Genomic DNA, 222,839 nt, shown 5'->3' on the forward strand with positions numbered 1-222,839 from the left:
GGAGACGGTGTAAGACCTCAACGGGAGTCCTCCCGGACGGGGCGGTCGTCGGTGAAGCAGGAACCCCAGCGGGAGACCGCTGGAACCCTCCGCCTCTAGGCGGGGGAGCAAGCCAAGACTGGTCTCCCTGCGGCCACGTCGTCCCGGTCCAGCCCCGCTTCGCGGGCCTTCGCCGCCCGCTCCTCCAGCTCCGCCCGCAGAGGGGAGTCGGCCGGGGCGGTGCTCAGCGTGCCCCGTACGAAGGTGCCGAGTCCGCGCCGGTCTTCGACCAGTCCCTCGCGTTCGAGCTCGCGATCGGACTTGAGAACGGTGTTCGGGTTGATGGCGGTCGCCTCCACGACCTCGCGGCCACCGTGGGCAGCTTGTCGCCGGGCGCCAACAGGCCCAGGCGGAAGGCCCGTTTGGTGATAAGGGACGGCATCAAGCGGGCCGTCCCTTATGAGAGGTATGACAGGTGTGGCAGATGTCAGGTCTCGGTCCTGTACATCAGATCGGTCTCGTGCGTCACGAACCCGAGCCGCTCGTACACCGACACCGCGGACTTGTTGTCGGCGTCGACATACAGCATCGCCGTGGACAGTCCCTGCGCGGCCAGATGCCGCAGGCCGATCGTGGTGAGGGACTTGCCGAGCCCGCCGCCCTGTGCGCCCGGGGCCACCCCGAGGACGTACACCTCGCCGATGCCCTCCGCGGCGTGCACCTTGGTCCAGTGGAAGCCGACCAGCACGCCCTCCCGCTCGGCGAGGAAGAAGCCGGCCGGGTCGAACCACGGCTCGGACATGCGGTCGTCCAGGTCGCGCTGGGTGAGGGAGCCCTGCTCCGGGTGGTGCGCGAAGGCGGCGGCGTTCACCGCGAGCCAGGCCGCGTCGTCCTGCCCCGGCACGAACGTGCGCACGGTCACGCCGTCGGGCAGCTTCGGCTCGGGCAGCTCCAGATCGGTCAACGACCGCCGCATCTGGCGTAGTTCACGGAACAGGGTCAGCCCCAGGACCTGGGCGAGGTGCCGGGCCGCGGAGTGCCCGCCGTGCGCCCACACCCGCAGCCGCTTGCCGGACGCGGCCAGCAGGGCCGAGCCGAGCGCCCGCCCGTGTCCGTGCCCGCGGTGCGAGGGATGTACGACCAGTTCGGCGGCCGGCGCCTCCACCGGATCGGTGTCCTCCAGTTGGGCGTAGCCGACGAGTTCGCCGTCCACGGTCAGCAGCAGATGGGAGACGCCCTCGCGCGCGCCTCCGCGCAGTTGCAGCCGCCCCTGCTCGGACACCGGATGCTGACCGTCGGACCGGGCAGCCTCCGCGAGCAGTCCGACCACGGCCTCGGCCTGGTCCGGGGAGAGCTCGGAGAAGGTCTCGATGGAACGGGAGTGGAAGGGCCGTACGGTGTCGTCGTCGCTGGTCATGCGTATGAGGGTACGGCGCGGCCCCCGCAAAGTGGCGGCAAAGGAATAGGCAAAGGGAAACCCGGATGTAACCCTGAACCCCCTGTCGCGCTACGCGCGTTGACTCTAGGCTGCGCCCGATCGGACACTCACCACAGCAGACCCACAGGGGGGTCCCATGCCGGCCACGTCCCCATCGCCACGCCCCGCCAGACGCCGTACGTATGCGTTGCTGGCGGCCGCGGCGAGCCTCGCCACCGCCGCCGCACTGGCCGCCGCGCTGCCCGCGGACGCGCACGACAACAAGGGCGGCGGACATCTGCCGAGCCGTTACCAGGACGTCCAGCTCCTCTCCTTCAACGACCTGCACGGCAACCTCGAACCGCCGGCCGGTTCCTCCGGCCGGGTCGCCGAACTCCAGGCGGACGGCACGACGAAGAACATCGACGCGGGCGGCGTCGAGTACCTCGCCACCCATCTGCGCCAGGCCCGCCAGGGCCAGCCGTACTCCATCACCGCGGCCGGCGGCGACATGGTCGGCGCCTCCCCGCTCATCTCCGGCCTGTTCCACGACGAGCCCACCATCGAGGCGCTCAACAAGCTGGACCTGGACGTCACATCCGTCGGCAACCACGAGTTCGACGAGGGCGCCAAGGAACTGGCCCGGCTGCAGAACGGCGGCTGCCACCCGACGGACGGCTGCTACTCGAACGAGGGGTTCTCGGGCGCGGACTTCCCCTACCTGGCCGCGAACGTCCTCGACGAGAAGACCGGCAAGCCGATCCTCAAGCCGTACTGGGTCTGGAAGAAGAAGGACGTCAGGATCGGCTTCATCGGCGTCACGCTGGAGGGCACCCCGAACATCGTCTCCGCCGACGGGGTCAAGGGCCTGAAGTTCAAGGACGAGGTCGAGACGATCAACAAGTACGCCAAGGTGCTCCAGCGCCAGGGCGTGAAGTCGATCGTGGCGCTGATCCACGAGGGCGGCTTCCCCGCCTCCTCCTCGTACAACTACAACTGCGACTCGCCGGGCGCCGGTGACGGCATCTCCGGCCCGATCGTCGACATCGCCAAGAACGTCACCCCGGCCGTGGACGCGCTCGTCACCGGCCACACCCACACGGCGTACGTGTGCACCATCAAGGACCCGTCGGGCAAGCCGCGCATGGTCACCTCGGCCGCGTCCTTCGGCCGCCTCTACACGGACACCACACTGACGTACGACCGTTGGACGGGTGACATCGCCCGTACGGCCGTGAAGTCCGCGAACCACGTGGTCACCCGGGACGTTCCCAAGGCGCCCGACATGACCGCGCTGATCGGCAAGTGGAACACCCTGGCCGCCCCCATCGGCAACCGCGCCATCGGCTACATCTCCGCCGACATCAACAGCACCGGCACCGAGTCCCCGATGGGCGACCTGATCGCGGACGCGCAGCTGGCGTACGGCAAGGAGCTGGACCCGGAGACCGACCTCGCGCTGATGAACCCGGGCGGTGTCCGGGCGGGCCTGACCTACGCGGCCAAGGGCGCCGAGGGCGACGGTGTCGTCACCTACGCCGAGGGCTTCACCGTCCAGCCCTTCTCCAACACGGTGAACCTGCAGAGCTTCACCGGGACCCAGCTGATCCAGGTGCTCAAGGAGCAGGTGAGCGGCGCGAACGCGGCCGCCCCGAAGATCCTCCAGCCCTCCGCCGGCCTGACCTACACGCTGGACCTGACGAAGACGGGCGCGGACCGGGTGGTCACCGACTCGATCCGGCTGAACGGCGCCGCCATCGACCCCGCCGCCACCTACCGCGTCGCCACCAACAGCTTCCTCGCGGGCGGCGGCGACGGCTTCCCCACCCTCGGACAGGGCACGGGCGACCTCGTCGGCACGGACGACCTGACCGCCCTGGAGAAGTACCTGACGGCCAACTCCTCCGCCACCGCGCCGATCGCGCCGCCGGCCGCCGACCGGATCACGATCGTGCAGTAACACCTGTGTGAACAGCGTTTCGGTTCCGAAATGACCCTGAGAATTGATCTCAGGGTCATTTCATCGAGGCGCCCCGGTGAAGAAGTTCCAAAAACCCTCCCCCTTCTGGGGACCGGCGGGTGTCTGGCCGGGCGTCGCCGCGCAAGGCGGTCAGGAGGTCGTGGGCGTCCAGTCGCCCAGCCAGTCCGCGACCTCCTGGTCCGCGGCCTGGGCGTCCGTCAGCTGCGGGTGGTTGGTGCCGGCGGCGCCCGCCCCGGCGCCGGTGTTCCTGTACGACGCTCATGGGACCGAGCTTCAGCTGACGAGTTTCCGCGGGATCGACGCCGATGGCCACCTCCCGGAGACCATGTATGTCGAGCCGGTGAAGTCCGATCCCAGGGGACCCCGCATCCTGTGCACCTTCATTCGGCGTTCCGCAGACCCGCAGATCCTGGTGGTCGGGGTCTTCCGGCAGTGACAGGGCCCGGCTGAGTCGGTCACGGCATCTCCGGCGGAGCCGTAGGCGCCCCCGGCAGTCGTACCGTTGCCGTCGTGCCGCCGCCCTTCGCGTGCGACAGGGTCACCTCGCCGCCGGCCTGCTGGACCGTGCGGGCGACGATGGACAGGCCCAGGCCCGAGCCCGGCAGGGCCCTCGCGCTGGGGGAGCGCCAGAAGCGGTCGAAGACGTGGGGGAGTTCGTCCTCGGCGATGCCGGGGCCGTGGTCGCGGACCGTGAGCACGCCCTTCTCCAGGACCACGTCGATCGTGCCGCCCTCGGGGCTGAACTTCACCGCGTTGTCGAGGATGTTGACCACGGCACGTTCCAGGGCCGACGGTTCCGCCCGTACGTACCAGGGCTGCACGTCCGCCGTGATCGTCAGCTCCGGGCCGCGCAGACGGGCGCGGACCATGGCCGCCTCCACCGTGTCGTGGAAGGCGACCACCTGGACGCGCTCGCCGCGCTGGCCCGCCGAGCGGGACAGCTCCTGCAGGTCGCCGATGAGCGAGGCCAGCTCCGTCATCTGCGCCTTCACCGAGGCGAGCAGCGCCTTGCGGTCCCCCGGCGGGAGAGGGCGGCCCGTCTCCTCGCTCCGGGTGAGGAGTTCGATGTTCGTGCGCAGCGAGGTCAGGGGGGTGCGGAGTTCGTGGCCCGCGTCCGCGATCAGCTGTTGCTGTAGCTCGCGGGAGCTGGCCAGGGCCGTGGTCATCGAGTTGAACGAGCGGGACAGGCGGGCGATCTCGTCGTTGCTGTCCTCCTCGACCGGGATGCGGATGCCCAGGTCCTCCGTGCGGGCGACGTGTTCGACCGCCTCGGTGAGCTTGTCGACGGGGCGCAGGCCCGCCCGGGCGACGGCCAGACCGGCGGCTCCGGCGCCGATGACTCCGACACCGGAGACGAGGAGGAGGATCAGGGCGAGGTCGTTGAGCGTGGACTCGGTGCTCTTGAGGGGTACGGCCGCCATGATGGCGTAGCTGGTACTCGTGCCCGTGGTCGGGTCATTGATGGTCAAGGGCACGGTCATCACGCGCACCGCGTTGCCGTCCTGGTCCGTTCCGTTGCGGAAGATCCCCTGATGGCTGCTCGCGTTCTTGATCACGTCCTTGTCGGCCTGGGTGACCTTGATCCTGCCCACCGAGGTCAGGAAGAGGCAGGGCGTCCCGTCCGGCTGGACCACCTGGGAGTAGGTGTTCCGGTAGCCGCCGTTGAATATGTTCTGCGGCGTCTGCGTGCAGTTGTTGAGCGCGTCCGCGAACTGGTTGACCTGTTGTTGTTCGATGGGCCCCCGCGTGAACTGGGCCTTCCGCAGGTCGTTGTTGAGCTGGTCGTACAGCTTCCCCTGCACGATGAACCAGCAGGTGACCGCCACCGCCGCCACCGCGAACGCCACCGCCGCCGCCACCAGCATGGACAGCCGTGCCCTGATCGGCAGCGCCCGGAACCGGCGCGCGAGCATGTTCACTCCGCCGCACCCTGTCGCAGCACGTACCCCACGCCCCGCACCGTGTGCACCAGTCGCGGCTCGCCGCTCGCCTCGGTCTTGCGGCGCAGGTACATGACGTAGACGTCCAGGGAGTTCGAGGACGGCTCGAAGTCGAAGCCCCACACCGCCTTCAGGATCTGCTCACGGGTGAGGACCTGGCGCGGGTGTGCCATGAACATCTCCAGCAGGGTGAACTCCGTGCGGGTCAGTTCCACCTGGCGCCCGCCCCGCGTGACCTCACGCGTCGCGAGGTCCATGCGCAGGTCGGCGAAGGTGAGCGCCTCGTCCTCCTGGACCGCGCCCACCACGGCCGCCGCGTACGAGCTGCGCCGCAGCAGCGCGCGGATACGGGCGAACAGCTCGTCCAGCTCGAACGGCTTGACCAGGTAGTCGTCGGCGCCCGCGTCGAGCCCGGTGACCCGGTCGCCGACCGTGTCGCGGGCCGTCAGCATCAGGATCGGTGTCGTCTCGCCCGCGCCGCGGATGCGGCGGGCCGCCGTCAGCCCGTCCATCCGGGGCATCTGGATGTCCAGGACCACCAGGTCGGGCTTGTACACGGTCGCCTTCTCCAGGGCGTCCGCACCGTCGACCGCGACCTCGGTGTCGTACCCCTCGAAGGCAAGGCTGCGCTGGAGTGCTTCGCGCACGGCCGGCTCGTCGTCGACGATCAGGATGCGCTGGGGGTCACGGTCGCCATCGGCGGGACTCATCGCTCGCGGTTCCTCGGGGTGGGGTGGGGTGCGGTGGGGTGCGGCGGGGTGCGAATGGGGTGGTCGTCGGTGGGGCGTCGGTGGGGCGTCTCTCAGCGTCGCATGTTTCGGGGCCGTGGGGCACGCGCGACCGTGGGCGCGGGATGATCAGCCGCGCATCGCGGTCAGCCGCTTCAGCGGAACCTTGTGGCGGTGCGGGCGGGCCGCGGGCAGCCGCAGGCCCATCATCTGGGGGGCCGCGACCTCCGGGGGCCGGGCCGCCGCGGCCGGGGCGTGCAGCTCGTACGCCACCTGGAGGGCCAGGGCGATGCCGGCCGGGTCATGGGAAACGGCCACGGGGTGCGAAACCTGCTTGATCATGACGTACTCCCTACTGCCCGCGCGGGGCCTGTCAGCTGGTGGAGCCCGCCCGCAGCTTGGCCAGGTCGGACTTGACGGTGTTGATGGGGATCGCGAAGCCGAGGCCGACGCTGCCCGCGTCCGAGGACGAGGAGCTCGAACCGGACGAGTACATCGCGGAGTTGATGCCGATGATGTCGCCGGCGCCGTCGATCAGCGCGCCGCCCGAGTTGCCGGGGTTGAGGGACGCGTCGGTCTGGATCGCCTTGTAGGTCGTGGTGGCCGAGCCCGTGTCGCCGTTGAACTCCCGGCCGCCGAACTCGAACGGCCACTGGCCGTCGCCGCCCTGGCCCTGGCCCTGGTTCTCGCCGGTCGAGACGGTCACGTCGCGGTTGAGCGCGGAGACGATGCCGCTGGTGACGGTGCCGGTCAGGCCCTCGGGGGAGCCGATCGCCACGACCGTGTCGCCGACCTGGACCCCGTCGGAGTTGCCGAGGGTCGCGGGCTTCAGGCCGGAGGCGTCCTTCAGCTTGATGAGGGCGAGGTCCTTGGAGCTGTCCGTGCCGACGATCTCGGCCGTGTACCGCTTGCCGTCGCTGGTCCGCACCTTGATCGACGAGGCGCCGGAGACGACGTGGTTGTTGGTGACGACCTCGCCACCGGAGGTGATGATCACGCCGGCGCCGGTGGACGAGCCGTTGCTGAGGGTCGCGACGACCTCCACCACGCTCGGGCTGACCGCGGAGGCGATGGCGGCGACGTCGCCCTTCTTGCCGGCCGGCACCACATTGGTGCTGGTGCTGCTGGAGGCGACGGTGTCCTTGCCGGTCAGCTCCTGGAAGGCGTACGCCGTGCCGCCGCCCACGGCCGCCGCGACGATCGCCACCGCGGCGAGCAGCGCCATCGGGCCCCGGGAGCGCTTCTTCTTCGGCTCGGCGGCGACGGGGGCGGCGGGGGCGGCGCCCACCGGCACGGAGGACAGGAGAGCGGTGTCGCCGCCGTGGCCGTCGACGGCGGCCGGCTGCACGGCCTGGTACGCCGGCGGGGGCGGCCACTCGGGGTTCACGGGGGCGGAGGCGTGCTGCTGCTGGGGGTACGCGCCCTGTTGGGCGTCACCCTGGGGGTTCTCGTACTCGCCGCTGCGGCGGAAGCTCTCGGTCATGGATAGAGCTTTGCCCGCAACCATGAGAGCTTCCTGAGTGCTCCCTGAGAAGCCCGGCAGAACCTCGTTTGCCCGATGTAAAGAAGCTTCTCGCAGCTCGGTGAGGGTTCTCAGAGATCCTTCATGGACGCCTGAGGAACACCACCCACGCCCGCGTCACCCACAGCCGCAGGAACTGCGGACCACCAGCCGCGACGGGAAGGTCTTCAGCCGCTCCCGCCTGGACCCCGCCACCCGCAGACCGTCGTCGAGCACGAGGTCCACGGCGGCCCGGGCCATCGCGGACCGGTCCGAGGCGATCGTCGTCAGGGGCGGGTCGGCCAGCGCCGCTTCCTTGATGTCGTCGAAGCCGGCCACGGCCAGCTCGCCGGGGACGTCGATGCGCAGCTCGCGCGCCGCCCGCAGCAGGCCGATCGCCTGGTCGTCGGTGGAGCAGAAGACCGCGGGAGGGCGGTCGGGGCCGGAGAGGAGCTCCAGGGCGACCTGGTACGCGTCGTAGCGGTTGTACGGCGCCTCGAAGAGCCGGCCCTCGGTCGGGATCCCCGCCTCGTCCATCGCGCGCCGCCAGCCCTCGACGTGGTCGGAGACCGGGTCGCCGACGGCCGGGGTCTCCGCGGTGCCGCCCACACAGGCGACGTACTCGTAGCCGTGCTCCAGCAGGTGGCGTACGGCGAGGTGGGCGCCCCCGAGGTCGTCCGTGACGACGGCGACGTCGTCGATGGCCTCGGGCCGCTCGTGCAGCAGGACCACCCGGGCGTCCCAGGCCTCGATCTCCGCGGCGGCGAGGTCGTTGAGCGCGTGGCTGACCAGGATCAGGCCCGAGACGCGCATACCGAGGAAGGCGCGCAGATAGTGGACCTCGCGCTCGCCGACGTAGTCGGTGTTGCCGACGAGAACCATCTTTCCGCGCTCGGAGGCGGCCTGCTCGACCGCGTGCGCCATCTCCCCGAAGAAGGGCTGGCGGGCGTCGGGGATGATCAGGCCTATGAGATCGGTGCGCCGTGAGGCCATGGCCTGGGCGACCCGGTCGGGCCGGTACCCCAGTTCCTTGATCGCGGCGAGGACACGCTCGCGCGTGGCCGGGGCGACCGGCCGGGGTCCGTTGTTGATGACATAGCTGACCACGGCGGTGGAAGTTCCCGCCAGCCGCGCCACATCATCCCGAGTCACCTTGGCCACGCGCGGAGTCTACGCGGATGGACCCGCTCTGGGCAGGGCGTATCGAAGCTTCCCTGTGCGGAAGCAATGCCTTGCCCGAGCGCCGGCTAGGCGTCGGCCGGGACCTCTGTGGCACCCAGGACGGCCGATGAGTCCGCATTCTCGGGCTTTGACCGGTCCGCCTTGGCCTTCGCCTCGTCCGAGGAGCGGTCGCCCTTCTCAGGAGTAACGAATCGATAACCGACGTTCCGGACGGTTCCGATCAGCGACTCGTGCTCCGGGCCCAGCTTGGCGCGCAGCCGTCGTACGTGGACGTCCACGGTCCGGGTGCCGCCGAAGTAGTCGTAGCCCCAGACCTCCTGCAGCAGCTGCGCGCGCGTGAAGACACGGCCCGGGTGCTGCGCGAGGTACTTCAGGAGCTCGAACTCCTTGAAGGTGAGGTCGAGGACCCGGCCCTTGAGCTTGGCGGAGTAGGTCGCCTCGTCCACGGACAGGTCGCCGTTGCGGATCTCCATGGGGGAGTCGTCGTTGACGATCTGCTGCCGGCCCATGGCCAGCCGCAGCCGTGCCTCGACCTCCGCCGGACCCGCGGTGTCGAGCAGCACGTCGTCGATGCCCCAGTCGGCGGTCACGGCGGCGAGACCGCCCTCCGTCACGACGAGGACGAGGGGGCAGCCGGGGCCCGTGGAGCGCAGCAGCTGGCACAGGCTGCGGACCTGGGGCAGGTCACGGCGGCCGTCGATCAGGATGACGTCGGCGCCCGGTGTGTCGACGAGTGCGGGTCCTTCCGCCGGGGCAACCCGCACGTTGTGCAGGAGCAGGCCGAGGGCCGGAAGCACCTCCGTCGACGGCTGGAGGGCGTTGGTCAGGAGTAGCAGAGAACTCATACGTCTTGTTCCTCCTCGGTCCCTGCGAGGACGTTTGCGGTACTGCTCTGCGGTCCCGGGGCCCCGTACACCCGCGGTTCCCCGCTTCGTATACAACGCTTCCGAAAGCACAAAAGGACCCGGGGGCTACGCTGCCCGAGTCCTCATGCCCAGCAGAATAGCCCACATGAGCAACGGTCCGGCAGGTCATACGGCATGTTCCACCGATCGTCCGAATCCCGAGACGGCCGGATGCGCCCCTATGCGGACGTTTCTGTACACGGCCGACGGGATTCCGATCGATTCCGTATACAACCCGGGCACGGTCGTATACGACGCCTCCGCGCCGCCCTCCCGTGACCTGGTGTTCGTCGTGGCGCACGGCTTCACGGGCGACGTCGACCGCCCGCACGTACGCCGTGTGGCGGCCGCGCTCGCGCGCCACGGTGCCGTCGTCACCTTCTCCTTCCGCGGCCACGGAGCCTCCGGCGGGCGCTCGACGGTGGGCGACCGCGAGGTGCTGGACCTGGCGGCCGCGGTGCGGTGGGCGCGGGAACTGGGCCACACGCGCGTGGTCACCGTCGGCTTCTCGATGGGCGGCTCGGTGGTGCTGCGGCACGCGGCGCTGCACCGGGGCGTGGACGCGGTGGTCTCGGTGAGCTCGCCGGCCCGCTGGTACTACCGGGGTACGGCCCCCATGCGCCGACTGCACTGGCTGGTGACGCGCCCCGAGGGCCGCCTGGTCGGCCGCTACGGACTGCGCACCCGCATCCATCACCGCGAGTGGCACCCCGTTCCGCTGTCCCCGGTGCAGGCCGTGCCGAGGATCGCCCCCACCCCGCTGCTGATCGTGCACGGCGATCGCGACGGTTACTTCCCCCTGGACCACCCCCGGATGCTGGCCGCGGCCGCAGGTGACCACGGCGAACTCTGGGTGGAGCCGGGGATGGGCCACGCCGAGCACGCGGCGGCCGACGCCCTGCTGACCCGGATCGGGGACTGGGCGGCCGCCCGGGCGGGCTAGCCTGACGGTGTTGATGTGCGGATGGTTGCTGTGCGGATGCCGATCCGCCGAGGGACTTGAGGGACGAGATGGCAAAGGTCACGGTGCGCTATTGGGCCGCCGCGAAGGCCGCGGCCGGGGTCGCGGAGGAGCCGTACGACGCGGCGACCCTCGCCGAGGCGCTGGACGCGGCGCGTGAGCGACACCCCGGCGAACTGGCGCGCGTGCTGCTGCGATGCTCGTTCCTCATCGACGGTGACCCCGTGGGCACCCGCGGACATGAGACGGTACGGCTGGCCGAGGGCGGCACGGTCGAGGTGCTCCCGCCGTTCGCAGGAGGGTGAGCGATGACCGATCAGCCGTATGAGGGCGGGCCCTACGAGGGGCAGCAGGGGTATCAGGGGTATCAGGGGTATCAGGGCTACGGGGGGCACGACCCGTATCAGCAGCAGGCGCCGCAGGCGGCGGCTCCGCAGGCGTGGCCCGAGCAGAACGGGTACGACCAGGCCGGTCATGGCCAGACGGGACACGGCCAGGCCGGTTACGACCAGTCGGGGAACGGCCAGGCCGGTTACGACCAGTCGGGGTACGACCAGCAGCAGTACACGCAGCAGTGGCAGGGCCAGACCTGGGAGACGCAGACGCACGCGCCGGTCCAGCAGCCGGTCCAGCCGCAGGTGTCCGCCGCGGAGACGTCGTACCTGCCGCCGCAGACCTACGAGCAGCCGTCCGCCGCTCCCGCCACTCCTTCCGCTCCCACCGCTCCCGTCCGACCGGAGCCCACCGCCGGCCAGGCCGAGGCGGATCCCGCCTACGGCCCCGCCACCCTCGCCGGCAACTCCCGCGTCACGGACGCCCAGCGCGCCCGTATGGAGGGCCGCTCCCCGATCATCGAGCCCGGTATGCAGCCCGCCGCACTCACGGCGGTGCTCGGGCTGCTCCTCGCCGTCACGGCGGCCGTCGGCTCGTACGCGCTGGTCGTGCCGCTGGTGCTGCTCCAGGCGGTCACGGCCGCGGGCTGGTTCCGGCTGAACGGCATGTGGCCGGCGCGGCAGGGCATCGCCCTGGCCTTCGCGGGGGCGCTGACGGCGGACGTGGCGGTGCTGGCGGCGGGCCGCGACCACGCGCCGGCCGCGATCCTCGGCCCGCTCGGCGTGTGGGTCCTGCTCTCCCTCGTCCTCCAGCTCCGCTCGCACGCCTCGCCGGACGAGCGGATGTACGGCCTGATGGCGACGGTCGCCTCGTCGGCGCTGGCGATCATCGCCACCGGTTTCCTGGGCGCCGACGCGCACGCGGCCTCGGTGGGCGCGGCCGCGGTGGCGGTGGCCGTCCTGGCCCGGGCTCTCCCGCTGCCCACTCCCGCCTCCGTGGCGGTCTCCGTCCTCGCGGCGGCGGGCGCGGGCATCGCGGTGGGCGGGATGACGGGCATGGGCGCGAAGGGCGCGCTGCTGGGAGCGGCCGCGGCGGCCTGTGCCCTGGTCGGCCACCGTGTCGCGAGCTACGACTACCCCTCCCGCTTCGTCCACTTCACCGCGGGCGTGGCCCTCCCGCTGTCGGCGGCGGCACCGGTGGTGTGGGTACTGGGCCGGGCCCTGACCTGATCCCACGTCACAGGTGATCGACAATTTCCCGGCGCCCGAGCCCCGCAGGGTTAGCGTTGAGGACCGTTGATGTCCGTCGACCCGGGGGAACAACACCCATGCGAGCGCTGCGAATATTCCTGATCGTCGTCGTGATCATCGGCGGCCTCTTCGTGATCGCGGACCGGGTCGCCGTGCACTTCGCCGAGGGGGAGGCCGCGGACAAGCTGAAGGCGACGGAGAGCCTCGCCGACACCCCGGACGTGTCCATCAAGGGCTTCCCCTTCCTCACCCAGGTCGCGGGCGGCTCCCTGGACGACGTCGAGGTCGGCATCAAGGACTACGAGGCGGCCACGGGCAACGGCGCCGAGAAGATCCGTATCGACGACCTGAAGGCCCATATGAAGGGCGTCGACTTCTCCGGCGACTACAGCTCCGCCACGGCGGCCGACGCGTCCGGCACCGCGACGATCGCCTACGACCAGCTGCTGAACGCGGTCAAGAACGACCCGGTCGACCTGCCCCTGGGCGCTACCGGCAAGGTGACCAGCCTCTCCTACGGTGGCAACGGCAAGGTCCGGGCCACGGTCGTGGTCGCGGGCGTGCCGCTCCCGGTGCTCGGCACGGTCACGGCCCAGGGCAACACGGTGAAGGTGCATGCCGACGGTCTGCCCAGGTTCGGCAACCAGGCGATGGACGTCTCCGAGGTGAAGATCGACCAGCTGCCCGGCGGCATCAAGCTGGACAAGGTGCAGGCGGCGAAGGACGGCGTGGAGATCACGGTGAAGGGTTCGAACGTCAAGCTGGCCGGGTAGGACGAACACCGTCCCGGACTCCCGTCGGGTCCCCGGCGGCACCCGTCGGACCTAGGACCTCCTTCCGTCCGAAAGGCGAGACGGCGGCGTCCGTACCGCAGATGTGACGACCGATACAGGCGCCCGGGGGCCGTGCAATCATGGCCCGGGCGCCCATCTGTTCCCACATCGTGGACGATCGCGTCTCAAAATACGACACACCGGTGACACGCCCGGCTGTCCGTCCCTACGATCGAGCCCATGAAGCGACAGGCGGATCTCACGAAGCGGCGGGCAGTAGACCTGTGCCGCGTTGCCGCCATGCTCTGTCGCCCCTTCTGAAGCGGGAGCGGCCACTCGGCCCTCCGCATTCCCAGCCGCCCAGCTCAGGGCACCCGTGCGTCGCTCCGCCCTGGAGTGCGCGCACCCCTCTCACTTGCACGCCCCGCCGCAACTGCCCCGGAGGAGAAAGAGCATGAGCCGCAGCGACGTCCTCGTCGACGCCGACTGGGTCCAGGACCACCTGGACGACCCGAGCGTCGCCATCGTCGAGGTGGACGAGGACACGTCCGCCTACGAGAAGAACCACATCAAGAACGCGATCCGCATCGACTGGACCAAGGACCTGCAGGACCCGGTCCGTCGTGACTTCATCGACCAGGAGGGCTTCGAGAAGCTCCTGTCGAAGAAGGGCATCGCCAACAACACCCTCGTGATCCTCTACGGCGGCAACAACAACTGGTTCGCGTCCTACGCCTACTGGTACTTCAAGCTGTACGGCCACGAGAACGTCAAGCTCCTCGACGGCGGCCGCAAGAAGTGGGAGCTGGACGCCCGCGAGCTGGTCGACGGCTCCGAGCTGCCCGAGCGCGCCACGACCGACTACAAGGCCAAGGCGCAGGACACCTCGATCCGCGCCTTCCGCGACGACGTGGTCGCCGCGATCGGCGCGCAGAACCTGGTCGACGTCCGCTCGCCCGACGAGTTCTCCGGCAAGCTGCTCGCCCCGGCGCACCTGCCGCAGGAGCAGTCGCAGCGTCCGGGTCACGTCCCGACCGCCCGCAACATCCCGTGGTCGAAGAACGCCAACGACGACGGCACCTTCAAGTCGGACGACGAGCTCAAGGAGCTCTACGCCGAGGAGAACGTCGACTTGGCCAAGGACACCATCGCCTACTGCCGCATCGGTGAGCGCTCCGCGCTGACCTGGTTCGTGCTGCACGAGCTGCTCGGCGTCCAGAACGTCAAGAACTACGACGGCTCCTGGACCGAGTACGGCTCCCTCGTCGGCGTGCCGATCGAGCTCGGCGCCAACAAGTAGTCGACCCCGACCGACCTCTCAAGACCTCTTCAGGAGAAAGACATGTGTGGAGCGAAGGCCGGCGGCCCGGACCCCTCGACGATCAAGCCCGGTGAGACCACGATCCAGGGGCAGGTGACCCGCGACGGCGAGCCGGTGGTGGGCTACGTCCGCCTCCTCGACTCGACCGGTGAGTTCACCGCGGAGGTCCCGACCTCCGCCACCGGACAGTTCCGCTTCTACGCGGCCGAGGGCACCTGGACCGTGCGCGCCCTCGTGCCCGGCGCCACCGCCGACCGCACGGTCGTCGCCCAGCAGGGCGGCCTGGCGGAGGTCGCGATCGCGGTCTGACGAAGACCCCGTACGGCCGAGGGCCGCACCCCACCGGGTTGGACGCCCGGGGTGCGGCCCTCCGGCATGTCCGGGCCCGCGACGGTCGTGCCGGGCGGTCGTCTCCGACCTACCCTTGACATATGTACGCGCGGCGGCGCCACCTGACCGCTCTTCGATGCGCGTGGGGTTGATTCGGTCCTGCGGTGGTCGTGCTGAGCGGTCGTCTCCGACCTACCCTTGACGTATGTACGCGCGGCGGCGCCACCTGTATTTCGCCATGATGGGGACCTGTGTCGGGCTCTTCGTCCTGGCGTGGGCCGTTGTGCGCCTCTGGTCGATTCCGGCGGCGGTGGGCATGTGCGTGGTGGCCATGGTCATCCCGCCGCTCGCCGCGATCGTCGCCAACCGCCGCGGGCCCGAGGACCGCTGGTGGGACGATCCGTCGGGCGACCCGCAGTCCGACGAGTGGTGGGACGAGCTGGACGGAAAGAAGCGCCACTAGAGACCACCGGGGACTGTTACGGCCCCGGCCGCCTCATCCCCACCGTCTCGACCGTCTCAGTAGACGAGCGCCTGGGTCTCGTCCCCGAGTGCCTCCTGCACGAAGACCTGGGCGCCCGCGATCCGTACGCCCTTGATGACGTCCTTCTCCGTGATCTCCCGGCGGGCCGCGCACTGCGTGCACAGGGTGACGGTCCCGCCCGCCAGGATCGCGTCGAGCAGATCGGGCAGCGGGGCCGCGTGCGGCAGTTCGAACTCGGCGGCCCGCCCCGGCAGCGCGAACCACGAGGACTCACCGGTCAGCCACAGGGAGACGCCGACCCCACTGGCCACGGCCACCGAGGCGACCGTGAAGGCCTGCGAGCAGCGTTCGGGTGCGTCGGCCCCGGCGGTCACCTTGATCACGAGCTTCTTCGCCATGGCTGAATCGTAATCAACTCCCGTACAACCCCGGATGTTACCCATGGGTCTCCTGTGCGGCGCGGTGACGGAAGCCGCGATTCCTGTCCTCTGGGGGGACCCACTTGGAAGTGCCAGAAGTATCCGAAACCGCAGTACCGGAACCTCCCGTTCGGCGGCGCGGCCGCACCGCGCTGCTGATCGCCGGTGCCGCCGCGCTCGGCCTGGTGGCCGGTACCTGCGCCGGCTATCTCGTCCAGGCCGACCGCGAGCCCACCAAACTGCCCTCGCTGTCGCAGCCGGTGCTCGAGCAGGCGAAGGGCAAGGGCCCCGAACCCCTGTCGGCGGCCCAGGACCACAAGGTCGTGACCGACGGAGACCTGCGCAAGCTGCTGCTGAAGCGGCCGGGCAACGCCCGCAAGGCCCTGTACACCGTGGGCCGCGACGGCTGGATGAGCCTCGCGGACTACGCGGACACCTTCAAGAAGCCCCAGAACGCCTTCGGCAACCTCATCGGCGAGGAGTTCCGGCGTGCCGCGGTCACCAACTGGCGCGAGGGCAGCACGTACAACGTGGAGATCCGTCTGATCCAGTACCGCCAGGAGGAGAAGCTCGCGGCCCACGACGCGGCCGACGACGCCTACTACTGGGCGGAGCAGCAGGGCGGCAGCGACAGCTGGCCGATACCCGGCACCGGCGACGGCATGGTGTACGTCCACCACAGGCCCGACCGCTCGGCCGGGTACGTGGACGTGTACGAGGCCGAGGCGCAGGCCTGGCGAGGTGACATCGCCATGGAGGTCTGGGTCTTCGACACGAAGCCGATCCCGAAGAAGAAGATCATGGACCTGGCGAAGCGGCAGATGGAGCGGCTGTGAGCGACAACTCCGTGAACCCCGAGGCCACCGGTAACCCCGAGGCCACCGCGCATCCCGAGGCCCCAGTGGACCAGGTCCCTGAAGTTCCGGCACAGCCCCAGCCCGCCCAGGAACAGCCCGTCCAGGAACAGCCCGCCCCGGAGAAGCCCGCCCGTAACCGGCGCCGTATCGCCGCCGTCGCAGGAACCGCCGTCCTGCTCGCCGCGGTCGTCGCGGGGGCCGGCTACACCGTCGTGACCGTGAACGGCGCCGACCGGGATCCGGGAGCCCCCGGCTGGCGCTTCCCGAAGAGCGGCAAGGACAAGGAGAAGGCGGCCGAGGCCACCGGGCTGCGGGGCATGCTCCTGCCCTACGGCACCGAGGCCTTCGGCCGCGGCCCGGACATCGGCGAGTTCGGCTCCGACGCCGAGCTGTCCGGCGTCCAGGCGACCGCCATGCGCAAGGAGTCGATCAAGGACCTGCCCCGCTCCCAGCGACAGCAGCTGGAGCGGTTGATCGACAAGCAGAAGATCAAGGGCATGGCGATGCGCAGCTACCTGAGCACCGAGCATCCCGCCGACTCCACCGCCTACTCGGACCACGCCTACACGGTCGACATCGTGCTGTCGCAGATGGAGAACCGGCGGACCGTGCGCTCCATCGCCACGGTCCAGCAGGAGTTCTTCGACGCCATGAAGATCTTCCGCAAGGGCCCGGAGATCGAGGGCCACAAGAACGCCGCCTGCTTCCTCCCGCCGGCGGACAAGAGCGAGAAGCTCGACATGATGGTCTGCTCCGCGTACGTGGGTGACGTGCTGGTCAGCGCCACCGCGACCGGCGGCAAGCCACTGGACAAGAAGGGCGTGGCGCTGTTGCTGCGCGAGCAACTGGACCGCATCAAGGACCCGGGGGAGGCGGTATGACCGAGCAGCAGGGGGCCGAGGTGCAGCAGGCCGAGGTGCAGCAGGCCGAGGTGCAGCAGGCCGAGGTGCAGCAGGCCGAGGTGCAGCAGGCCGAGGTGCCGCCGCTTCCCGGGGAGTCGCCCCTCGTACCACCCTCGGTGGACGCCCCCCGGCCGCCGAAGGACCGTCGCGTCCTGCGCGCCGCCCTGCGCTGGACCGCCGCGGTCGTCGTGTTCGCCGCGATCGGGGCGGGGACGGCGTACGGCATCACGCGCATGGAGCGTACGGACGTGCCCGGTCTCGCCACCGGGTCGGACGGCCGCTGGGACTACCCGGAACTGGTGAAGCCGCCGCTCCCGGCCGGCCGCCCGGGACCGGCCGCCGAGGCGAACAAGTCGGGCACCCACTACGCCGACCTGCGCAAACTGGTGCTGCCCGCGCCGAAGGGCGCGCAGGCCGACGGCACGCTGCGCGGCACGGACGGCTGGCTGGCGAGGAAGGACTTCCTGGCGCAGTACAGCAAGGAGGAGGACCGCAAGGAGCTCGGGCAGACACTGACCGACTACGGCCTGCGGCACATCACGGCCCGCGGCTGGACGACGGCCGACGGTACGCACACCGGCGTCTACCTCCTCCAGTTCGATACGGCGGAGGTCGCGGACCACGTGCTCAGCGACGGGCTCACGGCGTACGAGGCGCCGAAGTACCCGGTGCGGGGCGGCGACACGTACGAGCGGGACCTGGACTACCCGGTGGCCGCCCACAGCAGCGACGTGCACACGGCCCCGATCCGCGAGACCAAGCCGTACGGCGCCGAGCAGGTCCGGATGGCCTACCTCTCCTCCGGCGACACCGTCGCCGTGATCATCCAGTCCCGGAAGGGCAGGGCGCTCGCCGTCCCCTTCCAGCAGACGGTGGCCCTGCAGGGCGAGCTGCTGAGCTGACCTCGCCAAGAGCCCGGGGGCCCGGCCGCGTAAGCTGGGCCCCGGCTCTGTGTATGTGTACACCCACCCTCGCTCAAGGAGCACCCCGTGGAGATCTTCTTCGAAACCCTGTTGGTCCTGGTCTGTGTCGGCGTTCTCGCCTTCGCCGGGCTGACCGTGAAGAAGCTGTACCAGGGCCAGCGCTGACCCCCGTCCGGAAACTGGCTAGGAACCGCCGCTCATGATCGAGATTCCGTCCGACCTCCACAGGGACCTGGTCCCGCTCGCCTTCCTCCTGGGCAACTGGGCCGGCGCGGGCGTGCACGACTTCCCGGGCTCGGAGAAGTGCAACTTCGGGCAGGAGGTCACCTTCACCCACGACGGGCGGGACTTCCTGGAGTACCACTCCCACACCTGGGTGCTGGACAACGACGGGAACAAGGTCCGCCCGCTGGAGTCCGAGTACGGCTTCTGGCGGATCGACGCCGACCGCAAGGTCGAGGTCACGATGACCCGCGACGACGGCGTCATCGAGATCTGGTACGGCGAGATGGCCGTCAAGAAGCCGCAGATCGACCTGGTCACGGACACGGTGGCACGCACCGCGGAGGCGCGGCCCTACAGCGGCGGCCAGCGCCTGTACGGCTACGTCAAGAGCGACCTCATGTGGGTCGGCGAGAAGCAGACCCCCGAGGTCGAGCTGCGCCCCTACATGTCCGCTCACCTGAAGAAGGTCGTCACCCCGGAGGACGTCGAGCGCTGGGCCAAGGCCCTGCCCGACGACATGCCGGACGACGGGATCGCTTTCTTCAAGTAGTCCTAGACTCTCTGGTGTGGTGAGCACCGACTGGAAGAGCGACCTCAGGCAGCGCGGCTACCGGCTGACGCCGCAGCGGCAACTCGTGCTCGAAGCCGTGGACACCCTTGAGCACGCGACCCCCGACGACATCCTCGTGGAAGTGAGGAAGACGGCGTCGGGGGTCAACATTTCCACGGTGTACCGCACGCTGGAGCTGCTGGAGGAGCTCGGTCTCGTCTCGCACGCGCACCTCGGCCACGGCGCCCCGACCTATCACCTCGCGGACCGCCACCACCACATCCACCTGGTCTGCCGGGACTGCCAGAACGTCATCGAGGCCGATGTCGACGTGGCGGCCGACTTCAGGGCCAAGCTCCGTGAGACCTTCGGCTTCGACACGGACATGAAGCACTTCGCGATCTTCGGTCGCTGCAAGGACTGCACGCTCAAGCGTTCAATTACCAAGTCGTAGGCTTACGGATATGAAGAGCCCCCTGCTGTCCCTGCCCGGCGCCGTCCCCGCCGAGGGCGTGGACGAAGGCGTCGCCGCCCACTACGGCGACCTGTTCCGTGAGCAGCGTGCCCTCGCCGACGGCACCGGCTTCGTCGACCTCTCCCACCGCGGTGTCGTCACCGTCACCGGCGAGGACCGGCTGAGCTGGCTGCACCTCCTGCTCACCCAGCACGTCAGCGAGCTTCCCGTGGGCGAGGCCACCGAGGCGCTGATCCTGTCGGCGCACGGCCACATCGAGCACGCGCTGTACCTGGTGGACGACGGCACGACGGTCTGGGCCCATGTGGAGCCCGGCACCCAGGACGAGCTGATCGCGTACCTGGAGTCGATGAAGTTCTTCTACCGGGTCGAAGTGGCCGACCGGACCGACGACTTCGCGCTCGTCCATCTGCCGGCCGGTTCGATCGCCGAGGTCCCCGAGGGTGTGGTCGTACGCGAGACGGCGTACGGCCGTGACCTCTTCCTGCCCCGCGCGGACCTGGAGTCGTACGCAGAGAAGGCGGGCCCGGCGGCCGGGATCCTCGCCTACGAGGCGTTGCGCGTGGAGCACCACCGCCCGCGTGTCGGCTTCGAGACCGACCATCGCACGATCCCGCACGAGCTGGGCTGGATCGGCGTCGCGGTCCATCTGCAGAAGGGCTGCTACCGCGGCCAGGAGACGGTCGCCCGCGTCCAGAACCTGGGCAAGCCCCCGCGCCGGCTGGTCTTCCTCCATCTGGACGGCAGCGACGTCCATCTGCCGGTGCACGGCACCGAGCTGCGGCGCGCGGACGAGGGTCCCGACGGCCGCAAGATCGGCTTCATCACCACGTCCGTACGCCACCACGAGCTGGGCCCGATCGCCCTGGCCCTGGTCAAGCGGAACGTACCGGTGGACGCCCCGCTGGTGGCGGGGGACACGGCGGCCGCCCAGGAGACGGTCGTCGAGCCGTAGCCATGAGTTCCGGACCGGGCTAGACCTCGATCAGGACCGTGAACGGGCCGTCGTTCGTCAGCGAGACCCGCATCCGCGCGCCGAACCGGCCCGTCGCCACCGTCGCGCCCAGCGAGCGCAGCTGCGCGACCACCTCGTCGACGAGCGGTTCGGCGACATCGCCGGGGGCGGCCGCGTTCCAGGTGGGGCGGCGGCCCTTGCGGGCGTCTCCGTACAGGGTGAACTGGCTGATCACGAGCAACGGCGCGTTGATGTCGCTGCACGACTTCTCGTCGTGCAGCATGCGGATCGACCAGAGCTTGCGGGCGAGCTGGGCCGCCTTCTCCTTGGTGTCCTCGTGGGTCACCCCGACCAGGACGCACAGCCCCTCGCCCTCGATCGCCCCGACCGTCTCGCCGTCCACGACGACGCTCGCGCCGTCCACCCTCTGCACCACTGCACGCATGCCGACCATCATGCCGGGTGCCGCATCCGCGTTCACGGGGGGTCGATTTTTGATCCTTAACCCCACATCTGGGGCCGTTCGGGGGCACTCGGTCACATAGCGGCCACTCGGGGTGGCACGATGCTTCCGTACGCCGGTCGAGGGGACGGTTGAGGCAGATGAGCACACCGAGCACCGGGCAGCCGCCCGGGGCGGTCGCGGCCGCCCACGCGGGCGACCCGGACACGCACCGGCCGCCCGCGCAGCGCAGCGACAGCACGCCGCTGCCCGCGGAGTCCTCCCCGAGTCCGTCGAGCGCGGGATACCCCCAGTCGCACGGCCTGACCCTGCTGAGCCTGCCGGAAGTGCGCACCCTGCGCCGGGACGCCCAGCGCGACGAGGCGGATCTCAGCTATGTGCGGCGGCTGTTGCAGGGGCGTATCGACATCCTGCGCGCGGAACTGTCCCGCCGCGGGGCGGCCTCGCTGGTGGCCCCCGAGGACGCCTCCGTGGTGGCCCGGCTCCCGGAGATCCTCACCGACGCCCCGGCCCGCCACCGCTCCTCGGCCCGCCATGTGACCCTGGGCACGCCGCACAACGAGGAGTACCGGCAGCTGGCCGCCGAGATGCTCGCCGAGGTCGAGCTCTCCGATCTGCAGGCCCGCACCGACCTGGAACTGAACGCCGCGATGGGCCGCCTCGTCCGCTACGAGCAGCAGGTCTCCCGCCGCCGCCAGCACCTCCAGCGCACGACCGACGACTGCAGCGCGGAGATCGCACGGCGGTACCGGGACGGGGAGGCGCAGGTGGACGACCTGCTGATGTGAGGGGGCGCGGCGGTGGTGCGGACCGGTGGGTGGGCGGTCGAAATCACCGCGACACCCCGGCCGCCGTACACCTACCGTGACCCCATGAGCCGCCCCGCCGCAGACATCGACGTCCGTTCCGTCACCGAAGCCGATTTCGCCGACTGGCACCGCGCGCTGAACACCGGGTTCCTGCGGGAGCCGACCCTGACGCAGGAGCAACTGGAGGCCCGCCGGCACCAGTTCGTCCCCGGCCGCCTCCTCGGCGCCTTCGACGGCGACCGGTGTGTCGCGACGTTCCGTTCCTTCGCCCAGGAACTCACGGCCGTGGGCGGTACGGCGGTCCCCGCCGACGCCATCTCCAACGTCACCGTCAGCCCCACCCACCGCCGCCGGGGCCTGCTCACCCGCATGATGAGCCGGGACCTCGCCGCCGCGAAGGACCGCGGGGACGTGGTCGCCACCCTCATCGCCGCCGAGTACCAGATCTACGGCCGCTACGGCTTCGGCCCCGCCACCTGGACGACCGAGTGGACCGTGGACGTGTCCCGCGCCGGTCTGGACCCCCGCTGGTCGGGCCCGGAGGACGGCGGCCGTATCGACCTCGTCGACGGCGAGGAGGTGCGCAAGACCGGTCCGGAACTGCATGAGCGCATACGCCGCACCCAGCCCGGTGCCGTCAGCCGCGGCGAGCTGTGGTGGCGGGTGCAGACGGGCGCCGTGCGCTTCGGGGGCGAGTGGACCGAGCCCTTCTACGCCGCCTACCGCTCACCGTCCGGCGAGGTCGAGGGCCTGGTGTCGTACAAGTCGGACGACAACTGGGTCGGCAAGCTGCCGAAGAACACGGCCGAGGTGAACTGGCTGCTCGCGACGACCCCGGCGGCCGAGCGCGCCCTGTGGCGCTACCTCTGCTCGATCGACTGGATCACCCGGGTCAAGAGCGGCTGGCGGGCCCCCGACGACCTGCTCCCCTTCTTCCTGCCCGACCCGCGCGCGGCCGAGGTCACCACGCAGGGCGACTGGCTGTGGGTACGGATCCTGGACGTCGTACGGGCCCTGGAGGCGCGGACGTACGAGGCGACGGGCACGCTGGTGCTGGAGGTCGTGGACCGGCAGGGCCTGGCCGGCGGCCGCTACCGGCTGACGGCGTCGCCCACGGGCGCGTCCTGCGCGCCGGCCACCCAGGAGCCCGAACTGGTGCTGGACGTCGCCGACTTGGCCTCGCTGTGGCTCGGCGACGAATCGGCGGCGCGGCTGCTGGCGCTGGGCCGGGTCCGGGAAGTACGAGAGGGCGCCGCCCGGCTGGCCGACGCCCTGCTGCACACGTCCAGGCGACCGTGGTGCCCGGACCTCTTCTGACGCCCCTTCCTCCCGGTGGTGGTGCTGAACTCGTCTCATCCGTAGCGAGCTGTTGAGTTGTGGCTGTGCTGTCGATGTGAAGTTTTCGGTGTTCGGTTGTCGGTGTTGAGTTGTGGCTGTGCGTTCAGTTGTGGCTGTGCCTGTGGTGCCGCTGTGGTTCGTCACCGGCCGGTTCCGCCTTCCGGGCTCCCGGCTCCCCTCCGGAAGGGAGCCCGGTTGGCCAACCACCGGGAAGTTTGACCATGTTGCTTAAGTTGGTGACCAACTCAACTGTACTTATCTCCGCTTGGACGCGACTCATAACCACCTTCGCGTGAACTGCCGAAAGATGGCGGGAAGTTGTAGGGTTTGTGCGTGGACCCGGAACACGCCTCCGTCAATGGGCGGAAGAGGTCACAGCGGCCACAGAAGTCACATCGCGAGGTGGCCGACGAGTTGCGCACCCGGATCAGGTCCGGCCTGCTGCAGCCGGGTCAGCGCATGCCCACGCAGGCCAAGCTGGCCGACGAGTTCGGCGTGGAGCGTGGCGCCGTACGCCTGGCGCTGCGCATCCTGCAGTCGGAGCACCTGCTCACCGACGTGACGAAGGGCAGCCCGGCCACGGTGGCCCCGGATCCGGGCCTGCCCCCGCTCACGGCCGGCCCCGGGGCGCCTCCGCAGCCCACCATGGTGGCCCTGGCCTCCCGGACGGCCGCCGCCTTCGCCGCACCGCACGTCGAGATCGACGCCCTGTGCCTGACCTCCGTCTCGCTCACGCTGGCGATCGGCGAACCGCTGCGCCAGATCCACGCCGGGCGACTGAAACCGGCCAAGGTCGACGTCCGGGTCCTGCTGCCGAGCCGCTCCATCGACCTCGCCTTCCCGGCGCCGGTGGACGACGCCTCGGTCGCGGGCCTGCTGCACCGGCGCTGGCTGGCCCAGCGCAACGCCCAGGGCCAGGTACTGAAGCACAACCTGCTGGCACTGCGCGCCACGCACGGCATGGATGTGCACGTCTCCTTCCGCGCGCTGCCGTTCACGCCGCCGGTGAAGCTGTATCTGCTCAACGGCACGGAGGCGCTGTTCGCGTACTACACGCTGACCCGGCGCGAACGGGAGATCGAGCACGAGCACCTGGAGATGTACGACGCGGAGGGCACCCGGTCGATGCTGTTCGCCTTCGAACAGGGTGCCGGTCCGCGGGACACGACGTTCGTGGAGCAGTCCCACCTGTGGTTCAACGCACTGTGGGAGACGATCAGCACGGAACTCGTGCTGACGTCATAGGGCGGGCCCCGCGAGCAGGATCGCGAGGAGCACGGCCCCGGCGGAGCTGACGGCGGGGCTCTTGGCCTTGATGCCGATGCTGAACAGCAGCAGGCCGACAATGCCGGTGGCGCCGTACTTCCACTGGACGAGCTGCTCGAAGCCGACGACGAAGACGGCGGAGATGAGAGCGAGGGCAGGCACGATGATTCCCCCTTCGGGCTGCCGGTGTGCGGAGACAAGGGAAGCAAAACTTCCGCCAACTCAACCAAGTTGGCAACCAACTCTGACTAAGTTGTCCCCACTTGGTAGCTACTCATAAACAACTTTCGGACAACTCCCCTTAGATGGATCAGAGTTGTAACGTTTGGTCGTGACTCAGGAGAGCGTGGCAGTGAACGGCAGCAGAAGGCTCACTCCCGAGGAGATCGCCGACACCCTGCGGGAGCGCATCCGCGTCGGCGAGCTCAAGGCGGGGGACCGCCTGCCCACCCAGGCCGAGCTCGCCGAGGAGTTCGGCGTGGAGCGCGGCGCCGTACGCCAGGCCCTGCGGTCGCTCCAGGCGGACGGCCTCCTCAGCAACGTCAGCAAGGGCAGCCCGCCGCGGATCGCGGAGCCGGCACCCGCCCTGGACGAGCCCCAGCCCACGATGGTCGGCCTCGGACCCCGTCTGGCGGAGGCCTTCTCGACATCGCAGGTCCGGGTCGACGCGGTCTGCCTCACGGCCGAGAGCCTGATCCCGGCACTCGGCGAACCCCTGCGTCAGATCCACGAGGGCCGCATCCGCCCGGAGACGATCGACGTCCGCATCCTGCTCCCGTCCCGGGACATCAATCTGGCCTTTCCGGTGCCCGTCGAGGGCCGCGGCGACGACGACCCCGTCCACCAGCGCTGGCTGGCGATGCGCAACGCCCAGGGCCAGGTCCTCCAGTACAACCTCCAGGCCCTGCGCTCCACGCACGACATCGACGTGCATGTCACCTTCCGCGCGCTGCCGTTCACCCCGCCGGCGAAGCTCTACCTGCTCAACGGCGCGGAGGCGCTCTTCGCGTACTACATGGTCACCCGCCGCGCGGAGTCGACGGACGGCGGAACCCTCGACATGTACGACGTGCTGGGCTCCAAGTCCCTGCTCTTCTCCTTCGAGAAGCGCAGAGGCGCGCGGGACGAGGCGTTCGTGGAGCAATCCCAGAAGTGGTTCGACGCCCTCTGGGAAACCATCTCGACGGACCTGACACTCTCCTAGTGACTTCTGATACGCAGCAGACTGCACCGATGGTGGCGGGAACGGAGACCGAGGCGGAGACCGAGACGGCGGGGCTTCGGGAGCTCGTGTCGCGCGCACGGGTGGTCCTGTGGGACTTCGACGGGCCGATCTGCCGGCTGTTCGCCGGTCACTCGGCGCACCGCGTGGCCCGCGAACTGGTGGAGTGGCTCGAAGGACGCGGTATGCGTCGGCTGCTCACGGACGACGAACGGGCGGCCCCGGACCCCCATGTGGTCCTGCGCGCCGTGGACCGGCTGCATCCGCGCAGCGACCTGGTGATCGAGCTGGAGGAACGTCTCACCCAGGAGGAACTGCGCGCCGTCCCGTCCGCGATGCCCACCCCCTATGCGGACCCGTTGATCCGTACCTGGTCGGCCGTGGGCACCCGGCTGGCCGTGGCGACCAACAACTCCCCGCGCACCGTCCGCACCTACCTCGGGAGCCGTGACCTGCTCGGCTGCTTCGCCCCGCACATCTACGGCCGGACCGCGGAGCTGCACCGACTCAAGCCGCACCCGCACTCCCTCAACCGCGCGCTGAGGGCCACGGGCGCCGACCCCGCCGCGGCCCTGATGATCGGCGACTCCCCCTCGGACCTCACCGCCGCCCAGGAGGCCGGGGTTTCCTTCCTGGGCTACGCGCGCAACGAGCGCAAGGCGAAGCTCCTGGTGGATGCCGGAGCGGAGCATGTCATCGGGTCGCTCCAGCCCGTACTGGACGCGCTCCGGCGATAGCCTCACGCCTGCGCCATGACGCGCGCCCCGGGGTTCGCCCGCGGGCTCGATCCTTCCCGCCGAATGAGCGGTTCTCCGCCACTGCTCGAGTCCCGTGGAGTAACGTGCCTCCACCCTTACCCCACTGGTTCCAGCGGAAATGGCCTGAACCCAGAGAATGACTCCGAGAACGGTCTCCGACGTTCGGCTGCGGGCCGACGAGTTGAGTGGCGACGCGACCGTGGTGATCGGCCCGCTGGAGGGCTACCACCACGAGACGTACGTCTTTCCGCTGCCGGACGGGACGCGGGTCGTCAAGTGCCGGGAGCCGCGGGCGCACATCCTGTGGTTCGACCGGCGCTGCTTCGTGTCGGAGGAGGAACTGCTGTGCGCCCTGGCGGGGCGCATCGCGCGCGTGCCCGAGATCGTCGACATGGAGGGCGTGGGGCTGCAGCGGTTCATCGAGGGCCGGACCCTCGGCGCATCGCACCGGCTGTCCCGGCGGGTGCCCGAAGCGTTCTTCGGCCAAATCGTCGGCCTGTTCCGGGAGATGGTGCGGATCACGCCGGCCGAACTGGGCTCCGTGGAGCGCCGCTGCGCTCCCGAGGACCGTGCCGAGGACGGGGACAGCGACGGATTCCTGGAGCGTCTCGTCGTCTTCATCGAGGAGCACGTCTACGCGAGGAACGCCGCGGAGTTCGGACCGCTGTTCCATGCCCTCGGCGTCGGCGAGGATGCGTTCACTCGCCTCAGGAAGCATGTCGCGGGACTGGAGGAGCGGCCCTTCTGTCTGCTGCACGCGGATCTGCACCGCGAGAACTTCATCGTCGACCCGCAGGGCCTGCTGTGGACGATCGACTGGGAACTGGCGATGCTGGGCGATCCCCTCTACGACCTGGCGACCCATCTTCACCTCATGCGCTACCCGGCGGACCAGGAACTCCGTATGACACATGAGTGGTGCCGGGCCGTGGAGGGGGTCCGGCCGGGCAGTTCCTACGGACGGGAACAGGACCTGGGGCGGATCCTCGGCTTCAAACGGGCGCAGTCCGTCTTCACGGACGTCATCCGGGTGTCGCTCTCGCTGTCCGAACGGGGTGAGGCCAGCTGGTTCGCGCTGCACGCAGCCGCCGGCAAACTCCAGCGGGTCCTGATCGCCGCGGCCGAGCCGCTCGGGCTGGAGGAGGTGCCGAGCCGCTCGGAGATCACGGCCGCGCTCGTCCGGCACCACCGGGACCGACGCTGACCGCTCTGGCTCGACGGTCCGACCCTGGGCGCGGCGGTGCGTAGGCTCGGCGCATGGGTGAGGAGATGGGCCTGCGCGAGCGCAAGAAGATGCGGATGTACCAGGAGGTGTCCGCGGTCGCCGTGCGGCTCTTCATGGAGAAGGGGTTCGACGCGGTGTCGGTCGCGGAGGTCGCCGCCGCGGCCGGGATCTCCAAGCCCACCCTCTTCCGGTACTTCCCGGCCAAGGAGGACCTCGTCCTGCAGCAGATCGCCGACCACGAGGGAGAGGCGGCGCGGGTGGTGACCGGGCAGGCGCGGCCGGTCGACGCGCTGCGGCGGCACTTTCTCGACGGGCTCGACCGGTGCGATCCGATCACCGGGCTCAACGACGACCCCGGCGTGCTCGCCTTCCACTCCCTTCTGTACGGGACTCCGGCGCTGGTCGCGCGGCTGTACGGGTACCTGGAGCGATCGGAGGACGCGCTGGCCGAGGCGCTCGGCGGGGGGCTGGACGCGCGGCTCGCCGCCGCGCAGATCATCGCCGTGCAGCGGATCCTCGCGCAGGAGAACTGGCGGCGGGTGGTGGCCGGGGAAGGGGTGGAGCGGATCCGGGAGGACGCGGTGGCGGCGGCCGAGCGGGCGTTCGGGCGGCTGGAGGCCCTGATCGAGACACGGTAAAGAATTTAACTCGGTTACATAATTTCGCGTACGGTGGGTCGCATGACGTCACCCCACCCCGCCCCCGACGACTCCCGGCACGACCCCCTCCGCGACTCCCTCCGCGACGAACGCGACTACCACGACACCTGCCGCACCGCCCTCGCCGCCATGGTCGACGGCGCGGCCGAACAGGTCGTCACCGGCGAGGACGTCTCCGCCTCCGGTGCCGACGCCGAAGTCCTCGGGTACCAGCTGCGCAGCCGGGCCAGGGCGCTCACCGAACTTCCCGAAGGACCGCTGTTCTTCGGGCGGCTGGACTTCGGCGCGGGCGGCGGCGAGCACGGTGGGCAGCACTATCACGTCGGCCGGCTGCGGATCTCCGAGCATCCGGCCGCCCCGCCCCTCGTCGTCGACTGGCGTGCCCCGGTCTCCCGCGCCTTCTACCAGGCGAGCGCCCGCGACCCACAGGGCGTGGCCGTACGGCGCCGGTTCGGCTGGGCGCCGGGCAGCCGCGGCGACTCCGCCGACCTCACCGGGATGGAGGACGAGCACCTGGGCAAGGGCGAGTCGGGGACCGGCGACTTCCTCGCCCGTGAGATCGAGCGGCCCCGCGTCGGGCCCATGCGGGACATCGCCGCGACCATCCAGCCCGAGCAGGACGACCTCGTACGCGGCGACATCTCCGGGTCCGTGTGCGTGCAGGGCGCCCCGGGCACCGGCAAGACCGCCGTGGGCCTGCACCGTGCCGCGTATCTGCTGTACACCCACCCGCAGCGCATCCGGCGCGGCGGACTGCTGATCCTCGGCCCGAACCGGACCTTCCTCTCCTACATCGCCGAGGTGCTGCCCTCCCTCGGCGAGACGGGCGTACGACAGTCCACCCTCCACGACGAGATCGCCCGCCACCCGGTGACCGGCACCGACTCCGAGCGGGCCGCGGCCGTCAAGCACGACGCGCGCATGGCCGAGGTGCTGCGCCGGTCGCTGTATGCGCGCGTGTCGCCCGACGGAGGCGAGTCCCTCGCCGTGGCGGACGACACGTACACCTGGCGCCTCCCGGCCCACCGGCTGGCGGAGATCGTGGCGGGGGTGAGGGCCGAGGAGCCGCCGTACGCCGTCGGGCGCGAGCGGGTGCGGGCGCGGGTGGTGCGCTCCATCCAGGCGCGGGCCGAACGACGGGCCGGGCCGCAGCCGGGTGCCTGGGTGCGGCGGATCGAACGGGCGCGGGCGCTGAGCGCGTACCTCGACGCCGTGTGGCCGAAGGTCCGCCCCGAGGAGGTCGTGGCCGGACTCCTCATGGATCCGGGTGCGCTGGCGGCGGCCGCCGACGGGCTGCTGGACGCCGACGAGCAGGCGGCACTGCGCTGGGCGCGGCCGCCGCGCTCGTACAAGTCCGCGCGCTGGTCGGCCGCCGACCTGGTCCTGCTCGACGAGGTCGCCGGGCTGATCGAACACCCCGAGGGATACGGCCACATCGTCGTCGACGAGGCGCAGGACCTGTCGCCGATGGAGTGCCGGGCCATCGCGCGGAGGGCCTCCTTCGGCTCGCTGACCGTGCTCGGCGACCTGGCACAGGGCACCACCGCGTGGTCCGCGCGCCGGTGGGACGTACTGCTGCGGCACCTGGGCAAGCCGGACGCGGCCGTGGTCCCGTTGACGACGGGCTTCCGGGTGCCCGCGGCGGTCGTGGAGCTCGCCAACCGGCTGCTCGGACGGCTGGACGTCGACGTACCGGCGGCCCGCTCGATGCGGCGCGACGGGGAACTGCGCATCCGGCACGCCGACGACGTCCTCGCCGAGACCGTCGCCGCCGTACGGGACGCGCTCACCCGGGAGGGTTCCGTCGGGGTCGTCGCGGCGGACGCGGAGGCCGCCGAGGTGCGGGAGGCGCTCACGGCCGCCGGCATCGGGGCCGCGGACCCCGACGAACTGGGCGCCCGGGTCGCGGTGGTGCCCGCGTCCCTGGCCAAGGGCCTGGAGTACGACCATGTCGTGGCCGTGGAACCGGCCGCCGTGGCGGAGGCCGAGGAACGGGGGCTGCACCGCCTGTACATGGTGCTGACCCGGGCGGTGTCACGCCTGGACGTGGTGCACGGGCGGCCGCTGCCCTTCTAGCCCATCCGGGACCACAGCGGCCGCCCGCGGATCAGACGGCGTCGAGGAGCGGGACCAACTGCTCCTCCTCGTAAGCGAGGTGGGCCTCCAGCTCGTTCGTCAGCCGCTCCACCTCGGCGCGGGCGGCTGCCGGATCGGTGCCCGCGCCGGACACCGCCTCGCGCAGCCGCTCGACGAGGTCGGCGATGCGCTCGTGCTCCGTGCGCAGGCGTTCCAGGGTCGGGGCGAGCTGCGGGTGCAGGTCGGCGAGGCGCGGGAAGAGGACGATGTCCTCGCCGGTGTGGTGGTTGTACAGGCCCTGGCAGAGGGTCAGGCAGTTGACGCGGAGCTGCGCGCCGAGCGTGGACCCGTTGCCGTCCGCCATCTCCTTGCGGATCAGGGCGAGTTCATGCCGGAAGGCGTCGTGGACGAGCCGGATCGCCTCGCCCGGTGACCCGGCGGAGATGTTCCCCGGACCGCCCTCGGCGATGGTGTACAGCGCCACGACGGGAATCACCCGGTCCGTCTTCTCCTGGTACGCGGCCCAGCCAGGGTCGGCCTCGACCGCCCGCGCGAAAGCACGGTCGCGCTCCTCGCCGTCGAGCACGACGGCCCGCGCCTCGTAGGTGAACACACCGCTCTCGACGGTCACCCGGGGATGGGCGCGGAGGTTGTGGAACCAGTCCGGGTGCCGGGGGGAGCCGCCCGCCGAGGCGATGACCAGGACCCGGTCGCCGCCGTCGGGGAGGTAGCCGACCGGGGTGGTGTGCGGGGTGCCGGTACGGGAGCCGGTGGTGGTCAGCAGGAGCAGGCGGGCGCCTTCGAAATGGCCGCCGACACGGCCGTGGCGGGCGCGGAACTCGTCGATTATTTGCTGGTTGAAGTCGTTGGGCACTCTTTCTTCTTTCTTCTTCCTCTGCGGATGTTGTCCGTGTGTGCGGAGGAAGAAGCGGCGGGCTCCTGGCCCACCCCGGCCTCACTCGGAGGCCGGGTACCCAACTCGCTCGCGGCCCTTGGCCGACCCGGCAGTCATGGCGAGGACGCTACCGTCCCCCTCATGACTGACGCCACCGCGTTCGCCGCCGGCCCGGCGCGAACGGATTCGATGGCTGATCCTGACTGGTGATGCTTCTCTTCCTCGACGTCGACGGCCCGCTGATCCCGTTCGGAGCGACGGACCACCCGTATCCGCTGTACGAGGCGGCAGGCGTCCCTGCGCGGGCCGTCGCCGACCACCCGCTGCTGTCCCGGATCGATCCCGCCCTCGGCCCGCGGCTGGCGGCGCTGGGCTGTGAACTGGTGTGGGCCACCACATGGATGGACGACGCGAACGACGTCGTCTCGCCCTGGCTCGGCCTGCCCCCGCTGCCGGTCGTGGAGTGGCCGGACGAGGTCGAGCCACCGCCCCTGCTGCACTGGAAGACCCGGCCCCTGGTCGCCTGGGCGGCCGACCGCCCGTTCGTCTGGCTCGACGACGAGATCACCGAGGCCGACCGCGCCTGGGTCGCCGCCCACCACCACAGACCTGCGCTCCTGCACCGCGTCGAACACTCCTACGGCATCACGGACACCGACCTCACGACGGTCACGGAGTGGCTGCGGACGAACAGCCGGTCCGCCTGACGCCGGGTGGAGTCAGCCCGGCCCCTGGCGGCAGCCGGCCGACGCCGGCGGGCAACGATCCAACTGCGGGAGCGCCGGCGGAGCCCACAGGGACACCTGTGTCACAGGCGGGCGAGGCTCACGAGCAGGTTCAGGCCAGGTTCGTCTTGGACTCTGTGTCCAGGACATGACGGTGCTCTTGCAAGTCCAACGACAGATCATGGACCTGCTCGCTGTAGGCGGTCCCAAGTCTGCGATGAGCGCTGGTGCGCCGGTCCCCGTCGCGCATTGCTTTGCCGACGTACGAGCCATAGTCGCCATGATCTTCCGGTCCTGGCCCATGGCCCGGGAGTACGCCGGCCACTCGTGCTGCGCAAGCCCAGCCCCTGCTCAACACTCCGGGCAAGAAGAAGACCTCCAAGCCCTACACCGCGCCGCCCATGGAATCCCTGGCCGCTGGGGCTGCCTTGGACATCGCCTTGCAACTCCTCGGAGCCCCGGATGCACACGATGCACAAGCGCGCTTGGACCCACTCCTCCAGCAGCTACGCGGCGTCGATCTCGCTCTCAGCGCCTACCTTCGACGCCCGGCATGGCTCTCTCACCCCCACCGCGGATCGCCGTCAGGGACCCGTCCACAGTGAGCCGGTCTTCCAGCTCCTCGGCGAGCCCTGCAGGCCTGGAGTTGACGCTGCGTCACCCGTTACGGGGTGAGCCGCACGCGGATGCCCAGCGTCCCGTCCGCTCCCCGGCGCAGCCGGCTGTCGAGAATCATGAGGCGGCCGAGGATGCCGTACTTGCGGGCGATGAGTGAGCGGTAGCGGGCGCCGGTTGCCTTGTCGGCGATCTCGGCGGTGGCCGGGATCTGGTCACCCGTCGGGTTGCCGCGCAGGTCGCAGGGGCCGACGAGGATGTCGCCACGTGCCCGGATCCGCTTGACCTTCCAGGAGTCGGCGGGGGTCCGCACGCCCAGCGTGTCACCGTCGCGCACCACCCACACCGGGGTGGTGACCGGGGTGCCGTTCTTGCGGTAGCTGGTGACGAGCAGGTACTTGCCGGCGCCGAGCCGTTCCAGCAGCGTGTCGTCCATGATGCGTTTCTGCTCCTTGTCATTGCGTTCGGGGTCGTTGGCCACTTGGGCGGCGTACTGCGATGTCAGTTCGGGGGCAGCCGGCATGCTCTCGGCCTGAGGGGAGTACGGGTGCAGTTCGATTTGGTTGAGGACGGGCGTGCTGCCGGGCCGGGTTGATCGGGCGGGGCGCCGCAGGACTCCGTACTTGTTACTCGGTCTCGGTCAAGGCGGCGACAATCAAGTGGCTGACGGCCTTGGTGGACACCGGGTTCTGGCCCGTGATCAGGCGGCCGTCGCGCACGGCGTGCGGCGTCATCGGGACGGTGGAGCGCACGTATTTGGCTCCCTTCGCGCGCAATTCGTCCTCCAGCAGGAACGGCACCCTGCTCTTCACGCCGGCCAGTTTTTCCTCGACCGTCGCGAAGCCGGTGACGGTGCGGTTCCGTACGAGCGGATTCCCGTCGGCATCACGGAGGTTGATAAGGGCGCAGGCGCCATGGCAGACCGAGGAGACGATGCCGCCCCCGGCGTGGATGGCCTCGGCTGTTCCCCGCAGGTCGGCATTGTCGGGAAAGTCCCACATAGTGCCGTGCCCACCCGTGAAGAAGATCGTGGAGTAGTCGTCCGGATCTGCGTCGGCCACGGAAGCAGTGGACTTCAGGGAGGTCATGAAGGCCGGGTCGGCTCGATAATTGCGAACCGTCCGGTCGGCGAACAAGCGGCCGAGGCTTCGAGGATCGAGTGGCACTTCGCCGCCGGCCGGGCTGACCACATCCACGGTGTGGCCGTCTGCCACCGCCTTGTCGTAGAAATGGACGAGTTCACCAAGCCACAGGCGGTCAGATGCTTGCTCGCCCCGTAGGTGGCCTGATTTGTCACCACCGCCAGAATCTTTTTCCGTCTCACTTTTCCCACAGTTCCTTTCGGTCAACTGCGCATCGCCGCCTGAGGCGCTGACCAGGACGAACTCCTAGTCGAAGGAGAGCAGCCGGCCGACGTCTTCGAGAAAGATCGGGACGGCCAGGGAGTAGACGAGTACTACCTGCCGGCGGATCGTTGCCGCCGCCCAGGCGAACAGGGGAGCCCAGCCGGTATAGACGCCTGCCATGAAGCGGCGCAGGTTGTCCGCCCGCGTCCGCCGCGCTCGCCGGGCTTCCCTGCGCCAGTTGCTGCAGGCCGTCTCCGAGCGCAATGGCAGCGGCCGGCAGCAGGCAGACACGGACGATGGCGTCGGCCGGCGTGAGAGGGGTGTGGGCCGCCATCACGCCTCCTTGCCTGCCTCGGGGTTGGCCACGGGGATGGTGTTCAGCCCTGCTCGGTGGGGCGTACGAGCATCTCGTTGACGGCGACGTGCCGGGGGCGGGTGGCGATGTAGCCGATGGCGTCGGCGATGTCCTGGCTCTGCAGCCGCTCGATGTCGCCCAGGCCGGCGACGATCAGCTGCTGGACGACTTCCGAGTTGTGGGTGCGCAGTTCGGTGTCGACGCTGCCCGGCTCGACGACGGACACGCGGACGTGCTGGCGTCCCAGTTCCTGGCGCAGTGCCTCGCTGAAGCCTCCGACGCCGAACTTGGTGGCGCTGTACACGGCGGACATGGCGAAGGCGGTGCGGCCGTTCAGCGAGCTGATGTTGATGATGTCGGCGACCTGGCGCGGCGCGTCGGCGGCGGCCTTGACCAGGTGGGGGACGGCCGCGTGGGTGGTGTACATCAGGCCCATGAGGTTGATGTCGATCATGCGCTGCCAGTCGTTCAGGTCCGCGCCGGGGGTGGGCCCGAGGAGCATGAGGCCGGCGTTGTTGACCAGGATGTCCAGGCGGCCAAGGCCCTCGACGGTCCGCTCGACCGCTTCCGCGGCGGCCTGGGCGGTGGTGATGTCGGCGGGTACGACCAGAGCCTTCCCGCCCTCCTCGGAGATTTCGGCGGCGAGGTCGGTGAGCCGGTCCTCGCGCCGTCCGACCAGGGCCACGGAGGCGCCCTCGCGGGCGAGCTCCAGCGCGGTGGCGTGGCCGATGCCGCTGGACGCTCCGGTAACCAGAGCGACGGTTCCTTCGATACGACGAGTCCGCGTCATGGTTCAAGCCTTTCGATGAACGGCCACGTTGCTCGGGGCCGTACGGGATAGGGGGAAGAAAGCCCTGCCGGCGAGGGCCGTGCAGGGGTGGAGGCCGCTCAAGGCAGGGCCGAGGGCACAATGGGGAGGTGAGCAGCACTGGGCAGAAGACCACCGACGCCAAGCCTCAGGAGAGCACGATCGAGGGAGACCTGCCGCCTCGCGAGCGCCTGGTCAGGGCCGCGTCGCGGCTGTTCTACTACGAGGGCGTTCGCGCGATCGGTGTGGAGCGGCTGATCGCCGAGGCCGGGGTGACCAAGGCGACCTTCTACCGGCACTTCGCCGCCAAGGACGACCTGGTCGTGGCCTATCTGCGGACCAAGGACGCCTACTACAAGGACGTGGCCGAACCACTGGCTGCCGCGCACCCGCCCGCGGAAGCGATCGACCTGATCTTCGAGGCGATCGCCGAGCACGCCCGCGAGCGTGGCTTTCGAGGATCGCCGTTCATGAACGCGGCCGCCGAGTACCCGGACGCCACCCATCCGGTCCGCGGCCTGGTGACGACCCACCGGGACTGGATCCGCACCCTCTTCCAGGAACTGCTCACCCGGCTCGGCCACACCGACCCCAAGTCGGCCGCCGGCGCCCTGCTGATGCTGTACGACGGAGCGATGGCAGCCGGCTACCTGGACGACTCGACGGCCGCCCACAAGACCCTGCTGGACGCGGTCCGCCTGATCCGATCGGGAGGCTGACCCCATCGAGGCCGCGCGAAACACCGGCCCCCTGTGGGACCCCGGGCAAGTCAGGGCGCGGATTGGCTTCATGGAGCTTTCATCTCTGTTCGACGTACACCGGGACCCACTGGCTTGCCTGGTCGGCAGTCCCGCCCGGAAGGCCGAGACGCCCACCTCCAAGAGGTAGGAAGACCGGTCGTTCTACCTCTCGACGATAACCCCCCTGGCGTCCTCGCGCCAGCGGTCGAGCGGCTTGTGGGATCCCTCACGGGCTGCTGCTGCCTCGGTGGGCCTTCCCGGCTTGCGTGGCCGGACTCGCCTGCTCCCTCATCTCCCGGCAACACCTTCGGACTGTCGCGGCGACGAAGTGAAGGCCGCGGTCGTCGGCTGCTTCGGCCCCCAGGCGGGCCTCGCGGACGTCATCGAGGTTGATCCGCTGGGAGGCCGGGTCGGCGCTGCCGCAGTTCTTCGCGGCCTGGAGGGCGAGTCGACCTTCGTTACCGTTCTCCCGCCCGCAGTCGCCCTGTCAAGGACGTGCCGTTGTACGCCAAGTGAGACCCCCCGAGCGCTGATCCGTCGTGCGTCGCACAGGTGCGCTTCCGGGCGAACGGCAAATTCCGCGGCAACGCGAACCACAAGCTCCTCGACGCCTGGCTCCTCGCGCTGTGCACCGGGTGCGGGGACACCATCAAGGTCGCTGTCCTGGGGCGGATGAACGTGCGTTCCCTACGGCCCGAGGTCCTGAACCTGCTGCGCGACAACGACCCCGGCCCGGCAGCCGAGTTGCTCCAGGATGCGGTCGTACGGCGCCGCGACGTGGGCGGCTCGGGTCGAACCGAGCGGCCGGCCTGGCAGTCGCCGTACGGTCCGCCGCCGCACCGGGCGCACCGCGGCCGGTGGGCGCCTGTGCCGGGGTCGGCCTGGTCTCGTGTCGACAGTCCACCTGAGCGGCAAGCTCTCGGGCGACTTCACCTTCATGCTCAAGCGCTGAGTCCTTGTGGCCCGGGGCCTGTCCGGCGGTATCCGATCCGCCGGACATCACTCCTCAGGAGTGGCGTGACGCACTTTTGCAAGCAGGTGCTTGCAATTGTTAGCGGGGGTGGGGCAAGGTAGGGGCATGGCATCGCTCAACGTCGGCAATCTCGGTGAGTACCTGCGCGAGCAGCGTCGCAGTGCGCAGCTGTCGCTCAGGCAGCTCGCCGATGCCGCCGGGGTGTCCAATCCGTACCTGAGCCAGATCGAGCGCGGGCTGCGCAAGCCGAGCGCGGAGGTGTTGCAGCAGGTCGCCAAGGCCCTGCGGATCTCCGCCGAGACGCTGTACGTCCGCGCCGGCATCCTCGACGCCGAGCGGGACCTGGACGAGGTGGAGACGCGCGCCGTCATCCTCGCCGATCCCACGCTCAACGAGCGGCAGAAGCAGGTGCTGCTGCAGATCTACGAGTCCTTTCGCAAGGAGAACGGATTCGCAGGCGTCGCGGACGGCGACGGTACGGAGGAGACCCGGCCCCACGACGACACCACCGTGCGCGGCACCCGCACGGCCGACGCGAGCGAAGCCGATCCGCAGCAGACGGCCAGCTGAACCGGACCAGGGCGCCGGCCGCCCGACTGCGGAACAGAACCCTCAGCCGAATGTGAATCCGGGAGGACCCTCACCATGGCCATCACCGACGATCTGCGCAAGACCTTGAGCGACCCGACCCCGCTCTACTTCGCGGCAGGCACCGCGGACCTGGCGTTCCAGCAGGCCAAGAAGGTGCCCGCGCTGGTCGAGCAGCTGCGCGCCGAGGCCCCGGCCCGTATCGAGGCCGTCCGCAACACCGACCCCAAGGCCGTGCAGGAGAAGGCCGCCGCGCGCGCCAAGGAGGCCGGTGCCAAGGCCAAGGAGGCCCAGGAGACCATCCAGGCCAGGGTCAACGAGTTCATCGGCACCCTCGACGGCGACCTGAAAAAGCTCGGCAGCACGATCGACGCGGACCTCAAGAAGCTCGGCGAGTCCGCCCAGGACCTCGCCCTGCGCGGTGTCGGCGTCGCCGCCGAGTACGCCGTGAAGGCCCGGGAGACCTACGAGAAGGTCGCCGAGCACGGCGAGCAGACCGTGCGGGCCTGGCGCGGCGAGGCCGCCGAGGAGATCGAGGAACTCGCCGTCGCCGTCGAGCCCAAGGGCGAGCCGGACCAGGTCAAGTCCGAGCCGAAGCCGGCCGAGGCCGCCGCCGAGGCCGTCCCGGCGAAGAAGCCGGTCGCCAAGAAGGCCCCGGCCCCGCGCAAGGTCACGGCCAAGAAGAGCACGCCGCCCGCCAAGTAAGCCGTACAAGGGCGACTACGCGCATGGGCCGGGCACCCTTGGGGTGCCCGGCCCGTTGTACGGGTACGGTGGCCGCGTAGGTGTCGGGAGAGAACGGGCGGTGGGCGGCATGTTGATGTTGGGCTTCACGGGGTTCCTGGGACTGCTGAAGATCGTCCTGATGGCCCTTGCGGCGTTCGCGCTGGTCGACGCCGCGATCCGGCGCGAGGACGCCTTCCGCGCGGCGGACAAGCAGAACAAGATGTTCTGGCTGATCATCCTCGGCATCGCGCTCGTGGTGAGCTATCTCTTCTCGATCCTCTCGATCCTCCCCATCGCGGGCGTGATCGCGAGCATCGTCTACATCGTGGACGTGCGTCCCGCGCTCAAGCAGGTCTCCGGCGGCCGCGGCTGGGGCGGCCGCGGCGGAAGCAGCAGCGACGGTCCGTACGGGCCGTACAACGGCGGCCGCTGACCGGATCCCGTTGACACGGGCACCCGGTCCGGTCCCTTGCCGCTCCTCGCTGCCTCCGGTCCGGCCGGTCCCTTACGGCACGCGGTCCAGCAGGACCACCGCCACGTCGTCCGTCAGCTCCCCGCCGTTGAGTTCGCGGACCTCATGGACCGCGGACCGCAGCAGATCCTCGCCACGCAGCCCGGCGGCGAGCTGCCGGCGCACCATCCGCACCATGCCCTCCTGGCCCAGACGCTCACCGCCCCCGCCGACGCGGCCCTCGATCAGGCCGTCGGTGTAGAGCATGAGGCTCCACTCCGCGCCCAGCTCCACCTGCATCCGCGGCCAGCGCGCGCCGCGGAGCAGGCCGAGGGCGGGGCCGTTGTTGTCGTACGGCAGCAGCTCCGCGGGCCGCCCGGGGCGGGCGATCAGCGGCGACGGGTGGCCGGCCAGGCACAGGCCCGCGCTGCGGCCGTCGGGGGAGATGTCCACCGTGCAGAGGGTCGCGAAGATCTCCTCGTCGCCCCGCTCGTGCTCCAGTACCTCCTGCAGCGTGCTCAGCAGCGCGTCGCCGCACAGCCCGGCCAGCGTCAGCGCCCGCCACGCGATGCGCAGCTCCACGCCGAGCGCGGCCTCGTCCGGGCCGTGGCCGCAGACGTCACCGATCATGGCGTGCACGGTGCCGTCGGGCGTGCGCACGGTGTCGTAGAAGTCGCCGCCGAGCAGCGCGCGCGAGCGGCCGGGGCGGTAGCGCGCGGCGAACCGCAGCGAGGAGCCCTCCAACAGGGGCGTGGGCAGGAGCCCGCGCTCCAGGCGGCGGTTCTCCTGTGCGCGCACCCGGCCCTCGGCGAGGCGTCGCTCGGCCGAGTCGGACCGCTTGCGCTCCACGGCGTACCGGATGGCGCGGCTGAGCAGCCGTCCGTCCAGTTCGTCCCGGAAGAGGTAGTCCTGGGCACCCACGCGCACCGCCTCGGCGCCGCGCTCGGCGTCACCGGACGCGGTGAGCGCGAGGACGGCGTGCCGGGGCGCGAGCTCCAGCACATGCTTGAGCACGGCCAGCTCGTCGTCGCCGTCGCCGGCCCGGCCGGGCGCCGGAAGCGCGAGGTCGAGCAGGATGCAGTGGACGTCGTCGGTGAGCAGCCGCCCGGCCTCGGTGAGGTTGCGGGCGGTACGCACGCGGATGGGCTTACCGGCCGAGTCGAGCAGTTCGGGCACGATCGGCCAGCCCGCCGGATCGTCCTCGATCAGCAGCAGGGTGAGAGTGGTGCCTGCCGCGGTGCTGTTGGCCGCGGCGGACTCGGTGCGGTTGGCCTCTTCCTTGAGGGGGCCGCCGACTGCGGACGCGGCCTGCGCCTGACCACTCTCCACGGCCGGGATGGCTCTCTGCCGCGGTACGGGTACGGGCATCTTGTTGGTTCCTTCCCTCCCCCCGAGGGCATGGTGGGTGCGAGGGACCTCGACCCACCGACGGGGACCATAGCGGTACTGGCCGCCGCAGCGGAATGGTGTGAGCCGCGTCGCTCCGCCGCAGACCCCTGTCATATGCCGCGTTCCGTACCGCAGTTGGACAGGCTTGTGGGCAAAAGGGGATGACGAAGGTCACGTCCTGTCAGGGTTTGGAACGTTGTTGACCGTGGACTGGGTCACATGGCGCACATCACGCATCCGGCCGCACTACGCCCAGAATGGGCATTTCGCCCGCCCCGGCGAGCGTCACCGTCCGTCCGGGGCGCGGGGCGTGGATGATCGCGCCGTCGCCCACGTACATCGCCACATGGCTCGCGTCGTCGAAGTAGATGATGAGATCGCCCGGGCGCATGTCCTTGATGTCCACGTGCTTGAGCTGCTTCCACTGCTCCTGCGAGGTGCGCGGGACAGGATGGCCGGCCTTCGCCCAGGCCTGTGAGGTCAGGCCCGAGCAGTCGTACGACTCAGGGCCCTCGGCGCCCCAGACGTACGGCTTTCCGATCTGGGCCGTCGCGAACTCCACCGCCCGCTTGCCCTGCTTGGACGCCTTGCCGTTGATCTCCTTGAGGATGCCGCTGTCCAGCCATGCGGTCTGCGCCTGGTAGGCGGCCTCCCGCTCCAGCTCGGCGAGGCGCTCCTTCTCCTTCTTCTCCAGCTGGGACTGGAGCTTCTCGGCGGCCGCGATCTGCTGCTTGATCTTCTTCTTTGCGGCGGCCTTGGTCTTGCGGTTGGCCTCCAGCTCGTCCCAGCGGTCGGAGGCGTCGGCCGCGTACCGCTGCAAGTCCTGCTGGGTGCGGGTCATTTCCCCGATCAGGCCCTTGGCCGCCCGCTGGCCCTGGAGCACCCGCCCCGCGCCGTCCAGGAACTGCTGCGGGTCGTCGCTCAGCATCAACTGGGCCGCGGGCGGCAGTCCGCCCGTGCGGTACTGGGCGCGGGCCGCGGCACCCGCGCGGTCCTTCAGCTCGTCCAGCTTCTTCTGGCCCTCGACGATCTTCTTCGCCAGCTCGACGATCGCGGCGGACTGCTTCTGGGCCTTCTCCTGGGCCGCGTTGTACTCGTCGGTGGCGACGGCCGCGTCGTGGTAGAGCTTGTCGAGCTTCTTGCGGACGGCCTCGAGGTCCTTGTTCGGCGGGAGCGTCGGCGAGTTGGTGGGGGTCGGCGAGGCCGTGGGGTTCGCCGTGGCCGTCGGCTTCGGCGTCGGGGCCGCGAACGCCGTGCCGGGTGCCGCCAGCACGGTCACCGCGCAGACCACGGTCACGGCCGCCGTGATCAGGCCGCGCTTGCCCGTCCCCATACCCGTCCCCCAAACTGATTTACCGTCAGTAACTTACGGTCGCCCGGGGGATCGTGCCACGCCGCGGCGTAAAGCGACAGAGGTGGTACCCGGTGGATCCTCCCCATTTTCCCGCCCGGACATGACGATCCCCCGCCCTTGTGACGAACGCCGCATGAAGATCGTTCCCCGCAGGTCAGGGGCGGTGCGGGGTCAGTTCCGGGGTGCCAACGCCCCCCAGGCCACCGTCACTTCACCCTGCCGCCAGCGCGCCGCCGAGTCCGTCACCGGCCAGTCGGCCGTCAGGTCCCGCACCGCGCGGATCCAGCGCTGGCGGGCGCCGTAGGAGGCGTAGGGCGCGGCGGACGCCCAGGCGCGGTCGAAGTCGCGCAGGAAGGCATGGACCGGCTCACCGGGAACATTGCGGTGGATGAGCGCCTTGGGGAGGCGTTCCGCGAGGTCGGACGGCCGCTCCAGGGAGCCCAGACGGGTGGCGAAGGTGACCGTCCGCGGCCCCTCGGGACCGAGCGCGACCCAGACGTGCCGCCGCCCGATCTCGTCACAGGTCCCCTCCACGAGCAGCCCGCCCCGAGAATCCGGGCCCGCCGGCGCGAGCCGCCCGCACAGCCGCTCCCACACGGCGGCGACCTCGTTCTCGTCGTACTGCCGCAGCACGTTGGCGGCGCGGATGAGGTGCGGCCGCTGGGGGACGGGGATCTCGAAGCCGCCGTGCCGGAAGACCAGGCCCTCGCGCTCGTACGGCTCGGCCGCCGCGACCCGGGCCGGTTCGATCTCGACGCCGACCACCCGCGCGCGGGGCGCGGCGGTGCGCAGCCTGCCGAGCAGTTCGACCGCCGTCCAGGGTGCGGCCCCGTACCCCAGGTCGATCGCCACGGGGTCGGCGGCCCGGCGCAGTTCGGCGCCGTGCGTGGCCGCGATCCAGCGGTCCATGCGCCGCAGGCGGTTGGGGTTGGTGGTCCCGCGTGTCACCGTTCCCACGATGGGGGCGCCCCCGCTCGACGGGCGAAGCCGAGAGCGGGGGAGGGCGGCTGCGCGGGCTGTCATACGTACGAGGGTATGCGGGCCCCGGCCGGCGAACGCCCCCCGTGTCGAACGGTTGAGCGACCTAGGGTAATGATTCGGTAAAGCTCCGTAATCGGGAAATGGAGCCGACCCCTCCGATGTTGCACCCCCTTGGAGGGCCGAGGTCCTCCCACCGGCATGCCCGCAGCAAGGAGGAACGCCACGTGAGCCAGTACGTCAGCAGGCTCGGGCGTCGCTCTCCGGCGGCACCCTCGCGGCTCAGGCTGCACCGCAGGCCCCGCCGTGTCGCCATGCTCTCCGTGCACACCTCACCGCTCCACCAGCCCGGCACCGGCGACGCCGGCGGCATGAACGTCTACATCGTGGAGCTCGCGCAGCGGCTCGCCGCGATCAACATCGAGGTCGAGATCTTCACCCGGGCCACCTCCGGCGGCCTCCCGCACACCGTGGAGCTCGCCCCCGGCGTCCTCGTCCGGCACGTCGACGCCGGCCCCTACGAGGGCCTGGCCAAGGAGGACCTCCCGGCCCAGCTGTGCGCCTTCACCCACGGCGTGATGCAGGCCTGGGCCGGCCACCGCCCCGGCCACTACGACCTCGTGCACTCCCACTACTGGCTCTCCGGCCACGTCGGCTGGCTCGCCGCCCAGCGCTGGGGCGTCCCCCTGGTGCACGCCATGCACACCATGGCCAAGGTCAAGAACGCCAACCTGGCCGACGGCGACACCCCCGAGCCCGCCGCCCGGGTCATCGGCGAGACCCAGATCGTCGCGGCCGCCGACCGGCTGATCGCGAACACCGCCGAGGAGGCCGACGAGCTCGTACGGCACTACGCCGCCGACCCGGCCAAGGTCGCCGTCGTCCACCCCGGCGTCAACCTCGACCGCTTCCGCCCCTTCCCCAAGGGCTCCGACACGCTTCGCCCCGGGGGCCCCACGACCGCCCGCGCCGCAGCCCGCGCCCGCCTCGGCCTCCCGCAGGACGCCCTGATCCCGCTCTTCGCGGGCCGCATCCAGCCCCTCAAGGCACCCGACGTGCTCCTGCGCGCCGTGGCCGTCCTCCTGGACGAGCGCCCCGAACTGCGGTCGAGGTTGCTCGTGCCGGTCGTCGGCGGGCCCAGCGGCAGCGGCCTCGCCAAGCCCGAGGGCCTGCAGAAGCTCGCCGCCCGGCTCGGCATCGCCGACGTCGTACGCTTCCGCCCACCCGTCGGTCAGGAGCAGCTCGCGGACTGGTTCCGGGCCGCGTCCGTGCTCGTCATGCCCTCCTACAGCGAGTCGTTCGGCCTGGTCGCCATAGAGGCGCAGGCGGCCGGCACGCCGGTGCTCGCCGCCTCGGTCGGCGGGCTTCCGGTGGCCGTGCGGGACGGCGAGACCGGGTTCCTGGTCCGGGGCCACGATCCGGCCGACTACGCGCGCGTGCTGCGCGGTTTCGCCGACGACCCCTCGCTGCCGGACCGTATGGGCGCGGCCGCCGCGCGGCACGCCCAGTCCTTCGGCTGGGACACCGCGGCCGCCGCCACCGCGGACGTGTACACGGCCGCGACCCAGGCTCATCGCCGTCGCGTACGCTCCCACCATGGGTGAGGCTTCACAGCAGCAGCAACGCGCGGCGCAGGTCATCGAGGGTGTCCTCAAGGACGCCGAACTCGACTGGGAGAGCCCCGAGCCCGGCAACTACGTCGCCAAGCTCCCCGGCACCCGCAAGCTCTCGACGACGGTCTCGCTCCTCGTCGGCCGTCACTCCCTCTCCCTGAACGCCTTCGTCATCCGCCACCCCGACGAGAACGAGGCGGGCGTCCACCGCTGGCTCCTGGAGCGCAACCTCAAGCTGTACGGCGTCGGTTACGCCGTCGACCGGCTCGGCGACATCTACGTCACCGCCCGCCTGCCCCTGGCCTCCGTCACCGAGGACGAGATCGACCGGCTCCTCGGCCAGGTCCTGGAGGCCGCGGACGGCAGCTTCAACACCCTCCTGGAGCTCGGCTTCGCCTCAGCGATCCGCAAGGAGTACGCATGGCGGGTGGCGCGCGGCGAATCGACGCGGAATCTGGACGCGTTCACGAATCTGATTCAGCGTCCGGCCGACTGAGCAAATGACTCACGGTACAGCCCCTTCCCTGTGAAGGGGCTCTGGTGGCATGCTCACCGCCAACGCACATCTGAACATCGTTCATATCCATGAAAATCTCCATGGGAGGGCGGACGGACATGGGCAAGGCGCACCTCACCAGACGGGCTCTGCTCGGCGGAGCCACCGCAGTGGCGCTCGGCGCGACCACGGGCACCGCGGCGGCCACGGGCACCGCTGGGGCCAGGGGCGCCGCTGCGGCCGCTACGGCCGCGGAAGTCCCCTCCCTCTGGAGGGAGTTCACCCGCACTCCGTTCACGCACCCGCAGATCCCGTACATCGGCCGGGCCGGCTGCCGCGGCGGCGCGGCGCGCTTCCCCCGCCGCCCCGTCGTGGCCGATGTGAGGGACTTCGGCGCCGTGGCGGACGGCACCACCGACTGCGCCCCCGCGATCAACCGTGCCATCGCCGCCGCCGGAAGGGCCGGCGGTGGCACGGTCACCATCCCGCCGGGCACCTTCCGCATCGACGGCCTGATCCGGGTCGCCGACTCGAACGTGGTCCTCAGGGGCGCGGGCAGCGACCGTACGAAGCTGTACGCGACCAAGAACCTCACCGAGCTGATCGGCGTCTACGGCTCCCGCTACGGCGGCGACAAGTCGTCCTGGTCCTGGGCGGGAGGGCTCATCTGGCTGGCCCCGCACGCCCGTTGGGACTCCCTGGTCGCCGCGATCGGGGCCAGGGCCTGGCCGTTCGAGGGCTGGACCGGCAACCGGCGCGACGAGTGGACGACCCTGACGGCGATCGAACCGGCCCGCCAGGGCTCCTGGATCCTGACCGTCGCGGACTCCCGGCAGCTGAGGCCCGGCCGACTGGTCCTCCTTCGTCTCGCTGACGACCCCGACCACACCCTCCTGGAGCACATGTCGGGCGGCGGGCCCGGTCCGCAGGCCTACTACTGGGCCGACAAGACCAAGCTGACCTCGTACGTCCCCTACGAGTGGCCCGTACGCATCACCCGCGTCCACGGCCGCCGCGTCACCCTCGAACGCCCGCTCCCGCTCGACGTACGCCCCGAGTGGGACCCCCGGCTGACCACCCACGTACCGGAGTTGACCGGGTCCGGTGTCGAGGGCCTGACCCTGGAGGCGGTGGAGACCCCGCAGTCCCCGCACCTCCTTGACAAGGGCTACAACGGGGTCGTCCTGCAGTGTGCCTACGACTGCTGGCTGGACGACGTCACCGTCCGGCACGTCGACAACGGCTTCGGCCTGGTCGCCGCCTCCGCCTGCACCCTGCGCGGCACCCGGGTGTCCGGCCGCGGCTCGCACCACCCGTACTTCTGTCGTGAGGGCTCGCACGACAACCTCATCGAGGACTTCACGATCGAGGAGCGGACCGTTCCCGCCCCGCCCAACACCCAACTGCACGGGATCAACGTCGAGGGCCTGTCCTCCTACAACGTGTGGTCGCGCGGCGACATGCGCATGGGCACCTTCGACAGCCACCGTGGGCTGCCCTTCGCGAACGTCCGCACCGACATCACGGTGAACAACAACGGTCGCCACGGCGGCGACGCCAGCGCCGGCCCGCTGTTCGGCGCCCGCTTCACCCACTGGAACATCCGGGTCACCAACGGCCGCGCGGGCCTGATGAAGATCGACGGCCTGGCACCGTACTCCGCCACCGTCGGCCTCAACACGGTCACCGAGTTCGACCAGATCGACGTCCCCGACTTCAAGGGCGAGCTGCACTCCCGGCTGGAGCTGTACGGCACGACGGACGAGGTGCGCCCGCGCAATCTGTACGAGGCGCAGCGGGGCCTGTAGCAAGGCCTGTGAGGCACGGCTGTTAACCTGCGGCGATCCGAATTCTTACCGGTCCCTTACCGGTCTCTCACCAGCAAGAGGTTGTGCATGCGCGCAGGCAGATCCGGCTCCGCGGTCGTGCTCGCGGGAGCGCTCGCCCTGGGGGCGTTCGCCGTGCCGTCCGCGGAGGCGGCGGACACCGGCATCACGGTGTCGAACCTGGTCGTGAACAAGGGCAAGCCCATCATCGTGGGCACCACCGCGGAGGTGAGGCCTGGCTTCACCTTCCACATGTCCCTGCCGTCCGGCGTCGGCGTCGGCGACGTGACCCCGTTCCCGTACCTGTACCACGACACCACGGCCGCCAAGGGCGCCGAATCGGGCGGTGTCTACACGGGCTTCACCACCTGCAACGAGGCCGGCCCGCGCGCCGCCGACTGCGAGGGTGAGCTGTACATCGATCCACGCTGGACGCTGGACTCCAACAACGACGCGACGACCTGGAAGACGGCTGTCTGGGTGCGCCTGTGGGACTCGAACGAGAAGTTCAAGGGCGAGGAGTACCTGACCGGCTTCAGCTCCGTGCAGGTCAAGCGCGCGGCGAAGGTGACCGTCAACGCCGCGCCCGAGCCCGTCACGAAGGGCAGGACGCTCACCGTGACCGGCAGGATCACCCGCGCGGACTGGGTGAAGCACGCCTACACCGGCTTCGGCGGCAAGGCGGCCAAGCTGCAGTTCCGCAAGGCGGGCACCAGCACCTACTCGACGGTCAAGACCGTGTCGGCGGACTCCGCGGGCTACCTGAAGACCACGGTCACCGCGTCCACGGACGGCTACTGGCGCTGGACCTTCGGCCAGACGACCACGACGGGCGGCGCGACCGCTGCGGGCGACTATGTCGACGTGAAGTGACCCGGTGCCGCTTCACTGGCCGCTGACCCGGTAGCGCCCGGGAGTCACGCCCACCAGTTTCCTGAAGTGCCGGGTGAGATGGGCCTGGTCGTAGAACCCGGTCGCCGACGCCACCTCGCCCGGCGCGCGCCCGTCGAGCAGCAGTCGGCGGGCGCGCTCGACGCGGCGGGACATCAGGTACTGGTGCGGCGCGATGCCGTACGCCCCGCTGAACGCCCGTACCAGATGGGCGGGATGGGCGTACAGCAGCCCGGCCGCCTCCTCCAGGGAGAGCCCCTGCGCGACGCGCTCGTCGAGCAACTCGCGCAGCGCACGGGCGACGGCGGGGTCGCGCCGGCCCTCCGCCTGGGCCACCCGGGGCCGGAGGTGCTCGCGCAGCCGCTCCCCGATCAGCGTCAGCCGGCTCTCGGCCTCCAGCTCGTCGCCGGGGTGCGCGAGCGCGCCGTGCAACTGCCCCACGCGCAGCCGCAGTACGGGATCCCGGAGATCCGGCCCGTCGACCGCCGGCCCGATCAGCTCCTCCCCGAGACGGGTGGCGTCGAGATAGAGGACGCGCTTGCGGAAGCCGTGCGGGGTGGCCGGGGAGCCGTTGTGCGGGACGTGCGGCGGCAGCAGCGAGACCGTGTCGTGCGGGGTGCCGTGCTCGTGCCGGTCGAGGTCGTACCGTACGGCCCCGTCGTCCACGATGAGCAGCGTCCACGCCTCGTGCACGTGCATCGGGTAGGCGTACTCGGTGAAGTGCGCGTGGAACACCTCCACGACACCCGGGACACGCGGGCGCCAGGCGGAGACGTCCGGCTGGGCGGCGGCCATGCAAAGAACGTACAAGACGGCGCGGGGGACGGCCGGGCAGTCTCACCCCATGAACACCGAGCCGATCTCCGAACTGCAGCCTCCCGGGCCGACCCCCGATCCGATCCGCTTCGACACGAAGATCGCCGTCCTGCTGCGCGAGGACCTGGAGACCTGGCAGCGCCTCAACGTCACGGCCTTCCTGGTCAGCGGCCTGGGCACACGGCTTCCCGAGGTGATCGGGGAGCCGTACGAGGACGCGGACGGCGTGCCCTACCTGCCGATGTTCCGGCAGCCGGTACTGGTCTTCGAGGGCACCAAGGAGACGCTGACCGCGGCGCACACCCGGTCGCTCTCCCGCGCCCTGCCCCGCGCGGTCTTCACCTCGGACCTCTTCGGCACCGGCAACGACCGGGACAACCGCGCGGCCGTACGGGCGGTGGGGACGGGGGAGCTGGACCTGGTGGGCCTCGCGGTGTACGGCCCGCGCAACGCGGTGGACAAGGTGCTCAAGGGGGCGCGGATGCACCCGTGAGGGGGGCGGCCGTCGCCGAGCTGCCGGCCCTACGCCGTACGGACCTCGGGCTCGGCGTCAGCCGGAGTCGCCGTGCCCACCGCCCCGACGGCCGGAAGACGCCGCATGACCACGCTGTACCCGATCGCCGCCGCCATACCGACCACGGCGCACATGCCCCACAACCACTCCGCGCCGAACCGGTCGATGACGACGCCGGACATGAGGGGCGCGATCAGGGCGGCGACCGACCAGGACAGGGTGTACATGCCCTGGTAGCGCCCCCGCCCATGGACGGGCGACAGCCGGACGACAAGGCTGGTCTGGGTCGGGGCGTTGACGATCTCAGCGAGCGTCCACACGCACACGGTGAGCGCGAAGACGCCGACCGATCCGGCGAAGGCGGTGAGCCCGAAGCCGTACCCGGCGAGGACGGAGGAGATGACGAGGAGGCGTCGCGGATCGCGGTGCTCGATGAAGCGGGTGACGGGGATCTGCAGGGCGACGATCAGGATGCCGTTGACGGCGATGGCCATGCCGTAGTCGGCGGGCGAGAACCCTGCCGTACCCATCGCCACCGGCAGTCCGACCGAGCCCTGCTGGAAGACGACCGCGACGAGGAAGGACAGCCCGACGACGGCCATGTACCGGCCGTCCCGCAGCACGGTGCCGAGACTGACCTCGTCCCGCGCCTCCTTGGCGGTCTTCACGGGCCGAGACTCGGGCAGCTTGGCGAAGACGACGACCGCGCAGACCGCCGTCATCCCCGCCTCGATCAGGAACCCGGCGAGATAACTGACCTCGGCGATGAAGCCGGCGGCCATGGAGGAGACGGCGAAGCCGAGGTTGATCGCCCAGTAGTTGAGCGAGAAGGCCCGCACCCGGTCCTCGGGCCGGACGATGTCGGCCATCATCGCCTGCACGGCGGGCCGGGAGGCGTTGGAGGCCATGCCGACCAGGAAGGCGACGGCGGCGATGGCGACGGGGTCGGTCATGAAGCCGAGCAGCGCCACGGACGCGGCGGTGGCGGACTGGGCGACGAGCAGCGTCGGCCGCCGCCCGAGCCGGTCGGCCATCACGCCTCCGCCGAGGGAGGACACGACCCCGCCGAGCCCGTGCAGCGAGGCGACGAGACCGGCGTACGACGCGCTGTATCCCCGGTCCAGGGTCAGATACAGCGCCATGTACGTCGCCACGAAGGCGCCGAGCCGGTTGACGAGGGTGCTGGTCCACAGCCACCAGAACTCGCGGGGGAGACCGGAGACGGAATCCCGGGCGGCGCGTCTAAGGGCGGCGAGTGGCATGGGTCCCCCAGGTTCGGACGGTCGGCGAAGCTGAGCCGGAAGCAATGGGCCGGAAGTAAGTGCCCCTAAGGCTCAGTGCAACTTACTGGCGGCGGTCTCCGCCCGGCCACTCGATTAACAGATGCCGTCAACCGTCCGGCCTTCGGGCACTCGAGCGGGGGTCCGAATGCGTGGATTACGCTCTGAGGCATGGCCGACGCACCGTACAAGCTGATCCTCCTCCGCCACGGCGAGAGCGAGTGGAACGCGAAGAACCTGTTCACCGGCTGGGTGGACGTCAACCTCAACGAGAAGGGCGAGAAGGAGGCAGTCCGCGGTGGCGAGCTCCTGAAGGACGCCGATCTCCTCCCCGACGTGGTCCACACGTCCCTCCAGAAGCGAGCGATCCGCACGGCACAGCTTGCGCTGGAGTCCGCCGACCGCCACTGGATCCCGGTCCACCGCTCGTGGCGCCTGAACGAGCGCCACTACGGCGCCCTCCAGGGCAAGGACAAGGCGGCGACGCTGGCCGAGTTCGGCGAGGAGCAGTTCATGCTCTGGCGCCGCTCGTACGACACCCCGCCGCCCCCGCTCGCGGACGACTCGGAGTTCTCCCAGTCCTCCGACCCCCGCTACGCCTCCATCCCGCCGGAGCTGCGCCCGCGCACGGAGTGCCTGAAGGACGTCGTCGTCCGCATGCTCCCGTACTGGTACGACGGCATCGTCCCCGACCTCCTGGCCGGCCGCACGGTCCTGGTCGCGGCCCACGGCAACAGCCTCCGCGCCCTGGTCAAGCACCTGGACGGCATCTCCGACGCCGACATCGCGGGCCTGAACATCCCGACGGGCATCCCCCTCTACTACGAACTCGACGCCGACTTCAACCCGATCACCTCCGGCGGCCGCTACCTCGACCCGGAGGCAGCGGCGGCAGCCATCGAGGCGGTCAAGAACCAGGGCAAGAAGAAGTAATCGCCCACGAATAAGCCCCCTCCCTGCTGTTTCTCCGCCGGGAGGGGGCTTTTCGCTGCGTCGGGGCCATCTCCGCGCCGTCGACCGCTGATCGGGCCGTCAGGCAGGATAGGTGTTTCTTTCCGTCAGGCAGTGACTCTGCCAGGCGCCTTGGGCTGGCCCCTCCTCAGCACGACCATTGTCAAGATCACTCAGTCGCCGACGAACCAGAGATACCGGTGCGGTCCGCTCTGAACGACCGTGCACAGCTCTCGGACCGGGTCCATCCAGATACCACCGTAGGCTTCGGGAAGCCGGTCAAGTTCGGCGAGCAGCAACGGCACCTGCCGCTCGTTGAAGACGGCATCACCGTAAGGAGTCAAGGCCCACAACATCGGGAAGTTCAACGGGGCCAGCGCGGGGAAGAGGTCTGCCCATTCCAGTCCGACCTGGGCACGAGCTATGGGCTTTCCCAGGTCCCCGCGCACCTGCATGTTGATCATCCGCTGACCTTAAGGGCAGATGGGGGCCAGGCGGCAAGGCATTTGCCTGTGCAGGGCCGTTCGAGGCCAGTCGGCAGCACCGAACGACGGCCGACAAGGCCCAGGCCCGGGGGATCAGGGGCTTCACCAGATCGACAGTGGTACTGGGTGGATTTCGTCCGCCCGGTGGCCCGTGCGTTCGTGGATGCGTTGGATCGCTTCGGGTGAGGGGGCCTCGGACAGACAGTAGACCGTGCCGGACTCGGGGTCTGCCCAGGCGCGTTCGAAGTGCACGCCCTCGTCCTTCTCTATGGCCTGGTCGGCATCGTGGGCCTGCTGCAGTTGTTCGGCGGTGATGCCCTTCCACCCGTGGTGGATGTCCATGAACTGGGTCATGGCCTCGCACCTCTTTCCTGCTGCCTGGCGGTGCTTCCTGTCCTAGTCCCTTTCCCCCCTTCATGCTGCGCCTCAGCGGCACGTACGGCGAAGGCCCCCGGTGCCAGTGATCACCGGGGGCCTTCGTCGTCGTATCGGATGTGAGGCGTCAGCCGCACTGGCAGGGGTTGCCGGACTGGCACCCGCAACCACAGCCCGAGCCGCAGCCGCACGCGGCGACGAGCGGGAGGCTCCTGGTCTCGGTGGGCTGGTCGGTCTCGCGCTGCTGGGTGGGGTCGGGCGTGGTGCTGGGCGATTCGGCCATGGGTCCCCTCCTGGAGGCTAGGGCCTGGTGCCTTTGCCCATTTCATGCCCGGTCTGCCGGGCGCATCAACGGCGCACAGTGGCGTTCATGCGCCCGGGGCGGGCAACGCGCGCGGCATCGAGCAACCCGCGCGCGACACCCGGGCAGCCGTGAATGTCGTCGGCCGCCCCGCCCGGCAGGGCTACGCCCCCTCGACCCCCGTCACCGGCTGGATGTCGGCCTGGATGTCGTCCGCGTGCTCGCCCGTCACCAGGAACACCACGCGCTTGGCGACCGCCACCGCGTGGTCGGCGTAGCGCTCGTAGTAGCGGCCGAGCAGGGTGACGTCCACGGCGGTCTCGATGCCGTGCTTCCAGCGCTCGTCGATCAGGTGCTGGAAGAGGGTGCGGTGCAGCAGGTCCATCTCGTCGTCGTCCTGCTCCAGCTGGAGCGCGAGGTCGACGTCCTTGGTGATGATGACCTCGGCCGCCTTCGCCATCAGGCGCTGGGCGAGCTGGCCCATCTCCAGGATCGTGGCGTGCAGGTCCTGCGGGACCGCGCGCTCCGGGAAGCGGAGGCGGGCGAGCTTCGCCACGTGCTGGGCGAGGTCGCCGGAGCGCTCCAGGTCGGCGGACATACGGAGCGACGTGACGACGATCCGGAGGTCCGTGGCCACCGGCTGCTGACGGGCGAGCAGGGCTATCGCCCGGCCCTCGAGGTCGTGCTGGAGCTCGTCGACCTTCTTGTCCGCCTCGATCACGCTCTCGGCCAGCTTGAGGTCGGAGTCCAGGATGGCCGTCGTGGCGCGCCCGATCGCCGACCCGACCAGCCGGGCCATCTCCACCAGTCCGTCGCCGATCGAGTCCAGTTCCTCGTGGTACGCGTCCCGCATCAGGGTTCCCTCTCGTACGTGTTCTTCGGGGGTTCCGGGGGCCGGGGCCCGTGGCGAAACCACCGGTACGAACCCCACGCTCCCACGTTCCGGCCCCCACGCGTCCGTTTCTGCCACCTCAAATGAACCATCACTGGCTCCAAGGTGAACTCTGGGCGACGAGTGTTCGAGCTCGCACCTCGACGGCTGTGGGGATGTCGTACGTCATGCCTAACCTGGATGCATGGACGTGAACGCGGCGGTCGCCGCAGCGGCAGCGATCGCCGGGGTGCTTACCGGCGTCATCGCCATGCTGGCGTTCCGCTGGAGCGAACGCGACCAGAAGCGACCGACCAGGACTTCTCTGCACACCGACCCCGTGCTGCCGCCGGGCGTGGACACCGTGCTGTCCGTGCTCCGGTCGTCGGCGGTCGTCCTCGACGAGGGCGACGCCGTCGTCAAGGCGAGCTCCGCGGCATATGCCCTCGGCCTGGTGCGCGGCGGCAAGCTCGCCGTCGAGCCCATGCTCCAGATGGCCCGGGACACCCGGCGGGACGGCGAGATACGCCAGGTCGAGCTGGATCTGCCGAGGCGGGGCACCGGACGGGGCGAGGCCCTCGCCGTGTCCGCCCGTGTGGCGCCGCTCGGCTCCCGGCTCGTGCTGCTCCTGGTCGAGGACCTCACCGAGGCCCGCCGGATCGAGGCCGTGCGGCGTGACTTCGTCGCCAACGTCAGCCATGAGCTGAAGACACCGGTCGGCGCGCTCTCCCTGCTGTCCGAGGCCGTCATGGACGCCTCGGACGACCCGGAGGCCGTGCAGCGCTTCGCCGGTCGCATGCAGATCGAGGCCACCCGGCTGACCAACCTGGTGCAGGAGCTCATCGACCTCTCCCGGGTCCAGAACGACGACCCGCTGGAGGACGCCGAGCCCGTCCGGGTGGACGAGCTGGTCGCCGAGGCCATCGACCGCTGCCGCCACCAGGCCGGTACGAAGCAGATCACCATGGCCGCCGGCGGCACCGCCGACCTGCATGTGTGGGGCAACCGTGGGCAGCTCGCCGCCGCCCTCGGCAACCTCGTCGAGAACGCCGTCAACTACTCCCCGGCCCGTACCCGCGTCGGTATAGCCGCCCGCCGGGTCAGTGCATCCGGCGGCGACATGATCGAGCTCGCCGTCACGGACCAGGGCATCGGCATCACCGACAAGGACAAGGAGCGCATCTTCGAGCGCTTCTACCGCGTCGACCCGGCCCGCTCCCGGGCCACCGGCGGCACCGGTCTGGGTCTCGCGATCGTCAAGCACGTGGTCGCCTCGCACGGCGGGGAGGTCACGGTGTGGAGCGCCGAAGGCCAGGGCTCCACGTTCACCCTGCGGCTGCCGGAGGCGGGCGTGGCCCGTGACCGCGCCCTGCAACACCCCGACCTCGACGAAGAGGCCGGACCCACCGCACAACCGTCCCCCGCGTCCTCCCACTCAGCCGCATCCCACGAATCCCCCGACTCAACCGCGTACGAAACGCTTCCCGCCCCGGAGGTCCTTCCGTGACCCGAGTGCTCGTCGTCGAGGACGAGGAGTCCTTCTCCGACGCCCTGTCGTACATGCTCCGCAAGGAGGGCTTCGAGGTCGCCGTGGCGGCCACGGGCCCCGACGGCCTCGACGAGTTCGAGCGCAACGGCGCCGACCTCGTCCTCCTCGACCTGATGCTGCCGGGGCTGCCCGGCACGGAGGTGTGCCGCCAGCTGCGCGGCCGCTCCAACGTCCCGGTGATCATGGTGACCGCCAAGGACAGCGAGATCGACAAGGTCGTCGGCCTGGAGATAGGAGCCGACGACTACGTCACCAAGCCGTTCTCCTCGCGGGAGCTGGTCGCCCGCATCCGCGCCGTGCTGCGCCGCCGCGGTGAGCCGGAGGAGGTCACCCCGGCCGCCCTGGAGGCGGGCCCGGTCCGTATGGACGTGGACCGGCACGTGGTGACGGTCTCCGGCTCGAAGGTGGACCTCCCCCTCAAGGAGTTCGACCTCCTGGAGATGCTGCTGCGCAACGCCGGCCGCGTCCTGACCCGTATGCAGCTCATCGACCGCGTCTGGGGCGCCGACTACGTCGGCGACACCAAGACCCTCGACGTCCACGTCAAGCGCCTGCGCGCGAAGATCGAGCCGGACCCGGGCGCGCCGCGGTACCTGGTGACGGTGCGTGGTCTGGGCTACAAGTTCGAGCCGTAAATCGTCCACCTGGACTGACACGAGTGAGACTGACACGAGTGAAGGGCGGCACCCCCTCGGGGGTGCCGCCCTTCACTCGTACGGCTGGTCGTGCGGATGGGTCGTACGGCCGATCAGTGGCCGGACGGCGTGGCCGACGCCGACGCGGAGTCGCTCGGGGTGGACCCGGTGGCGGACTCCGTCGCGGTCGCGGTGGCCGACGGGTGCTTGCCCGGCTTGGCGCTCGTGGACGCCGAGGCGCCCGCGGCGGCCGTGGGCGTGGCCGAGGACGTCGGGATCTCGCTCGGGCCCCAGTCGGTGAAGTAGTGCGTGGCCGGGACCACGAAGGCGCGCAGGCTCACGTCACCGGTCTTGCTGAAGGTGAAGGTGATCTTCTGGGCGTTGCCGTCCTGGACCGACTCGCGGCTGCTCGCCAGCACGGCGGACGCGTTGTTCTTGCCGCCGATGACGAGCCGGCCGCCGGCCGGGATGGTGAGCGATCCGCCCTTGGCGGGGGAGAGCTGCGCGGTCTTGCCGGTGCCGGGCAGGACGAGCGACTGCAGCGTCTGCGGGGTGGTGCCGGTGTTGAAGATGGTCGCGGAGATCACGGCCGGACCGGTGGACTGCAGATCGGGCTGCGTGATGACGGTCGCGTTCTGCACCTTGATGGTGCCGACGCTGGTCGCGGCGTTGTCCGGCTTGACCTGCAGCGTCTGAGCGTCGTTGCCGGCAGCGCATGCGGCGAGCGAGGCGATCGAGAAAACGATGGCGGAGGCGGCGAGGGCGCCGCGTCGAAGGCTGCTGCTCACGGCGGCGGCAACTCCTTGAACGCGCGGGCGGCCTTCCTTATAAAAGCCACCCTAAGTGTCTGTCAGCGGCCATAGGTTACCGAGCCGTTCCGGAGCGCTCGCACCCGACCCTCCCCCAACCTCACACGCTTCGCCCGTGCAGGGGGTACCCGGGGGCCACAAGTGACTCCCGAGTCACTTTGACTCCGGGCTCGTACGGCATTCATATAAGGCGTCCCGCAAAATTTCCGTGAAGGAATGCGGGGCCGCCCCGGAATTGATCACGTACCGCTCAGTCGGCCGCCCGTGATCAATTCCGGAAACGTCTCGTACCCGACTCGGGCCAACCGAACGGAGTAGCGGAAGTCGCACGCTTGAGACCGGACAAATGTGGACGTTCGACCACTTGGAGAAGCCTCCAGGTGTGGGTAACGTGCGCGTTTCACCTCGCCCGAAGAGCCGCTCCGACCTGCGAATACCTGCTTCCGCCGACCTTCCGAAGCACGTTCCTGTCGCTGTTGTCAAGCCCCGAGATATGCCCTGACCTGCGAAAACGCCATTCAGAAGACGCCGTATCCGTGTTACCCTGGATAGCCACGGAAGGGGTACCTGTCACATGACGTTCAAGGTTGGCGACACCGTGGTCTATCCCCATCACGGGGCCGCGCTGATCGAGGCCATCGAAACTCGCCAGATCAAAGGCGTGGACAAGACCTACTTGGTGCTGAAGGTCGCCCAGGGTGACCTGACGGTGCGTGTGCCAGCGGACAATGCTGAGTTCGTGGGCGTGCGTGATGTGGTCGGTCAGGACGGGCTGGACCGGGTCTTCGAGGTGCTGCGCGCGCCGTACGCCGAGGAGCCCACGAACTGGTCTCGTCGTTACAAGGCAAATCTGGAGAAGCTCGCCTCCGGCGATGTCATCAAGGTCGCGGAAGTCGTGCGTGACCTGTGGCGTCGTGAGCGCGAGCGTGGACTCTCCGCCGGTGAGAAGCGCATGCTCGCCAAGGCCCGCCAGATCCTGGTGAGCGAACTCGCTCTTGCGGAGAACACGAACGAGGACAAGGCCGAGGCCCTGCTCGACGAGGTCCTCGCGTCCTGACGCGTAGCCGGCTGCGCCCGCTCTGCTCAGCACAGTGAAATGCCGCGGTGCCCGATGACGTGACTTCTGTCGCCGGGCGCTGCGGCATGTTCGTACCCGGATGCCGGATGGAGTACGCCTGTCACGTACTCGGATCCCCATACTCGGACCGCCCGGTCGAAATCGAGTATCGGATCGATCGAGTATCAAGTCGAAGGGATTTCCCCCCGATACATGGCGTGCCGGGCCCGGGCAGCTGGCTCGACCGGTGTCACGGAAGGGTCCGGTCGGGGCGTCGCGCCCGGCACTTCCCAGGCCATACCCACGTAGGCCGAGCACACAAACCTGACAGGAACCGATGTCTGACGATTCGCGCCCTTCGCCCGCGGAGTTGCGTACGGCCGCGGTGATTCCGGCCGCCGGCCGGGGCGTACGCCTCGGCCCGGGCGCCCCCAAGGCGCTCCGCACGCTGAACGGCACTCCCATGCTCATCCACGCGGTGCGCGCGCTCGCCGCCTCCCGTGCCGTCTCCCTGGTCGTCGTCGTGGCCCCGCCGGACGGCACCGCCGAGGTCAAGTCGCTGCTCGACGCGCACGCGCTGCCCGAGCGAACGGACTTCCTGGTCGTGCCGGGCGGCGACTCCCGCCAGGAGTCGGTGAAGCTGGGGCTGGACGCGCTCCCGCCCGACTACGGCATCGTCCTGGTGCATGACGCGGCCCGTCCGCTCGTGCCCGTGGACACCGTGGACGCGGTGATCGAGGCCGTACGTGACGGAGCTCACGCCGTCGTCCCCGCGCTGCCGCTCGCCGACACCGTCAAGGAGGTCGAGCCGGCGGCGGTGCCGGGCGAGCCCGAGCCGGTGCTGGCCACACCCGAGCGCGCCCGGCTGCGCGCCGTACAGACACCGCAGGGCTTCGACCGGGCGACGCTCGTACGGGCCCACGAGACCGTCACCGACGACGTCACCGACTGCGCCGGCATGGTCGAGCGGCTCGGGGAGCCGGTCGTGGTGGTTCCCGGCCACGAGGAGGCCTTCAAGGTCACCCGTCCGCTGGACCTGGTCCTCGCGGAGGCGGTCCTGGCCCGTCGGAGGCTGAACGATGGCTTCTGACACGGTGCTGCCCCAGGTCGGCATCGGCACCGACATCCACGCCTTCGAAGAGGGCCGCGAGCTGTGGTGCGCGGGCCTGAAGTGGGAGGGCGAGGGGCCGGGCCTGGCCGGTCACTCCGACGCGGACGTCGTCGCGCACGCCGCGTGCAACGCGCTCTTCTCGGCGGCCGGCCTCGGTGACCTGGGCCAGCACTTCGGCACCGGGCGCCCGGAGTGGTCGGGCGCGTCCGGCGTCACCCTGCTCACGGAGGCGGCCCGGATCGTCCGCGCGGCGGGTTTCCGCATCGGCAACATCGCGGTCCAGGTCGTCGGCCCCCGCCCCAAGATCGGAAAACGCCGGGACGAGGCCCAGAAGCTCCTCTCGGAGGCGGCCGGCGCCCCGGTCTCGGTGTCCGGGGCCACGACGGACGGCCTGGGCTTCCCGGGCCGGGACGAGGGCCTGATGGCGGTGGCCACGGCGCTGGTCGTCCGGGTGGACCGGCCCACGAGTCCGTCCGGCGACTGAGGACGCGAGCCACAGCGCACCGGCACGAAAATGACTGCCGAACCGCCGGAGGCAGCGTCACGAAATCGTCGCCCTTCGGCGGTAGGTCGCAAGGCACTCCCCGGCGCCCACTACCCTGGAGTGGTGACTATTCGGCTGTACGACACCAACGCCCGGCAGATCCGTGACTTCACCCCGCTCACGCCGGGTTGTGTCTCGATCTACCTGTGTGGTGCCACCGTGCAGTCGGCGCCGCACATCGGGCACATCCGCTCGGGCCTCAACTTCGACATCATGCGCCGGTGGTTCGCCCACCGGGGCTACGAGGTGACGTTCATCAGGAACGTCACCGACATCGACGACAAGATCATCGCCAAGGCCCACGAGCAGAACCGGCCCTGGTGGTCCATCGGGTACGAGAACGAGCGCGCGTTCGACGACGGCTACACGGCACTCGGCTGCCTGCCGCCGACGTACGAGCCCCGCGCCACCGGCCACATCACCGAGATGATCGAGATGATGCAGGGCCTGATCGAGCGCGGCCACGCCTACGCGGCGGACGGCAACGTCTACTTCGACGTGCGCTCCTTCCCGCGGTACCTGGAGCTGTCCCGGCAGGAGCTCGACAACCTGCTCCAGCCCTCCGGCGAGGGCGAGACCGGCAAGCGGGACCCGCGCGACTTCGCCATGTGGAAGTCCGCCAAGCCCGGCGAGCCGACCTGGCCGACGCCGTGGGGAGACGGGCGCCCGGGCTGGCACCTGGAGTGCTCGGCCATGGCGCACAAGTACCTGGGCAGCGCCTTCGACATCCACGGCGGCGGCCTCGACCTGATCTTCCCGCACCACGAGAACGAGATCGCCCAGGCCAAGGCCTACGGCGACGACTTCGCCCAGTACTGGGTGCACAACGCCTGGGTGACCATGGCCGGCGAGAAGATGGCCAAGTCGCTGGGCAACAGCGTCCTGGTCTCCGAGATGGTCAAGGCGTGGCGGCCGATCGTGCTGCGCTACTACCTCGGCACCCCGCACTACCGCTCGATGATCGAGTACAGCGAGGACGCCCTGCGCGAGGCCGAGTCCGCGTTCGCGCGGATCGAGGGCTTCGTGCAGCGCGTGGTGGAGCTGTCCGGGGGCGTCGTCGAACCGTCCGCCGAGGTGCCGCCCGCGTTCGCCGAGGCGATGGACGACGACCTCGGTGTCCCGCAGGCACTGGCCGTCGTGCACACCACCGTCCGGCAGGGCAACTCCGCACTCGCCGCCGACGACAAGGAAGCCGCCGTCGCCCGCCTCGCCGAGGTGCGCGCCATGCTCGGCGTCCTGGGTCTCGACCCGCTCGACCCGCACTGGGCCGACGGCGGCACCGATCGCAAGGAAGACCTGCACGGCGTGGTCGACAGCCTCGTACGGCTGGTCCTCGACCAGCGCGAAGCGGCCCGCTCCCGCAAGGACTGGGCCACCGCGGACGCCATCCGCGACCAGCTCAACCAGTCCGGTCTGGTCATCGAGGACAGCCCGCAGGGGCCGCGCTGGAGCCTCGGCCCGCGCTGAGGCCACTCACGGTCCGATGATCGATTGTGCCGCCCGGGTGTCCGGGCGGCACACTGCATATACACGTACGCACGCTTCCGTAGAGAACAGGTAGGTCATGGCCGCGAACAACCGCCGCATGTCCGGCAAGAAGGGCGCGCAGGTCGGCAGTGGCGGCCAGCGGCGCCGGGGCCTGGAGGGCAAGGGCCCCACCCCGCCCGCCGAGATGCGCAAGGGACACGCCAAGCAGCGCGCCGCGAACGCGAAGGTGCGCCGCGCCCAGGGGCGTCCGCAGCAGCGCCGGGGCGGCAAGACGCCCTCCGAGCTGGTCGTCGGCCGCAACCCGGTCGTCGAGGCGCTGCGCGAGGGCGTGCCCGCGAGCACCCTCTACGTCCAGCAGTTCATCGACAACGACGAGCGCGTCCGCGAGGCCCTGCAGCTCGCCACCGAGCGCGGGGGCATCAACCTCATGGAGGCCCCGCGCCCCGAGCTCGACCGTATGACCAACGGGCTCAACCACCAGGGTCTGGTCCTCCAGGTCCCGCCGTACGAGTACGCGCACCCCGAGGACCTCGCCGACGCCGCCTACGACGAGGGCGAGGACCCGCTGATCGTCGCCCTCGACGGGGTGACCGACCCGCGCAACCTCGGCGCCGTCGTCCGCTCCGTCTCCGCCTTCGGCGGTCACGGCGTCGTCGTGCCCGAGCGGCGCGCGGCCGGCATGACCGCCGGTGCCTGGAAGACCTCCGCCGGTACGGCGGCCCGTACGCCCGTCGCCCGCGCCACCAACCTGACGCGCGCTCTGGAGTCGTACAAGAAGGCCGGGATCGTGGTCGTCGGCCTCGCCGCCGACGGAGAGGCCGAACTCGGTGACCTGCAGGCCCTGGAGGGCCCGGTCGTCATCGTCGTCGGCAGCGAGGGCAAGGGCCTGTCCCGACTGGTCGGCGAGACCTGCGACTTCCGGGTGCGGATCCCGATGCCGGGCGGCGCGGAGTCGCTCAACGCCGGTGTGGCGGCGGGGATCGTGCTGTACGAGGCCGCTCGGCGCCGGAGCTGACGGCGGGTCGGCGAAGAGCCGACGACGGGTCGGCGAGCAGCCGACGACGACTGCGGGCGCGCTTGAACGCGCGTCCGCAAGTTCACCTGTACGGGCTAAATCCGGCGTCCAGGACAACCTTGACGCGGTCCGGACAGATCCGACCGGTCAAAGCAGTGTCCTAACACCACGTCACTCGGTTAGATGAGTGTGGACACCAGAACACCCCGCACACCCACGGGGGACCGCTCGTCGGGATTCGACGACGCTCCCGCGCTGAGCATGGTGAAGGTGCCGAGCGATCCGGCGCAGGTCATCGTCAATCACGCGAGCTTCCGCGTGCAACTGGGCGTATCGACGCGGCGTACCCAATCCCCGCGGGTCGCACGGCACTTGAGCGCCACCGAGCACACCGCCCGCATCCCGGTCGTCGGCGCGGCGGGCACAGCGGCCCAGGCCCCACGCCGGCGCCGCCCCGTCGTCTGGAGCGGCAGGTCCGCCCCCGACGACACCGGCGCCCACCGGCTGCTCCAGGCCGTGCGGGGCGGCAGCGTCCGCTACACCGACGACCCGTCCGTCGACGCCGGGGCCACCCGGGTCATCCCACGCGTCGGTCTCGGGGGCGGTTACGGCGACGTCGGTTACGACGACTTCGACCGCACCGCCGAGACCCCCGTCGTCGGCCCCCAGCGCGCGCCCGCCGCCGGCGAGAACCGGCTGCTGCCCCCCATGCGGCCTGTGGGCAGCGCCTACGACGAACCCGGCTACGACGAACCCGGGTACGACGAATACCCCTACGCCGACGACGAGTTCCAGGACTACGGGGAGCCGGCCGAGGCGCCCCCCGCCCCCCGGACCAGGCGCCACGCCGAGGACCCGGCCCGGCACGCCTACTACCCCGGCCGCCGGCTGAACCTCGGCGTGGTCCTGCTCCCGCTCCGGATCTTCCTGGGCTTCATCTCCATCTACGCCGGCATGGGCAAGCTCTGCGACCCCGTCTACTTCGACGGCGGCAAGCGCGGCTCCATGGTGAAGTGGCTCAACACCCTGCATCCCTGGGAAGTCGCCGAACCGCTGCGGCAGTTCGCGCTCGAGCACCCGGTCGGCTCGGGGCTCGTCATCGCCTTCCTCCAGGTCGTCGTGGGCGTCCTCACGATCCTGGGCTGCTGGCAGCGGGTGGCCGCGGTCTTCGGCGCGCTGCTGTCCGCCGCGCTCATCGTCACCGTCAGCTGGAAGACCGTCCCGGCCTACGACGCCCCCGACATCATCTACCTGGCCGCCTGGTCCCCGCTGATCATCGCCGGCGCCCCCGTCTACTCCGTCGACGGCCGCCTCGCGGGCCGCGCCTGGCGCACCCTCGGACCGCGCTCGGACATCTGGGACCTGCGCCGCTACGTCCTGCGCCGCGGCGCCCTGATCACGGCTATCACGGTCGGCCTCACCCTGCTCGTCGGCTCCCTGCTGGGCGGCGCCGTCCGCGACTCCAGCCGCGTGGTCGTGCCGGGCCCCGGCGAGGCCCCGCGCAACAACCTGCCGGGCTCGCCGCTCCCGGACGGGCCCGCCAAGCAGCGCCAGAAGGCTCCGGCGGCCTCCACCCCGCCGTCCGGCGGCGCCACGGCGTCCACCTCGCCGTCCAGCGCGGCGACGACCCCGGGCGCGGCCCACTCGTCCGGCGCCGCCACCGGTGGCGCCCCCAGCCAGACCCAGGGCACCGTGGGCCAGGCCCCGCCGCAGCACACCTCCCCGGCCGGCCGGGCCCCCAGCACCACCTCGGGCCCGACCTCCGGCGGCGCGGCGACGGGCGGCACCGGCTCGACCGGCGGCACGGGCACCGGCGGCGGCAGCACGTCCTCGGGCCAGCCGGGCCTGGTGGGCGGCCTGCTGGGCTAGCAGCAGGAGCGGTATTGAAAGGGCCCCGCACCACGAGGTGCGGGGCCCTTTTGGCGTACGGGACGACAGCGCGCCCCTCAGGACGAACATGCCCTCATGATGCATACGACCGAACGGTCACCGCCCCGTAGCGGCCAGCTCCTTCGCCGCCTCCGTCAGATCCTTCGCCGTGTCGATGGCCCGCCAGTACGCTCCCTGCGGGATCGGGAAGCCCGCCAGCCGCCGCTCGCGCGCCAGGTGCGGGAACGTCGTCCGCTCGTGGTCGCCCCGCTCGGGAAGCAGCCCGGCGAACTCGGGCGAGAACACATAGACGCCCGCGTTGATCTCGAAGGTCGACGGCGGGGCCTCGATGAAGTCCGTGATGTGCCCGAAGCCGTCCGTCTGCACGGCGCCCCAGGGAATGCGCGGCCGCGCCAGCGCAAGGGTCGCGACGGCGTCGCGCTCGGTGTGGAAGTCCGCCATCTCGCGCAGCGAGAAACGGGTCCAGATGTCGCCGTTGGTGGCGTACCAGGGCCGGTCCGGGCGGGGCAGATGGGCGGCCGCGTACTTCAGGCCGCCGCCGCGGCCGAGGGGTTCCGTCTCCACGACGGTGGTGACCTTGACCGACAGGTCGGCCGAGTCCAGCCACTTCTGCAGGACCTCGGCGAGATGGCCGCAGGAGACCACCACGTCCGTCACGCCCTCCTCGGCGAGCCAGGACAGCTGGTGGCCGATGATCGGGGTGCCGGTGCCGGGGATCTCGACCATCGGCTTGGGCCGGTCGTCGGTGTAGGGACGCAGCCGTGAGCCCTGGCCACCGGCCAGGATGACAGCTTGAGTGGGGCGCGACGCGGCGTTCGGATGGGTCATGACCGAACTGTACGTGGCGCCCCGCTCGTGACTTTCGCCTGCAACCGTTCCTTAATCAGCCATTACCGAGCTCCAACCGCCGCTGTCAGCTGTGCGCGGCCAGGACGCCGGAGGCGAAGGAGGTGTCGCAGACCGGGCGGGCGTATGCCTGGGCGCGCGAGGCGCCGTACATGCGGACCGCGGCGCGGCCGAGGGCGCGGGCGATGGAGGTGCAGTGCTTCGCGAGCGACGGGTGCCCGTTGACCGCCTGCTGGAGGTGGGTGAGCACCTCGCCCGGGTTCTTCTCCTGCAGCTCGGTCATCAGCTGGTCGCGCAGCACCTCCTGCGGGGCGTGGGACACGGCTCCGGCCCGGGCGGACGACACCTCCGCCGAGGAGACGTCCGAGGCGGTGAGCACCGAGTTCCGGGGGCTCCCCGTCCAGTTGACTCGGGTGACCGCGAGGGTCCCGGAGAGCACCAGGACGACGGGCAGGACAAGGGCGAGGGTGCGGCCGATCCGGCGGGCAGGACCCCGGTGACCGCGTCGCGTCTGTTGGGTGGTGGAGTGCTTCACGCGTGTGAGGGTAGCGCCCAGTGATGATTTGGCGACATTTGGTCACCGTTTCGAGGGACGAAGTCGTGCCCCCTCAAGGGTGACGGGTTGACGTACGCCGATCGAAATGAACTGTCTTGCCGGGGTATCCGGCGGCGACGGAAAGGGCCCCGCAGTGGTCTGCGGGGCCCTCATCGTCAACCTGGGTGCATTGTCCGAGGTCAGTCGGAGAGACGCTCGCCCGTGGAGGTCGAGAACACGTGGGTCTCGCCCGGCCGCGGCACGACGTGCAGCTGCGCGCCCTTCTCCGGGACCTGACGGCCGTTGACGCGGACCACGAGGTCCTTCGTCTGGCCGCCGACCTCGGCGGTGCCGTAGACGTAGCCGTCGGCGCCCAGCTCCTCGACGACGTTCACGGAGACCGCGAGACCCGCCGGGGCGTCCTCGGTGTCCTTGGACAGGGCGGAGGCGGCGCCGCCGTTGTGCTCGACCACGTCGAAGTGCTCGGGGCGGACGCCGACCGTGACGGTGCGGTCACCCTTGTCGGAGGCGGCCTTGAGGGCCTCGCGGTTGACCGGGACGACGCTGTTGCCGAACTTCACGCCGCCGTCGGTGATCGGGACCTCGACCAGGTTCATGGCGGGGGAGCCGATGAAGCCGGCGACGAAGAGGTTGGCCGGGCGGTCGTACATGTTGCGCGGCGAGTCGACCTGCTGGAGCAGACCGTCCTTGAGGACCGCCACGCGGTCGCCCATCGTCATGGCCTCGACCTGGTCGTGGGTGACGTAGACGGTGGTGATGCCGAGACGGCGCTGCAGCGACGCGATCTGCGTACGGGTGGAGACACGGAGCTTGGCGTCCAGGTTGGACAGCGGCTCGTCCATGAGGAAGACCTGCGGCTCACGCACGATGGCGCGGCCCATGGCGACACGCTGGCGCTGACCGCCGGACAGGGCCTTCGGCTTGCGGTCCAGGTACTCGCTGAGGTCGAGGATCTTCGCGGCCTCCTCGACCTTCTGCCGGATCTCCGCCTTGTTGACGCCGGCGATCTTGAGCGCGAAGCCCATGTTGTCGGCGACCGACATGTGCGGGTAGAGCGCGTAGTTCTGGAACACCATGGCGATGTCCCGGTCCTTCGGCGGCAGGTGGGTGACGTCGCGCTCGCCGATGCGGATGGCGCCGGCGTTGACGTCCTCGAGCCCCGCGAGCATGCGGAGCGAGGTGGACTTGCCGCAGCCGGACGGACCGACCAGGACGAGGAATTCGCCGTCCTCGATCGAGATGTCGAGACCGTCGACGGCGGGCTTGGTGGAACCCGGGTAGATCCGGGTCGCCTTGTCGAACGTGACAGTGGCCATGGTGAATGGGCCCCCTTCTACCGGCAGGAACGTGCCGGACGATCCGAGTAGGAAGGTGGTTGGTGTAGTCCACAAGAGTGCACTGGGTCAGGACGGTACCTGGCGTTCACCGGTCTGTCAGTAGCCGGAGGACTGTGAACTTCGCGGAAATTTTCGCCGAGCCGCCCCGGGGACCTGGGTACACTGCACGGGCACGTACGCACCACGCACGCGTGCAGGCCTCCTTAGCTCAGCTGGTCAGAGCGCCGCTCTTGTAAAGCGAAGGTCGTCGGTTCGAATCCGACAGGGGGCTCCGTACGGCGAAGGCCACCCGCGGATTTCCGTGCGGGTGGCCTTCGGCGTTCGTGGGGCGGAGTCAGCCCGTGCGCAGGAGGGTCGCGAGGACCTTGCGCAGGGCCGCCTCCGGGTCCGATACGGCGCCCGGTGCCCGCCAGGCCACGAATCCGTCCGGGCGTACCAGGACCGCTCCGTCGGCCGTGGTGCCGTGGACCCGTGCCCAGTCGTCGGTGTCGGAGTCGTAGGCCAGGTCGGCGTCGGGGCCCGGGCCGATCCGGTACGCGTCGAGCCGTACGCCGTCCCGGTCGGCGACGCGGCGGGCGGCGGCGTGCCAGCCCGCGTCGTCGGGTGCGTCGGTGAGCAGGACCAGTGAGCGCTCGTAGAGGTCGATCGTGGAGATCCGCTCGCCGCCGCGGTGCAGCCACATGTGGGGTGCCCGGCTGCCGGGCTGCCCGGCGAGGTCCATGCCCTCGGGGACCACCGACTGCGCCGGGTCGGCGTCGATGACGGCGCCCTTCGGGTAGCGGTAGCCGAGGACGACGGGCAGGATGCCGCCCTTCTTGTTGCCCACGCCGGGGCTCGGCGAGAAGCCGGGGTGGCTGTGTTCCACGGAGCGGGCCGAGGCGCGGGCGCTGGTGGCGGTGGCCACCGGGCGGCGCTCGGTGTCGTAGGTCTCCAAGAGGCGCGGGCCCGCCCAGCCCTCCAGCACGGCGGCGAGCTTCCAGGCGAGGTTGTGCGCGTCCTGGATGCCGGTGTTGGAGCCGAACGCGCCGGTCGGGGACATCTCGTGGGCGGAGTCCCCGGCGAGGAACACCCGGCCCTCCCGGTACCGGTCGGCGACGCGCTCGGCGGCCCGCCAGGACGCCTTGCCGGTGAGCTCCACATCGAGGTCCGGGACGCCGACCGCACGGCGGATGTGCCGGGCGAGCCGGTCCTCGGTGAACTCGTCGAGCGTCTCGCCGCGCTCGGGGTGCCAGGGCGCGTGGAAGACCCAGCGCTCCTTGTTGTCGACGGGCAGCAGGGCGCCGTCGGCCTCGGGGTCGGTGAGATAGCAGCAGATGAAACGCCGGTCGCCGACCACGTCGGCAAGGAGCTTGGACCGGAAGGTGACGCTGACATTGGCGAACAGCTCGCCCGGCCCGGTCTGGTGGATGCCGAGCCGGGTGCGGACGGGGCTGCGCGGGCCGTCGGCGGCGACGAGGTAGTCCGAGTGGACGGTGTAGCGCTCCTCGGTGCCGCGGTCCCGGACGATCGCCGTCACCCCTTCGGCGTCGTGCTCGAAGGTCTCCATCTCATGGGAGTAGCGCAGGTCGCCGCCGAGTTTGCGGGCGCCGTCCAGGAGTACGGGCTCCAGGTCGTTCTGGCTGCACAGGCACCACCCCGTGGGGCTGAACCTCGCCAGTCCGCCGCTGGGGTCGATGTGTTTGAACAGCCATTCCCCGGCGTCGCCGACCAGCGTGGGGGCCTGCAGGATGCCGTGGTTGTCAGAGAGCAGTGAGGCCGCCGTATGGATGTCCGGTTCGATGCCGGCGACCCGGAACAGCTCCATCGTCCGGACGTTGTTGCCGCGTCCGCGTGGGTGATGGGAGGTCCCCGAGTGCCGCTCGACAAGCATGTGACGCACACCGAGACGGCCCAGGAAAAGGGACATGGACAGGCCCACCAGAGAGCCGCCCACGATGAGGACGGGGACCCGGTGGTCGGCTTTTCGAAGCATCGAAGCCTCCAGAGGCAGGGGTGCGCGCATGAGGCGCCTGTGAGTTTCCATGCCCTCTCGGGCCTTGTGGGAGCGCCTCGGCGCGCCCAATCACCCACGTGGTTCATACGAGTCGCGCACTGCTGGGGACCGGCACAGGATCAAGGAACGCTGACGTCGCGTCACCCGCGGCCGACGTCCGCCCCTGCCCCGTGAAGGAGATGTCCGCAGGATGACCACTACGTCTGAGCGTGTTTCAGAAACGCTGTCGCGACACGTGTCGAAAGTCTCCCAGTCCGTGTTCGACGGCTCCCGGCTGCGGGTCGTCCTGCTGGTCGACGTGTACGACGGAGCCCAGCAGCAGTTCCTGGAGGCCTACGAGCAGCTGTGCAACCAGGTTGCGTCCGTGCCCGGCCATGTCAGTGACCAACTCTGCCAGTCGATCGAGAATCCATCCCAATGGCTCATCACGAGTGAGTGGGAAAGTGCTCCGCCGTTCCTCGCCTGGGTGAACAGCGAGGAACACGTGCGGATGGTGCAGCCGCTGCACAGCTGCGTCCGGGACACCCGGTCGCTGCGCTTCCACATCGTCCGCGAGACCGGCGGCGAGGCGGCGGGCACCAGGGCGGCGCAGCGCCGGCTGCAGGCCCAGCCGCGGATCGGCGACGGCGTGATCCGCCACGCCCTGACCTTCACGGTCAAGCCGGGCAGCGAGCCGGAGGTCGCGAAGATCCTCGCGAACTACGCCTCGCCCGAGGCCCGGGTCGATGCCGGCACACAGCTGTGCCGCACCTCCCTGTTCATGCACGGCAACCGGGTCGTCCGGGCCATCGAGGTGCGCGGCGACCTGCTCGCGGCGCTGCGCCACGTGGCCCGGCAGCCCGAGATCCGTGCCGTGGAGGAGGCCATCAACCCGTATCTGGAGCAGGAGCGGGACCTCAACGACCAGGAGTCGGCGCGGGTCTTCTTCACCCGGGCGGCGCTGCCCGCCGTCCACCATGTGACGGCGGACGAGCTGCACGACGGCGAGCGGCACGCGCTGTACTACCCGGCCAAGCCCGGCGACGGCATGCGGCTGGCCGAGCTGCTCGCCCAGCACGACGAGGCGGCGGCGGAGGACCCGGCGAGCCCGGTCCTGCGCAGCACGATCTTCCAGCGCGACGACGTCGTGGTGCGGCTGGTCGATGTGCGCGGCGCCGGCGGTGCCGATCCCGCCCTGCCGGAGTTCGCGCAGGCCGGCGAGCTCAAGAAGCTCCTCTACGGCGCCGCGGTCCGTATGGACCTCATCACCGACCGCCGTTCGCCGGACGCCTGACCCGGTGGCCACGCCCCTATGCCGACGCAGCACACCCATCGGAGGAACGTCGTGATCAAATCCCGTCCGAGAATCGTGGACCTCAGCGAGGTCGAGCCCAATGTCCGGCGCGGCGGTGATCTGCGCGCCATGCTCACCCCGACCACGGTGGGATCGACCAGCGGTTTCATGGGAGTGGCCATCGTGCAGCCCGGCGACCGCATCGCTGAGCACTACCACCCCTACTCCGAGGAGTTCGTGTACGTCGTCTGCGGGCGGCTGGAGGTGGACCTGGACGGCGAGCCGCAGCCGCTGCAGCCGGAGCAGGGCCTGATGATCCCCGCCCACATGCGGCACCGCTTCCGCAACGTCGGCAATGTGGAGGCGCGCATCGTCTTCCACCTGGGCCCGCTGGCGCCGCGTCCGCAGCTGGGTCATGTCGACACGGAGGAGACCGAGGTCATCGGTGCCGCCGCGGTCGTCACGGAGGGAGCCGGGGCGGGCGCCGACCGCACGGCCGACCGAGGTCGGGTCCGGTCATGACCCGGCGCGTGGCGGTCACCGGCATAGGCATCGTGGCTCCGGGCGGGATCGGCGTACCGGCGTTCTGGGATTTGCTCGCCAACGGCCGGACCGCGACGCGGGGCATCACGTTCTTCGACCCGACAGGCCTGCGTTCGCAGATAGCCGCGGAGTGCGACTTCGACCCCGTGGCGCACGGCCTGGACGCCGAGCAGATCGAGCGGGCGGACCGGTACATCCAGTTCGCCCTGGTGGCCGGGGACGAGGCCGTCCGGGACTCCGGACTCGACCTCGCCGGGGAGAACCCCTGGCGGGTCGCGGTCTCGCTGGGGACCGCGGTCGGCGGCACCACCCGTCTGGAGCACGACTACGTCCTGGTCAGCCACCGAGGGCAGCGCTGGGACGTGGACCACCGGGAGGCGGAACCCCAGCTGCACCGGGCGTTCTCGCCCAGCACCCTGGCCTCCGCGGTGGCGGAACGCTTCGGCGCGCGGGGGCCGGTGCAGACCGTCTCCACGGGCTGCACCTCGGGCCTGGACGCGGTCGGATACGCCTTCCACACCGTCGAGGAGGGCCGGGCCGACATCTGCATAGCGGGCGCGTCGGACTCGCCGATCTCACCGATCACCATGGCGTGCTTCGACGCGATCAAGGCCACGTCGCCGAACAACGACGACCCGGCACACGCCTCCCGGCCCTTCGACAACAACCGTGACGGGTTCGTCATGGGCGAGGGCGGCGCGGTGCTCGTCCTGGAGGAGCTGGAACACGCGCGGGCCCGAGGCGCGCACGTGTACTGCGAGCTCAGCGGCTACGCCACCTACGGCAACGCCTACCACATGACCGGCCTGACCAGTGAGGGCCTGGAGATGGCCCGGGCGATAGAGGTCGCCCTCGACCACTCCCGGCTCGACGGCTCCGCGATCGACTACGTCAACGCGCACGGCTCGGGCACCCGGCAGAACGACCGCCACGAGACGGCGGCCGTGAAGCGGGCGCTCGGAGAGCACGCCTACGGCACGCCCATGAGCTCCATCAAGTCCATGGTGGGGCACTCCCTCGGGGCGATCGGCGCGATCGAGGTCGTGGCCTGTGTGCTGGCGCTGGTCAAGCAGGTCGTGCCGCCGACCGCGAACTACGAGACCCCCGACCCCGAGTGCGACCTGGACTACGTCCCGCGCGTCGCCCGCGAACGGAAGCTGGACAGCGTGCTCTCCGTGGGCAGCGGGTTCGGCGGGTTCCAGTCCGCGGTGATCCTGACCCGTCCCAGGGAGAAGGCACGATGAGCGCACCCCATGAACGGCGCGCGGCCATCACCGGCATCGGTGTGGTCGCGCCCAACGGAACCAGCACCGACACCTTCTGGAAGTCCACCCAGGAAGGGCTCAGCGTCCTCGACCGGATCACCCGTGACGGCTGTGGGCAGCTGCCGCTGAAGGTGGCCGGCGAGGTTCGCGCCTTCGACCCGGCGGCGGCGGTCGAGGAGCGCTATCTCGTCCAGACCGACCGGTTCACGCACTACGCGATGACCGCGGCCGACCTGGCGCTGGACGACGCCCGTCTCGGGCCGGCCGACACCGCCGACGCGCCGTTCTCCATCGGCGTGGTCACCGCGGCCGGCTCCGGCGGCGGCGAGTTCGGCCAGCGGGAGCTGCAGCGACTGTGGGGAAAGGGAAGCCGGTTCGTCGGCCCGTACCAGTCCATCGCCTGGTTCTACGCCGCCAGCACCGGTCAGATCTCCATCCGCCGCGGTTTCAAGGGCCCGTGCTCGGTCGTGGCGGCCGACGAGGCGGGCGGTCTGGATGCCGTCGCCCATGCGGCGCGGGCCGTGCGGCGCGGCACCGACGTGATCGTGGCCGGCTCGACCGAGGCGCCGCTGGCCCCGTACTCGATGGTCTGCCAGCTCGGCTACGAGGAGCTGAGCACCGTCGACGACCCGAGCCGGGCCTACCGTCCGTTCACCACCGCGGCCTGCGGATTCGTGCCCGCCGAGGGCGGCGCGATGCTCGTCGTGGAGGCGGCGGACGTGGCGCGCGAACGGGGCGTGCGGGTCCGGGCGCTCGTCGCGGGACATGCGGCGACGTTCACCGGGGCCTCTCGCTGGGCCGAGACCCGGGAGGGACTCGCCCAGGCCGTGCGGGGGGCCCTGGACGAGGCCGGCTGTGCCCCCGAGGAGATCGACGTCGTCTTCGCCGACGCCCTCGGGGTGCCGGCGGCGGACCGCGCCGAGGCGCTGGCCATCGCCGACGTCCTGGGCGTGCACGGCAGGCGGGTGCCGGTCACCGCGCCGAAGACCGGCATCGGCCGGGGCTACTGCGCCGCGCCCGTGCTGGACACCGCTGCGGCCGTGCTCGCGATGGAGCACGGACTGATCCCACCCACCCCCAACGTCTTCGACGTCTGTCACGACCTCGACCTCGTGACCGGCCGCGCCCGCGCCGCCGAACTGCGCACGGCGCTGGTCCTCAGCCGGGGACTCATGGGGTCCAACTCGGCGCTGGTGCTCCGGCACGGCGCCGCCGACGCCTCGTAGCGGGGCGCCTCGTCGCGGGGAGCGCCGCTGCACTGCCTCGCAGCAAAGGAGAGGAACCGCATGACTGCCCAAATCACCGTGGAAGAACTGGCCGGGCTCATGAAGAAGGCGGCCGGGGTCACCGTCGCCCCGCAGGACCTGGAGCAGCAGAGCGACGTGGGCTTCGACGTCCTCGGCATCGACTCGCTCGGCCTGCTCGGCATCGTCGGCGAACTGGAGAACCGTCACGGCACGCCGATGCCGCCCGACGCGGAGCGCTGCAAGACCCCCCGGCAGTTCCTCGACCTCATCAACAGCACTCTCATGGCAGGAGCCTGACATGGCCGGACACACGCAGAACGAGATCACCATCGCCGCCCCCCTGGACCTCGTCTGGGACATGACCAACGACCTGGACAGGTGGCCGCAGCTGTTCAGCGAGTACGCGGCCTGCGAGGTCATCTCCCGGGAGGGCGCCAAGACGACCTTCCGGCTGACCATGCACCCGGACGAGAACGGCACGGTGTGGAGCTGGGTCTCGGAGCGGGAGCCGGACCGCGACACCCTCACGGTCAGGGCCCGTCGGGTGGAGACCGGGCCCTTCGCGTACATGAACATCCACTGGCAGTACGAGGAGGTGCCCGCGGGCACCCGGATGGTGTGGACGCAGGACTTCGAGATGAAGCCGGACGCCCCGGTCGACGACGACTGGATGACCGACAACATCAACCGGAACTCCAAGGTCCAGATGGCCCTGATCCGGGACAAGATCGAGAAGGCCGCCGCCGGACACCGGCCCGCGCCGGCCCTGGCCGACTGAGCCGGACGGAGGACACAGTCCGATGCACCAGGCCCTCATCGTCGCCCGTATGGCCCCGGGTTCGGCCCCCGACATCGCCAAGGTGTTCGAGGAGTCCGACCGGGGAGAGCTGCCGCACCTCGTCGGTGTCGTGCGGCGCAGCCTCTTCCAGTTCGGCGATGTGTACATGCACCTCGTCGAGTCCGAGCGCGAGCCCGGCCCGGCCATCGCCAAGGTGACCGAGCACCCCGAGTTCCGGGACATCAGCGAGCGGCTGTCGGCGTACGTCAGCGCGTACGACCCGCAGACCTGGCGCTCGCCGAAGGACGCCATGGCCCGCCGCTTCTACGTCTGGGAGCGCCCCTGAGCCGTCCGGTCCCCCGAAACGGCCACCGGTCGCCGGGCCCGCAGCGTCGCGGGCCCGGCGACCGGTGGTCTGCGGGGTGTGTGCCCTCACCCCGGTACGTGGCAGTCGAACGCGTGCAGATAGGGGTTGACCGGACGCATGTCGTCGACGACCAGGCCGGCCGCGGTCAGCCGGCCCACCATGCTGTCGGTGGTGTGCTTCGCCCCGCCGACGTTGAGGAGCAGTAGCAGGTCCATCGCGGTGCTGAACCGCATCGACGGGGTGTCGTCGACGAGGTTCTCGATCACCACGACGCGCGTTCCGGGGCCGCCGGCCCCGATGACGTTGCGCAGCGTCCGCGCCGTGCTCTCGTCGTCCCACTCCAGGATGTTCTTGATGATGTAGACGTCGGCCCTGACCGGGATCGCCTCGCGGACGTCGCCGGGCACGATCCGGGCGCGCTCGGCGAGGTCACCGCCCTCGCGCAGCCGCGGCAGGGCGTTCTCCACCACGCGGGGCAGGTCGAGCAGACTGCCGTGCATCGAGGGGTACTTGTCCAGCAGACAGGCCACCACGTGCCCCTGGCCGCCGCCGATGTCCGCGACCGAGTCGCTGCCCGACAGGTCCAGCAGGGCCGCGACATCGCGCGCCGACTGCTCGCTGGACGTGGTCATGGCCCGGTTGAAGACGTCGGCCGACTCCGGGGCGTCCTCGTTGAGGTACGCGAAGAACTCCTTGCCGTACAGGTCCTCGACGACGTTGCCGCCGGTGCGCACCGCCTCGTCCAGCTTGGGCCAGGCGTCCCAGGTCCACGGCTCGGTGCACCACAGCGAGATGTAGCGCAGGCTGTTCGGGTTGTCCTCGCGCAGCAGCCGGGACATCTCGGTGTGCGCGAACATGCCGTCCGGCCGCTCGGCGAAGACGCCGTAGCAGGACAGGGCCCGCAGCAGCCGGCGCAGCGGCTTCGGCTCGGTCTTCACCGCGGCCGCGAGGTCCTCCACGGCCATCGGGGCCTGCCCCAGGGCGTCGGCGACCCCGAGCCGGGCGGCCGCGCGGACGGCGGCGGCACAGGCCGCGCCGAACACGAGCTCTCTGAGCCGCATGGACGGCGGTGGGGCGGTTTCAGCGGTCGTCATGTGCCGCCTTCCTTCCTTGGATGTACGCGGGGGTACGGCGGTCAGCACAGCCCCGAGGGCTTGGAGGCCGCGCAGGAGTTGCCCTGGAAGGTGTTGTTGGCCTTGCTGGTCTCCTGGTTGACCAGGTCGGCCGGGGCGTTGCCCTTCAGCGTGTTCTCGCTGATCCGGTTCCGCTCGCTGGTGACGCCCACGAAGCTCTTGAACAGCACGATCCCGCCCGACAGCGGGGACCGGCCGGAGTTGCCCGTGACCAGGTTCCGGTTCACCTTGGTGTTCTCGACCCCGGTCAGCACGATGCCGGAGCCCTGGAGCGCGGGCAGCCGCGGGGTCTTGGGGCAGGACTTGTTGTTGGTGGCGACCACGTTGTCCGCCACCGTCAGCGCCCCGGTCCGCGGCAGGTTCTCGTCGCCGACGACGAACACGCCCGCGCAGTTGCCGGTGACGTAGTTGCCCGTGACGGAGAGGTTCCGCAGGCGCCGGACGGTCAGGCCGATCCGGTTGCCCTCCATCCGGTTCTGCTGGACGACCGTGCCCCGGGTGTCCGTGGCGCCCTGTTCCTTCGAGATGGTGTTGGCCAGGAACAGGCCCGCGTCGCCGTTGTTGCGCGCGTAGTTGCTCCGGAACACACCGCGCACCGACTGCTCCTGGGCGATGCCCCAGACCCCGTTCCCGACCGCGTACACCTTGCGCACGGTCAGTCCGTCGGTCGCCCGGCCGAGCACCCCGGTCTTGGCGAAGCCGGTCACGGTCAGGTGGGAGACGGTGACGCCCGCGACGGCGCGGTTCGCCGTGCCCGTCACGCAGATGCCGTTGCCGCCCTTGGCACAGCTGTTGGAGGCCTTGGCGGCGGGCTCGATCACCGTGCTCGGGCCCATGCCGCGCAGGGTCAGCCGGGACGTGCTCACCGTGACGCTCTCGTGGTACGTGCCGGGAGTCACCAGGACGGTGTCTCCCGACCGTGCGGCGTTCACCGCCTGCTGGATCGATTCCCCCGGGTGGACCAGGAAGGTCCTGGGTGCGGCGGTCGCCGGAGTGGCGCCGAGCCCCGTTCCGATGAGCGCGGCGGCGCTCGCCAGATATGCGATATGGCATTTCGTCATATCCGGTACGCTATGGCCGATTAGTTGATAAACGTGGTGCATGGTCCGTCCGGCGGCGTGTCACCCGCGCAGCGCCCGCCCGATCTCCAGCTGCACCGCCTCCGGCGGGCGGCCGTCCTCGATCTCCCACAGGCAGTTCTGCAGCACCCGCCCCAGCGTCCACGCCCGCGCCCGCTCCCGGTCCAGCGCCGGCGCGTCGGTCAGCGCGTCGAAGCGCCGGACGGTCTCGCCCGGGTCGTAGCGGTTGTCGATCGCCGGCAGCAGCTCGAAGCCCGGATCGCCCGCGAGCGGCTTGGGGTCGATGGCCACCCAGTGCGCCCGTTCGGCCGCCAGGACGTTGTCGTAGTGCAGGGTCCCAGTGCAGCAGCCGGTCCCCGGGCTCGCCCACGACCTCCCGCACGGCAGCCGCACAGTCCGCGAGGAGCCGCCGGCCGGCCGGATCGGGCACCCGCTCCAGCGCCCACGGCACCCGCTCCAGCATCGCCCGCGCGATGTCCCCGAGCCGGCGCAGCCCCGGCGGGGCCGCCGCGGCGGTCAGCCGGGCCAGCAGTTCGCCGATGACGCGCACGGCCTCACGCGTGTCCGGCAGGTCCGTCAGCGCCCGCGTCCCGTCCAGCCGCTCCAGCAGCAGCGTGCAGCTGGGTTCGTCGTGCTCCAGCAGCCGTACGGCCCCGTCGCCGCCCCAGACCCGCAGCGCGAGCGGCTCGCCCTCGCTCTCGGCGTCCAGCGGCTGGAGCTTCAGCGCGGCCGGGCTGCCGTCGGCACGGACCACCGGAAGGACCAGCGCACACACCCCGTGCATGGCGGGCCCGTCGAGCCGCAGTTCCCACCGCCTCAGGAACTCCTCCGCCCGCCGGGGCAGGTCCGCGATGAACGCCCGCCCCGCGTCCCCGTTGAATTTCCGCTGTGAAGCCGCCAGCTCGCCGGGCACCTCGATCACTTTCCCGACGATACTGACGGATGTGAACCGGGTCATCGGATTTCGACGTGGGTTCCGGGCGGTGACGGCCTACGTCCGCAGCGCCCCGGGCACCTATGTCTGGCTGCTGATCCTGTTCATCTCCACCGTCGCCCTGCACCACATGTCGCCGGCCTTCGAGCAGGACTTCCTGCGGCAGCGCTCCACCAACATCCACGAGCTGTCGCAGAACCCCGTACGGGTGCTGATCACCAGCGCCATGTGGATCGACGGCGGACACTGGGTGCCGTACGCGATCCTGTACTCGGTCTTCCACGCCCAGGCCGAACGCTGGATCGGCACCGCCCGCTGGCTGGCGGTGTGCGTGGTCGCGCATGTGTTTGCGACGCTGATCAGCGAGGGCGTGCTGCTGAAGGCAGTCCGGGACGGGATCGCCCCGCACTCGGCGGTCAACACCCTCGACATCGGGGTGAGTTACGCGCTGGCCGGCGTCATCGGGCTGCTCACCTACCGGCTCGCCGTGCCCTGGCGGCAGCTGTATCTGCTGGGCGTCCTCGTCTTCTACGGAATCCCGCTCTACACCGACCGCACCTTCACCGACTTCGGACATTTCGTCGCCGTCCTGATCGGTCTCGCCTGCTATCCGCTGGTCAGGGGTCGCGGAAAAGCATGGAATCCGAAGGAGACACTGGCCGCCCTCAGGGGTTAACGTCCGGCCATGAGCAGCACGGCAAGCAGTGTCGTCAACGGTGGCATCTCCTTCTGGTTCGCGGACGACGGCCTCCCGGAGGTCCGGGAGCCGCTGCCCGGTGACGCGACCGCCGACGTCGTGATTGTCGGCGGCGGCTACACGGGACTGTGGACCGCGTACTACCTCAAGAAGGCCGCCCCCTTCCTCCGTGTCACCGTCCTGGAGCAGAAGTTCTGCGGCTACGGCGCCTCCGGACGCAACGGAGGCTGGCTCTACAACGGCATCGCGGGCCGCGACCGGTACGCGAAACTGCACGGCCACGAGGCCGCCGTACGGTTGCAGAAGGCGATGAACGACACCGTCGACGAGGTCGTCGCGGTCACCGCGGCCGAGGGCATCGACGCCGGCCTGCACAAGGGCGGGGTGCTGGAAGTGGCGACCACGCCCGCGCAGTTGGCGCGGCTGAAGGCCTTCCACGAGCACGAGCTGTCGTACGGCGAGAAGGACCGCGAACTGTACGGCGCCCGCGAGACGCGCAAGCGGATCCGGGTCGCCGACGCCGTGGGCTCCACCTGGACCCCGCACGGGGCCCGGCTGCACCCGGTGAAGCTGCTCAAGGGGCTCGCGGCGGCCGTGGAGGCGCTCGGCGTCACGATCCACGAGTCGACCCCGGTGACCGAGATCCGCCCGATGCACGCCGTGACCCCGTACGGCACCGTCCGCGCCCCCTACGTCCTGCGCTGCACCGAGGGCTTCACCGCGAACCTGAAGGGCCACCGGCGCACCTGGCTGCCGATGAACTCCTCGATGATCGCCACCGAGCCGCTCACCGACGAGCAGTGGCAGAGCGTCGGCTGGGACGGCCGGGAGACCCTGGGCGACATGGCGCACGCCTATATGTACGCCCAGCGCACCGCCGACGGCCGGATCGCGCTCGGCGGGCGCGGGGTGCCGTACCGCTTCGGCTCGCGCACGGACAACGACGGGCGGACGCAGGAGGCGACGATCGAGGCGCTGCGGGAGATCCTCGTCCGGTTCTTCCCGGCCCTGGCCGGTGTCCGTATCGAGCACGCCTGGTCCGGGGTGCTCGGGGTGCCGCGCGACTGGTGCGCGACGGTCACCCTGGACCGCTCGACCGGCCTCGGCTGGGCGGGCGGATACGTCGGCTCGGGCGTCGCGACCACCAACCTCGCCGGACGCACCCTGTGCGACCTGGTCCAGCAGGACTCCGGCCAGGGCGGCCGCACCGAGCTGACGGACCTGCCGTGGGTGGGCCACAAGGTGCGCAAGTGGGAACCCGAGCCCTTCCGCTGGCTCGGCGTGCAGGGCATGTACGCCACCTACCGCGCCGCCGACGAGCGGGAGCGCCTCCACCCGGGCTCGGAGTCGTCGCGGCTGGCCAGGATCGCCGACCGGGTGGCGGGACGGCACTGACCATGATCCGCACCGCGACCCCCTCGGACATACCTGTCATCCACGCCCTGATCCGCGAACTCGCCGAGTACGAGAAGGCCCCGCAGGAGGCGAGGGCGACCGAGGAGCAGTTGCGCTCGGCCCTCTTCGGCGACCGTCCCGCCGTCTTCGCGCACGTGGCGGTGGACGAGGCGACCGGCACGACGGTCGGGTTCGCCCTGTGGTTCCTGAGCTTCTCCACCTGGCGCGGGGTCCACGGCATCTACTTGGAGGACCTGTACGTCCGCCCCTCGGCCCGCGGCGCCGGCCACGGCCGGGCACTGCTCACCGAGCTGGCGCGGATCTGTGTGGAGCGCGGTTACGAGCGCCTGGAGTGGTCGGTCCTGGACTGGAACCGGCCCGCGATCGGCTTCTACGAGGCCCTGGGCGCCCGTCCGCAGGACGAGTGGACGGTGTACCGGCTGACCGACGGGCCGCTGGCCGAGCTGGGCGGGTCAGAGCGCTGACTCGGGCACGGGCGCGTTCGCGGGAACTTTGTGCGTGGGCGGCTTCGACGTGACCATCAGGCCCGCGACCAGGCCCGCCAGGAGCAGCACGCCCGCGGCCCACCAGATGGCGACCGTGTAGCCGTGCACGACGCCCTCGGGGACCACGGTCGCCCGCTGGGCGGGGCCGTGGAGGTGGGCGGCGATGTAGACGGCGCTGCTGGTGGTGGCGATCGTGTTGAGCAGCGCCGTACCGATCGAACCGCCGACCTGCTGCGAGGTGTTGACGGTCGCCGAGGTGACCCCCGCGTCCTGCGGGGCGACCCCCGCGGTGGCCGTGGCGAAGATCGGCATGAAGGTCAGGCCCATGCCGAGGCCCACCAGGAGCAGGGCGGGCAGGATCTCGGTGGCGTAGGAGGAGCCGACGGCCAGCCCGGTCAGGATGAGCATCCCGCCGGCGGCGAGGACCGTGCCCGGGACCATCAGCATGCGCGGCGCCACGTACGGCAGCAGCCGGGCCGATATCTGTGTGGAGCCGACGACGATCGCGGCGGTCAGCGGCAGGAAGGCCAGGCCCGTGCGCACCGGCGAGTAGCCGTGGATGACCTGAAGGTAGTAGGTCATGAACAGGAACAGGCCGAACATGCCGATGACGGCGAGCGCCATGGTCAGGAAGCAGCCGGACCGGTTGCGGTCCTTGACGATGTGCAGCGGGAGCAGCGGCACCGGGGCCCGGGTCTGCCACCACACGAACACCGCGAGGAGCAGCACGCCCGTGCCGAGCAGGGCGAGTACCAGCGGGTCGGCCCAGCCGCGCGGCTCGGCCTCGCTGAACCCGTAGACGATCGCGACCAGTCCGCCGCAGCCGAGCACCGCACCGGGCACGTCGAGCCGGATGCCCGAGTGGCCCGAGCGGCTGTGCAGCAGGGTCAGGGCGCCGCAGACCGCGACGACCGCGATGGGCACGTTGACGTACAGGCACCAGCGCCAGTTCAGATACTCGGTGAGCAGGCCCCCGACGATGAGCCCGATCGCCGAGCCGCTGCCCGCGAGGGCGCCGTAGATGCCGAAGGCCTTTCCGCGCTCCCTGGGATCGGTGAACGTCGTGGTGACGAGGCTGAGCGCGGACGGCGCGAGCACGGCGGCGAAGGCGCCCTGCAAGGCGCGGGCGCCGAAGAGCAGGCCGGCGCCGGTGGCCGCGCCGCCGAGCGCGGAGGCGGCCGCGAAGCCGATCAGACCGATGACGAAGGTGCGTTTGCGGCCCACCCGGTCGGCGATCCGGCCGCCCAGCAGGAGCAGACCGCCGAAGGCCAGCGTGTAGGCGGTGATGACCCACTGGCGGTTGCCGTCGGATATGTGCAGGTCGTGCTGGGCGGAGGGGAGAGCGATGTTCACGATCGTCGCGTCGAGCACCACCATCAGTTGTGCGAGCGCGATGACCACCAGGCCCCACCAGCGGCGGGGGTCGGCTGCCTCTGATCCTGGGGTGGCTTCACCTGTTCGGGTGCGACGCACGCGGTCAGAAGACCATGAATCGGTATGAAATGCATCCCGGGGTGTTCTGTGCCTGGTCATGGCTCCAGGACCACCTTCCCGACCGTGCCGCGCCCCTCCAGCGCCCGGTGCGCGGCGGCCGCCTCGGCGAGCGGGAAGCGCGTCACGGCGGGGGTCAGCCGCCCCGCGGCGGCCTCGGCGAGCGCGCTCAGTTCGAGGGTGCGTACGGGGTTGGGACCACCCGCCCGCCGCAGCATCGCGGGGCCCAGGACCTGCTCGGAGACGCCCTCGACGACATAACCCCGCCCGGCGGAGATCCCCTGCGCGGACCAGCCGAAGACGAGGTGCTGTCCGCCGGGCCCGAGCAGGGCGACCGCCTCGCGGGCGACATCGCCGCCGACCCCGTCGAAGACGACGGTCGCGGACCGCCCGCCCAGATACGCGCGGACCCGCTCCGGCCATGCCGCGTCCCGGTAGTCGACGGCGAGATCGGCCCCGTTCCTCCGCACCCGCGCCACCTTCTCCGGGCCGCCTGCGAGACCGATCACCGTGGCACCGGCGTTCTTGGCGTACTGCACGAGCAGCGTGCCGATGCCGCCGGCCGCCGCCGGGACGACGGCCACCGAGTCCGGCCCCAGCTCGGTGAACCGTACGATCCCCAGCGCCGTACGCCCCGTGCCGATCATGGCGACGGCCTGGGCGAAGTCGAGGCCGTCCGGTATCTCGTGCAGCCGCTCGGCGTCGGTGACGGCGAGTTCGGCGTAGCCGCCCGGGGCGAAGCCGAGATGGGCGACCACGCGCCTGCCGAGCCATCGCTCGGGCGTGCCCGCGCCGAGGGACTCGACGACACCGGCGACCTCGCGGCCCGGGACCGTGGGGAGCGGTGTCGGGGCGGGTGCCGGCCCCTGCATGCCCTCCCGCAGGGCGGTGTCGAGGAGGTGGACACCGGCGGCGGCGACGGCGACACGGACCTGGCCCGGGCCCGGCACGGGGTCCTCGACCCGCTCATAGGTGAGGTTCTCGGCCGGGCCGAAGGCGTGCAGGCGGATGGCGTGCATGGGGATCCCATCGACGTGTCGGTCGATTAGTGTGTCCGTCGTCCGGGGTCCAGCCTTCGACCTCAAGCATGCTTGAGGTCAAGGGCGTGCCGGCCGAGGGCCAGTGACACGGCGGTGAGGGCGCTGTTGAAGGACACCTCCGACAGCACGCCGGGGGCGGCGACCTGGTCACCGGCGAGATGGACACCGTTGCCGCGGTCGATAGCGGGCCGGTCGCGCCAGCTGGTGCCCGGCAGGTCGACGGCACCGGTACGGCCGTTGGCGAGGGCCTCGCGCCGCCAGACGACCCGCTCCCGCCACCCCTCGAAGGCGAGGTCGAGCAGCCGCTCGGCACGGGCGATGCCGTCGGCCCGGGATTCCCCGGGACCGATCGGGATCTGCCCCTGCACGAGCTGCTCACCGGCCGGGGCGAGCGAACGGTCCTGCGCGGTGAACCGCTCCAGCCACCCGGGTGCGTCGAGATCCGACACGGCGAAGGCGTCACCGCGCCGGGTGCGCAGGGCGAGATCGATGAGGGCGGTACGGCCACCGGTCCAGGTCAGCGAGTCGTCCTTCAGCAGGCGCCGGGCCGCCTCCAGGGAGGTGGCGACGACCACGGGCGTGTCGGTGGGCAGGGTGTCGACCCGGGACAGGGTCTCCATCCGCACCCCGAGGTTCCAGGCCCGTGCGGCCATCCGGTCGATCACGTTGGCCCAGCCGCCGCGCGGATAGTGCGCCTCCGGCGGCAACTTGGTGGCGCGGCGCAGTCGTTGCTGCACGAAGGCGGCGGACAGGGCGCCCGGGTCGTGGTGGAAGAGGGCGACGGCCGAGTAGTTGGCTGCGGCACGTGCCCCTTCCTCGCCCGCCTGCCGTGTCGCCCAGCTCATGAAGTCCTCGTCGACGGGCGCCTGTTGGGCGCTTCGCCGCAGCAGCTTGAGCATCGCGAAGGGCGGGGTGCGGCGCAGGACGCCGTGATGGCGCAGCCGCAGCCGGGCCGCCTCCAGGGGTGGCACCGGAGCGACCGGTCCTATGAGGTCGCGCTGCTTGAGCCAGACCCAGTGCGGGCCGCCGTTGTAGAGGGCGTGCGGGCCTTCGTTCGTGCGGTACGGGCCCTCGGCGGTCCGCGCCCGCCCGCCGAGGGTGTGGTGGGCTTCGTACACGGTGACCTTGGCGCCCGCCTCGGCGGCGGTGATCGCCGCGGTGAGTCCGGCGAGGCCGCCGCCGACGACGGTGATTCGTTGCATGGGCGGATGTCTCCCTCTGCTCGGGGTCGCCTCTTCTCCGCAGATATGACCGCCGGCGCCGCCGAAATGTGACATCGCCGGTGTTTGTGCAGGTCGGGGCGATTGTCAGTGGTGGGGTGCAGCATGGGGGCATGGCGAGGAGAGCGACGGGCGGGGCAGGGGTGCGGTCGGCGCGGCGGCCGGAGGTGCGGCTGCCGCCGCTGGAGGCGTATGCCGGGGGCGGGCTGGAGCCGGACGGGGACTACGACGGGGTGGAGTTCCGGGAGGCGGACTTCGCCGGGCAGGACGGCGGGGGCGCCCGCTTCATGGACTGCGCGCTGACGGGCTGCGCCTTCGACGAGACGCGACTGCACCACGCGCGCATCCTCGACACGGTCCTCACCGGGATAAAGGGGGTCGGCACGTATCTCGCCGAGTCGACCCTGCGTGACGTCGAACTCGTCGACGCGCGGCTGGGCGGCACGCAGTTGCACGGTGCCGTGCTGGAACGCGTGCTGATCCGCGGCGGCAAGATCGACTATCTCAACCTCCGCAGGGCGAAGCTCAAGGACGTCGTCTTCGAGAACTGCGTCCTCGTCGAGCCGGACTTCGGGGACGCGCGACTGGAGCGGGTCGAGTTCGTGGACTGCGCGCTGAAGGGGGTGGACTTCAACGGGGTGACACTGACGGACGTGGACCTGCGCGGGGTCGCTTCGCTGGACATCGCCCGGGGGGTGGGGCGATTGACCGGGGCGCTGATCAGCCCCGGCCAACTGGTGGATCTGGCACCGGTGTTGGCGGCGGAGCTGGGAATCCGGGTGGAATGACCGGCCGTGGGGGTACCCCCAGCTCGTAGAGCTTGGGGGAGCTTGAGGACGAGGCGGGGGATCTTGGAGCGAGGCCGGCATTGTTTAGCCGGTCCGGCGTTTGAGGACGAGGCCGTTCAGGCCGAAGCGGGGGGCTGGGGGCGGCAGCCCCCAGGACGGCCGGCGCAGCTCACGGCACCCGTGGAAAGCGAGCCTGCAGCGACCAGATCGCCGGATTCTCGGCCAGAGCCTCGTGCAGGTCGGTCAGGTCGGCGAGCAGGTCGTGGAGGAAGTCCCGTGCCTCGCGGCGCAGTTCCGCGTGGGAGAAGGTGAGCGGTGCCTCCTCGGCGGGCATCCAGTCGGACTCGATGTCCACCCACCCGAAGCGCCGCTCGAAGAGCATCCGGTCGGTCGACTCGGTGAAGTCCAGCTCCGCCCGCTGTGGGCGTGCGGCGCGGGAGCCCGCCGGGTCCCGGTCGATCCGCTCCACGATGTCGCACAGCGCCCACGCGAAGTCCAGCACCGGCACCCATCCCCAGGCTGTGGACAGCTCCCGGTCCGTCTCGGTGTCGGCCAGATACACGTCCCCGCAGAACAGATCGTGCCGCAGCGCATGGACGTCCGCGCGCCGGTAGTCCGTCTGCGGCGGGTCGGGGAAACGGTTGGAGAGGGCATAGCCGATGTCGAGCACGTACGTGATGGTGTCACGGCCGCATCCGGTCGCCGGCACGCCCCGACCGTCACCGGCGCCCCGTAGGATCTCTGACATGTCCAGATCCGCGCGCCTTGTCCCGGTCGCCGCCGGCGCCCTCGCCCTCCAGCTCGTCCTGACCGCGTGCGACGGCGGTGTGCACGGCACCCCGGGCGGCTCCGGCGTCCACGACCCGTACTTCCCGAGGGCGGGCAACGGCGGATACGACGTCACCCACTACGACCTCACCCTCTCCTACGCCCCCGGCGCCCACCGCCTCACCGGCAAGGCCGTGATCACCGCCCGTGCCACCGAGGACCTGTCCGCCTTCGACCTGGACCTGAAGGGCCTGGACGTCGAGGACGTCACCGTGGAGGGCAAGGACGCCCGCGTCAACCGCTCCGGCCAGGAACTCACCGTCCGCCCCCACGACGACCTGGACAGGGGGAAGACCTTCAGCACCACGGTCCGCTACTCCGGCACCCCGGAGAAGATCACCGACCCGGACGGCTCCGAGGAGGGCTGGCTGCGCACGGCGGACGGCGCGCTCGCCCTCGGCGAACCCACCGGCTCCATGGCGTGGTTCCCCGGCAACGACCACCCCTCCGACAAGGCGACGTACGACATAGCCATCACCGTGCCGAAGGGGCTGCAGGCCGTCTCCAACGGGGAGTTGACGAGCGAGCGGACCACCGGCGGCCGTACCACCTTCACCTGGCACACCGCCCAGCCGATGGCCACCTATGTCGCCACGGTCGCCATCGGCCACTACGACATCACCCGCTACACCACCAAGAGCGGACTGCCCGTCTACGTCGCCGTCGACCCGAAGCAGACCGGGGCGAGCCGCAAGGTGCTGGCGAAGATCCCCGAGATCATGGAGTGGGAGGAGGGCAACTTCGGCCCGTACCCCTTCTCCTCCACCGGCGCGATCGTCGACCGCCCCGACGACGCGGGCTACGCCCTGGAGACCCAGAACCGCCCGGTCTTCCCCGGCGCCCCGGACACCGGAACCCTCGTCCACGAGCTCGCCCACCAGTGGTACGGCGACTCCGTCACGCCGAAGAGCTGGCGGGACATGTGGCTCAACGAGGGCTTCGCGACATACGCGGAGTGGCTGTGGGAGGAGGACCACGGCGGCGACACCGTGCAGCAGACCTTCGACGCGGTCTACAGCGGCGACCACTTCGACGACGCCGACCAGGCCAAGGCCGTCTGGGCCTACCCGCCGGCGAAGCCGTCCGGCGCCGCGCACATCTCCGACAGCCCGGTCTACGAGCGCGGCGCCATGGTCCTGCAGAAGATCCGGCAGAAGGTCGGCGACGACACCTTCTACGACATCATCCAGGGCTGGGCGGCCGCCCACCGGCACGGCAACGCGGACACGGCCCAGTTCACGGCGTACGTCGAGAAGATGGCGCCGGACAAGGACTTCGGTGCCATCTGGGACGACTGGCTGTACGGGAACGGCAAGCCGGACCACCCCTGAGGGGCGGCCCGGCCTTCACCGGTGTGCGCGTCGCCGGTCAGTTGACGTTGACGCCCTTCCAGGCCGCCGCCACCGCGTTGTACTCGGCGCTGCCGGCCCCGTACAGGTCGCTCGCCGCCTTGAGGGTGCCGGTGCGCGCGCCCGCGTAGTCGGTCGACGAGGTGAAGTACGTGGTCAGGGCCTTGTACCAGATCTGGTAGGCCTTGGTCCGGCCGATGCCGGTGACCGTGGAGCCGTCGTAGGTCGGGGAGTTGTACGACACCCCGTTGATGGTCTTCGCGCCGCTGCCCTCGCTGAGCAGATAGAAGAAGTGGTTGGCGACACCCGACGAGTAGTGCACGTCGAGGCGGCCGACACTGCGCGACCAGTAGTCGGCGGAGCCGCCGTCCTTGCTGGGCTTGTCCATGTAGCGCAGGGGCGTGCCGTTGCCGTTGATGTCGATCTTCTCGCCGATGAGGTAGTCACCGGGGTCGGAGGAGTTGTTCGCGAAGAACTCCACCGAGGTGCCGAAGATGTCCGAGGTGGCCTCGTTCAGGCCGCCCGACTCCCGGCTGTACTTCAGGCCCGCGGTGGCCGCCGTCAGGCCGTGGCTCATCTCGTGGCCCGCCACGTCGAGCGAGGTGAGCGGGTCGGCGTTGCCCGCGCCGTCGCCGTACGTCATGCAGAAGCAGCTGTCGTTCCAGAAGGCGTTGACGTAGGCGTTGCCGTAGTGGACGCGGGAGTAGGCGGCCCGGCCGTCGCCCGCGATGCCGTTGCGGTTGAAGGCCGACTTGTAGAAGTCCCAGGTGACGGCGGCACCGTAGGCGGCGTCGACGGCGGCGGTCTGGCGGTTGGTGACCGTACCGTCGCCCCAGATGTCGTCGGCGTCGTGGAAGAGCGTGCCGGTGCCGCTCGTCCCGCCGTTCAGGTCGTACGTCTTGTGTCCGCCGCGGCCGCCGTCGATCAGGTCGTAGCCGCCGGAGGCGGAGGCCGTGGTGCCCAGCGGCACGGTGCCGCTGTACCGGCTGGTGCCCGTGCCGGTGTCGATGGCCTGGTAGGAGTAGATCTTCTTGCCGGTGGCGGCGTCCGTGACGACGTGCAGCTCGCTCGGAGTGCCGTCGTGCTGGAGGCCCTTGACCACGGACTCGTAGGCCAGGACGGGCTTGGTGCCGACGGCCCAGACGACCTTGCGGGCGGTGGCGGTGGCGGCCTCGGCGGAGCCGGCGGCCTTCAGCGCGGACTTCCTGGCGGCGGCGGGGGAGACGGCGGCGTCGGTGGACGCCACGGATATCCGGGCCTTGGTCGCCTTGCTGACGCCCTTGAGTGTGCCGCTCTTCGCCACGTGCGTGACCAGGTCGCCGCCGAGGACCGGCAGACCGGCGTACGTCCGCTCGTAACGGGTGTGGACCGTGCCGTCCGCGTCCTTGACGACGTCCCGGACGACGAGTTTCTCCCGGGCGCCGAGCCCGAGTTCATGTGCGGTGGAACCGGCCGCGTTCTGCGCCGACTTGATGGCGGCGCCGCGGGCCGAGGCGGTGAGGGGGAGTGCGGTGGCGCCGGGCGCGTGCTCCGGGGCCGCGGTGGCGGCACCGTTCTGCAGTGCGAGGACGACCATCGCGGCCGAGCCGACGAGGGCGGCGGCGCGTACGGCGGTCCTGCGGGAGGTGCGTGGCTGCTGTCTCACTCGATCTCCTTCGAGCCGGCCTCGTGATCGAGGCACAGGTGATGCACAGGTGGGGCACAGCGTTGCGGCGGGCGAGGAGAGGGTGACACCTGCGACTGCCCGTTTGACAGGGGGCCGTCAAGAATTTACGTGTTCGTATCCGAAAGTCGTCGCTGCGGATCCGTTATGCGGACAAGCCGGGTCGCGTCAACTCCCCACTCGAAGAGCGCACTTGATGCCCGAAGCGTCACACGAGGCTCAGAGGGCGGAGCCGTCCGGGTCGACGACGGCGACCCCGGCCGCGCGGCGGGGCGTGCCCAGCGCCTTGCGCAGTACGGCGCAGGGACGGCCCAGCTGGAGGTCCTTGCGGTGGCCGATGACCTCGTAGCCGAGGGCGGTCCAGAAGGCCAGCCCCTTGGGGTTGTTGTCGAGGACGGCGAGACGCACGGCCGTACGGCCCGCGGCGCGGAGGCGGTCCTCGACGAGTGTCGCCAGGCGGCGTCCGTATCCGCGGCGCTGCGAGGCCGCGTCGACCATCAGCAGCCCGATCCAGGGATCCGGGTCGGCCGGATCGGGGTGGTGCGCAAGGGTGATCGCCAGCCCGACCAGCAGCCCCTCGCTGCGCGCCAGCAGCACCTCGATGTCCGGATTCGCCATCTCCACGGCGAGTGCCGCCGCCACCTGCTCCGGCCGGATGTCGTCCGGGTCCGGGAAGTCGCCGCTCAGGGCCTGGAAGTCGCGGTTGGAGGCGTGCAGCGCCGTGAGTTCGGTGAGTACGGGGCCCGGGATGTCGTGGTCGGGCGTCAGGCGGAGAGGCGCAAGGATCACAGGGTGAACCTAGCGCGGGAACCCCGGAGCCCCCAGCGGTTTCCCGGCTGGGGGCTCCGGCAGGGCAGGGGACCGGCTCAGACGCTGACGCCGAAGTCCTGGGCGATGCCCACCAGGCCCGAGGCGTAGCCCTGGCCGACCGCGCGGAACTTCCACTCGGCGCCGTTGCGGTAGAGCTCGCCGAAGACCATGGCCGTCTCGGTGGCGGCGTCCTCGGACAGGTCGTAGCGGGCGATCTCGGCGCCGCCGGCCTGGTTGACGATGCGGATGTAGGCGTTGCGGACCTGGCCGAAGTTCTGGCCGCGGTTCTCGGCGTCGTAGATGGAGACCGGGAAGACGATCTTGTCGATGTCGGCCGGGAGGCCGGCGAGGTTGACGTTGATCGCCTCGTCGTCGCCGGCGCCCTCGCCCGTGCGGTTGTCGCCCGTGTGGACGATCGTGTTGTCCGGGGTCTGCTTGTTGTTGAAAAAGACGAAGTGGGCGTCCGAGTAGACCTTGCCCTGCGTGTTGACCGCGATGGCGGAGGCGTCCAGGTCGAAGTCCGTGCCGGTGGTGGTGCGGACGTCCCAGCCGAGGCCCACGGTGACGGCGGTCAGGCCCGGAGCCTCCTTGGTGAGCGAGACGTTGCCACCCTTGGACAGGCTTACAGCCATTGTTGGGAGTCCCTTCCCTAGTTTCTGTGTGCACGAAGCTACCGTCACCCCGGAGAACGCCGGGAGGGGTCCCCATGGTTCCGGTTGCCTTTACCTTTTTTACCAAGCTGGAGAGATTCAGGCCGCGAAATACGGATGACGTGGACCGGACAGAGCAGGGAACATGGGACGCATGTCCGGTCCTCACGTCATCCGCGGCTCCGTCCTCCTGCCCGAGGCGGAGCTCATGTGGCGTTTCTCGCGGTCGTCCGGGCCCGGCGGACAGCACGTCAACACCAGTGACTCCCAGGTGGAGCTGCGCTTCGACCTGGCGAACACCGAGGCCCTGCCCGAGGTGTGGAAGCGGCGGGCGCTGGAGCGGCTGGCCGGGCGGCTCGTCGACGGTGTCGTCACGGTCCGCTCCTCCGAGCACCGCTCCCAGTGGCGCAACCGCGAGACGGCTGCGGTACGCCTTGCAGCCCTGCTCGCGGAAGCCACCGCACCCCCACCCAAGCCCCGCAAGCCGACCCGCATCCCACGCGGCATCAACGAACGCCGACTGAGAGAGAAGAAACAGCGCTCGGACACCAAGCGGGGGAGATCGGGCCGCGACTGGGGGTGAGCGCTGCGGCATGGCGCGCGCCTGCACGGCACGCACCGGCTTGGCAAGCACCTGCAGGGCGCCTGTCTGTGCGACGCCGTTCGGATGGCGTCTGTCTGCGGGGCGTCTGCCCGCGCGGCGCCGTTGCCTTTACGGCGCCCGCCGCATGGCACGAGTTTCGTATGGCGCCCGCTTGTACGGCGTCTGTTCGCACGGGGCCTGCCGCACGGCGCCTGTCCGTCCGCGCGGCGCCTGCCTGTGCGACGCCGCTCCGAGTGTCGCCTTTCCGTGGTGCCTGACCGCGTGGCGCTGCTCGACGTCCTCGCCCCGGACGTGGTGGCCCGCACCGATGCCGGGGTGACCACGGGCGCGGCGGCGGTCGCGGCCGGCGCGACGCGCTTCGCGCGGCCGGCCCGCCTTGCCTGCCCCGCCCTCGTCGACGGCGCGACGGGCCTCGTGGCCCTGGCCGACGGCCGCCGGAAACGTGCCCTGACCTTCACCTTCGTACGCGACCGCATTGCCGTCATCGACATCGTGACCGACCCGGGCCGGGTGTCCGCCCTCGACATCGACCTCGCCCAGCGGAGAGCCGGATTCGAATGCCGAGGGCGGCTTACGAATTCCGGGGCGCGACTTCTTCGAGACGGGCTGTCATCCGGGCACGTTCGGCAGGTCGTTCAGGAAGGTTCCACCGAATTTCCGCGGCCCCTTCCGCCCCCTGACTTCCGCCCGTGTCTTCCGTCCCCCGATTACCCCAACTGCCGGTAGCGGCCCCGGAAATAGAGCAGCGGCCCCCCGTCCGCGCTCCGCACCCCGGCGGTCAGCACGCGGCCGATCACCAGCGTGTGGTCCCCCGCCGTCACCCGCTGCTCGGTCCGGCACTCCAGGGTCGCCAGGGCGCCGCCCATCAAGGGGGCGCCGGAGACCTCGCCGCGGACGTATGCGAGGTCCTTGAACAGGAGCCGGTCGCTGATGCGGCCCTTCATGGCGAAGCGGCCCGCGATGTGCCGCTGGCTCTCGGAGAGGACGGAGACCGCCCACATGGGCTGTTCGTCGAGCAGGTCGTCCATGCGGGAGCCGTTGCGCAGGCTGACCAGGACCAGCGGCGGGTCCAGGGAGACCGACAGGAAGGCGGTGGCGGTCATGCCGACGTCCTCGCCGCCCGGCGCCAGGGGGTCGTCCGGGTCCAGCGGCGGCTCCTGCGCCGTCACCAGGACCACGCCCGCGGCCAGCAGGGACATGGCGGCCCGGAACTCGTCGTTGCTCACCCCCTCAGCATGCCCGGGGGCGGCCGTGGCGGTGGGGGAAGGCAGGGCGGAGGGAGTGTTCAGCACGCCGGAAACGCTAATCTCCGGTCCGTGCGCGTCGCATCGGGCCCCGGTCCGAAGTGGGTCCTAGGACCAGGGTCGTGCATCATGTCCCCACACCCGCAAAGCATGCGTTCAGTAAGCCCACAGGGAAAACGCAGAAACTCCACTCAATTGCTCACGTTCTCCTGTGACTTGAGTCACAAGGGCCATTAATTGTTGACCCTGTGTACCGAGTGGGCAGCGCGCTGTGATTCAGTGGCGGAGCAAGATGCAAGGGCACCACTGATAAGAAGCGCCAAAGACAACCCTTGATTCGCTGCGAGGTCTCGGGGGGAGGGCGAGCATGGAGACCGAGTCGGAGCCGTATGTCCGTCTTGCGTCCCTGCGACAGCTGCACCAGGTCATGGCCGACATGAACACGGCACGCAGCCTGGCGGACACACTGCAGACCGTCGCCGACGGCGCGGTCACCGCCCTCGGGTACGAAATGGCATGCGTCAACCTCGTGCGCCCCGACGGCGACCTCGTCGTCGCCGCCTTCTCCGGCAACCCCGCGGCCGAGGCCCTCATCACCGGCCGTGTCGGCTCGCGCGAGTCCTGGGACCGCCGGCTGACCATGGGCGAGGCCTGGGGCGACCTGCGGTTCATACCGCACACCGAGGGCTGGGTGCTCGACGAGGACGACGTACCGCAGTGGTACACCGACGGCCCCGCGCCCCGCTTCGAGGACGAGTGGCACCCCTCCGACCGGCTCTTCGCGCCCATGTACACGCCCGGCGTGCAGGGCGGCTCCTCCGGCGAGCTGCTCGGCGTGATCTCCGTGGACCGCCCGCGCAACGGCCGCCACCCCGGCGCCTGGGGCCGCGAGGCGCTCCAGATGTACGCGTTCCAGGCGGCCATCGCGATCAGCAACGCCCGCCTGCGGTCCAATATGCAGCGCGCCCTGGTCCGCCTGGAGCGGGAGCAGCAGGCGCTGCGCGCCAGCGAGGAAAGCTTCCGGCAGGCGTTCGAGTACGCCCCCTCCGGCATGGCCATAGCCGAGATGGGCGGTGACCAGCACGGACGGATACTGCGCACCAACGACGCGCTGTGCCGGCTGCTCGGCCGCCCCGCCTCCGCGATGCGCCGCTACTCCTTCTCCGACCTCGTCCACCCCGAGGACATAGGCACGCTTCTGCGCACCTCCGCCGAGGGCGGCCGCGCGGAGCTGCGCCTCGGCCGCCGCGACGGCAGCTATGTGTGGGTGTCCCTGCGCAACAGCGTCGTCGCCGACGCGGCCGACGGCCCCCGCTTTCTGCTCACCCACGTCGAGGACATCGAGGAGCGCAAGCGCCGCGAGCTCCAGCTCGCCCACCGCGCCTCCCACGACTCGCTCACCGGCCTGCCGAACTCGGCCGAGCTGCGCTCGCGGCTGTCGTCCCGGCTCTGCCAGCGGGCCGCCCACGCCGGCGAGATCGAGTCCCTGGACGCCGCCTACGGCCATCCCGCCTTCGACGTCAACGGCCACGGCTTCGACTTCGCGGCGGTGGCGCAGTCGTACGACGGCTTCGACCACCATGTGCACACGATCGCGCCCGAGGGGGAGCGGGACGACGGCACCAAGGGTCTCGCGGTCCTCTTCTGCGATCTCGACGGCTTCAAGTCGATCAACGACCGGTTCGGGCACAACGCGGGTGACGCGGTCCTCATCGAGGTCGCCCGGCGGCTCACCCGGGGGGTGCGGGACGGGGACACGGTGGCCCGCCTCGGCGGGGACGAGTTCGTGATCCTGGCCGACGGGCTGGGCAAGGCCGACGCGCAGGACCTGGCCGTACGCCTGCGCAACGAGATCATCCAGCCGATACGGGCCGAGGGCCGGGCCGTGCGGGTGGGGGCCAGTTTCGGCATCGGGTGGGCACACTGCGGCATGACCGCGGACGAAGTGTTGAAATCCGCTGACGAACGGATGTACGTCGAGAAACGATCTCGTCCCAAACAGCACCGACGCGCCGGATGATGCGCAGGTCAGTGGGCTGAAGCGGTGTGAGTCACCCGTTTGGGCCAGCGAGAACGGGTAGGCTCGCCATTCAATACCTGTACCGCATCCGCCCGCACCTGTTGAGGAGTACCAAGGGATGACGCCCGGCGACAACGGCGCGAGCACGCCCGAGGACGAGGACCCGTTCGGCTACCTCTATGCCGACGGCCAGGCCAGAGGGGCCCAGCCGCCGTCCGGTGGCTACGGCTACCCGAACTCGGTCAGCAGGGTGCGCCCGGTCGGCGAGCGCACGTACGGCGGCCAGCAGGCGCAGCACGGCCAGACCATCCCGCAGCAGCAGGGCACCTACGGCCAGCCGAACGCGCACTACCAGGCTCCGGAGACCCTCCCGGGCGGCGCCCCGACCACCCAGCAGCCTCTCCCGGGTGGCGGTGGCCGCGGCCGCGGCAGCGGCCCGAACACCAAGGGCCTGCTGATCGGCGCCGTCGCGGTGGTCGCCGCGGTCGTGATCGGCATCAGCATCGCCATGATCAACGGCAACGACGACGGCAAGAAGGGCAACGAGGCAAAGCCCACCCAGTCCCAGTCACAGAACGCCGCCTCACGCAAGCCGTCCAGCACCAGCTCGGTCTCCGGCTCCGGCGAGCTCCCGAAGATCGACGCGAAGGCGCTGCGCCTGGACGGCGGAGCCACCACCGCCTCGGACGTCAAGGGAGCCCAGGCGGACGGCGGCGTCTACGTCACGAACTTCAACAATGCCGGCGCCTCGGTCACCTGGACGGTCAACGGCATCCCGGCCGCCGGCAAGTACTCCGTGTACCTCGGGTACACCGTCCCCGGCAAGGATGGCACCGCCACACTGACGGTCAACGGCACGCCGTCCGACACACCCGTCAAGTTCCAGAACTGGGCTCACGCGCCCGACGGCAATTACGAGAAGGGCTGGACGAAGACCTACAACTGGGTCCAGCTCACCAAGGGCACGAACACCATCAAGGTCTCGTGCGAGCAGGGCAACCAGTGCGACGCCTACCTCGACCAGCTGTGGCTGGTGAAGGGCTGGGTCGGGTCCTGACGAGCTAAATACAGGCCCCGTCGTCCCATGCGGAGACGACGGGGTTCCCTTCCCGGTGCCAGGCTCTGGCTTTCAGGCCCAGTCGGTACAAGAATTGCTGCCGCGCCGGAAATTGCCAGTCCCGCCGTCTTGTTCACTTTCGCTCCCCGGCGTGCTGTCTGGTGGTGCCTCGGCAATTTTGCTGCTTCATTTCCTGGAGAAGGGGCGGCCCCAGAGACTGGCTGAAACCTTTCTTCTGTGCGCCGTCCACTACCTGGAGCATCCTTGCCCGTTCATCGCATCGGGGCACAGCTGGCTCAGAGCCAGGCCGCGCTGACTTCCCCCGTCACCGCGACCCGCCCCAACAGCTCCTCGTACGCCCCCGGGTCGAACTCCCCAGCCACAGGCGTCAATACGGTCGCTGCGGACAGAGCGACCGCGCGGGACAGGCGGGTCGGCCAGGGGAGGCGTTCCACCAGCCCCGACAGCAGGCCGGCGGTTGCCGAGTCGCCGGCGCCCGTCGGGTTGCCGTGGAAGCGGGCGGGTGGGGTCGCGCGCCAGCGGCCCTCCGGGGTGTGGGCCAGGAGGCCCTCCGGGCCCAGGGATGCCACCACCGCGTGGGCGCCCCGGCGGCGGGCGTCCTGGGTCGCGCGCAACGGCTCGTGGGAGCCGGTGAGTTCGGCCAGTTCCTCGGCGTTGGGCTTGACGATGTCCGGGCGGGCCGCCACCCCGCGTCGCAGTGGTTCTCCGCCGGTGTCCAGGAGGACGGGGACGCCGGCGTTCCGTGCCGTCCGCACCAGCCCCGCGTACGCGCCCACCGGCACCCCCGGCGGCAGGCTGCCGCACAGGGCCACCGCCGACGCCGCGCCCAGCAGGTCCTCGTACGCGTCCAGGAAGGCGGACCACTCGACCGGGGTGATCTGCGGGCCCGGCTCGTTCAACTGGGTGGTGTCGCCGGTGAGTTCGTCGACGACCGCGACGGTGCGCCGGGTCGCCCCGCCGACCGGGACCAGCGCATCCACCACACCGGGTATGCCCGCCAGTCCCTCCCGCACGGCCCGTCCGGTGCCACCGCCCGCGAACCCCGTGACCGTCGCCTCGTGTCCGAGCGCCGCGAGCACCCGGGCCACGTTCAGGCCCTTGCCGCCCGGCCGTTCGGTGACCGCCGAGACGCGGTGCGAGGCGTGCGGCCGCAGGGACCGTACGCGATAGGTGATGTCGAGAGCGGTGTTCAGTGTGACCGTGAGGATCACCCGGGCCGACCTCCCTCGAAGTGTGTGCGCCTGCCGTCCGTTCCGCGCCCCGATCATGCCAAAGAGACGGCGACCGGCCCAGCCCATGGTCGGCCACCGTCTCTCTGCCCGGGACGGATCAGGGCAGTTGGGGAGGGACCACCCACTCGCCCCGGCGCAGCACGCCCTTGAGTTCGAAGCCGGCGTCCAGCAGCACCAGGTCGGCGTCCTTGCCGGGCTCCAGCGAGCCGATGGTGTCGTACCTGCCCAGCAGCCGGGCCGGGTTGACGGACAGGGCCGTGACCACGTCCTCCACGGGGAGCCGGTCGACGGTCACCGCCCGCTTGAATGCGCGGTCCAGGGTGAGCGTGGAGCCGGCGATCGAACCGCCCTCCACGAGCCGGGCGACACCCTCGCTGACCTCGACCTCCAGCGGGCCGAGCATGTAGCGGCCGTCGCCGATCCCGGCCGCGTCCATCGCGTCGGTGATGAACGCGACCCGTCCGGCGCCCGCGTGACGGAACGCCAGCTCCAGGGCGGCCCGGTGCAGATGGGTGCCGTCGTTGATGAGCTCGACCGTGACCCGCTCGTCCTCCAGGAGGGCGGCGACCGGGCCGGGGGAGCGGTGCCCGAGGGCGGGCATGGCGTTGAAGAGGTGGGTGGCGACGGTGGCGCCCGCGTCGATCGCCTCGACCGTCTGCTCGTACGTCGCGTCCGTGTGGCCGACCGCCGCGATGACCCCGTGCTCCGCCAGCAGCCGTACGGAGTCGAGGCCGCCCGGCAGTTCGGTGGCGAGGGTGACCATCGTGGCCCGGCCGCGCGCCGCGTCGATCAGCTTGCGGACGTCCGCCGGGTCCGGGTCGCGCAGCAGCTCCTCGGAGTGGGCGCCCTTGCGGCACGGCGAGATGAACGGGCCCTCGAAGTGGATGCCCGCGAGATCGCCCTGCTCGGCCAGCTCGCTCAGCAGCCCGGCCTGCTTGACCAGGAAGTCCATGTCGTCGGTGACGGTGGAGGCGACGAGGGTCGTGGTGCCGTGCAGACGGTGGGTGCGGATCGCCGTCAGGACGTCGTCGACCGTGCCGGAGAACGACGCGCCACCGCCGCCGTGGTTGTGGATGTCGACGAAGCCGGGGACCAGCCAGTGGCCGGACACGTCGAGCGTCTCGGCGTCCGGACCGGCGGCTGCCGTGATCTTCGTACCCTCGACGACCACGCGCCCGTCGTCCACGGTCCCGGTGGGCAGAACCACCCGGGCACCGGCGAGAACCATGCTGGGGGCCATCAGGCGGTTACCTCCGAAGGGTCAGTGGTTTCAAGGAGATCCCGGGCGAGGAGCCCCGCGCCCAGGCATCCGGCGGTGTCCCCGAGGGCGGCGGGGACGATCGACGGCAGCTTCTGGAAAGTGACGCGCCGCTGGACGGCCTCCCGCAGCGGTGTGAACAAGGTTTCCCCCGCCTCGGCCAGACCGCCACCGATGATCAGCGTGCGCGGGTCCAGCAGGGTGAGCGCGGTGACCAGACCGTCGGCGAGTGCGTCCAGGGCCTCCTGCCAGATCCGGACGGCGTTCGGGTCCCCGGACGCGACGGCCTTCGCGCAGTCCGCGGCGTCCGCGTCCGGGTCCCCGCAGACGGCCGCCCAGGCCTCGCTCACGGCGGCCGCGGACGCGTACCGCTCCAGACAGCCGCGCTGCCCGCACGGACAGCGGGCACCCCCGGGCCGTACGACGATGTGCCCGATCTCGCCCGCGAAGCCGTGCGCGCCCGCCTCCACCCGGCCGTCGAGGCCGATGGCGCCCGCGATCCCGGTGCCGAGGGGCACGAACAGGAACCGGTCGGCGCCCTTGCCCGCCCCGATCCGGCCCTCGGCGAGCCCGCCGGTGCGCACGTCGTGGCCGAGGGCGACCGGGACGCCGAGTCGTTCGGCGAGCAGGTCGCGCAGCGGTACGTCGCGCCAGCCCAGGTTGGCCGAGTAGGCGGCGATGCCGTGCTGCTCGTCGACGATGCCGGGCACGGCGACGCCGACCGCGGCCGCGGGCTCGCCGAGGTGCCGTGCGCCGTACGCGCGCAGATCCGTGGCGAAGTCGAGGATGCCCTCGACCACCGCGTCGGGTCCGCGCTCGCGTCCGGTCGCCCGGCGGTCCTGGTGGAGCAGGTCGCCGCCGTCCCCGACCAGGGCGGCCTTCATCCCGGTGCCGCCCACGTCGAGGGCGATGACATGTCTCACGGGAACAGTGTGGACCTCCGACCCACAAGAGGTCTAGTCCACTCGCGTGGTGTAGACCTTGGTGTAGACCTCATGGTCCACATGGTGAAACGACAACACGACAGAGTTGGGGCAGGTGTAGTGCGGCGGCGTAGGGCAGGAATGATCGCGGTGGTGTCCGCAATGGGCATGACGGCGGTTCTCGGTGGCTGTGGGAGCACGGGTTCTTCGGACGTGACCCTCAGACTGGTCGCCGCCGACTACGGCGACTCCGCCGCCAACAGCTCCAAGAAGTACTGGGACAAGCTGGTCAAGGAGTACGAGGCCCAGCACCCCGGGGTGAAGGTCGAGGTCAGCGTCTACTCCTGGAACGACGTCGACCGCAAGGTCAAGGAGATGGCCGACGCCGGGAAGGCGCCCGACATGGCCCAGATCGGCGCGTACGCCGACTACGCGGCCGCGGGCAAGCTGTACCAGGTCTCCGACCTGCTCTCCATACCCGTCCAGGCGTCCTTCCTCTCCCAGCTCTCCGAGGCCGGGCAGTGGAGCCACGTGCAGTACGGCATCCCGTTCGCCGCCTCCACCCGCGTGCTCTTCTACAACAAGACCCTCTTCGCCAAGGCCGGCATCTCCGCGCCCACCGACTGGAGTGAGCTCGCGGCCGACGCGAAGGCGCTGAAGGCCGAGGGGGTGAAGTACCCGTACGCGCTGCCCCTCGGGCCCGAGGAGGCGCAGGCCGAGACCATGCAGTGGCTGCTGAGCGGCGGCTCCGGCATCACCGACGACGTCGGCACCTACAGCCTCGACTCCGCCGAGAACGTGGAGACCTTCACCTGGCTCAAGGACCAGCTCGTCGGCAAGGGGCTGACCGGGCCGGTCGCACCGGGCAAGCTCAACCGGGCCGATGCCTTCGCGGCGTTCGCGGACGGTCAGGTCGGCATGCTCAACGGGCATCCCACGCTGATGAAGCAGGCCGCAAGCAAGGGCGTGAAGTTCGGCATGGTGCCGATGCCCGGGCGGACCGGGCAGTCCAGGTCCTCGATGGGCGTGGCCGACTGGATGATGGCCTTCAAGCAGAACGGCCACGCCGAGCAGGTCGGCGACTTCCTCGACTTCGTCTACAGCGAGAAGAACGTCCTCGGCTTCTCCCGCGAGTACGGCCTGCTGCCGGTCACCAGCGCCGCCTCGGACGCCATGTCCCAGTCCACCAAGGACGCGAACCTCCACCCCTTCCTCAACCAGCTCCCCACGTCCGCCCTCTACCCGGTCGGCAAGACCTCCTGGGCAGGAGTGAGCGCCGACATCAAAAAGACGATCGGCCAGGCCGTCACCCCCACAGGCAGCCCGGTGACAATCCTGAACCGCCTCCAGACGACAGCGACGACGGCGGACAGCCGCGACGCGGGTTGAGGAATTGACAGGACTCCTGGGCGATGGCCGGCGCCGACATCAGGAAGAGCGTCGGCCGAACCGTCAGCCCGACGGGCAGCCCCGTCACCGTCCTGAAGCCTGCAGGCGACAGCCAACGACCGCCGACAGCCGCGACGCGGGTTGAGGCACTGCCGGTGAGCCGGTCGTTGTCAGTGGGGCGGGCTACCGTTCCTCGTATGGAGCTGGACGAGCTGGGGGCGCGGGAGCGGGGGATTCTTGCGTTGGAGCGGCGGGGGTTTGCGGGGCCCGGGGCCAAGGAGCGGGCGATACGTGAGGAGCTGGGGCTCGCGCCCGTGCGCTACTACCAGCTGCTGAACGCCCTGCTGGACGACGAGCGGGCGCTGGCGCACGACCCGGTGACGGTGAACCGGCTGCGGCGCGTGCGGGAGGCGCGGCGCTCCGAGCGGTGAACACCGCGGCGCTTCCGTGTGCGCCCCCCTGAGCCATGGGTGCGCCCGCCCTCCCCTGGATAGGGTCGCCGTATGGGCATCCATACGACGGACTCCACCAACCCGATGGACCCGCTGCCGACCCCCGTGACCCAGGCCGGGCGAGAAGGGCTGGAAGCGCTGCTCGCGCGGCCGCGCACCGCGCTGATCGGGCTCGACTTCGACGGCACACTCGCCCCGATCGTCGCCGACCCCGAACAGGCCCGGGCCCACCCCGACGCCGTACCCGCACTCTCCGAAATCGCCCCCAAGGTGGCCTCCGTCGCCGTGATCACCGGCCGCCCGGCCGGGGTCGCCGTGCGGCACGGCGGCTTCGCGGGCGTACCCGGCCTGGAGCACCTCGTCGTCCTCGGCCACTACGGCGCCGAGCGCTGGGAGGCCGTGACCGGAACCGTCAGCGCACCGCCCCCGCACCCCGGCGTCGCCGCCGTCCGCGCCGAACTGCCTGGTTTCCTGGACCGGATCGGTGCCTGGCGGGGGACCTGGATCGAGGAGAAGGGGCGGGCCGTCGCCGTCCACACCCGCCGCGCCGACGATCCGCAGGCCGCCTTCGAGGCCCTCCGCGAACCCCTCGCCGATCTCGCCACCCGGCACGGCCTGATCGTCGAGCCGGGCCGGCTGGTCCTCGAACTGCGCCCGCCCGGCATGGACAAGGGCGTCGCCCTCCTGGAGTACGTCCGCGACATCGGCGCCGAGTCCGTGGTGTACGCCGGCGACGACCTCGGCGACCTCCCCGCCTACGCCGCGGTCGACAAGCTCCGCTCCGACGGCGTCCCCGGCCTGCTGGTGTGCAGCGGCAGCTCGGAGGTGACGGAGCTGGCCGAACGGGCGGACCTGGTGGTGGACGGCCCGCACGGGGTCGTACGACTGCTGCGCGCGCTCGCCGCTCAGCTGGACTGACCGGCGTCCAGCGCGTGCAGCTGGTCCAGGAACCACTGAGCAGGGGTCAACGCGGTAGCCGCGGCAGCGAGCCGCTTCGTGCGCTCCGCCCGCTCCTCGGGGGGCATGGTCAGCGCCTGGTGCAGGGCGCCGGCCGTGCCCACGATGTCGTACGGGTTCACGACGATCGCGTCCTCGCCCAGCTCCTCGTACGCCCCGGCCTCCCGCGAGAGCACCAGCACGCACCCCTCGTCGGAGACGACCGGAATCTCCTTGGCGACCAGGTTCATACCGTCCCGGATGGGGTTCACCAGCGCCACGTCCGCCAGCCGGTACGCGGCCAGGGAGCGTGCGAAATCGTCCTTGACGTGCAGCACGACCGGAGTCCAACCCGGTGTGCCGTACCGGGAGTTGATGTCCTGCGCCAGGCGCTGGACCTCAGCCGTGTAGTCCCGGTACACGGCCAGGTCCTGCCGGGAGGGGTAGGCGAAGGCCACGTGCACGACCCGCTCGCGCCACTCGGGGTGGTCGTCCAGCAGCTGCCGGTACGCCAGCAGCCCACGCACGATGTTCTTCGACAGCTCGGTCCGGTCCACCCGGACGATCGCCATGCGGCCCTCACCGATCTCCGCCCGCAGCGCCGTCATCCGTTCGGCCACGTCCGGCTCGTGCGCCCGCTTGCGCAGGAAGTCCGCGTCCGCGCCGAGCCCGTGCACACCGATGCGCGTGCCGGACGGGATTCCGGGGCCGAGCACCGCATGGCAGCAGTCGGTGAACGCGTCTGCCCAGCGCCGGGTGAGGAAGGCCGCGCGGTCGGCGCCGAGGATGCCGCCGAGCAGCTCGGCCGCGATGTCGTCGGGCAGAAGCCGGAAGTAGTCCGGCGGGGCCCACGGGGTGTGCGAGAAATGGCCGATCCGCAGATCGGGGCGGAGCTGCCGGAGCATCCGGGGGGCCAGGGCGAGGTGGTAGTCCTGGATCAGCACCGCGGCGCCCTCGGCGGCCTCCTCCGCCAGCGCCTCGGCGAAGGCCCGGTTGTAGGCCTCGTACGACGCCCACTGGCGCCGGAACTCCGCGTCGAACACCGGCTCCAGCGGGGTCTGGTAGAGCATGTGGTGGACGAACCAGAGCACGGAGTTGGCGACGCCGTTGTACGCGTCGGAGAACACCGTCGCGTCGATGTCCAGCATGCGCACCTGCTGGCCGCCGGTCGCGTCCACGGACAGCCGCCGGCCGCCGTGCGAGCGGCGCACCGCCTCCCGGTCGGCGTCGCTCAGTGCGGCGCACACCCACACCGCGTCCGTGTGCGGCCCGATGGCCGACAGCCCCGAGACCAGCCCGCCGCCACCCCGCTTGGCGTGCAGCGCACCCCCCTCGCGCACCTCGTACGAAACCGGGCCGCGATTGGACGCGACCAGCACTTCAGCAGCACCGTGCGTGGAAGCCATACGCCTCAACCTAGCCCGGCCCGGAAACGCTCAAACGTACGTTCCACCCTGAGAGGGGGCCGTATACAGCCGTTCTCCAGCGATCAGGCCACTCTGCGCGAGGCGTACTCCGCGATCTCCGCCATCGGCGGCCGCTCCTCCGTGTCCACCGAGTAGGTGCGCGGCTCGAAGCCGTCCTCGCCCCGCTCGAACTGGGTGAGGGAGGGCCGGACGAGGTGACCGCGGGCCAGCCTCAGCTGCGCCGTCCGGTAGATCGCCGCCGCCATCCGGCCCAGCGCCTGCCCGTCCTGGTGCCGGTGCTTGCGCACACCCACGTCGACCTGCGCGAGGGCGTCCAGGCCCACCAGGTGCAGGGCGTCGACCAGCATGCCCAGCTCCACGCCGTAGCCGACGGGGAACGGGAGCTGTTCCAGCAGGGAGCGGCGGGCCGCGTACTCGCCGCCGAGCGGCTGCACAAAGCCGGCCAGCTGCGGCCAGTGCATGTTCAGCAGCGGGCGCGCCATCAGCTCGGTGACCCGGCCGCCCTGGCCCGTCGCCCCGCCCAGCGGTCGGTCGTACATCGCCTTGACCAGGTCGACTCCCGGGTCGGTCAGCAGCGGGCCGACGATCCCGGAGACGAAGTCGGAGGAGAACTCCCTCAGGTCGGCGTCGATGAAGCAGACGATGTCCCCGCTCGTGACCAGCAGGGAGCGCCACAGGACCTCCCCCTTGCCGGGAACGGCCGGAATGCGCGGCAGGATGTCGTCGCGGTGGACGACCCTGGCGCCCGCGGCGGCGGCCACCGCGGAGGTGCGGTCGGTGGATCCGGAGTCGACGACGACGATCTCGTCGACGAGCGGGACCTGCTGCATGAGATCGTGGCGGATCACGGCGACGATGTCACCGACCGTCTCCTCCTCGTTGAGCGCGGGCAGCACCACGGACACCGACTGACCCGTCCGCTGCTTGGCGGCGAGGATCTTGTGGAGGGGGCGATCGGTCACGGACCAGGAGCGGGTGGCCAGCCAGCGCTCGACTTCTTCCAGCACAGTCAGCGGCTCCTCACGTTGTCTCGCGGTTCGGACGACTATCTCAACTGTCCTGGCCTTCGGTTACAGTCTTGAACAACGCCGATGACCATCGCATGTCGAGGGTCGTGGGCGTTTACAACCACATACAGCTCATCCAGAGGGGCAGAGGGACACGGCCCGATGAAGCCCCGGCAACCCTCCAGTCGGTTCTCGTTCTCCAGCGAGGCTCCCGGCTAGGGAAGGTGCCAAATCCGTCTCACGGCGAGATGCGTCGTGAGGAAGATGAGGAGAAAGGGCCTCGCCTCCATGGCTGTGCAGACAGTTGCAAGCACCAGCAATCCCACCGTAGACCTCGGCCCGGCCGCTGCCCTGAGCTGTCGCGAGTGCGGTCACCGGGTACCGCTCGGACCGGTGTTCGCCTGCGAGGAGTGTTTCGGCCCGCTCGAGATCGCGTACGACTTCTCGGCGTACGAAACCGAGGAACTCCGCAGGCGCATCGAGGCGGGCCCCGCGAACATCTGGCGTTACGCGCCGCTGCTGCCCGTCCCCGCGGACGTGGCCGACAAGCCGAACCTGAACCCGGGCTGGACCAAGCTCGTCAAGGCCGACAACCTGGCGCGCGAGCTCGGTGTGACCGGCGGGCTCTACGTGAAGGACGACTCGGGCAACCCGACGCACTCCTTCAAGGACCGCGTCGTCGCCCAGGCCCTGGAGGCCGCCCGCGCCTTCGGCTTCACCACCCTGTCCTGCTCCTCCACGGGCAACCTCGCCGGGGCCGTCGGCGCCGCGGCCGCCCGCGCCGGCCTCCGCTCCTGCGTGTTCATCCCGCACGACCTGGAGCAGGGCAAGGTCGTCATGGCCGCGATCTACGGCGGCAACCTCGTCGGTATCGAGGGCAACTACGACGACGTGAACCGCTTCTGCTCCGAGCTGATCGGCGACCCGGCCGGCGAGGGCTGGGGCTTCGTCAACGTCAACCTGCGGCCGTACTACGCGGAGGGCTCCAAGACCCTGGCGTACGAGATCTGCGAGCAGCTCGGCTGGCGGCTGCCCGACCAGATCGTGGTCCCCATCGCGTCCGGCTCCCAGCTCACCAAGGTCGACAAGGGTCTGCAGGAGCTGATCAAGCTCGGGCTGGTCGAGGACCGGCCCTACAAGATCTTCGGCGCCCAGGCCGAGGGCTGCTCGCCGGTTTCCGTGGCCTTCAAGGGCGGGCACGACGTGGTCCGCCCGCAGAAGCCGAACACCATCGCCAAGTCCCTGGCCATCGGCAACCCGGCCGACGGGCCGTACGTCCTCGACATCGCGCGCCGCACCGGTGGAGCGGTGGAGGATGTGACCGACGAGCAGGTCGTGGACGCCATCAAGCTGCTGGCGCGTACCGAAGGCATCTTCGCCGAGACGGCGGGCGGTGTGACGGTGGGCGTGACGCAGAAGCTCATCAAGGACGGTGTCCTCGACCCGGCCAAGACCACCGTCGTCCTCAACACGGGCGACGGCCTGAAGACGTTGGACGCGGTGGCCGGTACGGGGCTCACCGCGACCATTCGTCCCAACCTTGAGTCGTTCCGAGAGGCTGGCCTCACTTGATCTCCTCCTCGGAGTCCCGAGGAGTCCAGCGGTCGCCCGCTGGGCTTCCTGCTTCACGGCCGACTGCCCCCGGGACGAACCCGAGCCGAGGTCTTACGTCAGCTCCACAGGCCGAAACCGCCGGCCCGGCGGCCGATACGCAACGTGGTCCTATCGTCACCGGAGGTCAAATCGTATGAGCGTGACCGTTCGCATCCCCACCATCCTGCGCACCTACACCGGCGGTCAGGCCGAGGTGACGGCCGAGGGCGCGACCCTCGCCGAGGTCATCGAGAGCCTGGAGAAGAACCACACGGGGATCGCCGCCCGTGTCCTGGACGACCAGGGCAAGCTGCGCCGCTTCGTCAATGTGTACGTCAACGACGACGACGTCCGCTTCGAGCAGGGCCTTCAGACGGCGACCCCCGACGGCTCGGGTGTCTCCATCATTCCGGCCGTCGCCGGCGGCTGATCATTACCGTGGGTAACGGCGGTTACCGAGTGTTCATCTGATTGCCTCCTCCGTGAGAGAAGCGGAGGGGGCAATTCAGTGTGATTGAGCGCGGTACAGTTGGGGAACTCGCTCCCGATCTCCGGGTCGGAATCCCTGGATTCATGCCGTAGGCCCGACAAGAAGTAGCCAAAGTGCGCGGGCTTTCTGCGGCTTTTATACCTTTTGCAGGGCCCGACTTGCCCTGAATTCAGGCGAATTCTCGCCACATTCCGGACCGGTCGCGTCCAGAATTCTCGTCCGATTGACCTGTTGCAGACGGCAGTTGGACAGATACATTCAGCCGCGGTCGACGCGTTCCGGCGCACGCCCCCAAGCCAATGGGGGGTGAGGTCTGACCCGGATCCGCGAGGTGTGGATCTGTGCAAGGGCCAGTAATAGGGGAGTTAGGCATGGCTCAGGGCACCGTCAAGTGGTTCAACGCGGAGAAGGGGTACGGCTTCATCGCGGTCGACGGTGGTGCGGATGTTTTCGTCCACTACAGCGCGATCCAGATGGACGGCTACCGCACCCTGGAAGAGGGACAGCGGGTCGACTTCGAGATCTCGCAGGGCCAGAAGGGCCCGCAGGCGGACATGGTCCGGCTGGCGACCAGCTGAAGCACGCGTCGACTGACACCGACGTTCTGTTCATCTTCGAAGGGCCCGTACCTCCCGGGGTACGGGCCCTTCGGTCTGCCCAGGCGCCATGACGCCGCTGCCCACCTGCGGATCTCCCCGAGCCGCTTGCACTCGACAGAGGCGAGTGCTAATCATTGGCGTTAGCACTCTGAAGGTGAGAGTGACAAAAGAAGGACCGGGTCGGTGAGGCCGCGGAGCGGGTGGGGCAAGGAACCACCGGCCCGTGGGCCGTCCGTCGCGGGCGCGGGCGCGGTCCGAAGGAATCACCCCCAGTCCTGGAGGGACCACTTCACATGGCCAAGATCATCGCGTTCGACGAGGAGGCGCGGCGCGGCCTCGAGCGCGGCATGAACCAGCTCGCGGACGCCGTGAAGGTGACGCTCGGCCCCAAGGGCCGCAACGTCGTCCTCGAGAAGAAGTGGGGCGCTCCCACGATCACCAACGATGGTGTCTCCATCGCCAAGGAGATCGAGCTCGAGGACCCGTTCGAGAAGATCGGCGCCGAGCTGGTCAAGGAAGTCGCCAAGAAGACGGACGACGTCGCCGGTGACGGTACGACCACCGCGACCGTGCTCGCCCAGGCCCTGGTCAAGGAGGGTCTGCGCAACGTAGCCGCCGGCGCCAACCCGATGGCCCTCAAGCGCGGTATCGAGAAGGCCGTCGAGGCCGTCTCCGCCGCCCTGCTGGAGCAGGCCAAGGACGTCGAGACCAAGGAGCAGATCGCCTCCACGGCCTCCATCTCCGCCGCCGACACCCAGATCGGCGAGCTCATCGCCGAGGCCATGGACAAGGTCGGCAAGGAAGGCGTCATCACCGTCGAGGAGTCCCAGACCTTCGGTCTGGAGCTGGAGCTCACCGAGGGTATGCGCTTCGACAAGGGCTACATCTCGGCGTACTTCGCCACCGACATGGAGCGGATGGAGGCGTCGCTCGACGACCCGTACATCCTCATCGCCAACTCCAAGATCGGCTCCGTCAAGGACCTGCTCCCGCTCCTGGAGAAGGTCATGCAGTCGGGCAAGCCGCTGCTGATCATCGCCGAGGACGTCGAGGGCGAGGCCCTGTCGACCCTGGTCGTCAACAAGATCCGTGGCACCTTCAAGTCCGTCGCCGTCAAGGCCCCGGGCTTCGGTGACCGCCGCAAGGCCATGCTCGGCGACATCGCCATCCTCACGGGCGGCGAGGTCATCTCCGAGGAGGTCGGCCTCAAGCTGGAGAACGCGACCCTGGACCTCCTGGGCCGCGCCCGCAAGGTCGTCATCACCAAGGACGAGACCACCATCGTCGACGGTGCCGGCTCCTCCGACCAGGTCAACGGCCGGGTCAACCAGATCCGCGCCGAGATCGAGAACAGCGACTCCGACTACGACCGCGAGAAGCTGCAGGAGCGCCTGGCGAAGCTCGCCGGCGGTGTCGCGGTCATCAAGGCCGGTGCCGCCACCGAGGTGGAGCTCAAGGAGCGCAAGCACCGCATCGAGGACGCCGTCCGCAACGCCAAGGCGGCCGTCGAGGAGGGCATTGTCGCCGGTGGTGGCGTGGCCCTGCTCCAGGCCTCCCAGGTGTTCGAGAAGCTGGAGCTGCAGGGTGACGAGGCGACCGGCGCCCAGGCCGTGAAGCTCGCGCTCGAGGCTCCGCTGAAGCAGATCGCCGTCAACGCCGGCCTCGAGGGCGGTGTCGTGGTGGAGAAGGTGCGCAACCTGACCCCGGGCCACGGCCTGAACGCCGCGACCGGCGAGTACGTCGACCTGGTCAAGGAAGGCATCATCGACCCGGCGAAGGTGACCCGTTCCGCGCTGCAGAACGCCGCCTCCATCGCCGCGCTGTTCCTCACCACCGAGGCCGTCATCGCCGACAAGCCGGAGAAGGCCGCCGCGGCCGCTCCGGGCGGCATGCCGGGCGGTGACATGGACTTCTGATCGACCGGTTCCGGTTGATCGAGCGTCCTGCTCGATCCGAGGGCGGCGCTCCCCGTGCGGGGGCGTCGCCCTCGGGCGTTTCAGTCGGCGTAGTCCTTGAGCTCCGACGTGTCGAGGGTGAAGCCGACGGGGTGGGGGATCTCCACCTGGGAACCCCAAGAGTGCGAGGAGACCTGCTGGTAGCGGCCGTCCTTCGGCTCGCTGTAGACGACGACGGTGTCGTTGTCCCGGTCGATGAGCAGGTAGACGGGAATGTCGGCCGCCGCGTAGCCGATCGGCTTGTCGATGCGGTCGCGCTGGTCGGTGTCACGGTCGTGGGAGGTGATCTCTACGGCCACGAGGATGCCGTCGCTCTTGGACCACTCCCCGTGCCCCGTGAAGTGGCCCTTGCGCGCCAGGGCTCCGTCCGTGCGGGCGCGGCCCTTGCGGTAGGCCTCTGCCCTGACACCGGACTCGGGATACAGACGTAGGTCAGGGCTGCTGCATGCACTGCTCCTGCAACCGGATGAAGATCTCCCGGTGGTTGCCGTCCGGCACTGCCTTGACCTCGACTTTTCCATTGATGTACTCGAGCCGCACGGTTTCGGGAGCCACCGCGGCCAACTCCTCGAATTCCTCGACGTTGGTGGTGGAGTGGTTCGCGCGGGGAGCCTCCGACGAAGCCGTACTGCGTGCCCTGACCGGCGGCCTGCCCACGCCGGTGCACCACCCGGCGGCCCTGGTCCGCAGCCGCCTCACCGCCAAGCTCCCTCCGGAACCCGTCCCGCGCCCGCCCCTCCGCGTCCTGGAGTGCGCCAAGTGCGGCACGCCCGGCCGCCCGGAGGCCCTGCCGGGCGGTATGTGCGGCGCATGCCGGGGCGAACACGCCGCCGCCCGCCCCAGTGCGCCCCTGTCCGCCCATGCGGTCCACACCCGCGCGGCCCAGATCCGTGCCGCGATGGTCCAGCAACAACGAGAAGGGACACCCGTATGACGGCTAGAGCGGGCCGTGCCGAACACACAGCCCAAGCGGGGCGAGCGCCGCACAGTCGGCCTCGGAGAGCGACAGGGCGGGGGCTGTACGGCCGAGGGCGGCGAGGAGGATGTGGGCTCGGGAGCGGGTGGGGCGGGCGCCCAAACGGGAGTGGGACTGTCCGCCGGAGTCGGCCGAGCCGGCGCAGCCGGACGAGGTGCTGCGGGAGCGGGTGCGGCGACTGAACCGGGAGAGTGTGAGGGGCGTCACATAGAGGCTTTCCCGGGGGCGGAATGTGGGGCAGTGCATAGGCGATTACTTAAGGGGTTGCAACAATGCATGCTCACATACCGGCCGGTTAACCCGACCCCCACTCACGAGGAGCCCCCCACGTGACCGTCACCACGCCCCCCGCCTCCCGCGCGGCCCAGATCCTGTCCCGCCCGATCGCGCTCAACGGCCTCACCGTTCCCAACCGGATCGCGATGGCGCCGATGACCCGGATGTTCTCCCCGGGCGGCATCCCGGGTGAGGACGTGCGCTCGTACTACGCGCGCCGGGCCGCCGCCGGGGTCGGCCTGATCGTCACGGAGGGCACGTACGTGGGCCACGAGTCGGCGGGCCAGAGCGACCGCGTCCCCCGGTTCCACGGGGAGGAGCAGCTCGCGGGCTGGGCGAAGGTCGCCGAGGACGTGCACGCGGCGGGCGGCACCATAGTCCCGCAGCTGTGGCACATCGGTATGGTCCGCAAGGACGGCGAGGCTCCCTTCCCGGACGCCCCCGCGATGGGCCCCTCCGGCCTCGTCACCGCGGGCGCCGAGCCCACCGGCAAGGCCATGACCCAGCAGGACCTGGACGACGTCGCCGCCGCGTTCGCCGAGGCCGCGGCCGCCGCCGAGCGCATCGGCTTCGACGGCGTCGAACTCCATGGCGCCCACGGCTACCTCGTGGACCAGTTCCTGTGGGCCGGCACCAACCGCCGCACCGACGCCTACGGCGGCGACCCGGTGGCCCGTACCAAGTTCGCGGCGGAGATCGTCGCCGCGGTCCGCGGGGCCGTTTCCCCCGAGTTCCCCATCCTCTTCCGCTACTCGCAGTGGAAGCAGCAGGACTACGGTGCCCGCCTCGCCGAGACCCCCGAGGAACTGGAGGCGATCCTCACTCCGCTTGCCGCCGCCGGCGTCGACGTCTTCCACGCCTCCACCCGCCGCTACTGGCTCCCCGAGTTCGACGGCTCCGACCTGAACCTCGCGGGCTGGACGAAGAAGCTCACCGGCAAGCAGGTCATCAGCGTCGGCTCGGTCGGCCTCGACGGTGACTTCATCAACGCCTTCCAGGGCGAGGGCTCCCCGGTCAAGGGCATCGACAACCTGCTCGACCGCCTGGAGGCCGACGAGTTCGACATGGTCGCAGTCGGCCGCGCGCTGCTCCAGGACCCGGAGTGGGCGGCGAAGGTGCTCGCGGACCGCTTCGACGAGCTGAAGCCGTACGACGCGGCCTCGCTGAAGACGCTCAGCTGAGCCCAGGTCCGGGGGCCAGGGAAATGCCCTGGCTCCCGGACCCTTGCCGGACGGATCGCATGGGCTCGGCTCGGGAAGATTTAACGAACGCCGTGGTGGCGGTGCTGGCCCTCGCCGGAATCGTCGTCTCACTGATGCAGACCCTGGTGATCCCGATCGTCCCGGAGCTGCCGGGCCATCTGCACGCCTCCGCGTCGAACGCGGCCTGGGCCGTGACGGCGACCCTCCTCGCCGCGGCCGTGGCCACCCCCGTCGTCGGCCGCCTCGGCGACATGCTCGGCAAGCGGCGCCTGCTGCTGGTCAGCCTGGTCCTGCTGGTGTTCGGCTCCGTGGTCTGCGCGCTCAGCGACTCACTGACCCCCATGATCGTCGGCCGTACGCTCCAGGGCCTGGCCGCGGCCGTGGTCCCGCTCGGCATCAGCATCATGCGCGACGAACTCCCGCCTCAGCGGCTCGCGGGCGCGACCGCCCTGATGAGCGCCTCCCTCGGTGTCGGCGGCGCCCTCGGACTGCCCGCCGCGGCCTTCATCGCCGACCACTTCGACTGGCACGTCCTGTTCTGGACCTCCGCCTCCCTCGGCGTCGTGGCCCTCGCCCTCGTCCTGACGCTGATTCCGGAGTCCCGGGTGCGCACGGGCGGCCGCTTCGACATCGTCGGCGCGCTCGGTCTCTCCGTGGCGCTCGTCTCCCTGCTCCTCGCCATCTCCAAGGGCGCCGACTGGGGCTGGACCGACCCGCTGACCCTGACCCTGTTCGCCGCCGCGCTCGTCGTACTGTCGGTCTGGGGCCGATGGGAGCTGCGTACGGCCCAGCCGCTGGTCGACCTGCGCACCACGGCCCGCCGGCAGGTGCTGTTCACCAACCTCGCCTCGATCGCCTTCGGCTTCTCGATGTTCGCGATGTCGCTGGTCCTCCCGCAGCTGCTCCAGCTGCCCACGCAGACCGGCTACGGCCTCGGCCGCTCCATGCTCACCGTCGGACTCGTCATGGCCCCCCAGGGCCTGGTGATGATGGCGATGGCCCCGGTGTCGGCGGCGATCACCAGGACCAAGGGACCGAAGATCACCCTGATGATCGGCGCGGTGATCGTGGCGGCCGGCTACGCCCTCAACATCGTGCTCATGTCCGAGGTGTGGCACCTGGTCCTGGTGTCCTCCATCATCGGCGCGGGCGTCGGCTTCGCCTACGGCGCGATGCCGGCCCTGATCATGGGCGCGGTCCCGGCGTCGGAGACGGCCGCCGCGAACTCCCTCAACACCCTGATGCGCTCGATCGGCACCTCGGTGGCCAGCGCGGCCGCGGGCGTGATCCTCGCCCAGATGACGATCGACCTGGGCGGCCACGCCCTCCCGTCCGAGAACGCCTTCAAGGTCGTCATGGCCATCGGCGCGGGCGCCGCGGCGCTGGCCTTCCTCCTCGCGTCCTTCCTCCCGGGCCGGCGGTCCGCCGCGGCGCAGACGGCGGCTGTGGGGGAGGCGGTGGAGACCGCCGGGGCGAAGGCGTAACAGGGCACGAGCACTCGTGCCCTAGAGGTTGCCCATGGGCTCGATGTCGACCTGCACCGGCGTGCCCCAGATCCGCAGCACCTCGTAGTCCGTGAACTCGTGCACGAGCCGGTACGCCATGGCGGGCCGGGAGCCACGCCGCTGGGCGTCGAGATACTGCTCGGCCTCGCGCCGGTCCCGTCGCGGCGTACCGCACAACTGCCACTCCCGTCCGTTCCACAGCTCCGGCAGCCAGCGCTGCTGGGGCTGGGGGCGGTCGGAGCGGACGCCGTAGCGGGAGGGGGCCGGGGAGGCGGGGTCGGACTGCGGGCGGCTGCCGTGCAACTCGGAGCGGCGCGCGGCACGCCGCCGTGTCTCGCACAGCAGACACAGATCCGGCGCGCTCTCGTCGACGGGCCCGTTCGGATGCTCGGGACAACGTGTGGTGACCGCGCCCGTGGTCACGCTCTCGTCCAACAGGTCCAGGGCCCTGCGCAGATCGGCCTTCACCTCGTGCAGCCGCGCGTCCGGGGTGTCGGCGGTGAGCGCTTCCCCGTGCTCGCCGACCAGCCGCAGGGCCCGGCCCAGGGCGGTCAGTTGGGCGTGGTTCATGAGCACTCCCGTCTTCCGGTGGCGCGGCGGCACGCCTTCGAGTACGCCCTCAGTATGGGTCCGCCAATGGATCAGTGTGGATCTGCCAGGGGATCCGTCAAGGGATCAGCCTTGTGCGCGGCCGGGGCGTCACGTGGCTCGCCCGGGTCTCCGCCGCCGGGCCCGACCACCGCGTATGTCGCCAGGAACCCGACGACGTAACCGGTCAGCAGGCCTCCGCCGTAGATCGCCGCCGTCAGGGCCGGGCTCCTGTTGCCCGCCAGCAACGGGAACAGGGCCCAGCCCGACGGCCCGATCGCCGTCGCCCCCACCTTGTCCCCGAGCATCGCGAAGAACCCGACGAACGCCCCGCCCGCCGCCCCGCCCGCACAGGCCGTCAGAAACGGCCGGCCGAGCGGCAGGGACACCCCGTAGATGAGCGGTTCGCCCACGCCCAGCAGCCCGGCCGGGAGCGCCGACTTGATCGTCGTACGGATGGAGACGTCGTGGCGCAGACGGACGTACACCGCCAACGCCGCACCCACCTGGCCCGCGCCCGCCATGGCCAGCAGGGGCAGCAGGACCGTGTAGCCCTGCTGCTGGATGAGGGTGGTGTGGATGGGGATGAGGGCCTGGTGCAGGCCCAGCATCACCAGGGGCAGGAACAGTCCGCCCAGGACCAGTCCGGCGAACGCGCCCGTCGTCGCCACCAGCCGGTCCGCCGCCGTGCCGATGGCCGCCGAGACCACCCCGGCCGCGTACATGAGGCCGTACAGCGTCGCCAGACCCGACACCAGGACCGTCACCGTCGGGGTCAGCAGGACGTCCAGCGCGCCCGGCACCCGGCCCCGGCACCACCTCTCCACATACGTCCCCAGCAGCGCCGCCGCCAGCGCGCCCAGCACCCCGCCCTGCCCCGGCGCCAGATGCATGCCGAACACCGTCACCTTGGCCACGCCGGGACAGACGGTCACCGCCGCGACCGCCCCGCCCAGCATCGGCGTGCCGCCGAACTCCTTTGCCGTGCCGTACCCGACGAACACCGCGATCAGCGCCATGAAGGCGGAGGCGATCGCGGCCAGGGCGGGGGTCAGGCCCGGCAGCCAACCGGCGTTGACCAGCAGCCCGTTGACGCCTGCCAGGATTCCGCAGCCGATCAGTGCGGGGATCAGCGGGACGAACACGTTGGCGATGCGGCGCAGGGCGGTCTTGACGGGGGTCGCGTTGCGCTGCCGCTGCGCCGCCCGCAACTCGGCGCCCTTCGACGCGAGCCGGTCAGCGGCGGTCGGCGCCACCAGCGCCTCCACCTCGGCCGTGACCTCCGCCACCACCCCCGGCCCCAGCACCACCTGGTACGAGCCCCCGTCCACGACCACCCCGAGCACCCCGGGCACCGCCCGCAGCGCCTCCCCGTCGACGGCCGACGGATCGGCGACGCCGAGCCGCAGCCGGGTCATGCAGTGGGCGACGGAGATGACGTTCGCGGGGCCGCCCACCAGGGGCAGGATCGCGGCGGCGGTGGAGGCGGGGTCGTTGCGCACCCACCGAGCGTGCGCGTCAGCGCCCCGCGTCCGCCAGCGCGGCACGCAGATGGCCGCCGGACTCCTCCAGAAGGCGGGCGGCCGTCGGGCCGTCGACACCGGCCAGGATGGTCAGGATGGCGTTCTTCACCTCGCCGCCCGACTCCGACAGCGCCTTCTCGATCTCCTCGTCCGGCGCCCCCGTGGCCAGGGCGACGATACGGCGGGACCGTGCCCGGAGCTTGTCGTTCGAGGCGCGTACGTCGACCATCAGGTTCCCGAACGTCTTGCCCAGACGGACCATCGTGATCGTCGACAGCATGTTGAGGACCAGCTTCTGGGCCGTGCCGGCCTTCAGCCGGGTGGAGCCGGTGATCAGTTCCGGCCCGACGACGACCTCGATGCCGTGCTCGGCGGCCGCCGCCAGCGCGCTGTCCCTGTTGCACGCCAGACCCACGGTCAGGGCGCCCAGCGCGCGGGCGTGTTCGACGGCGCCGATCGCGTACGGGGTCCGGCCGGAGGCGGAAATCCCGACCACCGTGTCGTCGGGCGTCAGCACCAGCGCGTCGAGATCCTTGCGGGCCAGCTCCTTCGAGTCCTCGGCACCTTCGACGGACGTGACCATCGCCTCCGGCCCGCCCGCGATCAGACCGACGACCTGAGAGGGCTCGGTGTTGAAGGTCGGCGGGCACTCGGAGGCGTCCAGCACGCCGAGCCGTCCGGCGGTACCCGCGCCGGCATAGACCAGCCGGCCGCCCCGGGACATGCGCGAGGCGATGGCGTCGACGGCACCGGCGATCTGCGGCAGACGCTCGGCGACGGCACCGGGGACACCCGAGTCCTCACCGTTCATCAGCCGAGCGATTTCGAGGGTGGGCAACCGGTCGATACCGGCGAGTTCCGGCCGAAAGGCCTCGGTGGTCAGGGCCTCCAGCTCGGCACGGAGGTCACGGGGGTCGGACGCAGCAGTCATGGGGGGCGGCTCTTTCCGGGATCTTTCGAGTGCGGTTCGGTGCAGCTTGCCCAGGGGCGCGGGGCTGTGACATTTGCGGCTCCGCCGCGTGGGCGCGACAAGCCACGACGAACCCGCAGATCCCCGCAACGATCAAGCCCTACGGTCTGTCTATCGCGGCGAACTCCGATGCCGATGAGCCAACGCCTCATACGAAGCGGCCAGCGCCGGCGCAGCCGACTCGTACGTCCGTTGCGCAACACCCACGAACAGACAGTCGACCACCAGCAGCTGACTGGTCCGCGAGGACATCGCCGCCGGCCTCAACTCACTCTCCCGGGCAGTCGACGTCGTCAGCACATGGTCCGCGTACTGAGTCACCGACGAATCCGGCCGCCCCGTGATCGCGACGGTGGTCGCCCCGTGCTCGAACGCCACCCGCAGCGGCTCTATGACGTCCCCCGTCGAGCCCGAATGGGTGATCGCGATCGCGACGTCCCCGGCCCGCAGTTGGACCGCGTTGGTCACGGCGAGATGCGGATCGCTGTGCGCGTGGGCTATGAGCCCTATCCGCAGCAGCTTCTGGGTCAGGTCCTGGGCGACCAGCCCCGACGCGCCTATGCCGTACACATCGGTGCGCCGCGCCCCGGCCAGCGCGGTCACGGCCGCTCCCAGTTGCGCGGTGTCGAGGCCGGCGGCCGTGTCGGCGAGGGTCTGCTGCTCGTCGTAGGCGAGCTTGGCGACGACGTCCGCGATCGGGTCGTCGACCGCGATGTCGGTCGTGATGGCGGGCGCGCGGCCGGACTGTTGCTGCGCGGCGAGGCCGGCCAGGGCGAGGCGCAGGTCGCGGTAGCCCGGATAGCCCAGCAGACGAGCCGTTCGGACGACCGTCGCCTCGCTGGTGCCGGTGAGTTCGGCCAGACCGGTGACCGTGAGGGCGGCACAGCCTGCCGGATCGCTCGCGACCGCCTCGGCGACGCGCTGCATGGAGCGGGTCATGGAGGGGCCGAGCGTGCGCACCTTGGCGGCGAGGGCGGCCGGGGCCGGCGGTGTGCTGCCGGGTTTTCCCGGGCTGCCGAAAATTTCCTTCACGTCCTGGGTCACATATGAAAGATATTTTCGGCTCGGTGTCGGGGTCAAGACCGCGCACAATGGGACCATGGACCCCGTAAGCCCTCTGGAGCAGGCGTTGCACGCGGCCCGCGCCCTGGTGCTCGCCGATCTGGTCGCGGGCGAGGTCGCCGAGGCGGACGTCGTCTCCCTGGTCGAGGACTCCGTCGTACAGCGCCGCTGGTGGGTCGAACAGTGGCCGGACGGTGCGGGCTATCTGGCCGGGCTGGTGGCGCAGGACGTGCAGGACGCGCTGCTGGACCGGTACGGCCGCTGGCCGCTGTGCCCCGTCTGCGGCTCCGGCGACCCGCACGCGCTGGACGTCGAGCCGGAACTCGGGCCCGATCCGCACTGGGTGTGCCACCAGGCCGGGGTGAAGGTCGCGGCGGTCGGGTCGCTGGCGCGGGCGACCGGCAGGGCGTCCTCCTCGTGACGCTGTACATCGACCCGCCGACCTGGCCGGGACACGGGCGCCTGTGGTCCCACCTCGTGAGCGACGTGTCGTACGAGGAACTGCATCTGTTCGCAGCGGAACTGGGCGTGCCCCGGCGGGCCTTCGAGCGCGATCACTACGACATCCCGTCGCACCGGTACGCGGACGTGGTGGCCGCCGGGGCGGTTCAGGTGGACAGCCGTGAGGTGGTGCGGTTGCTGCACGCCTCCGGGCTGCGCAGACGCAAGCGGCGGGCACGTGACATCGGGCGGGCCCGGTAACCGCCCCTACGCGCGCCGCAGTTCGTAGGCCAGTTCCTCCTCCTCGCTCACCTGCTTGAACCCGGCCCGGGTGACCACGCCCTGGGAGGCGGTGTTGTCCCGGTCGACGGTCGCGAACAGGGCGCGTACGTCGTCCCGGGCCAGCGCCCACTGGGACAGCGCGCGCAGGGCCTCGGTGGCGTAGCCCTGGCCGCGGGCGCCCTCGACGAGGTCGTAGCCGATCTCCGCCCGGCCGTCCTCGTCCGGGGCGCCGTGGAAGCCCATGCCGCCGATCGCCCGGCCGTCCTCCCGTCGTACGAGGACGAACAGCCCGAACTCCGGCCGGTGCACGCCCGCCTCGTACGCCTTGACCGTCATCCCGGCAGCCTCCCGCGTCCCCTCGTACGGGCCGCCCTCAAGCCAGTCGAAGCCGCCGTCGCCGCCGAGGCGCAGGTCGCGGGCGGCGGCCGGGCGGACGCCGGTCAGGGTCAGGCGCTCGGCCGGGACGACGAGGTTGTTGCGCCAGTGCCACTCGGTCACCGGGGCGCGGCCGGGCAGCTCACCGCGGCCGGTCGCCCACAGCAGGGTGGGCCAGGCGGCCGGGCCGGGCTGGACGTGCGGGAAGAGCCAGGTCAGTACGGACTCGGCCAGTTCCTCGGAGGGCTCGTAGGGGATGCCGAGTCCCTCGGCCATGTCGTGCGTGTGCAGCAGTACTTCGGCGACGCCCATCGCGGCGAAGCCCTCGCGGTCCGCGCTGCGGAAGGGATAGGGATGCCAGGCGCGGACGTCGGGCGGGGTGGCGCGGACCGTGGCGGCGAGCAGGGCGCCGGTCGTCTCGATCACATGCAGCAGGCCCGCGTTGTCGGTGCCCTCGTCGAGGGTGATGTCGAAGGGGACATAGGAGTCCTGGGCGCGCCCCGCCAGCTGGCCGGCGTACGCGATCAGGGCCGAGGCGACGTGGAGCGCCGTCCTGTGGCAACTCCACTCCAGCCGCCCGGCCTTCACCTCCGTCCAGTCCCGGTCCGCCGCCGTCCGCAGCGCCGCCGTACAGCCCGCGACGGCCTCTTGCACCTGTTCCCCGCCCAATGCATGCATGGGCCGCAGACTAGGCGGTCGGGTCCGCGGGGGGCGACAGCATTTCCAGCTCGGAGCGGAGGTTGTAGCGGGCGGTCGCCTCCCACTTCGCCTCGCCGTACGGTGTCCTGAACAGGCGTGGCAGATCGAGGAGTTGACGCAGTACCGCCGAGCGGCCCGCGCGGAACGCGTCGCTCGGGACGAAGTGGTACTCCTCGCGGACGGCCGCGGTGTAGGCGGCGTACACCGACGGGGCCGCGGCGAGGATCGCCAGGTCGGCGTCGCACAGGACCTGGCCGTCGCGGTCGTCGTCGGCGGGGTCGTGGGTGACGGTGAGCCGCACCAGCCGGGCCACCTCGGCGGTCCGCTCCTCGGAAACCCCGGCCTCGGGGAGCGCGCGCTCGGCGAGCCGGGCCGAGCGCTCCTCGTTCTCGGAGCGGTCGGGGAGGTAGACGGCGTCGTGGAACCAGGCGGCCAGGCGTACGACGTCCGGGTCCGCCGCGTACTCCGCCAGCACGTCGATGTGGTCGAGGACCGCGGTGAGGTGGGTGATCGTGTGGTAGTGACGCTGGGGCTCCTGCCAGCGGGCGAGGAGGTTGTCGGCGTACGGGACCGGGTCGGGACCGCCGCCGGGGCCACGGGCTCCTTCCAGGGCACGGGTCCAGTGGGAGCGGAGGGCGTCGAGATCGGCCATGGGCTCATTCTCCCGCGTACGTCGTGGGTGGCACCCTGGCTTGGTCGTCATGACTGACGTTCAGGATGTACGCGACCCCGAACTGCCCGGATTGCTGTGACCGTCGAGCGCGATGCCCTGATACCCCTGCTGCGGGCCCGGTCCGACGCGGACTTCGCCCTGCCCACCGCCGCGTGTCCGGGGTGGACGGTGCGGGATGTGCTCGCGCACTGTTCCGCCGCGCTGATCCGGGTGGTGGAGAGCCGTTCCGCGGAGGGCGTGTTCTCACCCGCGTCGAACGACCGGGACATCGCCGAGCGGGCCGTGGGGGCACCTCCCACGCCTTTAGGGCAGTGGGGGAGGACGAACGCTCGGGTCGTCGACGAGCTGGAGCGCGGGATGACCGAGGCGGGGGCCTTGATCGCCAGGGCGGGGTGCTGGACATGATTGCGCCGGGATGGGGGTCCCCCTGCTCGAGCGAAGTCGAGAGCTTGGGGGAGGGCGCACGCCGGTGACGTGCGTGACACGCTCGCCGAGCCGGGTGCCTACTCCGGGGCCGGGGTGCCGTACGCGCTCACCCTGGCCGGCCCGGGTGACCCGGGAGGAGGGGCATCTGCCGGTGCATGCCGACCTCGACGACGTGGACGAGCCGGTGCGGCTGGGGGCTACGAGCGGTGTGCGGACCTCGGCGCGGTTCATCGGGTACGCCGCCACGCTCGTGCGGTTGTACTCGGGGCGGACGGTCGCGGGGGCGTCTTACGAGCTGGTGGGGGCGGGGATCGCGGAGATGAACATCTTCGGCCGACAGGGGGGCCTTCTCGCGGGCCGGTGTCGTCCCACGTACCCTGAGATTGGACTAGACCTGTAGCCGCTCCAGGGAACACCGACGGAAGGGGTCCTATGAGCACGCGTGCAGTCCTGGAGGTGATCGCCCTCGGCCCCGAGGACGCGGTCGCCGCCCAGGCCGGAGGCGCGGACCGCCTCGAACTGGTCACCGACATGGCGGCGGACGGGCTGACCCCGCCACCCCGGACCTTCGCCGGCATCCGGGCCGCCGTCGACATCGACCTGCGCGTGATGCTGCGGCTGGCGGACGGCTTCGCCGCCGGGGACGTCGAGGGCCTGGTGCGGACCGCCGGGGAACTGCGCAGCGCCGGAGCCGACCAGTTCGTGCTCGGCTTCCTCGGCGCGGACGGCGAAGTGGACCTGGCCGCGGTGGAGCGGGTCGTCGCCGAGCTGGAGGGCTGCCGGTGGACCTTCCACCGGGCGATCGACCGGGCGGCGGACCGGGACGCGCTGCGCAAGCAGCTCGCGGACCTGCCCGGCCTCGACACCTACCTCACCGCCGGCTCCGCGTCCGGTGTGGACGACGGACTCCCCATGCTGTGCGCCGAGGCGTCGCGGCGCGGGGAACCCGGGTACGAGCAGACGCTCCTCGTCGGCGGCGGCCTCCGCCTCGACCACGTGCCGGCACTCCTCGACGCCGGCATCGACGCCTTCCACATCGGCGGGGCGGCCCGGCCGGAGGGCTGGACGGGACCGGTGTCGTCGGCGGCGGTGGCGGAGTGGCGGCAGGCGCTGGATCTCGCCCCTGCGGAGATCCCCCGAACCGCCCCGTCCTAGCCCAGCTGCTCCGGCAGCGGAGCCGTGTGGGTCACGATCAGGCCGGACACCGCTCGGGTCAGGGCCACGTACAGGCGGCGCAGGCCGGTGCGTTCGTCCGGTTCGCCGTCGACCACGGCCCGGGGCTCGTCCAGGACGACGTAGTCGTACTCCAGACCCTTGGCGAGCGAGGCCGGGACCAGGGTCAGCCGGGTGTCCAGGGTCGTCTCCTCACCGGGGTTCAGATGGCCGATGCCCGCGGCGGTGAGCGCCTCCGCGAGGGCCGGGACGCGGGCGTCGGCGGCGATGAGGCCGATCGAGCCCTCGTTGCCCAGCAACTCCGCGCAGGACGCGACCACTTCGGCGGTGCCGGCGATCGTACGGACCTCGAAGAAGCCCGGGTTCTCACGGACCGACGCGACCGGGGTGAGGCCGGGCGCGATGTGCGGCAGCAGCGCGGAGGCGTACGCGATGACGTCCGTCGGCACGCGGAAACCGGCGGTCAGCTCCTCGACGACCCCGTCCGCCTTCCCCAGGTGGGTCAGCGCCTCGTCCCAACTCCGGGTCGCCCACGGCGTGGTGCCCTGCGCCAGGTCGCCGAGGACGGTCGCGCTGCCGGTGGTGCAGCGGCGGCCGACGGCCCGGTACTGCATGGGTGAGAGGTCCTGCGCCTCGTCGAGCACCACATGCCCGAGCGAATGTGTGCGCTGCACGAGGTCGGCGGCCTCGTCGATCAGCACCGTGTCCGCGGGCGACCACTTGGCGGACCTGACGCCGCGCACCGGCTTCGCCCACAGGATCGTCTTCTGCTCGTCCTCGTCGAGGATCCCCTCGGCGTGCTCGGCGAGGAAGTCCGCCTCGGTCAGCAGCCGCAGCACCAGCTTCGCCGGGTCGACGGGCGGCCAGATCTCCTTGACCGCGGCCTTCACCGCGCTGTTGCGGGCGACGGCGTCCTGCACCCGGTCGTCCGGGGCCTCTCCCGACCGCTCCATCTGCACCAGCACGGCGTGCGCGATGCGCTGCGGCAGGGCCTCGCGGGCGGCGCCGTAGCGGATGTCCCGGGCCAGCAGCTCCCGCACGATCTCCTCCAGCTCGTACGCGGGCACACGCCACCGCCGCGAGCCGCGCACCACCACGACCGGCTCGGTGGGCATGGTCACGTGCGTGTACACGGCCTTGCGCAGGACGTCCGCCATGCGCGCGTCGCCCTTCACGATCGCGGCGGCCGCGTCGTCCGTGCCGCGCACCTCCACATGGGCGACCAGGTCGTCGACGGTGGCCTGGCGCACCGTCAACTCGCCGAGCGCGGGCAGTACCTGCTCGATGTAGTGCAGGAAGGACTTGTTCGGGCCGATGACGAGGGTGCCGGTGCGGGCGAGCCGCTCCCGGTGCGCGTACAGCAGATACGCGACCCGGTGCAGGCCGACCGCGGTCTTCCCGGTGCCGGGGCCGCCCTGCACACACACGGTGCCGGACAGACCGGACCGTACGATCTCGTCCTGCTCGGGCTGGATGGTGGCCACGATGTCGCGCATCGGGCCGACGCGGGGGCGCTCGATCTCCTGCTGGAGCAGCTTGCTGGTGGCGGCGGCCCCCGATGGATCGGCGGGGTCGGAGAGGTGCTCGTCCTCGTACGCGGTGAGGTCGCCGCCGGTGTAGCCGAAGCGGCGGCGCAGCCCGACGTCCATCGGGTCCTTCTTGGACGCCCGGTAGAACGGCTGCGAGACCGGCGCGCGCCAGTCGATGACCATCGGGTCGCCGCCGCCGTCGTGCACATGCCTGCGCCCGATGTAGAAGCGCTCGCCCTCCGCGCCCTCGGCCTGGTCGGCGCCCGGAGCGTGCAGATAGTCGAGGCGGCCGAAGAACAGCGGGGTGTCGCTGAGGTCGGCCAGCGCCTTGATGCGCTCGTCGATCTGACGGGCGAGGACCTCGGCGTTCACCCAGTTCGCGGTGACGTCGCTGATGTCGAGCGACTCCACGTCCTGGCGCATGGCGCGCAGGGCGGAGCGGGACTCGGCGAGGTGGGAGCGCTCACGCGCGAGGGGGTCGTCGGCGGACGTGGACAAGGGGGTGCCTCCGGTGGGCCTGCTGCGGCTGCTGGTGTGTGCTGAGGGGGGTGCCGTCCGGTTTCCGGCCGGGCGGCGGCACTCCGATGGGGAGGCGGGCAAGAGCGGAGATTCTAGTGAGCCGGGCCGGGTGGGGGCCAATGGATTTCCGCCCCTCCGGACTTCCGCCCTCCCGGACTTCCGCCCTCCCGGACTTCCGCCGCCCGGACTTCCGTCCCCTAGGGGACGGGGCCACCCGGCGTAGGGGGAGGGGTCCGCCTGTGGGTGGACGGGGAGGCCGCGCGGGTTGGCTCTGGAGACCGATGCCGTTCCCAGGCCGGCGGAGCGACCATGGAGTCATGAGCGCAGCAACCGTCCACTCAGTCCCAGCCCGACCGTCCGGTGCCACTTCCGTCGCGGGCATCCACCATCACCGCCTGGGCAACGCCCTCCGCGCCATCAAGGTGTTCGCGGAGGCGGCGTTCAGCGTGGTCGTCCTCGGGGAGTACGGCGAGGAAGCGGGCATACGCCGTAAGTAATGGCATAGGTTCACCTCCGTGACGCCTCGGACGGTGAAGCCTGCCCTTCCGCCCTTCCTTCCGCCCCTTCTCCTCACGCTCTCCCTCTGCTCCTTCGCCGCCCTCTGCGTCCTGCAGCGCATCCCGATGGCCGACGTGCTGGTCTACCGGGCCGAGGGCGAGGCCGTCGCCCACGGCGGCGACCTCTACGGCTTCACGGTCACCGAGTGGCGGCTGCCGGCGACGTATCCGCCCTTCGCGGCGGTCCTCTTCGTCCCGACGACGTGGATCCCCGTCCCGGCCCTGAAAGTGGCGTTCCTCGCGGGCAACGCGCTCCTGCTCGCCGGTCTCGTCCACCTCTCCGCCCGCCTCGCGGGAAGAACTGCCCCGGCACCTCTCCTCTGCACCGCCACCGCCCTGTCCCTGTGGCTGGAACCGGTCTTCCAGACGCTCCTGTTCGGCCAGATCAACCTGCTGATCGCCTGCCTGGTCCTGTGGGACCTCACACGTGCCCCGGGCTCCCGGGGCAAGGGCGTCGCCCTGGGCCTGGCGGCCGGGATCAAGCTCACCCCGGCCGTCTTCATCGCCTACCTCTTCCTGACCGGGCGCCGCCGGGAGGCGGCCACGGCCACCGCGGCGTTCGGCGGCACGGCACTGCTGGGCGCGCTGATGCTCCCCGCCGCCGGCGTGGACTTCTGGACCAGGCGCCTCTATGAGACCGGCCGGGTGGGCAAGGGCTGGATCGTCGACAACCAGTCCCTGCAGGGGCTCGTCGCCCGGGTGTCGGGCGACCCGGCGCCGGGGCTCGCCTGGCTGCTCCCGGCGGCCGTGGTCGGGGTGCTGGGCCTGTGGCTGGCGGCGCGGGCCGCGGAGGAACGGCACGGGATCCTGCTGACGGCGTTCACCGCGCTGCTCGTCTCGCCGATCAGCTGGTCCCACCACTGGGTGTGGTGCGTCCCGCTGACCGCCGTACTCCTCGCGGAGGGCCGCGTCCGCCTGGCGGCGCTGACCCTGACGGTCTTCACCGCCCGCACGATGTGGCTGCTGCCGCACCAGGGCGACCTGGACCTGCGACTGCCCTGGTGGCAGGAGCCGCTGGCGGCGCCGTATCCGCTGCTGGCGCTGGCGCTGCTCTTGGGATCGGCCGTCCTGGGGCAGCGTCGGCAGAGCAGCCGGGCCTGCCTCGGCTCTCAGCTCTCGGCCAGGATCTCGTCCGCGTCGACGATCCGGTAGGCGTAGCCCTGTTCCGCCAGGAAGCGCTGGCGGTGGGCGGCGAAGTCCTGGTCGATGGTGTCGCGGGCGACCACGGAGTAGAAGTGGGCCTGGTGGCCGTCGGCCTTGGGGCGGAGCACCCGGCCGAGGCGCTGGGCCTCCTCCTGGCGGGAGCCGAAGGTGCCCGACACCTGGACGGCGACCGTCGCCTCCGGCAGGTCGACGGAGAAGTTGGCGACCTTGGAGACGACGAGGACGCTGATCTCGCCCTCGCGGAAGGCGTCGAAGAGCTTCTCGCGCTGGGTGTTGGACGTCTCGCCCTTGATGACGGGGGCGTTCAGATGCTCGCCCAGTTCGTCGAGCTGGTCGATGTACTGGCCGATGACGAGGATCTGCTGTCCCGCGAAGCGCCGGACGATCGCCTCCGTCACCTTGCGCTTCGTCTCCGTGGTGGCGCAGAAGCGGTACTTCTCCTCCGTCTCGGCGGTGGCGTAGGCGAGCCGCTCGGAGTCGGTGAGATTGACCCGTACCTCGACGCAGTCGGCGGGCGCGATGTACCCCTGCGCCTCGATCTCCTTCCAGGGCGCGTCGAACCGCTTGGGCCCGATGAGGGAGAACACGTCCGACTCGCGCCCGTCCTCACGCACCAGGGTCGCGGTCAGGCCGAGACGCCGGCGCGCCTGGAGGTCGGCGGTGAACTTGAAGACGGGAGCGGGCAGCAGATGCACCTCGTCGTAGACGATGAGCCCCCAGTCACGGGAGTCGAAGAGCTCCAGGTGGGGATAGATCCCCTTCCGCTTCGTCGTGAGCACCTGGTAGGTCGCGATGGTGACCGGCCGGATCTCCTTGCGCGTACCGCTGTACTCGCCGATCTCGTCCTCGGTCAGCGAGGTCCGTTTCACCAGTTCGTGCTTCCACTGCCGGGCGGAGACGGTGTTGGTGACGAGGATGAGCGTGGTGGACTTGGCCTGGGCCATGGACCCGGCGCCGACCAGCGTCTTGCCGGCGCCGCAGGGCAGTACGACCACACCGCTGCCGCCGTGCCAGAAGTTCTCCACGGCCTGCTTCTGGTAGGCCCGCAGCGCCCATCCGTCCTCGCGCAGCTCGATCGGGTGCGCCTCGCCGTCCACGTACCCGGCGAGGTCCTCGGCCGGCCAGCCCAGCTTGAGCAGCACCTGCTTGATCTGCCCGCGCTCGGAGGGATGCACCACGACGGAGTCGGGATCGATCCTGGCCCCGACGAGAGGAACGATCCGCTTGGAGCGGAGGATCTCTTCGAGGACCGGACGGTCGGTGGTCGTCAGGACCAGACCGTGGGCCGGGTCCTTGCTGAGGGTCAGCCGCCCGTACCGGTCCATGGTGTCGGCGATGTCGACGAGCAGGGCATGCGGCACGGGGTAGCGGCTGTACTGCACGAGCGCGTCGACGACCTGCTCGGCGTCGTGCCCGGCGGCCCGCGCGTTCCACAGTCCCAGCGGCGTCACGCGGTAGGTGTGGATGTGCTCCGGCGCCCGCTCCAGCTCGGCGAACGGCGCGATGGCCCGACGGCAGTCATCGGCTCGCTCGTGGTCGACCTCGAGGAGCAGGGTCTTGTCGGACTGGACGATCAGCGGACCGTTCACGCGGGCACCCTTTCCGTACGGCCATCGTCATGGCCCAAACGTCCAGTGTGCCCTACCGGCCGACGATCACGGCCGGCCGCGGAAGGACCGGTCGGATCATCGCAACCGTCGGCCGGATCAGTCCTCGGCGAGCTCCGCCACCCCCGTCACCCGGTGCAGCGGATACGTCCGTACCTCGTCCGCCGTGTGGTCGTACGCCGTGACGAAGCCGCCCTCGACCCGGATGGGGGAGATCACGTGCTGGCTCGCGGCGCCCTCGGCGTTGACATAGCCGATCCACAGGGCCTCGCCGGTGAGCACGGCGGCCTGCATGGTGGCGAGGGTCTCGGCGGAACCGGTACGGGGCAGGTCGCCGCTCGCGGCCGTGGCACCGGCCGGCTTGCGCGGGGTCGTGGCGGCGAGGTCGCCCGCCCGGATGGCGCGGATCGCGGCCGACAGCAGCGTGGCGTCGGGCGTGGGCGGGCCGTCCGGGACCGGCTCGGGGGCCGTGCAGGGCGGGGTGCGGTGGGCGTGGGCGCGGGTGATCAGGACGTCGCCCTCCGCGGACTCGGCGGCGGGGGCGTAGCCCATCGAGCGCAGGCCGTCGAGGAGCGTCGCCGGGTCGGTCTGGGCCGCCAGCACCGTCGGGGCCAGCCGGCGCAGACGCAGAGCGGACGCCCGCTTGTCGGCGAGGATCTCGTTCAGGACGGCGTCGTCGTCGCAGCGGACATAGGCGGAGGCCGCGCCGACGCGCAGATGGCCGTGCTTGCGGGCCACGTCGTCGATCAGGTACGCCAGCGGCTGCGGGACCGGCGTGCGGGAGTGCGCGGCCAGGAAGGCGTGCAGGTCGGAGGCGGCCCGGCCGGCGTCCAGGGCACGGCGTACGGAGGCGGGGGTGAAGCGGTAGACCGTCGCGCCGCCCTTCGACTCCACGTCCGCGAGCACTCCCAGCATGTCGGCGAGCGGACGCTCCAGCGGGCCGGGGGCCACCGCCGTCAGGTCCGCCTGGAGCAGCACATGGTCCAGCGGCTCGGGCAGCAGCGGGGCGAGGAGCCGGGCGGCCGCGGCGGACGCCACCGCCTGCTCCGGCGCGGAGAGGGGTTCGCGGGGCGCGGGCGCGTGATGGTGGTGGTGGACGGGGAGCTTGTCGCCGGGTCCGGACGGCTCGGCGGCCGCCGGGCCGTGCGCGGGGCGTCCGGGCGCCGGTGTGCCCAGCAACGCCCTGCCCTGGGCGGACAGCGCCCCGCGTCCGGTGACGCCCAGCAGCTCCGCCTCCGACAGGGTCCATTCGGCGAGGCGGGAACGCAGGTTGTCGTCCCTCTGCGGACCGCGCAGCGGGCGCTCCCAGCGCAGCCGGGCCAGCACGGAGTCGGGGGCGGGGGCCGCACCCTCCGGCAGGGCGGCCAGCAGGGACAGGACGCGATGGCGTACCTCGGGCGCGGCGGAGCGGTCGAGCCCCGGCCCCAGGGCCGACAGCGCACGGTCCTTCGCGTCCCGCCCACCGACCACACCCGGCGTCCGGGTCGCGGTCAGCCACGCCTCGGCGAGCCGCGCCCAGCGTTCGGCCGGGGGCTGCTCCAGCCACTCGTCGTAGGCCGGGGTGGCTGCGTACCGCTCGTCGGCCTCGCCGTCCGACGCCAGCAGGCCCGCCGCGTAGGCGAGTTCGACCCAGAAGGCGGCGACGGGCTCGGGCACGTCGAGTGCGACGGCGGTCCGCTTCAGGTCCCGGACGCTCAGCCCGCCCGCGCGCAGCACCGCCGGGCCGCCCTCGTCCCAGTCCTTCAACAGTTCCTCGACGGTCGCGAGGGCGCCGTACGCCTGGCCGGCGGCCGTCGCGTCCACCATCTGCGGAGCGTGCGTCGCGGCCGGTTCGACGGCGGGCGCTACGGCCTCGGGCGCGCGGTGGGCGCGGCCCTCGCGCAGGTGCAGGGCGACCTCACGGGGGAGTACGACCGTGCCGGGCGCCGTCGGCAGCAGCAGACCGCGGTCGAGCAGCCAGCGCAGCCGGGGCGCCGGGTCGGGGGTGACCTGGCCGTACGGCGGGCCCCAGACCAGCCGGGTGAGGACTTCGAGGGACTCCTCGGGTGCCTCGCGGAGCAGTGCGGCCATCTTCTTGCGGTGCGTGAACAGGCCGCTCAGCGAGGCCGCGGCGGAGACCGCGTCATGGGTCGAGGGCAGACCGAGGGCGGCGACGATCTCCTGGATGCGGCCCGGGGACATTCCCGCGGTCGCCTCCTGCACGGTCGGGCCCAGGCCCGTCGGCGACGGGTGCTGCGGCGACGGGGCCAGCACCTCACGGGCCGTGCGCACCAGGCGCAGCCGGTCGTCGCCGCCCCACACCAGGGCCTGCTCGCGGAGGGTGGCCAGGGCGCGGGGAAGGGCGGCGGCCACGGCCGGATCACCCTTCTCACCGGCGTCCCCGGCCATCAGGCCGAGCAGTTCGCCGTACGTCGCCGGGTCCGCCGCCACCGCCAGCGCCTCCGCGGTCTGCAGCGCGAAGCGGTCCAGCCGTTCCAGGGCGCGCAGCACGGAGGCACGGGTGCCCGCGCGGGTGGCGAGCTGGGTGAGATCGGTGGGGACGGGGGTGATGAGGTCGGGGCGGCTGCGCAGGAGCGCGGCCAGCGAGACGTCGTCCCTGGCGCGGAGCGCCTCCGCGAGAGAGCGGGGCGCCGTGCGGTCCTCGGTGCTCATCTGACCCACGGTAGCGGGTCGCCCCCTGCGGTTTCGCCGATGAGGTGCGGGCCGGTGGGGGCGCCTTGTCCCCGAATGCCGGATGGACCGGTCGATCCCGACCTGCGCTACCTTCGTCCCGCCGGTTACCAACATGTCAGCCCCGGAGGGGACTTCGTGGGTATCGAAAGCGACCAGGTCGTCTACGAGTATCTGAGCCGCGTCGGCGATGTGGCGCAGCAGCGGCAGCTGTCGTCGGCCGTCCGGATGCGTCTGGTCTCGGAGCTGCGGAACGAGATCGACCGGCGCCGCGCCAAGGCCACCGTCGACAGCCCCGCCGCCGTGCGCCGCATCATCGCTCGCCTGGGCACCCCGGACGAGGTCGTCGCGGCCGCCCGGGACACCTCCGGTGCGCCGTCGGCGCCGCCCGCCTCCGTGCCCGTACAGCCGGCGCGCCCGGAGCCCGAGCCGAAGCGGCTGCGCCGGGTCGTACCGCGGCCGCGCCCCGCCGAACCGGAGCCGCCCGCCCGCCCGGACGCGCCGTCCCCGCCGCATCTGGCCGGGGAGCACGAGCTCGGCGACAGCGCGTTGCAGCCGGACTGGTGGCGGGTGGACAGCAGCCCGTTCGGGGAGGGCGTCAGCGTGCCGGGGTTCGTCGGCGGTGTGGAGATCCCCGAGCTGCTCAAGCCGCCGCTGAAGGAGAAGCCGCCGGAGCGGGACACCAAGGAGACCAAGGAGACCAAGGACACCAAAGAGGAGACCGCGCCGGTCGAGCAGGACGCCGACGCCGCGGCCGCCGCCCCCGCGTCGGCCCGGCGCCGTCGGCTCGCGCTGCCCCGGCCGGCCGCCGGCTGGACCAACCCGCTCCTCCTGCTCGCCGCCGGGCTGCTCGTCGCGGGTGCCGTCCTCGGCAACTGGTTCGGGCTCATCCTGGGCTGGCTCATCGCGTACGGCTCACGCCGGCTGACCCCGGCGGAGACCAAGTGGGCGGTCATGGGCATGCCCGGACTGGCGCTGGCGGCGGGACTGGTCTGGCTGTGGGGCAGGAACGAAGGCCGCTGGGGCGCCCCCATCGCCCAGGGCCATATGAACACCGCCGTCGCCGAGACCTGGCCATGGGTGGTGCGCGGCGCGGCCGTGGCCTCGGCCCTCTACCTGGTCTGGCGCTCCCAGCGCCGGAACTAGGGGTCTCGAGCCCCGTACTGTTTCGCGCCGTGTGGCGTCGCCCACCTCACATTCCCGGGCGGCCTGGCAGGCATGCCCTCTGGGCACAATGGCCCATATGACTGCTCCCGCGCCGACCGTCGGCTTCGACCTCGACATGACCCTGATCGACTCCCGGCCGGGCATCCATGCCTGCTACCTGGCGCTGGCCGAGCGGACCGGGACCTTCATCGACGCCGACCTGGCGATCACCCGGCTCGGGCCGCCGCTCGCGGAGGAGCTGATCAACTGGTTCCCGGCCGAGCAGGTCGGGCCGATGAGCGATCTGTACCGGGAGATGTACCCCGACATAGCCGTGGCCGCCACGCCCGCGATGCCCGGTGCTCGGGAGGCGATCACGGCGGTGCAGGCGGCCGGCGGGCGGGCGATCGTGGTCACCGCGAAGTACGAGCCGAACGCCAAGCTGCACCTGAGCCACCTCGGCCTGGAGCCGGACGTGGTCGTGGGCGACCTGTGGGCGGAACAGAAGGCGGAGGCCCTGCGCGAGCACGGAGCCGCCGTGTACGTAGGTGACCATGTCGGGGACGTGCGCGGCGCCCGCACGGCCGGAGCACTGTCCGTCGCGGTGGCCACCGGCCCCTGCGACGCGGACGAGCTGCGCACGGCTGGGGCGGACGTCGTACTCGACGACCTGGCCGCGTTCCCACGCTGGCTGGCCGGCTGTCGCGTGGCGCCGGGCGTCTGATGCTGTCCTGTCGCGTCGTCGTGGGCACTGGTCCGTGCGACGCGGGCGGGCTGCGCACGGCTGGGGTGGACGTCGTACTCGACGACCTGGCCGCGTTCCCACGCTGGCTGACGGGCTACCGCGAGGCGCCGGGCGTCTGATGCTGTCCTGCCGTGTCGCCCTGGCCACCGGTTCCTGCGGGCTGCGCAGGTCAGGGGTGGACGTCGTGTTAGGCGATCTGGCCGCGTTCCCGTGCCGGCTGGCCGGCTGTCGCGTGGCGCCGGGCGTCTGACGTCGTCCTGTTGCGTCGTCGTGGGCCCGGCCCCTGCGACGCGGCCGAGCTGCGCACGGCGGGGGTGGACGTCGTGCTCGATGGCCTGGTCGCGTTCCCGTGCCGGCCGGTCGGCTACCGCGAGGCGCTGCGTGCCTGGCGGCGGCCTGCCGCGATCGATCGGAGTACTCCGGCGCCCGCGACGAGGAAGCCGACGGCCATCAGCATGCTCAGGCCGAACATGTACGTCGGAAAAGGCTTCGCACCGAGGAACAGTGGTGCCACGGTGACGAGAGTGGCCACGGCACCGATGAAGAAGACGACGGCACCGGTACGGATCAGTCCGTCACCGGGCCCGGCGGAATTCGTTTGGGTTTTGTCACGCACCGGACCAGGGTAGTTCCCAGCGCGAAGGAACAACCGGGCGACGTCTTGTCACCCGCCCGAAGACCATTAGCCTTGGTACCGGCGGGTCATGGACGACCCGCCCCAGTGCTATCAAGAGCCGTTTTCAGAAGCAGTTTTCCGACGAGAACGAGGACGAGGACAGACGTGCCTACCGGCAAGGTCAAGTGGTTCAACAGCGAGAAGGGCTTCGGCTTTCTCTCCCGCGACGACGGCGGTGACGTCTTCGTCCATTCCTCGGTTCTTCCCGCCGGAGTCGATTCACTCAAGCCGGGACAGCGCGTGGAGTTCGGCGTGGTCGCCGGCCAGCGCGGCGACCAGGCGCTCTCCGTCACCGTCCTCGACCCGGCGCCCTCGGTCGCGGCCGCCCAGCGCAAGAAGCCGGACGAACTGGCCTCGATCGTGCAGGACCTGACGACCCTCCTGGAGAACATCACTCCGATGCTCGAAAAGGGCCGTTACCCCGACAAGGCCTCCGGCAAGAAGATCGCCGGCCTGCTGCGGGCGGTCGCGGACCAGCTGGACGTGTAGGACCTGTCCGGTCAGGGGAAGTCGAGTGCCCGGGGGCCGAGGGGCGGGACGAGTCCCTCGGCCGCGGCGCGCGTCAGCAGACCCCTGACCGCCGCGTAGCCGTCCTCGCCGAGATCCGACGTGAATTCGTTGACGTACAGCCCGATGTGCTGGTCGGCGACGGCCGGGTCCATCTCCTGAGCGTGCTCCATGACGTACGGCCGGGAGGCCTCGGGGTCGTCCCAGGCCGCGTGCACGGACGTGTGGATGGACGCCGCGAGCTGCCGCAGCGTGTCCGCGCCCAGCGACCGCTTGGCGATGATCGCGCCCAGCGGAATCGGCAGCCCGGTCGTGTTCTCCCAGTGCTCGCCCATGTCCGCGAGCTTGTGCAGCCCGTAGTTCTGGTACGTGAAGCGCGCCTCGTGGATGACCAGCCCGGCGTCGACCTTCCCGTCCCGCACGGCGGGCATGATCTCGTGGAACGGCATGACGACGATCTCACCGATCCCGCCGGGCAGCGTGTCCGCCGCCCACAGCCGGAAGAGCAGATAGGCCGTCGACTTCTCGCTCGGCACGGCGACCGTACGACCCGTCAGGTCGGCCCCGGCCTTCCGAGTGAGCACCAGCGGCCCGCAGCCCCGGCCCAGCGCGCCCCCGCAGGGCAGCAGCGCGTACTCGTCGAGGACGTACGGCAGCACCGCGTACGACACCTTCAGCACGTCGAACTCGCCGCGCTCGGCCATGCCGTTCGTGATGTCGATGTCCGCGAAGGTCACGTCGAGCGCGGGCGCGCCGGGCACGCGGCCGTGGGCGAGGGCGTCGAAGACGAAGGTGTCGTTGGGGCAGGGGGAGTAGGCGATCTGCAGGGGTCGGCTCTCAGGGCTCATGGGGGTTCCAACTCTCCAGTACGGGCGCGAGCTTCCCGAAGCCCTCGGTGAGGGCCGCCAGGGCGTCGCCGATGCGCCAGGCCGCGCGGTCGCGCGGGCCGACGGGGTTGGAGACCGCGCGCAACTCCAGGACGGGTACGCCGTGCGCGGCGGCCGCCTCGGCCACCCCGAAGCCCTCCATGGCCTCGGCGAGGGCACGCGGGTGACGGGTGCGTAGTTCCGCGGCGCGGGCGGCCGTGCCGGTCACCGTCGAGACGGTGAGTACGGATCCCGGGCGAGCTCCGGTCGCGGCGGCGATGTCTCGTACGAGTGCTTTTGGCGGACGGTGGCTGACGGTCCCGAAACCCAGCTCGGTGACCGGAAGGAAGCCGTCGGGCGTGTCGGCGCCCAGATCGGCGGCGGTGATCTCGTCGGCCACGACCAGCGAACCGACCGGGGCCCCGGGCTGGAAACCGCCGGCGATCCCGGCGGAGACGACCAGGGCGTAGGGGGCGCCTTCGAGGGCGGCCGCGGTGAGGGCGGCGGCGGTGGAGGCGGCGGCGCGGGCCGGGCCGACCCCGGCGGCGGCCACATCGAGCTGAGGCAGCCGGCGCAGGGTCACCCCCGGAAGCCGCACCTCACGCTCCGGCCCCGTGAACGCCCGTGCCACCGCGTCCCGTTCGGCGGGTACCGCGGTGGCTACGAGAACACGTGCGGAAGACGTGGTCAGGAGTCCTTCTTGAGCTTGAAGGACCACAGCCCCTTGACGTCCTTCTCGCCCTCCTTGATGGAGACCAGGGTCGAGTTGCCCTGGGCGCCGTACTGCGCGTTGAAGAACACGCTGCCCGGGATGGTGCGGTAGGTCTTGTTGCTGGAGTCGGTGAGCGGCTGACCGTTCATCAGGATCGTCCACCCGCTGTCCGCGACCGCCGGGTCGACGCCGAAGCGCACGGTCTCGTCCGGGTCCACCTTGATCGACTTGATGCCGGTGTCCTTGAGGCAATTGGCCAGGATGGCCGTGCTCAGGGCCTTGCCGTCGTTGTAGCAGGTGGCCTGTGAGTTGACCGAGCTCGTGCCGACGGTGATCGTCGCGATGGGCGTCGGCTTCTCGCAGGCCGACAGAACGAGCAGTCCGGCGGAAACGGCGCCGGCGGCGGCGACGGCGCGGCGGCGTCGCGAGGCGGATTGCAGCGTGGTCATGGCCGAAGGCTATCGGGCACTCGGGCCGTCGCCCCATGTGGGGTGCGGCGTGCCCGGTTCGTTACGCCACTCGCGGCCGTGTCCGGCCCCCTTGGCGCGCCGAGCTGAGCAGACCGCGCAGGGTGGTCAGCCAGCCGGCGGCCACGATCACGGCGGCCACCGTCAGGCCCAGCGTGCCGTTGAGCGGCATCACGATGCCGACCGCGCCACCGAACACCCACGCCATCTGCAGCAGCGTCTCGGAGCGCGCGAACGCCGACGTACGGACCAGTTCCGGCACGTCCCGCTGGATCAGCGCGTCCAGGGACAGCTTGGCGAGGGCCTGGGCGAACCCGGCGACCGCGGCCAGACAGGCCACCAGGAACGCGCCGAAGAACACCGCCGCGACGATCGCCGTACCCAGCACCACCGCGACCACGGTCACGATGATGATCTCCGGCGCCCGCGACCGCAGCCAGGCCCCGACCGCCGTACCGAGCGCGTTGCCCACGCCCGCCGAGACGGCCACTATCCCCATGGACACCGCCGCGCTCTCCCCGGTCAGCGGGTGCTCGCGCAGCAGGAACGCGAGGAAGAAGATCAGGAAGCCGGACAGACAGCGCAGGGCGGCGTTGGCGCCGAGGGCGTGGGTGACGGCCGGGCCGACCGTGCGCAGCCCCGGACGCTTCACCGGCTTGAGGTGCGGCCCGTGCAGATGCTCCTCGTCGGCCGCGAGCAGCGCGATGTCCTCGCCCTTGGCCGAGTCGACCTTCGGCGGCAGGGAGAAGGACAGGAACGTGCCCGCGACGAAGATCACGAAGGCGCCGTAGAGCGGCCAGCGGGAGCCGAGGGCCTGCAGTCCCGCCCCGACGGGCGCGGCGACGCCGGTGGCGAGGAGCCCGCCGAGGGTGACCCGGGAGTTCGCCTTCACCAGGGAGAAGTGGGGCGGGAGGAGCCGGGGCACGACGGCGCTGCGCACCACCCCGTACGCCTTCGAGGCGACGAGGACGCCCAGCGCGGCCGGATACAGCTGCAGACTGCCGCCGGCCACCGCTCCCGAGATGATCAGCGCGAGCAGGGCACGGGCGAACATCGCGCCGGCCATCGCGGCGCGCCGGCCGTGCGGCAGACGGTCGAGCAGGGGGCCGATCACGGGCGCGAGGACCGTGAAGGGGGCCATGGTGATGGCGAGATAGAGGGCGACGCGGCCGCGGGCCTCGTCGGTCGGCACCGAGAAGAAGACGGTGGTGGCGAGGGCGACGGTGATCATGACGTCGCCGGCGCCGTTCACCGCGTGCAGCTCGATCAGCTTCCCGAGCCCCGACTCGCCCGCGCCGTGCGCATGCGTCGCCTTCCGGATGCCTCGGGCGGTTCCGGTCACGGGGAAGTGCAGGGCACGGCCGACGGAGCGGACGGCACCGCGCATCCGGCCCGCACCGCCACTTCGACTGCTCCCCTTGACCCCACCGACCCCGGTGGCGCCTTGGGACGACTTCGCGGCTGCCACGACGTTCATAGTGCCCTGAGATGATGGTCCGTAGTGCGGTTACGGCGCGTCCGGCGGGTCAAACACCGGCTTGAAACGGCGTACTGTCCCGTCGGTGTAGGCCCAGCGCCTACGAACAGGTAGCGTGCGTATCTCAGCCATCCCGCAGAATGGATGGCAGAGGTGCGCCCGAGAGCGATCGGACGCGGACGTCGATGCGGCCCACAGGTCCGCTCCGTCCGCCCCACCGCCAAAGGCAGGCGCACCCGTGAGACGGCGTAGGAGAGAAGCGATACCTGTGAGCGCAGCGAGCACGCGAAGCCGCACCCCCGACCGCCTGTGCGCCGAGGCCGTCGACCTCGCCCGCGCCGCAGCCGAGGAGGCCGCCGCCCCGGGTGTGGTCGGCGAGCACGTCGGCCTGGTGTCCGAGGGCGACCGCGTTGTCACGCACTTCTTCGAGTGCAAGGAGCTCGGGTACCGGGGCTGGCGCTGGGCGGCGACCGTGACCCGGGCGTCCCGCGCGAAGGTGGTGACGCTGGACGAGGTCGTCCTGTTGCCCGGTCCCGACGCGCTCCTGGCCCCGGAATGGGTGCCCTGGAGCGAGCGGCTGCGGCCCGGCGACATGGGCCCCGGCGACCTCCTTCCCACGGACGCCGAGGACCTCCGGCTGGAGCCGGGCTACTCCGGCGAGGACCAGCCCCCTCCGAGTTCCCCCGTGTCGCACGAGATGGCGGAACTGGCGGAGGCGGAGGACGCGGAGGTCACCCCCGGCGCGCCCGCCACACTGCCCACGATCCCCTCCCGGGGGTCGATCGCGTCGGTGGCGGAGGAACTCGGCATGCGCCGGGCCCGGGTCCTGTCCCGCTACGGCCTGCACATCGCCGCCGACCGCTGGGACGAGGCGTTCGGCGCCAAGACCCCGATGGCCCAGGCGGCCCCCGCCTCCTGCGTCACCTGTGGCTTCCTGGTCCCCCTCGGCGGCTCCCTCGGCCAGGCCTTCGGCCTCTGCGCGAACGAGTTCTCCCCGGCCGACGGGCGGGTCGTCTCGCTCACGTACGGCTGCGGCGGCCACTCGGAAGCCGCGGTCATGCCCAAGCCGCCCCAGCCGGCGGCACCGGTCATCGACGAGACGAAGGTGGACCCCTTCCCCCTGCGCCCGGCCCCGGACTCGGGCTCGGTCCCGGCACTGGGCGACGAGGAAACGGCAGAACTCGGCCACTCGTAGGAGGGCGATGCGCGCCCCTCTCGGGGGAGTTACGGCCCACGGAGGCGGGTGAGTGGGTCCGTCGGACGGGGTCCAGGGGCTGGGCCCTCGGCGGCAGCCGTGCGTGGTCCCTGTGGGGGCGTGTTTCGCCTGTCGGGGCGTGTGAGTGGGCGTCGGGCGGGGTCCAGGGGCTGGACCCGGTGGAAGCCGTGCGTGGTCCCTGTCGGGGACGTGCCCCGGACCGGCAGGGCGGGTGACTGCGCGTCGGGCGGGGCGCAGGCGCTGGACCCTGGTGGCTGCGGTGCGTGGTCCCTGTCGGGGACGTGTTTCGCTCGGCGGGGCGGGTGAGTCGGTCGTCGGACCGGGTCCAGGGGCTGGACCCTGGTGGCAGCGGTGCGTGGTCCGGCTCGGGGACGAGTCTCGGCCCTGTCGGTCGTCGGGTGGGGCGCAGGCGTTGGACCTGGTGGCTGCGGCATGTGGTCCCTCTCGGGGACGATGTCCACTGGGACGAGTGAGCAGGGCGGCGGGCGAGGTCTTGGGGCTGGACCCTGGTGGCAGCGGTGCGTGGTCCTTCTCCAGGACGACAGCCCACCGGGACGGGCGAGCAGGGCGGTGGGCCGGGCGCGGAAGGCATGGGCAGTGGCGCGGTACCTTGCATCGTCACGCCGATGAGGAGAGTGAACGTGAGCAAGTTCGTGCGGCCCGCTGCCGAGGGTGCCGACCCCTTCGGCACCGCCCGTCTGCGCCGCGGTGTTCTCGACGCCTGGACCACCAGCCCCGCCCGCTTCCGCGAGGACGCCAACGCCGAGGAGGACCTGGTCCTCGGCGGCTACCGGGACCGGCTCGTCGTCGAGCTCGCCCAGAACGCCGCCGACGCCGCCGCCCGGGCGAAGGCACCCGGCCGCCTCCGGCTCACCCTCCGCGACGGCGTCCTGTTCGCCGCCAACACCGGCGCCCCCCTGGACGCGGCCGGTGTCGAGTCGCTCGCCACCCTGCGCGCCTCCGCCAAGCGCGAGGCCCACGAAGGCCAGGGTGCCGTCGGCCGCTTCGGCGTCGGCTTCGCCGCCGTACTCGCCGTCACCGACGAGCCCGCGGTCGTCGGACGCCACGGCGGAGTCCGCTGGTCCCTCGCCGAGGCCCGGGAACACGCCGCCGAAGCCGCCCGCCACAGCCCCGGGCTGGGAGACGAGATCCGCCGGCGCGACGGACACGTCCCCCTGCTGCGCCTCCCGTTCGCCGCCGAGGGCACCGCCCCCGACCCGTACGACACGGTCGTCATCCTCCCGCTGCGCGACGCGGCCGCCACCGATCTGGCCGAACGGCTCCTGCAAGCGGTCGACGACGCCCTCCTCCTGGCCCTCCCCGGCCTGGCGGAAGTGGTCGTCGAGATCAATGGCGAGGCCCCCCGTACGCTCACCCGCCGCACCGACGGCCCCTTCACGATCGTCGAGGACTCACGCGACGGCGTCACCCACTGGCGCACCTCCGCCACGTACGGCCCGCTCACCCCGGCCCTGCTCGCCGACCGCCCGGTGGAGGAGCGCCTGCGCCCCCACTGGTCCGTCACCTGGGCCGTACCCGTCGACGCCTACGGCAGCCCCGTCCACCCCCGCACCACCCCCGTCGTCCACGCCCCCACCCCCAGCGACGAGCCCCTCGGCGTGCCCGCCCTGCTCATCGCCTCCTTCCCGCTGGACACCACCCGCCGGCACGCCGCCCCCGGCCCGCTGACCGACTTCCTGGTGCAGCGCGCGGCGGACGCGTACACCGAACTCCTCGCCGAATGGCGCCCGGTGGCCGAGAGCATCATCGGCCTCGTGCCCGGCCCCCTCGGCAAGGGCGAGCTCGACGGCGCGCTGCGCCAGGCGATCCTCGACCGCCTCCCGCGCACCGCCTTCCTCCCGCCCGCCGTCGAGCCCGAGCCGCACGCCGAGGACCTCCCCGAGGCCCTGCGCCCCCGGGACGCCGAGGTCGTCGAGGGCGCGGGCGGCGACACCGTCCGTGTCCTGGCCGAGGTCCTGCCCACCCTGCTGCCGGCCGGCCTGGAACGCCGCGTCGAACTGCGCACGCTGGGCGTCGCCCGCCTCCCGCTGGCCGACGCGGTAGACCGGCTGGCCGGGCTGGAGAAGGACCCGGACTGGTGGCACCGGCTCTACGACAGCCTCGCCGGGGTCGACCCGGACCGGCTCTCCGGCCTGCCCGTGCCGCTCGCCGACGGGCGGACCACGATCGGCCCCCGGCAGGTCCTGCTGCCCGCTCCGGACGCCACCCGGATCGACCCCGAGGTCCTCGCCCGGCTGGGGCTGAAGGTCGCCCACCCGGACGCCGCCCATCCGCTCCTGGAGAAGCTCGGCGCCCTGCCCGCGACCCCCCGGGCCGTCCTCACCACGCCCCAGGTGCGTGCCGCCGTCGCCGCCTCCCTGGACGACGAGGGCGGGGCGAGCTGGGAGGAGGACGCCCCGGACGCCGAGGAGCTGGCCGACATCGTCCTCGCCCTCGTCCGCGACGCGGGCCTGGAGCCGGGTGACGAGCCCTGGCTGGGCGCCCTCGCCCTCCCCGACGAGGACGGCGAACTCGCCCCCGCCGGTGAGCTGGTCTTCCCCGGCAGCTCCTTCGCGCGCGTCATCCGCGAAGGCGAACTGGCTGCCGTGGACGCCGACTTGGCCGAGAAGTGGGGCGAGAGCCCGCTGGCCGCCTGTGGTGTGCTCGCCGACTTCGCCCTGGTGCGCGCCACGGACGTGGTCCTCGACCCGGACGAACTCGAACCCAGGGAAGGGGACTTCGCCGAGCCCGACGACGCCGGTCTGCTCGACGCCGTCGACGTGTGGTGCGAGGACATCCTGGACCGCTTCCCGGACAGCCCGGTGCCACCCGTGGCCACGGAACTCGTCGCCGTGCGCGACCTCGACCTCGTCGACGACGAGCACTGGCCGCAGGCCCTCGCCCTGCTCGCCCGCCCGCCGCTGCGCGACGCGCTCACCCAGCCGGTGCGGATCCTGCTGGCGGACGGCACGCACGAGGTCGTACGCCCGTACACCGCATGGTGGCTGCGCGGGCACCCGGTCCTGGACGGGCGCCGGCCCGCCGGCCTGCTCGCGGCCGGCGGCGACCCGCTGCTGCGCGGGCTGTACGACGAGGCCGACGCCACCGGGTTCGAGGACGAGCAGGTGCTGCGGGCCCTCGGCGTGCGCACCTCCGTCGCCGCGCTGCTCGACGAGCCCGGCGGTGCCGCCGAGCTGCTGGACCGGCTCGCCGACCCGGAGCGCCCGGTCACACCAGCCCAACTGCACGGGCTGTACAGCGCGTTGGCCGATCTGGACCCCGAGCAGGTGACCCTGCCGGACGAGCTGCGGGCCGTCGTCGACGGACGGGTGGAGGTCGTGGACGCGGCCGACGCGGTGGTCGTCGACTCGCCCGACCTGCTGCCCTTCACCTCCGGTGTCCCGCTGCTGCCGGTCCGCCCGTCCCGGGCCGCCGAGCTGGCCGAGCTGTTCCAGGTACGGCGGCTGAGCGAGTCCGTCACCGGGTCCGTGGACTCCGAGGGCACCGAGCACGACGTACCGGAGTCGGTACGGGTGCTGCTCGGCCCGCGCACCCCGGACACCTACGTCGAGCACGAGGAACTGGTCGTGGACGGTGTGGAGATCGACTGGCGGCTGACCGGCGACGGCGTCCTGCACGCGGCCACCCTGGAGGGCGTGGCAGCCGGTCTGGCCTGGGCGGCCGGGCAGTGGCCGCGGCGCTTCGAGGTCGCGGCCCTGCTGGAGGACACGTCCCGCACGGAGGAGCTGGCGCGGGACCGCTGGTTCGACTGAGGGCCGTGCGCCGGTGCGACGAGAGTCGTTCGAAAATCATCTACGAAAGATTCAACTTCCGTACAACCATCCCCACCGGCCGTGGATCTGATCACATGAGTCAACAGACTCCATGATCACTTGGGCCTGGCGGCGACGAGCCGTGAGGAACGACCGCCGCCGGGGCCCCTCTCCCTGCAGGGGAACGCATGCGCATTCGTGCCACCGTGGTCGCCGCTTCCGGCGCCCTGGCTCTCTCCGCCTTCGTCGTGCCGGCCGCGCACGCCGCCGATGCCCCGTCCTACAGGACGGAGGCCGTGAAGGCGCTCTCCGCCTCCGGCAAGTCCGCGTTCACCGCCTCCACGGCGGCCGACCTGGGCGTCAGCTTCTCGAACTTCAAAATCACCGGCGCGATCAAGGTGGGTACGACCAACCACGTCTCCACCACGGTTACCTACACGCTGACCCACGGGGCCAACTACGACATCAGTTCGGACGACTTCGCCAACGGCCCCTTCATCTACAAGGGCTCCTCGCCCGAAACGGCGGACAAGGTCCTGTTCGGCGACGCCCCGGCCGACTGCACCGCCACCTCGTCGACGACCGCCACCTGCAAGGGCCTCATCGACATCTACCCCGGTGACAACGAGCTGATCAACTCCGATGCGGGCACCTGGTCGGCCGGCGCACTGGCCCTCCAGTACAGCACCAGCGACAGCACCGTGCAGAGCGGCCTGGGCACCACCAAGGTCCAGCGTTACTCCAAGCTGACGGTCAACGCTTCGCCGGAACCGGTGAAGAAGGGCAAGACCATCACGGTCACGGGCAAGCTGTCCCGTGCCAACTGGGAGGACCACCTGTACCACGGCTACACCAACCAGTCCGTGAAGCTCCAGTTCCGCAAGAACGGCTCCAGCACCTACACCACGCTGAAGACCATCAAGTCGGACTCGACCGGCTACTTGAAGACCACGACCACCGCGTCGGTCGACGGCTACTACCGCTACTCCTTCGCGGGCACCTCGACCACCCCGGCGGTCAACGCCACGGGTGACTTCGTCGACGTGCAGTAAGCCGTGCAGTAAGAACTGAGTTCCGGCCCCGGACACCTGCCGTTTCCGGGGCCGGAACGTTTTCTCTCAGTTGCGCCATGAGCTGGCAATACGCGGCCAAAATCTGGCCGGGAAGCGCTCTTGCCGTACAACCCGGCACACCCCTCACGGATCTGCTCGCGTGAGTCAACCGACTCCACGATCACTTCTCCCTCCAGGGGAACGCAATGCGCATACGTGCCACCGTGGCCGCCGTCTCCGGCGCCCTGGCCCTCTCCGCCTTCGCCGTGCCGGCCGCTCAGGCCGCCGACGCCCCCTCCGCCAAGTCCGCGTTCGGCTCCGCCTCCGCGGACGCCCCGGCAACCGCGGCCGCCACGCTCAACGTCACCTTCTCCAACATGAAGGTCAACAAGGGCAAGGCGATCGTCGTCGGCACGACGGCCGCCGTCGCGGTCCCGGTCAGCTACACCCTGACGCACGACGCCGGCCTCGACACCAGCTCGGACAACTTCGCCAGCGGGCCGCTCATCTACAAGGGCACCTCCGTGACGAGCCCGAGCAACGAGATCATCAGCGACGACCCGGGCACCTGCACCGCCGCCTCGACGACAGCCCTGAACTGCACGGCCACCATCTACATCCGCCCGGCCGACGGCGACCTGTCGAACGTCGACGCCGGTGCCTGGACGGCGGGTGGCCTCGCCGTCACCAAGAACGGCGACTCCAAGACCCAGGGCGGTCTGGGCAGCGTGTCGGTCAAGCGCCTGTCCAAGCTGACGGTCGATGCCTCGCCGGAGCCGGTGAAGCAGGGCAAGACCATCACTGTCACCGGCAGGCTGACCCGCGCCAACTGGGACACCGGCAAGTACTCGGGCTACGTGAGCCAGCCGGTCGCGCTTCAGTTCCGCAAGGCAGGCGCCAGCACCTACACCACGCTCAAGACCGTCAAGACGGACTCGTACGGCAACCTGAAGACCACCACCACCGCATCGGCTGACGGTTACTACCGCTACTCCTTCGCGGGCACGGCGACCACCCCGGCGGTCAACGCCACGGGTGACTACGTCGACGTGCAGTAGGACCACTCGTAAGCCGCACTAAGCGGGAAAGCGGCGGTCGACCCACTTCCAAAGGAACTCCAGGGCGACCGCCGCGACCACGGCGATGGCCACCGCCGTCCACGGCATCGTCACCCCGACCAGCTTCAGCGCGAAGAAGCTCTGCAGCGAGGGCACCACGAGCACGAACAGGAACGCCACGCCCATCGAGGCCACCAGGAGCACCCGCCACCAGGTGTAGGGGCGGGCGATGATCGCCAGGATCCACATCGAGATCAGGAAGAGCGTGAGCGTGGCCGCGCTGGTCTCGGCGTCCAGCGAGCCCTCGCCCGTGTAGTAGTGCCGGGCGATCAGATACGTCACGAAGGTCGCCACCCCGGCCACCACACCGCCCGGGATCGAGTACCGCATCACCCGCCGTACGAAGTGGGGCCGTGCGCGTTCCCTGTTCGGCGCGAGGGCGAGGAAGAAGGCGGGGACGCCGATGGTGAGGGTGGACAGCAGGGTCAGATGCCGCGGCAGGAAGGGGTACTCCACCTGCCAGCACACCACCAGCAGGGCCAGCAGCACCGAGTAGACCGTCTTCACCAGGAACAGCGTGGCCACCCGGGTGATGTTGCCGATGACCCGCCGGCCCTCGGCGACCACCGACGGCAGGGTGGCGAAGCTGTTGTTGAGCAGCACGATCTGGGCGACCGCGCGGGTGGCCTCGGAACCCGACCCCATGGACACGCCGATGTCGGCGTCCTTCAGGGCCAGCACGTCGTTCACGCCGTCGCCGGTCATCGCGACCGTGTGCCCGCGCGACTGGAGCGCACCGACCATGTCCCGCTTCTGCTGCGGGGTGACCCGGCCGAACACGGTGCCCTCGTCGAGGGCGGCCGCCATCGCCGCCCGCTCCTCGGGCAGCCGACGCGCGTCCACCGCCGTACCGCTGAGTCCGAGCTTGGCCGCGACCGCGCCGACGGACACCGCGTTGTCGCCGGAGATGACCTTGGCGCGGACGTGCTGGTCGGCGAAGTAGCGCAGGGTGCCGGCGGCGTCGGGGCGCAGCCGCTGCTCCAGTACGACGAGGGCGGTGGGCCTGGCGCCCTTGGCGACGTCGGTGTCGTCGAGGTCGCGGGTGGCGCGGGCGAGCAGCAGGATGCGCAGCCCCTCCTGGTTGAGCCGTTCGGTTTCGGCCAGGGCCGGGGCGCCGTCGGCGAGGAGCACGTCGGGGGCGCCCAGGAGCCAGGTGCTGGTCTCGCCGTCGCCCTCGCTGAAGGTGGCGCCGCTGTACTTGCGGGCGGAGGAGAAGGGCAGCGACTCGACGCAGCGCCATTCGTCGCTGTCCTGGTAGGCGTCGATGACGGCCTGGAGGGAGGCGTTGGGCCGGGGGTCCGACTCGCCGAGCGCCCCGAGGACCTTGTGCACATACGTCTCGTCACTGTCGCCCAGCATGCGCAGCTCGGTGACGTCCATCCCGCCCTCGGTCAGCGTGCCCGTCTTGTCCAGGCAGACGGTGTCGACGCGGGCGAGGCCCTCGATGGCGGGGAGCTCCTGGACCAGGCACTGCTGTCGGCCCAGGCGGATGACGCCGATCGCGAAGGCGACGGAGGTGAGCAGGACCAGCCCCTCCGGGACCATCGGGACGATGCCGCCGACGGTGCGGGCGATGGCGTCCTTGAGCTCGTTGTTCTTGACGAAGAGCTGGGTGACGACCAGGCCGATGGCGGCCGGGATCATCATCCAGGTGACGTACTTCAGGATCGTCGAGATGCCGCTGCGGAGCTCGGAGTGGACGAGCGTGAAGCGGGAGGCCTCCTCGGCGAGCTGGGCGGCATACGCCTCGCGGCCGACCCTGGTGGCCTTGAAGGCGCCGCCCCCGGCGACGACGAAGCTGCCGGACCTGACCTCGGCGCCGGGGTGTTTGACGACGGGGTCGGCCTCGCCGGTGAGGAGGGACTCGTCGATCTCCAGCCCGTCGGCCTCGGCGCACACGCCGTCGACGACGATCTTGTCGCCGGGGCCTATCTCGATGACGTCGTCGAGGACGAGTTCCGAGGTGCTGACCTCGGTCGCGACGCCGTCACGGCGGACGGTGGGCCGGGCCTCCCCGATCACGGCCAGCGAGTCGAGGGTCTGCTTGGCCCGCCACTCCTGAACGATGCCGATGCCGGTGTTGGCGAGGATCACGAAGCCGAAGAGGCTGTCCTGGATCGGGGCGACGAACAGCATGATCAGCCAGAGGACGCCGATGATCGCGTTGAAGCGGGTGAAGACGTTCGCGCGGACGATCTCGGAGAGAGTGCGGCTGCTGCGGACCGGGACGTCGTTCACCTGACCGCGGGCGACCCGCTCCGCGACCTCGGCGGACGTCAGCCCCCTCGACTCAGGCGCCGACGGGGCCGGTACCGGGTGCACAGGGTCCAGTTCCGCTCCCGCGTCGATGTGCGTCATGCATTCGACGGTACGTGCGTATGTACGGCTTCACCTGCCGAGTGGCGGGAAGATCCGACCTGGGGAGGAGAGGAGTCCTGCGCTGGTCGTACGGCCTGCTGTGGCACGGCCTACATGGCCGTTGCCGCCTTGAGCGCCGCCGCCCTCTTGAGCGCCGCGTCACGCTTGCGGACGTACCAGATGCCGATCAGCCCCAGGCCGCCGCCGGCCAGGCAGGTCCACAGCCACCAGGTGTGGCCGTGGTCGTCGAACCAGCCGTAGAACGGCAGCTGGACCAGGAAGAGGACGAACCAGAGGATCGTGCCGCCGGTGATGGTGGCGACCACGGGGCCTTCCAGGGGCTCCGGCGCCTCGTGCTTGGGGGTCCACTTCGTCATGCGCACAGCTTACGAGGCGACCGGCGGCGGCTCACCGGGCGAGCGGAGCGGCGGGGTCTACGCGCGGAGATAGCGCTCAGGTACTCATACGTTCATACTGAAACCGTTTGTCACTGGCCACTTCTGCTCGTATGAAAGTCCAAAGGGTCTTGGGGGAGTCTCTTTGGTGATGAGGTCCCGCATGTCCACCCCGGCACCTGCCAAGGTTCCCGCCCCCGAACAGCCGGGGAGCATGCCGTCCTACGGCGCCCTCGACCGCTTCTTCAAGATCTCCGAGCGGGGCAGCACCCTGCCGCGCGAGGTCCGCGGCGGCTTCGCCACGTTCTTCGCGATGGCCTACATCATCGTGCTGAACCCGATCATCCTCGGCAGCGCCAAGGACATCTACGGGCACCAGCTCAACAACGGGCAGCTGGTCACGGCCACCGCCCTCACCGCCGCCTTCACGACCCTGCTGATGGGCGTCATCGGCAACGTGCCGATCGCGCTCGCCGCCGGTCTCGGTGTGAACTCCGTGGTCGCCCTGCAGCTCGCGCCGCGCATGTCCTGGCCCGACGCCATGGGCATGGTGGTCCTGGCCGGCTTCGTGGTCATGCTGCTCGTCGCCACCGGGCTGCGCGAGCGCGTCATGAACGCCGTGCCCTACGGGCTGCGCAAGGCCATCTCCATCGGAATCGGCCTGTTCATCATGCTGATCGGCCTCGTCGACTCCGGCTTCATCACCCGCATCCCGGACGCCGCCCACACCACCGTCCCGCTCCAGCTCGGCGCCGACGGTCACCTCAACGGCTGGCCGGTCCTCGTCTTCATCCTCGGCGCGCTGCTCACGCTCGCGCTCATCGTGCGCAAGGTCTCCGGCGCGATCCTGATCTCGATCGTCGCCATGACGGTGCTCGCGCTGATCATCGAGGCCGTCGCCCATGTGCCCTCCTGGGGCCTCACCACCCCGAAGTGGCCGGGCAACCCCGTCTCCACCCCCGACTTCGGCCTCATCGGCCAGGTCAGCCTCTTCGGCGGCTTCGGCAAGGTCGGTGTCCTGACGGGCGTTCTCTTCGTCTTCACCGTCCTGCTGTCCTGCTTCTTCGACGCCATGGGCACGATCATGGGCGTCAGCGACGAGGCCAGGCTGACCGACGCCAAGGGCGAGATGCCCGGCATCAACAAGGTGCTCTTCATCGACGGTCTCGCGGTCGCCGCGGGCGGCGCCACCTCCTCCTCGGCCACCACCGCCTTCGTGGAGTCCACGGCCGGCGTCGGCGAGGGCGCCCGCACCGGCTTCGCCAACGTCGTCACCGGCGGACTGTTCGCCGTCGCCCTGTTCCTGACCCCCGTCGCCACGATGGTCCCGTCCCAGGCCGCCACCCCGGCGCTGCTCGCGGTCGGCTTCCTGATCCTGGCCGGCTCGGTCAGGGAGATCGACTGGGCCGACTACACGATCGCGGTCCCGGCGTTCATCACGATGGTGATGATGCCGTTCACCTACTCGATCACCAACGGCATCGGCATGGGCTTCATCACCTTCGTGCTGATGCGGCTCGTGGTCGGGCGCGCCCGCGAGATCCCGGCCCCGATGTACGTCGTCGCCGCCGTCTTCACCTTCTACTACCTGATGCCCGCCCTCGGTCTCACCTGAGCCGCGCTCGGGTGACCCCGTAGAACTTCTCCGTCTCCTCGACGGCGGCCTGGAACCGCTCGTCGAAGTCGTCCCGTATGAGCGTCCGGACCACATAGTCCTGGACGCTCATACCTCTTTTCGCCGCGTGGTGCCGGAGCCGGTCGAGCAGTTCCCCGTCCATCCGCACGCTGAGCACTGTGGTCCCCATGCACATGAGGGTCGCCACAGGGGGAGGCCCGGCGCGTCACTTTCCGCGCTCAACTCACTCGTACGGGTGAGTCGAGGGTTCAGTGGCCAGGGTCACGGGCATTCGGGCGTGTCGCCGGTGGTCTTTAGCGAGAGTAATGAGTTACGCTAAAGAACATGCCGGACCTTACCCATGGCGACGATGTTGCCGCCGTGAACTCCCTGCGCTCCGCCGTGATGCGGTTGTCCCGTCGGCTCAAGCACCAGCGGGTCGACGAGTCGCTGAGCCCCACCGAGATGTCGGTGCTCGGCACCCTGTCCAACTGCGGCAAGGCCACACCGGGCGAACTCGCCCGCAAGGAGCACGTCCAGCCGCCGTCGATGACCCGCATCGTGGCGCTGCTGGAGGCCAAGGGCCTGGTCCGTCTCGAGCCGCACCCCGAGGACAGACGCCAGAAGGTCGTCACCAGGACCGAGCAGGCCGAGGCGATGCTCGAAGAGAGCCGCCGCAAGCGCAACGCGTTCCTGGCCGGCCTGGTCGAGGGCCTCGACGAGGACGAGTGGGCGAAACTCCGCGCCGCCGCCCCCGTGCTGGAGAAGCTCGCACACCTGTAAGGACGTATCGCTCCGCGAGTGAGCCGGAGGGGCGCGCCGGAGGCGAGAGCGCATGAGGGTCTCCCCTGCTCGAACGAAGTTGAGAGCTTGGGGGAGCGCGGAGGCCCGAAGGGCTGAGCACGGTCGGGCTCTCGACACCGGCTTCAGCGCCCCGGAGGCGAACGAGCAATCAAACAAGGAGGCGAACCCACTTTGAGTACGGGATCCGGAGCAGCTTCCGCCCCCGCACCGACCACTCCCACCACCCCTGGCCGTACCCGCAGATCCTCGATGTTCAGCTCGCTGAGGATCCGGAACTACCGACTCTTCTTCATCGGCCAGGTCGTCTCCAACACCGGCACCTGGATGCAGCGCATCGCCCAGGACTGGCTGGTGCTCAGCCTCACCGGCTCCTCCGCGGCCGTCGGTATCACGACGGCCCTGCAGTTCCTGCCGATGCTGCTGTTCGGCCTCTACGGCGGCGTCCTCGTCGACCGTCTGCCCAAGCGCCCCACGCTGCTCGTCACCCAGGCGTCCATGGCGCTCACGGGACTCGCGCTCGCCGCGCTGACCCTCACCGGACATGTCCAGGTCTGGCACGTCTACCTCGCCGCGTTCACCGTCGGCCTCGCGACGGTCGTCGACAACCCGGCACGCCAGTCCTTCGTCTCCGAGATGGTCGGCCCCGAGCAGCTGCAGAACGCGGTCAGCCTCAACTCCGCCAACTTCCAGTCGGCCCGGCTGATCGGCCCCGCCGTCGCCGGCCTGCTGATCACCGGCGTGGGCACGGGCTGGGCCTTCCTTTTCAACGGCCTGTCGTTCGTCGCCCCCATCGCCGGCCTGCTGCTGATGCGAGCCCGTGAGCTGCACGTGGTCGAGCGCGCCCCGCGCGGCAAGGGCCAGCTGCGGGAAGGCCTGCGCTATGTCGCGGGCCGCCCCGAGCTGATCTGGCCGATCGTCCTGGTCGGCTTCATCGGCACCTTCGGCTTCAACTTCCCGGTGTGGCTGTCGGCCTACGCCGACGACGTCTTCCACGGCGGCGCCGGCGCCTACAGCCTCTTCAACACCCTGATGGCGGTCGGCTCCCTGGTCGGGGCGCTGCTCGCCGCCCGCCGCGGCACGGCCCGCCTCCGCATCCTGATCGCGGCCGCGGCGGCCTTCGGTGCCCTGGAGATCGTGGCCGCGCTGGCGTCCTCGTACTGGCTCTTCGCGCTGCTCATGATCCCGATCGGCAGCTTCGGCCTGACGGTCAACGTCACCGCGAACACCGCGGTCCAGCTGGGCACGGACCCGGCCATGCGCGGCCGGGTGATGGCCCTGTTCATGATGGTCTTCATGGGCGGTACGCCACTGGGCGCACCGGTCGTCGGCTGGATCACCGACACCTACGGCCCTCGCATCGGCTTCGCCCTCGGCGGCGCCATCGCGGCCGCCGCGGCGGTCACCGTCGGCCTGATCCTCGCCCGCGTGGGCGGCCTCCGCCTGTCGGTGGGCTGGAACCACGGCCACCCCCGGGTCCGCTTCGTACCACGCGAGCAGGAGCTGGCGACTGCGGCGTGAGGTGCCCGGTCCGGGTGGTCCCTACCGGACCCTTCGGGCCAGCACCTGGCCCGGCCACTTGTCCTTGCCGAAGGTGAAGGCCTCGGTTCGGGTGAAGCCGTTGTTCTCGTAGTAGGCGACCAGCTTGCCGTCGTCGCCCGCGTAGCAGTCCACGCGGAGGAGGGAGATCCCGGCTCGGCGGGTCTCCTCGGCGGCGTGGGCGAGGAGCGCGGCGCCGACGCCCATGCCCTTGAAGCGGCGGTCGGAGGCGAGGATGTGGATGTAGCGCTCGGGCTCGCCGGCGGGCGCCAGGTACGGGCCGGGCGAGTCGGTGAGGGTGAGGGTCGCGGCCGGGACGCCGTCCACCTCGGCTATGTACGGGGAGCCCTCGCCGACCGTCCGCTCGATCATGGCCACCGCGCGCGGGTTCTCCGACATGGCCTCGACGCCCCACTGCCGGGTCCTTCCCTGGGCGACCAGCCAGGCCACGGAGCTGTCGAACATGCCGAGGATCAGCGGAACGTCGTCGAGGCTGCCTTCTCGTATGTCGATCACCATGAACCCATCATGCCCGCCCCGTCTGGGAGGGTGACCGCATGAGACTTTTCGCCGCCGTACTGCCCCCGGAGGACGTGACGAACGAACTCGCCGCGGAGGTGGACGCACTGCGCCGCCTGCCCGGCGCCGACGGGCTGCGCTGGACCGGCCGCCCCGGCTGGCACTACACGCTCGCCTTCTACGGCGAGGTCGACGACGAACTCCTGCCGGACCTGTCGGACCGGCTGGAGCGCGCGGCCCACCGCACCGCGTCCTTCCCCCTCGCCATCGCGGGCGGCGGCCAGTTCGGGCACGGACGGGCCCTGTGGGCCGGAGCCGAGGGCGACCTGGAGACACTGCGGCTGCTGGCCGACCGGGCGGAGGCCGCGGCGCGCAGGGCGGGGGTGCCGATGGGGGAGCACCGCCGGTACAAGGCCCATCTGACGGTGGCGCGCAGCCGGGACTCGGTGGACGTACGGCCGTACGTCGAGAATCTCCGCGGCTTCACCAGCCGCACCTGGACCGTGGCCGACCTGGCCCTGGTGCGCAGCAACCTGCCCAGGTCCGGGGTGCCCGGGGAGGAACCCCGGTACGAGGCGGTCGCCCGCTGGCCACTCGGCGGGGCCGGTTAGGCTCGACTGCGTGGACCCGAAAACCCGGAACCGGATCATGGCCGGTGCGCTTGTGCTGATGTTCGTGGTGGTGGCGCTGGCGGCGGCCCTCGGAAAGTAGACCGCCGCCGCTTCGCCCTGCCGTCCGTGGCGGCTACCAGGCGAAGGCCTCGGGGGATGGCCCCGGACCAGGGAAGATCTCGTCCAGCCCCGCCAGCAGTTCGTCCGACAGCTCCAGCTCCACGGCCCTGAGGGCCGACTCCAGCTGCTCGGCCGTGCGCGGTCCCACGATCGGGCCGGTCACGCCGGGCCGGGTCAGCAGCCAGGCCAGCGCCGCCTCACCCGGCTCCACCCCGTGCTTGTCGAGCAGATCCTCGTACGCCTGGACCTGCCCGCGGATGGCGGTGTTGGCGAGCGAGTCGGCGGCCCGGCCGGAGGAGCGCCGTCCGCCCTGCGCCTCCTTCTTGATCACACCGCCCAGCAGTCCGCCGTGCAGCGGCGACCAGGGGATGACCCCGAGGCCGTACTCCCGCGCGGCCGGAATGACCTCCATCTCGGCGCGGCGCTCGGCGAGGTTGTACAGGCACTGCTCGCTGACCAGCCCCATGGTGCCGCGCCGGGCGGCGATCTCATTGGCCTGGGCGATCTTGTAACCGGGGAAGTTGCTGGACCCGGCGTAAAGGATCTTCCCCTGCTGGACCAGGACGTCGATGGCCTGCCAGATCTCCTCGAAGGGGGTGCTGCGGTCGACGTGGTGGAACTGGTACAGGTCGATGTGGTCGGTCCGCAGCCGCTTCAGGCTGGCGTCCACCGCGCGCCGGATGTTGAGCGCGGAGAGCTTGTCGTGGTTGGGCCAGGGCTCGCCGTCGGCGGCCATGTTGGCGTACACCTTGGTCGCCAGCACGACCTTGTCACGCCGGTCGCCGCCCTTGGCGAACCAGTTCCCGATGATCTCCTCGGTACGGCCCTTGTTCTCGCCCCAGCCGTACACATTGGCGGTGTCGAAGAAGTTGATGCCCGCGTCCAGCGCCGCGTCCATGATCGTGTGACTGTCGGCTTCGTCGGTCTGCGGGCCGAAGTTCATGGTGCCGAGGACGAGTCGGCCGACCTTGAGTCCCGTGCGTCCTAGCTGCGTGTACTTCATGGTCCACAAGCCAACGACTTGGAGTGCGCTCTATGCAAGCGGCTCGGTGTCAAGTCCCGAGCCCGCGTGCCACGGCATGCAGTGGCATGACCGGGCGGGGCGGCTCCCGGCCTAATGGACACAAGGCCGGCGGCCTCTCTCCGCCCAACCCCACCACTGCAGGAAGTGCATTCCCATGACTCTTCGTACTCGGACTGTTCGTACTCGATTCCACCGCCATGCGCTGCTCGCCGCGTCGGTCGCCGTCACCGGAGGCGTACTGCTGCCCGGCAGCGCGCTCGCCGCCACGGAGTCACCGCCGCCCGCCAGTGCCGTCACGGCCGATCACTGGGTGGTGGTCACCGACGCCCCGAGCGGCATCAAGGTCGAGCTGCCCGGAAAACCCAAGGTCCAGAAGTTCACCAAGGCCAAGGACGGCATGGACGGTCGGATCTACATGGCGGGCAACGACAACCAGGTCACCGGCTTCGCGGTCTTCGACGTCCACGGCGCGAAGGACCTCAAGGACAACCTCCGGGCCTTCCTGGACGGCTACAACCAGTACTCCCGGTCCCCCGGCGTCAAGCTCAGCAGCACAGTCACCAAGGAAACCGACGAGAACGGCCGTCGTACCCTCGACGCGCGGCTCTCCGCCAAGAACGGAACCGTCGGCTCCACACGCTTCGTCGACGACGGCAGGCACTACGTCCAGCTGCTGAGCATCAGCTCAAAGCAGCAGGCGGCGTCGATGGCCCCGACGTACCAGCAACTCCTCGACAGCCTCCACATGCCGGCCCCCACCGACACCGAGTCCTCCTGAACGCCCCCGATGGCGATCAGTCCCGCGGGAACTCGTCCGTTCTGAGGGTGAGGCCGACGACCGTGTTGGTGAGGTCCAGGTCGCTGCCGAAGGGAACCGTGGTCTCGATCTCGTAGTCGCCTTCCTTGGGCTGGGTGTAGATGTGACACCTGCGCTGGTAGGGGTCGGCGATGACGTAGACCGGGACTTCGGCTGTGGCGTAGGCGGTCTTCTTGGGGCCGTAGTCGTTGGCCGCGGTGCCCTTGGAGATGACCTCGGCGACGAACTCGACGTCCTCGTGGCGCCAATGGCCGGTTTCCGTCTTCGTGGCACCCTCAGCCATCACCGTCACGTCCGTGGCGAAGCCGTTGAGGTGGCCCGGGTAGTCGATCCGGACGTCGGACTTCACCCGCTTCCGGGGATACTTGGGCCGCAACTGCTCGACGATGTCCAGGATGATTTCCCAGTGGGTGTCCCGCTGCGGTGTCATGCAGACGGTCCCCTCGACGATCTCGACCTTGTATCCCTCGGGGGCGGGCATCTTCTCGAGCCGCTCGAACATCTCGTCCAGCGTGCTCTCGTTGTCGCTCTCGGCCATCGCGATCCTGTCTTCAAGGACGGTCATCGTGGCGCTCCTCCCAGGCCGCTCCGTCGATGAGTGCGGCCGCGCGGTTCAACGATACGCACGGTGACCGGGAGATGCCGGAATCAGGTCAATTCGTTCCAGCCAGGTACGCCTGTCCGACCCCCCACGCCTCCCACATCGCCCCCGCGAACGCCTCCGCGATCCGGTGCTCCCCGCTTTCGTTGGGGTGTGTGCCGTCGTAGGTGTCGGCGTGGATGTCGTACGACTCCGGTGGTGACGCCAGCAGGATCGGTGAGCGGGGCTCGTCCAGGTCGGCGACCGCCTTTGCCAGCAGGACGTTGAACCGGTCCACCTGCTCGGCGAAGGGCGGGTCGGCCGCGGCGCGGATGTTCGGGATCACCGGGAGCAGGACCATACGGATACGCGGGTTGGCCGCACGGGCGGCCGCGACGAAGGCCCGTGCGTTCTCCGCCGTCTGCTCCGCGTTCGTGTAGAAGCCCAGGTCGATCAGGCCGAGAGAGACCAGCAGGACGTCCGCCCCGCACTTCTTCACCGCGTCGCCGATCAGCGGAGCCATGTGCTGCCAGCCCTCGCCCCAGCCGGCCAGATGGGCGCGTGGGAAGTCGGGGTCGGCGTAGTAGTACGACGTGGGGGCGTCCGCCATCTTGTCGTACAGCGTCTCGCGCGGGCCGACCAGCGTGAACGGGCCGTCGTATGTCGCGCACAGGTGCTGCCACAGCCGGTATCGCCAAGTGTGTTCGCCCGCGCTTCCGATCGTCATGGAGTCACCGACGGGCATGAACCTGAGCATCCGCTCATGATGGACGATCACGAGGGCGGGTGGGGTGTGAGGCCCACCACGTCCCACCACCGGGCCACCTCGTCCGGTGAACCTCCCTGCGGGATGGCAGGCTTGGGGGCATGCGTCGATCCTTCGCCCTCCTCGCCGGAGTCCTGCTCACGGGCGCCCTCGCCCTGCCCGCCTCCGCCGCAGGCGGTGACGGTGACGGTGACGAAGGGTTCACGATCAAGGACTCGCGGATCGCCGAGTCCAGCGGTCTCGCCGCCTCGCATCTGCACCGGGGCATCTACTGGACGCACAACGACAGCGACGACGGGCCGTACATCTACGCCGTGGACAGCAGCACCGGCAAGACCGTCGCCACGGTCACGCTCAGCGGCATCGGCTCGCCGCGCGACGTGGAGGCCATCTCCATCGGGCCCGGCGACCAGATCTACGTCGGCGACATCGGCGACAACCTCGACGGCAGCTGGCCGTACGTCTGGATCTACCGGCTGCCCGAGCCCAAGGTGCTCAAGAACCAGACGATCAAGGCCACGCAGTACGTCGTGAAGTACTCCAACGGGGCGCGGAACGCCGAGTCGCTCGTCGTCCATCCGAAGACCGGCCGGGTGTACATCATCGACAAGAAGGAGAACGGCGGGCATCTGTACGAGGGCCCGGCCCAGCTGTCGCCCTCCGGCGCCAACATCTTCAAGCCCGTCGCCGCCGTCGACCTCTGGGCCACGGACGCCGCCTTCTCCCCCGACGGCGAACAGCTCGCCGTGCGCGGCTACTTCGGCGGCATCTACTACGACTGGAACGGCGGGAAGATCGAGCGCAAGGGGCGGCTGGACGTGCCCCTCCAGGGACAGGGCGAGTCGATCACCTACTCCGCCGACGGCACCAAGCTCATGTACGGCAGCGAGGGCGCGAACAGCACGGTGGAGGCGCAGAGCGCGCCGGGCGGCAGCGGGTCCGGGTCCGACAAGTCGCCTTCTGGAGGCGGGAGTTCCGCGGCTGCCGGGAGCGGTGGCGGCGCTACGGGCGACGGCGTCAAGTTCGGAGCCCTCGCCGTGGCCGTCGCCGCGGCCGCCCTGTTCGGCCTACGACGGCTGCGGCGACGCGGCTGAGGGGCCGGGTCACCTGAAAGGCCGGGTCACCGCACACAACCGGGGGCCGGGAAGGCCGTCGTGCCCGCGGGGTGGCCGCCGCCCTCCATGTCGGTGAGCAGTTCGGGGGCCTTCCCATAGGGGTCGATGATGCGGGCGACGAAGCCGGCGCTCTTCGGCAGCGCGGGGTGCGCCCGGTCGACGACGCCGCCGACGCGCGTGCCGTCGCCTTCGTTCTTGAAGTAGGCCGACGGTCCTCCGGGACCGTTGCTCAGCACGGCGACGGTCCCGGCCCCGATGAAGCTCTCGTCGACGAGGGTGCAGCCCCGGGCGTCGGGGGTGCCGACCTTCGGGAGCGGGTAGGTGTGCGTTCCGCTCTTGGCGCCGGCCGCCGTGCCGGTCACCTTGAGCGCGGGGGCGGAGCCCTCGGCACCCACGAGGCTCAGGGAGAGACCGCGCTGCTCGGCCCTCCCGTGCGAGCGGTCGAGCTTGTCCAGGACGCGGTACATGTAGGCGTCGCCCTGCCGCCAGTTCGGCCCCACGGCGCGGATCCACGCTTCGGGGCCGCCGGCGCCGGGGTCGTTGCGCAGGACGGCCACCATGTTCTGGCCGATGGCGACGGACTTGCCCGCGTAACGGGCGGCCGGGTCGCCGGCGGCCGGGGCACCGGCAGTCGGGCGGGTGGCGGGGGTGGCCGAGGCAGTCGCCACCGGCAGAAGGGCGGGGGCGACCAGGGCGCCCACGAGTACCGGGGCGGCCAGGAGAGAGCGGCGGTGGCTTGTGTGCACGGTCGGCATGGAAGAGCTCCGCGCGTTTCATGGTCCGATGCCGCAATTGTCGCATGCGCAAAGGCCGATTGCCGCACACGCCAAGGGCGCCCGGCTTGTGCCGGGCGCCCTCAGGGCCGTACGAGGAACGACTACAGCTTCTCGATCACGTAGTCGACGCACTTCGTCAGCGCCTCGACGTCGGCCGGGTCGACGGCCGGGAACATCGCGATGCGCAGCTGGTTGCGGCCGAGCTTGCGGTAGGGCTCGGTGTCGACGATGCCGTTGGCGCGCAGCACCTTGGCCACGGCCGCCGCGTCGATCTCGTCCGCGAAGTCGATCGTGCCGATGACCTGGGAGCGCTTGGCCGGGTCGGCGACGAACGGCGTGGCGTACTTGGACTCCTCCGCCCAGCCGTACAGGCGGGTCGAGGAGTCCTTCGTACGGGCCGTGGACCAGGCGAGGCCGCCCTGGCCGTTGATCCACTCCAGCTGCTGGTTCAGCAGGAAGAGGGTGGCGAGGGCCGGGGTGTTGTACGTCTGGTTCTTGCGGGAGTTGTCGATCGCGGTCGGCAGGCTGAAGAACTCCGGGACGTGCCGGCCGGACGCGTGGATCCGCTCGGCGCGCTCGATCGCGGCCGGCGAGAAGACGCCGATCCACAGGCCGCCGTCGGAGGCGAAGGACTTCTGCGGGGCGAAGTAGTAGACATCGGTCTCGGCGACGTCGACCGGGAGGCCGCCGGCGCCGGAGGTGGCGTCGACCAGGACGAGGGCGCCCTCGTCGGCGCCCGCGACCCGCTTGATCGGGGTGGCGACACCGGTGGACGTCTCGTTGTGGGTGAACGCGTAGACGTCGACGCCCGCCTCTGCCTGCGGCTCCGGGTGGGTGCCCGGGTCGGAGGAGATCACGGTCGGCTCGGCGAGCCACGGGGCGAGCTTGGCGGCCTTGGCGAACTTGGAGGAGAACTCGCCGAACGTGAGGTGCTGCGACTTGTTCTCGATCAGACCGTGGGTCGCGATGTCCCAGAACGCGGTGGACCCGCCGTTGCCCAGGACGACCTCGTAGCCCTCGGGCAGGGAGAACAGCTCGGAGATGCCCTCGCGCACCTTGCCGACCAGGTTCTTGACCGGAGCCTGGCGGTGAGAGGTGCCGAGGAGGGACGTGCCGGTGGCGGCGAGGGCGTCCAGCGCCTCCGTCCGCACCTTGGAGGGACCCGCGCCGAAACGTCCGTCCGCGGGCTTGATGTCAGAGGGAATCTGGATCTCAGCCACGAGCCGGAGCGTATCCCTTCGGTGAAACCCTGCGGAAACGTGTCCGTTCGATGAGACGACCTCCGCCGACCCGTGGACTTGTGAAGAGCTACGACGCCATGGCGGGGTCCGTCACTGTCAGTGGTCGGATGCATCCTGGACGCATGACGGATCTGGCGGCGGAGCTGCGGGGAGCCGTCCGGGGCGAGGTGGGTTTCGACGTCACGTCCCGGGCGCTGGTCACCATGGACGCGTCGAACTACCGGCGTGTCCCACTGGGGGTGGTGGCGCCACGCGATGTTGACGACGTGGCGGCGGTCCTCGACGTGTGCCGGGCGCACGGGGTGCCGGTGGTCGCGCGCGGCGGCGGTACGTCGATCGCGGGACAGGCGACGGGCACGGGCGTGGTGCTGGACTTCACCCGGCACATGAACCGGGTGCTCTCGGTGGACCCCGAGGCGTGCACGGCCGTCGTGCAGCCGGGCCTCGTCCTCGACCGGCTCCAGGAGGCCGCCGCCCCGCACGGTCTGCGCTTCGGCCCGGACCCGGCGACGCACAGCCGGTGCACGCTCGGCGGGATGATCGGCAACAACTCGTGCGGCTCCCACTCGGTGGCCTGGGGGACGACCGCGGACAGCGTGCGGGAGCTGGCCGTGGTCACCGCGCGCGGCGAACGGCTGCGGCTCGGCCAGGAGTGGGCCGGCGCGCCGCAGGGCCTGCGGGCGCTGGCCGAGGGAGAACTGGCCCGGCTGCGCACGGGTTTCCCGGACCTACCCCGCCGCATCTCCGGGTACGCGCTGGACGCACTGCTGCCCGAGAAGGGCGCCGATGTCGCCCGCTCCTTCTGCGGCTCGGAGGGCACCCTGGGCATCCTCACGGAGGCGGTCGTACGACTGGTCGAGGCGCCCCGCGCGCGTGCCCTGGCCGTGCTGGGGTACGCCGACGAGAGCGCGGCCGCCGAGGCCGCGGCGGGACTGCTGCCGTACAACCCGCTGACCGTGGAGGGCATGGCGGCCGACCTGGTGCCGTCCGCGGCCGGGCTGCCCGGGGGCGGCGCCTGGCTGTTCGTGGAGACCGGCGGGGAGTCCCCGGGCGAGGCACGCGCGCGTGCGGAGACGATCGTCCGCGCGGCCGACGTCGTGGACTCCCTGGTGGTGACGGAGGACGCCGCCCAGCGCGCCCTGTGGCGCATCCGGGAGGACGCGAGCGGCACGGCGACCCGTATGCCGGACGGGGCGGAGGCCTGGCCCGGCTGGGAGGACTGCGCGGTGCCGCCCGCGCGGCTCGGCGCGTATCTGCGGGACTTCAGGGGGCTGCTGTCCGCACACGGGCTGCGCGGCACGCCGTACGGCCACTTCGGGGACGGCTGCATCCATGTCCGCATCGACTTCGACCTGATGACCGCAGCGGGCGTCGGCCGCTTCCGGCGCTTCTCCGAGGAACTGGCCGACCTCGTGGTGGCGCACGGCGGTTCGCTGTCCGGGGAGCACGGGGACGGACAGGCCCGCGCGGAGCTGCTGCCGAGGATGTACGGCGCGGAGACGGTCGCCCTCTTCGAGCGCGCCAAGGGCGTGTGGGACCCGGACGACCTGCTCAACCCCGGCATGCTGGTCCGCCCCGCCCCGCTGGACGCCAACCTGCGCTTCTCCGTGCTGCCCCGCCGCCCCGTCGACGTGGCCTTCGGCTACCCGGCCGACGGCGGTGACTTCTCGGCGGCGGTACGCCGTTGCGTCGGGGTCGCCAAGTGCCGTACGACCACGGCGGCCGGCCCCTCCGTCATGTGCCCGTCCTTCCGGGCGACCGGCGAGGAGGCGCACTCCACACGCGGGCGGGCCCGGCTGCTGCACGAGATGCTCGCGGGCGAGCTGGTGACGGACGGCTGGCGCTCGACCGAGGTCCGCGACGCGCTGGACCTGTGTCTGTCCTGCAAGGGCTGCCGCTCCGACTGCCCGGTCGAGGTCGACATGGCCACGTACAAGGCGGAGTTCCTGCACCACCACTACGAAGGACGCCGGCGCCCGGCCGCCCACTACGCGATGGGGTGGCTGCCGCTGTGGCTGCGCTGGGTGGCGCGCACGCGCACCGCGCCGGTGCTCAACGCGCTCGCCTCCGTACGGCCGTTGGCGCGGGCGGCGAAGCGGCTGGGCGGGATCGCCCCGGAGCGGGAGATTCCGCGGGTGGCGGGGGAGCCGTTCAGCCGCTGGTGGGCGCGGCGGTTCGGGGCACAGCTGCGCGGACGGATCGCCACGGGACGGGCGGGCGAGCGTGACGCCGAGGCGCCCCCGACCACCGTCCTGCTGTGGCCGGACACCTTCACCGAGCACTTCTCACCGTCGGTGGGAAAGGCAGCCGTACGCGTCCTGGAGGCGGCGGGACTGGTCGTGATGCTCCCGCCGACGAGACGGATGACGGTGCGGCGATCGGCGCTGGGCGAGGCGGAGGGGGCGGGCATGAACCTGTGGGCGCCTGGCCGCCGCATGCGCGTCTGCTGCGGTCTGACGTACGTCTCCACCGGTCAGCTGGACCGTGCCCGCGCGGTGCTGCGCCGCACGCTCGACCTGATGGAGCCGTATCTGCTGCCGGAGCTCGGCGACGACATCCCGCCGGTCGTCGTCCTGGAGCCCAGCTGTGCGGCCGCCCTCCGTACGGACCTGCCCGAGCTGCTGCACGACGACCCGCGCGCGGCACGCCTGGCGTCGGCGGTCGTCACCTTCGCGGAGGCCCTGACGCGGTACGCGCCCGAGTGGACCCCGCCCCCGGTGGACCGCCCCGTGGCCGGCCAGACCCACTGCCACCAACACGCGGTCCTGGGCGACGCCCCCGACCGCGGACTGCGCGAGGCGGCGGGCCTCACCGGCGAACTGACCGGCGGCTGCTGCGGCCTCGCGGGCAACTTCGGCTTCGAGAAGGGCCACTTCGAGGTGTCGAAGACCTGCGCCGAGGAACAACTGCTGCCCTCGGTACGAGCGGCACCCGAGGGGACGGTGATCCTGGCCGACGGCTTCTCCTGCCGCACACAGCTGGAGCAGCTGGCCGGGGTACGGGGGCGGCACTTGGCGGAGGTGCTGGCGGAGGCGCTGGAGGGAGACGGGAGTTGAGGAGGCTTGGGCGTGAGTCAGTCGGCGTGGCCGAGGTGGCGCAGATAGGCGTGCAGGGCGGCCGAGGCCCTCAGTCGATGGAGGCTGCGGTGGTGCAGGTCCTTGCCCCGGAGGGTCAGTTCGCCGCGGAGGCGCTCGGGGTTGTCGGTGGTGCGCAGTTCCTCCAGGACCGTGCGGATGGCGTCGAGGGGGTAGTGGCCGCGGCGCAGCAGGGCGACGACGTGGGCCGCCTGGAGTTCCGAGCGGGGGTAGCGGCGGTATCCCGTGGACGGCTCCCGGTCCGGCCTTAGCAGCCCCCGGGCCTCCCACAGCCGCAGGACCGGGGGCCGTACGCCCACGGCGCGGGCGACCTCACCGATGCGCAGGGCGTGCCGCGCGGGGCCCGGGGCGACCGGCCCGCCGGCGAGCACCGTCTCCAGCGCCTCGTGCACGGCCGCCAACTCGCCCCGCTCCCGGTCCAGCCGGGCATGACTGGCATCGAGCTCGGCCAGCGCCGCCTCCAGGTCACCGTCGTGCACGGCCCGCATGACGATCCGTGCGGTCGGCCAGCCGTGCCCGGAGGCCACCTCCCGGGCCGTGGCGAGGGCCTTGGCATGCACGTCGGTGAAGACGCGGTATCCGCCGGCGGTGCGCTCGACCGGCGGGAGCAGCCCCGTCTCCACGTAGTTCCGCACCTGTTGGGCCGAGATCCCGGCCGCCCGCGCGAGGTCGGCGACGCGCAGCCTCATCGGCGGTTGAGACTTCCCGGACATATTCATCGTCGATCCTGCATTAATCATCTCAAATTTAGCGAATAGCAATTGAATGAAACAATTGATACCGCAGATACCAGCAGACCCGACAGGAGGAGACAACTGTGAAGTTCCTGCTGGAAGTTGACGTGGACGCCGGACGCGTGACCGAGGACCCCGCCCGGGAACTGGGCCGGATCCTCCGCTACTGGGCCGGCAACCTGCACCATTACCCCCTCCGGCCGGGCGACGGCTCGCCGGTGTACGACTCGGAATACCAGGAGGTCGGCCGCTGGCGGATCATGGATTCATGAAACTCACTCTCCGGCCGGCAACCCGTGCGGAGCACCTTGCCTTCATCGCGAGCCGCCCCTCCGCAAGCCATATGCAACTGCCGTCCTGGGGCGATGTGAAGCCCGACTGGCAGGCGGAGAGCCTGGGCTGGTTCGACGCGGAGGGGCACCTCGTGGGGGTGGGGCTGGTGCTGTTGCGGCCCCTGCCGAAGGTGAAGCGGTATCTCGCGTATCTGCCCGAGGGCCCCGTCATCGACTGGCACGCGCCCGACCTGGAGCGCTGGCTGGACCCGATGCTCGCGTATCTCAAGGGGCGGGGCGCCTTCTCGGTGAAGATGGGGCCGCCCGTGGTCATACGGCGCTGGAGCGCGGACGCGGTCAAGGCGGCGATCGCCGACCCCGAGGCCACACGGCTGCGGGACGCCGAGGCGACCTCGTACGAACCGCGCGCCTTCGACGTCGCCGACCGGCTGCGCCGCATGGGATGGCAGCAGACCGAGCCCGGCGGCGAGGACGGCTTCGCCGCCGGGCAGCCCCGGTACGTCTTCCAGGTGCCGTTCGCCGGGCGGTCGCTGGACGACATCCACCGCGGCCTGAACCAGCAGTGGCGGCGCAACATCAAGAAGGCGGAGAAGGCGGGGGTCGAGGTCGTCCGTGGCGGCTACGAGGACCTGCCGGCCTTCTACGGCCTGTACGCCGAGACGGCCGAGCGCGACCGGTTCATCCCCCGCCCCCTGGCCTACTTCCAGCGCATGTGGACCGCCCTGGCCGCCGAACACCCCGACCGTATGCGGCTCTACCTCGCCCACCACGAGGGCGACGTCCTCGCCGCGGCCACGATGATCACCGTCGGCGGCCACGTCTGGTACTCCTACGGCGCCTCCACCAGCCGCAAGCGCGAGGTCCAGCCCAACAACGCCATGCAGTGGCGCATGATGAAGGACGCCCACGAACTGGGCGCGGCCGTCTATGACTTCCGGGGCATCACCGACACCCTCGAGGAGTCCAACCACCTGCTCGGTCTGCTCCGCTTCAAGGCGGGCGCGGGCGGCGAGGCCGTCGAGTACCTGGGGGAGTGGGACTTCCCGCTGAACCGGCTGCTGCACAAGGCACTGGACGTCTACATGGCCCGCCGCTGAAGAAATACTCAGCCTGCCAAACCAACTCCCAGCTTTTCCCAGGGTATTCACAGCGCTCCTTTGCCATTTTTGCCGTCACGGCACATGTGGGCCGTGTAGCTTCTTGTTCATCGGGAGCCGGACGCGGAATTCTCGAATCACCTGAACTGCGAAACACTAGGAGTCGGAATGAGCTTCAAGAAGCTTGCCCCGCTGCCCCCCAAGCCCAAGTCGAAGCAGCTTCCTCCGCCGCCGAAGCCGAAGCCGAAGAAGCGCGCGCACAAGCCGCTGCCCAAGCCGCTGCCCGGCCAGGACGGCTGATTCGGCGCTGAGCGAATGAGGGGGCCGATGGTGCACCGTCGGCCCCCTTCGCGCATTCCTGAATTCAATCGATCTCGAATATCGGCGACGGAAAGCGGAGGGAATGTGAAATGGACAAGGATGACAGTGGGAGTGCGGAACTCGAATACGAGGACACTCCGACCATCCCCGCCCGTACCGCCTTTCACCGCTTCTGGCCGCTGACCAGAGGACTGCGCCGGTGGCTGCTGGTCGTCTGGCTGTGCACGGTGCTCGCCGCGCTCGCCGAGACCGAGGCCATCCTGCTCTTCAGCGACCTCACCGACCACGCCCTGCAGAAGGGCTCGCTCAGTGCGTTCTGGAGTCCGGCCGTGAAGTGGCTGGGCATCGCCGCGGTCGGCGCGGCCGTCGCGTACGCGGGCAACTCCCTTGCCGCCTGGGTGACGGAGCGCTTCGTGATGCGGCTGCGCGAGCACGTCTTCGACCATGTGCAGCAGCTGCCCCCGCACTTCTTCCAGCGCCACCGGCAGGGCGATCTGCTCTCCCGGCTGACCAGCGACGTCGAGGCGATCGAGACGATGGTCGTCTCCGGTCTCGTCGGCGCCGCCTCGGCCGCCTTCTCCGCCCTCTTCTACGCGGCCGCCGCGTTCTGGCTGCGCTGGGACCTGGCCGCCGCCACCTTCGTCCTGGCCCAGCTGTTCTGGCTGGCGGCCCGCCGTTTCTCCGGCTCCATCAAGGACGTCTCGCGCGAGGGCCGGGTCGCCGACGGCGCGATCACCTCCGTCGTGGAGGAGTCCCTCGGCAACATCGTGCTGACGCAGGCGTACGACCGACGGGACGCGGAGCGGCGGCGGCTGAGCGAGGAGGCGAATGCCTGGTTCCGCGCCGCGGTCCGCTCCACCCGCCTCAACGAGGCCTACGAACAGCTCGTCCAGGTCATAGAGACGATCTGCGTGCTGGCGGTGATCGGCATCGGCGCCTGGGAGATCTCCACCGGCCGGATGACCCTCGGCCAGCTGCTCGCCTTCGCCGCCTTCCTCGGCTACCTCTACCCGCCCGTCCGGGGCCTGGCCCAGCTCGGCCTCACGGTCACGGCGGCCACGGCAGGCGCGGAACGTCTCATCGAGATCCTGGACGTGAAGCCGTCGGTCACCGACCCCCGGCGGGGCGTGGAGACCGGCCGCCCCGACGGCACGGTGGAGGTCCGGGACGTCGGCTTCAGTTACCCCGGTGCCGACGGAACGGCCCTGCAGGGCCTCTCCTTCACCGTCAGCCCTGGCGAGCTGGTGATCATCACCGGCCCGAGCGGCGCGGGCAAGTCGACGGTGTCGAAACTGCTCCTGCGCTTCTACGACCCCGACACGGGCCAGATCCTCCTGGACGGCGTACCGCTGCGGGACTACCCGCTGGCCAGGCTGCGCGAGTACGTCACCCTGCTCCCGCAGGAGACGCTCGTCCTGCACGACACGGTCCGCGCGAACATCGCCTGCGGCCGCCCCGGCGCCAGCGAGCAGGCGATCGTCGAGGCGGCGAAGGCGGCCGACGCGCACGACTTCATCGTCCGGCTCCCCGACGGCTACGACACCAGGGTCGACCCCAACTCGGCCCGCCTGTCCGGCGGCCAGCTCCAGCGCCTCGCCGTCGCCCGCGCGATCCTGCGCGACGCACCCGTCCTGGTCCTGGACGAGCCGACGACGGGCCTGGACGCAATGGCCGCGCGCAGGGTGGTCAAGCCCTTGCGCCGCCTGACGACGGGCCGTACGACCATCATGATCACCCACGACCTCAACCTCGCCCCCGACGCCGACCGCATCCTGGTCGTCGACCGCGGCCGCATCGTGGAGACGGGTCGGCACGAGGAACTGCTGGCGCGGGGCGGGGCGTACTCCCGGCTGCACCGCTCCCAGAACAACGCGGCGATGGACACGGCGGAACTGCGCCTGCCGCTGTTCGCGGAGGAGACGCCGGCACCTGTGCAGGAGTACGCGTACGAGTACGCACACGGGCAGGGCTACGGCAACGACAACGGATACGACAACGGATACGCCAACGGATACGACAACGGATACGCCAACGGATACGACCCATACGCGGCGGCCGCGGTCTGGGTCCGATCCCCCTACGAGTCGCAGGGAACGGTCCCCACCACACTCCCGGACGGCCGCCCGCTGTTCCGCGACGCGGCCCCCTGGCCCGGCATCTGATCTCGGCATCCAGGACAGTTACATAAGCGGTTCACACTCCTGACGAAGTCTATTACCCTGGACTCGGTAGTACATCGCGATGAACACACCCTGACCCGAGCCAGCCCCCAGGACCGCCCGTGAGCACCCCAAGCGCCACCACCCCGTCGTCCTCACCCACCTCCAAGACGGACCACGCGCCCATGCCCGCTGGTGGCGCACCCCGCCGTTTCGGCTCCCTCGGCTCCCTCGGCTCGCTCGGGCCGGTCGGGCTGGTGCTGGCCGGCGGGATCTCGGTCCAGTTCGGCGGAGCCCTCGCCGTGACGCTGATGCCCCGGGCCGGTGCGCTCGGGGTGGTCACCCTGCGCCTCCTCGCCGCCGCGGTGATCCTGATGCTGGTCTGCCGCCCCCGGCTGCGCGGCCACTCGCGCACCGACTGGGTGACGGTGATCGTCTTCGGCATCACCATGGGCGCGATGAACGGCCTCTTCTACGAGTCCGTCGCCCGCATCCCGCTCGGCCCCGCCGTGACCCTGGAGGTACTGGGCCCGCTGGCCCTCTCGGTCCTGGCCTCCCGCCGCGCGATCAACGCGCTCTGGGCGTGCCTGGCCCTGGCCGGCGTCTTCCTCCTCGGCGGCGGGGGCTTCAGCAGCCTCGACCCGGTGGGAGTCGCCTTCGCGCTCGGGGCGGGCGCGATGTGGGCGGCGTACATCGTCTTCAGCGCACGCACGGGCCGCCGCTTCCCACAGGCCGACGGCCTGGCGCTGGCCATGGCGGTGGCGGCGCTGCTGTTCCTCCCGCTGGGGATCGTCGAATCGGGCACCAAGCTGCTGAACCCGACCACGCTGGCCCTGGGTTCGGCGGTGGCGGTCCTCTCCTCGGTCTTCCCCTACACCCTCGAACTCCTCGCCCTGCGCCGCCTGCCCGCCTCCACCTTCGCCATCCTCATGAGCCTGGAACCGGCCATCGCAGCGACAGCGGGCTTCCTCATCCTGGACCAGACCCTCTCCGCCACCCAGGCAACCGCGATCGCCCTGGTCATCGGCGCAAGCATGGGAGCGGTACGGACACAGGTGGGCCGGGGGAGGGCGAAGCCACCGACGGCTGCTTCCTGACGGCTTCTGAGGCATGGCCGGGTGCGTGTCGCGCCGCAACTTCTGGCCGCTTACGACCTCGCCAAGGACCAGGCCGTGGCCGAGGCGTTGGAACATGGCTAGCTCAAGCCCGTTCACGCCTGTCTGACTCACTGGGCGACCCGTGAGTGGCATCTACCGTGTTGTCGCGGAGCCGGTGCGCGCGGAGTGACCTGGCATCGCGGAGTGAACCGGCACCCGGAACACGCCCCGGACGAGGAGACGCCGGCAGCCGGAGCGCCGCCCGTGACGGCCGCAGGCCACCGGCTGCCGCTGCGCCTCCCCCTGAGGCTTCCGCCTCAGAATCCCGCCCCGACCCACTCCTCGAACGTCGGCCCCGCCAGCCGGGCCCCCGCTCCCGGCAGCAGCCCCCCGTTCTCGAACAGGTCCCGCTCCGGGTTGGCCGGGTCGCTCACGGCCACCACCTTTGCCGACGGGTCCCGGTGGGACATCAGCAGTCGGGCAGCCTCCTCCAGGCTCTCCTCGCGCGGCCCGGCCACCTCCGGGAACGGCGCGCGCGCCCCCGGCGCCTCGTCGGCCTCCGCCAGGTCCACCAGCGCCTCCGCGACAGCCCGCGCCGCGACCAACTGCGTCCGCATCTTCGGCACGTACACCGTGTCGCCCTGCCGCCCCCACTGCGTCAGCTGTTCCACGAACTCGTGGAACTGCGCCGCCCGCAACACCCGCACCGGCACCGGCCCGGCCAGCACCGCGCGCTCGTGCTCCAGCTTGGCCGCGTTGTAGCCCGCGACCGACTCGTCGATGCCGATGATCGAGACGACGACCATCCGGCCGACCCCGGCCTTCTGCCCGGCCTCGTGCAGATTGCGGGCCGCCGCCGTGAAGAACTCCGTCGCCACCTGCTGATCCGGCGAGGGCGTACTGGCCGCGTCGATCACGACGTCCACACCCTCCAACGCCTCGGCCAGCCCCTCCCCGGTCACGATGTCGACCCCGGTGGCCCGGGACATCGACACCACCCGGTGACCGCGCTCCGTCAGCACGTCCACCACATGCCGCCCGAGCCGCCCGGTAGCCCCGGCCACCGCAACCTTCTTGACCTCGCTCATGTCGGTCCCTCCCTCGGTTCCAGTCCCGCGATTACGTCGTCACCGGTCTGACGGACGAGAGCGAGGGTGTGTGACAGGGGGCCGCCCGCTTCTTTGTCAGTGTCGTGCTTCCACGCCCCGAGTAAAGGGCGCTCCCTTCGGTCGCGTCGCCTTCGGCGATGCCCCTGCGGGGCACCCTTGACTAGGGGCGTTCCAGCACGGGTTGGAAGCGAGCGGGCGGCCGGGGGGAAGTGGCCGGCTTGGGTGCGTCGGGCCCTTGGGTGGGCTGCGTTCGCGTCCGGGGTGACGGGGGGCGCGGTCGCGCCTGGCCAGCACGCCGGGTGGGCTTAGCGGCGAGTGGCCGGTGGGGGGCGGGGTGCGCATCGGCTGGGTGGTGGCACGCCGGGCTGGTTTGGCGGCTTGCGGCCGGTGGGGAGCGGGGAGCGGGGCGCATCAGCCGGGTGATGGCACGCCGGGTGGGCTTAGCGGCTTGCGGCCGGTGGGTGGTGGATCAGCGGTGGGGCGGAGGTGGGAGCGGGGCGGGGTGGGACCGGAGCGGAGCGGGGCGGGGCGGGGTGGGACCCGGATGGTGCCCGGCTGGGGGCCGGTTCGGGGCTGGGTGAGGGCTGGGTGAGGGCTGCGAGGGGGCTGGCTGGCAGTGAATGGGATGTTTGGGCCACCGCCCGGGCGCAAGCCCGCAGTCCGCATGCGCCCAGGGTGGCCCACAAGTACCAATCACCCAGCATGGACCGGGATTTGCGCCTCCCTCGTCACATTGGCCTCATTCGGCGGGAGGGGAGGGCACACCAAGCCGTGAGTCGCTGAGCCGACCCGGCGCCCGGCCCCCAGCTGCGCCAACGTCAGCCCCGCCGCCTCCCGAGCCCGCCGAAGCTCGTACCCGTACTAGTCCAGCGGCGACGCACTCGGGTCGAGTTCGCGGCTTCGCATGGCAACCATCTCCAGTCACCGACAGTAGCCAGGTAGGGGCAATCGAGTGACGGGTTGTGGAAAAACAAATTCATGCAAGCACGCTTGATTGTTTCCGGTGGCGCTGCCATGCTCCCCCCATGTCCGATCCGACGCCCGTGTTCGACGAGCTGCGTGACGAAAGCGAAGAACTCGACCGGCTCGTGGCCGAGTTGAGCCCGGAACAGTGGGCGCTACCGACCCCCGCGCCCAAGTGGACCGTCGCCCACCAGATCGCCCACCTCGCCTGGACCGACCGCTGCGCCCTCCTCGCCGTCACGGACGCCGACGCCTTCCACGGCCTGGTCGAGCAGGCCCTCGCGGCACCCGAGACGTTCGTGGACGAGGGTGCCGAGGCCGGTGCCCAACTCTCGCCCTCGGCACTGCTGTCGACCTGGCGCGAGGGGCGTGCCGCGCTCGACCGGGCCCTGCGTGAGTCCCGGCCCGGTGCCCGCTTCCCCTGGTACGGGCCGCCCATGTCCGCCGCCTCCATGGCCACCGGCCGACTTATGGAGACCTGGGCCCACGGCCAGGACGTTGCCGACACCCTGGGTGTGGTCCGCACCCCCACCGACCGGCTGAAGCATGTGGTCCGCATCGGTGTGCGCGCACGGGACTTCGCCTTCGGGGCTCATGGGTTGCCCGCACCCGCCGAGGAATTTCGCGTGGAGATCCTCGGTCCCTCCGGGGATACGTGGGCCTACGGTCCCGACGACGCCTCCCAGCGTGTCACCGCGCCCGCCCTCGACTTCTGTCTCCTGGTCACCCAGCGTGCCCACCGTGCCGACCTCGCCGTACGTGCCGAAGGGCCGGACGCCGACCGCTGGCTCGACATCGCCCAGGCCTTCGCCGGGCCGCCCGGCAGCGGACGTTCCCCGAAGGGGGACGCGGAGTGACGCTGCGTATAGGCAACGCCTCCGGCTTCTACGGCGACCGGTTCGACGCCATGCGCGAGATGCTCACCGGCGGTGAACTGGACGTCCTCACCGGGGACTACCTCGCCGAGCTGACCATGCTGATCCTGGGCCGGGACCGGCTCAAGGATCCCGCCGCCGGTTACGCCCGTACCTTCCTGCGGCAGCTGGAGGAGTGCCTCGGGCTCGCGCACGAGCGGGGCGTCAAGATCGTGACGAATGCCGGGGGCCTCAACCCCGCCGGGCTCGCCGACGCCGTACGGCAACTGGCCGACCGGCTCGGTGTCCCCGTGCGCGTCGCCCACGTCGAGGGCGACGATCTCACCGCCGCCCACCCGGGCATCCTCGCCGCCCATGCCTACCTCGGCGGCTTCGGTATCGCCGGCTGTCTGCGCGAGGGCGCTGACATCGTGGTCACCGGGCGGGTGACCGACGCGGCCCTCGTCACCGGGCCCGCCGCCGCACACTTCGGCTGGCAGCCGGGGGAGTACGACCGGCTGGCGGGCGCCGTCGTCGCGGGGCACGTCCTGGAGTGCGGGACACAGGCCACCGGCGGGAACTACGCGTTCTTCGGGGACGGCGACGTACGGCGGCCCGGCTTCCCGCTCGCCGAGATCCACGAGGACGGCAGCTGCGTCATCACCAAGCATCCCGGCACCGGTGGGTTCGTCGACGTCGGTACCGTCACCGCGCAGCTGCTGTACGAGACGGGCGGCGCCCGGTACGCCGGGCCCGACGTCACCGCCCGCCTCGACACGATCCGTCTCACCCAGGACGGGGCCGACCGCGTCCGTATCGAGGGGGTGCGCGGGGAGGCCCCGCCGCCCACGCTCAAGGTCGGGCTCAACCGGCTCGGCGGCTTCCGCAACGAGGTCGTCTTCGTGCTGACCGGGCTTGATGTCGAGGGCAAGGCCGCGCTTGTGCGGGAGCAGATGTCCGACGCTCTTGCCAAGTCGCCGCCCAGTGACGTGCGGTGGGAGCTCGTGCGGACCGACCGGGGCGACGCGGACACCGAGGAGACTGCCAGCGCGCTGCTGCGGCTCGTCGTACGGGATCCCGAGCAGGGGGTCGTGGGGCGTGCGTTGAGCGGGGCCGCGATTGAACTGGCGCTGGCCAGTTACCCCGGCTTCCATGTGGTCGCGCCACCGGGGAAGGGCGCGCCTTATGGGGTCTTTGAGAGTGTGTACGTCCCCCATGGTGCCGTCGACCAGGTGGCCGTCCTTGACGATGGGCGGCGCCTCCATGTGGCTGTGCCCCATGACACGGCCGTCATCAGTGACGTACCGTCGCCGCCCCTCCCGGATCCCCTGCCAGCAGGGCCCACACGCCGTGCCCCCCTCGGTCTGATCGCCGGCGCCCGCAGTGGTGACAAGGGTGGGAACGCCAACGTCGGGGTCTGGGTGCGCTCCGACGAGGCCTGGCGGTGGCTTGCCCACGAGCTGACCGTCGAGCGGTTCCGGGAGTTGATCCCCGAGAGCCGTGAGCTGACCGTCGTTCGCCATCTCCTGCCCAACCTCCGCGCCCTGAACTTCGTCGTCGAGGGAATCCTCGGCGAGGGCGTCGCCGCCCAGCACCGTTTCGATCCGCAGGCCAAGGCCCTCGGCGAATGGCTGCGCTCCCGTCATCTGGACATCCCGGAGGCCCTCCTGTGACCGTCCTCTCCTCCGCCCTGGACAGCAACGGCCAGGACTACCGGGCGAACCGCGAGGCCATGCTCGCCAAGCTCGCCGACCTCGACGCCGAGCACGCCAAGGCGCTCGCGGGCGGGGGCGAGAAGTACGTCCAGCGGCACCGGGGGCGCGGCAAGCTGCTCGCGCGCGAGCGCATCGAGCTTCTCCTGGACCCGGACACACCGTTCCTGGAGCTGTCGCCGCTGGCCGCCTGGGGCAGTGACTACGCCGTGGGCGCCTCTCTCGTCACCGGTATCGGGGTGGTCGAGGGCGTCGAGTGCCTGATCACCGCCAACGACCCGACCGTGCGCGGCGGCGCCAGCAACCCCTGGAGCCTGAAGAAGGCCCTGCGTGCCAACGACATCGCGCTCGCCAACCGGCTGCCCTGCATCAGCCTGGTCGAGTCCGGGGGTGCCGACCTGCCCTCCCAGAAGGAGATCTTCATCCCCGGAGGCGCCATCTTCCGGGACCTGACCCGGCTGTCCGCCGCCGGAATCCCCACCGTCGCCGTCGTCTTCGGGAACTCGACCGCCGGTGGCGCCTACGTCCCCGGCATGTCCGACCACGTGATCATGGTCAAGGAGCGCGCGAAGGTGTTCCTGGGCGGGCCACCGCTGGTGAAGATGGCGACCGGCGAGGAGAGCGACGACGAGTCCCTGGGCGGCGCCGAGATGCACGCGCGCGTGTCCGGCCTCGCGGACTACTTCGCCGTGGACGAGCAGGACGCGCTGCGGCAGGCGCGGCGCGTGGTCGCCCGCCTCAACCACCGCAAGGCGTACGACGATCCGGGCCCGGCGGCCCCGCCGAAGTACGACCCGGAGGAGCTGCTCGGCATCGTCCCCGGCGATCTGAAGACCCCCTTCGACCCGCGCGAGGTCATCGCCCGTGTCGTCGACGCCTCCGACTTCGACGAGTTCAAGCCGCTGTACGGGACGAGCCTCGCCACCGGCTGGGCGTCCCTGCACGGCTATCCGGTCGGCATCCTCGCCAACGCGCAGGGCGTCCTGTTCAGCGAGGAGTCGCAGAAGGCCGCCCAGTTCATCCAGCTCGCCAACCAGCGCGACATCCCGCTGCTCTTCCTGCACAACACCACCGGCTACATGGTCGGCCGGGAGTATGAGCAGGGCGGCATCATCAAGCACGGCGCGATGATGATCAACGCGGTCTCGAACTCGCGCGTGCCGCACCTGTCCGTGCTCATGGGCGCCTCCTACGGCGCCGGGCACTACGGCATGTGCGGCCGGGCCTACGACCCGCGCTTCCTGTTCGCCTGGCCCAGCGCCAAGTCCGCCGTCATGGGCCCGCAGCAGCTCGCCGGCGTGCTGTCGATCGTGGCCCGGCAGTCGGCGGTCGCCAAGGGGCAGCCGTACGACGAGGACGCCGACGCGGCCCTGCGCGCCATGGTGGAGCAGCAGATCGAGTCCGAGTCGCTGCCGATGTTCCTGTCCGGGCGGCTGTACGACGACGGCGTCATCGACCCGCGCGACACCCGCACCGTCCTCGGCCTGTGCCTGTCCGCCATCCACACTGCTCCCTACGAGGGCGCGCGCGGTGGCTTCGGCGTCTTCCGGATGTGAGGCTCATGATTTCGACTCTGCTGGTCGCCAACCGGGGCGAGATCGCCTGCCGGATCTTCCGCACCTGTGGTGAGTTGGGAATCCGGACGGTCGCCGTGCACTCGGACGCCGACGAGAACGCCCTCCACGCGCGCGTGGCCGACACGGCGGTACGACTGCCGGGTGCGACGCCCGCCGAGACGTATCTGCGCGGCGACCTGATCGTGAAGGCGGCCGTCGCGGCCGGCGCGGACGCCGTGCACCCCGGCTACGGCTTCCTCTCCGAGAACCCCGACTTCGCGCGCGCCGTCCTCGACGCGGGCCTGGTCTGGATCGGCCCGTCCCCGGAGGCGATCGAGGCGATGGCGTCCAAGACGCGCGCCAAGGAGCTGATGGGGATCGAGCCGCTGCGCGAGGTCACCGCCGCCGATCTGCCCGTGCTGGTGAAGGCGGCCGCGGGCGGCGGCGGACGCGGGATGCGGATCGTCCGCGCCCTGGAGGAGCTGGACGGCGCGCTGGAGAGCGCACGTGCCGAGGCCGCGAGCGCCTTCGGGGACGGCGAGGTCTTCGTCGAGCCCTACGTGGAGCGCGGCCGCCACGTCGAGGTGCAGGTCCTCGCCGACACCCACGGCACCGTCTGGACGCTCGGCACCCGCGACTGCTCCCTCCAGCGCCGCCACCAGAAGGTGATCGAGGAGGCCCCGGCGCCGGGTTTGAATCCCGAACTCACTACCGAGCTGTACGAGATGGCCGCCCGCGCCGCCCGCGCGGTCGACTACGTGGGCGCCGGCACCGTCGAGTTCCTCGTCGCCGACGGCAGGGCCCACTTCCTGGAGATGAACACCCGCCTCCAGGTCGAGCACCCCGTCACGGAGGCCGTGTTCGGCCTCGACCTGGTCGCCGAGCAGATCCGGATCGCCGAGGGCCACGCCCTCGCCACCGCCCCCCCGAGCGCGCGCGGCCACGCCATCGAGGCCCGCCTCTACGCCGAGGACCCGTCGCGCGACTGGGCCCCGCAGACCGGCACCCTGCACCACCTCGCCGTACCGGACGGCGTCCGCCTCGACACCGGCTACACCGACGGCGACGACATCGGCGTCCACTACGACTCGATGCTCGCCAAGACCGTCGCCCACGCCCCCACGCGCGCGGAGGCCCTGCGCAGGCTCTCCGGCGCCCTGGAGCGGGCGCGGATCCACGGCCCCGTCACCAACCGCGAGCTGCTGGTCCGCTCCCTGCGCCACCCGGAGTTCACGGCGGCCCGCATGGACACCGGCTTCTACGACCGCCACCTCGCCGACCTGACCGAGCCGGCCCCCGACCCGTACGCGCCCCTGGCCGCGGCCCTCGCCGACGCCCACGGCCGCTCCCGTTTCGGCGGCTGGCGCAACCTGTCCTCCCAGCCGCAGACCAAGCGCTACCTCATGGCGGGCGAGGAGCACGAGGCCCGCTACCGGCACACCAGGGACGGCCTCGCCGCGGACGGCGTCCGGGTCGTGCACGCCGACGCGCGTCTCGTCGTACTCGAAGTGGACGGCGTACGGCGGAAGTTCGACGTGGCCCGGCACGGCGACCGGGTGTACGTCAACGCCACCGCCCTCACCGCCCTGCCCCGCTTCCCCGACCCGACCGAACACCACGCCCCCGGCTCCCTGCTCGCCCCCATGCCCGGCACGGTCGTCCGCATCGCCGACGGCCTGGCCGAGGGGGCAACCGTACGGGCGGGGGACCCCCTGATCTGGCTGGAGGCGATGAAGATGCAACACCGGATCACCGCCCCGGCCTCCGGCACGCTCAGCGCCCTGCACGCCACCCCGGGGCAGCAGGTCGAGGTCGGTGCCCTGCTCGCCGTCGTAGAGGAAGCACAGAAGGAGGTTCAGGACCAGTGAGCGCCACTCTGGAAACCGAAGAACACAAGGCCCTACGATCCGCCGTCGCCGCCCTCGGCAAGCGCTACGGCCGCGAATACCTCGCCCGCGTCGTCGCCGAAGGCGCCCAGCCCACCGAGCTCTGGGCGGAAGCCGCCAAGCTCGGCTACCTCGGCGTGAACCTCCCCGAGGAGTACGGAGGCGGAGGCGGCGGCATCGCCGAGCTCTCCATCGTCCTCGAAGAGCTGGGCGCCGCCGGCTGTCCTCTCCTCATGCTCGTCGTCTCGCCCGCCATCTGCGGCACCGTCATCGCCCGCTTCGGCACCGAGGAACAGAAGCGCGCCTGGCTCCCCGGCCTCGCCGACGGCACCCGGCTCATGGCCTTCGGCATCACCGAGCCCGACGCCGGCTCCAACTCCCACCGCATCACCACGACGGCACGCAGGGACGGCGCCGACTGGCTGCTGACCGGCCGCAAGGTGTTCATCTCCGGTGTCGACCACGCCGACGCCGTCCTGATCGTCGGCCGCACCGAGGACGCCCGCACCGGCAGCCTCAAGCCCTGCCTGTTCATCGTCCCGCGCGACGCCGAAGGCTTCCAGCGGCGGCAGATCGACATGGAACTGCTCGGCGCGGAGAAGCAGTTCGAGCTGGTCCTCGACGACGTACGGCTGCCCGCCGACGCGCTCGTCGGCGATGAGGACGCGGGGTTGCTCCAGCTCTTCGCCGGGCTCAACCCCGAGCGGATCATGACGGCCGCGTTCGCGATCGGCATGGGGCGCTACGCCCTGTCCAAGGCGATCGAGTACGCCCGCGACCGCACCGTCTGGAAGACCCCGATCGGCGCCCACCAGGCCATCGCCCACCCCCTCGCGCAGGCGCACATCGACCTCGAACTGGCCCGCCTGATGATGCAGAAGGGCGCCCACCTCTACGACGCCGGGGACGACATCGGCGCCGGCGAGGCCGCCAACATGGCCAAGTACGCGGCCGGAGAGGCCTGTGTGAAGGCCGTGGACCAGGCCGTGCACACCCTCGGCGGCAACGGGCTCACGCGCGAATTCGGGCTCGCCTCGTTGATAACGGCCGCGCGCGTGGCTCGTATAGCACCGGTGAGCCGGGAGATGATTCTCAACTACGTTTCCCACCAGTCCCTCGGCCTGCCCAAGTCGTACTAGGCCGTACCGGCGCACCCCCGTCGCGCGAGGAGGAACCGTGTTCCGCAGTGAGTACGCAGACGTCCCTGCCGTCGAACTCCCCATCCACGAGGCCGTTCTGGGCCGGGCCGCCGAGTTCGGCGACCAACCCGCCCTGATCGACGGCGCCGACGGCACCACCCTCACGTACGGACAACTGGACCGGTTCCACCGGCGCATCGCCGCCGCGCTCGCCGACGCGGGTGTGCGCAAGGGCGACGTCCTCGCCCTGCACAGCCCGAACACCGTCGCCTTCCCGACCGCCTTCTACGCCGCCACGCGCGCGGGTGCCACCGTCACCACCGTGCACCCGCTCGCCACGCCCGAGGAGTTCGCCAAGCAGCTGCGCGACTCGGCCGCCCGCTGGATCGTCACCGTCTCGCCCCTGCTGGAGTCGGCCCGCCGCGCCGCCGAACTCGCCGGCGGCATACGGGAGATATTCGTCTGCGACAACGCGCCCGGACACCGCTCCCTGCTCGATCTGATCGCCTCCGACGCGCCCGAACCGGACGTCTTCACCGACCCGGCGGAGGACATCGCCGTGCTGCCCTACTCCTCGGGCACCACCGGCGTCCCCAAGGGCGTGATGCTCACCCACCGGCAGATCGCCACCAACCTCGCCCAGCTCGAACCCGCCATCACGGCCGGACCCGGCGAACGCATCCTCGCCGTCCTGCCCTTCTTCCACATCTACGGCCTCACCGCGCTCATGAACGCGCCCCTGCGCAACGGCGCCACCGTCGTCGTGCTGCCCCGCTTCGACCTGGAGACGTTCCTCGCGGCCATCGAGAACCACCGCATCACCGGCCTGTATGTCGCCCCGCCGATCGTCCTCGCGCTCGCCAAGCACCCGGCCGTCGCCCGCTACGACCTGTCCTCCCTGCGGTACATCATCAGCGCCGCCGCACCCCTGGACGCCCAGCTCGCCGCCGCCTGCTCCGAGCGCCTGGGCCTGCCGCCGGTGGGCCAGGCCTACGGTATGACGGAACTCTCGCCCGGCACGCACGTCGTTCCGCTCGACGCCATGCACCAGGCACCTCCCGGCACGGTCGGCAAGCTCATCGCGGGCACCGAGATGCGCATCGTCTCCCTCGACGACCCCGGCAAGGACGTGGGCAACGGCGAGCCGGGCGAGATCCTCATCCGTGGCCCCCAGGTCATGAAGGGCTACCTGGGCCGCCCCGAGGCCACCGCCGCCATGATCGACGCCGACGGCTGGCTGCACACCGGTGACGTCGGCCATGTGGACGCCGACGGCTGGCTGTTCGTCGTCGACCGCGTGAAGGAGCTCATCAAGTACAAGGGCTTCCAGGTGGCACCCGCCGAGCTGGAGGCGCTGCTCCTCACACATCCCGGCATCGCCGACGCCGCCGTCATCGGCGTCTACAACGAGGACCACAACGAAGTCCCGCACGCCCACGTCGTGCGCCAGCCCACCGCCGGCGACCTCACCGAGGACGAGGTCATGGCGTACGTCGCCGAACGCGTCGCCCCCTACAAGCGCGTCCGGCAGGTCACCTTCATCGACGGCGTGCCCAGGGCCGCCTCCGGCAAGATCCTCCGCCGGGAACTGCGGGCACTGCGGGAACCGCGCGAACTCAGGGAGCGGCAGTGACACTGATCGGACGCACGCGCGCGCGTGGCATCGAAACCCTCAGCCTGGACTCGGCCGACACCCGCAACGCCCTGTCGGCCGCGCTCGTCGGCGAGCTCGCGGACGCGCTGAGCGAGTGCGCCAAGGACGGCGACGTACGGGCCGTGGTCCTCACCCACTCCGGCAACACGTTCTGCGCCGGCGCGGACCTGCGCGATCCGCCGCACCCCGACGCCCTGGTCGGCGTGCTGCGGCAGATCGTCGAGCTGCCCAAGCCCGTCGTGGCCCGGGTGACCGGACATGTCCGCGCGGGCGGGCTCGGGCTGCTCGCCGCGTGCGACATCGCTGCCGCGTCCGCCGCGTCCAGCTTCGCGTTCACCGAGGTACGGATCGGGGTCGCGCCGGCCGTCATCTCCCTCCCGGTGATTCCGCGCGCCGACCCGCGTGCCCTCGCCCGCTACTACCTGACCGGCGAACGGTTCGACGCGGCCGAGGCGGCCAGGATCGGCCTCGTCACGGCGGCCGGGGACGACGTCGACGCCGTACTGGAACCCATCCTCGACGGGTTGCGCCGGTCGTCCCCGCAGGGCCTGGCCGAGACGAAACAGCTGCTCACGGCTAGGGTGCTGGAAGGCTTCGACCGGGACGCGGCGGATCTCACCGCGCTCTCGGCCCGGCTGTTCTCCTCCGCGCAGGCGCGTGAGGGGATGACGGCCTTTCTGGAACGACGGGACCCCTCGTGGGTGATGTGAGCGCAAGATGAGTGTGAGCGCGAGATGAGTGTGAGTACGGCCGAACGCGACCGCCTGCCCAAGCAGGACCGCAGCCGGGCCACCCGGCAGCGGCTCCTGGAGGCCGCCGTGGCCTGCCTGGCCGAACACGGCTGGGCGGGCTCCACGGTCTCCGTCGTCGCGGAACGCGCCGGAGTCTCCCGCGGCGCCGCCCAGCACCACTTCCGCACCCGTGAGGACCTGTTCACCGCGGCCGTGGAGTACGTCGCCGAGGAGCGCTCCACGGCCCTGCGCGCCCTGTTCCCCGAAGGCGCCGCCGACCGCCGCGCCGTCGTCTCCGCGCTCGTCGGCCTCTACACCGGCCCCCTCTTCCGCGCCGCCCTCCACCTGTGGGTCGCCGCCTCCAACGAGGACCAGCTGCGCCCCCGCGTCACGGAGCTGGAGGCCCGCGTCGGCCGCGAAACCCACCGCATAGCGGTCGAGCTTCTGGGCGCCGACGAGTCCCGCCCCGGCGTCCGCGAAACGGTCCAGGGCCTCCTGGACATGGCCCGCGGCCTGGGCCTGGCCAACCTCCTCACGGACGACACGGGCCGCCGCGAGCGGGTGGTGGCCCAGTGGACGGCGCTGCTGGAGAGCGCGCTGGACTGAGGGATGAGGCCCAGGGGCGCCGACGGGTGGGGGGCTGTCCGCGGGTTTCTGGGAGCGGCTGCGCGGGTCGAGGAATCGGCAGCGGGGCCGGGAGGCGTCCGCCGGGCCAAGCGCCATGGCCTACAGGGCTGTCGACGGGTCCGGGGGCTCGGCAGCCGCGCAGGGGCGTGGCTGGGGGAGACGCCGGCAGGGCGCGAGGGGCCGTCGGCGCGTGAGGCCGGGGCGTGGGGTCGAGGGGGTGTCCGCAGCCCCCAGGGGTTGTTGGCGGGGCGCGTTACCCTTGGCGCATGCCTCCGATGCTTGTTCGACGCCGTCACGTGGACTACGTGCGCGTCACGAGCATGGGCTGTCGGCTTTCGGCCTGAATCAGCCCCTTTATTCTCCCCTTTTTACGGCATCCTGGGCGCCGCCCTACCCTCGGCGGCCTGCCCGTGGCCCACACACCCTGTGGACGCATCCATGACGACGCACACCGCGACGAACCCGTCGTACGATCAACTTCCGATCATCGACCTGTCTGCCGCCGACCGCGGCCCGCAGGCCCGCGCCCTCCTCCACGCCCAGCTGCACAGCGCCGCGCACGACGTCGGCTTCTTCCAGCTCGTCGGGCACGGAGTCACCCGCGCCGAGACCGACGCGCTGGTCAGCGCCATGCGTGCCTTCTTCGCGCTCCCCGTGGCCGACCGGCTCGCCCTCGACAACGTGAACTCGCCCCACTTCCGCGGCTACACCCGCACCGGCGACGAACGTACCCAGGGCGCCCGCGACTGGCGCGACCAGCTCGACATAGGCGCCGAACGCCCCACGCACGTCCCCGCACCGGGCGAACCCGCCTACTGGTGGCTGCAGGGCCCCAACCAGTGGCCCGCCGCCCTCCCCGAACTGCGCACCGCCGCACTCGCCTGGATCGACCGGCTCAGCGGCGTCGCCGGCCGGCTCCTGCACGAGCTGCTCGCCGCCATCGGCGCTCCCGCCGACTTCTACGACCCGGTCTTCGGCGCGAGCGCCCACCCGCACCTCAAGCTCGTGCGTTACCCCGGCAGCGCGGGCGACGGCACCGACCAGGGCGTCGGCGCCCACAAGGACTACGGCTTCCTGACGCTGCTGCTCCAGGACACGGTCGGCGGACTGCAGGTCCAGCGCGAGGACGGGCTCTTCCACGACGTGCCGCCGCTGGAGGGCGCCTTCGTGGTCAACCTGGGCGAGCTGCTGGAGGTGGCGACGAACGGCTATCTGATCGCCACCAACCACCGCGTCGTCAGCCCGCCCGGCGCCACCGAGCGCTTCTCCGTCCCGTTCTTCTACAACCCGCGGCTGGACGCCCGGGTGGAGCCGCTGCCCTTCCCGCACGCGACCACCGCCCCGGGCATCACCGACGACCCCGCCAACCCGCTCTTCGCCGAGTACGGCTACAACGAGCTCAAGGGCAAGCTCAGGGCCCACCCGCTGGTGGCGGAACGGCACCACGCGGACCTGCTCAGCCCGGCGTGAAAAGCGACTACATGTACAGCGACTACGTGTACAGCGACTACGTGAAAAGCGACTAGCGGCGACTAGTGGGCGATGTCCGCGTAGCCCTCGACCTCCTGCGGGCTGCGCGGCCCCGGCCCCACATACCGCGCGGACGGCCGGACCAGCCGCCCCGTCCGCTTCTGCTCAAGGATGTGTGCCGACCAGCCCGCCGTACGGGCGCACGTGAACATCGACGTGAACATGTGCGCCGGAACCTCCGCGAAGTCCAGCATGATCGCCGCCCAGAACTCCACGTTCGTCGCCAGAACCCGGTCCGGACGGCGGTTGTGCAGCTCTTCCAGCGCCGCCTTCTCCAGCGCCTCGGCGATCTCGAAGCGCGGGGCGCCCAGCTCACGGGCCGTACGGCGCAGCACACGCGCGCGCGGGTCCTCGGCCCGGTACACCCGGTGCCCGAAGCCCATCAGCCGCTCGCCCTGGTCCAGGGCCCGTTTGACGTACGCCTCCGCGTCACCCGTCCGCTCGATCTCCTCGATCATCCCGAGGACCCGGGACGGGGCACCGCCGTGCAGCGGCCCGGACATGGCGCCCACGGCACCGGACAGCGCGGCCGCCACATCGGCGCCGGTCGAGGCGATGACCCGGGCGGTGAAGGTGGAGGCGTTCATGCCGTGCTCGGCGGCCGACGTCCAGTAGGCGTCGACGGCCGCGACGTGCTTGGGGTCGGGCTCGCCCCGCCAGCGGATCATGAACCGCTCGACGACCGAGTGGGCCTTGTCGATCTCCCGCTGCGGCACCATCGGCAGGCCCTGCCCACGGGCGGACTGAGCGACGTACGAGAGCGCCATCACCGCGGCGCGGGCGAGGTCGTCGCGGGCCTGCTCCTCGTCGATGTCGAGCAGCGGTTTCAGGCCCCACACCGGGGCGAGCATGGCGAGCGCCGACTGTACGTCCACCCGGATGTCACCCGAGTGGACGGGAATGGGGAACGGCTCGGCGGGCGGCAGGCCCGGATTGAAGGCTCCGTCCACCAGCAGCCCCCATACGTTGCCGAACGAGACATGACCGACGAGGTCCTCGATGTCGACCCCCCGGTAGCGCAGGGCGCCACCCTCCTTGTCCGGTTCGGCGATCTCCGTCTCGAACGCGACGACTCCTTCGAGCCCGGGTACGAAGTCGGACATCAGGCGGCTCCTAGATGATGTGTGCGGCGCGGCGGAAGAATGCCAGGAAGCGGGTGCCGCAGCGGCTCCACGGTCACTCTCGGGACTCGCGGTCCGAAACGGTCACCCCGGTGATGCCCCGAACGGTTGGTCGTCACCCAACCGGAACGGCATCTGAACGATATCTCCGAGTGCCACCTTTGGGGAGCCCAAGCGGCACTCAGTGCCACGCGAAGTCGTACGTGCATACGGCAAGATGACCGCGTGACCGACCATGAACCCATCCTCGATCCGGCCGCCATGCGCAAGCACTACCGGGTCGAAGGTTTCGAGGAGAGCGATCTCGCCGCTCACCCCATGGACCAGTTCACCCTCTGGTTCGAACAGGCCGCACGGGCTGCCGCGGGCGGCACGATCTACGAGCCCAACGCCATGGTCGTCTCCACGGCGAACGCCGAGGGCCGCCCCAGCTCACGCACGGTGCTGATGAAGCAGTACGACACGCAGGGCTTCGTCTTCTACACGAACTACGACTCCCGCAAGGCGCGGGACCTCGCCGCGAACCCGCACGTCTCCCTGCTCTTCCCCTGGTATCCCATCGCCCGCCAGGTCATCGTCACCGGCACCGCCCGCCGCACCGGGCGGGACGAGACGGCCGCGTACTTCCGCACCCGCCCCCACGGCTCCCAGCTGGGCGCCTGGGCCAGTGCCCAGTCCTCGGTGATCTCCTCCCGGGCCGAACTCGACGCCTCCTACGCCGAACTCTCCGCCCGCTACCCCGAGGGCGAACAGGTCCCGGTGCCTCCGCACTGGGGCGGCTTCCGCGTCGCGCCCCGGACGATGGAGTTCTGGCAGGGCCGGAACAACCGCCTTCACGACCGCCTGCGTTACGTCGCCGAGCCGGACGGCACCTGGAGGGTCGAACGCCTGAGTCCCTGAAGCGCAAGCAGTCCCCAAACGCAGACGACCCGCGAGCTCGGGTCCTTCGCCTCTCGGGCGAAGAAGCCGGCCGGACGTACCGGCGAGCTCGCGGGTCGGGTGACTGCTGGGATTGGGCCGGCTGCACGCGTCTTTCACGTGCTGGTCCGGCACCGCACTGAGTGTGGTGGCGAGCCGCTAGCCCGCAGTCACCTCACGCGTCCGGTATTCATACATCTGCCGAACCACCTCCCTTCTCGTGTGCATCACACACTAGGAACCGTTCGGCCACCGATCAACCATTTTTTTCGCGACCACGACGACCGCCCTCGCGGTCGGCGCCCGCCTCGTAGTCTGCTCGGGTGACTGATCTTCGGATAGAGGCCGTGGCCGGCGAGGCCATGCTGGAGCAGTGGCGGCACGTCCACAACGTGATCGTGCCGCCCGCCGCGATGGACCTGGACGAGGTCCGTGAGCGGGCGGGGCGTTACCGGCTGGAGAACGCGTACGTGGGGGACGTGCTCGTCGGCTGCTCCACCGTGCGGCCGCCGCAGGGGGAGGAAGCGATGGCGACGGTCATCGCCCGGGTGCTGCCCGAGTACCGGCGGCGCGGGTACGGGGCCGCGCTGTACGAGCACGGTCTCGCCCACGCGCGCGTGCTCGGTGCCCAGGCGGTCGAGACCTGTGTCCTCGCGGTCAACGAGGACGGGCTGCAGTTCGCCGCGAAGCACGGGTTCGCCGAGGTCGAGCGGTATGTGCTGGACGGCGAGAGCGACCTGTGGGTGGATCTCAGGCTCGCGGCCGACGGGGTCTAGAACTCGGTTCGGGGCAGATTCGGCACGCGGCGGTCTGTTACAACGATTCCTTCAATCTTGCGGGAACCAAGTGTGTGCTGCGTCACGTTCGAGTTGAATGAAAGGGAGTGAGCGAAACTTTCGCGCCGTACGTGCGGACGCAGCCTGCAGGGGGTCCAGGTGAGTGCTTCCCGGCGTAGTGGGACCACCGATGAGCTGGGGCCCGACGAGCCCGAGCCCACCGGCGGCGGACCCGTGGCCGACGACGGCCCGGACGGCTCCGATCTGCTGGCCGCCCTGCTGGACGGGATGGACGCGGCCCTGTGCGCCTTCGACGCGGACGGGGTGGTGACGCACTGGAACCGTGAGGCGGAGCGCATCCTCGGCTGGACCGCGGCCGAGGCGGTGGGCAGGCACGGGTTCGCCGGCTGGGCGGTGCGCGAGGCGGACGCCGAGGAGGTCGAGGAGCGACTGCTGTCCGTGATGCACGCCCCCGGCCGGCAGGTGCACGAGTTCGCGCTGGTCACGAAGGACGGGGGCCGGGTCCTCGTACGGACGCAGTCCGCCGCCGTACGCGGTCCGGACGGGAAGCCCGCCGGTGTGTACTGCGCCTTCAGCGAGGTGCACGCGCAGATCGACCTGGAGCGGTCCATCGCGCTCAGCGAGGCGCTGTTCGAGGACGCGTCGTGGGGTGTCGTACTGGTCGACGCGGATCTGCGGCCCGCCGTGGTGAACGCGCACGCGGCCCGGGCGCTGGGCATCGGGCGCACGTCCGTGCTGGGGCGGCCGCTCGGCGAACTGCTCGCCCAGGGGGTCGAGGAACTGGAGAGCGCGCTCACGCATGTGCTGGCCGAGGGCGCGCCGCCCGCGCCCGCCGAGATGTGGGTGAGCGTGCGGACGCCGGAGGGCGAGAAGCGGCGCTGCTGGCGGAGCGGCTTCCTGCGGCTGGCCTCGCCGCTCGCGGAGGAGCCGGTGCCGCTCGGGGTCGGCTGGCTGTTCCAGGACGTGACCGAGGCCAAGCAGGGTGAGCAGGAGGCGGCGACGCTGCGCTTCCGCGCCAACCAGTTGCACCGGGCGGCCCGGGCGGCCGCCGAGTGCGAGGACCCGGCGGAGGCGGTCACCGTGCACCTCGACTTCGCGCTCGCCGGTTTCGCCGACCACGCGCTGATCGACCGGGTGGCGGGCGATGCGCGGGCCGACGGGGAGGCGGGGCCGGTACGGCTGGTGCGGGTGGCCGCGACGCCCGCCGGGGCGCCGGGGCCGAGCGTGCTCACCGGTCACGCCGGGCTGCCCGTGCGCTACGAGCAGGGGCATCCCGCGCTGCAGTGCGTGGAGCGGGCCGGGTCGGTGCGGGCCGATGCCGCGTCCGTCCCGGCGGAGCGGGCCCGGGAGTGGGCCCTGGCCCGGCAGTGGCCGGGTGACGCCGTGCACGCGTTGTGCGCGGTGCTGCGCAGCCGGGGGCGGACGCTGGGCGTCGTGACCTTTCTGCGCGGGGCCGGGCGGAGCCGCTTCGAGCGGACCGACGCGACATATGCGGAAGACGTGGCGGTGCGGATCGGGGCGGCGCTGGATCTGGCCGGGGTGCTGGCGGAGAAGTAGATACCGGTATGCGGGTCGTCAGTGCCGGTAGAAGATCCGGTCGCGGTACTGCTCCATGATCTGGCTGTTCCACTCGTGGCCGCCGTCGACGTTGCCGGAGCGCAGGAGCGGGGGCTCGATGCCGCGGTCGGCCAGTGTGGTGGCCGTCGTGGCCATGACCGCCTGGAGGAGGGCGGCGGTGACGACCGTGGACGCGGGGGCGAAGGGGGCCGGGATGGCCTCGTGGGTGAGTTCCGCGTCGCCGACCGGGATCTTCGAGTCGAGGACGATGTCGCAGTGGTCCTTCAGATACGTCCCCGAGGCGTGCCGGGACTTCGTCTCGGAGGCGTACGCCACCGATGTCACGCCGATGACGCGGATGCCCAGGGCGCGGGCGTTCATGGCCATCTCCACGGGCAGGGAGTTGCGGCCGGAGAGGGAGATGATCACGAGGACGTCGCCGGAGCGGATCGGCGCGGTGTCCAGGACGGCGGTGGCGAGTCCGTCCACGCGTTCGAGGGCGGAGCCGAGGGTGGCGGGGGTGACGTCGACGCCGACGACGCCCGGGACGGCGAGCAGGTTCATCAGGGCGAGGCCGCCTGCGCGGTAGACGACGTCCTGGGCGGCCAGGGAGGAGTGGCCGGCGCCGAAGGCGAACAGGCGGCCGCCGGCCTGGACGGTGTCGGCGAGCAGGGTGCCGGCGGCCGTGATGGCCCCGGACTCCTCGTCGCGGGCCCGTTGCAGCAGGCCGATGGCGGCGTCGAAGAACTGGTCGGCCGGCGTGCCGTCGCTCATGCGGTGCCCCTTCGCAGCGTCTGTGTCGCGGATCACCGTGCGGTCTGGACCAGTGCGGTGTCAATACGGCCGGGGGTTGGGACGCTTGCCCGCGCGTGTGGGGTGCCGCTGCGCCCACCCGTGCCGCCTGGGGGTCCCCCCTGCTCGAAGAGCTTGGGGGAGGCACGACTGCCCGCAGCCGGGTCGCTTTTCGCGGTGCGGCACGGTTGTCGGTGGGATCCGGCAGAATTGGTGACAGGGCCAGCGCACGCGCCGGACTTCCGGCAGAGGTAATCGAGGGGCACGAATGTCCGGACTGATCGACACCACGGAGATGTATCTCCGCACCATCCTCGAACTCGAAGAGGAAGGCGTTGTCCCCATGCGCGCCCGCATCGCGGAGCGGCTCGACCAGAGCGGGCCGACGGTCAGCCAGACGGTCGCGCGGATGGAGCGCGACGGCCTCGTGTCCGTCGCGAGCGACCGCCATCTGGAGCTCACCGACGAGGGCCGCCGCCTGGCCACGCGTGTCATGCGCAAGCACCGGCTCGCGGAGTGTCTGCTGGTCGATGTGATCGGCCTGGAGTGGGAGCAGGTGCACGCCGAGGCGTGTCGCTGGGAGCACGTGATGAGCGAGGCCGTCGAGCGGCGCGTGCTGGAGCTGCTGCGCCACCCGACCGAGTCGCCGTACGGCAATCCGATCCCCGGTCTGGAGGAGCTCGGCGAGAAGGACGGTGCCGACCCGTTCCTCGACGAGGGCATGGTGTCGCTGGCCGACCTCGACCCGGGCTCCGACGGCAAGACGGTCGTCGTCCGCCGGATCGGCGAGCCCATCCAGACCGACGCCCAGCTGATGTACACGTTGCGCCGGGCGGGTGTGCAGCCCGGTTCGGTGGTGAGCGTCACCGAGTCGGCGGGCGGTGTGCTCGTGGGCAGCGGCGGCGAGGCGGCCGAGCTGGAGGCGGACGTCGCCTCGCACGTCTTCGTCGCCAAGCGCTGACCGGCCCCGACCTTCGTATACATCAACTCCCGTGTTGTAAGGGGTAGTTGTGGCGTCCCGCCGAACGCGCCGAATCCAAGATTCAGTGCGCCGAATCGCAGCGCTCGGGCGCTTCGCGTGCAAGGCTGTCGCGAGAGGCATATGACCTGAGGGGGCGGGGAGGATGTGCCGCAGGCATGTGGATGGCCCCGGCGCCTGGTGGCGCCGGGGCCTGTCCTCCCCTGTGCTGACCCGGAGCCCCGAGCTCTCAGGGTCATCCCCCTCGGACCGTTTTCCCCGAGCGGTCCGCCTCCCGCTGAAGAAATCCCCTCGACGGCGGCGATCATGCCTCGAAAGGTGTCACTCGATTGAGGGGTGTTGTCCGCAGAGACGGAATTTTCGAATAGGCATTCGATAATCTGGGGTCGGAACACAGGCAACGCAGCGGTACGACGGCACGACAGCAGCGGTCCGAGCGGAGCTAGGGGGGTGCCAGCCCATGGCACGGCGCATCGACGTGACGGGAGCCGGCGGCGTACGCCTCGCGGCCTGGGAGTTCGCCGACCCGCCCAAGACGGACCCGGACCAGGCGCATCCCGGCGTGCTGTTACTGCACGGCCTGATGGGTCGCGCCTCGCACTGGGCCTCCACCGCCCGCTGGCTCTCGGAGCGGCATCGCGCCGTCGCCCTCGACCAGCGCGGCCACGGCCAGAGCGCCAAGCCCCCGCAGGCCGCGTACACCCGTGAGGCCTATGTCGAGGACGCCGAGGCCGCCCTCGAACAGCTCGGCCTCGCCCCGGCCGTCCTCATCGGCCACGCCATGGGCGCGCTGACCGCCTGGCAACTCGCCGCCAAACGCCCCGACCTGGTGCGGGGCCTGATCATCTGCGACATGCGGGCCTCCGCGCTCGGCGCGGCCTCGCAGCGCGAATGGGCCGACTGGTTCAAGTCCTGGCCCGTCCCCTTCGCCACGCTCGCGGACGTACGCAAGTGGTTCGGCGAGGGCGACCCCTGGGTGGAGCGGCCGAACGCCGCGCGCGGGGAGTTCTATGCGGAAGTCATGCAGGAGTCCCCGGACGGATGGCGCCCCGTCTTCGAGCCCGAGCAGATGCTCAAGTCCCGGGAGACCTGGGTGTACGACGCGCACTGGGAGGAGCTCGCGCAGGTCCGGTGCCCCGCACTCGTCGTGCGCGGCCTCGACGGGGAGCTGGGCCGGGCGGAGGCGCAGGAGATGGTGCGGGTGCTGCCGCTCGGCGAGTATGCCGAGGTCGCCGAAGCAGGACACCTCGTTCACTACGACCAGCCGGTGGCCTGGCGGGCGGCCGTCGAGCCGTTCCTGGATGCGATGAGCGTCGACTGAGGGCGCCCAGGAGCTCGGGAGGTTCTGGTTTGTGGCGGGTGCGGGTCGAGTGTGGCTTGTCGCGCCCACGCGGCGGAGCCGCAAGTCGATACAGCCCCGCGCCCCTGAGGGGTTGCAGGCGCTGTCAGCCCTTGCTCACCGCCGTCAGAATTTCCGGCAGGTGCGCCGCCGTCCGCGGGGCCGCCAGGCGCAGGCCGATCGCGGTGATCCCGGCCCCGTACGCCGCGCCCACCGGGAGCAGCAGCCAGGTCCACGCATCCCCGTCGGCGCTCACGTTCAGCCAGATGGTCAGGGTGATGACGGGGGCGCACAGCAGGGCCGCCGCGACCATGCCGCCGAAGATGGAGATCCAGGCGAGGCCCCCCTGGCCGGGCGCCACGTTCTTGTGGCCCTCCTGCGGGATCGAGTACGGAAAGCGGGCCGAGGTCCACGCGCCGGTCGCCAGCATCGCCCCGAGCAGTGCGAAGGACAGCCCGAGCACCTCGGGCAGCCGCGCCCAGTCGCCGAGCATCGCCGTCGTCAGGACGGTCACCAGCGTCGCGTACGGCAGGGTGATCACCAGCAGGGCAAGCGCCCGGCCGCGCAGCTCGACGTACGCGTCCCGGGGCGACGCGATGGTCATCGCCACCATCCAGAAGGCGGAGGTGTCCTGGCCGAACTGGTTGTACATCTGGATGCCGAGCATCCCGGCGGCGAAGCACGCGAAGTAGATCGAGCCGGTGCCCTGCAGCGCGTTGAACACGGGCACGATCAGGCCGATGGCGAGCGAGGTCACCCAGGCGGCCTTGGTCTTGGGGTCGCGCCAGATGTAGCGCAGGCTGCGCTCCATGACCGTACCGGTGCGACCCGCAGGCAGCAGTCGCCCCAGGCCGCCGACCGGGCGTTCCCGGGCGCCGGGGTCGGCGGCCTGGAGGGTGGAGCCGTCGGGGGAGGTCATCAGCCGGGTCAGACCGCGCGCCCACCACGCCACCAGGAGCCCCAGCGCGGCCGCGCTGAGCAGCAGTTGGGCGGCCGCCGTCCCGTACGCCCCCTCGCTCGCCGAGTGCACCGCGCCCACCGCCGACGCGGGCGGCAGCCAGCGCAGCACGTCGGCCACCGGGGCCAGCTGTCCGAGCCCGGCGGAACCGAGGCGCTGGGCGCCGAAGTTGACCAGTTGCGCCCCGATCGCGATGACCAGCCCGCTGAGCACGGCCAGATCGCGGCCCTTGCGGCTGGTCAGCAGCCGTACGTTGGCGGTGGCGACGGTGCGCGCGAGGGCCACGCAGACCAGCAGCGCCAAGGCGACGCCGGCGACGGCGGTGACGTAGGCGGCCGCCCCGTGCGCCACCGAGAGCACGCAGCCCGCCAGCAGGAGCAGGGTGAACAGCGGCCCGATGCCGACCAGCGAGGCCGCCAGCAGGGCTCGTACCAGCGGGCGCGGACGCAGCGGCAGCATCACCAGGCGGGTCGGGTCCAGGGTCTCGTCCCCGCCCGGGAAGAACAGCGGCATCACCGCCCAGCCCAGCGCCAGCACCGACGTCCCCAGCAGGGCGACGGCGTCGGCGTGCGCGTGTCCGCGCAGGGCGAGCAGACCGAGCAGTTGCAGGGCCGCGAACAGCGGCGCGACGACGGCCGACGCGACGAACGCGGCCCGCCGCCCGCCCGACTGCCGCAGCCCGTTGCGCAGCAGGGACAGCTTCAGCCGTACGACGGTGGAGGTGACGGCGCTCATCGGGCCCCGCCGCCCAGCCAGTCGAGGTCGGAGGCGGCGTCGCGCCCCCGGGCGCCCACGAGTTCCAGGAACGCCCCCTGAAGGGTCGGGTGTGCACCGCGCACCTCGGCCAGCGGGCCGGTCGCGCGGATGCTTCCCGCCGCCAGTACGGCGACCCAGTCGCACAGCGACTCGACGAGCTCCATGACGTGGGAGGAGAAGACGACGGTGGCGCCGGAGGCCGTGTACCGCTCCAGGACGCCCCGGATGGTCTGCGCGGACACCGGGTCGACCCCCTCGAACGGCTCGTCGAGGAAGAGGACCTCGGGGTTGTGGAGGAGAGCGGCCGCGAGCCCGATCTTCTTGCGCATGCCGGTCGAGTAGTCGACGACGAGCTTGTGCTGGGCCCCGGCCAGATCGAGGACGTCGAGGAGCTGCGTGGCGCGCTTGTCGACCTCGCCCCCCGGCAGCCCGCGCAACCGCCCGGAGTATCCGAGCAGTTCCCGGCCCGACAGCCGCTCGAAGAGCCGCAGCCCCTCGGGCAGGACACCGATCCGCGCCTTGACCGCCACCGGGTCCCGCCACACGTCGTGGCCCACGACCTCGACGGACCCCTGATCGGGCCTGAGCAGCCCGGTCACCATGGAGAGGGTGGTGGTCTTCCCGGCTCCGTTGGGTCCCACGAGTCCGATGAACTTCCCCGCGGGCAGCTCCAGATCGATCCCGGCGACCGCGACCTGCTGCCCGAACCGCTTCCAGAGCCCGCGCACACGTACGGCTGCCGCTGCTGACACCACTGCTCCGTCCGTCATGCTGAAACCCTACGGGGGAGCAGCCGGCCCGAAGGGCGCAGGGGACTGTACGAGGCTCAGGGGACTGTGCGGACGGCGAACCGCTACCTGTCCCGCCCGCACGCATAGGCGAGCGTCGAGATCAACTCCTCCGCGTCCGGCAGCCACCGGTTCGCGGACGTGGGCCGGCGGGCCCACTGCACGGCGCCGCCCGACCCGAACCGCGTGGGCGGCGCGGCCACATACGCCCCCTCGCCGAGCGCCACCAGGTCGAGCGAGCCCGGGGACCAGCCGAGCCTGCGCACCGAGTCCGGCACCTTCGAGGACACGCCCGGCAGCACGAAGAAGTGCATCCGCCGGTCCGGGGTGCGCGTCACCGGCCCCAGCGTCAGCTGCATCCGCTCCATCCGGGCCAGGGCGAGGAACCCGGCGGTCTCCGGGACGGACAGCGCGTCGAAGGTCCGGCCGGTCGGCAGCAGGATCGACGCCGCCGGCTGCTTCTGCCACATCCGGCGGGCGACGGTCGCGCTGCCGGTCGCCTGGGTCTGCCAGTCCGCGCGCTCGGGATGCGCCCCCGGTGCCGCGCACGCCACGTGGTCGCAGGAGCAGCGCTGCACCCCGTCGACGGCTTCCAGCCAGGTGCCCGGGAACACGTCCCAGTGGCGTTCCTCGGCGTAGCGTACGGCGGTCTCCAGCAGCGATTCCCCGCGCTGCTTCGGAATCTGGGCGGCTTCGGTGCCTGCGATGGTCTCGTCCACGTTCCACTCAACTCCCGCGCTCACCTGGAGTTACGGGCGTAGCGCGCGCGGGGGAGGAGCATCGATTCGGCGGCCGGGGCGCATGGGTGCATGTGCGGGGGCGCGCGGGAGGAACCGTGGCGTGGGCTGGGTAGCCACGTGTGGGGGTCGGCAGCAGCCTTTACCCCGGCAATCCTCGCATGTCCCGCATTTTCGTTATGTCCGCGGGGCATCGATCTTCACGGCCGGATCTTTCCGCTTCAGGGGTTCGCAGGGGGTAATGCCATGGCCGCGAGGCCTCTCGTCGCGCGACAGCCGAACGAACGGCTGCAGGCGCTCATCCAGGAGGCGGGGTGCTCGAACGCCGGGCTCGCCCGCAGGGTCAACATGTGCGGTGCCGAGCACGGTCTCGATCTGCGCTACGACAAGACGTCCGTGGCCCGCTGGCTGCGCGGACAGCAGCCGCGGGGCCGGGCGCCCGCGGTCATCGCCGAGGCGCTCGGCCGCAAGCTGGGCCGTACGGTCACGATCGACGAGATCGGCATGGCCAACGGCAAGAACCTCGCCTCGGGCGTGGGTCTCCAGTTCTCGCCGACGGTACTGGGGGCCATCGAGCAGGTCTGCGAGCTGTGGCGCAGCGACGTGGGGCGGCGGGACTTCCTGTCCGGCTCCTCCGTCGCCGCGTCCGCGCTCGTCGAGCCCAGCCGCGACTGGCTGATCTCGGCGCCGGACTCGCAGGTGGCGCGTCAGGCGGGACCGCGCGTGGGGCACTCCGACGTGGCGGCCGTCCGCGCGATGACGCAGGCACTGACCGACCTCGACCACCAGTACGGCAGCGGGCATGTGCGCCCGGTCGTCGTGCACTACCTCAACAGCGTCGTCTCCGGGCTGCTCGCCGGCTCCTACCGGGAGGCGGTCGGCCGCGATCTGTTCGCCGCGGTGGCCCGGCTGACCGAGCTGGCCGGGTACATGGCCGTCGACACCGGCCAGCCGGGGCTCGCCCAGCGCTACTACATCCAGTCCCTGCGCCTGGCGCAGGCCGCGGGCGACCGCGGGTACGGCGGCTATGTGCTGGCCGCTTCCATGAGCCACCTCGCAGCGCAGCTCGGAAACCCGCGGGAGATCGCGCAGCTCGCGCGGGCGGCGCAGGAGGGGGCGCGGGGGCGCGTGACCCCGCGCGCGGAGGCGATGTTCTTCGCGGCCGAGGCCCGCGGCCATGCCCTGCTGGGCGATGCGCGGGCCGCCCAGGTGGCGTCCGGGCGGGCGATCACCGCCATGGACTCGGCCGGCGCCGACTCCGGGGACGACCCGGCCTGGATCGCGCACTTCGACGAGGCCTACCTGGCCGACGAGCTGGCGCACTGCCATCGCGACCTCGGGCAGGCCGAGGCGGCGGCGCGGTGCGCGGAGCAGTCGCTGGCCGGGCATCCCGAGAAGCGGGCGCGCAGGCGGGCGATCGGTTATGTGTTGCTCGCCACGGCGCAGGTGCAGCAGCGCGAGATCGAACAGGCGTGCAGTACGGGCATGAAGGCGGTCGAACTCCTGGAGACGCTCCGCTCCAACCGGGGCGCGGAGTACCTGGAGGACTTCCAGCAGCGGCTGGAGCCGTACCGCGACGAGCCCGTGGTGCGGGAGTTCGGAGCGCGGCTGGACGTGCAGCAGGCCGCGTGAACAAGCGCCCTGTGGCTGCGTGAACGTGCGGGAAACGACCCGTTTATACGCAGAGGACACACAGGAGGTGCCATGAACAGCGCACCACGGGGCACTTTTGTTACTGCTGTCACAGGGCGCAAGATCGCGCATTGAGCTGCGTGGCACCCGGCTCGGGGGACCCGGTAGCGTGACCCGACGATTCCGAAAGTCCCCCATTCGTAGGAGTCCCGGTGACGCAGAGTGGACAGGGCGAGCCCGCGCGCGAAGGCATCGTGCTGCCCTCCGACGGCGGCGATCCCGTGCTGCCGGGAATGGCGGCCCAACCCGCCCCGCGTCCGGCAACCCCGGCCGGCCGGCCCCCGGCCGTGGCCCCGACCGGCGGCCAGGCCTGGGGTCAGCCCTGGGGTCCCGACCCGCAGCAGGCCCCCCAGCCCGGCGAGGGCTGGCCGCCCGCGGCGGCCCAGGAGTGGGGCACCCCGGAGCAGCCCGCCCCGTGGAACCCGCAGGGCGCCCCGGCCACGCCCGGCGCCGGTCCGCTGCCCCCGGAGGGCGCGCACGCGACGTACGGCGGCGGCCAGGACGCGGGCTACGGCTCGCCGCAGCCCTACGGCTCCGGGCAGCAGCAGCCCTACGGCTCCGAGCAGCACCAGCAGCCGTACGCGCAGAACGGCCAGGCCGCCCAGCCCCTGCCGCCGGCCGTGCCCGACGCGTACGCCGGGCAGGGCGCCGGAGCGGGTGCCTACCCGCCGGCCGCCGCTCCCGTGGACGAGGGGGCCACCCAGTACATACCGCCGGTCCCGGCGGCCGGTCCCGCTCCCGTGGACGAGGGAGCGACCCAGTACATACCCCCGGTGGCAGCGGGTGCGATGCCGCCCGAGGCCGCCTCCGAGGAGACGCGGTTCCTGGGGCGCGCGACGCAGCCCGCCGCCCACCCCGATGCCCAGGCCACGCAGTACATCGCGCCGGTGACCGATCCGTACGGCGGAGGGGACCGGCAGCCGCCGTCCGACTTCGACAACCTCTTCCGCAGCGGGCCCGGGGGCGGCGCCCCGGCCGGAGCCACGCAGCAGCTGCCGCGCGTCCAGGACGCCCCGGGCGGCTACCCCGGGCAGCCCTCGTACGCCTCGCCGGGACTCGGTGGCGGGCGGCGCGGGGACTACGCGGACCATGACGACAACGGCGGCCGCGGCGGCCGCGGCGGCCGTAGCGGCTCGAAGGTGCCGCTCATCGCGGCCATCGGTGTCGGCCTCGCCGTCCTCGGTGTCGGCGCGGGCGCGATGCTCAGCGGCGGTGGCGGCGGTGACCAGAGCGACGCCAACAAGAACGTGGCCGCCTCGGCCCCCGTGACCGGCGAGTCCTCGCCCGCGGCCACCGACCCGGCCCAGCAGCAGGCCGTCGCGCTGGACAAGCTGCTCGCCGACAGCGGCAGCAGCCGGGCGTCGGTGATCAGGGCCGTGGCCAATGTGAAGGCCTGCAACAACCTGGACACGGCCGCCTCGGACCTGCGCGACGCCGCCAAGCAGCGCAACGAGCTGGTCACCCGGCTGTCGAAGCTGTCCGTCGACAAGCTGCCGAACAACGCCGCGCTGACCGCCGCCCTCAACAAGGCCTGGCAGGCGTCCGCGGCGGCCGACAACCACTACGCGGCCTGGGCCGACCAGATCTCCGGCAGACACGGCTGCAAGCACGGCCAGGCCCGCAGCACCGGCCAGACCCAGGCGGGCAACCGCGAGAGCGGCACCGCCAGCGCCCAGAAGGTCACGGCGGCGCAGCTGTGGAACACGATCGCCAGGAAGTACGGCCTCACCCAGCGCCAGCCGACCCAGCTCTGAGCGTGCAGGGCCCGGGTCTCCCGGGCCCTGCCGTCGGCGGGACCCAGGGCCTGATCCGCCGGACAGGCCCTAGCCGAGGTCCGCGTTCTCCAGTGTCGTCGTCACGTCGACGACCCCGGCCTTCTTGGCCGACACCAGCCGGCCCTCCCGTACGACCTGGAGGGTCACATGGGCGTTGACCAGGCGGGCGAAGCCGACGCCGGCGAGCTTGCCCGTGTAGCGCTGCCACTGGAGCGTCGGGGTGAGGCCGCCCGTGGTGACCTTGAGGCCGTCGTCGAGGGTCCGGCGCACGGTGTCCGCGCTCACCTCACCGGTGCCGATCCGCTCCAGGACGGCCTTCAGGACGGTGTACGCGATCCACGTGGTCTGCACTCCGGCGTCCGCGGGGTCGATGCGGTTGTCGCCGAAGGCCTCCTCGTTGATCACCTTCTTCATCCGGTTCCAGCGGGCGTCGGAGGTCACCGGGTACCAGCCGGTGATGTAGGACCCCTCGTACGGGCTGTTCGCCCCGCCCGTCGAGTTGATCACCGTCTGGTCGACGCTGCCGAGGACGGTCGCGGTCTTCACCGACGGGAAGTCCTCGCGGGCACGCCGGAAGGAGTCCATGAAGGTGTCCGTGCGCTCCCCGAGCGCGGGGACCACGCACCCCTTCTTCACCGGGTCCTTGGTCGACTCCTGCAGGGCCCGCTCCGACGGTATGCCGTACTCGGTGGAGTCCTCGGCCGCGAGCAGGTCGTCCGCCGGCGTGTGGCCGCCCGACTTCAGGCCCGAGTCGAGCAGCGGGGGCAGCTCGTCGCCCGCGATGCTGTCGGGCCGGACCAGCGCCACGGGGCCGCAGTTCGCGGCGAGCGCCTTGCCGAGGCCGGCCAGGAGCGTGGGCTGGCCGCCGTTGACGGGGTAGGACGTGACGCTGGTGAACTCGTCGTTCGTCACGCCGTACCCGCCGATGTACGGGATGCCCGCGCTCTCCAGCGGGGCCAGGTAGGTGTCGCCGAACTGGCTGTAGGAGCCGACGACCGCGACCACGTTCTCGTCGACCGCGCGCTGGGCGCACTTCGCGGCGTCGACGCTGTCGTTGTGGTCGTTGCAGTACAGGACCTTGAGCTTGCGGCCGTTGATGCCGCCGCGGGCGTTGATCCAGCGGGCGTACGCTGCGGCCATGGCCGGCATGCCCGGCTTGTTGGTGGCGTTGGTGTTCTCGGGCGCCCAGGTCATGACCTTGATCGGGTCATCCCCGGAGCCCCCCGCGGCACCGGGGATGACCCCGCAGCCGGCGGTCAGCGCGGCACACGCCACCAGAGCGCCCGCGGAGAGTGCGGATGCTCTTCTGACGGGGCGGGTGAAGATGGGGAAGAAGGTGCTGCGCGAGTATCGCCTGCCGGTCATGGACAAGCACGATTCCGTCACATCGCTAACCCGGGAGTGACCCTTGGTCAACGAAGGGTGACACCCAGGTGAATTACGGGGGCCGATGAGACGCCTGGGACGAAGAACGTACGATCGGTGACCGTGCAAGGTTCGGAGAACTCTTCCCGTCGCGGCCGTCGCTCATCCACCATGGGCGGCATGCCACTCAACGACATGCCGTGGTGGCGCTGGCGCAGCAATGTGCGCTCCGCGCTGCACATGCTCTCCGATCCGGTCTTCCAGCGCGAGGTCTGGCTGGCCGGCGTGGACGGATACGGCGACGTGACCGACGCCGTGTACCGGCTGGTGGAGGACACCTGGCTGGACAGCTGGTCCGCCGAGAAGTACGTCGGCACGATCTTCCGGGACTCGCAGGAGGCGGCGCTCATCGACACCGCCGTGCTGCGGGTGCTGCGGATCATGCACCAGGTCGGGCCCGACGCGCCGGTCCAGGCCTACGTCGAGCACCATGCGTGGCCGGAGGCGGTGCGGGCGGCACGGGACGCGCACGTCCGGATGTCGGCGAGCGACGGGGAGGACCCGGACGCGCCGCCGCGGAGCCTTGAGGTACTGCGGATAATGACGCGGTCCGCGTAGCGGACTGCGATCCGCGGGGCAGGGCCGGTATGGGACCCTGTGCTGCATGAGTGAGCAGTCCGGCCGAGCCGCGGCCCCCGCCGACCAGTACGTCCTCACCCTCTCCTGCCCGGACAAGCAGGGCATCGTGCACGCCGTGTCGAGCTACCTGTTCATGACCGGCTGCAACATCGAGGACAGCCAGCAGTTCGGCGACCACGACACGGGACTGTTCTTCATGCGCGTCCACTTCTCGGCGGAGCCGCCGGTGACGGTGGACAAGCTGCGGGCGAGCTTCGCGGCGATCGGTGACTCCTTCCAGATGGACTGGCAGATCAACCGGGCCGACGAGAAGATGCGCATCGTCCTGATGGTCAGCAAGTTCGGCCACTGCCTGAACGACCTGCTGTTCCGCGCCCGTATCGGTGCGCTTCCGGTGGAGATCGCGGCCGTGGTCTCCAACCACACGGACTTTGCCGAGCTGGTGGGGTCGTACAACATTCCCTTCCATCACATTCCGGTCACCAAGGACACCAAGGCGCAGGCCGAGGCGCAGCTGCTGGAGCTTGTCCGCGAGAAGAACGTCGAGCTGGTCGTCCTCGCCCGCTATATGCAGGTCCTCTCGGACGACCTGTGCAAGCAGCTCAGCGGCCGGATCATCAACATCCACCACTCCTTCCTGCCGAGCTTCAAGGGCGCCAAGCCGTACCACCAGGCGCATGCGCGGGGCGTGAAGCTGATCGGCGCCACGGCGCACTACGTCACCGCCGACCTCGACGAGGGCCCGATCATCGAGCAGGAGGTCGAGCGCGTCGGCCACGATGTCACTCCGGACCAGCTGGTCGCCATCGGCCGCGACGTGGAGTGCCAGGCGCTGGCGCGGGCCGTCAAGTGGCATGCGGAGCGACGGATTCTGCTGAACGGGCGCCGGACGGTGGTGTTCGCCTAGGAGCTCGGGGGGTCTGCTTCGCGGGCGGCTGCGGGTGCGTGGGGGCCGTTCGCGCAGTTCCCCGCGCCCCTCAACGTGCGGCCGCCTCAAGGGGCGCGGGGCTCCGTCGATATGCGGCTCCGCCGCGTGGGCGCGATCAGCCACAGACGACCCGCGGCCGCCCGCGAGCGGCAACCGCCCCCTACATCCGGCTCAACGAAGCCGCCGCGAACAGGACGTCCCTGATCGCCTCCCGGTCGCCGACCTGACCCGCCGCCGCTTCCGCCGGAGGCACATGGCCCGCGGCCAGGCGGCAGAACTCGGCGCCGTCCAGGGCGACATGGGCCACCTCGTGATCGGCGGAGCCCACCGCTCCCGGGGCGTCGAGCGGGATCAGCCACTCGCCGCCGCCGCAGCCCTCGATCTCCAGGCGCAGGCTGCGGCCGGGCGCGCCCGCGGTGACCAGATGGCGGGCCGCGCCGGGCGAGGCCAGGCCCGCGCGGCGCCTGGCCGCGAGAACGGCCGGGAGCATACGGGCCGCCAGGTCGACCATCTGGTTCAGATGGCGCGGCGAGGGCGTTTCGTACGGGTAGTCCACCGCCTCCGCGATGTCGTCCGCGTGCACCCAGCACTCGAAGGCCCGGTCGAGCATCGCGTCGCGCAGCGGCAGCTCGAAGTCGCCGTACGGAACGGTCAGTTGTCCGCCGCCGGTGAAGGACACGGTCCGTACGATGCTGTGGCTCTGCTCGCGCCACGGCGCCCGCACGGAGCGGGTCGGCGGGAAGCGCGAGGCCGTCCAGAACGCCTCGGTGCGCGCGGCCGGGGTCAGCGGTGTCTCTCCCTCCGCCTCGCCCAGCGGGTCCTCGAGGCCCAGCGCGACCGCGACCAGGCCGTCGACCGACATCAGGTGCGCGATCACCCCGGCGACCGTCGTACGGCGGCTCGTCGCCACGTCGCGCTCGAACCACCGCAGCCGCACCGGCGCATGCCACTCGGCGTCGCCGATGTCCTGGAGCAGCGCGTCGAGACGGGCGGTCTCGGCGTCGTACGGTGTCGTCCACTCGGGCACCGGGATGGCCGGTTGCCGGCGCTCCAGGCAGCTCTCCAGGACCCGGGTGCGCAGCGTCGGATCCAGGTCCAGGCTCTCCGGCTGGTGCAGCAGACCGACCGCCGCGCGCAGCCGCAGCGCCTCGTCCGCGCACGTGCCGCACTCGCCGAGGTGCTCCTCGACGGCCGCCGCCTCCGCGGCCGAGCAGGCGGCCAGCGCCCACGCTCCGAGCAGCGACTTCAGGACGTCGTGCGGCAGTACCAGTGGGGCCGGTGCGATGCCGGAGGGCTCGGGCAGCGGCAGCCCGCTGTCCTCGACGGAGATCCGGGGCATCGGTATGCGGGGCGGCCGGCCCGGGTTCCTGCCGTCGCCGTTCCCGCCGTTGCCGTTGCCGTTGCCGTTGCCGCTGCCGCCGTTCCCGCCGGGGCCGCCCGGCTCCGACGGCCGTGCGTCGCCGCTTTCGGCGCCCTGACCGTCGTACTCCGTGCCGTGCTCGTTCTCGTCCTGGAAGTCGTCGTCGAAGGGGCCGTCGTAGCCCTCGTCCTCGTCGTACGCCTCGAAGCGTCCCGCTCCGCTCACAGCGCACCCCCGTATCCCCGCGGCCGGCCGGCGTCGTGGGCGGTGGACAGCAGCTGCAGGCCCAGGCGGAGCCGGCGGCGGGCCTCGTCCTCGGTGACGCCGAGGTCGACGGCGGTCTGGCGGTAGTCGCGGCGCTGGAAGTAGGCCAGTTCCAGGGCGGCGCGCAGCGGGGTGGGCATGGAGTGGACGATGTAGTCGGCGCGGGCGGCGACCGAGGCGTGGTGCACCTTGCGCTCCAGCTCCTCCGTGGAGCCGGTGTCGCCGCGGGTGAGCGCGGCGGTCTCGGTGGCGCGCAGCCGCTGTACGGCGAGCCGGTGGGTCAGCGCGGCGACCCAGGAGCGCAGGGGACCCTGCCTGGGGTCGTAGGTGTCCGGGTGCTCCCAGACGTGGGCGAAGACGTCACGGGTGATGCCGTCGGCGGCGCGTTCGTCGCCGAGGACGCGGTGGGCGAGGCCGTGCACGAGCGAGGCGAAGCGGTCGTAGAGCTCGCCGAGGGCGGCCGCCTCGCCGCGGGCGAGCCGCTGCTGCATCTTGCGGTCCCAGCGGGGCGGTGCGTCCTTCTTCGCCATCCGGCCTCCTCCCCATGTCCGCGTCCAGCCTGTGTCCACCGTCTCCTCGAATGTAGTCGGCACCTTCGGGAGCGCACGCCCCTTTGTGCCAATGTGCGCCCCCTGAGAGGCCGCGGGTGGTAAGGGATCGCTGTGCTGCTGCCCAATCCTCTTCCGATCGAACAGGATCGATAGTGACCGAAACAAGACCCTTGCCGATCGCCATCGGTTTGTTACCCGGGGTTTCAGGGAACGGCCGCTGGGCAGCCGCGCGGAAAGAAACGTAGGAACTGCTTCCATTTCCGGGCGGTTCCATGAGATCCGGCGAGCGGAGGGCTGGGCCGTGGCATTCAAGGTGACCGGCATCGAGCGGGGCGACTGGGCCGTGCTCCGGGTGTCGGGCGAACTGGACCTGGTGACATCACCGGTGCTGCGGCAGCGGGTGCACGACGTGGTGGCCGAGGGTCATCACGCCCTGGTCCTCGACCTCTCGGAGGTCTTCTTCTGCGACTCCAGCGGCGTCGGCGTACTGATCGCCGCCCGCCGCCTGATCCGCTCCTGCCGCGGCAGACTACGGCTGATCCTCCCCGCCCTGGGCACGGCGGACGGCTCCCACGTCAACCGGGTCTTCGCCGCACTGGGTGTCCGCCGCCTGTTCGACGTCTACCCGGACCTGGAATCGGCAACGACGGAAGACACGGAACCACTGTCGGCCTGAGCCCGCAGGATCAAGCCATTGCCACACTGTTGTCTCAGAATTCCCCCGGTCTTGGCACAACCGTCGGTTTTCCGTCCCCAGGTGGGGCGCAGCGTCGTACGCTCCCGATCAGACGTACCCCGACGTGACGTAAGGCGGCCCGGAGAGACATGGTCAGCAGCGAGTACGAGCGAAGGATCACCGCCCGGTTCGCCACCTTCGACCAGGACGGCAACGGCTGGATCGACCGTGAGGACTTCAGCGGAGCGGCCAAGGCGCTGCTCGCCGAGTTCGGGACCGCGGCCAGATCCGACAAGGGGCAGGCCCTGTACGCGGGCGCCGAGGCGTTCTGGCAGGGCATGGCGGGCATCGCGGACCGCGACGGCGACCAGCGCATCACCCGCGAGGAGTTCGTGAACGGCGCGGTCAAGCGGCTGCACGACAACCCCGACCGGTTCGCCGAGATCGCCCGCCCCTTCCTGCACGCGGCCCTGGACCTCGCGGCCGCCCCGGACGGCACGGCCACCGTGGAGAACACCGCGCGGGTGCTCAGGGCCCTCGGGGTGCAGGACGACATCGCACGGACGACCGCCGGCGCGCTCGACACCGACGGCGACGGCAGGGTGGGCGAGGCGGAGATCGTGCCCGCGGTCGCCCGCTACTTCACCGTGTCCGAATAGCGCTCCCGCAGCTTGTACTTGAGCACCTTCCGCAGGGTCTCGTTGCGCGGAAGGGCGTCCACCACCTCCAGCTGCTCCGGCAGCTTGTGCACCGACAGCCCTTCCGCGCGCAGGTACGAGGTCACCGCGTCCAGGGTCAGCCCGGCGGCCTCCGCCGGCTGTGCCGCCGCCTCTATCACCGCGCACACCCGCTCCCCGCGCTCGGCGTCCGGCAGGCCGATCACCGCCACGTCCCCGACGGCCGGGTGCCGGTGCAGCAGGTCCTCGATCTCCTTCGCGGAGATGTTCTCGCCCTTGCGGATGATCACGTCCTTGGACCGGCCCGTCAGCACCAGATGACCGCTGTCGGTCAGCTGCCCGAGGTCGCCGGTGCGCAGGAAGCCCTCCTCGTCGAAGGCCTTCGCCGTCTGCGCCGGGTCCAGATACCCCTGGCAGACGGCCTCCCCGCGCAACCGCACCTCCCCGTCCACGATCCGGATCTCCATCCCCTGCGGCGGCCGCCCCTCCGTCGTCGCGAGGTTCTCGGCCGTGTCGTCCGGCGACCCCATGGTGATCATCGGGACTTCCGTCATGCCGTACCCGTGCGTGAGCTGCACCCCCATCTCGCGGACCACCGCGTGATAGACCTCCGGCGGCTTCGGCGCCCCGCCGCCCGCGAGCAGCCGCAGCGTCGGGATCACCTTCTCGCCCGGCTGTTTGCGCTGCTCGGCGAGGAACATCGAGTAGAACGCGGTCGATCCGCCCGCCACCGTCACCCCGTGCCTGCGGTACCCCTCCAGCGCCCGGGGCAGCGCGAACTGCTCGAACATCACCGCGGGGAAGCCGTAGAGCAGGAGCATCACCGTGTAGTCGGGCCCGGCGATGTGCGCGTACGGGAACGCCATCGAGCCCACGTCCGCCGCCGACAGATGCAGGGCGTGGGCGAGGCAGGAGCCGCCCGCGATCAGTGAGCGGTCGGTGTGCAGGACGCCCTTGGGGTCGGAGGTGGTCCCCGAGGTCCAGTAGATCCAGCGGACCGAGGTGCCCTCGGCGGGCGGGGCGGGGAGCACCCCGGGATCGCCGTCGGGCAGGTCGTCGTACGCCTCGAAGACCCCCTTCGCGCCCAGCCGCCGCGCCATCTCCGTGTGGTCGAAGCCCCGCCAGGTGCCCGGTACGGCGAAGAACTCCGCCCTGGACTCCCGCAGCGCGAAACCGACCTCCCGGTCCCGGTAGAACGGGATGACGGGGGACTGCACGGCGCCCAGCCGGGCCAGCGCGAAGGACAGCACGGCCGTCTCGATCCGGGTGGGCAGCTGCCAGGCGACGACCGTGCCGGGCCGCACCCCCATGCCGTACAGGCCCGCCGCCACCCGCTCGGCGCGCCCGCGCAGCTCCCCGAAGGTCAGCGCCCGGTCGTCCTGGAGGAACACCGGCCGGTCGGGGGTGAGTTCGGCGCGGCGCACGACCAGGTCCCAGAGCGTGCGGGACGTGCTCAGTTCGTGTGCGGTGACGTTCATCCCGGCATCCTCCGTCAAGCTGACGCTACGTCAGATCGTGTGGCAGAGCGTAGGGCCGGGCGCCTTGTCGGTCCAGAGGTGCGGGGCTAGCCTGCCCGGAGTATCTGACGAAGTATCAGATAAGTGGGGGCCGGAATGGACCTGTCGTACACGCCCGAGGAGGAGGACTTCCGGGCCCGGCTGCGGGAGTGGCTGGCCGAGGTGCTGCCCGGCCTGCCGCCGAAGCCGTCCCCCGACGACTGGCCGGCACGGCGCGCGTACGACCTCGGGTGGCAGCGGACGCTGTACGACGCCGGGTACGCGGAGGTGCACTGGGACGCGTCCCCCACCGTACGGCTGATCTTCCTGGAGGAGACGGAACAGGCGGGCGCGCCCTACGTCGGGGCGAACTTCGTCGGGCTGCTGCACGCCGGGCCGACGATCGCCGCCGAGGGGACGCCCGAGCAGCGGGCCCGCTGGCTGCCGCCCGTGCTGCGCGGCGACGAGGTGTGGTGCCAGGGGTTCAGCGAGCCGGACGCCGGCTCCGATCTCGCCGCACTGCGCACGCGCGCGTGGCGGGACGGCGACCACTACGTGGTGAGCGGGTCCAAGATCTGGACCTCGCACGCGGAAGTCGCCGACTGGTGCGAGCTGTTGGTGCGCACCGACCCCGCGGCGCCCAAGCACCGGGGCATCACCTGGCTGGCCATGCCCATGGACGCGCCGGGCATCACGGTACGTCCGCTGCGCACCCTCGCCGGGTCGGCGGAGTTCGCGGAGGTGTTCCTGGACGAGGTGCGGGTGCCGGTGGCCAACCGGGTGGGCGCCGAGAACGACGGCTGGCGCGTGACCATGGTGACGCTCTCCTTCGAGCGCGGCACGGCCTTCGTCGGCGAGGTGGTCGCCTGCCGTCGGGTCCTGGGCGAACTGGCCCGTGAGGCCCGCAAGAACGGCCGCTGGGACGACCCGGCGCTCCGGCGCCGGCTGGGCCGGCTGAACGCCGAGTTCCGGGCGCTGTGGCGGCTGACGCAGTGGAACGTGAGCGAGGCGGAGACGGGCGGCGGGGTGCCGGGCATCGGCGGCTCCGTCTTCAAGCTGAGGTACTCGCACGCCCGCCAGGAGCTGTACGACGCGGCGGCGGACGTACTCGGCGCGGAGTCCCTCGACCTCGGCCGGCCCTGGGTCCTCGACCGCCTCTCCTCCCTCTCGTACACCATCGCCGCCGGCACCTCGCAGATCCAGCGGAACATCGTGGCCGAACGCATCCTCGGACTGCCGAAGGGGCGGTGACACGCACCATGCGCTTCCAACTCACCGAGGACCAGCGCGCGTTGCGCGACGGTGTACGGCAGCTGCTGGCCCGGCGCTTCGACGCGGACGCGCTGCGGGCCGCCGTGGCCGCACCGGGCCTGGACCGGGCGCTGTGGCGCGAGCTGGGCGAGGCGGGCTTGTTCGCGCTGCGGCTGCCGGAGGCCCGGGGCGGGGTCGGACTCGGTCTGCCCGAGACCGTGTTGGCCTTCGAGGAGGCCGGGCGGGCGCTGCTGCCCGGGCCGCTGGTGGCCACGCATCTCGCGGCCGGGACCGTGGCCGGCGCGGCGACCGGGGAGACGGTCGTGACCGCCGTCGACGGCGGCCCGGTGGAGTGGCTGACGGAGGCCGACGTGGTGCTCGGGGACGCCTCCGGGGCCGTGCCGCTGCGGTCGGTGGACCCGCTGACCCCGCTGCACCGGGTGCCGGACGCCCTCCCGGCCGCCGCCGACCCCGTCGCCGTGCTCCTCACCGCCGCCGAACAACTCGGCACGGCCACGCGCGCGTGCGAGCTGGCCGTGCGCCACGCCCGGACGCGAGAGCAGTTCGGGCAGCCGATCGGGGCCTTCCAGGCGGTCAAACACCTGTGCGCGGAGATGCTTGTACGCGCCGAGACGGCCCGGGCGGCCGTCTACGCGGCCGCCGTCACCGCCGACCCGGTGGACATCGCGGCGGCCCGGCTGCTCGCCGACGAGGCCGCCGAACGTGGCGCCCGCGACTGCCTCCAGGTGCACGGCGGCATGGGCTTCACCTGGGAGGTCGAGGTGCATCTGCATCTGAAACGGGCCTGGGTGCGGGCACAGCGTGGCGGCATGACCGCGGAGAGTGAGGAGCTGCTCGCCCTGGATCTGCTGCGCTGAGACGCCCGAACCACCCCTGGGCTGCGGCAACCGTGTGGTGCGTGCGGCGGATGTCGCGGATCGTGGCATACCGGAACTACGGAGCGTTGATACCGGGTTGTGTCCAACGCGTAACTCGTCACGGCCTGGAGTCGGCTGTCCGCTCCGGTACCTTCTGTGGGATGCGAGTGGTTCCGAGCACGCGCCATGCCGGTGTCGCCCCTGGGGCGGCCCCGCATTCGGCGGTGCGCGCCGCCGCCTGCAGGGCGGTAAGGGCTTGCGCCCCCGCCTGTTCGACTCCCCTGAACGAGCGTCGCACAGTATGCCGCACGCGTACTCCTTCGCGCTGGAATATGCCTGAAGCGCTTGTTGGGGTGACTGTACGTCAACCATGCTGTCTCGTAAGGGAATCACGTTCCGTGACCCTTGCTCTGGCCGTTGTCCTGGCCATGCAGAAAATGGCTACGATCGTGGCCCTCGCCGTGGTGCTCGTCGCGACCCTCGTCGTGGCGTTCGCGTGGCGTGGGGTCATGTGTCCGCCGGTTCGGATGGTGTGAGCGGTGCAGGTGCTTCAAGTGCAGCTGGAGATCCGGCCCGACCCCGCGGAGGTGGGACGGGCCAGGAGGTGGGCCCGCTCGCGGCTCGCCGGGTCCGGGATAGCGGCGGACGAGCCGCTGGCCGAGATCCTGATCCTGCTCGTCTCCGAACTGGTCACCAACGCCGTGGTGCACACCGGCTGTCCGGCCGTGCTGCGGCTGTCGCTGCCCTCGGTGGAGGTCGAGCCGGCGACGGTGCGCCTGGAGGTGGCCGACACCAGCAACCGCGCCCCGGTGCCGCGGTGTGTGGACGGGAACGCGACCGGGGGGCGCGGACTGGCGCTCGTCGACGGCCTCGCCGACCGCTGGGGCTGGAGTCCCGACGGCGCCGGCAAGCGCATCTGGTGCGAACTGGACCGCTGCGCCGAGCGCGGGGAGAGCACGGCGGCGTACGGGGGCGGGGTCGCCGAATTCGAGGGGCTGGCCTTCGAAGCCGTGTAGTTCCGGTGCACGGTGATGCGCCGGGTGTGCATCCGTGCGCGTCGGTTCCAAACAGGATGTTAAGTAATAAATCGCCGTACCGGTGTTGACGCCTCGTGACCGTTTGATCACGCTTGTGCTCAGCGATTCGCCGCGAGGGGACGGCGAGGGCCTCGGTGACGGAAGCCCTCGTCGAGTGTGGGTCGAACCGGATGGCGGCGCGTGAGACGGTGCCCGCGCCGCCAGCCGGAGCAGCCGCGGGCCGCGCAGAACGGCGCGGAGGGCGCCTCAGAGAACGGCCACCGGTGCCACCGGAGTTCCCGTCGCCCCTACGAACGGCTCGGGCATCGCCGACAGCAGGAACGCGTACCGCCCTGCTTCTCCACAGGCTGTGGACAACTCTTCGAGATTCCAGTTCTGGCCCTGGAGCATCCCCATCTCCACCAGATCCAGGGCGTGCACGGGCAGCCACAGATTCTCGATCTCGGGCGGAAATATCTCGAAGGTGAGCGTGTCGTTCGCGACGGCCGCGACATCGCGCGCGTGGAACCACTCCGGGGTACGCACCGAAAGACCCGGCGACGGATAGCCGTACCCGTGCTTGTCCCCGGCGAGATACACCTGGACCTGTCCGGTCCGCACCAGCACGATGTCGCCGGCCCGCACCCGCGTACCGGCGAACTCCTCGGCCGCCTCCAGATCCTCCGGGGTGACCGCGTGCCCGCCGTCGAGCCGGTCCACGCCACGCGCGCGTGCCACGTCGAGCAGCACCCCGCGCGAGACGATGTGCCGCACCTTGTCGATCCCGCTGAACTCGGCGCCGCCGTGCGCGGTGACGGTGTGCGCGGGCCGGCCGTTGTAGAGCTTCCCGGAGTGCGAGACATGGGTCAGCGCGTCCCAGTGGGTCGCCGCCTGCAGCCCCATCGTCACCGCGTCGTCGCTGCACGCCACCGTCCCCGGCCCGAAGATCTCCTGGTTGATCTGCACCATCGTGTGCAGCGGATTGACCCGCCCCGGGATCATCCCGGTCTGCACACCGTCCTCACGCAGCGCCAGCGCGAGCGGCACACGGCGGCCGGTGCGGACCGTCGCCGCCGCCTCGCGCACCACCTCGTCGGTGATCAGGTTCAGGGTGCCGATCTCGTCGTCCGCCCCCCAACGCCCCCAGTTGTTCACACGCTTGGCGATGTCGTGGAACTCGTCCGGCAGTGACATCGGGGCCTCCCCGGGGCTTGTCCTTCACGGTCCGACGCGCCATAAAATCTAACGGTCCGTCAGAAACCGCGGGAAGGGGCCGGGCGTGGGGAACTTCTTGGCAGGCAAGGTCGTCGCCGTGACGGGCGCCGGACGGGGCATCGGCCGGGCGGTCGCCCTCGCCGCGGCGGCCGAGGGCGCCCGGGTCGTCGTCAACGACTACGGCGTGTCCACCGACGGCACCGCACCGACCAGCGAGGTCGCCGAGGCGGTGGTCAAGGAGATCGAGGCGACGGGGGGCGACGCGGTCGCGGTGGCCGACGACATCTCCACGATGGCGGGCGGCCGGCGCGTCGTCGACACGGCCCTGGAGGCGTACGGCCGCCTCGACGGAGCCGTCTGCGTGGCCGGGATCCTGCGCGAGCGGATGCTGTTCAACATGACCGAGGAGGAGTGGGACCCGGTCGTCGCCACCCACCTCAAGGGCACCTTCACGGTGTTCCGCGCGGCCTCGGCGGTCATGCGCAAGCAGCGGTCCGGCACGCTCATCGGCTTCGCCAGCGGCAACCACCAGGGCTCGGTGTCACAGGCCAACTACAGCGCGGCGAAGGGCGGGATCATCTCGCTGGTGCGGAGCGCCGCGCTGGGCCTGAACAAGTACGGGGTGAGCGCGAATGCGGTGGCTCCGGTGGCTCGTACGCGGATGTCGGCGGGGGTTCCCATGGAGCTGAAGGAGATCGGGGAGCCGGAGGACGTGGCCGCGCTGGTGGTCTATCTGCTGTCCGACCGGGCCCGTGAGGCGGGGGTGACCGGGCAGGTGTACACCGTTGCGGGGCCCAAGATCGCGGTGTGGGCTCAGCCGAGGGAACTGCGTTCGGCTTACTGCGAGGGTTCCTGGACGCCGGAGCGGATTGCCGACTTTCTGCCTGGGTCGGTCGGGGTGGATCCCATGCCGATGCTGGCGCAGTTGGAGGCGATGGAGAGGGCGGCGCGAGAAGGTTCTCGGCCCAACGCCCAATAGCTCGGGAGCGTTTGTGGATTGGCGGCTGCGGGTTGTTCGTGGCCTGTCGCGCAGTTCCCCGCGCCCCTGGGTTGGTTGGCGTGGCCGGTGTTGAGAGGAGACCCCCGTGGACTTTGGATTCAACCCTGAGGACGAGGCGTTCCGCACCGAGGTCCGGGCCTGGCTCGCGGAGCACGCCGGAACCGCTCATGACCGCCGCGTCTGGGAACGCACCCTCGGCGGAGCCGGCTGGATCGGGCTCGGCTGGCCGGAGGACGGCTACGGCAACCGGACCGTCGGCCTCACCCAGCAGGTCGTCTGGGCCGAGGAGTATGCGCGGTCCGCCGCGCCGCCGCGGTCCGGGCACATCGGGGAGAATCTGCTCGCGCCCACGCTCATCGCCCACGGCAGCGACGCCCAGAAGTCCCGGTTCCTGCCGCCGGTCGCCGCCGGTGCGGAACTGTGGTGTCAGGGCTACAGCGAACCCGGTGCCGGTTCGGACCTGGCCGGGGTGCGCACCACCGCCGTACGCGAACCGCAGGAGCCGTACTACCGGATCAGCGGTCAGAAGATCTGGACCTCGCTCGCCCATGAGGCCGACTGGTGCTTCGTGCTGGCGCGCACCGACCCGGACTCGCGCCGGCACCACGGGCTGAGCTTCCTGCTGGTGCCGATGGACCAGCCGGGCCGTATCGAGGTGCGGCCCATCCGCCAGATGACCGGCACCAGCGACTTCAACGAGGTCTTCTTCGACGGCGCACGCGCGCACGTGGAGCACGTCGTGGGTGGCGAGGGCGAGGGCTGGCAGGTCGCCATGAGCCTGCTCGGCTTCGAGCGGGGTGTGTCCACCCTCGCCCAGCAGATCGGGTTCGCCCAGGAACTGGAGCGTGTCCTGCGCACGGCCGTCGAGACCGGTGCCGCCGCCGACCCGGTCGTCCGCGACCGGCTCGTGCGCCAGTGGGCCGAGTTGCGCGCCATGCGCTGGAACGCCCTGCGCACCCTGGGCGGTTCGGGCGACCCCGGCGCGCCCAGCGTGGCCAAGCTGCTGTGGGCGGGCTGGCACCAGCGGCTCGGGGAGCTGGCGGTGCGGGTGCGCGGCGCGGCGGCGGGCGTGGGGCCCGTGGACTGGTCGCCCTCGGCGCCGTACGAACTCGACGCGGCGCAGCACCTGTTCCTGTTCTCCCGGGCCGACACCATCTACGGCGGCTCGGACCAGGTACAGCGCACGATCATCGCCGAGCGCGTGCTCGGTCTGCCGAGAGAACCCAAGGGGGTCGTGTGATGCGCGGTGTGATGTTCGACGGCAGGCAGGTCCAGGTCGTCGACGACCTGGAGGTGCGGGATCCCGGGCCCGGTGAGGTACTGGTCTCCATCTCGGCGGCCGGGCTCTGCCACAGCGACCTGTCCGTGGTGGACGGGACCATACCCTTCCCCGTTCCCGTGGTGCTGGGGCACGAGGGCGCCGGGGTGGTGGAGGCGGTCGGCGAGGGTGTCCGTCATGTGTCGCCGGGGGACCACGTGGCGCTTTCCACCCTCGCGAACTGCGGTACGTGCGCGGACTGCGACCGGGGGCGCCCGACCATGTGCCGCAAGGCGATCGGCCGGCCGGGGAAGCCCTTCCGCAGGGGCGGGCAGCCGGTCCATCAGTTCGCCTCCAACTCGGCCTTCGCGGAACGTACGGTCGTGAAGGCCGTGCAGGCGGTGCGGATCCCCGAGGACATCCCGATGCCGTCCGCCGCGCTGATGGGCTGCGGTGTGCTGACCGGCGTGGGGGCCGTGCTCAACCGGGCCCGGGTGGGCCTCGGGGACACCGTCCTGGTCATCGGGACCGGCGGGATCGGCCTGAACGTCATCCAGGGCGCGCGGATCGCGGGCGCGCCGCGGATCGTGGCGGTGGACGCCAACCCGGCGAAGGAACCGGTGGCCCGGCAGTTCGGTGCCACGGACTTCCTGACCTCGACGGAGGGCGTGCGGGACATCCTGCCCACCGGCGCCGACCACGCCTTCGAGTGCGTGGGCCGGACCGAGCTGATCCGCCAGGCCGTCGACCTCCTCGACCGGCACGGCCAGGCGGTCCTGCTGGGCGTCCCGCCGGCGTCCGCGGAGGCGTCCTTCCTGGTCTCCTCCATGTACCTGGACAAGTCCATCCTGGGCTGCCGCTACGGCTCCTCCCGCCCCCAGCGCGACATCGCCCTGTACGCCGAGCTGTACCGGCAGGGGCGGCTGCTGCTGGACGAGCTGGTGACGGAGACGTACCCGGTCGAGGACTTCGAGAAGGCACGGGCGGACGCGGAGGCGGGGAGGGTGGCGCGGGGGGTGCTCACCTTCTGACAGGTGATTTCCGACCCGCGTGGCCCGATCCTAATGAATACTGTCCCTCGGGCCACTCGATGGCGGGGCGCTCAGAACGGACCCTTTATGGCGTGACCCAGACAACCGAGGCCATCGCAGCCGCACAGGAACCGAAGTCCAGCCGATCGCCCCGCATCCACCGGGCGTGGTTCGTCGCCGCCGTCACCTTCGTCACGATCACCGGCGCGGCCGCCTTCCGCTCCCTGCCCGGTCTGCTCATCGACCCGCTGCACCAGGAGTTCGGCTGGTCGCGCGGCACGATCGGTGCCGCGGTCTCCGTCAACCTCGCGCTGTACGGGCTCACCGCGCCCTTCGCCGCCGCGCTGATGGACCGTTTCGGCATCCGCCGGGTGGTCGCCGTCGCGCTGACCGTGATCGCGGTCGGCTCGGGCCTGACGGTGTGGATGACGGCGGCCTGGCAGCTGATGCTGTGCTGGGGTCTGCTGGTCGGTCTCGGCTCCGGCTCGATGGCGCTCGCGTTCGCCGCGACGGTCACCAACCGCTGGTTCACCGCGCGCCGCGGCCTGGTGAGCGGCATCCTCACCGCGGCCTCGGCCTCCGGTCAGCTGATCTTCCTGCCGCTGCTGTCCTGGATGGTCGAGACGTACGACTGGCGCCCGGCCGCCGTCACGGTCTCCCTGACCGCCCTCGCGGTCGTCCCGTTCGTCTGGCTGCTGCTGCGCGACCACCCGGCCGACGTGGGCCAGAAGCCTTACGGCGCCGAGGAGTTCGTACCGAAGCCGGAGCCCGTCACCGGCGCCGCCCGCCGGACCGTCACGGTCCTTCTCTCCGCGGTCCGCACCGGCCCCTTCTGGCTGCTGGCCGGCACCTTCGCGATCTGCGGGGCCTCCACCAACGGCCTGATCCAGACGCACTTCGTGCCCGCGGCCCACGACCACGGCATGCCGGTCACCGCGGCGGCCTCGCTGCTCGCGGTCATCGGGGTGTTCGACGTGGCCGGCACGATCGCCTCCGGCTGGTTCACCGACCGCTTCGAACCGCGCCGCCTGCTCGCCGTGTACTACGCGCTGCGCGGGATCTCGCTCCTGTTCCTGCCCATGTTCCTCGCTCCGTCGGTCCACCCGCCGATGATCTTCTTCATCGTCTTCTACGGCCTCGACTGGGTCGCCACCGTCCCGCCCACCCTGGCCCTGTGCCGGGAGCAGTACGGCGAGGACAGCGCGATCGTCTTCGGCTGGGTGCTCGCCTCCCACCAGGTGGGCGCGGCCCTCGTCGCCTTCCTCGGCGGTGTGGCACGGGACGTCTTCGGGTCGTACGACATGGTCTGGTACGCCTCCGGCGCGTTGTGCGCGGCGGCGGCCCTGATGGCGCTGGTGATCCGGCGGCGGGCTGCGGTTCCCGCGGTGGTCGCGGCTTAGCGGAAGCGTCCCTTGTGGAACAGCAGGGGCGCCGCGTCCTCGTCGGCCGTGCCCAGCGCGTCCACCCGGCCCACGACGATCAGATGGTCGCCGCCGGTGTGCACGGCGTGGACGGTGCAGTCGATCCAGGCGAGCGTGCCGGCCAGGCGGGGGGAGCCGGAGACGGGTGCCGCGCCGTATTCGACGCCCGCGAACTTGTCCGCGCCCCGCACCGCGAAGCCCCGGCACAACTCGCCCTGGTGGGCGCCCAGGACGTTCACGCAGAAGACGCCCGCACGGGCGATCCGCGGCCAGGTCGTCGACGTACGGCCCACCATGAAGGCGACGAGTGGCGGGTCGAGGGAGAGGGAGGAGAAGGACTGGCAGGCGAAGCCTGCGGGGCCGTCCTCGCCGTCGGCGGCAGGGGCCGTGACCACGGTCACGCCGGTCGCGAAGTGCCCCAGCACGCGCCGGAACTCGCCCTGGTCGACCGGCGCCCGCTCGTCCTCCCCGACACACCGCAGCTCCGGGCGCGGCAGCGCCTCGACGGGCCCCGGGGGCGGGGCGTCGACCGACCTGAGGTAGCGGACGGCGGCGGCCGCCATCCCTGCGTGTCCCATCACACCGCCCATTGAAGCTGACGGTGCGTCAGATGGGAAGGGGTGCGGCGGGCTGCGGGGAGGGCGTACATAGGCTGCCGACATGGGGTGGGGAGACATACGCCGGGACTTCGGTCTGGCCGTGCCGCTGTGCTCGGCGCAGATTCCGTCCGCCGCGCTGTTGGCGTGGATCATCGGCGCGAGCGGTGACGACTACGGCGCCGGATACGGCGGTGCCTTCGGGATCCTGTGCCTGCTGGTCTTCTCACCCTTTCTGCTGCCCTTTGTGGGCGTGGTCCAGGCGGTCCTCCTCACCGCGCCCTCGCTGGTGGTCGCCCGGCTCGCAGTCCGGCGGTTCGGCGGGCCCGGCCGGCTCTGGCATTTGGCGGCTCCCGTGGCGCCGGCGGCCGTGTGGGGTGCGCTGATGGCGCTGCTCCGGGACTGGCCGCCGGTCACCACGGTCATGTGCCTGACGGCCCTGGGCGTCCTGCCCGCGCTCGGCGTCGCCTGGGCGCGCGGGCGCACCTGGCGCCCGTGGGGCCTTTGGTGGCGCTCGGCGCTCGCCTCCGTCCCGCTGCTCGTGCTGACCTTCGGCGGCGGCGTCCTGGCCTCCGTCACGGGACTGATCCCCCAGTACGTGCCTCCGAAGCTCACCACCGCCCAGCTCACCGGGGTCTGGCGCGGCCCGAAGGGCTCGGAGCTGCGGCTCGGACCCGGCGGGCGGGCCGAGGCGATCCGGCTGGCCACCCAGCCCACGGGCGACGACTACCGCTTCAAGGACTACGTCACGTGCGGCAGCTTCGGCACCTGGGAGACGGACCGCTCCGGGCGCGACGGCGTGCTCGTACGGCTCGACGGCGACTGCGGCGAGGACACCCGCTGGACCATCGGCGGCACCGAGGGCGACCCCGAACTGTTCGTGCGCTTCGGCGACCCGGACGCGGGTGACCTGGTGATCCTCAAGCGAGCGGCGGCCGGCTGACCCTCACCGCCCTCGGAACTCCGGGCTTCTGCGTTCCACGAAGGCCCTGAGCCCCTCCCGGGCGTCCTCCGTCGTCATGTTGATCTCCTGCGCGGCCGCCTCCGCGGCGAAGGCCGAGGCGCGGTCGGTGTCGAAGGAGGCGTTCACCAACTGCTTGGTCAGGGCGAGCGCCCGGGTGGGCCCGGTGGCCAGCCGGGCCGCCCACTCCCGGGCCGTCTTGTCCAGCTCCCCGTCCGGCACGACCCGGTTGACCAGCCCGAGCCGCTCGGCGTCCGGCGCGGTCAGCGCGTCGCCGAAGAACATCAGCTCCTTGGCGCGCTGCGGGCCGATCAGGCGGGGCAACAGATACGCCCCGCCGCCGTCCGGTACGAGTCCGCGCCGTACGAACACCTCGATGAACCGGGCGGATTCCGCGGCCAGTACGAGGTCGCAGGCGAGCGCGAGATGCGCGCCGAGGCCGGCCGCGGTGCCGTTCACGGCGGCCAGCACCGGCTTCTCGCAGTCCAGCACGGCGGCGATCAGCCGCTGGGCGCCGAGACGCAGTGTGCGCGCGACGTCACCCGGGATCCGTTCACCGCTGCCGGTTCCGCCCCGCAGATCCGCCCCCGCGCAGAACCCGCGCCCCGTCCCCGTCAGGACGACGGCCCGTACGTCCGGGTCGGCGGACGCCTCCGACAGCAGCTGGATGACGCGCTCCCGCATGTCCGGGGTGAGGGCGTTGAGCGCCTCGGGGCGGTTGAGTGCGATGCGCGAGACCCCCTCGCCGGTCGCCCGCTCCACCGGGGCCGTCACCGGCACACCGCCAGCGCGTCCAGCGCCACCGCGCCCTGCCCCCGGGGCAGCACCATCAGCGGATTGATGTCCAGCTCGGCGAGTTCGTCCCCGAGCTCAAGGGCCATGCGCTGCACCCGCAGCACGACCTCGACGAGCCCTTCGACATCGGCGGGCGGCCGCCCCCGCACCCCGTCCAGCAGCGCCCGCCCGCGCAGTTCCGCGATCATGTCCCGGGCCTGCTCCTCGCCGAACGGCGGCACGCGTACGGTCGCGTCCCGCAGCACCTCCACCAGCACCCCGCCGAGACCGACCGTCACGGTCGGCCCGAACAGCTCGTCGTGCGTGACGCCGACGACCATCTCCACACCCTGCTCGACCATCTGGCACACCAGGACGCCGTCCAGCGAGACGCCCTCGTAGCGGGCGATGTCGGTCAGCTCGCGATAGGCGTCCCGGACCTGGCTGGCGGAGGTCAGGCCGATCTTCACCAGGCCCAGCTCGGTCTTGTGGGCGATCTGCGCGCCGGACGCCTTCATGACCACGGGGTAGCCGACCTGCCCGGCCGCGCGTACGGCGGCCGCCGCGCTGGTCACCAGCTGCTCGCGCGGCACCCGGATGCCGTACGCGCGCAGCAGTTGCTTCGCCGCGTGCTCGCTCAGCTGCTGGCCCGGCTGCATCAGCGCCCGTGCCTTCTTGAAGGAGGGGGAGGGGGTGCGCGGTGCCTCGTCGAAGGGGGAGCGGTAGGAGCGGACGAAGCGGTGGTGGTCGAGGTAGGCGCGGACGGCGGTGAGGCAGTTGCCGACCGTGCGGAAGGTGGCCACGCGGGAGGAGCCGAGCAGCACCTCGCGGTACGCCGGCTCGGTGCCGACCGGCGACCCCCACACCACGCACACCAGCTTGTCGCTCGCCTCGGCCGCGTCGACCAGGTCGCGCACGAGCCGGTCGCTGAGGGGCGGGAAGGGCCCGGTGATCGGGCAGATCAGCACACCCACCTCCGGGTCGTCGAGGAGCGAGTCGATGATCTTCCGGCCGCGCCGGTCCCCGACCGGATGCCCGCCGTTGTCCACCGGGTTGGCCACGCTCAGGTACTCGGGTATCCACTGGTGCAGCTCGGCCTGCCGCGCCTCGGACAGCACCGGCAGCCTGAGCCCGGCCCCGGCGGCGAGGTCGGCGACGTGGGCGCCGGTGCCGCCCGAGATGGAGTAGACGACGACCCCGTCGGCGAGCGGCGCCCGCGCGCGGGCCAGCAGGGCGGCGGTGTCCTGGAGTTCGTCGAGGCCGTCGACCCGGACGACCCCGAACTGCCGCATGGCCGCGTCCACGACGTCGTCGGACCCGGTGAGCTTGCCGGTGTGCGAGGCGGCGGTACGGGCGCCGGCCTCCGTGCGCCCCACCTTGACGGCGACGACGGGCACTTTGCGGCGGGCGGCGCGGTCGGCGGCGAGCAGGAAGGCGCGGCCGTCCTTGAGGCCCTCGACATAGCAGGCGATGGCCCCGACCTCGGGCCGCTCCGCGAAGTAGGAGATGAAGTCGGCGGTCTCCAGGTCGGCCTCGTTGCCGGTCGGGGCCCAGTGGGAGAGCCGGATGCCGAGCTCCTGGAGGGCGAAGACGGGCCGGCCCTGGTGCCCGGACTGGGTGATCAGGGCGATCGCCGGTCCCTCCAGGTCCTCCCGGAACCGCTCGAAGGCGTTGAGGTTGGTGTTCGGCCCGAGCAGCCGGAGCCCCGAGCGTCGGACGGCGGCCGCGAGCCGCTCCTGGGCCTCGGCCCCCTCCTCGCCCGTCTCCGCGAACCCGGAGGCGAAGGCGACGGCGAACTTCACCTTGGCCTCGGCGAGTTCCTCGACCACCGGCAGCGGATCGGCGACCAGCAGCACGCCGAGGTCGACCTGCTCGGGCAGCTCGGCGACGGAGGCGACACAGGGGATGCCGAAGACCGACGGCCGGGTGGGATGCACCGGGTGCACCCGCGCCCCGACCCGCTCGGCCCAGGCCAGCAGCTGCCGGGTGATCCCGGTGTTCGGCCGTCCCTCGGCGTCGGAGGCACCGATCACGGCGACGGACTCGGGCCGGAAGAACCGGTCCAGATCCGGTACGTCCGCATACAGTGGCCGCCCGCTCACATCGAGGTCGTCCACGTCGGCGGCCCGGCCGTGGACTGCGGGCCCGGGACGCAGCTCACCGCAGGCGATGACCCGGGCCCGGCGGGAGTCGGTGGTGAGGGTGCCGTGGGTTGATCCAAGCATCGTTCCGCCCGCTCCTGTGTGACAGCACAATTAACTGACGCAGTGTCAGATTACTGAACTGACGCAACGTCAGGAACTGTCCTGCATGCAAAGGTTGACGAACGGTACGACGAGTCGGTTCCGGCGTACCCGCTGTCGCCGGGGACCGTGGGCGTCCTGGCATCGGTGGCGAAACTTTGGACAACTGCTGGGCTTCCGCTCTCCGTCTGCTGGGCCGGCTCTCGACAGCGTCTTCCTAGCGTCGTTGCCGTCCCCCGGTGGTCCGGTTCCTGGATCACCGCATCCCCGAAATCTGGAGACAGTCCATGCGTGCCCTGCCCCGCCGTGCCCTCCTTGCCGCTCCCGCCGCTGTGCTGATGTTCGCCCTCGCCGCCTGCGGTGGCGGTTCCGACTCCGGCTCCGACTCCGGCAGTTCGAAGTCCGACACCCAGCAGGCCGCCCAGGGCACGGGCGGTGCCGACGCGGCGGGCGAGGCCGCCGGTGACACCGACGACAAGAAGGAACCGCCGCTGACCGGCGACATCAAGCAGAAGGCCGAGGCGGCGGCCGTCGCCGCCTTCCCGGGCACGGTGATCAAGTCCGAGGAGGACGCGGAGAAGCCCGGCATGTACGCGGTGGAGGTGAAGAAGGCGGACGGCACCTCTGTCGAGGTGTACCTGGACAAGTCCTTCAAGGTGACCGGCACCAAGGAGGAAGGCACCGAGGAGGAAGGCACCGAGGAGACGGAGAACAACGGCTGAGACGCACGGGTCGACCGGCCGGAGGGGAGAAACAGGTGCCGAGCGAGCACGAGAACGCCACCACGCCACTGCCGGACGCCCAGGTGACGGCGATCCTGGGGCCTTCGGCCCCGGACTCCGCACGGGGCGGCTATGGGAACCGCTTCGAGGAGGATGCCTTCGACTACCCCTCGCCCTCGCCCTCGCCTCGCCCTCTCCCTCTCCCCCCCAATCCTGGTCCTCCGAGGACGGCCCGACCGGGTCCGCCGAAGCCACGGTTGCCGACGCGCAGTCCGAAGCCGAGGCGAGCGGGGGCCGGCGGAGCCGGGCGCGGGATGAGAGCGGGTGGCGGCAGACGGCGGTACGGCACCGGTCGGCCCTGACGCCCGTCGCCACGCTCGTCCTCCTCGGCGGCTTCGGCCTCGCGCTGTCCACGGTCAGCGACACGGTCACCTCCAACCCGAACCCCGGCGGCACCGCCCAGGTCTCCGCGCCCAAGTCGCCCGGCTCGCCGTCCCTCCCGCCGGACGCGACGCTCCCCGCCGAACCGCCCGGCGGCACCGCGAACACGGCCACCCCGCCGACGCGGACCGCTCTGCCGCCCGTCACCGGTGACCGCGGTGACGACCACCACGGGGAGGAGGAGCAGGGACGCGAGGACGGTGACCACGCCGACGACTGACCCCCCACGGTCGGCGTCGTCACCGCCCCGCTCCCACTGCCCGGCTGCTCGCCCCCCCGTGTCGACCGGCCGGGCGGCACCCGTGCCGGCACACCGTCCGTACGACTCCCAGGTCCCAGGCGGCTTCCCATGAACAGCCCAACTCTCGTGGCACAGCTGTGCGAGCCTTGCGCCATGCGGCTCCTGCTCATCGAAGACGACGACCGAATCGCCGGCCCGCTCACCGAAGGGCTCGGGCGGTACGGCTTCACCGTGGACCACGTCCGTACCGGATCCGCCGGACTGGCCGGCACCGACGGATCACCGGACCTGGTCCTGCTCGACCTCGGCCTGCCCGACATGGACGGCCTCGACGTCTGCCGCAGCCTGCGTGCCCGCTCCGCCGTCCCGATCATCATGATCACCGCGAGGGGGGAGGAGGCCGACCGCATCGTCGGCCTGGAGCTGGGTGCCGACGACTACCTCGCCAAGCCCTTCGGCGTACGGGAGCTGGTGGCCCGTATCCGCGCGGTCACCCGGCGCACCATCGGCGCGCTGCCCTTCCCCCCGCCGGCGCATCCGGCGGCGCCCGAGACCCCCGGACCGCAGCTGCTCGGCTCGCTGGAGATCAACCGCCGCACCCGCCAGGTCCGCCTCGACGGAGCCGAAGTGCTCCTCACACCCCGTGAGTTCGACCTGCTCGCCTACCTCGCCGACGACCCCGGCACGGTCCACTCGCGACAGCAGATCATGGACTCGGTGTGGGACCCGCACTTCTTCGGCCCCACCAAGACCCTCGACGCCCACGTCGCCGCGCTGCGCCGCAAGCTCGGCAACCCGGCCTGGATCACCACGGCCCGCGGTGTCGGCTTCCGCCTCACCGTCCCCGGCCACGACGCGGAACCCGGGGCGGCCGGATGACCCGGCGTCTGCTGCTCAGCTATCTCGGCCTGGCGATCCTCGTGCTGGCCGGCCTTGAGATACCACTCGGCTGGATCTACGCCCGAGGAGAGATCTCCCGCGCCTCCCAGAGCGTCGAACGCGACGCCTCGATGCTCGCCGAGGTCACCGAGGAGAACATCGAGAAGGGCAACCTCGACGCCCTGCCCGATGTCGTCGGCGACTACGCCACCCGCACCGGCGGACACGTCGTCGTCACCGACAAGCAGGGCATCGTCCTGGCCGACTCCGACCGGTCGGGCCGTACGGGCATCAGCATTGCCGCCCAGCCGGACATCGCCGGTGCCCTGCGCGGCCGGCCGACCGTGGCCACCGGAAGCGACCTGTTGTCGGCCACCATGCCGGGCACCTCCGGCACCACCATCCGGGGCACCCTGCGCCTGACCTACCCCATGGCCAAGGTCAACGCCCGCGTGCACCGCATCTGGGGCGCCCTCGCCCTGGCCGGGGCCTGTGTCCTGGCCGCCGTGGCCCTCGTCGCCTTCACCCTCGCCCGCTGGATCACCCGCCCCCTGCGCACGCTGGAGGCCGCCACCGCCCAGCTGGCCGACGGCCGGCTCACCAACCCGCCGGACGCCACCACCGGCCCGCCCGAACTCCGCAGCCTCGCCGCCTCCTTCACCCACACGGCGACCCGCCTGCAACAACTCCTCAAGGCCCAGCAGGCGTTCGCCTCCGAAGCCTCCCACCAGCTGAAGACCCCGCTGACCGCACTGCGCCTGCGCCTGGAGAACTTCGAGCCCTACCTCGATCCACGCGCCCACGGCAGCCTGGAGGAATCCGTCGGCGAGGTCGAACGCCTCAGCCGCATGGTGCAGGGCCTGCTCGCCCTGGCCCGCCTGGAGAACTCCGCCACCACCCCGCAACCGGTCGACCTGGACAGCGTCATCGCCGACCGCGTCGCCATGTGGGAGTCGCTGGCCGCCGAACAGTATGTGGTCCTCGCCGTCACCGGCCGCCCCGCCGGCCGGGTGTGGGCGCTCCCGGGGGCGCTGGAGCAGGTCATCGACAACCTGGTCGCCAACGCCCTGAGGGTCTCCCCGCCCGGCACCACCATCACGCTCCACCGGTCACCGGGCACTGCGGCCGGGGTCGAACTCCACGTTGTCGACCAGGGCCCCGGCATGTCCGAGGCCGACCGCGCCCGCGCCTTCGACCGCTTCTGGCGCGCCTCCGACTCCCACCACGACGGCACCGGCCTCGGTCTGCCCATCGTCCGCCATCTGGTGAACGCCTCCGGCGGCGAGATCACCCTCGACCCGGCGTCGGGCACCGGCCTGGACGCCGCCGTGCGCCTGCGCCCGGTGGCCGGCGGCCGCTCCCGCGGCGGAAGCGGCTCGCCCCGATCGGCACCGGCAGCCGCGACGGCGCCATGACCGGCCCAGGACCTGCGCGCCTGCCCTACAGCGCCTCCAGTACCTCCTTGGCCGCCCGCTCGCCCGAGCGCACCGCTCCGTCCATGTACCCGTTCCAGTACGTGGAGGTCTCGGTCCCGGCCCAGTGGATGCCGCCCACCGGCTTGCGCAGCGCGGCGCCGTACTCGGTCAGCACCCCGGGCGGGGCGTAGGCGACCGGCCCGCCCCGCGAGAAACCCTCGTTGTCCCACCGCTGCAGGACGAAGGAGGTCGGGGACTTGGCCTTGTCCCCGAAGTAGTTCGCGTAGTCCTTCAGCACGGCGGCCCTGACGTCGTCCACGCTCGCCGCGTCGTACGCCCGCATCTCGTCGGCCTCGATGAAGCCCATCAGCGCGCCGTACGAAGCGTCGGGCGGCGAGTTGTCGAACGTCGACCGCACGACCCCGGAGTCGCTCACCGCCTGCCCGTTCAGCCCGTCGGCCCGCCAGAACGGGGTGTCGTAGACGGCGATCGCCTTCCCGATCGACCCCATCGGCATCCGCTGGCACAGCTGGTCGCGTTCGGCGGGCAGCAGCGGGTCGTACGAGATGCGCGCGGCCAGCGGCGGCGGCACCGCGACGACCACCCGGCTCGCCGTCACGGTGATCCCGTCCGCGGTGACCAGGTACGAGCCGCCCGACCGCGCGATGGAGCGCACCGGCGCGCCCAGCACCACCCGGTCCCCGAGCGTCGCCGCCAGCTTGAGCGGCACTTGCTGGGAGCCGCCCACGAAGCGGGAGTCCTGGGCGCCGTTCGCGGTGTCGGTCAGCCGCTCCAGGGTGCCGGCGGTGGAGGCGTTGCCGGCGGCGGCGATGTAGTACACCACGTACAGCAGGGAGAGCTCGCGCGGCTGCGCCGAGAACACCGACGTACAGGCCACGTCGAGGAGGAACTTGGCCGAGGGGATGACGGCGTGGGCGTTCAGCCAGCTCTCGAAGGTCTGCTTGTCCCATTCGGCGGCCTTGGGCGCGGTCCACGGCGCGTCGACCGGTATCTGCTTGGCCATGCTGTCGAGCTCGGACTGCACGATCGCGGCATTGGCGAGCCCGGCCGCGTCCACCGGCGGGACGGAACCGAGGAGCCCGCTGGTGTCGTACGGGGTCCGCTTGCCGTCCTTGTAGAGGAGGTTGTTCCCGGTGTTGTAGGTGGCGAAGGTCGCCACTCCGAGGGAGTCGGCGAGGGCCTTGATGCGGTCCTGGGTGGGGCCGATGAACTCGCCGCCGCCCTCGGTGAAGCCGCCGTTCGCCAGCTTCAGGTTCACCAGCCGCCCGCCGACCCGGTCGCGGGCCTCCAGGACGACCACGGACCGGCCGCCCGCCACCAGGTCACGAGCCGCGGTGAGCCCCGCGAGCCCGCCGCCGACGACGGCCACGTCGACGGTACGGGTGGTCGCCGCGGACGCCGTACCGGCGGCGGTGGCGGTCAGACCGACGGCCCCGGCGGCCGCACCGCCGAGCAGGGAGCGCCGGGAGAGCTGTCTTTCGCGTGCCACGTGCATCCTCCGTCATGAGCGAGAGGGAGTGGAGCTGGAAAGTTGAGCAGTGCTCACATTCTGGCCCCGTGCGGCGGCGTCGTACAGCTCTCCCGTCACATCTGACTCTCAAGTAACGAGGCGTGTACGTAAGTGAGTTGATACGTCCTACATCAGCCCGGGATCCGGGACAGCTGTCCCGCGGCGGACCTGGCGACGGCCTTCGCGATCTTCTCCGCGTCGATCGCCATCTCGCGGAACATGCCGCTGATGGGGTTGGTGAAGCCGGTGAAGTACAGACCGGGGGCGTTCTTCGGGGTGGCGCCGCCGTGGACGACCGGCCGGCCCCGCCCGTCGAGCACATCGAGGTGACCGACGAGCCCCTCCAGGCCACGGGCGTACCCGGTGGCCGCGACGACCGCGTCCGGGGAGACCCGGCTGCCGTCGGCCAGGACGACCTTGCCGTCCTCGAACGCCTCCACGGCGGCCACGACCTCGACCCGGCCCTTGCGCACGGCGTCGATGAGGCCGACGTCCAGGACCGGGACCGCCCCCTCCTTGGCCCGGGAGTACAGCCCCGTGTCCGGTCGCGGCAGCCCCTGCGCCGACAGATCCGGCACGCTGAGCCGGGCCATCGGCCTGGCCAGCCGGTCGACGAGCCCCACGGGCAGGCGCCGGATCAGCACGGACGAGTACTGGGCGGCCCACCCGGCGGTCGACCGGCGCACGATGTGCGGAGCGGTACGGATGCTCAGCCGCACCCGCGACGCGCCCCCCTCGACCAGGTCCACGGCGATCTCGGCACCCGTGTTGCCCACCCCGACGACCAGCACGTCCCGCCCGGCGTAGGGCTTGGCGTTCCGGTACTCGCCGGCGTGCAGGAACTCACCGGCGTACGCGTCCCGCCCCGGCCAGTCGGGCACGCGTGGAGAGTGATTGAAGCCGGTGGCGACGACCACCGCACCCCCGGTCAGCTCACGCCCGCCGGAGGCGTGCAGCAGCCAGCCCGTGCCTTCGGCCGAGCGCTCCACGCGCGAGACCTCGACACCGGTGACGATCTCCAGCTCATGGTGCTCGGCGTACTTCTCCAGGTATCGCACCACGTCGTCCCGCGACACCCAGCGCCCGAACCGCCGAGGCATCGGCAGCCCCGGCAGGCCCGACAGCCGCCGGGTGGTGTGCAGATGGAGCCGGTCGTAGTGGCGCCGCCACGAGGCACCCACCCGGTCCGACTTCTCCAGGACGACGGCCCGTATGCCCCGGGCCCGCAGCGAGTGAGCGACCGCCAGGCCACCGGGGCCGCCGCCTATGACGTAGACGGGGCGGTCGGCGGGGTGTGCGGTGGGCTGGGCGAGGGATCTCGCGGGCTTGCTGGAGTCGCTGGAGTCGCTGGAGTCGCTGGAGTCGGTCATGAGCGCGAGCGTAACCACATCCCACGTTGATGGGTCTCGGTCAAGACCGGAATTGGTTGCGGATAGATCACGCCTGTAGGAGGAGTGGGGGGAACCGGTGACGTAGGCGAGCTGGTTGTGGGCGGGGCCGGTGCGGTTGTGGGTGCGCGGCCAATTTCCAACGGGGTCTCGGCTTTCCTTCCGATCTGACGTACCGTCAGATTCATGGATGCGATCTGGCTCAGTGGCGCGCAGTGGCTGGCGGTGCTGCGTATCGGACTCGGCCTGTGGTGGCTGGAGAGCTGGCGGCACAAGGACAAGAAGACCTGGTTCACGGGGAGCGGGATCGCCTGGGCGGCGGACATGGCCGAGAAGCACCGCTGGAACGCGGTGCGCTCCGGCTTCGAGGTCGTGGTCAAGCCGCGCCCGAAGGCGATGGCGTACGTCGTCGCGTACGCGGAGCTCGCCCTGGGACTGGGCCTGATCACGGGCTTCCTGACCCCGGTGGCCCTGGTCGGCGGCCTGCTCCTGAACCTCCTCTACTTCGTCCTCATGATCCACGACTGGGCGGAGCAGGGGCAGAACTCGATGATGGCGCTCATCTCGGTGGTGGGGTTGTTCGGGATGGCGTGGCAGACGTGGTCGGTGGATGCGGCGCTGGGGTGGTTCTGATGGGGGAGGCAGGGTGGTTCTGATGGAGGAGGTGGGATGGCTCTGATGGGATCGCCGAGCTTCGACGTGCCGGAGGTGGACGCCTTCACCAGGACGTACTGGGAGGCGGCGAAGGAGGGCCGGCTGCTGATACGCCGCTGCCGGGCCCCGGGCTGCGGACGCGCCCACCACTACCCCCGCGAGTTCTGCCCGTTCTGCTGGAGCGAGGACGTGACCTGGGAGGAGGCGAGCGGCCGGGCGACCCTCTACACCTGGTCGGTGGTCCACCGGAACGACCTTCCGCCGTTCGGGGACCGCACACCGTACGTCGCCGCCGTGGTCGACCTGGCGGAGGGGCCACGGATGATGACCGAGGTGCTGGGGTGCGAGGCGGGGGAACTGCGGGCGGGGGCTGAACTGGCCGTCGTGTTCCGGGAGGGGATCGCGGTGTTCCGGCCGGCGGGTGAGTGAGGTTCCGGCCCGCGGGTGACTGAGATGGGCCGGGGGATTCAGTGCCGAGGGGATTCAATGGGCCCATGGCTACCGCACATGAACGCATCCCCGATCGGCAGCGTCCCGAGCTCGATGGCCACGGTCTGCGTCTTCGCCGATGGGACGCGACCGCGGATCTCGACGCGGCGACTTGGCTGCGCGGCAGGTCCGATCCCGAGTTCCAGCGCTGGAACACGCCCCTGCTGGCGATCACCGACCTCGACGGAGCACGGGCGTCCCTGCACAAGCAGGCGGAGAACGAGGCGAACGGCAACTGCGCACACTTCTGCGTCACGGACGCGGACAGCGGTACGGCGCTGGGGCACATCGGCCTCAACATGATCGACCGCGTCATGCGTACCGCCCGTGTCGGCTACTGGGTCCTCCCGGAGGCGCGCGGCCGACGCGTGGCCACGCGGGCGCTCACCCTCGCCTCACGCTGGGCATTCACGGAACTGGGGCTGCACCGACTGGAGTTGGGGCACGCCGTAGGGCATGACGCGTCGTGCCGGATCGCGCGGAAGTGCGGGTTCCTGTACGAGGGGACACTGCGCGGGGCGATGTTCGAGGCGGGGCGGCTCGACGCGTTCAGGGATGTGCATCTGCACGCACGGATAGCCACGGATCCCGAGGCGCACGAGGATTAATAGCGGGCGTGGCGCACGTCGTGCCGGGATCATGAGGTATGGCCCCTGCATACGACTGGCAGCTCACCGAAGACCTGGACGCCTTCCTCTCCCGAGCGGGCGCCTTCCTGCATTCCCGGCCGGCTCTGCACACGGTGCAGCTGACGGTGACGGATGTGCTCCGGACGCGTGGACTGCATGTCTACGGCGAGGGGTCACCGCTGTTCGGCATGCTGACGGATGAGGACGGCACGATCCGGGCGACCCTGCTGCACACGCCTCCGCACCAGCTGAACTTCACCGCGCTCGCGGCCGAGGAGGCCGACGCCCTCGCGGCCAGGCTGCTCGACGCCGGCCACCCCGTCCCCGCGGTCGCCGCCGAGCGGGAGTCGGCAGAGGCGTTCGTGGCAGCCTGGCAGCGGCGGTCGGGCGCGTCCGGTGAACTGCGCATGCGCCAACGGCTCTACAGGCTGGGGGAGCTGGCGGTACCGGAGCCGGTGCCGGAGGGACGGGCGAGGTCCGTCGGCCCCGCCGACCGGGACCTGCTGCGGCGCTGGGTCGTGGAGTTCTCCGAGGCGGTCGGCGAACCCGGCTTCATCGCCCCCGACGAGTGGGCCGACGCGCGCATCGCCTACGGCGGCACCACCCTCTGGGAAACCCCCGACGGCACGCCCGTCTCCCTGGCCGGGGTCACCCGCCAGGTCGCGGGGCAGATCAGAATCGGCCCCGTCTACACCCCCGCACACCTCCGCGGACGCGGATACGCGGGCGCCGCGACAGCCGAGGCGAGCCGAGCCGCGCGGGCGGCCGGGGCAAAGGAGGTCCTCCTCTTCACCGACCTGGCAAACCCGACGAGCAACGCGCTGTACCGGCGGATCGGATACCGGGAGGTTGCCGATTTCGCGGCGTACAGGTTTGGGGGTGCAGGGGGTTGAGGGGGCGTGGCTCACGGCCACAGCAACTCCCTCGTCCAGCCATCCGTCCCGTGCCGGTACAGCAGGCGTACGTGTCTCCGGTCCGGGTCGCCCTGGAAGAACTCGACCTCCTTCGGGTGGAGCCGGTAGAGCGTCCACGTCGGGGACGGGGCCGTCGGGTTGTTGCGTGCCCGGTCCCACGCCGCCTCCGACGCCTCCCTCAGCTCCTCCATCGACCCCAGGACCTCGCTCTGGCGCCCCGTCAGGGCCGCTGCCAGCGCCCCCGTCGAACGGGCGTGCA

At 71.1% G+C, this 222,839-nt stretch carries 213 protein-coding genes, 1 tRNA gene, 6 pseudogenes and 1 riboswitch (1 of these 221 running past the window's edge); of the genes and pseudogenes, 131 read left to right on the forward strand and 89 right to left on the reverse strand.

Going from position 1 to position 222,839, the window contains the following annotated elements:
* Positions 1-95 precede the first annotated feature (95 nt).
* Both ACZ4EG_RS33440 and mshD read right to left on the reverse strand, forming a co-directional pair.
* Positions 96-406 (reverse strand): annotated as a pseudogene (locus ACZ4EG_RS33440) (GntR family transcriptional regulator); the annotation flags it as partial.
* Between the two features lie 60 nt (positions 407-466).
* On the reverse strand, positions 467-1,396 hold the full coding sequence (gene mshD, locus ACZ4EG_RS33445; RefSeq protein WP_453554577.1) for a mycothiol synthase: 930 nt from the start codon (positions 1,394-1,396) through the stop codon (positions 467-469).
* A gap of 157 nt (positions 1,397-1,553) precedes the next feature.
* Here mshD and ACZ4EG_RS33450 point away from each other — a divergent pair, with 157 nt between their 5' ends.
* On the forward strand, positions 1,554-3,356 hold the full coding sequence (locus ACZ4EG_RS33450; protein ID WP_467793303.1) for a bifunctional metallophosphatase/5'-nucleotidase: 1,803 nt from the start codon (positions 1,554-1,556) through the stop codon (positions 3,354-3,356).
* 150 nt (positions 3,357-3,506) lie between these two features.
* Here ACZ4EG_RS33450 and ACZ4EG_RS33455 read toward each other — a convergent pair.
* The 7 genes and pseudogenes from ACZ4EG_RS33455 to ACZ4EG_RS33485 all read right to left on the reverse strand — a co-directional run.
* Positions 3,507-3,635: pseudogene (locus ACZ4EG_RS33455) on the reverse strand (pectinesterase family protein); the annotation flags it as partial.
* Positions 3,636-3,832: 197 nt separating this feature from the next.
* Positions 3,833-5,290 carry a sensor histidine kinase gene (locus tag ACZ4EG_RS33460; protein WP_467793304.1) on the reverse strand — a complete coding sequence of 486 codons (1,458 nt, stop codon included), beginning with the start codon at positions 5,288-5,290 and terminating at the stop codon, positions 3,833-3,835.
* A gap of 2 nt (positions 5,291-5,292) precedes the next feature.
* The gene (locus ACZ4EG_RS33465; protein ID WP_453554581.1) at positions 5,293-6,027 is read right to left on the reverse strand and encodes a response regulator transcription factor; all 735 of its coding nucleotides are present in this window, start codon (positions 6,025-6,027) and stop codon (positions 5,293-5,295) included.
* Positions 6,028-6,174: 147 nt separating this feature from the next.
* Positions 6,175-6,387: a hypothetical protein gene (locus tag ACZ4EG_RS33470; RefSeq protein ID WP_467793305.1), complete on the reverse strand. Its 213-nt coding sequence runs from the start codon at positions 6,385-6,387 to the stop codon at positions 6,175-6,177.
* 31 nt (positions 6,388-6,418) lie between these two features.
* Complete coding sequence (locus ACZ4EG_RS33475; protein WP_467793306.1) at positions 6,419-7,528, reverse strand: S1C family serine protease; 1,110 nt, start codon at positions 7,526-7,528, stop codon at positions 6,419-6,421.
* Positions 7,529-7,684: 156 nt separating this feature from the next.
* Complete coding sequence (locus ACZ4EG_RS33480; RefSeq protein ID WP_390712127.1) at positions 7,685-8,707, reverse strand: LacI family DNA-binding transcriptional regulator; 1,023 nt, start codon at positions 8,705-8,707, stop codon at positions 7,685-7,687.
* Between the two features lie 86 nt (positions 8,708-8,793).
* Entirely contained in the window at positions 8,794-9,573 is a 780-nt protein-coding gene (locus tag ACZ4EG_RS33485) for a winged helix-turn-helix transcriptional regulator (protein WP_316749867.1), read from the reverse strand.
* Positions 9,574-9,739: 166 nt separating this feature from the next.
* Between ACZ4EG_RS33485 and ACZ4EG_RS33490 the strand changes: the two genes are divergently transcribed.
* The 8 genes from ACZ4EG_RS33490 (at position 9,740) to ACZ4EG_RS33525 (ending at position 15,064) form a co-directional block, all read left to right on the forward strand.
* On the forward strand, positions 9,740-10,576 hold the full coding sequence (locus ACZ4EG_RS33490) for an alpha/beta hydrolase (RefSeq protein ID WP_467793307.1): 837 nt from the start codon (positions 9,740-9,742) through the stop codon (positions 10,574-10,576).
* A 68-nt stretch (positions 10,577-10,644) separates the two neighbouring features.
* A complete protein-coding gene (locus ACZ4EG_RS33495) occupies positions 10,645-10,899 on the forward strand; it encodes a MoaD/ThiS family protein (RefSeq protein WP_263210273.1) in 255 nt (84 codons plus the stop codon).
* A 3-nt stretch (positions 10,900-10,902) separates the two neighbouring features.
* Positions 10,903-12,156, forward strand: a complete 1,254-nt coding sequence (locus ACZ4EG_RS33500) for a hypothetical protein (protein ID WP_467793308.1) — start codon at positions 10,903-10,905, stop codon at positions 12,154-12,156.
* 98 nt (positions 12,157-12,254) lie between these two features.
* Positions 12,255-12,950 carry an LmeA family phospholipid-binding protein gene (locus ACZ4EG_RS33505; protein WP_453554597.1) on the forward strand — a complete coding sequence of 232 codons (696 nt, stop codon included), beginning with the start codon at positions 12,255-12,257 and terminating at the stop codon, positions 12,948-12,950.
* 240 nt (positions 12,951-13,190) lie between these two features.
* Positions 13,191-13,271, forward strand: coding sequence for an Ms5788A family Cys-rich leader peptide (locus tag ACZ4EG_RS33510; RefSeq protein ID WP_350751515.1), 81 nt, complete (start codon positions 13,191-13,193; stop codon positions 13,269-13,271).
* Between the two features lie 133 nt (positions 13,272-13,404).
* Positions 13,405-14,250 carry a sulfurtransferase gene (locus ACZ4EG_RS33515; RefSeq protein WP_390712123.1) on the forward strand — a complete coding sequence of 282 codons (846 nt, stop codon included), beginning with the start codon at positions 13,405-13,407 and terminating at the stop codon, positions 14,248-14,250.
* 42 nt (positions 14,251-14,292) lie between these two features.
* The gene (locus ACZ4EG_RS33520; protein ID WP_150956794.1) at positions 14,293-14,580 is read left to right on the forward strand and encodes a DUF1416 domain-containing protein; all 288 of its coding nucleotides are present in this window, start codon (positions 14,293-14,295) and stop codon (positions 14,578-14,580) included.
* 226 nt (positions 14,581-14,806) lie between these two features.
* Complete coding sequence (locus ACZ4EG_RS33525; RefSeq protein WP_263210269.1) at positions 14,807-15,064, forward strand: DUF3099 domain-containing protein; 258 nt, start codon at positions 14,807-14,809, stop codon at positions 15,062-15,064.
* A 56-nt stretch (positions 15,065-15,120) separates the two neighbouring features.
* Here ACZ4EG_RS33525 and ACZ4EG_RS33530 read toward each other — a convergent pair whose 3' ends face one another.
* Positions 15,121-15,483, reverse strand: a complete 363-nt coding sequence (locus tag ACZ4EG_RS33530; protein WP_467793309.1) for a DsrE family protein — start codon at positions 15,481-15,483, stop codon at positions 15,121-15,123.
* 110 nt (positions 15,484-15,593) lie between these two features.
* Between ACZ4EG_RS33530 and ACZ4EG_RS33535 the strand changes: the two genes are divergently transcribed.
* From ACZ4EG_RS33535 to ygfZ, 6 genes are all read left to right on the forward strand, one after another.
* On the forward strand, positions 15,594-16,340 hold the full coding sequence (locus ACZ4EG_RS33535; protein ID WP_467793310.1) for a hypothetical protein: 747 nt from the start codon (positions 15,594-15,596) through the stop codon (positions 16,338-16,340).
* The gene (locus ACZ4EG_RS33540) at positions 16,337-17,242 is read left to right on the forward strand and encodes a hypothetical protein (protein WP_467793311.1); all 906 of its coding nucleotides are present in this window, start codon (positions 16,337-16,339) and stop codon (positions 17,240-17,242) included. Before ACZ4EG_RS33535 ends, ACZ4EG_RS33540 begins: the two co-directional genes overlap by 4 nt.
* Positions 17,239-18,165: a hypothetical protein gene (locus ACZ4EG_RS33545; protein ID WP_467793312.1), complete on the forward strand. Its 927-nt coding sequence runs from the start codon at positions 17,239-17,241 to the stop codon at positions 18,163-18,165. The genes ACZ4EG_RS33540 and ACZ4EG_RS33545 overlap by 4 nt, the downstream gene beginning before the upstream one ends.
* Before the next feature lie 220 nt (positions 18,166-18,385).
* Positions 18,386-18,961: a heme-binding beta-barrel domain-containing protein gene (locus tag ACZ4EG_RS33550; protein WP_467793313.1), complete on the forward strand. Its 576-nt coding sequence runs from the start codon at positions 18,386-18,388 to the stop codon at positions 18,959-18,961.
* Between the two features lie 16 nt (positions 18,962-18,977).
* Entirely contained in the window at positions 18,978-19,415 is a 438-nt protein-coding gene (locus ACZ4EG_RS33555; protein ID WP_363300740.1) for a Fur family transcriptional regulator, read from the forward strand.
* A gap of 10 nt (positions 19,416-19,425) precedes the next feature.
* Positions 19,426-20,391, forward strand: coding sequence for a CAF17-like 4Fe-4S cluster assembly/insertion protein YgfZ (gene ygfZ / locus ACZ4EG_RS33560; RefSeq protein WP_467793314.1), 966 nt, complete (start codon positions 19,426-19,428; stop codon positions 20,389-20,391).
* A gap of 19 nt (positions 20,392-20,410) precedes the next feature.
* On the opposite strand, the gene dtd is transcribed toward ygfZ, so the two are convergent.
* Complete coding sequence (gene dtd, locus ACZ4EG_RS33565; protein ID WP_453554610.1) at positions 20,411-20,836, reverse strand: D-aminoacyl-tRNA deacylase; 426 nt, start codon at positions 20,834-20,836, stop codon at positions 20,411-20,413.
* 158 nt (positions 20,837-20,994) lie between these two features.
* Here dtd and ACZ4EG_RS33570 point away from each other — a divergent pair, with 158 nt between their 5' ends.
* The 3 genes from ACZ4EG_RS33570 (at position 20,995) to ACZ4EG_RS33580 (ending at position 24,246) form a co-directional block, all read left to right on the forward strand.
* Entirely contained in the window at positions 20,995-21,642 is a 648-nt protein-coding gene (locus ACZ4EG_RS33570; protein ID WP_467793315.1) for an RsiG family protein, read from the forward strand.
* Positions 21,643-21,726: 84 nt separating this feature from the next.
* Positions 21,727-22,980: a GNAT family N-acetyltransferase gene (locus ACZ4EG_RS33575; protein ID WP_467793316.1), complete on the forward strand. Its 1,254-nt coding sequence runs from the start codon at positions 21,727-21,729 to the stop codon at positions 22,978-22,980.
* Between the two features lie 348 nt (positions 22,981-23,328).
* A complete protein-coding gene (locus ACZ4EG_RS33580) occupies positions 23,329-24,246 on the forward strand; it encodes a winged helix-turn-helix domain-containing protein (RefSeq protein WP_467793317.1) in 918 nt (305 codons plus the stop codon).
* Here ACZ4EG_RS33580 and ACZ4EG_RS33585 read toward each other — a convergent pair.
* Positions 24,241-24,429 carry a hypothetical protein gene (locus ACZ4EG_RS33585; RefSeq protein WP_363300733.1) on the reverse strand — a complete coding sequence of 63 codons (189 nt, stop codon included), beginning with the start codon at positions 24,427-24,429 and terminating at the stop codon, positions 24,241-24,243. The two genes, ACZ4EG_RS33580 and ACZ4EG_RS33585, sit on opposite strands and share 6 nt — an antisense overlap.
* Positions 24,430-24,592: 163 nt before the next feature.
* On the opposite strand from ACZ4EG_RS33585, the gene ACZ4EG_RS33590 reads away from it, so the two are divergent.
* From ACZ4EG_RS33590 to ACZ4EG_RS33610, 5 genes are all read left to right on the forward strand, one after another.
* Positions 24,593-25,471, forward strand: coding sequence for a FadR/GntR family transcriptional regulator (locus ACZ4EG_RS33590; RefSeq protein ID WP_453554618.1), 879 nt, complete (start codon positions 24,593-24,595; stop codon positions 25,469-25,471).
* A gap of 29 nt (positions 25,472-25,500) precedes the next feature.
* Positions 25,501-26,226, forward strand: coding sequence for an HAD family hydrolase (locus ACZ4EG_RS33595; protein WP_453554620.1), 726 nt, complete (start codon positions 25,501-25,503; stop codon positions 26,224-26,226).
* A 157-nt stretch (positions 26,227-26,383) separates the two neighbouring features.
* Complete coding sequence (locus tag ACZ4EG_RS33600) at positions 26,384-27,451, forward strand: phosphotransferase (RefSeq protein ID WP_467793318.1); 1,068 nt, start codon at positions 26,384-26,386, stop codon at positions 27,449-27,451.
* Between the two features lie 53 nt (positions 27,452-27,504).
* Entirely contained in the window at positions 27,505-28,110 is a 606-nt protein-coding gene (locus ACZ4EG_RS33605) for a TetR/AcrR family transcriptional regulator (RefSeq protein ID WP_453554624.1), read from the forward strand.
* A 42-nt stretch (positions 28,111-28,152) separates the two neighbouring features.
* Entirely contained in the window at positions 28,153-30,207 is a 2,055-nt protein-coding gene (locus ACZ4EG_RS33610; RefSeq protein ID WP_467793319.1) for a HelD family protein, read from the forward strand.
* Positions 30,208-30,238: 31 nt separating this feature from the next.
* Here the strand turns inward: ACZ4EG_RS33610 and ACZ4EG_RS33615 are convergent, their stop codons facing one another.
* Positions 30,239-31,081 carry a nitroreductase/quinone reductase family protein gene (locus ACZ4EG_RS33615; protein WP_467793320.1) on the reverse strand — a complete coding sequence of 281 codons (843 nt, stop codon included), beginning with the start codon at positions 31,079-31,081 and terminating at the stop codon, positions 30,239-30,241.
* Positions 31,082-31,311: 230 nt separating this feature from the next.
* Here ACZ4EG_RS33615 and ACZ4EG_RS33620 point away from each other — a divergent pair, with 230 nt between their 5' ends.
* Complete coding sequence (locus ACZ4EG_RS33620; RefSeq protein ID WP_453554630.1) at positions 31,312-31,809, forward strand: HAD domain-containing protein; 498 nt, start codon at positions 31,312-31,314, stop codon at positions 31,807-31,809.
* A 682-nt stretch (positions 31,810-32,491) separates the two neighbouring features.
* Here the strand turns inward: ACZ4EG_RS33620 and ACZ4EG_RS33625 are convergent.
* From ACZ4EG_RS33625 to ACZ4EG_RS33640, 4 genes are all read right to left on the reverse strand, one after another.
* Positions 32,492-32,878, reverse strand: coding sequence for a PPOX class F420-dependent oxidoreductase (locus tag ACZ4EG_RS33625; RefSeq protein ID WP_330310172.1), 387 nt, complete (start codon positions 32,876-32,878; stop codon positions 32,492-32,494).
* A 190-nt stretch (positions 32,879-33,068) separates the two neighbouring features.
* Positions 33,069-33,791: a type 1 glutamine amidotransferase domain-containing protein gene (locus ACZ4EG_RS33630; protein ID WP_467793321.1), complete on the reverse strand. Its 723-nt coding sequence runs from the start codon at positions 33,789-33,791 to the stop codon at positions 33,069-33,071.
* A 39-nt stretch (positions 33,792-33,830) separates the two neighbouring features.
* Complete coding sequence (locus tag ACZ4EG_RS33635) at positions 33,831-33,968, reverse strand: hypothetical protein (RefSeq protein WP_467793322.1); 138 nt, start codon at positions 33,966-33,968, stop codon at positions 33,831-33,833.
* Between the two features lie 197 nt (positions 33,969-34,165).
* Positions 34,166-34,933, reverse strand: coding sequence for an SDR family NAD(P)-dependent oxidoreductase (locus tag ACZ4EG_RS33640; protein WP_467793323.1), 768 nt, complete (start codon positions 34,931-34,933; stop codon positions 34,166-34,168).
* 128 nt (positions 34,934-35,061) lie between these two features.
* Between ACZ4EG_RS33640 and ACZ4EG_RS33645 the strand changes: the two genes are divergently transcribed.
* The 5 genes from ACZ4EG_RS33645 to ACZ4EG_RS33665 all read left to right on the forward strand — a co-directional run bounded on the left by ACZ4EG_RS33645 (position 35,062) and on the right by ACZ4EG_RS33665 (position 38,411).
* Positions 35,062-35,670 carry a TetR/AcrR family transcriptional regulator gene (locus ACZ4EG_RS33645; protein ID WP_467793324.1) on the forward strand — a complete coding sequence of 203 codons (609 nt, stop codon included), beginning with the start codon at positions 35,062-35,064 and terminating at the stop codon, positions 35,668-35,670.
* Positions 35,671-36,243: 573 nt separating this feature from the next.
* Complete coding sequence (locus ACZ4EG_RS33650) at positions 36,244-36,765, forward strand: DUF1062 domain-containing protein (RefSeq protein ID WP_467793325.1); 522 nt, start codon at positions 36,244-36,246, stop codon at positions 36,763-36,765.
* A gap of 4 nt (positions 36,766-36,769) precedes the next feature.
* On the forward strand, positions 36,770-37,234 hold the full coding sequence (locus ACZ4EG_RS33655; RefSeq protein ID WP_453554640.1) for a helix-turn-helix domain-containing protein: 465 nt from the start codon (positions 36,770-36,772) through the stop codon (positions 37,232-37,234).
* Positions 37,235-37,309: 75 nt separating this feature from the next.
* Entirely contained in the window at positions 37,310-37,957 is a 648-nt protein-coding gene (locus ACZ4EG_RS33660; protein WP_467793326.1) for a hypothetical protein, read from the forward strand.
* A 109-nt stretch (positions 37,958-38,066) separates the two neighbouring features.
* Positions 38,067-38,411 carry a DUF2516 family protein gene (locus tag ACZ4EG_RS33665; RefSeq protein ID WP_467793327.1) on the forward strand — a complete coding sequence of 115 codons (345 nt, stop codon included), beginning with the start codon at positions 38,067-38,069 and terminating at the stop codon, positions 38,409-38,411.
* Positions 38,412-38,483: 72 nt separating this feature from the next.
* On the opposite strand, the gene ACZ4EG_RS33670 is transcribed toward ACZ4EG_RS33665, so the two are convergent.
* The 3 genes from ACZ4EG_RS33670 to ACZ4EG_RS33680 all read right to left on the reverse strand — a co-directional run bounded on the left by ACZ4EG_RS33670 (position 38,484) and on the right by ACZ4EG_RS33680 (position 42,120).
* Positions 38,484-39,797, reverse strand: a complete 1,314-nt coding sequence (locus tag ACZ4EG_RS33670; protein WP_467793328.1) for a PP2C family protein-serine/threonine phosphatase — start codon at positions 39,795-39,797, stop codon at positions 38,484-38,486.
* A 250-nt stretch (positions 39,798-40,047) separates the two neighbouring features.
* Positions 40,048-41,151, reverse strand: a complete 1,104-nt coding sequence (locus ACZ4EG_RS33675) for a C40 family peptidase (RefSeq protein WP_467793329.1) — start codon at positions 41,149-41,151, stop codon at positions 40,048-40,050.
* A gap of 192 nt (positions 41,152-41,343) precedes the next feature.
* Entirely contained in the window at positions 41,344-42,120 is a 777-nt protein-coding gene (locus tag ACZ4EG_RS33680; protein WP_453554648.1) for a class I SAM-dependent methyltransferase, read from the reverse strand.
* 257 nt (positions 42,121-42,377) lie between these two features.
* Here ACZ4EG_RS33680 and mshA point away from each other — a divergent pair, with 257 nt between their 5' ends.
* The 4 genes from mshA to ACZ4EG_RS33700 all read left to right on the forward strand — a co-directional run bounded on the left by mshA (position 42,378) and on the right by ACZ4EG_RS33700 (position 46,958).
* Entirely contained in the window at positions 42,378-43,754 is a 1,377-nt protein-coding gene (gene mshA, locus ACZ4EG_RS33685; protein WP_390712094.1) for a D-inositol-3-phosphate glycosyltransferase, read from the forward strand.
* The gene (locus ACZ4EG_RS33690; protein WP_453554652.1) at positions 43,747-44,259 is read left to right on the forward strand and encodes a type III secretion system chaperone family protein; all 513 of its coding nucleotides are present in this window, start codon (positions 43,747-43,749) and stop codon (positions 44,257-44,259) included. The genes mshA and ACZ4EG_RS33690 overlap by 8 nt, the downstream gene beginning before the upstream one ends.
* 89 nt (positions 44,260-44,348) lie before the next feature.
* Complete coding sequence (locus ACZ4EG_RS33695; RefSeq protein ID WP_467793330.1) at positions 44,349-46,067, forward strand: glycosyl hydrolase family 28-related protein; 1,719 nt, start codon at positions 44,349-44,351, stop codon at positions 46,065-46,067.
* Between the two features lie 87 nt (positions 46,068-46,154).
* Entirely contained in the window at positions 46,155-46,958 is an 804-nt protein-coding gene (locus ACZ4EG_RS33700; RefSeq protein WP_467793331.1) for a hypothetical protein, read from the forward strand.
* A gap of 12 nt (positions 46,959-46,970) precedes the next feature.
* Here the strand turns inward: ACZ4EG_RS33700 and ACZ4EG_RS33705 are convergent, their stop codons facing one another.
* Positions 46,971-47,771 carry a helix-turn-helix transcriptional regulator gene (locus ACZ4EG_RS33705; RefSeq protein ID WP_453554658.1) on the reverse strand — a complete coding sequence of 267 codons (801 nt, stop codon included), beginning with the start codon at positions 47,769-47,771 and terminating at the stop codon, positions 46,971-46,973.
* 49 nt (positions 47,772-47,820) lie between these two features.
* Between ACZ4EG_RS33705 and ACZ4EG_RS33710 the strand changes: the two genes are divergently transcribed.
* Positions 47,821-48,285, forward strand: coding sequence for a DUF2000 family protein (locus ACZ4EG_RS33710; protein WP_467793332.1), 465 nt, complete (start codon positions 47,821-47,823; stop codon positions 48,283-48,285).
* Between the two features lie 29 nt (positions 48,286-48,314).
* Here ACZ4EG_RS33710 and ACZ4EG_RS33715 read toward each other — a convergent pair whose 3' ends face one another.
* A complete protein-coding gene (locus tag ACZ4EG_RS33715; protein WP_467793333.1) occupies positions 48,315-49,568 on the reverse strand; it encodes an MDR family MFS transporter in 1,254 nt (417 codons plus the stop codon).
* Positions 49,569-49,757: 189 nt separating this feature from the next.
* Between ACZ4EG_RS33715 and ACZ4EG_RS33720 the strand changes: the two genes are divergently transcribed.
* Entirely contained in the window at positions 49,758-50,519 is a 762-nt protein-coding gene (locus ACZ4EG_RS33720; RefSeq protein WP_453554664.1) for a phosphoglyceromutase, read from the forward strand.
* A 191-nt stretch (positions 50,520-50,710) separates the two neighbouring features.
* On the opposite strand, the gene ACZ4EG_RS33725 is transcribed toward ACZ4EG_RS33720, so the two are convergent.
* The 4 genes from ACZ4EG_RS33725 to phoU form a co-directional block, all read right to left on the reverse strand.
* Positions 50,711-51,001 (reverse strand): hypothetical protein, encoded by a 291-nt coding sequence (locus tag ACZ4EG_RS33725; RefSeq protein WP_467793334.1) that lies wholly within the window; start codon positions 50,999-51,001, stop codon positions 50,711-50,713.
* Positions 51,002-51,124: 123 nt separating this feature from the next.
* Positions 51,125-51,376, reverse strand: a complete 252-nt coding sequence (locus ACZ4EG_RS33730; RefSeq protein ID WP_453554668.1) for an SCO4226 family nickel-binding protein — start codon at positions 51,374-51,376, stop codon at positions 51,125-51,127.
* A 148-nt stretch (positions 51,377-51,524) separates the two neighbouring features.
* Positions 51,525-51,680, reverse strand: a complete 156-nt coding sequence (locus ACZ4EG_RS33735; protein WP_363300703.1) for a hypothetical protein — start codon at positions 51,678-51,680, stop codon at positions 51,525-51,527.
* Between the two features lie 181 nt (positions 51,681-51,861).
* Positions 51,862-52,551 (reverse strand): phosphate signaling complex protein PhoU, encoded by a 690-nt coding sequence (gene phoU, locus ACZ4EG_RS33740; RefSeq protein WP_361616779.1) that lies wholly within the window; start codon positions 52,549-52,551, stop codon positions 51,862-51,864.
* 223 nt (positions 52,552-52,774) lie between these two features.
* Between phoU and phoR the strand changes: the two genes are divergently transcribed.
* Together phoR and phoP are read left to right on the forward strand one after the other, a co-directional pair.
* Complete coding sequence (gene phoR, locus ACZ4EG_RS33745; RefSeq protein WP_453554670.1) at positions 52,775-54,076, forward strand: two-component system sensor histidine kinase PhoR; 1,302 nt, start codon at positions 52,775-52,777, stop codon at positions 54,074-54,076.
* Positions 54,077-54,081: 5 nt separating this feature from the next.
* Positions 54,082-54,753: a two-component system response regulator PhoP gene (phoP, locus tag ACZ4EG_RS33750; RefSeq protein ID WP_018568744.1), complete on the forward strand. Its 672-nt coding sequence runs from the start codon at positions 54,082-54,084 to the stop codon at positions 54,751-54,753.
* A 113-nt stretch (positions 54,754-54,866) separates the two neighbouring features.
* Here the strand turns inward: phoP and ACZ4EG_RS33755 are convergent, their stop codons facing one another.
* On the reverse strand, positions 54,867-55,541 hold the full coding sequence (locus ACZ4EG_RS33755; RefSeq protein ID WP_467793335.1) for a DUF461 domain-containing protein: 675 nt from the start codon (positions 55,539-55,541) through the stop codon (positions 54,867-54,869).
* A gap of 595 nt (positions 55,542-56,136) precedes the next feature.
* Here ACZ4EG_RS33755 and ACZ4EG_RS33760 point away from each other — a divergent pair.
* The 6 genes from ACZ4EG_RS33760 (at position 56,137) to ACZ4EG_RS33785 (ending at position 62,646) form a co-directional block, all read left to right on the forward strand.
* The gene (locus ACZ4EG_RS33760; RefSeq protein WP_003953493.1) at positions 56,137-56,619 is read left to right on the forward strand and encodes a CarD family transcriptional regulator; all 483 of its coding nucleotides are present in this window, start codon (positions 56,137-56,139) and stop codon (positions 56,617-56,619) included.
* Positions 56,620-56,956: 337 nt separating this feature from the next.
* Positions 56,957-57,709: a 2-C-methyl-D-erythritol 4-phosphate cytidylyltransferase gene (gene ispD, locus ACZ4EG_RS33765; RefSeq protein ID WP_390712072.1), complete on the forward strand. Its 753-nt coding sequence runs from the start codon at positions 56,957-56,959 to the stop codon at positions 57,707-57,709.
* The gene (gene ispF / locus ACZ4EG_RS33770; protein WP_453554672.1) at positions 57,699-58,214 is read left to right on the forward strand and encodes a 2-C-methyl-D-erythritol 2,4-cyclodiphosphate synthase; all 516 of its coding nucleotides are present in this window, start codon (positions 57,699-57,701) and stop codon (positions 58,212-58,214) included. The genes ispD and ispF overlap by 11 nt, the downstream gene beginning before the upstream one ends.
* 123 nt (positions 58,215-58,337) lie before the next feature.
* Complete coding sequence (gene cysS, locus ACZ4EG_RS33775; protein WP_453554674.1) at positions 58,338-59,741, forward strand: cysteine--tRNA ligase; 1,404 nt, start codon at positions 58,338-58,340, stop codon at positions 59,739-59,741.
* Positions 59,742-59,838: 97 nt separating this feature from the next.
* Positions 59,839-60,777 (forward strand): 23S rRNA (guanosine(2251)-2'-O)-methyltransferase RlmB, encoded by a 939-nt coding sequence (gene rlmB, locus ACZ4EG_RS33780; RefSeq protein WP_467793336.1) that lies wholly within the window; start codon positions 59,839-59,841, stop codon positions 60,775-60,777.
* A 183-nt stretch (positions 60,778-60,960) separates the two neighbouring features.
* Positions 60,961-62,646, forward strand: coding sequence for a DoxX family protein (locus ACZ4EG_RS33785; RefSeq protein WP_467793337.1), 1,686 nt, complete (start codon positions 60,961-60,963; stop codon positions 62,644-62,646).
* Between the two features lie 117 nt (positions 62,647-62,763).
* On the opposite strand, the gene ACZ4EG_RS33790 is transcribed toward ACZ4EG_RS33785, so the two are convergent.
* The 3 genes from ACZ4EG_RS33790 to ACZ4EG_RS33800 all read right to left on the reverse strand — a co-directional run bounded on the left by ACZ4EG_RS33790 (position 62,764) and on the right by ACZ4EG_RS33800 (position 65,385).
* Positions 62,764-63,495, reverse strand: a complete 732-nt coding sequence (locus ACZ4EG_RS33790) for a nucleotidyltransferase family protein (RefSeq protein ID WP_453554680.1) — start codon at positions 63,493-63,495, stop codon at positions 62,764-62,766.
* Positions 63,496-63,580: 85 nt separating this feature from the next.
* Positions 63,581-64,048: a hypothetical protein gene (locus ACZ4EG_RS33795; protein ID WP_453554682.1), complete on the reverse strand. Its 468-nt coding sequence runs from the start codon at positions 64,046-64,048 to the stop codon at positions 63,581-63,583.
* A gap of 200 nt (positions 64,049-64,248) precedes the next feature.
* Positions 64,249-65,385 carry an ABC transporter ATP-binding protein gene (locus ACZ4EG_RS33800; protein ID WP_467793338.1) on the reverse strand — a complete coding sequence of 379 codons (1,137 nt, stop codon included), beginning with the start codon at positions 65,383-65,385 and terminating at the stop codon, positions 64,249-64,251.
* Positions 65,386-65,603: 218 nt separating this feature from the next.
* Here ACZ4EG_RS33800 and ACZ4EG_RS33805 point away from each other — a divergent pair.
* Positions 65,604-65,677 (forward strand) — tRNA-Thr (locus tag ACZ4EG_RS33805).
* Positions 65,678-65,740: 63 nt separating this feature from the next.
* On the opposite strand, the gene ACZ4EG_RS33810 is transcribed toward ACZ4EG_RS33805, so the two are convergent.
* Positions 65,741-67,378: an FAD-dependent oxidoreductase gene (locus ACZ4EG_RS33810; RefSeq protein WP_467793339.1), complete on the reverse strand. Its 1,638-nt coding sequence runs from the start codon at positions 67,376-67,378 to the stop codon at positions 65,741-65,743.
* A 211-nt stretch (positions 67,379-67,589) separates the two neighbouring features.
* Between ACZ4EG_RS33810 and ACZ4EG_RS33815 the strand changes: the two genes are divergently transcribed.
* From ACZ4EG_RS33815 to ACZ4EG_RS33845, 7 genes are read left to right on the forward strand one after another with little or no spacing between them, the layout of a single operon-like run.
* Positions 67,590-68,672, forward strand: a complete 1,083-nt coding sequence (locus tag ACZ4EG_RS33815) for a SchA/CurD-like domain-containing protein (protein WP_453554688.1) — start codon at positions 67,590-67,592, stop codon at positions 68,670-68,672.
* Positions 68,673-68,723: 51 nt separating this feature from the next.
* Complete coding sequence (locus ACZ4EG_RS33820; RefSeq protein WP_390712062.1) at positions 68,724-69,194, forward strand: cupin domain-containing protein; 471 nt, start codon at positions 68,724-68,726, stop codon at positions 69,192-69,194.
* Positions 69,191-70,459, forward strand: a complete 1,269-nt coding sequence (locus ACZ4EG_RS33825; protein ID WP_453554691.1) for a beta-ketoacyl-[acyl-carrier-protein] synthase family protein — start codon at positions 69,191-69,193, stop codon at positions 70,457-70,459. Before ACZ4EG_RS33820 ends, ACZ4EG_RS33825 begins: the two co-directional genes overlap by 4 nt.
* On the forward strand, positions 70,456-71,706 hold the full coding sequence (locus tag ACZ4EG_RS33830; protein ID WP_453554693.1) for a ketosynthase chain-length factor: 1,251 nt from the start codon (positions 70,456-70,458) through the stop codon (positions 71,704-71,706). Before ACZ4EG_RS33825 ends, ACZ4EG_RS33830 begins: the two co-directional genes overlap by 4 nt.
* A gap of 60 nt (positions 71,707-71,766) precedes the next feature.
* Complete coding sequence (locus ACZ4EG_RS33835; protein ID WP_263210185.1) at positions 71,767-72,024, forward strand: acyl carrier protein; 258 nt, start codon at positions 71,767-71,769, stop codon at positions 72,022-72,024.
* A gap of 1 nt (position 72,025) precedes the next feature.
* Positions 72,026-72,505 (forward strand): SRPBCC family protein, encoded by a 480-nt coding sequence (locus ACZ4EG_RS33840; RefSeq protein WP_453554695.1) that lies wholly within the window; start codon positions 72,026-72,028, stop codon positions 72,503-72,505.
* A 22-nt stretch (positions 72,506-72,527) separates the two neighbouring features.
* Positions 72,528-72,851 (forward strand): TcmI family type II polyketide cyclase, encoded by a 324-nt coding sequence (locus ACZ4EG_RS33845; protein WP_263210182.1) that lies wholly within the window; start codon positions 72,528-72,530, stop codon positions 72,849-72,851.
* A gap of 86 nt (positions 72,852-72,937) precedes the next feature.
* On the opposite strand, the gene ACZ4EG_RS33850 is transcribed toward ACZ4EG_RS33845, so the two are convergent.
* The 3 genes and pseudogenes from ACZ4EG_RS33850 to ACZ4EG_RS33860 all read right to left on the reverse strand — a co-directional run bounded on the left by ACZ4EG_RS33850 (position 72,938) and on the right by ACZ4EG_RS33860 (position 76,042).
* Positions 72,938-73,966, reverse strand: coding sequence for a methyltransferase (locus ACZ4EG_RS33850; RefSeq protein ID WP_453554697.1), 1,029 nt, complete (start codon positions 73,964-73,966; stop codon positions 72,938-72,940).
* Positions 73,967-74,007: 41 nt separating this feature from the next.
* A complete protein-coding gene (locus tag ACZ4EG_RS33855) occupies positions 74,008-75,066 on the reverse strand; it encodes a right-handed parallel beta-helix repeat-containing protein (protein ID WP_467793340.1) in 1,059 nt (352 codons plus the stop codon).
* Between the two features lie 60 nt (positions 75,067-75,126).
* A pseudogene (locus ACZ4EG_RS33860) lies at positions 75,127-76,042 on the reverse strand (aminoglycoside phosphotransferase family protein).
* Positions 76,043-76,067: 25 nt separating this feature from the next.
* Here ACZ4EG_RS33860 and ACZ4EG_RS33865 point away from each other — a divergent pair.
* Genes ACZ4EG_RS33865 through ACZ4EG_RS33875 form a run of 3 tightly spaced genes read left to right on the forward strand, consistent with a single transcriptional unit; the run spans position 76,068 to position 78,595 of the window.
* The gene (locus ACZ4EG_RS33865; protein WP_467793341.1) at positions 76,068-76,694 is read left to right on the forward strand and encodes a rhomboid-like protein; all 627 of its coding nucleotides are present in this window, start codon (positions 76,068-76,070) and stop codon (positions 76,692-76,694) included.
* A gap of 9 nt (positions 76,695-76,703) precedes the next feature.
* A complete protein-coding gene (locus ACZ4EG_RS33870; RefSeq protein WP_453554705.1) occupies positions 76,704-78,110 on the forward strand; it encodes an NAD(P)/FAD-dependent oxidoreductase in 1,407 nt (468 codons plus the stop codon).
* Between the two features lie 2 nt (positions 78,111-78,112).
* The gene (locus tag ACZ4EG_RS33875; protein WP_467793342.1) at positions 78,113-78,595 is read left to right on the forward strand and encodes a GNAT family N-acetyltransferase; all 483 of its coding nucleotides are present in this window, start codon (positions 78,113-78,115) and stop codon (positions 78,593-78,595) included.
* Here ACZ4EG_RS33875 and ACZ4EG_RS33880 read toward each other — a convergent pair.
* From ACZ4EG_RS33880 to ACZ4EG_RS33890, 3 genes are all read right to left on the reverse strand, one after another.
* Positions 78,584-80,089 (reverse strand): MFS transporter, encoded by a 1,506-nt coding sequence (locus ACZ4EG_RS33880; RefSeq protein ID WP_467793343.1) that lies wholly within the window; start codon positions 80,087-80,089, stop codon positions 78,584-78,586. The genes ACZ4EG_RS33875 and ACZ4EG_RS33880 overlap by 12 nt on opposite strands.
* Positions 80,090-80,145: 56 nt before the next feature.
* Positions 80,146-81,126, reverse strand: coding sequence for a zinc-binding dehydrogenase (locus tag ACZ4EG_RS33885; protein WP_467793344.1), 981 nt, complete (start codon positions 81,124-81,126; stop codon positions 80,146-80,148).
* A 62-nt stretch (positions 81,127-81,188) separates the two neighbouring features.
* On the reverse strand, positions 81,189-82,349 hold the full coding sequence (locus ACZ4EG_RS33890) for an FAD-dependent oxidoreductase (RefSeq protein ID WP_467793345.1): 1,161 nt from the start codon (positions 82,347-82,349) through the stop codon (positions 81,189-81,191).
* Between the two features lie 131 nt (positions 82,350-82,480).
* Between ACZ4EG_RS33890 and ACZ4EG_RS33895 the strand changes: the two genes are divergently transcribed.
* On the forward strand, positions 82,481-83,155 hold the full coding sequence (locus ACZ4EG_RS33895; protein ID WP_467793346.1) for a pentapeptide repeat-containing protein: 675 nt from the start codon (positions 82,481-82,483) through the stop codon (positions 83,153-83,155).
* Between the two features lie 169 nt (positions 83,156-83,324).
* Here the strand turns inward: ACZ4EG_RS33895 and ACZ4EG_RS33900 are convergent, their stop codons facing one another.
* Positions 83,325-83,825, reverse strand: a complete 501-nt coding sequence (locus ACZ4EG_RS33900) for a hypothetical protein (RefSeq protein ID WP_467793420.1) — start codon at positions 83,823-83,825, stop codon at positions 83,325-83,327.
* 76 nt (positions 83,826-83,901) lie between these two features.
* Between ACZ4EG_RS33900 and ACZ4EG_RS33905 the strand changes: the two genes are divergently transcribed.
* Positions 83,902-85,314, forward strand: a complete 1,413-nt coding sequence (locus tag ACZ4EG_RS33905; RefSeq protein WP_467793347.1) for a M1 family metallopeptidase — start codon at positions 83,902-83,904, stop codon at positions 85,312-85,314.
* A gap of 37 nt (positions 85,315-85,351) precedes the next feature.
* Here ACZ4EG_RS33905 and ACZ4EG_RS33910 read toward each other — a convergent pair whose 3' ends face one another.
* From ACZ4EG_RS33910 to ACZ4EG_RS33920, 3 genes and pseudogenes are all read right to left on the reverse strand, one after another.
* Positions 85,352-86,908, reverse strand: a complete 1,557-nt coding sequence (locus tag ACZ4EG_RS33910; RefSeq protein ID WP_467793421.1) for a M4 family metallopeptidase — start codon at positions 86,906-86,908, stop codon at positions 85,352-85,354.
* A gap of 315 nt (positions 86,909-87,223) precedes the next feature.
* A pseudogene (locus ACZ4EG_RS33915) lies at positions 87,224-87,784 on the reverse strand (GNAT family N-acetyltransferase); the annotation flags it as partial.
* 77 nt (positions 87,785-87,861) lie between these two features.
* The gene (locus tag ACZ4EG_RS33920; protein WP_453554719.1) at positions 87,862-88,437 is read right to left on the reverse strand and encodes a TerD family protein; all 576 of its coding nucleotides are present in this window, start codon (positions 88,435-88,437) and stop codon (positions 87,862-87,864) included.
* 163 nt (positions 88,438-88,600) lie between these two features.
* On the opposite strand from ACZ4EG_RS33920, the gene arfB reads away from it, so the two are divergent.
* Both arfB and ACZ4EG_RS33930 read left to right on the forward strand, forming a co-directional pair.
* Positions 88,601-89,038, forward strand: a complete 438-nt coding sequence (gene arfB / locus ACZ4EG_RS33925) for an alternative ribosome rescue aminoacyl-tRNA hydrolase ArfB (RefSeq protein WP_453554721.1) — start codon at positions 88,601-88,603, stop codon at positions 89,036-89,038.
* A gap of 282 nt (positions 89,039-89,320) precedes the next feature.
* Entirely contained in the window at positions 89,321-89,785 is a 465-nt protein-coding gene (locus ACZ4EG_RS33930; RefSeq protein ID WP_467793348.1) for a hypothetical protein, read from the forward strand.
* Here ACZ4EG_RS33930 and ACZ4EG_RS33935 read toward each other — a convergent pair.
* A complete protein-coding gene (locus tag ACZ4EG_RS33935) occupies positions 89,767-90,351 on the reverse strand; it encodes a flavin reductase family protein (RefSeq protein ID WP_467793349.1) in 585 nt (194 codons plus the stop codon). The two genes, ACZ4EG_RS33930 and ACZ4EG_RS33935, sit on opposite strands and share 19 nt — an antisense overlap.
* 319 nt (positions 90,352-90,670) lie before the next feature.
* On the opposite strand from ACZ4EG_RS33935, the gene cdgB reads away from it, so the two are divergent.
* Both cdgB and ACZ4EG_RS33945 read left to right on the forward strand, forming a co-directional pair.
* A complete protein-coding gene (gene cdgB, locus ACZ4EG_RS33940) occupies positions 90,671-92,323 on the forward strand; it encodes a diguanylate cyclase CdgB (protein WP_453554725.1) in 1,653 nt (550 codons plus the stop codon).
* A 118-nt stretch (positions 92,324-92,441) separates the two neighbouring features.
* Entirely contained in the window at positions 92,442-93,380 is a 939-nt protein-coding gene (locus tag ACZ4EG_RS33945) for a carbohydrate-binding protein (RefSeq protein WP_467793350.1), read from the forward strand.
* 296 nt (positions 93,381-93,676) lie between these two features.
* On the opposite strand, the gene ACZ4EG_RS33950 is transcribed toward ACZ4EG_RS33945, so the two are convergent.
* The 3 genes from ACZ4EG_RS33950 to ACZ4EG_RS33960 all read right to left on the reverse strand — a co-directional run bounded on the left by ACZ4EG_RS33950 (position 93,677) and on the right by ACZ4EG_RS33960 (position 96,814).
* The gene (locus tag ACZ4EG_RS33950; RefSeq protein ID WP_467793351.1) at positions 93,677-94,612 is read right to left on the reverse strand and encodes a 1-phosphofructokinase family hexose kinase; all 936 of its coding nucleotides are present in this window, start codon (positions 94,610-94,612) and stop codon (positions 93,677-93,679) included.
* A 118-nt stretch (positions 94,613-94,730) separates the two neighbouring features.
* Complete coding sequence (nagA, locus tag ACZ4EG_RS33955) at positions 94,731-95,873, reverse strand: N-acetylglucosamine-6-phosphate deacetylase (protein WP_467793352.1); 1,143 nt, start codon at positions 95,871-95,873, stop codon at positions 94,731-94,733.
* A complete protein-coding gene (locus ACZ4EG_RS33960; RefSeq protein ID WP_453554735.1) occupies positions 95,873-96,814 on the reverse strand; it encodes an ROK family protein in 942 nt (313 codons plus the stop codon). The genes nagA and ACZ4EG_RS33960 overlap by 1 nt, the downstream gene beginning before the upstream one ends.
* 120 nt (positions 96,815-96,934) lie before the next feature.
* Between ACZ4EG_RS33960 and ACZ4EG_RS33965 the strand changes: the two genes are divergently transcribed.
* The 3 genes from ACZ4EG_RS33965 to otsB all read left to right on the forward strand — a co-directional run bounded on the left by ACZ4EG_RS33965 (position 96,935) and on the right by otsB (position 99,573).
* Positions 96,935-98,203 carry an ABC transporter substrate-binding protein gene (locus tag ACZ4EG_RS33965; protein ID WP_467793353.1) on the forward strand — a complete coding sequence of 423 codons (1,269 nt, stop codon included), beginning with the start codon at positions 96,935-96,937 and terminating at the stop codon, positions 98,201-98,203.
* A gap of 197 nt (positions 98,204-98,400) precedes the next feature.
* Positions 98,401-98,634: a DUF3263 domain-containing protein gene (locus tag ACZ4EG_RS33970; protein WP_363298395.1), complete on the forward strand. Its 234-nt coding sequence runs from the start codon at positions 98,401-98,403 to the stop codon at positions 98,632-98,634.
* 72 nt (positions 98,635-98,706) lie between these two features.
* A complete protein-coding gene (otsB, locus tag ACZ4EG_RS33975) occupies positions 98,707-99,573 on the forward strand; it encodes a trehalose-phosphatase (protein ID WP_453554739.1) in 867 nt (288 codons plus the stop codon).
* Here otsB and ACZ4EG_RS33980 read toward each other — a convergent pair.
* Entirely contained in the window at positions 99,561-100,997 is a 1,437-nt protein-coding gene (locus tag ACZ4EG_RS33980; RefSeq protein WP_467793354.1) for an alpha,alpha-trehalose-phosphate synthase (UDP-forming), read from the reverse strand. The genes otsB and ACZ4EG_RS33980 overlap by 13 nt on opposite strands.
* An 83-nt stretch (positions 100,998-101,080) precedes the next feature.
* Positions 101,081-102,025 (reverse strand): glucosyl-3-phosphoglycerate synthase, encoded by a 945-nt coding sequence (locus ACZ4EG_RS33985; protein ID WP_453554743.1) that lies wholly within the window; start codon positions 102,023-102,025, stop codon positions 101,081-101,083.
* Between the two features lie 129 nt (positions 102,026-102,154).
* A riboswitch (SAM riboswitch) is annotated at positions 102,155-102,296 on the forward strand.
* 17 nt (positions 102,297-102,313) lie between these two features.
* Between ACZ4EG_RS33985 and thrC the strand changes: the two genes are divergently transcribed.
* The 4 genes from thrC (at position 102,314) to groL (ending at position 106,623) form a co-directional block, all read left to right on the forward strand.
* Positions 102,314-103,597 carry a threonine synthase gene (gene thrC / locus ACZ4EG_RS33990; RefSeq protein WP_453554745.1) on the forward strand — a complete coding sequence of 428 codons (1,284 nt, stop codon included), beginning with the start codon at positions 102,314-102,316 and terminating at the stop codon, positions 103,595-103,597.
* Between the two features lie 175 nt (positions 103,598-103,772).
* Positions 103,773-104,048 (forward strand): MoaD/ThiS family protein, encoded by a 276-nt coding sequence (locus tag ACZ4EG_RS33995; RefSeq protein ID WP_363298390.1) that lies wholly within the window; start codon positions 103,773-103,775, stop codon positions 104,046-104,048.
* A 431-nt stretch (positions 104,049-104,479) separates the two neighbouring features.
* Positions 104,480-104,686 carry a cold-shock protein gene (locus ACZ4EG_RS34000; RefSeq protein WP_019057200.1) on the forward strand — a complete coding sequence of 69 codons (207 nt, stop codon included), beginning with the start codon at positions 104,480-104,482 and terminating at the stop codon, positions 104,684-104,686.
* A gap of 314 nt (positions 104,687-105,000) precedes the next feature.
* Positions 105,001-106,623, forward strand: coding sequence for a chaperonin GroEL (groL, locus tag ACZ4EG_RS34005; protein ID WP_390712034.1), 1,623 nt, complete (start codon positions 105,001-105,003; stop codon positions 106,621-106,623).
* 80 nt (positions 106,624-106,703) lie between these two features.
* On the opposite strand, the pseudogene ACZ4EG_RS34010 reads toward groL, so the two are convergent.
* A pseudogene (locus ACZ4EG_RS34010) lies at positions 106,704-107,226 on the reverse strand (Uma2 family endonuclease).
* Here ACZ4EG_RS34010 and ACZ4EG_RS34015 point away from each other — a divergent pair.
* From ACZ4EG_RS34015 to ACZ4EG_RS34025, 3 genes are all read left to right on the forward strand, one after another.
* A complete protein-coding gene (locus ACZ4EG_RS34015; RefSeq protein WP_467793429.1) occupies positions 107,186-107,596 on the forward strand; it encodes a hypothetical protein in 411 nt (136 codons plus the stop codon). The pseudogene ACZ4EG_RS34010 and the gene ACZ4EG_RS34015 sit on opposite strands and share 41 nt — an antisense overlap.
* A 371-nt stretch (positions 107,597-107,967) precedes the next feature.
* Positions 107,968-109,095, forward strand: coding sequence for an NADH:flavin oxidoreductase (locus ACZ4EG_RS34020; protein ID WP_467793355.1), 1,128 nt, complete (start codon positions 107,968-107,970; stop codon positions 109,093-109,095).
* Positions 109,096-109,154: 59 nt separating this feature from the next.
* Positions 109,155-110,600, forward strand: coding sequence for an MFS transporter (locus tag ACZ4EG_RS34025; protein ID WP_467793356.1), 1,446 nt, complete (start codon positions 109,155-109,157; stop codon positions 110,598-110,600).
* A gap of 21 nt (positions 110,601-110,621) precedes the next feature.
* Here the strand turns inward: ACZ4EG_RS34025 and ACZ4EG_RS34030 are convergent, their stop codons facing one another.
* The 4 genes from ACZ4EG_RS34030 to ACZ4EG_RS34045 all read right to left on the reverse strand — a co-directional run bounded on the left by ACZ4EG_RS34030 (position 110,622) and on the right by ACZ4EG_RS34045 (position 114,746).
* Positions 110,622-111,191 carry a hypothetical protein gene (locus ACZ4EG_RS34030; protein ID WP_453554751.1) on the reverse strand — a complete coding sequence of 190 codons (570 nt, stop codon included), beginning with the start codon at positions 111,189-111,191 and terminating at the stop codon, positions 110,622-110,624.
* 71 nt (positions 111,192-111,262) lie between these two features.
* Positions 111,263-112,711 carry a PTS transporter subunit EIIC gene (locus ACZ4EG_RS34035; protein ID WP_467793357.1) on the reverse strand — a complete coding sequence of 483 codons (1,449 nt, stop codon included), beginning with the start codon at positions 112,709-112,711 and terminating at the stop codon, positions 111,263-111,265.
* A 16-nt stretch (positions 112,712-112,727) separates the two neighbouring features.
* Positions 112,728-113,663: an N-acetylmuramic acid 6-phosphate etherase gene (gene murQ, locus ACZ4EG_RS34040; RefSeq protein WP_453554755.1), complete on the reverse strand. Its 936-nt coding sequence runs from the start codon at positions 113,661-113,663 to the stop codon at positions 112,728-112,730.
* Between the two features lie 150 nt (positions 113,664-113,813).
* Positions 113,814-114,746 carry a MurR/RpiR family transcriptional regulator gene (locus ACZ4EG_RS34045; protein ID WP_390712819.1) on the reverse strand — a complete coding sequence of 311 codons (933 nt, stop codon included), beginning with the start codon at positions 114,744-114,746 and terminating at the stop codon, positions 113,814-113,816.
* Positions 114,747-114,801: 55 nt separating this feature from the next.
* Here ACZ4EG_RS34045 and ACZ4EG_RS34050 point away from each other — a divergent pair, with 55 nt between their 5' ends.
* Positions 114,802-115,185 carry a hypothetical protein gene (locus ACZ4EG_RS34050; RefSeq protein WP_467793358.1) on the forward strand — a complete coding sequence of 128 codons (384 nt, stop codon included), beginning with the start codon at positions 114,802-114,804 and terminating at the stop codon, positions 115,183-115,185.
* Positions 115,182-115,466, forward strand: coding sequence for a DUF4031 domain-containing protein (locus tag ACZ4EG_RS34055; RefSeq protein WP_390712817.1), 285 nt, complete (start codon positions 115,182-115,184; stop codon positions 115,464-115,466). Before ACZ4EG_RS34050 ends, ACZ4EG_RS34055 begins: the two co-directional genes overlap by 4 nt.
* Before the next feature lie 6 nt (positions 115,467-115,472).
* Here ACZ4EG_RS34055 and ACZ4EG_RS34060 read toward each other — a convergent pair whose 3' ends face one another.
* Entirely contained in the window at positions 115,473-116,540 is a 1,068-nt protein-coding gene (locus ACZ4EG_RS34060) for a GNAT family N-acetyltransferase (RefSeq protein WP_467793359.1), read from the reverse strand.
* A 10-nt stretch (positions 116,541-116,550) separates the two neighbouring features.
* Complete coding sequence (locus ACZ4EG_RS34065; RefSeq protein WP_467793360.1) at positions 116,551-117,213, reverse strand: HD domain-containing protein; 663 nt, start codon at positions 117,211-117,213, stop codon at positions 116,551-116,553.
* 49 nt (positions 117,214-117,262) lie between these two features.
* Here ACZ4EG_RS34065 and ACZ4EG_RS34070 point away from each other — a divergent pair.
* Both ACZ4EG_RS34070 and ACZ4EG_RS34075 read left to right on the forward strand, forming a co-directional pair.
* Positions 117,263-117,994: pseudogene (locus ACZ4EG_RS34070) on the forward strand (maleylpyruvate isomerase family mycothiol-dependent enzyme); the annotation flags it as partial.
* A 98-nt stretch (positions 117,995-118,092) separates the two neighbouring features.
* Complete coding sequence (locus ACZ4EG_RS34075; RefSeq protein WP_467793361.1) at positions 118,093-118,815, forward strand: copper homeostasis protein CutC; 723 nt, start codon at positions 118,093-118,095, stop codon at positions 118,813-118,815.
* Here the strand turns inward: ACZ4EG_RS34075 and ACZ4EG_RS34080 are convergent.
* A complete protein-coding gene (locus ACZ4EG_RS34080) occupies positions 118,812-120,860 on the reverse strand; it encodes a HelD family protein (protein ID WP_453554767.1) in 2,049 nt (682 codons plus the stop codon). The genes ACZ4EG_RS34075 and ACZ4EG_RS34080 overlap by 4 nt on opposite strands.
* A 338-nt stretch (positions 120,861-121,198) precedes the next feature.
* Between ACZ4EG_RS34080 and ACZ4EG_RS34085 the strand changes: the two genes are divergently transcribed.
* Both ACZ4EG_RS34085 and ACZ4EG_RS34090 read left to right on the forward strand, forming a co-directional pair.
* The gene (locus ACZ4EG_RS34085) at positions 121,199-121,378 is read left to right on the forward strand and encodes a hypothetical protein (RefSeq protein WP_363298371.1); all 180 of its coding nucleotides are present in this window, start codon (positions 121,199-121,201) and stop codon (positions 121,376-121,378) included.
* Positions 121,379-121,504: 126 nt separating this feature from the next.
* On the forward strand, positions 121,505-122,590 hold the full coding sequence (locus ACZ4EG_RS34090) for a glycosyltransferase 87 family protein (RefSeq protein WP_467793422.1): 1,086 nt from the start codon (positions 121,505-121,507) through the stop codon (positions 122,588-122,590).
* On the opposite strand, the gene ACZ4EG_RS34095 is transcribed toward ACZ4EG_RS34090, so the two are convergent.
* Both ACZ4EG_RS34095 and ACZ4EG_RS34100 read right to left on the reverse strand, forming a co-directional pair.
* Positions 122,548-124,191: a DNA repair helicase XPB gene (locus ACZ4EG_RS34095; protein ID WP_467793362.1), complete on the reverse strand. Its 1,644-nt coding sequence runs from the start codon at positions 124,189-124,191 to the stop codon at positions 122,548-122,550. The two genes, ACZ4EG_RS34090 and ACZ4EG_RS34095, sit on opposite strands and share 43 nt — an antisense overlap.
* A gap of 117 nt (positions 124,192-124,308) precedes the next feature.
* A complete protein-coding gene (locus tag ACZ4EG_RS34100) occupies positions 124,309-126,861 on the reverse strand; it encodes a helicase-associated domain-containing protein (protein WP_467793363.1) in 2,553 nt (850 codons plus the stop codon).
* A 156-nt stretch (positions 126,862-127,017) separates the two neighbouring features.
* On the opposite strand from ACZ4EG_RS34100, the gene ACZ4EG_RS34105 reads away from it, so the two are divergent.
* A complete protein-coding gene (locus ACZ4EG_RS34105; protein WP_467793364.1) occupies positions 127,018-128,025 on the forward strand; it encodes a hypothetical protein in 1,008 nt (335 codons plus the stop codon).
* A gap of 88 nt (positions 128,026-128,113) precedes the next feature.
* Entirely contained in the window at positions 128,114-128,749 is a 636-nt protein-coding gene (locus ACZ4EG_RS34110) for an HAD family hydrolase (protein ID WP_467793365.1), read from the forward strand.
* A gap of 385 nt (positions 128,750-129,134) precedes the next feature.
* Here the strand turns inward: ACZ4EG_RS34110 and ACZ4EG_RS34115 are convergent, their stop codons facing one another.
* Positions 129,135-129,386 carry a hypothetical protein gene (locus ACZ4EG_RS34115; RefSeq protein ID WP_453554777.1) on the reverse strand — a complete coding sequence of 84 codons (252 nt, stop codon included), beginning with the start codon at positions 129,384-129,386 and terminating at the stop codon, positions 129,135-129,137.
* Positions 129,387-129,551: 165 nt separating this feature from the next.
* Between ACZ4EG_RS34115 and ACZ4EG_RS34120 the strand changes: the two genes are divergently transcribed.
* Positions 129,552-129,935, forward strand: coding sequence for a cold-shock protein (locus tag ACZ4EG_RS34120; protein WP_390712808.1), 384 nt, complete (start codon positions 129,552-129,554; stop codon positions 129,933-129,935).
* A gap of 11 nt (positions 129,936-129,946) precedes the next feature.
* On the opposite strand, the gene ACZ4EG_RS34125 is transcribed toward ACZ4EG_RS34120, so the two are convergent.
* From ACZ4EG_RS34125 to ACZ4EG_RS34140, 4 genes are all read right to left on the reverse strand, one after another.
* On the reverse strand, positions 129,947-130,801 hold the full coding sequence (locus ACZ4EG_RS34125) for a 1,4-dihydroxy-6-naphthoate synthase (RefSeq protein WP_467793366.1): 855 nt from the start codon (positions 130,799-130,801) through the stop codon (positions 129,947-129,949).
* Positions 130,791-131,537, reverse strand: a complete 747-nt coding sequence (locus ACZ4EG_RS34130; protein WP_453554781.1) for a futalosine hydrolase — start codon at positions 131,535-131,537, stop codon at positions 130,791-130,793. Before ACZ4EG_RS34130 ends, ACZ4EG_RS34125 begins: the two co-directional genes overlap by 11 nt.
* Positions 131,507-131,980, reverse strand: coding sequence for a DUF2771 domain-containing protein (locus ACZ4EG_RS34135; RefSeq protein ID WP_453554783.1), 474 nt, complete (start codon positions 131,978-131,980; stop codon positions 131,507-131,509). Before ACZ4EG_RS34135 ends, ACZ4EG_RS34130 begins: the two co-directional genes overlap by 31 nt.
* 61 nt (positions 131,981-132,041) lie before the next feature.
* On the reverse strand, positions 132,042-133,385 hold the full coding sequence (locus ACZ4EG_RS34140) for an MFS transporter (protein ID WP_467793423.1): 1,344 nt from the start codon (positions 133,383-133,385) through the stop codon (positions 132,042-132,044).
* A 358-nt stretch (positions 133,386-133,743) separates the two neighbouring features.
* Here ACZ4EG_RS34140 and ACZ4EG_RS34145 point away from each other — a divergent pair, with 358 nt between their 5' ends.
* The 4 genes from ACZ4EG_RS34145 to ACZ4EG_RS34160 all read left to right on the forward strand — a co-directional run bounded on the left by ACZ4EG_RS34145 (position 133,744) and on the right by ACZ4EG_RS34160 (position 140,574).
* Positions 133,744-134,670, forward strand: a complete 927-nt coding sequence (locus ACZ4EG_RS34145; RefSeq protein ID WP_453554785.1) for a DUF3027 domain-containing protein — start codon at positions 133,744-133,746, stop codon at positions 134,668-134,670.
* A 662-nt stretch (positions 134,671-135,332) separates the two neighbouring features.
* On the forward strand, positions 135,333-138,464 hold the full coding sequence (locus tag ACZ4EG_RS34150) for a sacsin N-terminal ATP-binding-like domain-containing protein (RefSeq protein ID WP_467793367.1): 3,132 nt from the start codon (positions 135,333-135,335) through the stop codon (positions 138,462-138,464).
* A gap of 188 nt (positions 138,465-138,652) precedes the next feature.
* A complete protein-coding gene (locus tag ACZ4EG_RS34155; RefSeq protein WP_467793368.1) occupies positions 138,653-139,516 on the forward strand; it encodes a hypothetical protein in 864 nt (287 codons plus the stop codon).
* Positions 139,517-139,722: 206 nt separating this feature from the next.
* Entirely contained in the window at positions 139,723-140,574 is an 852-nt protein-coding gene (locus ACZ4EG_RS34160) for a hypothetical protein (RefSeq protein WP_467793369.1), read from the forward strand.
* Positions 140,575-140,592: 18 nt separating this feature from the next.
* Here ACZ4EG_RS34160 and ACZ4EG_RS34165 read toward each other — a convergent pair whose 3' ends face one another.
* Both ACZ4EG_RS34165 and ACZ4EG_RS34170 read right to left on the reverse strand, forming a co-directional pair.
* Complete coding sequence (locus tag ACZ4EG_RS34165; protein ID WP_467793370.1) at positions 140,593-142,992, reverse strand: HAD-IC family P-type ATPase; 2,400 nt, start codon at positions 142,990-142,992, stop codon at positions 140,593-140,595.
* A gap of 110 nt (positions 142,993-143,102) precedes the next feature.
* On the reverse strand, positions 143,103-143,369 hold the full coding sequence (locus ACZ4EG_RS34170; protein WP_467793371.1) for a DUF2530 domain-containing protein: 267 nt from the start codon (positions 143,367-143,369) through the stop codon (positions 143,103-143,105).
* A gap of 181 nt (positions 143,370-143,550) precedes the next feature.
* Between ACZ4EG_RS34170 and ACZ4EG_RS34175 the strand changes: the two genes are divergently transcribed.
* The gene (locus ACZ4EG_RS34175; protein WP_453554797.1) at positions 143,551-145,002 is read left to right on the forward strand and encodes an NCS2 family permease; all 1,452 of its coding nucleotides are present in this window, start codon (positions 143,551-143,553) and stop codon (positions 145,000-145,002) included.
* On the opposite strand, the gene ACZ4EG_RS34180 is transcribed toward ACZ4EG_RS34175, so the two are convergent.
* The gene (locus tag ACZ4EG_RS34180; protein ID WP_453554799.1) at positions 144,995-145,192 is read right to left on the reverse strand and encodes a ribbon-helix-helix protein, CopG family; all 198 of its coding nucleotides are present in this window, start codon (positions 145,190-145,192) and stop codon (positions 144,995-144,997) included. The genes ACZ4EG_RS34175 and ACZ4EG_RS34180 overlap by 8 nt on opposite strands.
* 155 nt (positions 145,193-145,347) lie before the next feature.
* On the opposite strand from ACZ4EG_RS34180, the gene ACZ4EG_RS34185 reads away from it, so the two are divergent.
* Both ACZ4EG_RS34185 and ACZ4EG_RS34190 read left to right on the forward strand, forming a co-directional pair.
* Positions 145,348-145,785 carry a MarR family winged helix-turn-helix transcriptional regulator gene (locus ACZ4EG_RS34185; protein WP_390712796.1) on the forward strand — a complete coding sequence of 146 codons (438 nt, stop codon included), beginning with the start codon at positions 145,348-145,350 and terminating at the stop codon, positions 145,783-145,785.
* Between the two features lie 270 nt (positions 145,786-146,055).
* Positions 146,056-147,324 carry an MFS transporter gene (locus ACZ4EG_RS34190; protein ID WP_467793372.1) on the forward strand — a complete coding sequence of 423 codons (1,269 nt, stop codon included), beginning with the start codon at positions 146,056-146,058 and terminating at the stop codon, positions 147,322-147,324.
* Between the two features lie 21 nt (positions 147,325-147,345).
* On the opposite strand, the gene ACZ4EG_RS34195 is transcribed toward ACZ4EG_RS34190, so the two are convergent.
* Entirely contained in the window at positions 147,346-147,861 is a 516-nt protein-coding gene (locus ACZ4EG_RS34195; RefSeq protein WP_467793373.1) for a GNAT family N-acetyltransferase, read from the reverse strand.
* Between the two features lie 38 nt (positions 147,862-147,899).
* On the opposite strand from ACZ4EG_RS34195, the gene thpR reads away from it, so the two are divergent.
* Positions 147,900-148,472: an RNA 2',3'-cyclic phosphodiesterase gene (gene thpR / locus ACZ4EG_RS34200; RefSeq protein WP_363298348.1), complete on the forward strand. Its 573-nt coding sequence runs from the start codon at positions 147,900-147,902 to the stop codon at positions 148,470-148,472.
* Between the two features lie 133 nt (positions 148,473-148,605).
* On the opposite strand, the gene ACZ4EG_RS34205 is transcribed toward thpR, so the two are convergent.
* A complete protein-coding gene (locus tag ACZ4EG_RS34205) occupies positions 148,606-149,595 on the reverse strand; it encodes an aldo/keto reductase (protein WP_453554806.1) in 990 nt (329 codons plus the stop codon).
* A gap of 175 nt (positions 149,596-149,770) precedes the next feature.
* On the opposite strand from ACZ4EG_RS34205, the gene ACZ4EG_RS34210 reads away from it, so the two are divergent.
* Complete coding sequence (locus ACZ4EG_RS34210; RefSeq protein WP_467793374.1) at positions 149,771-150,394, forward strand: hypothetical protein; 624 nt, start codon at positions 149,771-149,773, stop codon at positions 150,392-150,394.
* Positions 150,395-150,410: 16 nt separating this feature from the next.
* Here the strand turns inward: ACZ4EG_RS34210 and ACZ4EG_RS34215 are convergent, their stop codons facing one another.
* Complete coding sequence (locus tag ACZ4EG_RS34215; RefSeq protein ID WP_453554810.1) at positions 150,411-150,998, reverse strand: Uma2 family endonuclease; 588 nt, start codon at positions 150,996-150,998, stop codon at positions 150,411-150,413.
* Positions 150,999-151,086: 88 nt separating this feature from the next.
* Positions 151,087-151,770: a GDSL-type esterase/lipase family protein gene (locus ACZ4EG_RS34220; protein WP_453554811.1), complete on the reverse strand. Its 684-nt coding sequence runs from the start codon at positions 151,768-151,770 to the stop codon at positions 151,087-151,089.
* A gap of 110 nt (positions 151,771-151,880) precedes the next feature.
* Here ACZ4EG_RS34220 and ACZ4EG_RS34225 point away from each other — a divergent pair, with 110 nt between their 5' ends.
* Positions 151,881-152,873, forward strand: coding sequence for a WD40 repeat domain-containing protein (locus tag ACZ4EG_RS34225; protein ID WP_467793375.1), 993 nt, complete (start codon positions 151,881-151,883; stop codon positions 152,871-152,873).
* A 26-nt stretch (positions 152,874-152,899) separates the two neighbouring features.
* On the opposite strand, the gene ACZ4EG_RS34230 is transcribed toward ACZ4EG_RS34225, so the two are convergent.
* A complete protein-coding gene (locus ACZ4EG_RS34230) occupies positions 152,900-153,649 on the reverse strand; it encodes a hypothetical protein (protein WP_453554815.1) in 750 nt (249 codons plus the stop codon).
* Between the two features lie 122 nt (positions 153,650-153,771).
* Complete coding sequence (gene serC / locus ACZ4EG_RS34235; protein ID WP_363298340.1) at positions 153,772-154,890, reverse strand: phosphoserine transaminase; 1,119 nt, start codon at positions 154,888-154,890, stop codon at positions 153,772-153,774.
* Positions 154,891-155,033: 143 nt separating this feature from the next.
* Between serC and ACZ4EG_RS34240 the strand changes: the two genes are divergently transcribed.
* The gene (locus tag ACZ4EG_RS34240; protein WP_467793376.1) at positions 155,034-157,967 is read left to right on the forward strand and encodes an FAD-binding and (Fe-S)-binding domain-containing protein; all 2,934 of its coding nucleotides are present in this window, start codon (positions 155,034-155,036) and stop codon (positions 157,965-157,967) included.
* 17 nt (positions 157,968-157,984) lie between these two features.
* Here the strand turns inward: ACZ4EG_RS34240 and ACZ4EG_RS34245 are convergent, their stop codons facing one another.
* Positions 157,985-158,695, reverse strand: a complete 711-nt coding sequence (locus ACZ4EG_RS34245) for a MerR family transcriptional regulator (RefSeq protein WP_467793377.1) — start codon at positions 158,693-158,695, stop codon at positions 157,985-157,987.
* A 128-nt stretch (positions 158,696-158,823) separates the two neighbouring features.
* Here ACZ4EG_RS34245 and ACZ4EG_RS34250 point away from each other — a divergent pair, with 128 nt between their 5' ends.
* The 5 genes from ACZ4EG_RS34250 to ACZ4EG_RS34270 all read left to right on the forward strand — a co-directional run bounded on the left by ACZ4EG_RS34250 (position 158,824) and on the right by ACZ4EG_RS34270 (position 163,707).
* A complete protein-coding gene (locus ACZ4EG_RS34250; RefSeq protein ID WP_453554823.1) occupies positions 158,824-159,012 on the forward strand; it encodes a hypothetical protein in 189 nt (62 codons plus the stop codon).
* Complete coding sequence (locus ACZ4EG_RS34255) at positions 159,009-160,130, forward strand: lipid II:glycine glycyltransferase FemX (protein WP_467793378.1); 1,122 nt, start codon at positions 159,009-159,011, stop codon at positions 160,128-160,130. The genes ACZ4EG_RS34250 and ACZ4EG_RS34255 overlap by 4 nt, the downstream gene beginning before the upstream one ends.
* A gap of 168 nt (positions 160,131-160,298) precedes the next feature.
* Positions 160,299-160,430 (forward strand): hypothetical protein, encoded by a 132-nt coding sequence (locus tag ACZ4EG_RS34260; RefSeq protein WP_390712782.1) that lies wholly within the window; start codon positions 160,299-160,301, stop codon positions 160,428-160,430.
* A gap of 110 nt (positions 160,431-160,540) precedes the next feature.
* Entirely contained in the window at positions 160,541-162,613 is a 2,073-nt protein-coding gene (locus ACZ4EG_RS34265; RefSeq protein WP_467793379.1) for an ABC transporter ATP-binding protein, read from the forward strand.
* A 119-nt stretch (positions 162,614-162,732) separates the two neighbouring features.
* A complete protein-coding gene (locus tag ACZ4EG_RS34270; RefSeq protein WP_467793380.1) occupies positions 162,733-163,707 on the forward strand; it encodes an EamA family transporter in 975 nt (324 codons plus the stop codon).
* Between the two features lie 317 nt (positions 163,708-164,024).
* Here ACZ4EG_RS34270 and ACZ4EG_RS34275 read toward each other — a convergent pair whose 3' ends face one another.
* The gene (locus ACZ4EG_RS34275) at positions 164,025-164,795 is read right to left on the reverse strand and encodes an SDR family oxidoreductase (RefSeq protein WP_467793381.1); all 771 of its coding nucleotides are present in this window, start codon (positions 164,793-164,795) and stop codon (positions 164,025-164,027) included.
* Positions 164,796-165,841: 1,046 nt separating this feature from the next.
* On the opposite strand from ACZ4EG_RS34275, the gene ACZ4EG_RS34280 reads away from it, so the two are divergent.
* The 9 genes from ACZ4EG_RS34280 to ACZ4EG_RS34320 all read left to right on the forward strand — a co-directional run bounded on the left by ACZ4EG_RS34280 (position 165,842) and on the right by ACZ4EG_RS34320 (position 177,408).
* A complete protein-coding gene (locus ACZ4EG_RS34280) occupies positions 165,842-166,636 on the forward strand; it encodes a TIGR03084 family metal-binding protein (RefSeq protein ID WP_467793382.1) in 795 nt (264 codons plus the stop codon).
* Positions 166,633-168,306, forward strand: coding sequence for an acyclic terpene utilization AtuA family protein (locus ACZ4EG_RS34285; RefSeq protein WP_467793383.1), 1,674 nt, complete (start codon positions 166,633-166,635; stop codon positions 168,304-168,306). Before ACZ4EG_RS34280 ends, ACZ4EG_RS34285 begins: the two co-directional genes overlap by 4 nt.
* A complete protein-coding gene (locus tag ACZ4EG_RS34290) occupies positions 168,303-169,901 on the forward strand; it encodes an acyl-CoA carboxylase subunit beta (RefSeq protein WP_453551585.1) in 1,599 nt (532 codons plus the stop codon). Before ACZ4EG_RS34285 ends, ACZ4EG_RS34290 begins: the two co-directional genes overlap by 4 nt.
* A gap of 5 nt (positions 169,902-169,906) precedes the next feature.
* Positions 169,907-171,769 carry an acetyl/propionyl/methylcrotonyl-CoA carboxylase subunit alpha gene (locus ACZ4EG_RS34295; RefSeq protein WP_467793384.1) on the forward strand — a complete coding sequence of 621 codons (1,863 nt, stop codon included), beginning with the start codon at positions 169,907-169,909 and terminating at the stop codon, positions 171,767-171,769.
* Positions 171,766-172,926, forward strand: a complete 1,161-nt coding sequence (locus ACZ4EG_RS34300; protein ID WP_453551581.1) for an acyl-CoA dehydrogenase family protein — start codon at positions 171,766-171,768, stop codon at positions 172,924-172,926. The genes ACZ4EG_RS34295 and ACZ4EG_RS34300 overlap by 4 nt, the downstream gene beginning before the upstream one ends.
* A gap of 37 nt (positions 172,927-172,963) precedes the next feature.
* On the forward strand, positions 172,964-174,559 hold the full coding sequence (locus ACZ4EG_RS34305) for a 4-coumarate--CoA ligase family protein (RefSeq protein ID WP_467793385.1): 1,596 nt from the start codon (positions 172,964-172,966) through the stop codon (positions 174,557-174,559).
* Positions 174,556-175,290 carry an enoyl-CoA hydratase family protein gene (locus ACZ4EG_RS34310; RefSeq protein ID WP_453551575.1) on the forward strand — a complete coding sequence of 245 codons (735 nt, stop codon included), beginning with the start codon at positions 174,556-174,558 and terminating at the stop codon, positions 175,288-175,290. Before ACZ4EG_RS34305 ends, ACZ4EG_RS34310 begins: the two co-directional genes overlap by 4 nt.
* 24 nt (positions 175,291-175,314) lie before the next feature.
* Complete coding sequence (locus ACZ4EG_RS34315) at positions 175,315-175,917, forward strand: TetR/AcrR family transcriptional regulator (RefSeq protein WP_453551573.1); 603 nt, start codon at positions 175,315-175,317, stop codon at positions 175,915-175,917.
* Positions 175,918-176,376: 459 nt separating this feature from the next.
* Positions 176,377-177,408, forward strand: coding sequence for an isopenicillin N synthase family dioxygenase (locus ACZ4EG_RS34320; RefSeq protein WP_467793386.1), 1,032 nt, complete (start codon positions 176,377-176,379; stop codon positions 177,406-177,408).
* Between the two features lie 62 nt (positions 177,409-177,470).
* Here ACZ4EG_RS34320 and ACZ4EG_RS34325 read toward each other — a convergent pair whose 3' ends face one another.
* A complete protein-coding gene (locus ACZ4EG_RS34325; protein ID WP_263210040.1) occupies positions 177,471-178,571 on the reverse strand; it encodes a citrate synthase 2 in 1,101 nt (366 codons plus the stop codon).
* Positions 178,572-178,850: 279 nt separating this feature from the next.
* Between ACZ4EG_RS34325 and pdxH the strand changes: the two genes are divergently transcribed.
* The 3 genes from pdxH (at position 178,851) to ACZ4EG_RS34340 (ending at position 181,861) form a co-directional block, all read left to right on the forward strand.
* Positions 178,851-179,489 carry a pyridoxamine 5'-phosphate oxidase gene (gene pdxH / locus ACZ4EG_RS34330; protein WP_453551633.1) on the forward strand — a complete coding sequence of 213 codons (639 nt, stop codon included), beginning with the start codon at positions 178,851-178,853 and terminating at the stop codon, positions 179,487-179,489.
* A gap of 341 nt (positions 179,490-179,830) precedes the next feature.
* Complete coding sequence (locus tag ACZ4EG_RS34335) at positions 179,831-180,283, forward strand: GNAT family N-acetyltransferase (RefSeq protein ID WP_467793387.1); 453 nt, start codon at positions 179,831-179,833, stop codon at positions 180,281-180,283.
* 159 nt (positions 180,284-180,442) lie between these two features.
* Positions 180,443-181,861: a PAS domain-containing protein gene (locus ACZ4EG_RS34340; RefSeq protein ID WP_467793388.1), complete on the forward strand. Its 1,419-nt coding sequence runs from the start codon at positions 180,443-180,445 to the stop codon at positions 181,859-181,861.
* Positions 181,862-181,879: 18 nt separating this feature from the next.
* Here ACZ4EG_RS34340 and ACZ4EG_RS34345 read toward each other — a convergent pair whose 3' ends face one another.
* On the reverse strand, positions 181,880-182,635 hold the full coding sequence (locus ACZ4EG_RS34345) for an SIS domain-containing protein (RefSeq protein WP_453551563.1): 756 nt from the start codon (positions 182,633-182,635) through the stop codon (positions 181,880-181,882).
* 286 nt (positions 182,636-182,921) lie between these two features.
* On the opposite strand from ACZ4EG_RS34345, the gene ACZ4EG_RS34350 reads away from it, so the two are divergent.
* Both ACZ4EG_RS34350 and ACZ4EG_RS34355 read left to right on the forward strand, forming a co-directional pair.
* Complete coding sequence (locus ACZ4EG_RS34350) at positions 182,922-183,614, forward strand: metal-dependent transcriptional regulator (protein ID WP_067120881.1); 693 nt, start codon at positions 182,922-182,924, stop codon at positions 183,612-183,614.
* A 478-nt stretch (positions 183,615-184,092) separates the two neighbouring features.
* Positions 184,093-184,953, forward strand: coding sequence for an alpha/beta fold hydrolase (locus ACZ4EG_RS34355; RefSeq protein WP_467793389.1), 861 nt, complete (start codon positions 184,093-184,095; stop codon positions 184,951-184,953).
* Positions 184,954-185,077: 124 nt separating this feature from the next.
* On the opposite strand, the gene ACZ4EG_RS34360 is transcribed toward ACZ4EG_RS34355, so the two are convergent.
* From ACZ4EG_RS34360 to ACZ4EG_RS34370, 3 genes are all read right to left on the reverse strand, one after another.
* Entirely contained in the window at positions 185,078-186,664 is a 1,587-nt protein-coding gene (locus ACZ4EG_RS34360; RefSeq protein ID WP_467793390.1) for a transporter, read from the reverse strand.
* Entirely contained in the window at positions 186,661-187,455 is a 795-nt protein-coding gene (locus ACZ4EG_RS34365; protein ID WP_453551554.1) for an ABC transporter ATP-binding protein, read from the reverse strand. Before ACZ4EG_RS34365 ends, ACZ4EG_RS34360 begins: the two co-directional genes overlap by 4 nt.
* 83 nt (positions 187,456-187,538) lie before the next feature.
* Positions 187,539-188,192 carry a bifunctional DNA primase/polymerase gene (locus tag ACZ4EG_RS34370; RefSeq protein WP_390709715.1) on the reverse strand — a complete coding sequence of 218 codons (654 nt, stop codon included), beginning with the start codon at positions 188,190-188,192 and terminating at the stop codon, positions 187,539-187,541.
* A gap of 264 nt (positions 188,193-188,456) precedes the next feature.
* Here ACZ4EG_RS34370 and ACZ4EG_RS34375 point away from each other — a divergent pair, with 264 nt between their 5' ends.
* Both ACZ4EG_RS34375 and ACZ4EG_RS34380 read left to right on the forward strand, forming a co-directional pair.
* Positions 188,457-189,842, forward strand: a complete 1,386-nt coding sequence (locus ACZ4EG_RS34375) for a transcriptional regulator (RefSeq protein WP_453551552.1) — start codon at positions 188,457-188,459, stop codon at positions 189,840-189,842.
* Between the two features lie 293 nt (positions 189,843-190,135).
* A complete protein-coding gene (locus ACZ4EG_RS34380) occupies positions 190,136-191,656 on the forward strand; it encodes a hypothetical protein (protein ID WP_467793424.1) in 1,521 nt (506 codons plus the stop codon).
* Positions 191,657-191,725: 69 nt separating this feature from the next.
* On the opposite strand, the gene ACZ4EG_RS34385 is transcribed toward ACZ4EG_RS34380, so the two are convergent.
* Positions 191,726-193,042, reverse strand: coding sequence for an ABC transporter substrate-binding protein (locus ACZ4EG_RS34385; RefSeq protein WP_453551549.1), 1,317 nt, complete (start codon positions 193,040-193,042; stop codon positions 191,726-191,728).
* A 117-nt stretch (positions 193,043-193,159) separates the two neighbouring features.
* Between ACZ4EG_RS34385 and ACZ4EG_RS34390 the strand changes: the two genes are divergently transcribed.
* Together ACZ4EG_RS34390 and purU are read left to right on the forward strand one after the other, a co-directional pair.
* On the forward strand, positions 193,160-193,660 hold the full coding sequence (locus ACZ4EG_RS34390; protein WP_453551546.1) for an SCO4402 family protein: 501 nt from the start codon (positions 193,160-193,162) through the stop codon (positions 193,658-193,660).
* Positions 193,661-193,706: 46 nt separating this feature from the next.
* Positions 193,707-194,588, forward strand: coding sequence for a formyltetrahydrofolate deformylase (purU, locus tag ACZ4EG_RS34395; RefSeq protein ID WP_467793391.1), 882 nt, complete (start codon positions 193,707-193,709; stop codon positions 194,586-194,588).
* Between the two features lie 181 nt (positions 194,589-194,769).
* Here purU and ACZ4EG_RS34400 read toward each other — a convergent pair whose 3' ends face one another.
* A complete protein-coding gene (locus ACZ4EG_RS34400; protein ID WP_467793392.1) occupies positions 194,770-196,194 on the reverse strand; it encodes a maleylpyruvate isomerase N-terminal domain-containing protein in 1,425 nt (474 codons plus the stop codon).
* Positions 196,191-196,763: a sigma-70 family RNA polymerase sigma factor gene (locus ACZ4EG_RS34405; RefSeq protein WP_363298311.1), complete on the reverse strand. Its 573-nt coding sequence runs from the start codon at positions 196,761-196,763 to the stop codon at positions 196,191-196,193. Before ACZ4EG_RS34405 ends, ACZ4EG_RS34400 begins: the two co-directional genes overlap by 4 nt.
* A gap of 322 nt (positions 196,764-197,085) precedes the next feature.
* On the opposite strand from ACZ4EG_RS34405, the gene ACZ4EG_RS34410 reads away from it, so the two are divergent.
* Complete coding sequence (locus ACZ4EG_RS34410; protein ID WP_453551538.1) at positions 197,086-197,460, forward strand: STAS domain-containing protein; 375 nt, start codon at positions 197,086-197,088, stop codon at positions 197,458-197,460.
* A gap of 149 nt (positions 197,461-197,609) precedes the next feature.
* A complete protein-coding gene (locus tag ACZ4EG_RS34415) occupies positions 197,610-198,119 on the forward strand; it encodes an EF-hand domain-containing protein (protein ID WP_467793393.1) in 510 nt (169 codons plus the stop codon).
* On the opposite strand, the gene ACZ4EG_RS34420 is transcribed toward ACZ4EG_RS34415, so the two are convergent.
* A complete protein-coding gene (locus ACZ4EG_RS34420; RefSeq protein ID WP_467793394.1) occupies positions 198,098-199,615 on the reverse strand; it encodes a class I adenylate-forming enzyme family protein in 1,518 nt (505 codons plus the stop codon). The genes ACZ4EG_RS34415 and ACZ4EG_RS34420 overlap by 22 nt on opposite strands.
* Before the next feature lie 135 nt (positions 199,616-199,750).
* On the opposite strand from ACZ4EG_RS34420, the gene ACZ4EG_RS34425 reads away from it, so the two are divergent.
* From ACZ4EG_RS34425 to ACZ4EG_RS34440, 4 genes are all read left to right on the forward strand, one after another.
* On the forward strand, positions 199,751-200,884 hold the full coding sequence (locus ACZ4EG_RS34425) for an acyl-CoA dehydrogenase family protein (protein WP_467793425.1): 1,134 nt from the start codon (positions 199,751-199,753) through the stop codon (positions 200,882-200,884).
* 8 nt (positions 200,885-200,892) lie between these two features.
* Positions 200,893-201,762 carry an acyl-CoA dehydrogenase family protein gene (locus ACZ4EG_RS34430; protein ID WP_467793426.1) on the forward strand — a complete coding sequence of 290 codons (870 nt, stop codon included), beginning with the start codon at positions 200,893-200,895 and terminating at the stop codon, positions 201,760-201,762.
* 398 nt (positions 201,763-202,160) lie between these two features.
* On the forward strand, positions 202,161-202,298 hold the full coding sequence (locus ACZ4EG_RS34435; protein ID WP_453551529.1) for a hypothetical protein: 138 nt from the start codon (positions 202,161-202,163) through the stop codon (positions 202,296-202,298).
* Positions 202,299-202,316: 18 nt separating this feature from the next.
* Positions 202,317-202,778: an ATP-binding protein gene (locus tag ACZ4EG_RS34440; protein ID WP_467793427.1), complete on the forward strand. Its 462-nt coding sequence runs from the start codon at positions 202,317-202,319 to the stop codon at positions 202,776-202,778.
* A gap of 267 nt (positions 202,779-203,045) precedes the next feature.
* On the opposite strand, the gene ACZ4EG_RS34445 is transcribed toward ACZ4EG_RS34440, so the two are convergent.
* Entirely contained in the window at positions 203,046-203,972 is a 927-nt protein-coding gene (locus ACZ4EG_RS34445) for a cyclase family protein (RefSeq protein ID WP_467793395.1), read from the reverse strand.
* An 85-nt stretch (positions 203,973-204,057) separates the two neighbouring features.
* Here ACZ4EG_RS34445 and ACZ4EG_RS34450 point away from each other — a divergent pair, with 85 nt between their 5' ends.
* The 4 genes from ACZ4EG_RS34450 (at position 204,058) to ACZ4EG_RS34465 (ending at position 208,682) form a co-directional block, all read left to right on the forward strand.
* Positions 204,058-204,972 (forward strand): SDR family NAD(P)-dependent oxidoreductase, encoded by a 915-nt coding sequence (locus ACZ4EG_RS34450; protein WP_467793396.1) that lies wholly within the window; start codon positions 204,058-204,060, stop codon positions 204,970-204,972.
* A 106-nt stretch (positions 204,973-205,078) separates the two neighbouring features.
* On the forward strand, positions 205,079-206,233 hold the full coding sequence (locus ACZ4EG_RS34455; protein WP_467793397.1) for an acyl-CoA dehydrogenase family protein: 1,155 nt from the start codon (positions 205,079-205,081) through the stop codon (positions 206,231-206,233).
* Entirely contained in the window at positions 206,233-207,282 is a 1,050-nt protein-coding gene (locus ACZ4EG_RS34460) for a Zn-dependent alcohol dehydrogenase (RefSeq protein WP_453551518.1), read from the forward strand. Before ACZ4EG_RS34455 ends, ACZ4EG_RS34460 begins: the two co-directional genes overlap by 1 nt.
* Positions 207,283-207,374: 92 nt before the next feature.
* Complete coding sequence (locus ACZ4EG_RS34465; RefSeq protein WP_467793398.1) at positions 207,375-208,682, forward strand: MFS transporter; 1,308 nt, start codon at positions 207,375-207,377, stop codon at positions 208,680-208,682.
* Here the strand turns inward: ACZ4EG_RS34465 and ACZ4EG_RS34470 are convergent.
* Positions 208,679-209,281 carry a flavin reductase family protein gene (locus ACZ4EG_RS34470; RefSeq protein WP_390709994.1) on the reverse strand — a complete coding sequence of 201 codons (603 nt, stop codon included), beginning with the start codon at positions 209,279-209,281 and terminating at the stop codon, positions 208,679-208,681. The genes ACZ4EG_RS34465 and ACZ4EG_RS34470 overlap by 4 nt on opposite strands.
* 82 nt (positions 209,282-209,363) lie before the next feature.
* Here ACZ4EG_RS34470 and ACZ4EG_RS34475 point away from each other — a divergent pair, with 82 nt between their 5' ends.
* Positions 209,364-210,242: a hypothetical protein gene (locus tag ACZ4EG_RS34475; protein ID WP_467793399.1), complete on the forward strand. Its 879-nt coding sequence runs from the start codon at positions 209,364-209,366 to the stop codon at positions 210,240-210,242.
* 3 nt (positions 210,243-210,245) lie between these two features.
* On the opposite strand, the gene ACZ4EG_RS34480 is transcribed toward ACZ4EG_RS34475, so the two are convergent.
* Together ACZ4EG_RS34480 and ACZ4EG_RS34485 are read right to left on the reverse strand one after the other, a co-directional pair.
* Positions 210,246-211,034: an enoyl-CoA hydratase/isomerase family protein gene (locus tag ACZ4EG_RS34480; protein WP_467793400.1), complete on the reverse strand. Its 789-nt coding sequence runs from the start codon at positions 211,032-211,034 to the stop codon at positions 210,246-210,248.
* Positions 211,031-213,259 carry an acetate--CoA ligase family protein gene (locus ACZ4EG_RS34485; protein WP_467793401.1) on the reverse strand — a complete coding sequence of 743 codons (2,229 nt, stop codon included), beginning with the start codon at positions 213,257-213,259 and terminating at the stop codon, positions 211,031-211,033. The genes ACZ4EG_RS34480 and ACZ4EG_RS34485 overlap by 4 nt, the downstream gene beginning before the upstream one ends.
* 305 nt (positions 213,260-213,564) lie before the next feature.
* On the opposite strand from ACZ4EG_RS34485, the gene ACZ4EG_RS34490 reads away from it, so the two are divergent.
* From ACZ4EG_RS34490 to ACZ4EG_RS34500, 3 genes are all read left to right on the forward strand, one after another.
* Positions 213,565-213,999, forward strand: a complete 435-nt coding sequence (locus tag ACZ4EG_RS34490; RefSeq protein WP_467793402.1) for a PepSY domain-containing protein — start codon at positions 213,565-213,567, stop codon at positions 213,997-213,999.
* A gap of 835 nt (positions 214,000-214,834) precedes the next feature.
* Positions 214,835-215,560 carry a response regulator transcription factor gene (locus tag ACZ4EG_RS34495; RefSeq protein ID WP_467793428.1) on the forward strand — a complete coding sequence of 242 codons (726 nt, stop codon included), beginning with the start codon at positions 214,835-214,837 and terminating at the stop codon, positions 215,558-215,560.
* On the forward strand, positions 215,557-216,975 hold the full coding sequence (locus ACZ4EG_RS34500) for a sensor histidine kinase (RefSeq protein ID WP_453551501.1): 1,419 nt from the start codon (positions 215,557-215,559) through the stop codon (positions 216,973-216,975). Before ACZ4EG_RS34495 ends, ACZ4EG_RS34500 begins: the two co-directional genes overlap by 4 nt.
* Before the next feature lie 25 nt (positions 216,976-217,000).
* Here ACZ4EG_RS34500 and ACZ4EG_RS34505 read toward each other — a convergent pair whose 3' ends face one another.
* Together ACZ4EG_RS34505 and ACZ4EG_RS34510 are read right to left on the reverse strand one after the other, a co-directional pair.
* Complete coding sequence (locus tag ACZ4EG_RS34505; RefSeq protein ID WP_467793403.1) at positions 217,001-218,485, reverse strand: flavin monoamine oxidase family protein; 1,485 nt, start codon at positions 218,483-218,485, stop codon at positions 217,001-217,003.
* Between the two features lie 152 nt (positions 218,486-218,637).
* Entirely contained in the window at positions 218,638-219,876 is a 1,239-nt protein-coding gene (locus ACZ4EG_RS34510) for a flavin-containing monooxygenase (RefSeq protein WP_467793404.1), read from the reverse strand.
* A 204-nt stretch (positions 219,877-220,080) separates the two neighbouring features.
* Between ACZ4EG_RS34510 and ACZ4EG_RS34515 the strand changes: the two genes are divergently transcribed.
* From ACZ4EG_RS34515 to ACZ4EG_RS34530, 4 genes are all read left to right on the forward strand, one after another.
* Positions 220,081-220,527, forward strand: coding sequence for a DoxX family protein (locus ACZ4EG_RS34515; RefSeq protein ID WP_453551493.1), 447 nt, complete (start codon positions 220,081-220,083; stop codon positions 220,525-220,527).
* Between the two features lie 45 nt (positions 220,528-220,572).
* Complete coding sequence (locus tag ACZ4EG_RS34520) at positions 220,573-220,977, forward strand: Zn-ribbon domain-containing OB-fold protein (protein WP_453551624.1); 405 nt, start codon at positions 220,573-220,575, stop codon at positions 220,975-220,977.
* Positions 220,978-221,042: 65 nt separating this feature from the next.
* The gene (locus tag ACZ4EG_RS34525; RefSeq protein ID WP_467793405.1) at positions 221,043-221,645 is read left to right on the forward strand and encodes a GNAT family N-acetyltransferase; all 603 of its coding nucleotides are present in this window, start codon (positions 221,043-221,045) and stop codon (positions 221,643-221,645) included.
* 38 nt (positions 221,646-221,683) lie between these two features.
* Positions 221,684-222,559: a GNAT family N-acetyltransferase gene (locus ACZ4EG_RS34530; protein ID WP_467793406.1), complete on the forward strand. Its 876-nt coding sequence runs from the start codon at positions 221,684-221,686 to the stop codon at positions 222,557-222,559.
* An 11-nt stretch (positions 222,560-222,570) separates the two neighbouring features.
* Here the strand turns inward: ACZ4EG_RS34530 and ACZ4EG_RS34535 are convergent, their stop codons facing one another.
* On the reverse strand, positions 222,571-222,839 hold the end of the coding sequence (locus ACZ4EG_RS34535; RefSeq protein WP_467793407.1) for a pyridoxine/pyridoxamine 5'-phosphate oxidase. It continues 400 nt past the right edge of the window; the window shows 269 of its 669 coding nt (coding positions 401-669); its start codon lies beyond the right edge, outside the window; it ends in the stop codon at positions 222,571-222,573.

Source organism: Streptomyces sp. NPDC025638 (assembly GCF_055558775.1).

Coding starts and splice junctions, on each gene's coding strand:
- ACZ4EG_RS34185 (WP_390712796.1), top strand. CDS start 145,348: ATGCCGGACCTTACCCATGGCGACGATGTTGCCGCCGTGAACTCCCTG.
- ACZ4EG_RS34500 (WP_453551501.1), top strand. CDS start 215,557: ATGACCCGGCGTCTGCTGCTCAGCTATCTCGGCCTGGCGATCCTCGTG.
- ispD (WP_390712072.1), top strand. CDS start 56,957: ATGTCTGACGATTCGCGCCCTTCGCCCGCGGAGTTGCGTACGGCCGCG.
- ACZ4EG_RS33790 (WP_453554680.1), bottom strand. CDS start 63,495: ATGACCCATCCGAACGCCGCGTCGCGCCCCACTCAAGCTGTCATCCTG.
- rlmB (WP_467793336.1), top strand. CDS start 59,839: ATGGCCGCGAACAACCGCCGCATGTCCGGCAAGAAGGGCGCGCAGGTC.
- ACZ4EG_RS34165 (WP_467793370.1), bottom strand. CDS start 142,992: ATGACGCACATCGACGCGGGAGCGGAACTGGACCCTGTGCACCCGGTA.
- ACZ4EG_RS34355 (WP_467793389.1), top strand. CDS start 184,093: ATGGCACGGCGCATCGACGTGACGGGAGCCGGCGGCGTACGCCTCGCG.
- nagA (WP_467793352.1), bottom strand. CDS start 95,873: ATGGCCCCCAGCATGGTTCTCGCCGGTGCCCGGGTGGTTCTGCCCACC.
- ACZ4EG_RS34155 (WP_467793368.1), top strand. CDS start 138,653: ATGCGCATTCGTGCCACCGTGGTCGCCGCTTCCGGCGCCCTGGCTCTC.
- ACZ4EG_RS33530 (WP_467793309.1), bottom strand. CDS start 15,483: ATGGCGAAGAAGCTCGTGATCAAGGTGACCGCCGGGGCCGACGCACCC.
- ACZ4EG_RS34255 (WP_467793378.1), top strand. CDS start 159,009: ATGAAACTCACTCTCCGGCCGGCAACCCGTGCGGAGCACCTTGCCTTC.
- ACZ4EG_RS33500 (WP_467793308.1), top strand. CDS start 10,903: ATGACCGATCAGCCGTATGAGGGCGGGCCCTACGAGGGGCAGCAGGGG.
- dtd (WP_453554610.1), bottom strand. CDS start 20,836: ATGCGTGCAGTGGTGCAGAGGGTGGACGGCGCGAGCGTCGTCGTGGAC.
- ACZ4EG_RS33905 (WP_467793347.1), top strand. CDS start 83,902: ATGTCCAGATCCGCGCGCCTTGTCCCGGTCGCCGCCGGCGCCCTCGCC.
- ACZ4EG_RS33705 (WP_453554658.1), bottom strand. CDS start 47,771: ATGGCCGCCGCCCAGCCGGACGTCTCCGCCTGGCGCCCGCGTGTCCCG.
- ACZ4EG_RS34065 (WP_467793360.1), bottom strand. CDS start 117,213: ATGGCCGATCTCGACGCCCTCCGCTCCCACTGGACCCGTGCCCTGGAA.
- ACZ4EG_RS33490 (WP_467793307.1), top strand. CDS start 9,740: ATGAGCAACGGTCCGGCAGGTCATACGGCATGTTCCACCGATCGTCCG.
- ACZ4EG_RS33620 (WP_453554630.1), top strand. CDS start 31,312: ATGCTTCTCTTCCTCGACGTCGACGGCCCGCTGATCCCGTTCGGAGCG.
- ACZ4EG_RS33525 (WP_263210269.1), top strand. CDS start 14,807: ATGTACGCGCGGCGGCGCCACCTGTATTTCGCCATGATGGGGACCTGT.
- ACZ4EG_RS34240 (WP_467793376.1), top strand. CDS start 155,034: ATGACGGATCTGGCGGCGGAGCTGCGGGGAGCCGTCCGGGGCGAGGTG.
- ACZ4EG_RS34495 (WP_467793428.1), top strand. CDS start 214,835: ATGCGGCTCCTGCTCATCGAAGACGACGACCGAATCGCCGGCCCGCTC.
- ACZ4EG_RS34195 (WP_467793373.1), bottom strand. CDS start 147,861: ATGGTGATCGACATACGAGAAGGCAGCCTCGACGACGTTCCGCTGATC.
- ispF (WP_453554672.1), top strand. CDS start 57,699: ATGGCTTCTGACACGGTGCTGCCCCAGGTCGGCATCGGCACCGACATC.
- ACZ4EG_RS33520 (WP_150956794.1), top strand. CDS start 14,293: ATGTGTGGAGCGAAGGCCGGCGGCCCGGACCCCTCGACGATCAAGCCC.
- ACZ4EG_RS33715 (WP_467793333.1), bottom strand. CDS start 49,568: ATGCCACTCGCCGCCCTTAGACGCGCCGCCCGGGATTCCGTCTCCGGT.
- pdxH (WP_453551633.1), top strand. CDS start 178,851: ATGCGCAAGCACTACCGGGTCGAAGGTTTCGAGGAGAGCGATCTCGCC.
- ACZ4EG_RS33815 (WP_453554688.1), top strand. CDS start 67,590: ATGACCACTACGTCTGAGCGTGTTTCAGAAACGCTGTCGCGACACGTG.
- ACZ4EG_RS33625 (WP_330310172.1), bottom strand. CDS start 32,878: ATGGACGACACGCTGCTGGAACGGCTCGGCGCCGGCAAGTACCTGCTC.
- ACZ4EG_RS34030 (WP_453554751.1), bottom strand. CDS start 111,191: ATGAACCACGCCCAACTGACCGCCCTGGGCCGGGCCCTGCGGCTGGTC.
- ACZ4EG_RS33850 (WP_453554697.1), bottom strand. CDS start 73,966: ATGACGACCGCTGAAACCGCCCCACCGCCGTCCATGCGGCTCAGAGAG.
- ACZ4EG_RS34385 (WP_453551549.1), bottom strand. CDS start 193,042: ATGACCGGCAGGCGATACTCGCGCAGCACCTTCTTCCCCATCTTCACC.
- ACZ4EG_RS34280 (WP_467793382.1), top strand. CDS start 165,842: ATGTCCGATCCGACGCCCGTGTTCGACGAGCTGCGTGACGAAAGCGAA.
- ACZ4EG_RS34015 (WP_467793429.1), top strand. CDS start 107,186: ATGTACTCGAGCCGCACGGTTTCGGGAGCCACCGCGGCCAACTCCTCG.
- ACZ4EG_RS33800 (WP_467793338.1), bottom strand. CDS start 65,385: ATGGCCACTGTCACGTTCGACAAGGCGACCCGGATCTACCCGGGTTCC.
- ACZ4EG_RS33825 (WP_453554691.1), top strand. CDS start 69,191: ATGACCCGGCGCGTGGCGGTCACCGGCATAGGCATCGTGGCTCCGGGC.
- ACZ4EG_RS33495 (WP_263210273.1), top strand. CDS start 10,645: ATGGCAAAGGTCACGGTGCGCTATTGGGCCGCCGCGAAGGCCGCGGCC.
- ACZ4EG_RS33475 (WP_467793306.1), bottom strand. CDS start 7,528: ATGACCGAGAGCTTCCGCCGCAGCGGCGAGTACGAGAACCCCCAGGGT.
- ACZ4EG_RS33655 (WP_453554640.1), top strand. CDS start 36,770: ATGGCATCGCTCAACGTCGGCAATCTCGGTGAGTACCTGCGCGAGCAG.
- ACZ4EG_RS33450 (WP_467793303.1), top strand. CDS start 1,554: ATGCCGGCCACGTCCCCATCGCCACGCCCCGCCAGACGCCGTACGTAT.
- ACZ4EG_RS34525 (WP_467793405.1), top strand. CDS start 221,043: ATGGCTACCGCACATGAACGCATCCCCGATCGGCAGCGTCCCGAGCTC.
- ACZ4EG_RS33725 (WP_467793334.1), bottom strand. CDS start 51,001: ATGATCAACATGCAGGTGCGCGGGGACCTGGGAAAGCCCATAGCTCGT.
- ACZ4EG_RS33670 (WP_467793328.1), bottom strand. CDS start 39,797: ATGCCCGTACCCGTACCGCGGCAGAGAGCCATCCCGGCCGTGGAGAGT.
- ACZ4EG_RS34000 (WP_019057200.1), top strand. CDS start 104,480: ATGGCTCAGGGCACCGTCAAGTGGTTCAACGCGGAGAAGGGGTACGGC.
- ACZ4EG_RS34295 (WP_467793384.1), top strand. CDS start 169,907: ATGATTTCGACTCTGCTGGTCGCCAACCGGGGCGAGATCGCCTGCCGG.
- phoR (WP_453554670.1), top strand. CDS start 52,775: ATGGACGTGAACGCGGCGGTCGCCGCAGCGGCAGCGATCGCCGGGGTG.
- ACZ4EG_RS34275 (WP_467793381.1), bottom strand. CDS start 164,795: ATGAGCGAGGTCAAGAAGGTTGCGGTGGCCGGGGCTACCGGGCGGCTC.
- ACZ4EG_RS33785 (WP_467793337.1), top strand. CDS start 60,961: ATGAGTGTGGACACCAGAACACCCCGCACACCCACGGGGGACCGCTCG.
- ACZ4EG_RS34220 (WP_453554811.1), bottom strand. CDS start 151,770: ATGCTCAGGTTCATGCCCGTCGGTGACTCCATGACGATCGGAAGCGCG.
- ACZ4EG_RS33470 (WP_467793305.1), bottom strand. CDS start 6,387: ATGATCAAGCAGGTTTCGCACCCCGTGGCCGTTTCCCATGACCCGGCC.
- ACZ4EG_RS33855 (WP_467793340.1), bottom strand. CDS start 75,066: ATGACGAAATGCCATATCGCATATCTGGCGAGCGCCGCCGCGCTCATC.
- ACZ4EG_RS33610 (WP_467793319.1), top strand. CDS start 28,153: ATGACGTCACCCCACCCCGCCCCCGACGACTCCCGGCACGACCCCCTC.
- ACZ4EG_RS34210 (WP_467793374.1), top strand. CDS start 149,771: ATGACTCTTCGTACTCGGACTGTTCGTACTCGATTCCACCGCCATGCG.
- ACZ4EG_RS33920 (WP_453554719.1), bottom strand. CDS start 88,437: ATGGCTGTAAGCCTGTCCAAGGGTGGCAACGTCTCGCTCACCAAGGAG.
- ACZ4EG_RS33970 (WP_363298395.1), top strand. CDS start 98,401: ATGGAGCTGGACGAGCTGGGGGCGCGGGAGCGGGGGATTCTTGCGTTG.
- ACZ4EG_RS34135 (WP_453554783.1), bottom strand. CDS start 131,980: ATGACCACGCTGCAATCCGCCTCGCGACGCCGCCGCGCCGTCGCCGCC.
- ACZ4EG_RS34100 (WP_467793363.1), bottom strand. CDS start 126,861: ATGAGCACCGAGGACCGCACGGCGCCCCGCTCTCTCGCGGAGGCGCTC.
- ACZ4EG_RS33460 (WP_467793304.1), bottom strand. CDS start 5,290: ATGCTCGCGCGCCGGTTCCGGGCGCTGCCGATCAGGGCACGGCTGTCC.
- ACZ4EG_RS34350 (WP_067120881.1), top strand. CDS start 182,922: ATGTCCGGACTGATCGACACCACGGAGATGTATCTCCGCACCATCCTC.
- ACZ4EG_RS33665 (WP_467793327.1), top strand. CDS start 38,067: ATGTTGATGTTGGGCTTCACGGGGTTCCTGGGACTGCTGAAGATCGTC.
- arfB (WP_453554721.1), top strand. CDS start 88,601: ATGGGACGCATGTCCGGTCCTCACGTCATCCGCGGCTCCGTCCTCCTG.
- ACZ4EG_RS33600 (WP_467793318.1), top strand. CDS start 26,384: ATGACTCCGAGAACGGTCTCCGACGTTCGGCTGCGGGCCGACGAGTTG.
- ACZ4EG_RS34050 (WP_467793358.1), top strand. CDS start 114,802: ATGGACCCCGTAAGCCCTCTGGAGCAGGCGTTGCACGCGGCCCGCGCC.
- ACZ4EG_RS34360 (WP_467793390.1), bottom strand. CDS start 186,664: ATGAGCGCCGTCACCTCCACCGTCGTACGGCTGAAGCTGTCCCTGCTG.
- ACZ4EG_RS34225 (WP_467793375.1), top strand. CDS start 151,881: ATGCGTCGATCCTTCGCCCTCCTCGCCGGAGTCCTGCTCACGGGCGCC.
- ACZ4EG_RS33845 (WP_263210182.1), top strand. CDS start 72,528: ATGCACCAGGCCCTCATCGTCGCCCGTATGGCCCCGGGTTCGGCCCCC.
- ACZ4EG_RS34160 (WP_467793369.1), top strand. CDS start 139,723: ATGCGCATACGTGCCACCGTGGCCGCCGTCTCCGGCGCCCTGGCCCTC.
- ACZ4EG_RS34375 (WP_453551552.1), top strand. CDS start 188,457: ATGGCCGCGAGGCCTCTCGTCGCGCGACAGCCGAACGAACGGCTGCAG.
- ACZ4EG_RS34425 (WP_467793425.1), top strand. CDS start 199,751: ATGGACCTGTCGTACACGCCCGAGGAGGAGGACTTCCGGGCCCGGCTG.
- ACZ4EG_RS33575 (WP_467793316.1), top strand. CDS start 21,727: ATGAGCCGCCCCGCCGCAGACATCGACGTCCGTTCCGTCACCGAAGCC.
- mshD (WP_453554577.1), bottom strand. CDS start 1,396: ATGACCAGCGACGACGACACCGTACGGCCCTTCCACTCCCGTTCCATC.
- ACZ4EG_RS34090 (WP_467793422.1), top strand. CDS start 121,505: ATGGCCGACGTGCTGGTCTACCGGGCCGAGGGCGAGGCCGTCGCCCAC.
- ACZ4EG_RS34315 (WP_453551573.1), top strand. CDS start 175,315: ATGAGTGTGAGTACGGCCGAACGCGACCGCCTGCCCAAGCAGGACCGC.
- ygfZ (WP_467793314.1), top strand. CDS start 19,426: ATGAAGAGCCCCCTGCTGTCCCTGCCCGGCGCCGTCCCCGCCGAGGGC.
- ACZ4EG_RS34415 (WP_467793393.1), top strand. CDS start 197,610: ATGGTCAGCAGCGAGTACGAGCGAAGGATCACCGCCCGGTTCGCCACC.
- ACZ4EG_RS33760 (WP_003953493.1), top strand. CDS start 56,137: ATGACGTTCAAGGTTGGCGACACCGTGGTCTATCCCCATCACGGGGCC.
- cdgB (WP_453554725.1), top strand. CDS start 90,671: ATGGAGACCGAGTCGGAGCCGTATGTCCGTCTTGCGTCCCTGCGACAG.
- ACZ4EG_RS33720 (WP_453554664.1), top strand. CDS start 49,758: ATGGCCGACGCACCGTACAAGCTGATCCTCCTCCGCCACGGCGAGAGC.
- ACZ4EG_RS34060 (WP_467793359.1), bottom strand. CDS start 116,540: ATGCATGCATTGGGCGGGGAACAGGTGCAAGAGGCCGTCGCGGGCTGT.
- ACZ4EG_RS34515 (WP_453551493.1), top strand. CDS start 220,081: ATGGATGCGATCTGGCTCAGTGGCGCGCAGTGGCTGGCGGTGCTGCGT.
- ACZ4EG_RS34345 (WP_453551563.1), bottom strand. CDS start 182,635: ATGAGCGACGGCACGCCGGCCGACCAGTTCTTCGACGCCGCCATCGGC.
- ACZ4EG_RS34125 (WP_467793366.1), bottom strand. CDS start 130,801: ATGAGCCCTGAGAGCCGACCCCTGCAGATCGCCTACTCCCCCTGCCCC.
- ACZ4EG_RS34025 (WP_467793356.1), top strand. CDS start 109,155: ATGGGCTCGGCTCGGGAAGATTTAACGAACGCCGTGGTGGCGGTGCTG.
- ACZ4EG_RS33835 (WP_263210185.1), top strand. CDS start 71,767: ATGACTGCCCAAATCACCGTGGAAGAACTGGCCGGGCTCATGAAGAAG.
- ACZ4EG_RS33995 (WP_363298390.1), top strand. CDS start 103,773: ATGAGCGTGACCGTTCGCATCCCCACCATCCTGCGCACCTACACCGGC.
- ACZ4EG_RS34260 (WP_390712782.1), top strand. CDS start 160,299: ATGAGCTTCAAGAAGCTTGCCCCGCTGCCCCCCAAGCCCAAGTCGAAG.
- ACZ4EG_RS34490 (WP_467793402.1), top strand. CDS start 213,565: ATGCGTGCCCTGCCCCGCCGTGCCCTCCTTGCCGCTCCCGCCGCTGTG.
- ACZ4EG_RS33840 (WP_453554695.1), top strand. CDS start 72,026: ATGGCCGGACACACGCAGAACGAGATCACCATCGCCGCCCCCCTGGAC.
- thrC (WP_453554745.1), top strand. CDS start 102,314: ATGGCTGTGCAGACAGTTGCAAGCACCAGCAATCCCACCGTAGACCTC.
- ACZ4EG_RS33635 (WP_467793322.1), bottom strand. CDS start 33,968: ATGGCAGGCGTCTATACCGGCTGGGCTCCCCTGTTCGCCTGGGCGGCG.
- ACZ4EG_RS33730 (WP_453554668.1), bottom strand. CDS start 51,376: ATGACCCAGTTCATGGACATCCACCACGGGTGGAAGGGCATCACCGCC.
- ACZ4EG_RS33735 (WP_363300703.1), bottom strand. CDS start 51,680: ATGGCCGAATCGCCCAGCACCACGCCCGACCCCACCCAGCAGCGCGAG.
- ACZ4EG_RS34230 (WP_453554815.1), bottom strand. CDS start 153,649: ATGCCGACCGTGCACACAAGCCACCGCCGCTCTCTCCTGGCCGCCCCG.
- ACZ4EG_RS33690 (WP_453554652.1), top strand. CDS start 43,747: ATGGGTGAGGCTTCACAGCAGCAGCAACGCGCGGCGCAGGTCATCGAG.
- ACZ4EG_RS34325 (WP_263210040.1), bottom strand. CDS start 178,571: ATGTCCGACTTCGTACCCGGGCTCGAAGGAGTCGTCGCGTTCGAGACG.
- ACZ4EG_RS34085 (WP_363298371.1), top strand. CDS start 121,199: ATGAGCGCAGCAACCGTCCACTCAGTCCCAGCCCGACCGTCCGGTGCC.
- ACZ4EG_RS33570 (WP_467793315.1), top strand. CDS start 20,995: ATGAGCACACCGAGCACCGGGCAGCCGCCCGGGGCGGTCGCGGCCGCC.
- ACZ4EG_RS34520 (WP_453551624.1), top strand. CDS start 220,573: ATGGGATCGCCGAGCTTCGACGTGCCGGAGGTGGACGCCTTCACCAGG.
- ACZ4EG_RS34175 (WP_453554797.1), top strand. CDS start 143,551: ATGTCCACCCCGGCACCTGCCAAGGTTCCCGCCCCCGAACAGCCGGGG.
- phoU (WP_361616779.1), bottom strand. CDS start 52,551: ATGCGGGACGCGTACCACGAGGAACTGGACTCGATCGGCGACGGACTG.
- ACZ4EG_RS33870 (WP_453554705.1), top strand. CDS start 76,704: ATGAGCAGCACGGCAAGCAGTGTCGTCAACGGTGGCATCTCCTTCTGG.
- ACZ4EG_RS34320 (WP_467793386.1), top strand. CDS start 176,377: ATGACGACGCACACCGCGACGAACCCGTCGTACGATCAACTTCCGATC.
- ACZ4EG_RS33660 (WP_467793326.1), top strand. CDS start 37,310: ATGGCCATCACCGACGATCTGCGCAAGACCTTGAGCGACCCGACCCCG.
- ACZ4EG_RS33890 (WP_467793345.1), bottom strand. CDS start 82,349: ATGCAACGAATCACCGTCGTCGGCGGCGGCCTCGCCGGACTCACCGCG.
- ACZ4EG_RS34420 (WP_467793394.1), bottom strand. CDS start 199,615: ATGAACGTCACCGCACACGAACTGAGCACGTCCCGCACGCTCTGGGAC.
- murQ (WP_453554755.1), bottom strand. CDS start 113,663: ATGACTGCTGCGTCCGACCCCCGTGACCTCCGTGCCGAGCTGGAGGCC.
- thpR (WP_363298348.1), top strand. CDS start 147,900: ATGAGACTTTTCGCCGCCGTACTGCCCCCGGAGGACGTGACGAACGAA.
- ACZ4EG_RS33710 (WP_467793332.1), top strand. CDS start 47,821: ATGAACACCGAGCCGATCTCCGAACTGCAGCCTCCCGGGCCGACCCCC.
- ACZ4EG_RS33695 (WP_467793330.1), top strand. CDS start 44,349: ATGAAAATCTCCATGGGAGGGCGGACGGACATGGGCAAGGCGCACCTC.
- ACZ4EG_RS33510 (WP_350751515.1), top strand. CDS start 13,191: ATGAAGCGACAGGCGGATCTCACGAAGCGGCGGGCAGTAGACCTGTGC.
- ACZ4EG_RS33980 (WP_467793354.1), bottom strand. CDS start 100,997: ATGGCTTCCACGCACGGTGCTGCTGAAGTGCTGGTCGCGTCCAATCGC.
- ACZ4EG_RS34110 (WP_467793365.1), top strand. CDS start 128,114: ATGGCCCATATGACTGCTCCCGCGCCGACCGTCGGCTTCGACCTCGAC.
- ACZ4EG_RS34445 (WP_467793395.1), bottom strand. CDS start 203,972: ATGTCACTGCCGGACGAGTTCCACGACATCGCCAAGCGTGTGAACAAC.
- ACZ4EG_RS34405 (WP_363298311.1), bottom strand. CDS start 196,763: ATGGCGAAGAAGGACGCACCGCCCCGCTGGGACCGCAAGATGCAGCAG.
- ACZ4EG_RS33885 (WP_467793344.1), bottom strand. CDS start 81,126: ATGCACGCCATCCGCCTGCACGCCTTCGGCCCGGCCGAGAACCTCACC.
- ACZ4EG_RS34460 (WP_453551518.1), top strand. CDS start 206,233: ATGCGCGGTGTGATGTTCGACGGCAGGCAGGTCCAGGTCGTCGACGAC.
- ACZ4EG_RS33595 (WP_453554620.1), top strand. CDS start 25,501: ATGGTGGCGGGAACGGAGACCGAGGCGGAGACCGAGACGGCGGGGCTT.
- ACZ4EG_RS33700 (WP_467793331.1), top strand. CDS start 46,155: ATGCGCGCAGGCAGATCCGGCTCCGCGGTCGTGCTCGCGGGAGCGCTC.
- ACZ4EG_RS33605 (WP_453554624.1), top strand. CDS start 27,505: ATGGGTGAGGAGATGGGCCTGCGCGAGCGCAAGAAGATGCGGATGTAC.
- ACZ4EG_RS34205 (WP_453554806.1), bottom strand. CDS start 149,595: ATGAAGTACACGCAGCTAGGACGCACGGGACTCAAGGTCGGCCGACTC.
- ACZ4EG_RS34245 (WP_467793377.1), bottom strand. CDS start 158,695: ATGAGGCTGCGCGTCGCCGACCTCGCGCGGGCGGCCGGGATCTCGGCC.
- ACZ4EG_RS34510 (WP_467793404.1), bottom strand. CDS start 219,876: ATGACCGACTCCAGCGACTCCAGCGACTCCAGCGACTCCAGCAAGCCC.
- ACZ4EG_RS33830 (WP_453554693.1), top strand. CDS start 70,456: ATGAGCGCACCCCATGAACGGCGCGCGGCCATCACCGGCATCGGTGTG.
- ACZ4EG_RS33895 (WP_467793346.1), top strand. CDS start 82,481: ATGGCGAGGAGAGCGACGGGCGGGGCAGGGGTGCGGTCGGCGCGGCGG.
- ACZ4EG_RS34075 (WP_467793361.1), top strand. CDS start 118,093: ATGAGCACGCGTGCAGTCCTGGAGGTGATCGCCCTCGGCCCCGAGGAC.
- ACZ4EG_RS33945 (WP_467793350.1), top strand. CDS start 92,442: ATGACGCCCGGCGACAACGGCGCGAGCACGCCCGAGGACGAGGACCCG.
- ACZ4EG_RS34180 (WP_453554799.1), bottom strand. CDS start 145,192: ATGGGGACCACAGTGCTCAGCGTGCGGATGGACGGGGAACTGCTCGAC.
- ACZ4EG_RS34470 (WP_390709994.1), bottom strand. CDS start 209,281: ATGGGACACGCAGGGATGGCGGCCGCCGCCGTCCGCTACCTCAGGTCG.
- ACZ4EG_RS33810 (WP_467793339.1), bottom strand. CDS start 67,378: ATGCTTCGAAAAGCCGACCACCGGGTCCCCGTCCTCATCGTGGGCGGC.
- ACZ4EG_RS33640 (WP_467793323.1), bottom strand. CDS start 34,933: ATGACGCGGACTCGTCGTATCGAAGGAACCGTCGCTCTGGTTACCGGA.
- ACZ4EG_RS34265 (WP_467793379.1), top strand. CDS start 160,541: ATGGACAAGGATGACAGTGGGAGTGCGGAACTCGAATACGAGGACACT.
- otsB (WP_453554739.1), top strand. CDS start 98,707: ATGGGCATCCATACGACGGACTCCACCAACCCGATGGACCCGCTGCCG.
- ACZ4EG_RS33465 (WP_453554581.1), bottom strand. CDS start 6,027: ATGAGTCCCGCCGATGGCGACCGTGACCCCCAGCGCATCCTGATCGTC.
- groL (WP_390712034.1), top strand. CDS start 105,001: ATGGCCAAGATCATCGCGTTCGACGAGGAGGCGCGGCGCGGCCTCGAG.
- ACZ4EG_RS34430 (WP_467793426.1), top strand. CDS start 200,893: ATGCGCTTCCAACTCACCGAGGACCAGCGCGCGTTGCGCGACGGTGTA.
- ACZ4EG_RS34485 (WP_467793401.1), bottom strand. CDS start 213,259: ATGCTTGGATCAACCCACGGCACCCTCACCACCGACTCCCGCCGGGCC.
- ACZ4EG_RS33675 (WP_467793329.1), bottom strand. CDS start 41,151: ATGGGGACGGGCAAGCGCGGCCTGATCACGGCGGCCGTGACCGTGGTC.
- ACZ4EG_RS33550 (WP_467793313.1), top strand. CDS start 18,386: ATGATCGAGATTCCGTCCGACCTCCACAGGGACCTGGTCCCGCTCGCC.
- ACZ4EG_RS34475 (WP_467793399.1), top strand. CDS start 209,364: ATGGGGTGGGGAGACATACGCCGGGACTTCGGTCTGGCCGTGCCGCTG.
- ACZ4EG_RS34215 (WP_453554810.1), bottom strand. CDS start 150,998: ATGACCGTCCTTGAAGACAGGATCGCGATGGCCGAGAGCGACAACGAG.
- ACZ4EG_RS34170 (WP_467793371.1), bottom strand. CDS start 143,369: ATGACGAAGTGGACCCCCAAGCACGAGGCGCCGGAGCCCCTGGAAGGC.
- ACZ4EG_RS33505 (WP_453554597.1), top strand. CDS start 12,255: ATGCGAGCGCTGCGAATATTCCTGATCGTCGTCGTGATCATCGGCGGC.
- ACZ4EG_RS34380 (WP_467793424.1), top strand. CDS start 190,136: ATGGCGGCCCAACCCGCCCCGCGTCCGGCAACCCCGGCCGGCCGGCCC.
- purU (WP_467793391.1), top strand. CDS start 193,707: ATGAGTGAGCAGTCCGGCCGAGCCGCGGCCCCCGCCGACCAGTACGTC.
- ACZ4EG_RS33515 (WP_390712123.1), top strand. CDS start 13,405: ATGAGCCGCAGCGACGTCCTCGTCGACGCCGACTGGGTCCAGGACCAC.
- ACZ4EG_RS33875 (WP_467793342.1), top strand. CDS start 78,113: ATGATCCGCACCGCGACCCCCTCGGACATACCTGTCATCCACGCCCTG.
- ACZ4EG_RS34365 (WP_453551554.1), bottom strand. CDS start 187,455: ATGACGGACGGAGCAGTGGTGTCAGCAGCGGCAGCCGTACGTGTGCGC.
- ACZ4EG_RS33910 (WP_467793421.1), bottom strand. CDS start 86,908: ATGGTCGTCCTCGCACTGCAGAACGGTGCCGCCACCGCGGCCCCGGAG.
- ACZ4EG_RS33485 (WP_316749867.1), bottom strand. CDS start 9,573: ATGAGTTCTCTGCTACTCCTGACCAACGCCCTCCAGCCGTCGACGGAG.
- ACZ4EG_RS34530 (WP_467793406.1), top strand. CDS start 221,684: ATGGCCCCTGCATACGACTGGCAGCTCACCGAAGACCTGGACGCCTTC.
- ACZ4EG_RS34190 (WP_467793372.1), top strand. CDS start 146,056: ATGTTCAGCTCGCTGAGGATCCGGAACTACCGACTCTTCTTCATCGGC.
- ACZ4EG_RS33545 (WP_467793312.1), top strand. CDS start 17,239: ATGACCGAGCAGCAGGGGGCCGAGGTGCAGCAGGCCGAGGTGCAGCAG.
- ACZ4EG_RS34140 (WP_467793423.1), bottom strand. CDS start 133,385: ATGCGCGGTGCCGTCCGCTCCGTCGGCCGTGCCCTGCACTTCCCCGTG.